This window comes from Tepidiphilus thermophilus, from assembly GCF_001418245.1.
Lineage (GTDB): Bacteria > Pseudomonadota > Gammaproteobacteria > Burkholderiales > Rhodocyclaceae > Tepidiphilus > Tepidiphilus succinatimandens.
On record NZ_LIPU01000003.1, the window covers coordinates 1 to 165,394 of the forward strand.

The window sequence follows — 165,394 nt, forward strand, 5'->3', positions numbered from 1 at the left end:
AGGCGCTAAACGGAATTTACAGAAAGGATGGTACACAACCCGCCGAACGCGACGTGGTGCCGCTCGCCTGGGGTGAGAACGGCTTTCGCGAGATCTCGAATTCCAAGCACCCCATCCACACGCCCAAGGATCTCGTCGGCCTGAAGATTCGCGTGGTCGGCTCGCCGCTCTTTCTCGCCACCTTCAATGCCTTGGGCGCCAACCCGACGCAGATGAGCTGGGCCGATGCCCTGCCGGCGATGGCCACCGGCGCCGTCGATGGCCAAGAGAACCCGCTGGCCGTCTTCAATGCCGCCAAACTGCACACGGTAGGGCAGAAATACCTCACGCTTTGGGGCTACGTCGCCGACCCCTTGATCTTCGCCGTGAACAAGACCGTCTGGAACAGCTGGACGCCGCAAGATCGCCAGCTCGTGCTCGAGGCGGCGCAGCAAGCCGCGCGCGAAGAGATCGCTCGTGCCCGCGCTGTCATCACGGCCGAGGACGACAGCCTGCTCAAAGAGATCGCCGCCAACGGCGTCGAGATCGTGCATCTGACACCGGCCGAGCGCGATGCTTTCCGCCAGGCCACCGCCGGCGTCTACAAGGAATGGGCAGACAAGATCGGCGCCGATCTCGTCAAACAAGCCGAAGAGGACATCGGCAAACGCTGAGACCGTCTCTCCACGGGGCCGCGATGCGGCCCTGGCATCCAACGAGTTCGAGTCGAGCATGCAAACCCCTGAAGAATCCACCGTCGCCGCTGCAGAAGCGCACGCCTATTCCTGGGAACAGATCATCGTCGGCCTGGTGATGGCCGTGATCGTCGCCATCACCTTTGCCAACGTCGTCGTGCGCTACTTCACCGCCCAATCCATCGCCGCCACCGAAGAGCTGTCGATCGCGCTCTTGCCCGTGCTGGCTTTCCTCGGCTCGGTCCCTGCCTATCTGCACGACCGACACATCCGCGTCACCTTCTTCGTCGAACGCTTGCCGCGACGATGGCGCTTCTTCGCGGCACGGCTCGACGCCCTCGTCACTGTCGCCCTCTATCTGTTTATTACCTGGTATGCGGCGCGCCTCACCTACGATCAGTTCCGTTTCGAGGAAACCTCGCCGGCGCTGGGTGTGCCGCAGTGGTGGTACACGATCTGGTTCCCGCTGCTGTCGTTTGTCATCGCCGCGCGCCTTGCTCTGGCGCGATTCCGGGGAACGCGATGATCGGAGCCACGCTCGTCTCCCTCTTCCTGCTCGCACTCCTTGCCGGCATGCCGCTTGCCGTTGGTCTGGGGCTCGCCAGCGTCGCAGTGCTCGCCCTGGCCGGGTTCGACCAACTCGCCGTCCCCACCAACCTCTATGCTGGCATCGCCAAATATCCCCTGCTGGCGATCCCGATGTTCATCCTCGCTGGCATGATCTTCGAGCGCTCCGGCGTCGCGCTGCGCCTCGTGCGTTTCATCAGTGCGCTGGTCGGCGAATGGACCGGCTCGCACGCCGTCGTCGCCGTGCTGGTTTCAATGCTGCTCGGCGGCATTTCCGGCTCGGGGCCGGCCGATGCCGCCGCGGTCGCCTCGGTGATGCTGCCCTCCATGATCGCGCGAGGTTACCCCAAAGGGTTCTCCGCCAGCCTCATCGCCGCCGCCGGCTCCACGGCCATCATCATTCCGCCGTCGGTGGCCTTCATCGTCTATAGCGTGATGGTCCCGGCGGCCACGGTTCCGGCCCTTTTCGCCGCCGGATTGATCCCCGGAATCATCGCCGCGCTGTGCCTGCTCATCCCGGCGCTCCTCATCAGCCGCCGCCACGGCTACGGCCGCGGCGAACGCCGCGAGCGCCCTCCCCTGGGAAAGAGTTTCTTCGAGGCCATCTGGGGGTTGCTCGCACCGGTCATCATCCTCGGCGGCTTGCGCACCGGACTCTTCACCCCCACCGAAGCGGCAGTGGTGGCGGTGGCCTATGGTGCGTTCGTCGGGGTTTTCATCTACCGCAGCCTCGAGCTCAAAGGGCTGTTCCGCATCCTCGTCGATGCCGGAGAGCTCTCCGCCGTCGTGCTGATGATCATCGGTATCGCCTCGGTATTCGCCTGGGCCGGCAATACGCTGGGCATCTTCGACGCAGCCGCTTCCATGCTCGTCGCCTTCCATTCGAGCCCGGTATTGATGCTCGTGTCGATCAACGTGTTGCTGCTCGTCGCCGGGATGTTTCTCGACGCGATTTCGATCTTCCTCATCCTCCTGCCGCTGCTCGTTCCGATCGCCCAGACCATGGGCTGGGATCTCGTCTGGTTCGGCGTGATGATGACGATCAACCTCGCGATCGGGCAATTCACGCCGCCGATGGCGCTGGCGTTGATGATCACCTCGCGCATCGCCGGCATTCGCATGGAAGAGACCTTCCGTTGGGTGCTGTGGTTCGTGCTGGCGATGCTCCTGGGCCTTGCGGCGATGATCGTCTTCCCAGAATTGGCGCTGTGGCTGCCACGCCGAATGGGAATGGGGTGAGAAAAAAGCACCAGGCTCCAAACTGGTGCATCGTTTCACCACAACGGTGCGATAATTATCAGATTTGGTGCGGGGCGAAGGGCGTGCGCTGCGCACCGGCCCGTTGTTCTCACCCTGAAAGGCATCAAGCCATGAAATACTCCACGCTGCAAAGCTTTCTCGACTATGTTGCGCAACGCAACCCCGGTCAGCCCGAGTTCCTGCAGGCGGTGACCGAGGTGATGGAAAGCCTCTGGCCCTTCATCACGCAGCATCCCCGCTACGCGCAGCACGCGCTGCTCGAGCGTCTCGTCGAACCCGAGCGCGTCATCATGTTCCGCGTCTCCTGGGTGGACGATCGCGGCGAAGTGCAGGTCAACCGCGGCTACCGCATCCAGCACAGCTCGGCCATCGGCCCCTACAAGGGCGGGCTGCGTTTCCACCCCTCGGTGAATCTCTCCATCCTCAAGTTTCTCGCCTTCGAGCAGACGTTCAAGAACGCTCTCACGACGCTGCCCATGGGCGGCGGCAAGGGCGGTTCCGACTTCGACCCCAAGGGCAAGAGCCCGGGTGAAGTGATGCGCTTCTGCCAAGCCTTCGTCACCGAGCTCTACCGCCACATCGGCGCCGACACCGACGTGCCCGCTGGGGACATTGGCGTGGGCGGGCGCGAAGTCGGCTTCATGGTCGGCATGATGAAGAAGCTCACCAACGACTCCTCCTGCGTCTTCACCGGCAAGGGGCTCTCCTATGGCGGTTCCCTCATCCGGCCCGAATCCACCGGCTACGGCACGGTGTACTTCGTCGACGAGATGCTGCGCCATGCCGGCCGCAGTCTGGAAGGGATGCGCGTGGCGGTGTCAGGATCGGGCAACGTCGCCCAGTACGCCATCGAGAAACTCATGCAGATGGGGGCCAAGCCTGTCACGTGCTCGGATTCGAGCGGCACGGTGATCGACGAAGAAGGATTCACGCCGGAAAAACTCGCCATCCTCATGGAGGTGAAGAACCACCGCTACGGGCGTGTCTCCGAATACGCCCAGCTCGTCGGCGGCACCTTCATCCCGGGGGCCAAGCCGTGGAACGTGCCGGTGGACGTGGCGCTGCCGTGCGCGACGCAAAACGAGCTCGATGCCGACGACGCGATGACGCTGGTGGAAAACGGCGTAGTGGCGGTGGCCGAGGGCGCGAACATGCCCTGCACCCCGGAAGCGGTCAAGATCTTCGAGCACCGCGGCGTGCTCTACGCTCCGGGCAAGGCGAGCAACGCGGGCGGCGTGGCCACCTCCGGTCTGGAGATGAGCCAAAACGCCATGCGCCTTTCCTGGACCCGCGAAGAGGTCGACGCCCGCCTCAAGAAGATCATGCAAGGCATCCACGAGGCCTGCTTGCAATACGGCCGGCGCGAGGACGGCACGGTAAGCTATAGCGACGGCGCCAACATCGCCGGCTTCGCCAAGGTGGCCGACGCCATGCTCGCCCAAGGTGTGATCTAATCCTCCCGTGCCCGGGCCGCTGCCCGGGCACCTTGAACGGAGGAGATCGCGATGCGCCGCTTCCTGTTTCTGTTCGTTCTGCTGCTCGCGGCACCCTACGCGTTTGCCGACACGATCGCGGTAGCGGTGGCAGCAAACTTCACCGCCCCCATGCGCGAGCTTGCCGAACGCTTCCGGCGCGACACCGGCCATGAACTCCAGCTCTCGTTTGGCGCGACGGGCAATTTCTATGCCCAGATCCGCAACGGCGCGCCGTTCGCCGTCCTCTTGGCCGCGGACCAGGAAACCCCTGCCCGGCTCGAGCAGGAAGGCTACGCGCTGGCGGGCAGCCGCATCACCTACGCCGTCGGCAAACTCGCCCTCTGGAGCCCCGATCCCGCCCTCGTCGACGAGGGTGGCGAAGTGCTGCGGCGCGGCAACTTCAACCGGATCGCGCTCGCCAACCCGCGCCATGCCCCTTACGGCGCCGCGGCGATGGCAGCCATGCAGGCGCTCGGAGTGCATGAGCCGTTGGTGGCGAAATTCGTGCTGGGCGAGAACGTCGGCCAGGCGTTCCAGTTCGTCGCCTCCGGCAACGCCGAACTCGGTTTCGTCGCCCTGGCGCAAGTCTACGAGGCGCCGGGAAGGTTGCGCCCCGGCTCGCTGTGGCTCGTGCCCCAGACGCTCTATCCGCCGATCCGGCAAGATGCGGTGATCCTGCTGCCCGGCGCGAAGGACGGCCGCCCCACCGAGGCCGTCGCCCGTCTGCTCACCTACCTGCAGGAGCCGGCGGCCCGCGCCCTGATCCGCGCCTACGGCTATGAGTGAGGCAGGCGCCGGATGACGCTCACCGCCGAAGACTGGCAGGCGCTCTGGCTGACCCTGGCGCTGGCCGCGATCACGACGGTGCTGCTCCTCGCGCTCGCCACGCCGATCGCATGGTGGCTCGCCCGTACCCGATCCCCCTGGAAAGGGCCGGTCGCGGCACTCATCGCGTTGCCGCTGGTGCTCCCGCCCACGGTGCTGGGGTTCTACCTGCTCATCCTTCTCGGTCCGGTCGGACCCGTGGGCAAGCTCACCCAGGCGCTCGGGCTGGGCATCCTGCCTTTCACTTTCTCCGGTCTCGTCGTCGCTTCGGTGCTGGCCTCCCTGCCGTTCGCGGTGCAACCCCTGCAGCAGGCGTTCACCGCGCTGGGGGAAGCACCGCTCGAAGCAGCAGCCACTCTTCGTGCCGGTCCGTGGGACCGCTTCATCCACGTCGTGCTGCCGCTCGCGCGCTCGGGCTTCCTCACGGCGGGGGTGCTGAGCTTTGCGCACACGATCGGCGAATTCGGCGTGGTACTGATGATGGGGGGGAACATTCCCGGCCGCACGCGAGTGGTCTCGGTGCAGATCTATGATCACGTGCAAGCCTTCGCCTATGAGCAGGCGCACGCCCTCTCCGCCGTGATGCTCGGCCTGAGCTTCGCGGTCCTGCTGGTGCTCTATGGACGCGGCACACCTTCGGCCGGGCGCTGACGCGCGCATCGAGGCGTGCTTTCGCTTCGCCTATCCCGGTTTCACCTTGGAGGTGGAGCTCGACCTTCCGGGGCGCGGCGTCACCGCCCTCTTCGGCCCTTCAGGCTCCGGCAAGACCAGCCTACTGCGCGCCCTCGCCGGGCTCGACCGGCACCGCGAGGGCTACGTGCGCGTCAATGGCGCGCTGTGGCAGGACGACGTTCGCTTCGTCCCGCCCCATCGCCGGGCCATCGGCTACGTGTTCCAGGAATCCAACCTCTTCGCGCACCTCGACGTGGCCGGAAACTTGCGTTTCGGCTGGCGGCGCATCCCGCCGAGCGAGCGGCGCATCGCCTTCGAAGAAGCGGTGGAGCTGCTCGGTCTCGCCCCCCTGCTCACCCGCCTGCCGGCGCGCCTCTCGGGCGGCGAGCGCCAACGCGTGGCCATCGCCCGGGCGCTGCTCACCTCGCCGCGGCTGCTGCTCTTGGACGAGCCGCTCGCCTCTCTCGACCGGGAGCGCAAAGCGGAGATCCTGCCCTACCTCGCGCAAGTAAAGCGAACCCTCGACATTCCCATGCTCTATGTCTCGCACGCCCCCGAAGAGGTCGGCCGGCTCGCCGACCACCTCGTCCTGCTCGAAGGCGGGCGCGTGCGCGCGAGCGGCCCCTTGCAGGAGACGCTGGCGCGGCTCGATCTGCCTTTGGCCTGTGACGAAGACGCCGCCGTAGTGATCGAAGGGGCGGTCGTCGACCATGACGCGACCTATGCCTTGCTGACGGTGGAATTCGAAGGAGGCACGCTGCTCGTACCGCACCGCCAGGAGCCGCCGGGCACGAAAATTCGGCTGCAAGTACGCGCCCGCGACGTCAGCCTGGCGCTCACCGAGCACGCGGACAGTTCCCTCCTCAACCGTCTCCCCGCCGTGGTGCAGGAAGTGCGGGCACTGGACGCCGCCCATGCCCTGGTCCGGTTACAGGTGGGCCCAACCCCCCTGCTTGCCCGCATCACACGGCGCTCGGCCGAAGCGCTCGGCGTGCGCCCCGGTACGCGCCTGTGGGCCCAGATCAAGGCGGTGGCAGTGCTCAGCTGAGCGCTCAATGCCCCTCGACGCAGATCTCGCGCCGCGCCACCGCAATGGCGGTGCGCACCAGCAGCAGCACGATGAGCAGGGTCAGGACCGCCAGCAGTACGACCCCCAGCACGCGGTAGCAGCCCAAGCCCGTCTCCTTGGCCATGATCAGGGTTGCGATGGTGAGCGCCGCGAGCGGAAAGGAATACGCCCACCACGACAGGAAGAACTTCAGCCGCACGAAGTAATTCGCCTGCACCGCAAGCAGCAGCGCGAAAAAGAGTGCCACGCCGTAGAGCACGTGCGCGAAGGCGTCGACCTGTCCACCCAGGTTGTACCAGTAGATGAACCCCACCGCCGGCGGCGCGATAAAGATGAACAGCGTCGGCACAAAGCGCTCGGGCAGGCTGGTATGAAAGATGAGACGGTAGAAGAGGATCGCCGTGAGCACCGGCCAGAAAAAGAGACCGACGCTGTAGAAGAACCACGACACTTCGGTCGGCGCGTGGTGTACCCCGGCGATCGGCACGAGGATGTTCCCCACCACGGGGATGAACCACGCCGGGTTCATGTGCGTGATTTCGTATTTCGTGTGATGCATCCACGACGACATCACATAGAGCGTGAGTGCCAGGTGCAGCACGGTGCCGATGCTCCACAACCAGAAGGAGAGGCGCGGCGCATCGTGCAGCAGCGCGATCGACAGCAGGATCATGCCGATCGAGATCGTCGGGCCGAACGCCTGCTTGACCGGGTGGGTGAACTCCTCGCGCACCGCGCCGGGATATTTCACCGCCTTGGCCGCATACAGCACCGCCACCAAGAAGAACAAGCCCAAGGCGACCCAACGCAGCACGCAGCTGGGGGCGAAACCAACGTCGTAGACCGTTTCGGCCCGCATCCAGGCGATCGAGAATCCCGTGAAGCCCATGATCATGGAGAACCATGCCACGGGGAAGTTCTTGATTCGGGAAACATTCGGTTGGGTTAATGATTAAGACATAGTCATGTATCAACTCCCTCAGAGGTCGGCAAAGCGCCACGCCAGCGCCGCGGCCAGCGCCGCGAACGCCGCCCAGCCAGAGAAGAGCCACCGCCACAACCAGAAACGCGGGATGAAGCCCACCCCGCGCACGAAACCGGCCGCCATCGCCCAGAACCACAGCATGGCCAGACCGTGGTTCGCCTTCCCGGAAGCCTCGGCCAGCCAATCGGGGCGGAAACTGCCCACCAGCATCAAGACGATTCCCAGCCCTAACGCCAGCGGTTGGACCGAGGCCGATCGACCCGGCTCTTCGGCACCCTGCTCTTGCGCCTCAACTGGGGCTTGCATCGCCTTGTCCCCGACCTTGCCGCGCCCTCGCCTCTTCCTGCGCTTCCCACCACAGGCCGACGACGATGGCCAAGAGGATGGCAAAACCCACGCCCAACGCCCAAGCAAAATACCACATATGAATCTCCTTCGGATCCGGGGCGGCGAAGCGGGATGCGTCGCCGCGGGTTGTGTCCGTTCAGTACGCCTGCTTCTCGTTTTCCAGGATGTAGGCCTTGGTCACCTTGCCGGCCATCACCTTGTACGCCCAGCTGGTATAGACGATGATGAGCGGCATGAAGATGAGGGTGGCCCAGAACATCACCGTGAGCGTGAGGTGGCTCGAAACCGAATCCCACACCGTGAGCGAAGAGCGCAGGTCGGTGGAAGAAGGCATGACGAAGGGGAACATCGCCACCCCGGCCGTGCCGATGATGCCGGCGATCATCACGCTCGAAGCCCAGAAGGCAAAGAAGGTACGACCGGCTCGCACCGCCCACATCGCCGCGAGACCACCGAGGAAGGCGAGCGCCGGCACCGCCCACAAGAGCGGCTGATGCCGATAATTCGCCATCCAGGCCCCGGCCTCGCGCACCACTTCCTTGGCGAGCGGATTGGGCAAGCCGGCTGGATCGGCTCCGGCAGCGATCACGTAGCCAGGAATGGCCTGCACCCACAGCCCGGCGGCGGCAAAAGCCGCGAGCGCGATCACGCCGAAGAGAAGTGCTGCGCGCACCGAGCGCTGCTGGATCTCCCCTTCCGTGCGATGCGCCAGATAGACCGCGCCGTGAAAAGTGATCATGGCCGAGCTCACCACCCCGGCGAGCAACGCGAAGGGGTTGAGCAGGCCCCAGAAGGACCCTTCATAGTAGAGCACGAGGTTGGCGTCGAAATGGAACGGAACGCCTTGCAGCAGGTTGCCGAACGCCACGCCGAAGATGAGCGGCGGCACCGCCCCGCCCACGAACAGACCCCAGTCCCAGGTCTTGCGCCACGTGGCATTGTCGATCTTGCTGCGGTAGTCGAAGCCTACCGGACGGAAAAAGAGCGCCCACAGCACGGCGAGCATCGCCCAGTAAAAGCCCGAGAAGGCCGTGGCATAGACCAAGGGCCAGGCGGCAAAGATCGCCCCGCCGCCGGTGATGAACCACACCTGGTTGCCGTCCCAATGCGGGCCGACGGTGTTGATGATGACGCGCCGCTCGGTGTCGTCCTTGCCGACGAAAGGCAGCAGCGTCCCCACCCCCATGTCGTGCCCGTCCATCACGGCAAAGCCGACGAGCAGCACGCCGACGAGCAGCCACCAGATGACCTTCAGCGTTTCATAATCCAGCATGATCCTCTCCCGAGATAGGGGTTTTCAGGCAGACTGCAGCGCACCTTGACGTTCCCAGTAGTAGCGTCCGGTACCCAGCGAGGAAGGGCCCAGCCGACCGAAGCGGAACATCAGGTAGAGCTCGACGATGAGGAGCAGCGTGTAGAAGCCGACGAAACCGGCAAGCGACCCGTAGAGGCTCTGCACCGAAAGGGTGGAGACGGAGAGATGGGTGGGCAGCACTTCGGCGATCGTCCAGGGCTGCCGGCCGTATTCGGCGACGAACCAGCCCATCTCGGAAGCCACCCACGGCAGCGGCAGGAAGTACAGCGCCCAGCGCAGCAGCCAGCGTTTTTCGGCGAACGTGTCCTTGACGCTGTACCACAGCGCCACCGCGAAGAGGGCGATGAAGGAAAAGCCCAGCAGCACCATGAGGCGGAAGGTCCAGAAGAGGGGCTTCACCGGCGGTATCGTCGAGGCGGCGGCCTTGTCCATGATCTCGGGCGTGACCTGCGTGATGTCCGCCACGTATTTGCGCGTCAGCAGCCCGAAACCGAGGTTTTCCTTGTGCGTTTCGAAGAGCGCCAGCGCCTGGGGGTCGGATGCGTCGCGGCGCAACACGTTGAGCGCCTTGACCGCCTCCACCCCGGATTCGACCCGCTCGCGGTTGCGCGCGATGATCTCCTTGATTCCGGGCAGGGGCGTATCGAGCGAGCGGGTGCCGATGATGCCGAGCACCCACGGGATCTCGAGCTCCCAGGTATTGCGCTGATTGGCCTCGTCGATGCCGGCGACGAGCTTGAGGGCGGCCGGGGCCGGCTCGGTCTCCCACATCGCCTCCAGGGCGGCGAGTTTGCTCTGCTGCTTCTCGGCCATGGTGTAGCCGGATTCATCGCCGAGCACGACCACCGAACAGGCCGAGGCGAAGCCGAAGGCGGCCGCCACGCGGAAGCTGCGCTTGGCGAATTCGAGGTCCCGTTTCTTCAGCAGATAATAAGCCGAGATCGAGAGCACGAACATGGCGCCGGTGACGTAGCCGGCCGACACGGTATGCACGAACTTGGCCTGCGCCACCGGGTTGAAGACCACGTCCCAGAAACTCGTCATCTCCATGCGCATGGTCTGGAAGCTGAATTCCGAGCCCACGGGATTCTGCATCCAGCCATTGGCCACCAGGATCCACAGCGCCGACAGGTTGGTCCCCACGGCCATGAGCAGCGTCACCAGAAGGTGCTGGGGCCGTGATAGGCGATTCCAGCCGAAGAAGAAGAGCCCGATGAAGGTCGATTCGAGGAAGAAGGCCATCAGCCCCTCGATGGCGAGCGGCGCGCCGAAGATATCGCCCACGTAGTGCGAGTAATAGGCCCAGTTGGTGCCGAACTGGAATTCGAGCGTGATGCCGGTGGTGACGCCAAGGGCAAAGTTGATGCCGAAGAGCTTGCCCCAGAACTTCACCATGTCCTGGTAGACCTGCTTGCCGGTCATCACGTAGAGCGACTCCATGATCACCAGCATCCAGGTGAGCCCCAGGGTGAGCGGCACGAAGAGAAAGTGGTACATCGCCGTGGCGGCGAACTGCAGGCGCGAGAGATCGACGAGCGTTTCGTTCATGTTATGGCTCCTGCGAAACGGAAAGAACCGGAGAAGACGGCGAAGAAGAAGGCTTGGAAGCGACGGGAGGCGCCCCGGCGGCCTGGGCCTGCATCCGCTCCGCGCCCACCTCCACCCGTGCATCGCGAACGAAGACCCACCACAAGGCGGTGAGCAGGATCAGTTTGAGCAGCAGCACCACGACGATCTCGCGACGCAATCGCCGGGCAGCCGTTTTCGCTTGCATGGAAGAAGCCCTCCTCGCGTACACCCTCGCTCATAGTAATGAAGCCAATCGGGATCGTCAATTGATGATGGTCAAAAAATTTAAGCGATTCAAGGAATTACAAAAAATGAGACCGCGTCTTTTCTATGAGCAAATTATGTGCCAAAAACAGGTGAAAAAAATTTCTCCCGATGATCCAGCACCTTACCCCCTGGCGCTGCGCCATCCTCGGCGCCGACCCCCAAAATCCTGACAAAAATGGCAAAATAACGCAGAAATTTTTGCCAGGAATGTCAGTCATGCCGCTCCCCACCGAACTGCTCCAGCTGCTCGAAGCCTTACCGGAACCTCGCATCGTCGTCGATACCGCCTACCGCATCCTCGCTGCCAACTCGGCCTACCGTCGCGAGTTCGGCGAGAATCCCGAAGTAATCGGCCGGACCTGCTACGAGGTGTCACACCACTTCGACCGCCCCTGCGATCAGCAGGGTGAATCCTGTCCCCGGCAACAGGCATGGAAAAGCGGCCGCCCAAGCCGTGTGATCCATCGCCATCACACGCCACGCGGCGAGGAGTTCGTCGAGGTCGAGCTGCTCCCCCTGCGCGATGCGGCGGACAAAACAACGCTCTTCGTCGAGACGATGCGGTTTCTCGGCGGGAAGCACCTGCCGGCACCCGTGCTGGGCATGGTCGGCCGCTCGCCCTCCTTCCTGCAGATGCTGGAACTCCTCGAACGGGCCGGACCGTCGAATACCCCCGTGCTGCTGCTGGGCGAATCGGGCACGGGCAAGGAACTGGCCGCCCAGGCGCTGCACCGCCTTTCGCCGCGCCGCGACCGGCCCTTCGTGCCGCTGGACTGCTCCGGGCTGCCCGAGACGCTCTTCGAGTCCGAACTGTTCGGCCATGAGAAAGGGGCCTTCACTGGGGCCACCCAGCGCAAGGCCGGGCTGGTCGAGCTTGCCGACGGCGGTACGCTCTTTCTCGATGAGATCGGCGACCTGCCGCTCACGCAGCAGGTGAAGCTGCTGCGTCTGCTGGAGACGGGCACCTACCGGCGCGTGGGCGGGGTGGAGACGCTGCGCTCGGATTTCCGCCTGGTGGCCGCCACCCACCGCGACCTGCAGCGCATGGTGGAAGACGGCACGTTCCGCCGCGACCTCTACTATCGCATCAGCGCCTTTCCCGTGCGCCTGCCGCCCCTGCGCGAACGGCGCGAGGATCTGCCTCTGCTCGTGGCCCACCTGCTCGAGCGGCTCGCCCCGCAGCGCAAGGTGCGCTTGAGCCCCGAGGCCATGGCCCGCCTGATGAAACACGATTTCCCCGGCAACGTGCGCGAGCTGCGCAATCTCCTCGAACGGGCGCTCCTGCTCGCAGACGGCGAACTGATCGAGCCTCGGCATCTCACCGGATTCGCCGACGGGCCATGCACCGAACCAGAACGCGCGAGCGAAGCGGAGATCCTCCCCCTGGACGAAGTCGAGCGGCGCTACCTGCGCCATGCGCTCGAGCAACTCGGCGGCGACAAGAAGGCGCTGGCCGCGCGCCTGGGCATCAGCGAGCGCACGCTCTACCGCAGGCTCAGGGGCCTGCTTTGACTCATGCGGTATGGACTCTTCCTTGGTCTACCGTCGTCTCGCCCACGTTTTGGGCGCATCGAAAACCCTATCTGTCAGGTATCCGCCACAGGCGCGACTCCACGGTGCGCTACAGCGCCTCGGCGCAGAAAGTCGTCGGCGTGACGATACGCGCGCGGCCAATGCTGCCGCGTTGCAACAGCCCGGCGCGGCGGTCGCCGGTTACCAGGTAGTCGGCTTCGCCGGCCAGGGCCATCGCCAGTAGGAAGGTGTCGTTCGGATCGTTTGCCTCGATGTCGTCCGGCAAGGCCAGAAGTACCTCCAGCACGAGGGCGCGCTGCATATTGTTGAGCATCGTGCCGATGCGGTGCGCAGGCAAGATGGTCTTGAGCTTCGGGTAGCGGCTCACACGCCGCAGTTCGTCGAGTTGCGCCCTCGAAGTCACCAGCTCGAAGCGCGCCGCACGCCAGGCGCGATAGATGGCGTCGGGCGGGCCGTGTGGAGAGATCAGCGCACCGAGCAACACGTTGGTGTCCAGGATGACCCGCATCAGTGTTCACGCGCCCACTGCACCGCCTCATCGATGAGATCGTTCAGCTCGGCCTCGCCCATGCCAGAGGCAGCCGTCTTGGCCTGCTCGACGGCGCGCTCCAGGAGATAGGCGCGCACGGCTTCCTCGATGAAGCGCGACAGATCGCCCTTGCGCCCGCCGCCTTGCGCGGCGAGGAACATGCGCACGGACTGATCCAGTTCCGGCGACACGGCGATGTTCCAACGCACGGTATTCATGATGCCCTCCACATCAGTGTTTGAGTATATAGGTGTTTATACACCTCCAAGGCAATCCTCGCAACCGAAAACAAAGGGACACCCGTGACCCGTGTTTTCACCCGTGTTTTCACCCGTGTTTTCACCGATGACCAGAACTGCTGCAAGCGGGGCTAATTCCTTCGTTTCATTTCGTTTCCTCGCCCCGGCGTTGACGCTTCCTTCACCCTTTTTTCTCTATACTAAGCTTCCGATCTTTCATTCGGCTCCATGCGCCATGCCGCTTCCCCGCCACGCCCAGTCCCGTTTTCTCGCGCTCATCCTCCTTGCCTGGCTGCTCGTCTTCTTTCTCACCCGCACGGCGCTGCTTCTGCTGCATCCGGCCGAAGCGGTGAGTACGCCGCTCGATGTGCTGCGCATCTATGGCGTCGGTCTGGCCTACGACCTCGCCTTCCTGGTCTACGCGGCCCTGCCGCTCGCCTTCTACCTCTTCGTGCTGTGTCCGAACCGACTGTGGGCCGCGCGGGCGCACCGCGCCTTCCTCTATGCGCTCACGGCCTCGAGCCTCTTTGCCATGCTCTTCGTGGCCACGGCCGAATACTTCTTCTGGGACGAATTCGGCGCGCGGTTCAACTTCATCGCCGTCGATTACCTCGTCTACACCACGGAAGTGATCGACAACATCCGCGAGTCCTACCCCGTGGGGCCGCTGATCGCGGGGCTTGCCGTGCTCGCGCTCGCGCTGACCTTCGCCCTGCGCCGGGTGATCGCCCGCACGCTGGAGTCCCCGCCCCTGTCGCTCAAGCCGGGCCTTGCCGCCTTCGCCGGGCTGGTCGTGCTCGCCGCCCTCGATGCGGGTTTCGTCGACCAGGATTTCCCCATGGGGCAGGAACAGAACACCTATCGGCGCGAGCTCTCCGGCAACGGGCCGTACCAGTTCTTCGCGGCCTTTCGCAACAACGAGATCGACTATCGCCGCTTCTACGCCACCCTGCCTGAAGCCGAGACGGGGCCGGTCTTGCGCCAAGCGCTCGCCGAGCCCAACGCGATCTTTCTCAGCCAGGATCCCCTCGACCCGCGCCGGCGCATCGTCAACGGCGGTCCAGAGCTGCGGCGCAACATCATTCTCGTGACAGTGGAGAGCCTCAGCGCCAAATTCCTCGGCAGCAACGGCGATCCGCGCGGACTCACTCCCAACCTCGACGCCCTGCGCCGCGAAAGCCTCTATTTCAACAACTTCTATGCCACCGGCACCCGCACCGACCGCGGCCTGGAGGCGGTTACCCTGTCGGTGCCGCCCACGCCGGGCCGCTCCATCGTCAAGCGCATCGGGCGCGAGAGCGGCTATGCCAGCCTCGGCCAGCAGCTCGTGGCCAAGGGTTACGACGCCGTCTTCGTCTATGGCGGGCGCGGCTATTTCGACAACATGAACGCTTTCTTCAGCGGCAACGGCTACCGCATCGTCGACCAGAGCAGCGTGCCCGAGTCCGAGATCCACTTCAAGAACGCCTGGGGCATGGCCGACGAAGACCTCTACGCCCAGGCGATGAAAGTGGCCGACCAGGACCATGCCAGTGGCAAACCTTTTTTCCTGCACATCATGACCACCTCGAACCACCGCCCCTATACCTATCCCGACGGACGCATCGACATCCCCTCGGGCAAGGGGCGCGACGGCGCGGTGAAATACACCGACTACGCCATCGGCAAATTCCTGGATGAAGCGCGCAGCAAACCCTGGTTCAAGGACACGATCTTCGTCTTCCTCGCCGATCACACCGCCGGCAGTGCAGGGCATGAAGATCTGCCGGTGGCGAACTACCACATCCCGCTCTTCATCTACGCGCCGGGCTTCATCACCCCGCGCGAGGTCTCGGCGCTGGCGAGCCAGATCGACCTCGCCCCCACCCTGCTCGGGTTGCTGCACATGGACTACGTCTCCACCTTCTACGGACGCGACGTGCTGCGCGACGAAACCCGGCCGGGGAGTGCCCTCATCGGCAACTACCAGCACCTGGGGCTTTTCGACGGCAAGGATCTGGCGATCCTCAGCCCGCGCAAGAAGATCCGCCTGCGCGAGAATGCCGCGACCGATGCAGAGCACGAACGCCCGGCAATGCCGGAAGACCCCCTCGTGCGCCGCGCCATCGCCTACTACGAAGACGCGAGCCACGCCTTCCGTAACAGGCTGCTCGCCTGGCGAGCGCAAGACCTCACCGCCGCCAAGTAATCCGTATCTCTCCTTTTCCGGCCCCGGCCTCGCCCTGTGCGAGCCCGGGGTCGTGTCTTTTTTCGCCCCCGTGGTTTTCGCAGCGCCTCCGTTGCCGGGGCGGGCATTACCAGATTCGGTAAACCGAAAAAAATCTTGCACGATTGCAGAAGTTGAGGCACAATCGAAGATGTTTAGCACTTTTTGGTGAAAATCATGGCGGAAATGACGGATACCGCGACGCAACCGATCGACAAAGCCCATCTGCGCGGGTGGTTCGAATTGCCGTTTTTCGAGCTGCTGCATCGCGCCCACGACATCCACCGGCGCCATTTTCCCGGCCACCGCATCCAGCGATCGGCTCTCTTGTCCATCAAGACGGGGGGATGTTCCGAAGATTGCGGCTACTGCGCCCAGTCGGCGCGCCACCATGCGCACTCGCGTGAGCCCTTGCTCGATACGCAGACCATCGTGCGTCATGCAGCGCAGGCCAAGGCGGCTGGCGCCACGCGCTTTTGCATGGGCGCCGCCTGGCGGGCGCCCAAGGAGAAAGACCTGGAACGGGTGGCGGAGGCGGTCTCGGCGGTCAAATCGCTAGGTTTGGAGACCTGCGTCACGCTCGGCATGCTCTCGGCGCCCCAGGCCGCCCGCCTCAAGGAAGCGGGGCTCGATTACTACAACCACAACGTAGACACTTCGCCGGAGTATTACGGCAAGGTGATCACGACGCACACCCTGAGCGATCGCCTGCGCACGCTCGAGGCAGTACGCGAAGCCGGCATCAAGGTTTGTTGTGGCGGCATCCTCGGCATGGGCGAGACGCGCGAAGACCGCATCTCCCTGCTGGCGCTCCTGGCCGGCCTCGAACCGCAACCGGAGTCGGTGCCCATCAACCAGCTCATCCCCATTCCGGGCACGCCGCTTGCCGACGCGCCGCCCATCGATCCGTTCGAGCTCGTGCGCACGATCGCGGTCGCCCGGCTCGCCCTGCCGCGGAGCTACGTGCGTCTGTCGGCCGGCCGCGGCCAGATGAGCGACGAGCTCCAGGCACTGTGCTTCTACGCCGGAGCCAATTCCCTCTTCTACGGGGAGAAACTCCTCACCGCCGACAATCCGGACGTCGCGCACGACGACGAGCTTCTTGCACGGCTCGATTTGCAGCCGGAGTGAGATTCATGGAAGCCCCCTCTTTCTTCGCCAAGGAAGCAGGTCAGTGGGAACGCCGCAGCCTCGAGGCCGTCTGGCACCCGTGTACCCAGATGCAACGCCATCTGCCTGCTGGCGATCCGAATGCCCTCCCGCTCTTGCCCGTAGCCCGTGCAGCAGGCCCATGGCTATATGGTTTCGACGGTCGGGCCTACTACGATGCCATCTCTTCGTGGTGGACCACGCTCTTCGGTCACCGGCATCCTCCCATCATCGCCGCGATCAAGGAACAGCTCGATACGCTCGACCACGTGCTGCTTGCCGGTTGCACCCATGCTGCCGCGGTCGAACTGGCGGAACGGCTGCGTGCCCTGACGGGAGGGCAACTCGGGCATGCTTTCTTCGCTTCCGATGGCGCCAGCGCTACCGAAATCGCGTTGAAAATGGCAGCCCATTACGCCAGAAACCGAGGATTCCCCTGCAAGACCGGTTTCGTTTGTTTCGCCGGTGGCTATCATGGAGAGACGATCGGCGCGCTCGGCGTTACCGACGTTCCTCTCTTCCGGCAGGCCTATGAACCCCTGTTGCGCCCGGCGACGATTCTGCCCTGTCCCGACGCCCGTCTCGGCCCCCCGGCACTCGAACGAGCGGTTTGCGCTCTACGGTCGCACCTCCAAGCCCATGCCGAAGAGGTGGCCGCGGTGATCGTCGAGCCCATGGTGCAATGCGCTGGCGGCATGATCATGCATTCGCCGGAATTCTTGCGCTGCGTGCGCCGTCTGTGTGACGAATACGGCGTGCTGCTGATTTTCGACGAAATCGCAGTGGGATGTGGGCGAACAGGACGCCTGTTCGCCCACGAGCACGCCGGCGTGCGCCCTGACCTGCTCTGCCTGTCCAAGGGAATCACCGGTGGTACCTTGCCGCTGGCAGTAGTGCTCACCACCGATGAAGTGTTCGAGGCCTTTCTCGATGAGCGCATCGAACGCGGATTTCTCCATTCCCATTCCTACACGGGAAATCCCCTTGCCTGTCGTGCCGCTTGTGCCACCTTGGCGCTCCTTGAAGAGCCTGGCATACCAGAAAGGCTGGAAGCGCTCGGCGCGGCCTTCGAACGCGCTTTGGCACCCATTGCGGCGCAACATGGGGCTGCTCACCTGCGCCGCTGCGGTACCCTCGTGGCTTTCGACCTACCCAAGGCAGCGGAGGATTTTCCACGTCGCGCCGCCGTAGCTGCGCTCGAGCATGGCCTGTTGCTGCGACCTTTGGGTCGGACGGTCTATGTCATGCCCCCTTACGAGACGCGTCCCGAGGAGGTGGATTTCGCCTGCGAAGCGATCGTGCGCACCTTGGCCGACGTCCTTTGATCCCTGCGTGAGGCCGTTGCATGCATGATTCGTCACCTTCCTTCGTACGAGGATGGCTCGCCGAGCGGCAGGATCGAGGGCTACTGCGTCGCCTGCGACGCGCGTCACCAGTGGCTTCGAGCGCACGCTTCGTCCATGACGGACGACAAGGAATCAGTTTCGCCAGCAACGACTATTTGGGACTGGCGCACCATCCTGCCCTCGTCGAAGCGCTGATCGAAGGGGCGAAGATCTGGGGCGTCGGTGCCGGTTCCTCGGCCTTGGTGGGCGGCTATACCGAGGCGCACGCAGTGCTGGAATCCGAGCTCGCTGCCTTCCTGGGGTTTCCCGCGGCCCGAGTCTTCACCTCCGGCTACGCCGCCAACCTCGCGGTGATTACCGCCTTTGCCCGCGAAGCGCCGACGGCCATTTTTGCCGACAAACTGGTTCATGCCTCGCTCGTCGATGCGCTGCAACTCGCCCGCGCTGGCGGCGCCAAAGTTCGACGTTATCCCCATGGCAACCTCTCCTTCCTCGGCCAATGGCTGGAAAAATCCCGAGAGCCGGTGAAACTCGTCGTCACCGATGGGGTGTTCAGCATGGACGGGGACATCGCTCCGCTGTCAGCGCTCTCGGAGCTGGCGCGCGCCCACGGTGCCTGGCTCATCGTCGACGATGCCCACGGATTCGGTATTCTCGGGCCTGCCGGACAGGGAAGTTTTGCCGATGCCGGTCTGACTCCTCAATCGCATTGGCTCTGGGGCGTCACGTTTGGGAAAGCGTTGGGTGCAATGGGTGCCGCCGTGCTGGGCGCAGAAGAGGCGATGCTCTGGCTCGATCAGGCCGCGCGGACACACATCTATACGACCGCCATGCCGCCCGCGCTGGCACACGCCGTGCATACCGCCCTGCAGCTGGTGCGCGAGGAAACGACGCGTCGTGATCGACTCGCTGCGCTCATTCACCACTGGCGCCAGGGAGTGGCCCGGTTACCGGCGATCGAGGTGATCCATGCGCCGGAACCGCCAGAGAGCAGTAGCTCGGCCCTTCCCCGCTTGCCGTTTTCTCGTACCCCGATCCAACCCTTGATCTTGGGATCACCGGGGCAAACACTCGCCATTGAGCAAGCCTTGGCGCAGGCCGGGTTTTTCGTGCCGGCGATCCGCCCACCCACCGTCCCCGAGGGCAGCGCACGCCTGCGTTTTTCCTTATGCGCCGATCACGGCGAGGCTGAGCTCGATGCCTTGCTCGAAGTGCTGTCGCCGATCTTCCAGCAGTTCCCCACGGCAGACAAATGATAAACGAATGCAAGATGCCCATCCGGCGTGCTTTCACCCGACGGCGGCACAGCTATGCAGCCCACGACTACCCACAGCGACGCATCGCGGCCCACCTCGCCCAACGACTCGTCACCGTCTCGGACATGCCCGAGGGCTGGATCATCGACGCGGGCTGTGGCATCGGGCGCGATCTGCCGCTGCTGGCGCAGCGCTTCGGTCACGAGCGTCTTCTTGCCGTGGATTTCTCCCCCGAGGCCTTGGCCCTGATGCCGGCATCGGAAGTCACTCGCCTGTCGGCCGACCTCGAACTCCTGCCTTTGGCCGATGCCATCTGCGCCGGCTACTGGAGCAACTGCGCCTGGCAATGGACGCGGCCGCAGAGCGTTCTCGCACAGGCTTGGCGCGTCCTCAAAGCGAGGGGATGGCTATGGGCGAGCATCGTCCTTGCGGGCACGTTCCCTGAACTCGATCGAGCAGTGCGAACAGTGGGCGTCACGTCTGCCTTGGCGCGACTACCGGCCGAAACCGAGTGGGAGCACGCCCTTGGAACCCATTCGTGGTACGCATGCCGCTGGGAAATTCGCCATTTCACTTTTTATTATCCCGATGCAGAAACCCTCCTCCATGCGATTCGAGGCGTCGGAGCAAACCCGACGACACATTCCGGTTCCCCTGTTTGGACCCCCGGACGCCGGCGCGCACTACTCGATGCCCTGGAACGAGAGCGCACGGAAGAAGGATTGGGTTTGAGCTACCGCGTGGGTTTCTTGGCGGCCTGCAAAAAAGGAGGCTGAAAAACATGAATCCGGGCATATGGTTCCTCACCGGCACTGATACGGAGATCGGTAAAACCCATGCTGCTTGCCAGCTGCTCGTACGAGCACGCACCTCGGGGTGGCGCGCCGTGGGTGTCAAAGCCGTCGCCGCGGGCGTGGATGAAACGGGGTTCAATGAAGACGTAGTCGCACTCGCAGAAGCCGACAGCGTCGATCTTCCGGCTGCAGTGCGAAATCCCTACTGTTTCAAAGCCCCCATCTCGCCCCACCTGGCAGCGGCCCAAGAAGGCGTAAAAATCGACCTGGAAAAAATCGTCTCGGCCGTTGCCAAGGCACGCAGGTACGCCGATCGGGTACTGGTCGAAGGTGCTGGGGGGTTTCTCGCTCCACTTACGCCAACGCACACCATGGCCGACCTGGCAGTAGCGCTCGGAGCCCCTGTCATCCTCGTCGTAGGAATGCGCCTTGGTTGCCTCAACCATGCACTGCTCACGGTAGAGGCGATCGATCGACGAGAGCTGGTTTTGGCCGGATGGATTGCCAATTGCCTCGATTCTGAAATGGCCAGCCTCGACGGCAATCTCGCCACCCTACGGCAAACGATCTCAGCCCCCTGTCTGGGCGTGATTGCTCACGGCAGCAGACGCGACGACATCGGCTGGGTGCGCTGGCCCGATGAGCGCTGAATCACTCCGACTCCGTTCCTGTCTTTGCTTTTTGCTGGCACAGAAAGCGGCGAATCTCCCCTGCCATGAAGTCCGTCCTGCCCCAAAACGGGGCATGCGCCGCGCCTTCCACCGCGACGAAACGCCCCCGAGCAACGTGGTCCGCAATCCAACGACCGGCAATCGGCGGAATCAAACTGTCCGCGGTGCCATGGAATACCAAAACGGGCACTCCGAGTCCGAGCAGGGTGGCGCGAAGGTCTATCTCCTGTAGCCAATCCAGTCCCGTGGCCAGCGCTTCCGTCGAAGGAAAATCGTCCATCTGACGCATTAGCTGTCGGGAGATGTCTGTGGCCCTGAGATCTCCTCGATTGAAATCGACGATGAATCGGCGTAGAGAGGCAGCAGGCTCCGTACACACTTGTTCCCGAAAAGAAGCCAAACGCTCTGGTGCCAAGCCGTATGGCCATCCTCTGCGACGGACGAACGAAGGGGTGGGAGAGATGGCCACGACCGCAGAAAAGACGTTCGGCGCCAAAGAGGCTGCCGCCAAAGCCAGCATGGCACCTAGGGACCAGCCCACAAGACACGCGCCTTCAGGGGCCTCGTTGCTCAATCTTTGTACCGCCTCGGCGCAGGTATCCGCCTTGGCTGTATGCCCTGGCAAATCGTGCCACTGGGCTCCGAGTACGGAAACGAGGCCAGCCAAAGGCCCCCGACCGAGACCCCAGCCAGGCACACACAGAATCGGTGTCACGACGTCTCCGCGGCCTTGGCTTTCTTCCTCGTCGCGGAGCGCCCTTTCTTCTCCGACGCCTCGCGCGGCTCGAATTCGAAGCCGATCTTGCCGTCGGGTTGGCGCACGAGGTAGGCGGAGAACTTGCGCCGCGTGCGCGCTGACACGAAGCCGGTGAGGAGATCGGTCTTGCCCTCGGAAAGGAGCTTCTTCATCTGCTCCGGCTCGATCGGTTGCTGCAAGATGGTGCGGCCGCTGCGGAAGTCGCAGGTCTTGTCGGGGCCGAGCGACTTGGTGCACACGTAGCTCGTGCCGTGCTCGACCACCGGCGCGCCGCACTTGGGGCAGGGCCCGAGCGATTCGCGTTCGGCCAGATCCGCCGGCACTTCCTCCGGCGGTTCGACGGCGAAGGCGAACGTAGGCTGCTTGGCCTCGTCGAGCACCAGCTCGGCGGCGAAGGGCCGCCCCAGGCGGCTGCGAAACCCCTCCAGCGGGCCGATTCGGCCTTGGGTGAGCAGCGCCTCGGCTTCGGGCACGTCGATCTGCCGGCCGGCGATGATTTTCCACATCGACCAGCCGCACTGATCGCATTGAAAGGTCTTGTAGGTTTCGCGCACGGTGCCGCCGCACTTGGGGCAGGGCGCCTGCAGGGTGGCGAAGTCGCCGGGCACGGTGTCGGATTCGTGGCGCTTGGCGCGTTCGACGATGTCCTGCGCCATACGCGCGATCGAGGCCATGAACTCTTCGCGCGCGAGCCGCCGCTTCTCCATCAGGGCGAGCTTGTGCTCCCACTCGCCGGTGAGTTCGGGCGAGGTGAGCGCGTCGATGCCTAAGCCTTTCAAGAGGGTGATGAGCGAGAAGGCCTTGGCGGTGGGTACGAGCTCGCGCCCCTCGCGCACAAGGTATTTTTCTTCCAGCAGACCCTCGATGATCTGGGCGCGGGTGGCGGGCGTTCCCAGACCCCGCTCGGCCATGGCCGCGCGCAGTTCCTCGTCTTCGACGAGCTTGCCTGCGCCTTCCATGGCGGAAAGGAGCGTGGCCTCGGTGTAGCGCGCCGGCGGCTTGGTGTGCAAGTCCTTGATCTCGACGGCCTCGGTATGAACGGTCTCGCCGGGGGCGACGGGCACGAGTTCCCCTTCGCCCTCGCCAGCGGCCCGTTTGCCGTAGACCTCGAGCCAGCCCGGGGCGACCAGTACCTTGCCTTCGGTCTTGAAGGCGTCTTCGCCCACGCGGGTGATGCGGGTGGTGACACGGTATTCGGCCGGCGGATAGAAGACGGCGAGGAACCGCCGCGTGACCAGGTCGAAGATCTTCTGTTCGGGTTCGGACAGCCCTTTGGGCACCACGCCAGTGGGGACGATGGCGAAGTGGTCCGACACCTTGGCGTTGTCGAAGATGCGCTTGTTGGGTTTGACCCAGCCTTGGGCGAGGATCTTGCCGGCGAAGGGTTGGTATTCCGACGGCAGCTGCGCCAGCACCTCGCGCACGGTGCCGATCATGTCCTCGGGTAGCGCCCGGGCGTCGGTACGGGGATAGGTGAGCGCTTTGTGCCGCTCGTAGAGCGCCTGGGCAATGGCGAGCGTGTTGCGCGCGGAGAAGCCGAAGCGGGCATTCGCCTCGCGCTGCAGGCTGGTGAGGTCGAAGAGCGGCGGCGAAATCTGCGTGCTGGGCTTGGCGGTTTCTTCGACCACGCCCGGCTGGCCCAGGACGCGCGCGCGGATGGCTTCGGCGCGCTCGCGCTCCCACAGGCGGTAGGGGCTGGCGTGCTCGTCGCCCTCGGGCTTCTTGAATTTTTCGTCGAACCAGCGGCCAGTGTAGGTGCCCGCCGCGGCGCGGAAGGTGGCTTCCACTTCCCAGTAGGGGCGGGGCCGGAAGGCGCGGATCTGGCGCTCGCGCTCGACGACCATGGCGAGCGTGGGCGTCTGCACCCGGCCCACCGTGGTGAGATGAAAGCCCCCCGACTTGGAGTTGAAGGCGGTCATGGCGCGCGTGCCGTTGATGCCGATGAGCCAGTCGCTCTCGGCGCGGCTCACGGCAGCCTGGCGCAGCCCTTCCATCTCCTCGGCCGAGCGCAGGTGGGCGAAGGCTTCGCGGATCGCCTGCGGCGTCATCGATTGCAGCCACAGGCGCTGCACGGGCTTGTCGATCTTGCCGTACTGCACGATGTAGTTGAAGATGAGCTCGCCCTCGCGCCCGGCGTCGCAGGCGTTGATGAGCCCGTCGACGTCTTTGCGCTTGGCAAGGCGCAGCAGGAGTTTGAGCCGGTCCTCGCTCTTGGCGATGGGTTGCAGATCGAAGCGCGGCGGAATCACCGGCAGGTTGGCGAAGCTCCACTTGCCGCGCTTGACTTCGTATTCCTCTGGCGCCTTGAGTTCGAGCAGATGACCGACGGCCGAGGAGAGGACGTACTGTTCGGACTCCCAGTAGTCCTTTTCCTTGTGAAAGCCTCCGAGCGCGCGGGCGATGTCCTGCGCGACGGAGGGTTTTTCGGCGATGATGAGTTTCTTGCCCATGGGTTCAGTGCAGCCGCGGCGGTTCGGCGTCTTCGTCGTCTTCGACGCGCAGCAGTTCGTCGACGACGAGGGGATCGAGTTCCCGTTCATGCTGCCACAGCACCATCAGCGCGAGCACCTTGAAATCGTCCGGATCGAGCGGCGTCGCGCCGAATTCCAGGGCGCGGTCGATGAGGGTTTCGCGCAGCGCCTCGTCGATGGCGCCGTGGCGTTGCAGGAAGTAGACCAGGTTCTGCCCGGCGGTTCCCAGGACTTGCCGTTCTTCTTCGGTGAAGATGCGCACGCTGCCGCCGGCGGGCGGGATACGCCACGAAGGGGAAAGGGCCTCGGCGTTTCTGAGCGTGTCGAGCCAGGAGAGCGCCTCGTCGATCTCGTCGCCCTCGAAACCGGCATCGGCGAGCCGCGCGCGCAGCTCGTCCGGATCCTTCGGTGCCTCGTTGGGTCCGGCATAGTTTTCAAAGAGATAGACGAGGACATCGAACATGGAGAGATTCCTTCAGCGGGTGCGTTGGTAGCGGCCGCCCGGCAGGCGCACGACGGCGCCGTCGAGTTCCAGCGGCAACAGCATGGCCGAGAGTGCCTCGCTCGTCAAGCCCGTGCGATGCATCAGGGTGTCGAAATCGACCGGATCGTGCCCCAGGGCGGCAAGGAGCGGGTCGCTTTCGTCGGAAGGCGCGGGCGCGGGTTCTGGCGGAACGAGGGCGCCGGGCGAGGCCAGATCGGGCCATTCTTCGAGGAGGTCGTCGACGCGCTCGACGAGTTTGGCGCCTTCGCGGATGAGGCGGTGGCAGCCGCGCGCGAGCGGATTGTGGATCGAACCGGGAATGGCGAAGACGTCGCGCCCGAGCTCGGCGGCAAGGCGCGCCGTGATGAGCGAGCCGCTGTCGGGCGCTGCTTCTACCACCAGGGTGCCGCGGGCGAGCGCGGCGATGAGGCGGTTGCGCCGCGGGAAATGGTAGGGCTGGGCCGGGGTGCCCAGCGGGAATTCGCTCACGATCGCGCCGTGCTCGGCGATGCGGTGCGCCAGCGCACGGTGCTTGGCCGGATAGACGCGGTCAGCGCCGGTGCCGATGACGGCCACCGTCCTTCCGCCCTCAGCAGCGAGCGCGCCTTCGTGGGCGGCGGCGTCTACGCCAAGCGCGAGGCCGCTCACCACGACGAGGCCGCGCTCGGCGAGCGCCCGGGCAAAGGCGCGGGCGTTCTCCAGCCCGCCGGGCGTGGCGTGGCGCGCGCCGACGATCGCCACCGCGGGCCGGCCGAGCGTGCCGGGATCGCCCACGACGTAGAGCACGAGCGGGGCGTCGGCGAGTGCGAGCAGATTCCTGGGATAGGCGGCGTCGGCGAGGGTGAGGAGGTGATGACGAGCCTCGCCCAGCCAGGCGAGCGCCGTTTCGACCGCCTCGGCAGGAGGAGGCGAGGCGAGCGCCTGGGCGACTTCGGCGCCGAACTCGGCGCGCACGGTGGGGAGCGGCTGGGCGAGCACCGCTTCCGGCGAGCCAAAGCGCGCCAGGAGCTTGCGCTGGACCGAAGGCGGGAGCCGGCGCAACGTGAAGTCGAGCCAGCTCCTCGCTTCTTCCCGGTCTTCAGGGCGTGCGAGCGGCATCCCCGACACGGACCGGTTTCTCGGTCTCCATCACGAGAGCGTAGGACATGCGCTCGAAGACGCGGAAGACGAAGGCCACGCCGTAGCGCTCTTCGGGCAGGAAGACCTTGGTGTCGCGCTCTTCGTCGGTGACGGGGGGACGGATGCGCCACAGGGCGAGCACGTGGCCAGGCTCCAAGCCCTGCTGCTCGCCCTGGTCGAGCAGGACGACGTCGAGCCGACCGGCTTCGAGCGAGCTGCGATACAGGCGAACGATGCGCGCGTCGACCCCTTCGTCCGGCGCGTGGGGCACGAAATTGACCAGCATCTCTTTCTGAGAGGCGATGAGGGCGTCGCCGGCGCGGACCTCTTCGTTCGTCTGCTTCAGGCGCAGCACGGTGCCGAGGCGAGGGTCGTCGTTGGGCTCGACGACGGCGGTACCGAGATCGCGCGCCTCGTAGCCGATGAGCGTCTTGCCATCGCGGGCATAGAGCGGCTCGGTGGGGCGGAAGAGCTGCACGAGCCGGGCATCCTCGGGCACGCCCACGGCAAAGGCCGCATCGCCTGCCCCGGCAATCCAGCGGCCTTCTTCCAGGCCGATGATGCGGCCGGAATTCTCCAGCGTTTTCTGGTCGATCACCAGGGGGCGCACGAGGAAAGGCTCGATGGCCGCGAGCGGGATGGAAGGAATGGCATCTTGAATGGGCTCATGGCGAACCTGGGGCGAGAGCTTCTCGTCGACCGGCCCCACGCGCTTGGCGGCACGCAGCACCCCGGCGGCGCGGTCGAACACCAGGATCTGGCCAGGATAGATGAGGTGCGGGTTGCGGATCTGGGCCCGGTTCATCTGCCACAGGTCGGGCCAGCGCCAAGGGTCGCGCAGGAATTGCTTGGCGATGCCCCAGAGCGTATCCCCCTTGCGCACGGTGTAGGTATCGGGTGCATCGGGCGCGATGGCCTGGGGTTCCACGCCGGCGTGCGCGAGCGAAAGCGCACCGAACCAGACCAGGGCGATCGTGCCTATAATGCGAATCATCCGCTTCATGGCGAGGAACCTCACAGGGATGTCGGAACCGGGAGTGGGCGATCCTGTCTCACTGCCGGGGCAGAAGATATTGGCATTCTACGCGACGCATCGACGATTGGCAACGAGAGACGAAAAATATGGCACTACTTCCCATCCTGCATTATCCCGATCCGAGGCTGAAGAAGCGCGCCGAGCCGGTGACGGAGGTCGACGAGTCGATCCGCCGGCTTGCCGCCGACATGGCCGAGACGATGTACGCCGCTCCGGGAATCGGGCTCGCCGCCACGCAGGTCGACGTGCACAAGCGCGTGATCGTCATCGACGTGACCGAGGACCGCTCCGGGCTGACGGTGCTCATCAACCCCGAGATCCTGGAGAAGGACGGCGAGTGCGTGAGCGAGGAAGGCTGCCTGTCGGTGCCGGGCATCTATGACAAAGTCACGCGCGCCGAGCGCGTCAAAGTGCGGGCACTGAACCTGGAAGGCGAGACGGTCGAGTTCGAGGCCGAAGGGCTGCTCGCCGTGTGCATCCAGCACGAGATCGACCACCTCGACGGCAAGGTGTTCGTCGAGTATCTCTCGCCGCTCAAGCAGTCGCGCATCAAGGCGAAGCTCGTCAAGCGCGCCCGGATGACGGCCTGATGGGCGAGAACGTGCGCCGCGTGGCCTTCGCCGGCACGCCCGAATTCGCGGCGATCGCGCTGCGCGCGCTGCTCGCGGCCGGCTGGGAGGTGCCTTTCGTGCTGACGCAACCCGACCGGCCGGCCGGTCGCGGCATGAAGCTCACCCCGAGCCCGGTGAAACGGGTGGCGCAGGAAGCCGGCATTGCGGTACTGCAGCCGGCGCGGCTCAAGAGCGAGGAGGATCGCCGGGAACTGCTCGCGCTGCCCGCGCCCGACGTACTGGTGGTGGCGGCCTACGGCCTGATCCTTCCGTCCGAGGTGTTGCATTGGCCGCGCTGGGGCTGCCTCAACATCCACGCGTCGCTCCTGCCGCGCTGGCGCGGAGCAGCCCCCATCGTCCGGGCGATCGAGGCGGGCGATGCCGAGACGGGGGTCACGCTCATGCAGATGGACGAAGGGCTGGATACCGGGCCCATGGTGGCGAGCGTGGCAACCCCCATCACCGCCGACGAGACGGCCGGCTCGCTGCACGACCGGCTCGCGGCGCTGGGTGCCGAGCTGCTCGTGCAGGTGCTGCCCGAGCTGCCGCGCCACCTCGCCCAGGCTCGCGCGCAGCCGGCAGAAGGCGTCACCTACGCCGCCAAGATCACGCCGCAGGAGCGTTGGATCGACTGGTCGCAGCCGGCCGAGCGGATTGAGCGGCGGCTGCGCGCCTTCGATCCCCATCCGGGGGCGCAGGCGCTGCTGCGCGGCGTGCCGCTCAAACTCTGGCGCGGCCAAGTGCTCGAAGGAAACGGCACCGAGCCGCCGGGGACGGTGACCGCCGTCGGCACTGAAGGAATCACGGTGCAGACCGGCCAGGGGCGGCTGCTGCTCACCGAACTGCAGCGCCCCGGCGGCAAGCGCCTGCCCGCGGCGGAATTCCTGCGCGGTTTTCCGGTCTCTATCGGCGAGCGGTTCACTGTGGAGGGAGGCTGACGATGTACGGAAACTGGCTGAAGACGACGCTCCTGATGGCGGCGATCATGGCGCTCTTCGGCGCCGTGGGGATGGTGATCGGCGGTAGGACGGGGATGTTGGTGGCGCTGGGGTTCGGCGCGCTCACCAACTTCTGGGCGTATTGGTTCTCCGACAAGATGGTGCTGGCGATGTACCACGCGCAGGAGGTCGACGAGACCACCTCGCCCTACCTCTACGGCATTGTCCGGGACCTTGCCCGGCGCGCGGGGTTGCCCATGCCAAAGGTCTATATCATCCACGAGGCGCAGCCCAACGCCTTCGCCACCGGGCGCAGTCCCGAACACGCGGCCGTGGCGGCGACCACCGGGATCATCGAGCTGCTCAGCGAGCGCGAGTTGCGTGCGGTGATGGCCCACGAGCTCGCGCACGTGAAGCATCGCGACATCCTCATCTCGACCATGACGGCGACGGTAGCCGGCGCCATCTCCATGCTCGCCAACTTCGGCATGCTCTTTGGCGGACGCGACGAGGAGGGGCGGCCGGTCAACCCGGTGCTCGCCATCCTGGTGATGATCCTCGCGCCGATCGCGGCGGTGATCATCCAGCTGGCGATCTCGCGAACGCGCGAATTCGGCGCCGACGCGGGCGGAGCCGAGATCTGCGGCGACCCGGAAGCGCTGGCTTCGGCCCTGGCCAAGATCGAAGCGTACGCCCAGCAGATTCCCATGCCAACGGCCGAGGCACACCCGGAGACGGCGCAGATGATGATCATGAACCCGCTCTCGGGCGGCTGGCTGCAAGGGCTTTTCTCGACGCACCCGCGCACCGAAGAGCGCATCGCCCGGCTGCGGGAGATGGCGGCGCAGATGCGTCGCCGCTAGGGGCGATCGGCTGGTGCCCAAGGCAGCAGCAGCGTCTCCCCCTCCACTTCTAGGCGCCGTGCCCGCAGGCCATAGACCGCGCGCAGCCGCGCCTCGTCGAGCACCTCCAGAGGGGCGCCGGCCGCGAGGCAGCGCCCTTCGTGCAGCAGCAGAACTTCGTCGCAGAAGCGCGCCGCGAGGGTGAGCTCGTGCAGCGCCACCACCACCAGCCGTCCGCCCTCGTGTGCCTCGCGCCGCAGCAGCGCCAGCGTCTCCAGCGCGTGGCGCGGGTCGAGGGCGGCGAGCGGCTCGTCGGCAAGCAGCATCGTCGCCTCCTGAGCGAACGCCCGGGCGAGCGCCACACGCTGCTGCTGCCCGCCCGAGAGTTCGGTAACGGGGCGCTCGGCCAGATCGGCGGCGTCGACTTTCTCGAGCGCCGCGAGGCAGCGTTCGCGCTCGGCGCCGGTACGAATCCGGCCCGCCGGCAAACCCAGGGCGACGCAGTCGAGAACGCGCAGCGGCAGATGAAGGGAAAAGCGCTGCGGGCAATAGGCGATCACCGACGGCCAGCGTGGGCGCGGCACGCGCACGAGCGGCTCGCCCCACCAGCGCACTTCCCCTTGCTGCGGCCTGAGTACGCCGGCAGCCACCCGCAGCCACATCGATTTCCCCGCCCCGTTGGGCCCTACCAGACCGACGAGACGGCCGGATTCGCCCCGCCAGTCGATGCCGCGGAGCACGGCCCGTCCTCCCAGCCGCAGGCCGACGCCGGAGAACTCCAGGGCTAGGCTCATGGCGCACGCACCGCGAGTACCCGCCACAGGAAGAAGGGCGCCCCGACGAGGGCCGTGAGCACGCCGAGCTTGAGCTCCGCGCCGTGGGGATCGATCAGGCGCACCGCCAGATCGGCGGCGAGCAGCAGCACCGCCCCCGCGCCCATTGAAGCCCACAGCGTGCGCGCCGGATCGTGGCGCACGAGGGGCCGCACGAGGTGTGGTGCCACCAGGCCGACGAAACCGATGGAACCGGCGATGGCCGTGGCCGCCCCCACCGCCAGCGCCGCGCCCACGAGCACGGCCAGACGCAGCCGCGGCAGCGACACCCCGAGGCTCGCGGCGGCCTCCTCGTCGAGCACCAGGCGGCGCAGCGCCGTGCCTTGGCGCAGCAGCAGCGCCATCCCCAGCGCGATCGGCGGCAGCACCAGCGCGACGTCCTGCAGGCTGCGATCGGTCACCGAGCCCAGCAGCCAGTGCACGATCTCCATCGTCGCGTGCGGATTGGGCGAGGCATTGAGGATGAGTGAGACGAGCGCCGTGCTCAAGCTGGAGGCAGCCACGCCGGCGAGGATGAGGCCCACGGTGGAAGCGCCGCGCAGGGCGAGCAGAAGCACGAACGCGGTAACGAGCGCCGCCCCGGCGAATCCCGCCAGTGGCAGCGCCAGCGACCAGGCACCGGCCCACCCCCAGTAGAGCGCCATCACCGCCCCGAGCGAAGCCCCGCCGGTGGCGCCGACGAGCGCCGGCTCGGCGAGTGGGTTGCGCAGCAGGCTCTGCAGGGCCGCACCGGCCACGCCCAGCGCCGCCCCTACGGCGAGCGCGAGCAGGGTGCGCGGCAGCCGGATCTCCACCAAGACCAGGCGCAGGAGAGGGTCGCCCGCCCAGACGCCGCGCCACCAGGCAAGCGGCGAGAGCTCGAGATAGCCCAGCGTGAGCGAGGCGAGCACGAGCAAGCCCACCAGCAAGAGCAGCGCCGGGGCGAGTAACACTTCCCTCATCGCAGCCGCTCCAGCGCCTCGAACGACCAAGGGCCGGCGCAGGTGATCGCCCAGCTCGGCAGCCAGTGCGGTTCGCCGGCCTGGCGCCGCAGCGCCGGATGCGCGAGCAGGCGCTCGCCCAGGGTCGGGGTGTCGTTTTGATAGACGGTGCGCCACCAGCGCGTCGGGCGGGCGGCCAATGCCCGCTCGAGCGGCAGATCGCCATGGCCGATGAGTCCGGCACGCTCGGCGGCGTTGATGCCCCCGCTGCGCTCGATGAGCTCACCCACCCATGTGCCGCGCCCGGCGCTGTAGCCGCCCTGGAGATAATAGAGGATGACCGGTGTCTCGCCCTCCACGCCCAAGGGACGCGCGAGCGCATCCAGCCGTGTTTCCAGGGCTGCGGCGCGCTCCGGCTCGTGCACCAACCGGCCGAGGGTACGAATCGCATCCCGCAGCGCATCCAGCGATTCGACGTACGGCAGCGTATAGACGGGAAGCCCCAGTCGTTCGAGGAGCGTTCGCGTGGCCGCGGCCGAGAACGGCCCGAAGACGACCAGATCCGGCCGAAGCGCAAGGATCTCTTCGGCCGAACCGCGGATCGCCGGTTTGTCGGCCCCCAGCGTCGGGTCCGGGGCGAGATCGGCGCGGCGCGACAGCGTCGTGATGGCGATGACGCGCTCGGGAGCGAGCCGCAGCAGCAGCTGGTCGGCGCACAGATTCACCGAGACGACACGCCGCGGCCCTTCCTGCGCCTGGGCCACGCAGGCAAAGAAGGCCACTATCACGAACAACTGGCGATGCCATACACGCGGGGTCTTCATCTCTCCGCGCGATCGACCACCACGCAATGGCGCTGCCGCCCCAGACCTTCCACTTCCAGCGTCACTTCGTCGCCGGGGCGCAGGAAACGCGGCGGTTTCTGACCCAGGCCAACCCCGGCGGGCGTGCCGGTGGCGATGACGTCGCCCGGCAGCAGCGTCATGAACTCGGACAGGTGACTCACGAGGGTGGCCACGTCGAAGATCATCTCGGCGGTGTTGCCGTCCTGCATGCGCTCGCCGTTCACCTCGAGGCGGATGGCGAGCGCCTGCGGGTTGGGCACTTCGTCGGCGGTGACGAGCCAGGGGCCCAGCGGACCGAAGGACTCGTAACTCTTGCCCTTGATCCACAGCCCGCCGCGGTTCATCTGGAAGTCGCGCTCCGAGCCGTCGAGCACGGTGCAATAGCCGGCGATGCAGGCGCGCGCCTCGGTCGGCGAGACGCGCTTGGCCCGCCGACCGATGACCACGCCCAGCTCCGCCTCCCAGTCGAGTTTCTGCGCTCCGGGCGGGCAAAGGAATGGATCGTCCGGGCCGCAGATGCAGCTCGTGGCTTTCATGAAGACGACCGGTTCCCTCGGGATGGGCAGGTTCGCCTCCTGCGCGTGGTCGCGGAAATTGAGCCCAATGGCGTAGAAATTGCCCACGCCGGCCAGCGGCGACCCCAGGCGCACGTCGGGTGAGACCGGCGGCAGCGAGAAGGGGTCGAGCGCGCGCAAGGCGGCGAGCACCGCCGCGTCGGCGAGGAGCGCCCCGTCGATGTCGCGCACATGGGCCGAGAGGTCGCGCAGGCCGCCGAGGGGGTCGATCAGGCCGGGGCGTTCCTGACCAGGGAGGCCGAAACGGATGAATTTCATGGTGTCTTTCCTGAGAACGAGGGGTTTGGCAGCGCGGCGCCCAACAAATCGTATCATGCAGCCGCGGCCGGTGCGCAGCGCGTACAATCACGCCCCGTAGGTTCGATCCCGTTGCCAGAGCCGTGATCCCTCCATGGAGCCGACCATCCCGCTCTTCCGGTTTCCCACGCGCACAGCGGCGCTCTTGGCCGCCTGTGTGTGCGCGGCCTGCGCCATCGTCACGGTGCCGCCGCAGGCGCCACCTCCGCCGGCGGCGTTTCGTCAGGCCGCACCGGAGGCGGACGAGGCCGAGCTCACCCAATGGTGGCGCCATTTCGCCGACCCCGTGCTCGAGGAGATCGTGGCCAAGGTGCGCCGCGACAATCTCGACCTCGAAGCGGCGCTCGCGCGCCTGGCCCAGGCGCGGGCGCAGCGGCGCGCCACCGCCGCCGATCTCGGCCCCACCATCACCGGCAGCGGCAGCGCCGCGCGCAACCGCACGAGCGCCGAAACGGGCATGGGAACGATCGAAAACCAGTTCCAGGTCGGCTTCGACGCGCAATGGGAGCTCGACGTCTTCGGCGGGCGGCGGGCAGCGCTGCGCGCGGCCGAGGCGCAGCAGACGGCAGCCACCTATGATCTGGCCGACGTGCTGGTGAGCACCACGGCCGAAGCGGCGCAATCCTGGTTCGACGCGCGCACGGCGCAGGCGCGCCTCACCTTGCTCGACGCGCAGCTCGTGGTGCTCGAGCGCAGCCTGGCGCTCGCCCAGGCCAAGGCCGCCGCGGGCCTGGTGAGCGAGCTCGACGTGCGTCAGGCCCAGACTCTGCTCGCGCAGACCCGGGCGCAGCGCGCCGCGCTCGCCCAGGGCCGGGAGAGCGCCCTGAATGCGCTCGCGCTGCTCGCCGGAGAAGCCCCGGGTTACTGGCACGAGCGACTCACGCGCGACCAGCCGCCAGGGCCGCCGCCCGCCGCCGCGGGGGCCGAACCGCCGGAGCTCGCCTATCTCGCACCCTGGGTGACGCGCCTGCCGCCCCTGCCCGCGGCCGGCATTCCCGCCGACGTGCTGCGCCGCCGCCCCGACGTGCGCCGCAGCGAGGCGCAGCTCGCCGCCGCCGCCGCGCAGCGCGACGTGGCCGACGCGGCGCGCTACCCGAGCTTCCCCTTGAGCGGCAGCCTGGGCCTTACCGCGCTCACCGCAGGCGATCTGTGGCAGGCGAGTGCACGCACCTGGAGCCTCGCGTTCGCGCCGCTCGCCACCCTCTTCGATGGCGGCAAGCTGTCGGCGCAGCTGGAGGCGAGCGAAGCGCAGCTCATGCAAAGCTTTGCCGACTACCGCAAGAGCGTGCTCAGCGCCCTAAGCGAGGTGGAGAACGCCCTCCTCACGCTCCAGGAAGACGACCGCCGCCTGGACGACCTGCGTCAGGCAGCCGACAGCGCCCGCGCGAGCGTGGAGCTGGCGCTCGCGCAATACCGCTCGGGCCTGACCGACTACACCGTGCTCATCGACACGCAGCGCACCTGGCTCTCGGCCACCGACGCGTTCGTCGCGCAGCAAGGACAGAACGCCGGCGACCGCGTTCGTCTCTACAAGGCGCTCGGCGGCGGCTGGCCGGGCGAGGCGCCGCAGGAGGAAACCGTCCGATGAACGAAACTGCTCCCGACTCCGCCGACGCCGTGCTCGACACCTCGCATCTGCGCGCCGAACTCGCGCGCCTACGCCGGCGGCGGCGCATCATCCTCGCCGGCGGGCTCCTCGTCCTGCTGCTGGCTGCCGGCCTGTGGTTCGTCGGCAAGCGCGGCGGGGAACCGGTGAGCGTGCGCTACCTCACCGACGCGGCCCAGCGCGGGGATCTGTCGATCACCGTCACTGCCACCGGCAACCTCAGCCCGACCAACCAGGTCGACGTCGGCGCCGAGATCTCCGGCACGATCCGCGAGGTCTACGTCGATTTCAACGATCCGGTCAAGGTCGGCCAAGTGCTCGCCCGGCTCGATACGCGCAAGCTCGAGGCGCAGCGCGTGCAGGCCGAAGCGAATCTCGCCCTGGCGCGCGCCAAAATCCCGCAGCTCGAAGCCACCCTGACGGAAGCCCGGGCCAAGCTGCAGCGCCTGCAGCACGCCGGCAAGCTCAGCGCCGGCCAGGCCGTGGCGCAACAGGATCTGGACAGCGCCGCCGCGAACGTCGCCCGCGCCGAAGCGGAGCTGCTGCAAGCCAAAGCCGAAATCAAGGCCAGCGAAGCGCAGCTCACCTCCATCCTCACCGATCTCGACAAATCCGTCATTCGCAGCCCCATCGGCGGCGTGGTGCTCAAACGCAGCATCGACCCTGGGCAGACGATTGCCGCCTCGCTGCAGACGCCCGTGCTCTTCACCCTGGCCGAGGATCTCGCCCAGATGGAGCTTTTGGCCGACGTCGACGAGGCCGACGTGGGCAAGGTAGCCGAAGGGCAGAGCGTGAGCTTTACCGTAGACGCCTATCCCGACCAGCCCTTTAGCGGCCGGGTAAAACTCGTGCGCTACGGTTCGGAACTGGTCAACGGCGTGGTCACCTACAAGACCGAAATCACCGTGGGCAACCCCGAGCTCAAGCTGCGCCCGGGCATGACCGCCACCGCCGAGATCCTCAGCCAGCACCTCGAAGACGTCCTGACGATCGCCAACGCCGCGCTGCGCTACCGCCCGCCCGAAGCGGCGCCCAAACCGGCCGCGGGCAGCGGCGGCCTAGGCGCACTCTTCCGCCCCCCCTTTCCCGCTGCGCCTACGCCACCGCCCGAGAAGAAGACGCGCGAAGAAGCCACGATCTGGGTGCTCGGCGAGGACGGAGCCCCCGCCCCCGTGCGCGTACGGCTGGGCCCTTCGGACGGGCGGCGCACCCAGGTCCTGGAAGTGCGCTCCGGCAAGCTCGAACCGGGCACGCCGGTCATCACCGCCACGGAGCGCCCCAAGCCATGAACGGGCCGCAGCGAGAGGGCGCGCCGTCCACCCGCGCACCGCTCATCCGCTTGCGCGGCGTCGAGCGCGTCTATGGCCAGGGCGACGCGCGCGTCGTCGCGCTGGGCGGCATCGACCTCGACGTCTGGCCGGGCGAGTTCGTCGCCCTCATGGGACCGAGCGGTTCGGGCAAATCGACCACCATGAACATCCTCGGCTGCCTCGACACCCCCACCCGCGGCAGCTACCGGCTCGGCGACGTCGAAGTCACCGAACTCGACAACGACGGACGGGCGCTGCTGCGCCGCCATACCCTGGGTTTCGTCTTCCAGGGCTTCCACCTGCTGCCGCGCGTCACGGCCCAAGAAAACGTCGAACTGCCCCTCGTCTATCAGGGCGTACCGGCCCACGAACGGCGCCTGCGTGCGCGCGAGGCGCTCGCCCAGGTCGGGCTTTCCGGCCGCGAGCACCACGTGCCGAGCGAACTCTCCGGTGGGCAGCAGCAGCGCGTGGCGATTGCCCGGGCCATCGTCGCCCAGCCAAAAGTCTTACTCGCCGACGAGCCCACCGGCAACCTCGACTCCGCCCGCAGCCACGAGATCATGGCGCTCATCACCCGGTTCAACCGCGAACGGCACCTCACCATCGTCATGGTGACGCACGAACCGGACATCGCTGCCTACGCCCAGCGCGTGGTGCACTTCCGCGACGGGCACGTCGAGCGCATCGACGGCGCTGGGGAGGCGGCCTGATGCTGGGCAATGCGCTGCGCGAAGCGATCCGCTCGCTGGGCAGGAACGCCCTGCGCTCCTTTCTCACCGTGCTCGGCATCGTCATCGGCGTGGGCGCGGTGATCGCCATGGTCACGCTCGGACGCGGCGCCACCCAGGCGGTCTCCGACCAGATCTCGTCGCTGGGCAGCAACATCGTCTTCCTGCGGCCTTCGCGCGGCTTCGGCCCGGGGCAGAACGTCGTTCCCTTCAAGGTGGAGGACGCGCTGGCGATCGCCCGCGAAGTGCCCGGCGTGGCCTGGTCGACGCCGGTGTCGCTGCGCACCCTCACCGTGGTGGCCGGCAACCAGAGCTGGAGCACCACCGTGGTCGGGGCGGGCGAGGGATACCTCGAAGCGCGGCGCTGGGAAATCGTCAAGGGCCGCGGCTTTACGCCGAGCGAACTGCGCGCCGGCGTGGCTTCCTGCATCGTCGGGCAGACGGTGGCGCGCGAGCTCTTCGGCAGCGAAGATCCCATCGGCCAGCGCATGCGCGTGGACAAATTCTCCTGCGAGATCATCGGTCTGCTGGATGCAAAAGGCCAGAGCGCCATGGGCACCGATCAGGATGACATCGTAATCATCCCCTTGCGTACCTACCAGCGGCGCATCTCCGGCACCACCGACGTGGACTCCATCCAGCTCTCGCTTGCCGACGGCATCGACAACGAGCGCGTGCTCGCGGACATCCGGCTCGTGCTGCGCGAGCGCCGGCACCTCTCGGCCAACATGGAGGACAACTTCCGCCTCATCGACTCCAAGGAGATCGAGCGCACGCTCACCAGCACCACGCGCATGCTCACGGTGCTGCTCGGGGCGGTGGCCGGCATCAGCCTGCTGGTGGGCGGCATCGGCATCATGAACATCATGCTGGTGTCGGTGACCGAGCGCACGCGCGAAATCGGCATCCGCCTGGCGATCGGCGCGCGCGCCGCCGACGTCATGCTGCAGTTCCTGGTCGAAGCCGTGGTGCTCGCGCTGCTGGGCGGGGCCATCGGCATCACGCTGGCGCTCGTCTTCTCGCTCGTGGCCGCGCAGAAACTGGGATTCCCCTTCTCGCCGGATTACGGCATCGTGCTGATCGCCGCACTCTTCTCGGGCGCCATCGGTATCGTCTTCGGTTTCTTCCCGGCGCGCCGCGCCGCCCGGCTCGATCCGATCGAGGCGTTGCGGCACGAGTAGGGCGACCGCGCTGAAACCGGCGGCGCACGCGGCGCATTTTGTGCGATAATTTGACTTTACCTTCCCGCGCCCGTAGCTCAGGGGATAGAGCGTTGGCCTCCGAAGCCAAAGGTCGCAGGTTCGATTCCTGCCGGGCGCGCCACTTCTCGATTTCCCCCTCCCCTCCTTCCCCCTCTCGCTTTTCCCCGAACGAAAGGCGTCCTCCCCTCGATACCTACAAAAAAGCCGACCGGTTTCCCGATCGGCCACCGCAGCATATCCTGCGCAAGGAGTGATCATTCGAGCAGGCTGCGCAGCATCCAGGCGTTCTTCTCGTGGATCTGCATGCGCTGCGTGAGCAGATCGAGTGTGGGCTGGTCGTTGGCCTTCTCGGCCACGGGCAGCGTCTCGCGTGCCGTACGCACCACCGTCTCCTGCCCCTTGATGAGATAGCGGATCATGTCCTCGGCCTTGAGACCGGGCTTGGGCTCCTCGAGCCGGGTGAGTTCGAGAAACTCGGCGTAGGTTCCGGGTGCCGGGTACCCCAAGGCGCGGATGCGCTCGGCGATGTCGTCCACCGCCGTGGCGAGCTCGGTGTACTGCTGCTCGAACATCAGGTGTAGGGTGTTGAACATCGGCCCCGTCACGTTCCAGTGGAAGTTGTGCGTAGCCAGGTACAGCGTGTAGGAATCGGCCAAGAGCTTGGCGAGCCCCTCGGCGATTTTCTTGCGGTCTTTTTCGTCGATGCCGATGTCGATGGCGGTACTGTCTTGCCCTTTGCTCATGCTTCTCTCCTTGAAGGAACCTGACGCAGATCAATATAGCGCATGCCGGCGAGGCTGACAAATCGTCACCGGCAATCGCTCACTTCACTCTAGGTTATGACGCTGCCTCGACCGGGCTCTGCTCCTCGGGCAGACGCCGCGGCGCAGGGCCCACGGGGCGCACGCCAGGCAGATCGGCGGCGAAGATGGCGCGGCGCAGCACGTCGATCGCGCCGTGGCGCGGATAGGTGACGCGCCACACCAGTACCACCCGGCGGTAAGGTTCGGGCTCGGCAAAAGGTCGCACCGCGAGCAGGGGGTTCATGCGCGAGGCGTCGTCGGCGGCCGACGAGGGCAATACCGTCACGCCCAGGCCGCTCGCCACCATGTAGCGGATGGTTTCGAGAGAACTTCCGGCGAGCGCCTCCTGCAGCGGCGAATTGCTCACGCATTGCGGGCACACTTCCAGCACCTGGTCGCGGAAGCAGTTGCCCGCGCCAAGGAGCAGCACGTTTTCCTCGGCAAGCTTGGCCGCCGGAATGCGATCGAACGTCGTCCAGGGATGCTCGGCCGGCATGAGGACGCGGAAAGGCTCGTCATAGACCGGCTGCGTGACGAGCCCCGGTTCGGAGAAGGGCAGAGCGAGCACGGCGACGTCGATCTCGCCGTGCTTGAGCTGCTCGGCGAGCTTCGCCGTGTAATCCTCGTGAATGATGAGCGGCATTTTGGGGGCGAACTCATGCACGAGTGGAATCAGCCGCGGCAGCAGGTAAGGGCCGATGGTAAAGATGACCCCCAGCCGCAGCGGCCCGATGAGAGGATCCTTGCCCGCCTGGGCGATCTCTTCGACGCGCTGCGCCTCGCGCAGCACCCGCTCGGCCTGCTCCACCACCTGCCGGCCGATCTCGGTGAGTTTGACCTCGTTGGGGTTGCGCTCGAAGAGCAGCACCCCGAGATGCTGCTCGAGTTTCTTGATCGCCACCGAGAGCGTGGGCTGACTCACGTGGCAGCGCTCGGCGGCGCGACCGAAGTGCCGCTCCTGCGCGAGCGCGACGAGATAGCGCAAATCGGTGAGCGTCATGATGAATCCCCCTTGCCGGCAACCGTCTTCGGCCAGTGTATCAAATCTTTTTACCATCGATGCCGGCGTTTTGTTCCCGAACGATCCCGTACAATGAGCTTTTTCCCGCATGGAAGGAGTAGCCATGAATGGAGTGTGTCCGCGGCATCCTACCCCTGCCGGCCTGCGCCGTCGCGGCGTGGCGCTGGCGCTCGCCTTCGCCTTGGGAACGGGCATCGTGCCCGCAGTCGGCGCGGCTGAACCGGCCTTGCGCCCCGTGCTTTTCGGCGGCTCCGAGCAGCGCCTGCCGGATTTTGCCGACCTGGTCGAGCAGGTGACTCCGGCGGTAGTCAATATCACCGTGCTGAGCCGTTCGAGCGAAGAAGCCCTGCCCTTTCCCTTCGACGAAAATGATCCTTTCTTCGAATTCTTCCGCCGCTTCGGCATCCCGTTGCCCCAAATGCCCGGCGGACGGGGCGAGGCGCCGGTGCAGCGCGGCCTCGGCTCCGGCTTCATCGTCTCGGCCGACGGCTACATCCTCACCAACGCCCATGTGGTGGGCGAGGGCGGCGAGGGAACTGACGTCACGGTCCAGCTCGCCGACGGGCGCAAATTCCCGGCCAAGGTAGTCGGCGCCGATCGCCGTACCGACATCGCCGTGGTCAAGATCGACGCCAAGGGTCTGCCGACGGTGAAATTCGGCGATCCCGAGAAGGCCCGCGTCGGCCAGTGGGTGATCGCCGTAGGTTCCCCCTTCGGCTTCGAGCACAGCGTCACCGCCGGCATCATCTCGGCCAAGTCGCGCCGCCTGCCCGACGAAACCTACGTCCCCTTCATCCAGACCGACGCGGCGGTCAATCCGGGCAATTCCGGCGGACCGCTCTTCAACATGGACGGCGAGGTGATCGGCATCAACAGCCAGATCTATTCGCGCTCGGGCGGCTACATGGGCATCGCCTTCGCCATCCCCAGCGACGTGGCGCAGGAGGTGAAGGATCAGCTCATCGCCTACGGCCGGGTGCAGCGCGGCAAGCTCGGCGTGGTCATCCAGGGCATGGACGAGGAACTGGCAAAGAGCTTCGGGCTCGACAAACCCGAAGGAGCCTTGGTCGCCAATGTCGAAGAAGGCAGCCCGGCAGCCAAGGCCGGCATCCAGGCGGGCGACGTCATCGTCGCGGTCGACGGCCAGAAAGTCAAAGATTCCGCCGACCTGCCGCGCCTCATCGGACGGCGCAAACCGGGCGAGGCGGTACGCGTCGAGCTCTTGCGCCAAGGGAAACGCCTGGAGAAGAGCGTGACGCTGGCCGAACTGGACGAGGACACGGCACGGGCGGCAGTCCCTGGCAAGAAATCCCCTGGAGAGCCGAGCGCGGCAGGCATCGCCGTGCGCCCCCTCACCGCCCAAGAGGCGAAAGAGCGCGGTCTGGAAGAAGGTGGCGTGCTCGTGACCCGCGTCGAAGGGCTGGCGGCCCTCGCCGGCTTGCGCCCGGGCGACGTGATCCTGGCGGTGAACCAGCAGCCGGTGCGCACGCCGGAGGAATTCCGTCAGGCGGTGAGCAAGGCCGGCAACCGGTTCGCAGTGCTCGTCGATCGCAACGGCATGCGGCTCTTCATCGCCATCCGGCGGCAGTAAACTCACTCCACGCGGAAGCGGCGCACGCGCTCGACGAGCTGCTGCGCCTGCGTCTGCACCTTCTCCACCGCCGAGGCCATGGCATCGACTTCGGTATCGAGCCGTCCCGTCTCCCGCGCGATCCCTTCGACCGCGGATGCAGCCTGCTCGGCCAGCTCCCGCTCCTCTTCGGTCGTGACGGTGACCGCATCGAGCCGCCTGCCCACGTCGGCCACCGCCTCGCCGGCCTCGGCCAGGCGCTGGGTCACCTCGTCCGAGACGCGGCGCACTTCCTTCAATTTTTCCTGGCCGGACTCGAACGCGGCGTAGAGCTGGTCGCTGCGCTCGACCACGGCGGCGGTGATGGTGTCGATGCGCCCGGCGGCGGCACCGGACTTCTCGGCCAGTTTCCTCACTTCGTCGGCCACCACCGCGAAGCCCCGCCCCGCCTCGCCGGCGCGCGCGGCTTCGATCGCGGCGTTGAGCGCCAAAAGATTCGTCTGGTCGGCGATTTCGCGCACTTCCTGGGTGATGACCCGGATTTCGTGCGAGGATTGGGTGAAGGCTTCCATCGCCTCGACCAGCGAGGAGAGCGCCTCTTCGATGGCCGCGAAGGCATCGACGAGGGCGGCGAGCCGTGCCCGGCTCGTCTCGGTGCGCTCGCGGCTCACCTGCGACTCGGCCTGGATGGCCGCGATCTCCGCGGCCACCCCGACCGCCGCCTCGTGCAGCCGCCCGATCAGTTCCCGTACCTGGGCCACCACGGCGTTCTGCGTTTTCGCCCCGGCGCGCACCGCATCGCCGCTGCGCACCATCTCCGCCGTCGCCTCTTCTAGGGTAGTCACGGTGCGCTTGACCTCGCGCACCAGCTCGGCCACCGTCTCGAGCATGCGGTTGAAGCCAGCGGCGGCCGCCCCGATCTCGTCGTCGCGCCCTACCGGCAGGCGCCGCGTCAGGTCGCCTTCGCCCTGGGCGATCTCCTCGAGGCTGGCGACCAAGTGCGCCAAGGGCCGCGCCACCGAGCGGCGCACCACCCAGGCGATCACGCCCACGGCAAGCAAGGCGAGCAGCACGGCGAAACTTCCCACCCAGGCGGCAAAGCGGCGGGTGGCGGCATCCGACTCGCCGAGTGAGATGCGCATGCTCACCGCCCCCAGCACCGTACCCTCCGGCACCTGGTGGCAGACGATGCAGTTCTTCCCGAGGTAGTCGGTCGCCGCCTTGGCCGGATAAATGGCGCGCAGTGCCCGGGCTCCGTCGCTCTCCTCGATCGCCAGGTAGGTCTGGCCGGAGGCGAGCACCTGCGCTTCCTCCGCGTCGGGCTCCTTTTCCAGTCCGCCCTTGCCGTAGAGCGCCGTCACCGCTTCGCCGCGCAGCACTTCCAGGCCGCTCACTGCCGTAAGCTTGCGGATCTGGTCGAGAAAGACGTCGCGCTGCCCCACGGTGCCAGTGACCATCATCGCCGTGAGCCCGGCCATGGTCATCTCGTTGATCGAGGCGGCGAAGCGCTCCGCCTGGTCGCGCGCCATGGTGCGCGAGGCGGCCATGCTCCAGGCGACCATCACCGCCAGCCCTGCCACCAGCACGATCCCGATCGCGGCGATCAGGCGCCGCGCCACCGAATGTCTCGTTCGCATCGTTCGCCACTCCCCCGACGAAGGCGCCACCGGCGCCTCCAAGCCATTGAATCCATGATGCAGAATAGCGCGCGGTAACGCAAGCGAAACCTTGAACATGCAGGAAAAAATCCTCCAGTTTTCCGTTCGATGGCCGATAATTTCTTGCTACGATGGTGCCACGAGGAGGAGCCTTCGATGAAACCGAAAATCACCCCGACGAACGTCGAAGTCCGTTTCTTGCCCGAGGAGATCATCGTCAGCAAGACCGACCTCAAAGGGCGCATCACTTACGCCAACCGCGTATTCATGCGGGTGGCCGACTATTCCGAGGACGATCTGCTGGGCGTGCAGCACAACATCGTGCGCCACCCCGACATGCCCAGAGGCGCCTTCAGGCATCTGTGGGACACGATCCAGCGCGGCGAGGAGTGGTTCGGTTTCGTCAAAAACATGACCGCCAAGGGGCACTACTACTGGGTGTTCGCCAACGTCACCGTCGATCGCTTCGGCGACGAAGTGCTGGGCTACTACTCGGTACGCCGCCAGGCCCCGCCGCAAGCGATCGAGGCGATCGCGCCGATCTACGCCGAGATGTTGCGCATCGAGCGCGAAGCCGGGCCGGCCAAGGCGTGCGAGGCCTCGCTCGCCTGGCTGACGCAGAAACTCGAGGCGCTCGGCACCACCTATGAAGCGCTGGTGCTCGAGCTCTTCTTCCAGGGGAGAAAAACCCATGTCGCCCGCTAAAAACGCGCCAGCCGCCGATTCCCGGGCGCTGCTCTTGCAGCCCACGAGCGAGGCGAGCCGCACCATCCCCTTCATCTGGCAGCGCGTACGGCTTGTGAGCCTCGCCTACGTCGCCCTGATCCTGGGGCTTGCCGGGCATTCGCTCTGGCACCACGGCCCAACCCTGCTCAATGTCGCTGCACCGCTGCTGGCGATCGCCTTCGCCTGGTACGCCTACCGCTGGATCACGCATCCGTTGAAGGCGCTCGCGCGCATGAGCGATGTGCTTTCCCAGGCCAAGCAGGGCTGTCTGAGCGTGCGCATCACCCGCACCAAGGGGCTGGGCGAGATCGGCAAGATCGCCTGGGAATTGAACGATCTGCTCGACGTGATGGAAGCCTACTTCAAGGACGTCAATACCTGCTTCGACCGTGCCGCCCGCGGCGACTTCCATCGGCACGCCTTCGTCGACGGCATGCCGGGCGAGATACGGCGCTCGATGGAGTCGATCAACCTGGCGCTTACCGCCATGGAACGGGCCACCGAGCTTGCGGCGAAGAACCGCCTCAACAGTGGCCTGCACCAGATCAACGTCGATAATCTCCTGCGCAACCTCTCCGGCAACCAGGCCGACCTTCTGGAGGTAAGCGGGCGCATGGACGAGATAGAGAAACTCGCCCTGCGCAATCAGCAAGGCGCATCGGAAAGCCTGACGACCGCACGCCAGCTTGCGCAAGCCCTTACCACGATCGATCACAACATGGCGTCGATGGCCGAGACCGCCGGTTCGCTCGAAGAGGCGAGCCAGTCGATCGGGCACACCGTGCAGATCATCGCCGAGATCACCGAGCAGACGAATCTGCTTGCCTTGAACGCTGCCATCGAAGCCGCGCGCGCCGGTGAAGTGGGGCGCGGCTTTGCCGTGGTGGCCGACGAGGTACGGAAACTGGCCGAACGCACGCGGGTCGCCACCGACGAGATCGGCGGCGTGGTGGACGCGCTACGGGCGCGGGTCGGAACGATGGTGCAGCAGACCCGTGCGATGAGCGAAGAAGCGAAGACCGTCAGCGACCAGGTCCAAGGATTCGAGCACCGCTTCGAGGCGGTCGCCCAATCGGCCGAAGCGACGATCTCGGCGCTGGAGCAGGCCAAAGACCTGGCCTTTGCCTCGCTGGTGAAGCTCGATCACATCATCTACATGCAGCGCGGCTACGTGGCGGCAGAGCGGGGCGGCGAAGGGGAAGAAGCTCGGGCAGTCGGTTCGGATCACACGCAATGCCGGCTGGGCAAATGGTACTACGAAGGGTATGGCAAGGAACATTTCTCCCGCATGCCCGCATACCGAACCCTGGAAGAGCCGCACCGCCGCGTCCACGCCGGCGTCCATGCCGCCATCGAAAAGGCGCGCAAGGACTGGCTGCACGATGCCAAGATACTGGATGCCATCATCGAGCACATGCGTGATGCCGAACAGGCAAGCCAGGAGGTCATCCGCCTCATCGGCGAGATGGTCAAGCAGAAATATGGTGATCAGGTCCCCGCCCCTGGCGCTGCCATAGCGGCACCCTCGGGCAGCCGAAGAGCGCGGGAGATGCGCCGGGGTTCCGGCAGAGGGTGACGGCGGGGGGAAGCCTCTTCTCCTCGCCATTTCCAGTGACATTGTCTATACTGAAGCGGCATTCTTTTACATAGGAGAAGCCCCATGAAGAAACTGCACCAGATCCTGCTCTTTGCCACCGCGATGGGGCTTGCCGGCGCCGCAGCCGCCCAGGCGCTCAAACCGGAAGAGAAAGTGAAGTACCGTCAGGCCGCCTACACCTTCATGGCCTGGAACATGGAGAAGATCAAGGCCCAGGCCGTCGACGGCAGCGCCCCCTTCGACCAGGCCCAGGTGGCGGCAGCCGCCAACGCCATCGCCGCCGCAGCCAATTCCGGCATGGGCGCGCTCTACAGCCCCGACACGGTGGGTGCCGTCGGTTTCCACAAGAGCCGGCTGAAGAAGGAATTCTTCGAGCAGCCCGACGAAGTGCGGCAGGTAGCGACCAACTTCGCCGAACAGGCGAACAAACTGGCCGAAGTGGCCGCCGCCGGCGACAAGGCGGCAATCGCCAAGCAGTTCGGCGAAGTGGGCAAGGCCTGCAAATCCTGCCACGACAAGTTCCGCATGAAAGAAGACTGAATCCTCACCAGTCCATTCCCGGCACCGGCGCCACCGGCGCGGGCGCCGGGATCCAGACGCCGCTCGCCAGATACACCACGGCAAGCGCCACCGCCACGGTGAGCGCGAGGCGCAGCGCGTAGGTCTTGTTCCCCCATTCCACCCGCGGCACGTCCTGCACACCCGGCGGCAGCCGGCGATAGCCGGTGACCATGGGGCGCACCAGATCGTCCTTTTTCACCACGGCATAGAAGACGATGGCGCCCACGTGCAGCAGCACGATCAGCCATAAGAGCGGCTCGAGCGCGCGGTGCCAGCCGGTGAGGCGGAGCTGCCAGTCGCCGTCGATGAGGGGCGCGAGCGGGCCGCGAAAGGAAATCTCGTCGTAGGTGAAAAGCCCCAGGAGCGCCTGCAGGCCGAAGAGTCCGAGGAGCGCCAGCACCGAAAGCGCTCCCAGAGGATTGTGCCCCACGCCATGCCATTGCCCACGCAGATAGGCAAGGATCTCGCGGGGGCCGCGCACGAAGGTGCAAAAGCGCGCCGTCTGCGGGCCGACGAAGCCCCACTGAAGCCGCCAGACGATGAGCCCCAGTACCGCCAGCCCGAAACCCTGGTGCCAACGCATGGCGTTGCCACCGATCTTGACCGAGACGACCGCCCCGACCACGCAGGCGACCAGCGACCAGTGAAAGAGCCGCAACGCCGGATCCCAGACGGGGATATCGCGGTTTTCATGTGCCATCGTCTTCTCCTCACTTGTACGGAATACGCTCGCTCACTTCAGTAAAGCATCTTTGCGACGGGCGAGCACGCGCTTGAGCGCTTCGCTCGTCGCCCCCGATCCCCGCCGGCGCAGGGATTCCACGGTTCCCTGATGGACCAGGCGCCCGCCCTCCTCGCCCCCGCCGGGGCCGAGATCGACGATCCAGTCGGCTTCGAGCCACACGTCCGGGTCGTGTTCGATGACCACCACCGTGTGACCGTTCTCCACCAGCCGGTGCAGCACGTGCAGCAGCTTTTCGATGTCGGCCAGATGCAGGCCGACGGTGGGCTCGTCGAGCAGATAGAGGGTGGGCGTGTGGGCCGGGCGCGAGAGCTCGGCGACGAGCTTGAGCCGCTGCGCTTCGCCCCCGGAGAGGGTCGGGCTGGGTTGCCCCAGACGCAGGTAGCCCAGTCCCACTTCCTCCATCCAGCGCAGGGGCCGCGCGATCGCCGGGTGGGCGGCGAAGAATTCCGCCGCCTGCGCTACCGTCATCGCCAGCACGTCGGCGATGGAGGCGCCGCGCCAGCGCACCTGCAGGGTCTCGGCGCGGTAGCGGCTGCCGCCGCAGGCTTCGCACGGTTCGCGCACGTCGGGCAGGAAGGCCATTTCCACCGTGATCATGCCTTGCCCCTCGCACACCGGGCAGCGTCCTTCCCCCGTGTTGAAAGAGAACCAGGCCGGGGCCCAGCCGCGGGTACGGGCTTCCTGGGTTTCGGCGAAGAGGCGGCGGATGGGATCGAACACCTTGAGGTAGGTGGCCGGGCAGGAACGGGGGGTCTTGCCGATGGGTGTCTGGTCGACTTCGAGGAGCCGTGTGAGCGCCTCGCCGCCTTCGAGGCGTTCGCAGCCGACGGGTCGGCCTTGGCGCAGGCTCTGGGCAAGCACCTCGCGCACCAGGGTCGATTTGCCCGAACCGGACACGCCGGTGACCACCGTGAGGCGCGCGAGCGGCAGACGCACATCGATGCCCTGCAGGTTGTGGTGCCATGCGCCACGCACCCACAGGCTCGCCGTGTCGTCGACGACGGGCCGCGGCGGTGCGAGCCGGTGCGCGATGGGGGTACGCAGCATCTTGCCGGTGAGCGAGCGCGGCGAGGCGAGAATGACCGGCAGCGGCCCTTGCGCCACCACCTCGCCACCGTGCTCGCCCGCGCCGGGGCCGAGGTCGATCACCTCGTCGGCGCTGCGGATCATCGCCTCGTCGTGTTCGACCACCAGCACGGTGTTGCCGCGGCGCTGCAGCCGGCGCAGCAGGGCGATGAGGCGTTCGTCGTCGCGCGGGTGCAGGCCGATGGTGGGTTCGTCGAGCACGTAGCACACGCCGCGCAGGGTCGAGCCGAGCTGGGCGGCGAGCCGGATGCGCTGCGCTTCGCCCCCCGAGAGCGTGGGCGCGGCGCGCTCCAGCGTGAGATAGCCCAGCCCCGCTTCGCACAGGAAGGCGAGGCGCTGCGCGATCTGCGGCAACACTTCGGCGGCGATGCGCCGGCTGCGTTCGTCCCACTGCGCGGCGGCTTCGTCGAACCACGGCCCCAGGCGCGCGAGCGGCAGGCGCGCGAGCTGCGGCAGCGTCATCCCCTGCAGTCGCACAGCGCGGGCGTCGGCGTTGAGCCGGCTGCCGTCGCACTCTGGGCAGGGCTGGGCGGTGACGAGGCGTCCCTCGACCTCGCGCTCGGCCTCGAGCGCCTGCGGCCGGCCATCGCGCAGCGCCGCGCCTTCGCCCAGCAGTTTCCGGCCGGTGCCGAGGCAGGCCGGACACCAACCCAGGGGCGAATGCTGCGAGAAGAGGCGCGGATCGAGCGGCGGAGCGCCCTTGCCGCAGGAGGGGCAGACGTGAGCACCGGCGAAGAGGTGCCAGCGACCGAGCCCGTCGCGCACTTTCACCCCTTCGCCCACCTCCAGCGCCTGCTGCACGGCCCGCTGCAAGGCAGCATCGGCGGATGCGAGCCGCTCGATCGGCAGATCGATGTCGTGCTCACGGTAGCGGTCGATCTTGGGCCAGGGGTCGGTGGGAACCTCCTCGCCGTCGACGAGCAGCGTCGCCACGCCGCGTCGTGCCGCCCAGGCGGCCAGTTCCTTGTAGATCCCCTTGCGGCGGCGCACGAGCGGGGCGTAGAGGGAAAGCGGCGAAGGCAGCGTCGCCAGGCGCTGCGCCAGGGAGGCGGCAGCGAGCGGTTCGAGCGGCACGCCGCACTCGGGGCAATAGGGGGTGCCGAGGCGGGCGTAGAGGAGCCGCAGGAAGGGGGCGATTTCGGTGAGCGTACCCACCGTGCTCTTGTAGCCGCCGCGGCTGGTGCGCTGTTCGATGGCCACGGTGGGCGACAGGCCGAGGATGCGGCCCACCGCGGGCGGCGGGGGCGGCTGTACGAACTGGCGCGCGTAGGCATCGAGCGCCGTGAGGTAGCGCCGCTGCCCTTCGGCGAAGACGATGTCGAAGGCGAGCGTCGATTTGCCCGAGCCGGACACGCCGGTGACCACGGTGAGCCGCTCGCGCGCGATCGTCACGTCGAGGTGCTTGAGGTTGTGCTCGTGCGCATCGACGATCTCGATGCCGCGCTGCGGCGCGGGGCCGTACAACGGAGTCGGTTCGGCGGCAAGCGGCAGGGCCGGCGCGGCGAAGACGAAGGTGCGCTCGCGCAGCGCCCGGCCGGTGGCGGTATCGGCCGCGGCGAGCATGGAGGGCGGCCCTGCATGGACGATCCGGCCGCCGCCTTCGCCGCCTTCTGGGCCCAGTTCGATCACCCAGTCGGCGGCGGCGATCACGTCGAGGTGGTGCTCGACCACCACCACCGCCTCGCCCTGTTCGGTCAGATCCTCGAGCACGCGCAGCAGGCGCGCGACTTCGTGCTGGTGCAACCCCGTCGTGGGCTCGTCGAGCACGTAGAGGGTCTTGCCCGCGCCGCGGCGTTCGGCAAGCCGCGCGGCAAGCTTGAGGCGCTGGGCTTCGCCGCCGGAGAGCGTGGGCGTGGGCTGGCCCAGGCGCAGGTAGCCCAGCCCGAGCGCGACGAGCGGCTGCAGGTGCGCCGCAGCCGCCTTGCCCTGCGGCAGGCGGGAGAGGAGCGCCAGGGCCTCGTCCACCGTGAGCTCCAGCCAGTCGGCGGCGTTCTTGCCGGCCAGCCGCACGCGCAGCACTTCGGGGCGGAAGCGCCGGCCGTCGCACACCGGGCAGCGCAGATAGACATCGGCGAGAAACTGCATCTCCACGTGCTCGAAGCCCGAGCCGCCGCAGGCGGGGCAGCGCCCTTCACCGGCGTTGAAGCTGAAGCTGCCGGCGGTAAAGCCGTGGGCGGCGGCCTCGGGCTGGGCGGCGAAGAGCCGGCGCAGCGCGTCCCAGGCCCCGGTCACCGTCACCGGCATGGAGCGCGCGCTCTTGGCAAGCGGCGTCTGGTCGATCCAGACGAGATCGGCGAGCATCTGCGCCCCTTCGAGCGCATCGTACGGCCCCGGCGCCTCGGCCTCGAGCCCCAGCGCCCGCGACACGGAGGGCACGAGCACGTTCTCGACCAGGGTGGACTTGCCCGAACCGGACACGCCGGCGATCACCGTCAGTCCCGACAGGGGCAACGCCAGGTCGATCCCTTTGAGGTTGTGTTCGCGCGCGCCGCGCAGGTGCAGCCAAGGCCCGTCGCGCACTTCGCGCGCGGCGCGTTCCGCCTGCACCCGCAGCCGGCCGCTGAGATAGGCGCCAGTGAGAGAGGCTGGATGCGCCGCGATGGCCGCCGGCGGCCCTTCGGCCACCAGCTGCCCGCCTTGCGCCCCCGCCCCCGGTCCGAGGTCGATCACCCAGTCGGCGGCGGCGATCACCTGCGGGTCGTGCTCGATCAGCACCACGGTGTTGCCCAGATCCACCAGCCGGCGGATCGCGCCGATGAGCCGCGCCACGTCGCGCGCGTGCAGCCCGGCGGTGGGCTCTTCCAGCACGAAGAGCGTCTCCACGAGCGAGGTGCCCAGCGCCGTGGTGAGGTGGATGCGCTGCAGCTCCCCGCCTGAGAGGGTGCGCGAGGCGCGATCGAGGGTGAGGTAGCCCAGCCCCACTTCGCACAGATAGCCCAGGCGGGTCGCGATTTCCTCGAGCACCTGCCGCAGGGTCTTGCCCTGGATGCCGGCGGCGCAGCGGTGCACGAAAGCGGCCGCCTCCTCCACCGGCAAGGCGAAGAGCTCGGGCAGGCTGTGACCGGGAAGACGTCCAGGTGGCGGCGTCTCGTCCGGGGCAACCAGACGCCAGGCGAGCGCCTCGGGCTTGAGGCGCGTGCCGTGGCAGTCGGGGCAGACGGTATAGCTGCGGTAGCGCGACAGCAGCACCCGCACGTGCATCTTGTAGGCCTTGGATTCGAGCCATTCGAAGTAACGGCGCACGCCGTACCAGTGCTGCGGCCAGCTCGTCTCCCAGTCGACCCAGTCGGGGTCGCCTTCGAGCACCCAACGTTGCTCCGCCTCGCTCAACTCGCACCAAGGCACGTCCAGGCGCACTCCGGCGGCCGGGGCGAGCATCTCCAGTTCCTGCTGGCATTGGGCCGAGAAGCCCCCTTGCCAGGGTCGGATCGCCCCCCGGCGCAGGGACAGCGAGGGATCCGGGATCACCTTGTCCCAGTCGATGCCGATCACCCGTCCGAAGCCGCGGCAGGTCGGGCAGGCGCCCACCGGGGAATTGAAGGAAAAGAGCCCCGGCGAAGGGTCGGAAAAGGACAAATCGCAGCCGCCGCAGTAGCGCTCGCGCCGGTATTCGCGCGCGGGCAGCCGCTCGCAGGCAGGAGGCTCGCCCGTCTCCGGCGGCTCGCCCAAGCGCGCCCTGAGTTCGTCCCAGTCGGCCACCGCCAGGCGTCCCTGCCCTTGGGCGAAAGCCGCCTCCAGCGCTTCGGCAAGCCGCCGTTCCTCGGCCGTTTCGCGGCGGAAGCGATCCTGCACCACCCACCACCACCAGCGCCCCTCACCGGCGGGCGTGCGGGCGACGATGCGAGAATAACCCTGGGCGGCGAGCCCTGCGCGCACCGTCTCGGCGGGTAGCCGCTCGGGCACCGGCACGGGGTAGAGCACGGCGAGCCGCGCGGCCGGGGCAAAACGCCGCGCCAAGTCGGCGGCCACCGTCTCCGGCGTGTGCGGCACGATCTCCTCGCCGCAACCGGGGCAGAAGAGCCGCGCGGCACGGGCGTAGAGCCATTTGGCGTGATCGGCGATCTCGGTGAGCGTCCCCACCGTCGAGCGCGAGGTGCGCACGTGGGTGCCGCCCTCGATGGCGATCGCCGGCAGCACCCCTTCGATCTCGTCGACTTCGGGTGCATCGAGCCGCTCGAAGAACTGGCGTGCGTAGGGGGAAAAGGTCTCGACGTAGCGGCGTTGCCCCTCGGCGTAGAGCGTCTCGATCACGAGCGAGGATTTCCCCGCCCCCGAGACGCCGGTCACGGCGATGAAGCGCCCCGTGGGTAGCTCGACGTCGAGGTTCTTCAGGTTGTGCTGGCGCGCGCCGCGGATGCGGATACAGGAGGCGGTCGATCTTCCCTCGTCTTCGTGCATGGTTTCCCGTTCATCCCGGCCGGCGAACCCGCCGGCGAACTTTAGGATCATAGCAAGTGCGCCGCTATAATGCGACTCACCCCGTCACTGACTACCAGCCGATGGAAGCCTTTCTCACCGCCACCGGGCTCGTCGCCCTCGCCGAAGTCGGCGACAAGACGCAGCTCCTCTCGCTCGTGCTCGCCGGGCGTTACCGTGCGCCGTGGACGATCTGTGCGGCGATTTTCTTTGCCACGCTCGTCAATCACGCCGGCGCCGCAGCGCTGGGGGCGGCGGTGACGCAGTGGCTCGGACCGGACGTGCTGCGCGCGGTGGTCGCGATCTCTTTCGTCGCGCTGGGGCTGTGGCTGCTGGTACCGGATACGATCGATGAAGACGAGACGAAGACGCGTCCGGCGGTAACGCGCACCCGCATCTTCACGATCGTGTCTTCCGCTTTCTTCCTTGCCGAGATGGGAGACAAGACGCAGATCGCCACGGTGGCGCTCGCCGCGCACTATTCGCCCTACGCGGCGGTGGTGGCGGGAACCACGGTGGGGATGATGCTCGCCAACGCCCCGGTCGTGTGGTTCGGCGAGCGCCTCACCCGCCGCCTGCCGGCCAAGATACTCCACGTCGCCGCGGCGCTCGCCTTCGTCCTGCTGGGGATCGCGGCCTGGTGGTGGTGATCAGCCGAAGCGCCCGGTGATGTAATCCTCGGTCTGTTTCTTGCGCGGGCGCACGAAGAGCTCGTCGGTGCGACCGAACTCGACGAGCTCGCCCAGGTACATGAAGGCGGTATAGTCCGAGATGCGCGCCGCCTGCTGCATGTTGTGGGTGACGATGAGGATGGTCACCTTTTCCTTGATCTCGGCGATGAGCTCCTCGATGCTCGCCGTGGCGATGGGGTCGAGCGCCGAGGTGGGTTCGTCGAAGAGGATGATCTCCGGATCGGCCGCCAGCGCCCGGGCGATGCACAGCCGCTGCTGCTGCCCCCCCGAGAGGTTGAAGGCCAGGTCGTCGAGCCGGTCTTTCACCTCCTCCCACAGCGCCGCTCCGCGCAGCGCCTCCTCGACCTTTTCCTCCAGCACCGAGCGGCGCTTCTCGCCGCGCACCATCAGACCGTAGGCCACGTTCTCGAAGATCGTCTTGGGGAAAGGGTTGGGTTTCTGGAACACCATGGAGATGCGCATGCGGATCTCGATGGGGTCGACCGCGGGCGAGACGAGATTGACGTCGTCGGGATAGAGGCGGATCTCGCCTTCGTAGCGGTTGCCGGGATAGAGGTCGTGCATGCGGTTGAAGCTGCGCAGCAGGGTCGACTTGCCGCAGCCCGAAGGGCCGATGAGGGCCGTGACCATGCGCTCGGCCACCGGCAGATCGACGTTCTTCAGCGCGTGGTTGTCGCCATAGTAGAAATTGAACTTGCGCGTCTCGGCCTTGAGCGGTTCGGAGACGATCGTCGCGTTGTTCTGTTCGCTCATGCGCAGATTCCCAGGAAAAGAATGGAGAGGCTCACCATTTCAGCTTGGCGCGGATACGCGAGCGCAGCCAGATGGCGATGCCGTTCATCGCGAGCGTGGCCACGATGATGACGATGCCGGTGGCCGCCGCATTGACGTGGAAGGCGCTCTGCGGGCGCGACAGCCAGTTGAACATCTGGATGGGCAGCACGGTGAAGGGCGAGAAGAGCCAATCGAAAGGTCCAGCCGGCGGATCGCCGCTGAAAGGGATCGGGGGCAGGAAGGCGATGAAGGTGAGCGCGCCGATGGTGATCACCGGCGCGGTCTCGCCGATGGCGCGCGACAAGCCGATGATCACGCCGGTGTAGATGCCGCCCGAGGCGTAGGGGATGAGGTGATCGCTCACCACCTGCCAGCGCGTCGCCCCCAGCGCGTAGGCCGCCTCGCGGATGGCCACCGGAATGGCGCGCAGCGCCTCGCGGGTGGCCACGATGATGATGGGCAGGATCATGAGCCCGAGCGTGAGCCCCGCCGTCAGGATGCTGTGCCCGAAGCCGAGGATATAGACGAACAAGCCCAGGGCGAGCAGGCCGTAGATGATGGAGGGCACCGCCGCGAGGTTGGTCACGTTGATCTCGATGAGCTCGGTGATCCAGTTCTTCGGCGCGTATTCCTCCAGATAGATGGCCGCAGCCACGCCCAGCGGCACGGCGGTGAAGGCAGTAACGATCATCACCAGCGCCGAGCCCACCCAGGCCGAGAGAATGCCGGCCTCTTCCGGGCGGCGCGACGGGAAATTCAGGAAGAAATCGGGGTTGAGCCGCTGCCAGCCGTCGATCACCAGGTCGACGAAGAGGAGCATGAGGATGAGCACCCCCACGGCCGTGGCCAGCAAGCCGATGGTCCCGATGATCAGATCCCAGCGCTGGTTCCTGGCGATGACGCCGCGCAGCTCCATGCTTTCCTTACTCGCCATGTCAATACACCTCGCGAATGCGCCGGCGCAGCATCTGGCCGATCAGGTTGAACACCAAGGTGATCACCACGAGCACCAGGCCCACGGCGAAGATGCTCTGATAGCCGATGGAGCCGTGCGGCAAGTCGCCCATGGCCACCTGCACGATGTAGGCGGTGATGGTGGCGGCCGGCTCACGCGGGTCGAAGGTGAAGTTTGGCTGCTGACCGGCGGCGATGGCCACGATCATCGTCTCGCCCACGGCGCGCGAGATCCCCAGCACGAAGGCGGCCATCACGCCGGAAAAGGAAGCCGGCAGCACCACCCACATCGCCGTCTGGAAGCGCGTCGCTCCCATGGCGTAAGAGCCTTCGCGCAGCGCCATCGGCACGGCGCGCATGGCGTCCTCGGCGACCGAGGCGACGTAGGGTACGATCATCAGCCCCATCACCAAGCCGGCGCTGAGCATGTTGAATCCGGGCAAGCCGGGAATGATCTTCTGCAGCAAGGGGGTGACGAAGAGTAGCGCGAAGTAGCCATAGACGATGGTCGGCACGCCGGCGAGCAGCTCGAGGAAGGGCTTGAGCACCTCGGCCAGTTTCGGCGGGGCGAACTCGGAGAGGTACATCGCGATGAGAAAGCCGAGCGGGCCGGCCACGACGAAAGCGATGAACGAAGTCACCACCGTGCCGACGAGCAGCGGCAGCATGCCGTAGGAAGCACGCTCGAAGAGCGGCGTCCATTCGGTGCCGGTGAGAAACTCGACGAGGGAGACGTGGGCGAAAAAAGTCGAGGCCTCATAGAGCAGGATGGCGACGATGGCCACCGTCACCGCCACGGCGCAGAAGGCCGCCACGAAGAGGATCGCCTCGATGACGCGTTCCTTGCCGTTGCGCACGTGGCGCATCGTGCGGATGCGGTCGAGGTAAAGGGAGGAAGGACTGCCACCCGTTTCGGTCGCCGTCATTGCGTCGCTCATGGTGTGCCTGACCGTAAGATGAGGCAAATGATGAAAAATGCCATCGACGCCTGATCGCGCCGATGGCCCGGTGGTGAAACTTACAGTTTGCCTTCACGTTCCAGCAATTCTTCGACCTTCACGCCAACGTCGGGCTCGCCGCCGAAGGCCGTGCCTTTCTTCATCGCCTTGAAGTTTCTCAGGGCCATCTCGTAGGCCTTGGCGGGCAGATCGACGTAGCCCACTTCTTTGGACAGTTTCGCCGCATTTTGCAGATAGAACTCGACGAACTCGCGCACTTCCGGTTTTTCCTGCGCCGCTTTCGCGTTCACATAGATGAAGATCGGGCGCGACAGCGGCTGATAGGTACCGTTGTTCACCGTCTCCACGCTAGGCGCCACGGCCGGGGAGTTCTCGTCCTTCTTGATCTTGACGGCCTTGACCTTGTCCTTGTTTTCCGTGTAGTAGGCCAGGCCGAAGTAACCCAACGCCCCCACGTCGCGGCTGACGAACTGTACGATCACGTTGTCGTCTTCGGAGGCCATGTAATCGCCGCGGCTCGACTTCGATTTGCCGACGACGGCTTCGGTGAAGTAGTCGAACGTGCCGGAATCGGCGCCGGGACCGGCAAGCTTGAGGGGACGATCGGGGAAACGCTCGGAAACCTTCTTCCAGTTGTCCACCACGCCCTGGGCGGCCGGCTCCCACATCTTCTTGAGCTCGGCCACCGTCATCTCCTCGGCCCAGTCGTTCTTCGGGTTGATCACCACGGTGAGGGCATCATAGGCCACCGGCAGCTCGATGTATTCGATGCCGGTCTGGCGGCACGCCTCCATCTCCTGCTTGAGGATCGGCCGCGAGGCATCGGAGATGTCCGTCTCGCCGCGGCAGAATTTCTTGAACCCGCCGCCGGTGCCGGAGATCCCCACCGTGACTTTCACGGTCCCTTTCTTCAGCTTTTGATATTCCTCGGCCACGGCCTCGGTGATCGGATAGACCGTGCTCGAACCGTCGATTGCAACGATCTTATGCTGCGCCTGGGCCGTACCGATGAGACCAGCGAGCGCCAGCGCCCCAAGCCAGATGCGTTTGTTCGATTCCATGGATCGACTCCTTGTGCGAAAAAGGGTTTTGCAGGAACGATCGTCCCGACCCCCGCAAGTCTAGAGCGCAATTGTTACAGGTCCGTGAAATTTTAACGCCATCAAAGGCCAGATGCTCATCGAGACCCCTCTTCCGTCGAGGAAATGGCACGCCAGACCCCGACGCCGAACGCCGCCCAGCCGGCAAGCAGCATCGTCCCGCCCAGCGGCGTCACCCACACGAGCGGCAGCCATTGGGTGAGGGCATAGCCGTAGAGACTGCCGCAAAAAGCGAACACCCCGCCCGTCCACAGCCCCGCCGCCAGCCTCAGGGCGCGGCTGTTCCAGCCCACGGCCCCCAGCACCCCCAGAGCCAAGAGCGCCAGCGCATGGACGAACTGGTAGAACACCGCCGTCTGCACGTTCTCGTAGAGCGCGGCGGCAAGATGCGGCCGCAGCACGTGCGCGCCGAACGCTCCCAAGGCCACTCCCAGGAAGCCGAAGCACGCCGCGGCAAGCAAGGGAAAAAGCACAGGCATCCGTTTCATCTACTTTTCTCCTCTGACTGACCGTCGACGCGTGACTGGCGCGCCCAGCCCGCCACCAGCGAGCCGCCCACGATCGCCAGTGCCGCGGCCGCGAGTCGTGCGCTGGGCTCGGCCAAACCCAGAATCATCAGCAAGAGCACGGAGATGAGCGGAGCGGCGTAAGAGAGCACCCCAAGGAGCGCGATGTCCCCGTGCTTGACGCCATGATCCCAGGTGAAGAACGCCACTCCCACCGGACCCAGCCCCAGGGCGAGCAGCGCGAACCAGCCCACCACCCCATCGGGCCATACCGTCGGCTCCCAAGCGAAGTGCACCATCCAGGCAAGCAGCGCCGTTGCCGCGCAGAACCACCCGACCGCCTCGCTCGGCACGCGCGGCAAGAGGCGCGAGAGCACGGAATAGGCCGACCAGATAACGGCACAGGCGAGGGCGAGCAGATAGCCACTCAGGTGCGCGGGCGCGAACCCCGTTTTTCCTCCGAGCAATACCCACACGCCCCCGAGCGCCAGCGCCGCGCCGACGAGGTGGCGCAGCCGCAGGCGCTCGCCCGGCAGCAAGGCAGCAAAGAGCACGATCAACAGCGGCCACAGATAGGCGATGAGGCTCACCTCCACCGCCGGCGCCCGCTGCATGGCGGCGAAATAGCAGGCGTGGTAGCCGAAGAGCCCGCCCACTCCCAGCAGCCAAGCCGCCAGCGGCTGGCGCGCCTGGGCAAGGCCCCAGTGCCCCTGCAGACGCCAGCGCAACAGCATGAGGGCGAACGCCAGGGTGAAGCTGGTGGCGAGCAGCTGGAACGGCGGGATGCGCCCGCCGGTGAGCGCCGTGAGCGGCGCGAGCGTCCCCCACAGGGCGATGGCGCTCGTCCCGATGAGGGTGGCGCGGACGACAGGCTGCATGGTTTCCCCAACCGAACGAAAAGCGCCAAGATTGTAACCGGGCATGCCGTGAAGCACTGCGGCCAGGAGGAACGCCTCAGCGGGAAGATGCGAGGCCTCGATCTTCTTCCCAGCCAGGCACGCCAAGCGGCCAAAAATTCTCGGCGAATACTTCGGCAGGTGGGCGTCGGCTGGCCCAATGTGCTTCTTCCAGCATCGGCCGCGGATAGAACGTTTCCACATGGCCCAGGCACAAAACGGCCAAGGGCTTGGCCCCCTCTGGCATCCGCAGCAAGTCGGCCAAACGCTGCGGGTCGAACAGCGACACCCAGCCCATGCCGAGTCCTTCGGCGCGGGCGGCAAGCCATAGATTCTGGATTGCACAGGCCAGCGAAGCCACGTCCATCTCCGGCAGGGTTCGCCGCCCGAATACATGCCGCTCCCGCCCCGGAGCAAGGGCGACGACGAAGAGCTCGGCAGCTTCGAGGATCCCTTCCACCTTGAGGCGCAGAAATTCCTCACCCCGCTCGCCCAGGGCCCGGGCCGTCGCTTGGCGCTCTTCCTCGACCAGGCAATGGATCGCCTGCCGCAAAGCACGGTCGGTGATGCGAAGAAAACGCCAAGGCTGCATGTAGCCCACGCTGGGGGCCTGATGCGCCGCCCACAATAGACGCTGCAGTACTTCCGGATCGACCGGATCGGGCAGGAAATGGCGCATGTCGCGGCGTTCGGCAATGGCGCGATACACCGCCTCGCACTCCACCTCGGAAAAACGATGGGGAGAAGGGGGCAAAGAAAGGGTCATGTCTCCGTGCACTCCGTTCAGCCGTTCATCGACCCCAACAGCGCCGCCACCGCCGCCGGGTTCGACGGAAAATAGAAATGCATGTAGCTCGCCGTGAGCCGGCCGCGGCGGTAGATCGCCTCGCCCCCCGCGCCGCGGGTCTTGCGCGCGAAGACCAGCGGCGGGAGTTCCGTCTCGAAAGTGGAATAGTGGAAGGTGTGACCGGTGAGGCGCCCCTCGGGCAGTTCCGCTTCCAGCACGCCAAGGCCGGCGAGCCTCGATTGCATGCACGCCTGGCCCGGCAGAAGCCCGAACATCGGCCAGGATCGGCCCGCGGCATCGACGAGGGTCTCGGCGCAGGCGATCATACCGCCGCACTCGGCGAGCAGCGCCTTGCCCGCCTGCACGTGTGCGGCGAGTGCGGCAGCCATCGGGCGGTTGGCAGCGATCGCCGCCGCGTGCAGCTCGGGATAGCCGCCGGGCAGCCATACGGCATCGCACGGCGGCAAGGCGGCGTCCGCGAGCGGGGAAAAGAAGGCCGTGCGCGCCCCGAGCGCGTGTAGGGTCTCGAGGTTGGCCGGATAGAGAAAGCAGAAAGCCGCGTCGCGCGCCACCGCCACCGTCTTGCCGGAAAGAAGCGGCGGCAGGGGCGAGGGCGTATCCGCCGGGAGAAAAGTGACGGGCGGCGGTAGCTCCGCGGCCTCGGTCTGGCCGATGGCCTCGGCCATGCGCTCGAGTCGAGCTTCCAGGTCGGCGATCTCGGCCGCGGGCAGCAATCCCAGATGGCGCTCGGGCAGCGCGATGGCCTCGTCGCGCGGCAGGTGCCCCGCCCAGGCGATGTCCTCGGGCAGCGTGTCGCGGCACAGCCGCGCGTGCATGGCGCTGCCGGTGCGGTTGGCGAGCACGTGGGTGATCGGCGCGCCCTCGCGGTAGTGCTTCAATCCCCAGGCCACGGCGCCGAAACTGCCGGCCATGGCGCTCGCGTCGATGACGAGCAGGATGGGAAGATGCAGGCGGCGCGCGAGTTCGGCGGCGCTGGGTTCGCCGTCGTGCAGCCCCATCACGCCCTCGACGAGGATGAGGTCGGCTTGCCGCGCCGCACGCGCCAGGCGCCAGCGGGCGTCTTCTTCGCCAGCCATGCGAAAGTCGATCGTCTCGCAGGGCGCGCCCGACGCGAGTTCGTGGATCTGCGGATCGAGGAAATCCGGCCCGCACTTGAAGACGCGCACCCGCCGCCCCTGGCGCGTGTGCCAGCGTGCGAGCGCCGCCACCACCGTGGTCTTGCCGTGGCCGGAAGCCGGAGCGGCGACGAGCCAGGCGGGGCAGGTCAATTCCATGATGCCCCCAAGTAACCTTTGCGCACGCTTTGCCTCACCATTCGATCCCCGGCATGGCTTTCACTCCCGCCTGGAAAGCGTGCTTGACGAGCCCCATTTCGGTGACGGTGTCGGCGGCATCGACCAGTGCCGCCGGTGCGGCGCGCCCGGTGACGATGAGGTGTTGGTGCAAGGGACGCGCCCGAAACACCGCCAGCGCTTCTTCCAGGTCGAGCCAGCGGTACTTGAAGGCGTAGGTGAGCTCGTCGAGGATCACGAGCGCCACGCCGGGGTCGGCAAGCGCGGCGCGGGCCGTTTCCCAGGCGGCGCGGGCGGCGGCTGCGTCGCGCGCCGGGTCCTGCGTCTCCCAGGTGAATCCCTCGCCCATCACGTACCAGCGCACCGCCGGATGGCGGCGGAAGAAGGCTTCCTCGCCGGTGTCGGAGCGACTCTTGACGAACTGTACGACGACGGCGTTCATCCCGTGCCCCAGGGCGCGGGCGAGCATACCGAACGCAGCGCTCGATTTTCCCTTGCCGTTGCCGGTGTGGAGCAGAAAGACTCCGCGCTCGAGCGAGGCCCGGGCGATGCGCTCCTCGATCACCGCTTTTTTTCGCTGCATGCGGGCGCGATGGCGCGCTGTGTCTTCTTCAGTCATCGGCATCTTCCTCGGCGAGCAGGGCGGCGAGATAGTCTTCCGGCAGGGCGTAGCGCCGTGCGAGGCTCGCCGGACTCTCGCCGCTTGCGCGGATCTCGCGCAGCCAGCCTTCGAGGCCGCTCGAGAGGGAACGGCCGGCCTGCTCGCCGTCGCGCGCCTGGCGTTCGCCTTCTTCCAGGACGTATTTCTCGCCATAGCCGCGCGGCGTCACCATCAGGCCGTGGCGCACGAAGGTGCGGGAATTGCCCACCAGCACCGTCGAGAGCATGCCGATCTCGGCCTCGGCCATGCGCTCGAGCGTCGTCAGTTCGATGCGCTGTTTCGGCCGGTAGGCGGATTTGACGATGGCCACCGGCGTATCGGGCGCGCGGTGGCGCAGCAGCAGCCGCTGCGCTTCGACGATGTGCCGCGTGCGCCGTCCGCTCTTGGGATTGTAGAGGGCGACGACGAAATCGGCGGCGGCAGCAGCCTCGAGCCGCCGGGCGATCACCGGCCAGGGGGTAAGCAGGTCGGAGAGCGAAATGGCACAGAAATCGTGCGTGAGCGGCGCACCCACCAGGGCGGCGCAGGCGTTGATGGCCGAGGCGCCCGGGACGATCTCCACCGCCACGTCGCCCTCGGGCTGCCAACCGGCGGCGAAGAGCACTTCGAAAGTCGGCCCGGCCATGCCGTAGACCCCGGCATCGCCCGACGAGATGAGCGCCACCGTCTTGCCCTGGCGGGCACGCTCGAGCGCCTCCACCGCCCGGTCGAGCTCCTCGGTCATCGACTTGCGGATCACCTCCTTGCCTTCGAGGAGCGGCGCCACCAGGCGGACGTAGGTGACGTAGCCGATCACGGTGTCGGCCTCGGCGATGGCCTGCCGCGCTCGGGCGCTCATGTGCGCCTCGCTGCCCGGTCCGATGCCCACCAGGAAGATTTTGCCGCGGGCGGCGGCCTCGGTTCGGTTCATGACATCCTCGCGATCGAGACGGTGGCGTTGCGGCCGTCGGGGCCGCGATAGCGGTGTTTCTCCACGATCAAGGCTTCCATGCCGACGCCGGCGGCGAGCAGCGCCGCGGCTTCGGCCACCGAGGGTGTGCCGGTGTGGCGGCGCACGACTTCGGAAGGATGCGGCACCGGCACTGCCGCCAGTTCCTCGGGGGAATAGAAGCGGATCTCGCAGGGCAGCCGCGCGGCGAGGGCGAGCAGCCCCGGTTCGTCGGCCTTGAGGGTGATGCTGGCAAGGAGAACGATCGCCTCGGACGAAAGGCCAGCTTCTGCAAGCGCCTGCGAAAGCGCCGCCTCCAGCGTGGCGAGCGAGGTACCGCGATCGCAGCCGATTCCCACGGCAACTTTCATGATTCCTCCGGCGGACGATAGATCACACGCCGCCCGGCCCACCGAGGGTGATCCTCGGCGCGCCCTTCGCGGGTGATCCACAGCAGGGCAGCATATCGGTTCGGATCGGCCTCCTCCAGCCGATCGAGCCTGACGAGGTTCTCCGGCAGCGGGCCGCTGCGCCCGTTGGCGTGGCCGCGCCACCAGTCGGTACTACCCGCTTCCTGCACCAAGGCCACCGGCTCGTCGTTGACCACGGCGGCGCTGCAGTGCACGATCTCGTCGTGGCTCGCCTCGAAGCGCCAGCCAAGCTCGCGCCCGAGCAGATCGACGCACAGGGTTTCGCGGGAATCCGATGCCGTGGTGAGCACGGCCGTAGCCCCCAGCGCGAGCGCCAGATGCCCGGCGAGCGCATTCGCCCCGCCCAGATGCCCCGAGAGCACGGGAATGACGAAACGCCCCGCCTCGTCGAGCACCACCACTGCCGGATCCTGCTCCTTGTTGCGCAGGTGCGGCGCGATGAGCCGCACCACCGCCCCGAGCGAGACGACGGCCACGATCGCATCGAACGCGGCAAAGAGCGCCGGGATCTGCTCGGCCGTCTTGCCCTCGTAACACTGCGCCCTGCCTGGAGCAACCTGCTGCGCCAGTTCGGCGAATTTGGCCGGCGCGAAGACGCGAGCGCCGGGCAGCGCCGCCGCCACCCTGCCCGCCAGCGCGAGGCCGTGTCTGGTGATCGCCACCACCGCACATTTCATGACGGCACTCCCTGCGGCTTCTTGCGGCAACCGCGCCGCAATTCGCCGCGCGGCAGACCCTGCTGCCGCACGATCATCAGCGAGAGGTAATTCACTTTTTCTCCCGTGAGCATGGCCACGTCCCGAATGAGGCGCTGCTCGGGCGCGCCAACTTTCTCGCAAAAAAACGTCTGCCCGAGCAGACCGCGGCGCGCAAGCAGCGCCAAAATCTCGTCGAGCAGGGGCTTGACCTTGAGCAGCACCACGGTATCGAACGCGTCGAGCAGATGCTCGATCACCCCGACGCCGTAGGCGGCCGGAATCACGGCCATGCGGTCATCCTCCTCGGCGAGCGGCACGCCGGCCACGGCCGCTGCGGCGACGAAAGAGGGCACGCCGGGGAGGGTTTCGATCGTGCACTCCGGCGCGAGCGCTTTCACGGTACGGGCCAGATGCCCGAAAGTGGCGAACGTGGAGGCGTCGCCTTCTACCAGAAAGACGAACTCGGACGTCTCCCGCGCCAGATCGATCACCTGTTGCGCCGCCCGCTGCCAGGCGCGCTCCAGCACGTCCGCCTGGCGCGTCATGGGAAAGACGAGGGGCACGGCGTCTTCGGGCACGGCAAGGCCCGCGCGGCGTGCAATGTCGAGGGCGTAGGAATCGCCGCCGCTTCGCTTCACCGGATAGAGCCAGCGCGCGCCGCTCGTGAGCGCCTCCCAGGCGCGCCGGGTGATGAGGCCCGGATCGCCTGGACCGAGCGAAACACCGGTGAGCTTCATCCCCCCTCCTTGGCCACGGTCACGATCCACACCGGGTTTTGCGCCGCGAGCCGGTGCATGTCGAGGATGGGCTTGCTGCGGCTTGCCTGCAGCTGCACCACCTCCCAGGGAAAACCCGAGGAACGCACCGCCGCCGTGGCGGCGGCAAGATTCTCCAGAGTCACGAAATTCATCACCAGGCGGCCGCCGTCCTTGAGCCGTGCGAGGGAAAGCGCGATCAGCTCGGGCAGCTCTCCGCCCGATCCGCCGATGAATACCGCATCGGGATCGGGCCAGTCCGCCAGAGCTTCCGGCGCGCGGCCTTCGATCAGCCTGTAGTTGGCCACGCGCAGGCGGCGGGCATTCTCGCGGGCGTTGTCCGCCTCGGCCGCGTTCTTCTCGATCGCCCAGACCTCCCCCTCGGGGCACAGACGGGCACACTCCAACCCCACCGAACCGGACCCCGCACCGATGTCCCAGACGCAAGCTTCGGGCCGCAACCGGAGTTTCGCCAGCGACAGCGCCCGCGCTTCCTGCTTGGTGAGCAAGCCCTTCTCGGGGGCCCGCTGGGCGTATTCCTCGTCTTCCAGGCCGAAACGCGGCAGCCTCTCCTCTTCGCGTTCGATGAGCACCACGTTGGGATCGGGAAATTCCCTTTCCGCCGCTTCTGCCAGCGAGAGCGGCCCGAAGAGCGCCTCGTCGGCAAGCAGCAAGCGGCTCGCCACGCGCAACTTGACTTCTTCGCCATAGCCGCAGGCGATGAGTGCCCGCGCGATGCGCGAAGGATCGTTCTCCGCGCTGGTGAAGACCGCCACGCGCCGGGACTGGGCCACGGCGCGCAGAACCGGCGACAGCGGATGCCCGGGGCCCGCCGAGAGCGACCACTCGCCCGCGTCGCGCGCATGGCAACTGGCGATGCGCACCTCCTGCCACGGCAGCTTCCAGCGCGCGAAAGCGAGCTGCAGCGTCGAGACGGCTGGCAACACCGCCACCCGCGCTTCCCCCAGGCGGGCGATCAGCCAAGAGGCAAGGCCGTGGCACAGCGGATCGCCCGTGGCGAGCACCGCCACTTTCCGCCCCCTGCCGAGCGCCTCTTCCACCCAGCGCGGCACTTCGGTCAGGGCGCCGTCGAGTGCGCGCCATTCGCGGCCTTCCGGCAGGTGCGGGCGCATGAGGGCGAGGGTGCGCTCCGCGCCGATCACGAGTTCGGCCTCGTGCAGGCAGCGGCGGGACTCCTCTCCCAGACCTTTCCAGCCGTCGTCGAGGATGCCGATCACGGCACAACGTTCAGGGACATTCATCTTCTTCCACCCGGCAGATCGCCTGCCCTTCGAAATCGCACACCAGCACCGTGAGGCGGTATTCGCCCGGATGATCCGCCTTCAGACGGCGGATGGCGCGCTGGGCCACGGCGCGGTGAAATGGCACCGCCAGACCCAGCTCGGCCAGCCGTTCGGCGCCAAAACGCGCCGTCTCGGCAGCGCGGATCTCTTCCACCACCGCCTCGGGCGCGCCCACCTCGCGCGCGGCCTCGGCGAGCAGATCGCGGTCGACCTCGGCCTTCCATGCGTGCGTCACCGCCAGACCCTGGCACATCTTAGTGAGCTTGCCGATCATCGCCCCCACGTAGATGTGGCGCACGCGCCGCGCGATCGCCGCGCGAAACGCCGCCTTGACGAAGTCGCCCATCTGCACGAAAGCCGCTTCGGGCAGCTGGGGCAACTGGCGCATGGCGAATTTCTCGGTGCGCCCGCCGGTGGTGAAGACCACGGCCTCGCACCCCTGCGCCACCGCCACGTCCACGGCCTGCACCACGCTCGCGCGAAACGCCGCCGTCGAATAGGGACGAACGATGCCGGTGGTGCCGAGAATGGAGATGCCGCCCAGGATCCCCAGGCGGGCATTGAGCGTCTTCTTTGCCATCTCCTCGCCTCCGGGCACCGACACCCTCACCTCCAGCCCGTCGGTGCGCAAGAGCTCGCCCGCCGCCGCCTGCACGTTCTCGGTAATATTGCGCCGCGGCACTGGATTGATCGCCGGCCCACCCACTTCCAGCCCCAGCCCCGGCTTGGTCACCACGCCCACGCCTTCCCCGCCCCGCAGTTCGATCACGCCGGCGCGCCCGGGCAGGCGCCGCACCTCGACCGTCAGGTGCGCGCCGTGGGTGGCGTCGGGATCGTCGCCCGCGTCCTTCACCACCACCGCGCGGCACGCATCGGCATCGAGGAACCGGGCCTCATGCACGGGAAAGCGCACGATCTGCCCGTTGGGCAGGCGGCACTCGATCTCGCTGGGCGGCTCGCCCGTGACGAGCGCCATGGTCGCCGCCTTCGCCGCCGCCGCCGCACACGCCCCGGTGGTAAAGCCGGTGCGGTTGCCGCGCTTCTTCGGCACGCTCTTGCGGATCTTCTCCTCGCTCACTCCTTACCCTCTTCGGCGAGCGCGAGCAAGGCGTGCAGCGCCGCCACGGCGAGGGTGGATCCCCCCTTGCGCCCGCGAATGGCGATCCACGGCACTTCCTGCTGCGCCATGAGCCGCTCCTTGGATTCGGCGGCCGAGACGAACCCCACCGGCATACCCAGTACCAGTGCCGGCCGCACGCCCTCTTCCTCGATGAGTCGAACCACCTCGATCAGCGCGGTCGGGGCATTGCCGACGGCCACGATCGACCCTTCGAGCAAGCCCAGACGGTGCGCCTTGCGCATCGCCTCGATCGCCCGGGTTCCGCCATTCGCCTTCGCCGCCGCGATCACGTCCTCGTCGGAAATGAACTGATGCGCCTTCATGCCGAAGTGCGCCAAGCGCGGCCGCGACAGCCCCACGCAGATCATCTCCACGTCGGCCACCACCGGCGCGCCGCGCCGGATCGCCGCGATGCCCGCCTCGATCGCCCCGGGGTGAAAGAACGTCAGTCCGTTGAACTCGAAATCGGCGCTCGCGTGGATCATGCGCCGCACCACCGGCCACTGCGACGCCGAATAGGAATGCGCATCGCCCACTTCGGCGTCGATGAGGGCGAAAGAATCGTGCTCGATGGCGCGCCCCAAGGCCGTGAGCTGCTCCGTGATCGCTGTCATGCTTCTTTTCCTCATCCGTGATGATGCGCGTGAGCATGCTCGTGGGCCGCGGCGGCGCGGTATTTGCAGCCGTCGCACTCGAGCATCCCCTCTCGTCCTTCCTCCCCCACCCGTGCTTCCAGCAAGGCGACGAGGCGCTCGTCGAAGCCGAAATGGCGCGCCAGCGCGAACGCCACCCGGGGATACTGCCGCCGCAGGCGCTCCACCTGCGCCCCGATGCGCTCGATCAGCACCCCGGTGAAGAGATAGACGGGAACGATCGCGATCTGCATCATGCCGAGCCTCACTTGCCGCGCCACCACCGTCTCCAGCCGCGGCCAAGTGATACCGGTAAACGCCAGATCGACCAGCTCGTGGTCATTGGCCTCGAACACCCAGCGCGCCATTTTTGCGAGCTCGGCGTTCCCTCCCGGATCCGACGAACCGCGTCCGAGCAAAATCACGCCGGTGGTGGCCGGATCGGGCACGTCCAGTTCCCCCAGCGCCTCCTGCAGCCGCTGCTGGATGAGCGAAAAAAGCTCCGCTCCCATGCCCAGATGCCGGCGCGCCACGAAGCGCACCTGCGGGTGGCGCGCCCGCGCCCGCTCGATCGCCTCGGGAAGCTCCATCTTCACGTGCCCGGCCGCGTTGAGGATGAGCGGCAGCACCACCACCTCGCGCGCGCCTTCCGCCGCCCGATCGAGCCCTTCGTCGAGCAGGATTTCGGCATGCTCGATGAAGCACAGCTCGATGTGCCACTGCGGCCGCATCTGCCGCCAGCGCGCCACGAATTCCGCGGTCTCGGCGTTGCCCGACGCCTCGCGCGAGCCGTGCGCCACCACCAGCACCGTCCGTTCGTTCATGTGTCGCTTTCCTTCGTCTTCGCCCGCCGCCAGCGATGGGTAAAAGAGGGATCGTAGAGCTTGCTGCGCGCCAGTTTCGGCCACGACGCCGCCCCCAGGGTGGGGCCGACCACGATCATCGCCTGGCTCACGATCCCCGCCTCGCGGCACGCCCGGCGCAATTCGCCGAGCGTGGTGCGCACGATGCGCTCTTCGCCCGGCCAGCTTGCCTTGTGCACCACCAGCACCGGCGCATCCTCCGGCCAGCCGGCCGCGCGCAGCCCGCGCTCGACTTCGGCAAGGCGCGTGATCGAGAGAAAGAGGCAGATCGTGCTGCGGTGCGCCGCCAGCGCCTCCAGCTCCTCGCCCGGCGGCATGGGTGTGCGCCCGGCCACCCGGGTGAGGATCACCGTCTGCGTCACCTCGGGCAGAGTCATCGACTCGCCCGCGGCCGCCATCGCCGCCATCGCCGACGACACCCCCGGCACCACTTTCCACGGAACGCCCGCCGCCGTGAGCGGCCGGGTGAGCTCGATGAGCGCCCCGTAGAGGGTGGGGTCGCCCGTCTGCAGGCGCACCACCGTCTCGTGCGCCTTCGCCGCGGCCACCAGCCACTCGGTCATCTCCTCGAGCGTCATGTCTTTCGAATCGCGGATGAGGCAACCCGGCGGCGCGTAGCGCGTCGCCGCGGCATCCACCAACGACCCGGCGAAGAGCACGGCACCGGCGCGTTCGAGCAGCCCCTTGCCCTTGACGGTGAGGAGCTCCGGATCGCCGGGGCCAGCCCCGACGAACCACACCGTTCCTGGCATCAGACCCGACCTGCGAAGAGGCGCCGCTGCAGCAACAGGGATTCCCCGCCGCCATGCCAAGCCTTGGCCGCCGCGAGCACCGCCAGGTCGATGAGCGGCTCGACGAGCACCACCGCGAGGTAGGCCGCGCCGAATGAAGCCACCTGGGCGAGATTCTCCGCGCCGATCCCCTGGCCGTAGAGCGCCCAGAACGCCACCCACGACACCACGCCCCCCTGATAGGCAAGCGACAGGCGCAGCACATCGCGATAGCGCAGATCGACGTAAGGAGTATGCGGCGGCACGATGCGCCGCGCCAGGAGCGCCGTGGCAAAGAGCGGCACGAGGAGCGTGGTCACGTTCATGCCGAACTGCGGCAGATCGGCCGGGGCGAAGAAGAGCCCTTGCATGAGCAAGCCTGCCGCCAGACCCAGAGCCGCCGCCGCGGGGCCGAAGAGCAGCAGTAGGGTGGAACCCAGGATGAGGTGGACCTCGGACACGCCCACCGGCTGGTGGGGCAGAACCTCGAAGAAACAGAACACGAGCAAGGACGCCACGAACGCGCGCAGCGCGAGCGCCGGCAAGCCGTCCTTTTTCACCACCTTGGCCGAGAGCAAGAACGCCGCCCCCAGGCTCGCGGCCGCGGTGGCATGACCCAGCAACAGTTTGGCGCCCGTGACGACGCCTGGTTCGATATGCATGACCCGTCTCCTTTGCGAACGTTTCGCCAAGACGAGCCGCACGAGGAGAAAGGGCCTACGGGAGAGGGGAAGAGGAAAAAAAACCGCCCCGGACCGTCAGCCAAACCCACACCCCGGGGCTCGCACCAACTACGCACTCCGGGCCGGTCTTCTGGCTCGCCGTCATCCGGTCCGCGCGCCTTCCCATGCCCTCGAAGGCACAGTGGCCGATGCGCTTCCCGTCAGGCTCACAGCAGCGGGGGCTGCGCCGGAATGGCGGGGCGATGCCCGCTTCACCGGCTTCCCGTTTCACCCGCTCCCAAGACATCGGAGCGGGCACCCGAAGTAAGGGCAAGATACACCGCCGCGGCGCGCGATGTCAACGCCATCCCTTCTTCTCCCCTCTTCCAGTGGATCGTGAAGAAACGCGGGCAAGTCCTTGAACGGATTCATCACGCTGCGCCCTTTTCACAGAATTATCCACAAGCCTACCCCCATCCCTGTCCGCGCTTTCCCTGTTCCCTTCCAAACGGTTCCAGACCGTGCATGAACACAGGGATTCTCCGGTAATCGTTTGTGGATCAATGAGAATCTTTACCCAGCACTGGATTCCATCCCCAATTCCTCCACCGCCGCTCCCAGGTTTTTCCCGAAGTTTTCCCGACGGGGAAACGCTCAAATCCTGCGGAAGCTACAAAGTTATCCACAGATTTGGGATGAACGTTGTTTACATGGTTTTTTGTTTACTACTTCAAATTGTTTACCAACCCATGTCGCCGCAAATGACCATTCATACAGAAAGGTCTTTTTAAAGACCGTAAATTTTTTATGGTTTCTTGCTGTGGCAAACCCGCCACAGTGAACAAGGACGAGGGAAAGCGTGGGAAAGTTTGGGGAAAACTTGCCGTTTTTTCCGCATCGGAGAAAGCATTCGTCTACGCCGCACCGCTTGCAAGCCCATGCGCCCACGGGATCACCATCAAGGAAACTTCAATGTTATCAAAGTGTTTCTTTGGTTTTCCACAGATCCTCCTCGAGCATAGTAAACACTAAAAGTTTTTATAAAAGATCTGTGTACAACTACCCATCGCCGCGGCTTCGCCCCACCGTCCCTTGCCCCTTGCCCTCGCCGTCCCTTGCCCCTAGACTTCGCTGCAGCCTTCGAGAGGACCTCGCCGTGCACTTCGAACACCGCCTTTTCTTCGCTCCGGAAGAATCACTCGATGCCATCGAGGTCTGGCAGGGCCTGGCGACGCGCATCGAGCATCCGCAGGAATTCGTCCTGGGGCTGACCGGCTGCGACATCCTGGAGCGAGGCCCGGCGCACGTGCTGCGCCGGCTGCACTTTGGCCACGACAGCTACCGCGATCGTGTCGAGTGGGAAGAGGGAAAACGTCTGCGCTTCGTCGTTGAACCCCAGGACGGCCGGCCCGGCGGAACGCTGGAGATCTCGCTCGTCATCGAAGGCGAACGCCTCGGGCTGAATTTCCGCTATGACACCACCCTGGACGAGGCTCTGCTCGCGCCCGACGGCCGGCCCGTGGCCGAGTGGCTTTCCCAGGCCTATGCCGCGGCCGATGCCGACACCATGGCGCGCATCGTTGCGATCGCACGGAAGAAACGAGGGAAAGCATGATCGAATTCAAGAACCTGCGTCTCTATCGCTGGGACGGTCCGGAAGGGCGCACCTACTGGAACGAGCTCTTCCTCCGTCGTCCCTTTCTGCCGGTGGGGCCGCAGAACGAAACGAGCGAGGGCTGGGCGCCGCCCTTCGGCGATGACGAGGCGATTGCGGACGTAGGGGGGCACTGGCTGGCGCATTGGGTGCGCGAGGAGCGCCTCCTGCCGGCGAGCGTGGTCAAAGCCGAGGCCGAACAGCGCGCCGAGGCGATCGCCGAGGAGCGGGGCTATCCCCTCTCGCGCAAGGAACTGCGTGACCTGCGCGAGGCCATCCGCGCCGAATGGCTGCCGCGCGCCTTCACCCGGCGTCGGCGCGTGCCGGTGTGGATCGATCCGCGCGAAGGGTGGTTCGCCGTCGATGCCGGCAGCCTCGCCCTTGCCGAACGGGTGATCGACACCCTGCGCGCCAGCGCCGAACGTTTCCCCTTGAAGCCCTGGCGCACCCGGCTCGCGCCCGCCTCGGCGATGGCCGACTGGCTGCTCGCCGGCGAGGCCCCCGGCCCCTTCTCGCTCGAAGACGAAGTGCAGCTCGAAGCGCAGGACGACAGCCGCGCGCTCGTGCGCTACGCGCGGCTTCCCCTGCAGGAAGAAAAAGTCGCCGCCGAAATCCGCGCCCACCTGGCGGCCGGCAAACGCCCGACGCGGCTCGCGCTCGCCTATGCCGACCGGCTGAGTTTCGTGCTCACTGCCGATGGAGCGCTCAAACGCCTTGCGCGCAGCGACGCGGAGGACGAGACGGCGGGCGAAGCGCGCGACGCCCGCGAGCGCTTCGAGGGGCGGTTCTACCTCTTCGCCGAAACGCTGCGCGCCATGCTGCCGGCGCTATCCGTGGCGCTCGGCGGAGAGTCCGCCGAAGACGGCGAGCAGGGAAAGAGCTCGACTTCCCCGATCTCCGGCAAAGCCGGCAGCCAGGCATCGAGCGCATGACATCCCTCTTCGAGGCACAGGCGGTATTCCGGCGCAAAGGGCGAGTGCGCCAGATGCAAGGCAGGAAGGCGCAGATCCGCGTGATAGACCCACACTCCGTCCTCCAGCCTCGCCTGCGGCGGGGGCTCCATGCCGGCGCCCGAGCCGCGGATGCGCCCTTCGACGAAAACGAGCCGGGCCGGCACCCCCTCCTCGATGCGCCAGCGCTCTTCCCACGGCGTCTTCTCGATCGAATGCTGCCAGCTCAAGGTGAAGACGCCCACGGGCAGGAAAACCGTCGTTCCCAGCGCGCTCAGGCACAGACCGCTCATGGGCACTTCATGCCGTCGGCGCTGGCCGCGGGCGATGGCGCCAGAAGTGCCACCCTAACAAAGCCAAACCGGCCGCCAACCCCAGCTCGTCGGTGAGCGGGACGGCGGCCACCAGTAAGGCTGCGGCCACGAAAGCCCACAGCCGTTCGAACCAGGACAGGGGCCCCAGCCAATGACCGATCGCCGTGCAGCCCCACAGCCAGATGGCCAGCAGTGCCTTGAAGACGACGTAGGCCACCTCCAGCCATCCTGGATCGCCCTGCAGCATCAGCGCCGGGGCGTATACCGCCATGAAGGGGATGATGAAGCCGGCTACCGCCACGCGGATCGCCTGCAGGCTGATGGCCAGGCCCGAGGCCCCGGCGATGGGTGCAGCGGCGAAACAGGCCAGCGCCACCGGAGGCGTGAGATCGGCCATGATGCCGAAATAGAAGACGAACATGTGGCTGACGATGAGCGGCACACCCAGATGCAACAGGGCCGGGGCGGCGAGCGAGCTGGTGATGATGTAGTTGGGAATCGTCGGGATACCCATGCCCAGCACCAGGCACACGAGCATGGTGAGCAGCAGCGACAGGAAGAGGCTGTGCTGCCCCACGGCGAGCACCGCGTTGGCAAAGCTCGAGGCCGCCCCGGTGAGCGTCATCACGCCGATGATGACGCCGACCTGGGCGCAGGCGATTCCCACCGGCAGCGCCTGCCGCGCCCCCTCAGCCAGCGCCGCGACCAGATCCGGCAGGATAGGCCGGCTCTTCGGGAGGAACGCGCAGGCGAGCACCAGGACGGCGATGAGCACCAGCACCGGAGCGATCCCCCAGCGGAAGAAGGCGGCGCAGATCAGCCCCAGTACGATCCAGAAAAGGGTGCGAATCGCGCCCCTCAATGCCGCCTCCGACAGGCTCGCGCCCAGGATCAGCACCACGGTGAGCAGCAGGCCGACGAGGCCGGCGAAGAGCGGCGTGTAGCCGGAAAAGAGCAGATAGACCAGCACCGCCAGCGGCAGTACCAGATGCCAGCGCTCGCGCACCGCGCGCCACGGATTGGGCAGGCTCTCCTTGGGCATGCCGGTCAGGCCCAGTCGCCCTGCCTCCAGATGCACCACCCAAAACGCCGTGACAAAGTAGAGGATGGCCGGGATGAGCGCCGCGCGCGCCACTTCCACGTATTCCACCCCGATCGTCTCGGCCATGATGAAGGCCACCGCCCCCATCACCGGCGGCATGATCTGTCCGCCCATGCTGGCCGTGGCCTCCACCCCGCCGGCAAACTCGGCACGGTAGCCGAACTGCTTCATCAGACGGATGGTGAACTGGCCGGTCGTCACCACGTTGGCCACGCCGCTGCCGTTGATCGTCCCCATGAGGGCCGACGCGACCACCGCCACCTTCGCCGGCCCGCCTTGGGTGTGTCCGACGAGTCCCAGAGCGAAATCGGTGAAGAGCTTGAGCATGCCGGCACGCTCGAGAAAGGCGCCGAAGAGGATGAAGAGGAAGATGTAGCTCGAACTGACGTAGATCGGAATGCCGTAGATGCCTTCGGTGCCGAAGGAGAGGTGCTCGATCACCTGCTCCCATGGGTAACCACGGTGATTCAAGGGCTCCGGTAGCCAGCGCCCATAGACCGCATAGAGCACGAGCACGCCGCAGATGAGCGGCAAGGCCCAGCCCATCATGCGCTGCGTGGCGAGGAAGACGAGCACCATGAGCGTGATGCCAATCCACAGATCGAGCGAGGTCGGCTCGCCCGAGCGCAGCATCAGTTCATGCTCGAACACCCACTGATAGGCGGCCACCCCCGCCGCGAGCAGCGCGCAGGCGAGGAACAGCAGCGGAACGAGCCTCTTGCCCTTGGCCAGACCGTCGCGCGCGAGGAAGCCGAAAGTGAGCGTGAGCAGAAAACCCACATGCACGGCGCGCGTGACCAGGGAAGAGAAAGGCGTGAAGGCCGCCGTGTAGAGTTGAAAAAGGGAGAAAGCCACCGCGATGAGAAAAAGCAGGCGTGAAGCAACCCCCCTCTCGTCTTCCGCCGCTTGGCCGACGCCTTCGTGCATGGTGCCCCTCCTTCAACGGATCAGGCCGACTTCACGGTAATAGCGCTCCGCCCCCGGATGCAGCGGGATCGGCAGACCCTTGGTGGCCTCTTCGAGCTTGATTCCCTTGGCTGCGGTATGGGCGGCCACGAGCTCGTCGAGATGCTCGAACATCGACTTCGTCATGCGATAGACCACCTCTTCCGGCACCCCGCTGTGCGTCACCAGAATGTTGCGCACCGCCACCGTCGGGACGTCCTGATCCTGCCCGCTGTAGGTACCGGCCGGGATCACCGCCGGCTGGTAGGCCGGATCGCCGATCTTGGTCACGACCTCCGGCGGCACCGGGACGACGACGATGGGCACATTGGTCGCCAGGTCACGGATCGAAGAAACGCCCAAGCCGGCCGACTGCAAGGTGGCGTCGAGCTGGCGGTTCTTCATCAGTTCGACCGATTCGCCAAAGGGGAGGTATTCCACCTTGCCGAGGTCGGCGTAGGACAGTCCCGCAGCGGCGAGGACGGCGCGCGCATTGAGCTCGGTGCCGGAGCGCGGCGCTCCCACCGACAGGCGCTTGCCGCGCAGATCCTGCAGGGTACGGATGCCGGATTCCTTGCTCGCCACGATCTGGATATAGTTTGGATAGATCGCCGCCAGCGCCCGCAGCTTGTCGAGCTTCTGTTTGAAACCGGCTTCCTCGTTCCCCGTCCATGCTTGGGTGACGGCATCGCCCAGCGAGAAGCCCACTTCGCCGCGGCCGGCCTGCAGCAGGTTGAGATTCTCGGCGCTCGCCTTGGTCGCCTGCACACTCGTCTTGGCGCCGGGAATGGCTTCACTGTAGATCTTGGAAAGGGCCACCCCCAGCGGGTAATAGACGCCGCTCGTGCCGCCGGTGAGCACGGTGATGTACGTCTGCGCTTGGGCCGCGGCGGCGAGGGCACACAGCACGAACGCCGCAACGAGGTGACGGATCGCACCCATGGTCTTCCTCCTCTGGTCGATGATCGGGCCGGTCTGGCGCCGGCTCAGGTTCTCTTTTTAGCAGCACTGCTGGGGGCGGTCAAGAACCCCTGGGTTTGGGGCTAGCTCGAGGGCCGAAATATCGGCTAGCATGGAGTCCATCGACTTTTCGCGGATCGAACCATGTCGCTCGGTATCGTCGACTATTCCACCTTTCTGATCGGCACCATCTTCATCATTTTGCTGCCGGGGCCCAATTCGCTCTACGTGATGACCACGGCCTCGCGCCATGGCGCGCGCGCCGGTGCCCGGGCGGCGCTCGGCGTACTTGTGGGGGATACGGTGCTGATGTTCGCGGCGGTGTTCGGCGCCGCCTCGCTCTTGAAGCTCGTGCCGGCGCTCTTTCTCGGTCTGCGGCTCGCGGGGGCGGTTTATTTGTGCTGGATCGGCCTGCAGCTGATGCGCGCCGCCTGGCGGGCGAGCCAAGCCTTGCGCCGCGGCGAGGCGATCGCCACGCCCGAAGAAGAAGTGCGCACGGGGGCTTTGCACCCCTTCCGTTCGGCCTTGCTCATCAGCCTGATGAACCCCAAGGCCATTCTCTTTTTCTTTTCCTTCTTCATCCAGTTCGTGGACCCTCAGGCGGAGTATCCGCTCCTCGCCTTCCTGGTGCTGGGGGTGTCGGTGCAGCTGTGCAGCATGACCTATCTCGCCACCCTGGTGCTCGCCGGCGCCAAACTCGCCGCGGCCTTCCGCCGACGCCGGCGGCTCGCCATCGGCGGCACCGGCGCGGTGGGGGCGCTCTTCGTCGCCTTCGGGATGAAGCTCGCGACGGCAAGCCTCGAATGAGGCGCCGTCGCCGGTCTCACACGTCGATGTTGCGGGCGTAGAGCGCGTTCGTCTCGATGAAGGCGCGCCGCGGCTCGACCTGCTCGCCCATCAGGGTGGTGAAGATCTCGTCGGCAGTGATGGCGTCCTCGATCTGCACGCGCAGCAGCCGCCGCACCGCCGGGTCCATGGTCGTCTCCCACAGCTGCTCGGGGTTCATCTCGCCCAGTCCTTTGTAGCGCTGCTTGACGAGGTTGCGCTCGACTTCGGCGAGGAGCCACTGCACCGCCTCGGCGAAACTGCCCACCGGCTGGCTTTTTTCGCCGCGGCGCACCTGCGCCCCCGGGCCGACGAGATCGGCCAGCGTCCGGGCGGCCTCGCGGATGAGGCGCCAGTCGTGCGAGGCGAGGAAATCGGGGTCGATGCGCGAGCGCCGGGCGTTGCCGTGGTGCATGCGCGTGAGCTCCAGCACCCACTCCTCGTTCGTCTCGTCGAATACGGCTTCGACCTCCAGGGCGCCGTCGAGCACGGCGCGCAGCCGCTCGGCACTGGCCAAGGCCGCTTCCTGGCTGGAGAGGTCGAGGGCGACGTCGTTGGCGAGAAGCGTGCGCAGCGCCTGCGCGTCGATGCGCGCGGCGTGACGGGAGATGAGCGATTCGGCCAGCAGATACTGGCGCGCCAGACCGGCGAGCGTCTCGTCACGCAGCGGTTCGGCTCCTTCGCGCGGCAGCAGTTCCGCTCCGTCGAGGGCGAGCCTGAGCAGGTGCTGCTGCAGCTCCTGGTCGTCCTTGAGGTAGAGCTCGGTCTTGCCGTGCTTGATCTTGTAGAGCGGCGGCTGGGCGATGTAGATGTGGCCGCGCTCGACGAGCTCGGGCATCTGCCGGTAGAAGAAGGTGAGCAGCAGGGTACGGATGTGGGCGCCATCGACGTCGGCGTCCGTCATGATGATGATGCGGTGGTAGCGCAGCTTCTCCGGCTTGTATTCGTCCTTGCCGATGCCGGTGCCCAGCGCCGTGATGAGGGTGGCGATCTCCTGGCTTTGCAGCAGCTTGTCGAAGCGCGCCTTCTCCACGTTGAGGATCTTGCCCTTGAGCGGCAGGATGGCCTGGAATTTGCGGTCGCGCCCCTGCTTGGCCGAGCCGCCGGCCGAATCCCCTTCGACGAGGAAGAGCTCGCACAGCGCCGGATCCTTTTCCTGGCAGTCGGCGAGCTTGCCGGGAAGCCCCACGCCGTCGAGCAAACCCTTGCGCCGCGTCATTTCACGCGCCTTGCGCGCCGCCTCGCGCGCCCGCGCCGCCTCTACGATCTTGCCGCAGATCGTCTTGGCGTCGTTGGGGTTTTCCAGCAGGAATTCGGCGAGCTTGGCCGAGACGATCTCTTCGACCGCCGGGCGCGCCTCGGAGGAGACGAGCTTCATCTTCGTCTGGCTCGCGAACTTAGGGTCGGGCATCTTCACCGACAGGACACAGGCAAGGCCCTCGCGCATGTCATCGCCCGTGATCTCGACCTTGGCCTTCTTCGCGATCTCCTGCTCTTCGATGTAGCGGTTGATGACGCGCGTGAGCGCGGCGCGCAGCCCCGTGAGGTGCGTGCCGCCGTCGGGCTGCGGGATGTTGTTGGTGTAGCACAGCACCTGTTCCTGGTAGCTGTCGTTCCACTGCATCGCCACCTCGACGGCGATCTCCACTTCGTGCCCCACGTCCTGCGGCACTTTCACCACCCCCTGGGCGTGGAAGATGTGGGGATGGATGGGCTGCTTGTTGCGGTTGAGGTATTCGACGTAGCCGCGCACCCCGCCGGAGAAGGCGAAATCCTCCTCCTTGCCGGTGCGCTGGTCGATGAGCTTGATGCGCACGCCATTGTTGAGGAAGGAGAGCTCGCGCAGGCGTTTGGCGAGGATGTCGTAATGGTATTCGACGGTGCCGAAGATTTCCTCGTCGGCGAGCCAATGCACCTCGGTGCCGCGCTTGGTGGTCGGCCCCAGTTCGCGCATCTTGCGCACCGGGATGCCGTCGATCACTTCCTCGTCGAACACGGCCGGTACGCCGCGGTGGAACTCCATGAAGTACTTCTTGCCGTCGCGCCGCACCGTGAGCCGCAGCCACTTGGAGAGCGCGTTGACGCAGGACACACCCACGCCGTGCAGCCCGCCGGAGACCTTGTAGCTGTTCTGGTTGAACTTGCCGCCGGCGTGCAGCACGCACATGACGATTTCGGCGGCGCTGCGCTTGGGCTCGTGTTTGTCGTCCCACTTGATGCCCACCGGGATGCCGCGGCCGTTGTCGATCACCGACACGGAGTTGTCGGCGTGGATCGTCACCACGATCTCGTCGCAGTAACCGGCCAGCGCCTCGTCGATGGCGTTGTCGACCACCTCGAACACCATGTGGTGCAGACCGGTGCCGTCGGAGGTATCGCCGATGTACATGCCGGGACGCTTGCGCACGGCCTCCAGCCCTTCGAGCTGCTGGATGGCGGATTCGTCGTAGGTTTCGCTGGGAGTTTTCTGCACGTCTCGGCTCATGACGGAAATTCTTTCCTCGTATCGATGAAATGTCTGACAGATTTTTCTTGCTGCGGTTCTACAGGCGCATCGGCATCACGACGTATTCGAAGCCTTCGTCCTCGGGGACGGTGATGAGCGTGGCGGCGTTGCCGTCCTTGAGCGACAGATGCACGACCTCGTTGGTGAGCGCCCCCAGCACGTCGAGCAGATAGCCGACGTTGAAGCCGATTTCCAGCGGTTGGCCGTCGTAGGCGATCTCGATCTCCTCGACCGCCTCTTCCTGCTCGGCGTTGTGGCTCGACAGGCGCACCAGGCCCGGGGAGAAGGAGAGTTTGACCGGGCGGATCTTGTCGCTGGCAAGGATCGCCACGCGCTGCAAGGACTGCTGCAGCTCGGTACGCACGAAGGAGACGCGGATGGGGTGATCCTTGGGAATGACGCGGCGGAAGTCGGGGAAGCGCCCGTCGATGATCTTGCTGAGGAATTCGGTGTCCTTGAAACGAAACACGATCTGTTTGTCGGCGATGCGCACTTCCACCGTCTCGTCGCTGTCGGCGAGCAGCCGCTGCAGTTCGCCCACCGCCTTGCGCGGTACGATGGCTTCGCGTGCGCCAGACAGGGGCTCGGAGAGCGGCTGGGCGCAGTGGGCGAGGCGGTGGCTGTCGGTGGTGACCACGTCGAGCCGGTCGCCCTCGGCGGCAAAGAGCATGCCGACGAGGTAATAGCGGATGTCCTGCTGCGCCATGGCGTAGGAAGTGAGCGCGATCAGCCGCCGCAGCTCGCGCTGGGTGAGCCGCATCGGCGCGTCTTCTCCCTGCGGTGCCACCAGGCGGGGGAATTCTTCGGCCGGCAGCGCCTGCAGCGTGAAGCGGCTGCGGCCGCAGCGCAGCACCAGGCGGCTGTCGCCGTCGCGCTCGAGCCGTATCACCGCGCCTTCGGGCAGGCTGCGCAGGATGTCGAGCAGCTTCTTCGCATTGACGGTGAGCCTTCCCTCTTCACCCGGCAGCTCGCTCGCGTCGATGCGTACGGCGAGCTGCATCTCGCCGTCGGTGGCGGTGAGGCCGAGGCGGCCGGCGTCGCGCTCGAGCAGCACGTTGGCGAGGATGGGCATCGTCTGGCGTTTTTCGACCACGCCGCTCGCGGCCAGCAGCGGTTGCAGCAGCTGGTCGCGGGTCGATTCGAGAAAAAGCATTCGGTCTCTCTCCTGCAATGAAAGTCTTCAGCCGCGCAGCACCTGCAGCAGCACGTGGACGTCGTGGTTGAGCTGGGGGTCGGTCAGCCGCAGCTCGTTGATCGTGCGGTAGGCGTGCAGCACCGTCGTGTGGTCGCGCCCGCCGAAGGCCTCGCCGATGGCCGGCAGCGACAGCGGCGTGAGCTCCTTGGCGAGCCACATCGCCACCTGGCGCGGCCGCGCCACCGCGCGCGTGCGCTTCTTCGAGTGCATGTCGGCGACCTTGGTCTTGTAGTAGTCGGCCACCGTCTTCTGGATGTGCTCGACGCTGAGCTGGCGGTTGTAGGCGTGCAGGATGTCCTTGAGCGCCTCCTTGGCCAGCTCCAGCGTGATCGGCTGGCTGTGGAAGTTGGCGAAGGCCACCACCTTGTTGAGCGCGCCTTCGAGCTCGCGCACGTTCGAGCGCAGGTTCTTGGCGATCAGGAAGGCCACGTCGTCGCCCACCTGCACGCCCAGCAGTTGCGCCTTCTTCTGCACGATGGCCACCCGCATCTCGAGCTCGGGCGGTTCGATCTGCACCGTCAGGCCCCAGTCGAAGCGCGAGATGAGCCGGTCTTCCAGCCCTTGGATGTCTTTGGGGTAGGTGTCGCAGGTGATGACGATCTGCTTGTGCGCCTCGGTGAGGGCGTTGAAGGCGTGGAAGAACTCTTCCTGCGTGCGCGCCTTGTTCTGGAAGAACTGGATGTCGTCGATGAGCAGCACGTCGAGCGAACGGTAGTAGCGCTTGAAGGCGTCGAAGCTCTTCTGCTGGTAGGCGCGCACCACGTCGGCATAGTAATCTTCCGCGTGCACGTAGCGGATCACCACGCGCGGGTCGGTGCGGAAAATGGCATTGCCGATGGCATGGATGAGGTGGGTCTTGCCCAGGCCGACGCCGCCGTAGACGAAAAGGGGGTTGTAGGAGGCGCCCGGATTGTGCGCCACCTGCATGGCCGCGGCGCGGGCCAGATCGTTGGCGCGGCCGGTCACCAGGGTGTCGAAGGTCGCCGCCGGGTTGAGCCGCGTGCGCTCGTAGAGGGCTTCGAGGGTCGAGGAAGGAGCGACGTCCTCGGCAAGCGGCAGAGGGCGGCGTTTCGGGGCGCTGCGACCGGGCCTGGGCTTGGGTTCGGTGGAACTCTCCTCTGCCGGCGACGCAGCAGGGGGGGATTCCTGAGCCGCCGCCGCGGGCGTCTCGGTCGCGTCGGTCGATGAAGGGACTTCGGCGGATGCGGCACGGGAGGGGCGCGGCGGCGTTCCCCCTTTGGTCGCCGCGCCCAGCTGCAGTTCGGCCTGGGCGATGCCGAGCTCGGCGAGATGCTCGGCGATCTTGGGCCAATAGCGCTCGCGCACCCACTGCAGGATGAAGCGGTTGGGGGCGAGCACGCGCAGCCGCACCCCTTCGCCGCCTTCCTCGGGTTCGGCGCTCAAGGCGCGGATCCAGGTGTTGAATTGCTGCGCCGGCAGCGAGGCACGCAGACGCTCGCAGCAGGCGGTCCACGCTTCGTGACTCAAGGAAAGCCCTCTGGATGGATTGACGATGCTCGAGGGGGTATTCTAACCCGTCCACGCCGAAAGGGGAGTTATCCACAGGATGGGCGAAATCGCGGCGCACGCAGCAGCCCAAGCCAAGGTATTGGTAAAATGAGCGGCCTTTATCCCCTGAGGCCCTTCTTCGGCCGACGGCGGGAAACTTACGGGCGTGACATCGATCGATGCATCGATGCGTTTTTTCCACACCTCCCTGTGAAGGAGCCGGTCATGAAAAAGCTCTTCTTGTTGTTCGGCGCGCTCTTATGCTCGCTCGCTTCGGGTGCGGCGATGGCCGAGGACAAGCCCTTGCGCATCGGCATCGAAGCCGCCTATCCCCCCTTCGCCTACAAGACGCCCGAGGGCAAGCTCGCCGGTTTCGACTACGACATCGGCAACGCCCTGTGCGAGGAGATGAAGGTCAAGTGCCAGTGGATCGAGCAGGAGTTCGACGGCCTGATCCCTGCGCTGAAGGTGCGCAAGATCGACGCGGTGATCTCTTCGATGTCGATCACCGACGAGCGCAAGAAATCGGTCGATTTCAGCAAGAAATACTACTACACCCCCGGCCGCCTGGTGATGAAGGCGGGCAGTGAGGTGAAGGATCCCCTGGTCGATCTGAAGGGCAAGAAAGTCGGCGTGCAGCGCGCCACCATTTTCGACCGCTATGCCACCGACGTCTTCGCCCCGGCCGGCATCGAGGTGGTGCGCTACGCATCGCAGGAAGAAGTCTTCCTCGACCTCGTCGCCGGGCGCATCGACGCTTCGCTCGCCGACGCGGTGAGCATCCAGTTCGGCTTTCTCCAAACCGATGCCGGTAAAGGGTTCGCCACGGTGGGGCCGGCCTTCACCGACCGGAAGTATTTCGGCGAGGGTATCGGCGTGGCGGTGCGCAAGGGCGACACGGCGCTGGTGGAGAAATTCAACGCCGCCATCGACGCGATCCGCGCCAACGGCAAGTACCAGCAAATCGCGAAGAAATACTTCGATTTCGACATCTATGGCGAATGAGCCCATGGGAGATGGGCGATGAGCGGCGGCTATTGGCTCACCATCGTCGAAGGCAGCTGGCTGACGCTGCACCTGGCGCTGGGCTCCATGGCGCTGGCCGTGGCGCTGGGGCTCGCGGGGGCGGGAGCGCGGCTCTCGCCGCTGCGCCCGCTTGCCTGGCTCGGTGAAGCCTACGCCACCGTGATCCGCGGCATCCCGGATCTGGTGATGATTCTTTTGGTCTATTTTGGCGGTCAGGATCTCGTCAATCGCGCCGCGGCGCTCGTCGGTCACGAAGACTACATCGACATCGACCCGTTCGCCGCCGGCGTGGCCACCCTGGGATTCATCTTCGGTGCCTATCTGTCGGAGACCTTCCGCGGAGCCTTCCTCTCCATCCCCAAAGGGCAGGTGGAGGCCGGATTCGCCTACGGCATGAGTCGCTGGCAGGTGTTCCGCCGCATCCTGTGGCCGGAGACGGTGCGCCTGTCGATTCCCGGCATCGCCAACAACTGGCTGGTGCTCATCAAGTCCACCGCCCTCGTGTCGGTGCTGGGCCTGCCGGACATGATGTTCCACGCCAAGCAGGCGGGGGACGCCACGCGCCAGCCCTTCACCTATCTGCTGCTCGCCGGGGCGCTCTACCTGGCGATCACTAGCGTGTCGCTGCTCGCACTGCGCGTGATCGAGAAGCGGTTCTCCCTGGGCGTACGGGAAGTGCAGCTGTGATCCTCGATTTTTCCGTCATCTGGGAGAATCTGCCCCAGTTCCTGCACGGCGTGGGCGTCACGCTGCAGCTGCTCTTCGTGTCGCTCGCCGTGGGTTTCGTCTGGGCGGTGCCGCTTGCGCTGATGCGGGTGTCGGGTTCGCCCTGGCTCAACCTGCCCGTCTGGTTCTATACCTACGTGATCCGCGGCACGCCCATGCTCGTGCAGCTCTTCCTGCTCTATTACGGCGTGGCGCAGTTCGAGGCCGTGCGCGCGAGCCTTCTCTGGCCCTGGCTGTCGGACGCCACTTTCTGCGCCTGCCTGGCGTTTGCCATCAACACTTCCGGCTACACCGCGGAGATCATCGCCGGTTGCCTCAAGACCACCCCGCCGGGCGAGATCGAGGCGGCGCGCGCCGCCGGCATGTCCCGCCTGCAGATGTACCGGCGCATCCTCCTGCCTTCGGCGCTGCGCCGGGCGTTGCCGCAGTACAGCAACGAAGTGGTGATGATGCTGCACGCCACCAGCATGGCTTCGCTCGTGACGCTCGCCGACATCACCGGCGTGGCGCGCACGATCAGCGCGCAGTATTTCCTGCCCTTCGAGGCCTACCTCACCGCCGGCGCCTTCTATCTCGTGCTCACGTTCCTGTTGCTGCAGCTCTTCAAGGCCGCCGAGCGCCGCTGGCTCGCCCACCTGCGGCCGCAGCGTCGCTGAGCCATTTTCCTGTCGCCAGACCCGATCCGCAAGGCGAACCATTCATGGTCAAACTCGAAGTCGACGATTTGCACAAGCGCTATGGGGCGCACGAAGTCCTCAAAGGGGTTTCGCTCAAGGCCGACGCCGGCGACGTCATCAGCGTCATCGGCTCGAGCGGTTCGGGCAAGAGCACCCTGCTGCGCTGCATCAACCTGCTCGAGCAGCCCAACGCCGGGCGCATCGTGCTCGACGGCGAAGAATTGCGGCTGGTGCCGGCCAAGGACGGCACCCTGCGCGCGGCCGATCGCAAGCAGCTGCAGCGCATCCGCTCGCGTCTGGCCATGGTCTTCCAGCATTTCAACCTGTGGTCGCACATGACCGCGCTGGAGAACGTGATCGAGGTGCCGGTACACGTGCTGGGCGTGCCAAAAAAGGAGGCGATCGAGCGCGCCGAGCATTACCTCGCCAAGGTCGGCGTGGCGCACCGCAAGAACGCCTATCCCTCGCACATGTCCGGCGGCGAGCAGCAGCGCGTGGCGATCGCCCGGGCGCTGGCAGTGGAGCCAGAGGTGATGCTCTTCGACGAGCCGACCTCGGCGCTCGACCCGGAGCTCGTCGGCGAGGTGCTCAAAGTGATGCGCGACCTCGCGCAGGAGGGCCGCACCATGATCGTGGTCACGCACGAGATGGGCTTTGCGCGCGAGGTGTCCACGCACGTCATGTTCCTGCACCAGGGGCTGGTCGAGGAAGAGGGCAACCCGCGCGAAGTGCTGGCGCACCCGCGCAGCGAGCGGCTGCAGCAGTTCCTTTCGGGGAATTTGAAGTGAGGCGTTTCAGCGCCGCACGACCTCTACGAGGTAGCCCGGCCGCCGTAGGCTCGTGAGCACGAAGCGCTCGAAGCGCGGACAGGCGGTGAGCGTCGCTTCGGCGATCGCGCGGGCGGCGGATAGGAGGCGATCCTCGTCGATCATGTTGAGCACGGGGATGGCGCGTTTTCCCGACGTTCCTTGCAATAGCCCGTTTTCATGCGTGTAGAGCGCGACGAAATCAGGGATTGCCACCGGTTCGCCAAGGGCGCGGCCGGTGAGGGCGGAGACGCGCTCGGGGCGGTGCGCGATCGTCTCGGAGAGGGGTCGTCCCAGCGCCTGGAGCGAGAGGATGAGGAGTACCGTGTCGGTCGCCTCGGGCAGGTTCGGTTCGTGCGGCGCGGGCGCCTTGAGGAGCCGCGAGCGGGCGCCGTCGGCCTTCACCAGCGTGAGATCGAACCTGCCCTCGTGGTGCAGCCGGGCGATGCGCTCGCCGGACACCGCCGCTACCCGCCCCGGCTTGTCCGAGGGCGTGGCGTAGGCGACTTTGCGTGCGCGGCTCGCGCGCACCTTTTCTTCGAGTTCGTCTTCGGGGGCGATGAGGATCTCGGCGCCGAGTTCGGGGCCGAAGTCGGTGATGAAGGTAGTGGTGGTGAGGGCCACGCGTCCCGGGTGGGCGGAGAAAATCTGGTAGAGCGTGGTCTTCTTGCCGCCTGCGCCGACGGCGGCGAGGATGCCGCGCCGGGCGTCCAGCGCCTCGAGGAGTGCGCTCGTGCGTTCTTCCATTGGAGATTCCCCTTCGTCAACCGCCGGTGGCATTCATGTGCCGGAAGAGCACGGGCTTGGCAGTGAGATCGAACTCGTGCCCCTTGGGTTTGATCGCCATCGCGGCCACGATGGCTTCTTTGAGCGGTTCGAGTTCGCCTGGATGGGTGCGCAGGACTCGGCGCAGGTCGACCGAGTGCTCTTGTCCCAGGCATAGCAGGAGCCGCCCTTCGGTGGTGACGCGCACACGGTTGCAGCTGTCGCAGAAATTGTGGCTGTGTGGCGAAATGAATCCGACGAGGGTGCCGGTCTCGGCGATGCGCTCGTAGCGTGCCGGGCCGCCGGTGCGTTCGACGGTGGGCAGCAGCGTGTAACGCTCCGAGATGCGCGCGCGCACTTCGTCGCTGGGCACGCAGCTCGTGCGCCGATCGTGTCCTTCGATCTCGCCGAGCGGCATCTCCTCGATGAAACAGACGGTGAAGTCGCGCTCGGCGGCGAATTCGACCAGATCAAGGATCTCGTCGTCGTTGATGCCGCGCATCGGCACGGCGTTGAGTTTGATCGCTTCGAACCCGGCACGCCGGGCGGCTTCGATCCCTTCGAGCACCTTGTCGAGGCTGCCCACGCGCGAGATGGCGCGGAAGCGCTCGGGGCGCAGGCTGTCGAGACTCACGTTGATGCGGCGCACCCCGGCCTCGCGCAGCGCGGCGGCGTGGCGGGCGAGCTGCGAGCCGTTGGTCGTGAGCGTGAGTTCCTTCAGGCCGGGGAGTTTTCCCAGTTCGGCGAAGAGCGATAGCACGTTTTGCCGCACCAGGGGCTCGCCCCCGGTGATGCGCAGTTTCGTCACGCCCAATTCGACGAAGGCGCGGCCGATCAGCGCCATCTCTTCCAGAGTGAGGATGCGCGCCTTGGGCAGGAACGTCATCTGCTCATTCATGCAGTAGACGCAGCGAAAATCGCAGCGGTCCGTCACCGACAAGCGCACGTAGGTGACGTGTCGACCGAAGCGGTCGATCAGGGGCGGGTTTGCCGGGGCTCGGGTGTCCATCGCGGCGGCTCCTGTATCATCGTGGGGTCACGAACATCGCGTTATGGGAGTTGGAATGGCCGATTTGCCGCACCTCACCGCCACCGGCGCCGCCCACATGGTGGACGTCGGGGAGAAGGAGAAGACGCATCGGGTCGCGATCGCCGAAGGATACCTCGAAATGTCGCCGGCGGCACTCACGGCGCTCGTCGAGGGCAACCTGAAGAAGGGTGACGCCCTGGCGGCGGCGCGCATCGCCGGGATCATGGCGGCGAAACGCACTTGGGAACTGGTGCCGCTGTGCCACCCCGTGGCGCTCACGCACCTGGAGGTGGAGGTGGAGCCGGTACCGGATCGCGTAGCGGTGCGCTGCCGCGCCCGGGCCGAGACGCGCGAGCGCACCGGCGTGGAAATGGAAGCGCTCACGGCAGTGCAGGTGGCGCTCCTCACGGTCTACGACATGTGCAAGGCGATCGACAAGGGAATGCGCATCACCGACGTCGGCTTGGTGCACAAAAGCGGCGGACGCTCGGGGACGTGGCAGCGGCAGGGGTGAGCGAGGCGAAAACCGCCTCGCATAGGAAATGCTCACTGCGTTTCCTCTCGACCGAGGCGGCGGGTGCGCACGATCTGGTAGGGGCGGACGAGGTAGGCGACGGAGCCAAATCCGCTCCAGATGTGTACGAGGCGGGAGAAGGGGAAGAGCAGGAACAGCGTCATGCCGCAGAAAAGGTGAAGCTTGAACACGAATGGGGCTTCGGCGATTGCCGCAGCGGCCCCGGGACGAAAGGTGACGATGCGCTGTGCCCAGTCGGAAAGCGCCAGCATCACACTGCCGTCGGAATGCCCGGCCGAGACGTAGATGCTCGTGAGCCCCAGCGAGAGCGTCAAGAGGATCCAGAAGAGGATGACGAAGTCCATCGTCTTGCTGTTGGCGCGGATGCGCGGCTCGGTCAGGCGCCGATGGATCAGAAGAAGTAACCCGATCATGCACATCGTCCCGGCGATTCCTCCAGAGACCATCGCCAGCAGCTGCTTGTGCGCTGGCTCGAGGAAGGGTTCATAGACCCAATGGGGTGTGAGCAGACCGACGAGGTGGCCGAGAAAGAGAAAGAGGATGCCGAGGTGGAAGAGGTTGCTGCCCCAGCGCAATTGACCGCGTTTGAGCAGCTGCGAGGAGTCGCTCTTCCACGTGTATTGGGCATAATCGAAGCGCACGAGGCTTCCGAACAGGAAGATTGCCGAGGCGATATAAGGATAAGTGCCGAACAGGAATTGGTGTAGAGAGCTCATGGTCTTCTCCTTGAGGAGCGATCAGCAACCGGCGGGGGGACGAGGGGAAGGCGATTGCCAGCTGGAAGGGGCACCGCAGAGTGCCGCACCGGCTCGTGGGCCGAAGGCGGGGGTTTCGGCCCATGCGGCATCGAGCGCTTCGGGAGTGTCGTCGGGCGAGGTCGCTTCCATTTCTTCCTCCGGCGCCTCCAAGCCCGCGGCGGCCAGGAGCGCAGCGAATACATTGGTATAGTAACTTCGGCGACGCGCAAGTGCGGCGTGGATCATGACCAGCACGTGGGCAGTTTCCCCCAAGAGCTTGGCGGCTTCTCGAGGTTTGCACAGCGAGAGGTATTCGAGCAGCACCGGCAGGTAGTCCGGCAGTTCCCGGGCAGAGAGCTCGAGCCCTTTACTGGCATAGATCTGTTTGAGTTCGACCATCGCCTGACCTCGATCCCGGGATTCGCCGTGGATGTGCTCGAAGAGGTGCAGCGACAATGCCCGGCTGCGATCGAAAAGCTCGACATAGTGTTCCTGCAGGGCCATCAGATCGCTGCCTTGCAGTTGGCCGAGGAAGGCAAGGAGCCGCGCCCGCTCGGCAGATGGCACGATCGCTTCGCTCTCTATCGTCTCGGCGAGTTCGGGCAGTGCCTCGAGGAGCGCTTCATCGGGGTAATCGAGCAGGGCGGCGAGTGCGCGATAGGTTTTCATTTGCTGATCTCCTTGAGAGGAATCACCCGTTTTTTCCCGCCGAAGAGGCTCGGTTTGTCGGGACCGCCGCTACAGCCGTCGCCGAAGCTGAATCCGCACGAAGCGCGCAGATCGTAGGCATCCTCGGCGTATTCGCGGTGCGTGGTGGGGATCACGAAACGGTCTTCGTAATTCGCGATGGCAAGGATGCGGTACATCTCCTGTACCTGGGGTTCGGTGAGCGTGACACGCTCCAGCAGCGCGGCATCGGCCTTGCCCTCGACCGTCTTGCCCCGCATGTAGGCACGCATGGCGAGCAGGCGCTCGAGTGCGCGCTGCACGGGGGCGACATCGCCGGCGGTGAGCAGGTTGGCGAGATAGCGCAACGGGATGCGCAGCCGCGACACGTCTGGCAGCAGGCCATCGTCCGGCAGCAGGCCGCTGTTGGCGGCCGACTGGATGGGAGACAGCGGCGGTACGTACCACACCATCGGTAGCGTGCGGTATTCGGGATGCAGGGGGAGTGCTACTTGCCATTGCACGGCCATCTTATAGACGGGCGAAGCTTGGGCGGCGCGGATCCAGTCGTCGGGGATCCCGTCGGCGCGGGACTGTTCGATCACCTTGGGGTCGAAGGGATCGAGGAAGACACCGAGCTGCGCTGGATAGAGATCCTTTTCGGCGGAACTAGCGGCCTCCTTGATCCGGTCGGCGTCGTAGAGCAGCACGCCCAGATAGCGGATGCGGCCGACGCAGGTCTCGGAGCACACCGTCGGCTGGCCTGATTCGATACGCGGATAGCAGAAAATGCATTTCTCCGCCTTGCTCGTCTGCCAGTTGAAATAGATCTTCTTGTACGGACAGCCGGAGATGCACATGCGCCAGCCGCGGCACTTGTTCTGGTCGATGAGGACGATCCCGTCTTCCTCACGCTTGTAGATGGAGCCGGAGGGGCAGGAGGCAACGCAGGTAGGATTGAGGCAGTGTTCGCATAGGCGCGGCAAATACATCATGAAGGTGTTTTCGAACTGCCCGTAGATTTCTTTCTGGACCGCAGCGAAATTCCGGTCGCGAGCGCGGATGCTGAATTCACCGCCGAGCAATTCTTCCCAGTTCGGCCCTCCCTTGATCTTCTCCATGCGCTGGCCGGTAAGTAGCGAGCGCGGTCGGGCCACGGGTGAGGTCTGCGACAGGGGTGCCTGTTGCAAGTGCTCGTAATCGAAGGTGAAAGGTTCGTAGTAGTCGTCGATCTCCGGCAGGTTGGGGTTGGCGAACAGTGATGCGAGCACACGCAGGCGCCCACCGATGCGTGGCGTAAGTGTGCCGTCCTCGGCGAGCTTCCAGCCGCCTTGCCATTTGTCCTGGTTCTCCCATTCCTTGGGATAACCGACGCCGGGCTTGGTCTCGACGTTGTTGAACCAGGCATATTCGACACCGGGCCTCGAGGTCCAGACGTTCTTGCACGTGACGGAACAGGTATGGCAACCGATGCATTTGTCTAGGTTGAGCACCATCCCGATCTGAGCTCTGACTTTCATGGAGATCTCCTTAGGCGGTTTCGTCGGCAAGGGGCCGGTCGAGCCAATCCACCTTGGCCATCTTGCGCACGATGATGAACTCGTCCCGGTTAGAGCCCACGGTGCCGTAGTAGTTGAAGCCGTAGCTTTGCTGGGCGTAGCCACCGATCATGTGGGTGGGCTTGGGGCACACCCGAGTCACCGAGTTGTGGATGCCGCCCCGCAGGCCGGTCACTTCCGAACCCGGGGTGTTCACGATCTTCTCCTGGGCGTGGTACATGAGGACCATGCCCTGCGGCACCCGCTGGGACACCACCGCCCGGGCGGTGAGCGCCCCGTTCAAGTTGTAGGCCTCGATCCAGTCGTTGTCCTCGATGCCGGCCCTGCGGGCGTCGGCCTCCGAGATCCACACGATGGGGCCGCCCCGAGACAGGGTCAGCATCAGCAGGTTGTCGGTGTAGGTAGAGTGGATGCCCCACTTCTGGTGGGGCGTGATGAAGTTGAGCACCACCTCGGGATGGCCATTGCCCCGCTTGCCCAGGAGCTCGCGCACCGTCTTGGTGTCGATGGGCGGCTTGTAAGCGACCAGCGCCTCGCCGAAAGCCCGCATCCACGGATGGTCCTGGTAGAGCTGCTGGCGCCCGGTGAGGGTGCGCCAGGGAATCAGCTCGTGCACGTTGGTATAGCCGGCGTTGTAAGACACGTGCTCGCTCTCCAGGCCGGACCAAGTGGGCGAGGAGATGATCTTGCGCGGCTGGGCCTGGATGTCGCGGAACCGGATCTTGTCCTCCTCCCTGCCGCGAGCCAGATGGGTGTGGTTGCGTCCGGTGATCTTGGACAGGGCCTCCCAGGCCTTCACCGCCACTTCCCCGTTGGTTTCGGGGGCGAGGTACAGGATCACCTCCGCCGCGTCGATGTCGCTCTCGATCCGGGGCAGCCCCTTGGACACCCCCTCCTCGGCCACCGTGGAGTTGAGCTCCGCCAGCCCTTTCACCTCCTGCTCGGTGTTCCAGCCGATGCCCTTGCCGCCGTTGCCTAACCTGGCCATGAGGGGCCCCAGGGCGGTGAATTTCTTGTAGGTATTGGGATAGTCCCGCTCCACCACCGTCATTTGCGGCCCGGTCTTCCCCGGGATCAGGTCCGCCTCGCCCTTCTTCCAATCCTTGACCTCCAAGGGCTGGGCCAGCTCCGCTGGCGTGTCGTGCAGGAGCGGCGTAAGCACCAGGTCCTTTTCCACCTCCAGGTGCCCCACCGCCAGCTCGGAGAACCTGCGGGCGATGCCCTTGTAGATCTCCCAGTCGCTGCGGGCCTGCCACGCCGGGTCCACCGCTGCCGACAGGGGATGGATGAAGGGGTGCATGTCTGAAGTGTTGAGGTCGTTCTTCTCGTACCAGGTGGCGGTGGGCAGCACGATGTCGGAATACAGGCAGGTGGTGGACATGCGGAAGTCCAGGGTCACCAACAGGTCCAGCTTGCCTTCGGGCGCCTGGTCGTGCCACACCACTTCCTGCGGCTTTTCCTCGTCCATCTGGCCCAGATCCTTGCCCTGCACCCCGTGCTGGGTACCCAGCAAATGCTTGAGGAAGTACTCGTGCCCCTTGCCCGAAGAGCCCAGGAGGTTGGAGCGCCAGACGAAGAGGTTCCTCGGGAAGTTCACCGGATTGTCCGGGTCCTCGCAGGAAAGCTTGAGGCTGCCTTCTTTAAGGGCCTTCACCGCGTAATCCTTGGGATCCATCCCCGCTGCCGCAGCAGCCTTGGTGACCTCCAGCGGATTCGCTGCAAGCTGTGGAGCGGAGGGCAGCCAGCCCATGCGCTCGGCCCGCACGTTGAAATCGATGAGGCTGCCGCGGTATTGCTCCGGGCTGGCGAGGGGCGACAGGATCTCGGACACCTTGAGCTTCTCGTAGCGCCACTGGTCGGTGTGGGCGTAGAAGAAGGACGTGGAGTTCATGTGTCGCGGCGGCCGGTTCCAATCGAGGGCGAACGCCAGCGCGGTCCAACCGGTCTGGGGCCGCAGCTTCTCCTGGCCCACGTAGTGGGCCCAGCCGCCCCCCGACTGTCCGACGCAGCCGCAGAACACCAGCATGTTGATGACCGCTCGGTAATTCATGTCCATGTGGTACCAGTGGTTCATGGCCGCGCCGATGATGATCATGGACTTGCCCCGGGTCTTGTTGGCGTTGTCGGCGAACTCCCGGGCCACCTGGATCACCCGGTCGCGAGGGATGCCGGTGATCCGCTCCTGCCATGCCGGCGTGTAGGGCACGTCGTCGTCGTAGGAGGTCGCCACATTTGCGCCGCCGAGGCCCCGGTCCAGGCCGTAGTTGGCCATCATGAGATCGTAGACCGTGGCCACCAGCGCCTCGCCGTCGGCCAGCTCAACCCGCTTCGCCGGGAGATTGCGCAGCAGCACCTCGTCGTTCGGGTTATGAGGGAAGTGCTCGTGGGGACGCCCGCCGAAGTAGGGGAACGCCACCGGCACCACCGCATCATGCCACCCCAGCAGCGTGAGCCGGGCGCTGATATCGTTGCCGGTGCGGGCGTCCTTCTGCTCTAGGTTCCACTTGCCCGACTCGCCCCAGCGGAAGCCGATGCTGCCGAGGGGGACTGCCAGCTCGCCGCTCGATTCGTCGAACGCCACCGTTTTCCATTCCGGGTTGTTCTCCTGCCCCAGCTTGCCGGCGAAGTCGGAAGCCCGCACCAGCCGGTCCGCCACGTAGCTCTCCCCCTTCTTCTTGAGCAGCACCAGGAACGGCAGGTCGGTATAGCGCCGGGCGTAGTCGCGGAAATACTCGCTCTTGCCCGAAAGATGGAACTCTTTGAGGATCACGTGTCCCATGGCCAGCGCCAAGGCGGCATCGGTACCTTGTTTTGCCGGCAGCCATAGGTCACAGAGTTTGGCCACTTCCGAATAATCGGGAGTGATGGCCACGGTCTTCGCTCCCTTGTAACGGACCTCGGTGAAGAAGTGGGCATCGGGAGTGCGTGTTTGTGGCACGTTCGAGCCCCAGGCGATGAGGTAGCTCGAGTTGTACCAATCTGCCGATTCCGGTACGTCGGTCTGCTCTCCCCAGGTCTGAGGACTGGAGGGGGGGAGGTCGCAGTACCAATCGTAGAAACTCAGGCACACCCCGCCGATGAGCGACAAATAACGGCTGCCGGCGGCGTAGGAGACCATGGACATGGCCGGGATCGGCGAAAAACCAGCGACGCGATCGGGGCCGTATTTCTTGATCGTATAGATGTTGGCCGCGGCGATGATCTCGTTCACTTCGTCCCAGGTGGCCCGCACGAATCCGCCGAGACCGCGCACCGACTTGAAGGCCCGCGACTTGACCGGGTCCTCGACGATGCTCGCCCAGGCCTCCACGGGACCAAGCTTCTCCCGCGCCTCGCGCCACAGCCTCATGAGCCGCCCGCGCACCATGGGATACTTCAGCCGGTTGCCGCTATAGAGATACCACGAATAGCTCGCCCCGCGGGGACAGCCGCGCGGTTCGTGGTTGGGCATGTCCGGCCGTGTGCGCGGATAGTCGGTCTGCTGGGTCTCCCAGGTGACGATGCCGCCTTTCACGTAAATTTTCCAACTGCACGAACCGGTGCAATTGACCCCATGGGTCGAGCGCACGATCTTGTCGTGCTGCCAACGCATGCGGTAGGCGTCTTCCCACGCCCGGTCTTCCTCCCGCACCTGGCCATGACCGTCGGCGAAGACAGGGCGCTCTTGGGTGAAATATTTCAGTCGATCGAGAAAATGGCTCATGAGGTTTCTCCGAAAAATGGCAATCAGCAGGGAATCTCGGCATTCTTGCGCGAATAGAACCGCCAGGTCACGGCGATGCAGGTTAGGTAGAAGAGGATGAAGAGCCACAGCGCGGCCTCGGCTCCGCCGGTGAGGTCGATGGAGGTACCATAGGATTTTGGGATAAAGAAGGCACCATAGGCGGCCACCGCTGAAGTGAAGCCGAGCACTGCCGCCGCTTCCTTGCTCGCGTTTCGCATTGCCTGTGCCTTGGCTTGCTCTCCTTGGCCGGCGCTCCAGCGTTCGTGCAGGGTACGGAAGATCACTGGAATCATGCGGAATGTGGAACCGTTGCCAATGCCGGAAGTGAAGAAGAGCAGCATGAACATGGTGAAGAATCCGGCGAAACTGCCTTCGGTCGGTCCCCAGGGCAGGGCGAAAGCATTGGCCGAGCCTTTGGGCAGGAAGACGAGCACACCGAGCCCAGCGATGGTCATGATAATGAAATTCCAGAAGGTGACGCGGGCACCGCCGACCTTATCGGCGATCCAGCCGCCCAGCGGACGGCTCAGGGCGCCCACCAGCGGGCCGAGATAGGCATATTGCAGAGGGTCGACACCGGGGAACTGCGTCTTGATGAGCATGGGGAATCCGGCCGAATAGCCGATGAAGGAGCCAAAGGTGCCCAGATAGAGCCAACACATCAGCCAGTTGTGCTTGCGGCGGAAGATCACAGCTTGTTCGGCGAAGGAAGCTCTGGCCGAGGCGATGTCGTTCATGCCGAACCAGGCCGCGATCACCGTGGCGAGGATGAAGGGCACCCAGATGAAGCCTGCGTTCTGTAGCCAGATGAGTTTCGTCTCATCCCCTTTGACCCAGGTTTGCGGCCCGCCGCCGAGCGCTCCGAACACGGCGGTAGTGATGACGAGCGGCACGACGAACTGAGCCACTGACACGCCGAGATTTCCCAAGCCGGCGTTGAGCCCGAGCGCCGTACCCTGCAGCGACTTGGGGAAGAAGAAGCTGATGTTGGCCATGCTGGAGGCGAAGTTGCCGCCGCCGAAGCCGCACAGCAGCGCAATCACCAAGAAGGTCACGTAGGAGGTGGAAGGATCCTGTACGGCAATGCCCATCCACAGCGCCGGAATCGCCAGCGAGGCGGTCGACAGCGCCGTCCACAGACCCCCGCCGAAGATGGGGACCATGAAGGAGTAAAAGATGCGCAACGTTGCACCGGAAATCCCGGGCACCGAAGCGAGCCAGAAGAGCTGGTTGGTGGTGAAGTGAAAACCGATGTGCGGCAGATTTACGATCACCACGCTCCATACCATCCAGATGGCGAAGGCGAGTAACAGGGCCGGAATGGAGATGCACAGGTTGCGGATCGCAATGCGTCTGCCCTGCCGTTGCCAGAACACCGGGTCTTCCGGGTTCCAGTTGGTCAATACGCGCGAAGTCATGGGAGTCTCCTGAAAGGCTCAGCGGGAGGAAGGGGTTGGTGTGAAGGAAGATTCGCTACGCCGACGAGGGACGATCTCGGTCCAATACATCCAAACGAGCGACACGAGCGTGATGCCCCACAGCAACATGAAGATGCTCGAGCGCAAGCCGGTAAGGTCGACCAGCACCCCGAAGAGGATCGGCAGCAGGAATCCACCCAATCCGCCGATGAGGCCAACAATGCCGGAGATGACGCCGATGTTTTCGGGATATTGGTCGGAGATGTATTTGAAGACCGAGGCCTTGCCGATGCCCCAAGCAAAGCCAAGCACGATGAGCAGCATCGTGAAAACCCACGGATTGAGCCCGATGTGCAGCGTCAGTGGCCCTTTCACCGTCTGCACCGTCATCTCCGTCTGAGGGTAGGACATGAAAAAAAGGCACACCCAGGAGATGAGAAGCACCCACCAGGTGACGGGGTGAGCACCGTAACGGTCGGAGAGCCAGCCGCCGAGCGCACGGATGACGCCGGCCGGAAGCACGAAGGTGGAAGCCAGCAGTGCGGCGGTACGGATGTCGAACCCATATTCATTGATGTAATACTTTGTCAGCCACAGACTGAGGCCGACATAGCCACCAAAGACGATGGAATAATACTGGCACAGTTTCCAGACGGTCGGATCCTTGAGGGCACGCAGCTGGTCGCGGAAGGTGATGCTCGATTGAACCCGGTGAGAAGGATCGGTGTAGGTGAAACACCAGAAGAGGATGGCGGTGACGAGCATCGCAACCGCGTATACCTTGGGCACGGACTGCCAACCGTAGGCGACGACCAGCGAGGGGGCGACGAACTTCGTGAGCGCAGCGCCGGAGTTGCCCGCCCCGAAAATGCCCATCGCCAAACCCTGCCGGCTCTTGTCGAACCAGCGCGCCACGTAAGCGATGCCGACCGAGAAGGAACCGCCGGCCAAGCCCATGAACAACCCCAGTACGAGGTACTGCCACAGCTCGGTCGCTTGGCTGATCAGGTAGATCGGGATTACCGTGACGAGCATGAGCACCATGAAGACGGGGCGGCCACCGTACTTATCTGTGAGCATCCCCAGGGGCAGCCGGATCAGTGAGCCGGTGAGCACGGGGGTGGCGGTGAGCAAGCCAAATTCGGTTTCGTTGAGCCCCAGCGTCTCCTTGATGGGAATCCCGATGATTGAGAACATCACCCAGACGGCAAAGCAGATCGTGAAAGCGAAGGTACTCGCGCTCAGGACCGAGATCTGCTTGTAGGTTTGCGATGCCATGATCTGCCTCCGTGGTGGAAATCGCCGTTCCGAAAGGAAAAGACGATCATGCAAGCGACGAAGGCAGTGTAGGGTGCGGCGCTCGGCTCTTCCATTCCACGGAAGGTGAAAGAGGGCGAGGCAAAAGGAGGATAAGGGATACGCCGAAAGGACTAGGCTCGGTCTTTGGCCGCCAGACCCTGTTCGACGGCGTAGACGGCAGCTTGAACCCGGCTGGACAAATTCAGCTTGCGTAAAATGTGCTGCACGTGGATCTTGACGGTGCTCTCGGCGAGATCAAGGGCTCGGGCGATCTCTTTGTTGCTCGCTCCACGGGCAAGAAAGGCGAGAATCTCGCGTTCGCGCGGACTGAGTTTTTCGTGTTCCGCCTGCGGTGCGGTCGTTCTGGCCGTGGTGTACCGGATGCCTTCGACGAGCTTGCCGGTCATTTGCGGTGACATCACGGCTTCGCCACGCACCGCACGTCGGATGCCGTCGATGAGCTGGTCTATTTCGATGTTTTTGAGCAGATAGCCCTTGGCCCCCGACTTGAGGCAGTCCATCAGGTCGGACGATTCCTCCGAGACTGTCAATATGACGATCGGCAAAGATGGATGCTCCTCGAGCAGCAAAGCGAGGGTGTCGCGCCCACTCAGGCCAGGAAGGTTCAGGTCTAGCAGCACGAGGTCGGGCTGGAGCTGAGCGCAGCGCTTGATGCCTTCGAGTCCGTCGGCTGCTTCGCCGACAACCTCGATGTCAGGCTGACGGGAAAGAAGCGCCTTGACGCCGCTGCGAAAAAGCGCGTGGTCGTCGATGAGCAAGACGCCGATCTTTTTCGTCATGCAGCCTCCTTTTGAAGTAACGGCAGCAACAGCCGTACGCAGGTTCCTTCAGACGGTGTCGAGAGGATGTCCAGCGTGGCACCGATGCGATGCGCTCGCTCGCGCATGATCTTCAGCCCGACGTGGCCCTCACCATCTTCCAGCCTTCGGGGATCGATGCCGCAACCATCGTCGCGAACCTCGATGCGGTACGTTTCGCCGCGCTGGATCTCCACGGTGACTTCATTGGCAGCGGCGTGCTTGCGTACATTGGACAACGCTTCTTGCACGATGTGCAGGACCTGCAGCTGCTGCTCGGCGGTGAGCGGCATGCCCGCGCCGGAAATCCGCAGATTGGTGTGGATCCCTGTCTGACCCTCGAATTTTTCGAGGGCCGAGCGCACCGTTTCCTCGAATTCACTGGCACCAGGGCGAAGGCGGAAATGGACGAGGAGCTCACGCACGTCGTCATAGCTCTCCTGGATGCCTTCGCGGATCTGGGCCAGCTCGGTGAGCGCCTGTTCTCGCTCGCCGCTCTCGATTGATCGGCGCAACATTTGGGCCTGCAAGTTAAGGAAGGCGAGCGATTGGGCAATCGAATCGTGCAGTTCTTGGGCGAGGAGATTGCGTTCCTCGGACACAGCGAGTTCGCGTTCGCGCGAGACGAGCTGGCGGTTTTCGATGGCGATTCCCAGATGCTGCACTAATGTTTCGAGCAGGCGCCGTTCTTGGGGCGAGAGTTCGCTTGCTTCGCGGAAATAGAGATTGAAGAGCCCCAGCCGCTGTTTTTGCACCGCGATGGGTAGTATCCATACGGAACGATAACCAGCGGCCTCACAGGCATAGGGGAGTTCGCCCTGGGCCGGAAAAGTCTGGACGAGCGTTTGCCCCGTCCAGGCGCTGGCGCCGCATAGGCATTCCCCTTGTGCGAGACAGCGTTCCTTGGCAACGAACCCCGGCTGCAGTCCTTCATGTACGAACAGGTGGATTTGCTGCGTCTGAGGGTCGATCATTCGTATCGAAGCAGCGTCGGCCCCCATGGCGGGCAGGACAGCCTGCAGAAAACCGCGGCATAGGGTCTCGATGTTACTGGGTTCCTCGAGAAAGGAAGAGACGCCGTAGAGCAGGGTCAGTTCGCGGGTCCTTTTTTCTAGATGCCTCGTCTTTTCCTCGACGCGCTGCTCCAGCGTGGCATAAAGATCTTGCAAGTGGGCGGCCATGCGGTTGAAACCGCGGGCGAGATCGCCGAATTCATCCTCGCTCTCCACCGGTACTCGGGCGGAAAAATCTTCCTTCTCCATGCGCTGCACCCCTTCTTGCAGGCTGAGCACGGGGCGGACGACGAGCAGAATGATGAGATAGACGAGCGCGACGCTCCCTCCGATCGCCAGGCCCAGGAGCCCCAGTTGCAGGCTACCGAGCAGTGCCGTGTTGCGGGAACTCGCCTGCTCAATATCGGTGACGAGCGCATCGATGCGTCCGACGAATCCGTCGAGCGCACGGCGCAAGCGCGGCAGGTAGTGGAGCCTCTGGTCGGCAGGGATAGTAAGGAGTGATTCGAAGGCGGGACGGATTTCCCCCGACCAGGCGGTTTGGATGTCTGCCAACTGCCGTCGGATGGTGGGTCGTGGCGGTACGAACAGCGGCCGGCTCTGATCGCCGACTTCGAGACGACTCAGAACTTCTTCGAATCGGGCGATCTCTTCCCTGATCTGGTCGCTGAGATTCTCGCCATTGCCTTCGCCGGGTTCGCGCTGGGTTAGTAGAAAGGCAATGCGGTATGAACGCATGCGTTCGCTGCCCAAGTCGTTGATCGCCGCGGCGCTACCTTGGAGCTGCCAGGAAACGTACAAAGTGAATGCGTTGGCCAGCGCGACGAGCAAGGAGAAGGCAATGAAGATGGCCGGGAGGCGGAAACTGAGCCTATGAAAAAACGGCGGCATGGAGAGTGGGCCTGAGGGGGTCGTGTCGGCTCACTATAGCAAAGGGCGAGGAAACGAGACAAGGCGCGCTTCCAGCGCACGCCGTTCTTCCTCGGTATTCACGTTGACGAAGGCTTCGGCTTCGTCGGAAAAATCGGCGATGGCCAAGCGTTGCGCCTTGAGCCAGGCTTCGACCTTGCGCTCGCCCGCGCGCAGGCGGCGTTCGAGCTCGGCGCGCGCCGTGATCGGTACGAGTGCGAAGACAGGCTGCAGCCGCCCCGCGGCTTGGGCGACGGCCACGTCGGCCTCGGCGGTGCAGCGCGCCTGCCACAGCCGAGCGACGAGGTCGGACGGCAGCAAGGGGCAATCGCAGGGGACGACGACCACCCAGTCGGTGCGGGCGGTGGCGAGTCCCGCGGCGATGCCGGCGAGCGGCCCGGCGAACCCGCCTTCGAGGTCCGGAATTACCGGCACGCCGTAGGCGGCGTAACGCTCGTGGTGACGGTTGGCGTTGATGAGAATTGCCCCGGTCTGCGGCCGCAGCCGCTCGAGCACGTACTCGACGAGTGGTCGCCCGTGCAGTTCGACCAGTCCTTTGTCGACGCCACCCAAGCGCGTGCCGCGGCCGCCGGCGAGGATGAGGCCGGTGAGGGGAGGGAGAGCGGGTAAGGGTGGAGTGGGCATAGGGGAGAAAGGTGCAGGATGCTCGCAGTGTAACCGATTCGCCTTCTGTGATTTTTCTTGACATGTCCTCCGCTTGTCTGTTAAATAACGAGATTTTCCCGTTCGAGGTGATCCCATGAAACGCACCTATCAACCCTCCAAGATCCGCCGCAAGCGTACCCATGGTTTCCTCGTGCGTATGCGCACCCGCGGCGGCCGCTCTGTGATCCGGGCGCGTCGGGCCAAGGGCCGTCATCGCCTGGCCGTTTGAGCGGCGAGATCCTGTCCGAGGCGGGGGCGCGCTTTCGTCGCGCCGACCGCCTGCTGCAGCCGTCCGAGTTCTCGCGCGTCTTCACGGCGCGGCGGGTGATCCGCGGGCGGTTTTTTGCCGTTCACTGGAATCCCAACGAGCTGGGTCGCCCGCGCCTGGGGCTGGTGGTGGCGAAGAAACTTGTGCGGCGCGCGCATCAGCGCAATCTCGTCAAGCGCATCGCGCGCGAGACCTTTCGCCTCGAGAAGGGGCGGCTGCCGGCCTGCGACCTGGTGGTGCGGCTGAGCGCGCCGATCGTCGCGGTCACCCGCCGGATGCTGCGCGAGGATCTCCTTTCCTGCTTTGATCGGCTCGTGCGGGAGGCAGGGAAATGCGCCGCCTCCTGATGGCGCTCATTCGCGGTTATCAGCTGGCGATCAGCCCCTGGCTGGGGCGCAACTGCCGTTTCCATCCCACCTGCTCGCAGTATACGCTGGAGGCGATCGAGCGCCACGGGGCCCTGAAGGGCCTGTGGCTGGGGCTGCGACGGGTGTTGCGCTGCCATCCCTTTCATCCCGGCGGGCACGACCCTGTGCCATAATTCGCCGATTCTTTTGCCCGTTTTCCCAGGATGGTTCCATGGAACAACGCCGCCTGATCCCGTTGTTGGTGTTTCTGTTCTCGCTGGTGATGCTGTGGGAGGCCTGGTTGCGTCACAACCAGCCGGTGCCGCAGCCGCAGGCCGAGCGAGCCGTCGCAACGCAGCAAGGGGCCGGTCTGGGCGAGGTGCCACAGTCGCAGCGGGCCGCCGTCGCTCCGGCTTCCGGGGCGCTCGAAGAGGCGCAGGCGCGGCGCATGGTGGTCGAGACCGACCGCTTCACCGCGGAGATCTCGGAGCGTGGCGGCGACATCGTCTTCCTCGCGTTCAAGGACTACGCCGCGCGCGAAGACCGCAGCAAACCCTTCGTGCTCTTCGACGATGGCCGTGCCGGCCACGTCTATCGCGTGCAGTCGGGGCTGATCGGCGCGGGCCTGCCGAACCATCGTTCGCAATGGCAGCTGCCGGCCGAGGCCGTGCGGCTTGCGCCAGGGCAGGACGTGCTGGAGGTTCGGCTCACGGCCCAGGCGGACAATGGAGCGCTCGTGACCAAAGTGCTGCGCTTCAAGCGCGGTGAATATCTGGTCGAGGTGCGCCACGAGGTTGCCAACGCGGGCACGGAACCGATCGAAGCGTCGACCTATTATCAATTCCTGCGCGATGGTTTGCCGGCCGAGGAGCACTCGCTCTTCGGGGTTCGCACGTTCACCGGTCCGGCAGTCTATACCGCCGAGAGCAAGTACAAGAAGATCAATTTCGAGGACGTGCTCAAGGGCAAGGCGGAGTTTCCGCGGCTCGCGCAGGATGGCTGGATCGCCATGGTGCAGCATTACTTCGTCGCGGCCTGGTTGCCGCAGGAGGGGGTGCAGCGCGAGTTCTATGTCCGGCCGGTGGAGGGAGGATTGTTCCAGATGGGGGTGATCCTGCCGCTGGGGGCGGTGGCGCCGGGAGAGGCGAAGGAAGGATCCGTCCGTCTCTATGCAGGGCCGCAGACGCAGAGCGTGCTGGGTTCGCTCGCACCGGGGTTCGACCTGGTGGTCGATTACGGTTGGCTCACGGTGATCGCCGCGCCGCTTTTCTGGGTGCTGTCCTGGCTCCATAAGCTCACGGGGAACTGGGGCTGGGCGATCGTGCTGGTGACCGTGCTGCTCAAGGCGATCTTCTTCCCCTTGTCGGCGGCGAGCTACCGTTCGATGGCCAAGATGCGCGCGCTCACCCCGCGCTTGCAGCGCCTCAAGGAGCTCTACGGCGACGACAAGGCGCGCATGCAGCAGGAGATGATGCGCATCTACCAGGAGGAGAAGGTCAATCCGCTGGGCGGCTGCCTGCCGATCCTGGTGCAGATCCCGGTCTTCATCGCGCTCTACTGGGTGCTGCTCAACAGCGTGGAGATGCGCCAGGCGCCGTGGATCCTGTGGATCCAGGATCTGTCGATGCGTGATCCCTACTTCGTGCTGCCCATCCTCATGGGTGCGTCGATGCTGGTGCAGATGAAGCTCAATCCACAGCCGGTCGATCCGATGCAGGCGAAGCTGATGCTCGCCATGCCCATCGTGTTCACGGTGATGTTCCTGTGGTTCCCCTCCGGTCTGGTGCTCTACTGGCTCACGAACAACGTGCTGTCGATCGCCCAGCAGTGGTGGATCACGCGCCAGATGGAGCCGGCCAAGGCAGGAAAGTGAAGGGTCTGGCGAAAGATCGGTTGCGCCAGCGGATCGTAGCGCTACCTGGTACTGGAGGGTGGGTGGCGTGAGCGGGGTGCAGAAAGGGGAGGCGCCGCGCGAGGTGATCGCGGCGATTGCCACTGCGCCGGGGCGCGGCGGCATCGGCGTGGTGCGGGTCTCGGGACCGTCGCTCGCAGCATTCGTCGAGGCGCTGCTCGGGCGGGTGCCGGCGCCGCGGATGGCCACGTTCGCACGCTTTCACGACGCCCATGGGGCGGTGATCGACGAGGGGCTGGCGCTCTTCTTCCCTGCGCCGCATTCGTTTACCGGCGAAGACGTGCTGGAGCTGCACGGGCACGGCGGGCCTGTGGTGCTGCAGCTTCTGCTCGAGCGCTGCCTCGGGCTGGGCGCGCGGCTCGCCCGTCCCGGCGAGTTTACCGAGCGCGCCTTTCTTTCCGGCAAGATCGACCTGGCACAGGCGGAGGCCGTGGCCGATCTGATCGACGCCTCCACCCGAGCGGCGGCCCGAGGGGCGGCGCGTTCGCTCACGGGGGAATTTTCCCGCGCGGTGCGCGCGCTGCAGGAGCGCCTGATCGAGGCGCGCATGTGGGTCGAGGCGTCGCTCGATTTTCCCGAAGAGGATCTGGAGCTCATCGCCGCCGCGCGTATCCGCGAGAAGGTGGGTGAGACCTTGTCCTCCCTCGATCGGCTGCTGGAAAATGCGCGTCAGGGGGCGTTGCTGCGCCGGGGTCTGCACGTGGTGATCGCCGGGGCGCCCAATGTCGGCAAGTCGAGCCTGCTCAACGCCTTGATGGGGGAAGAGCGGGCGATCGTCACCGACATCGCCGGTACCACCCGCGACGTGTTGCGCGAGGCGATCCAGATCGAAGGCATTCCGCTCTACGTGATCGATACGGCGGGGCTGCGAGCCACCGACGATCCGGTGGAGCGCATCGGCGTGGCGCGTACGCGCGAGGCGATTTCCCAGGCCGATGCGGTGCTGGCGCTGCGCGCGCTCGATCGCCCCGAGGCGGCCCCGCTCAAGGAGGTATTGGCGCTCGCGCCACCCGAGGTGCCGGTGATCGAAGTGGTCAACAAGATCGACTTGACGGGCGAGGCGCCGCGACGCGAGGCGGGGGAGGACGGACGCATTCGCGAACGCGTGTGGCTGTCGGCGCGCACCGGCGAGGGGCTGGAGCTGCTGCGGGCGGCGCTGCTGGAGGTGGCCGGCTGGCACGCCCACGGTGAAGACGTGGTGCTCGCGCGCGAACGCCATCTGGAGGCGCTGCGCGAGGCGCGCCGGGCGCTGGAGGCGGCACTGGAGACGGGCGAGGCGCTGGAGCTTTTGGCCGAAGAGCTGCGCGCCGCACACCGGGCGCTCGGCAGAATCCTTGGAGAATATGACATAGAGGATTTGCTCGGCGAGATCTTCAGCCGCTTCTGCATCGGCAAATGAGAATATCGCCGGAATGTTCCACGTGGAACATTGGCAAGGAGGAGCAATGGGGCTCGAAGATTTGAGCTGGATATGGCTCGTCCTGGGTGGGGCGGCCTTTCTCGCGGGGCTCATCGATGCGGCGGTGGGGGGAGGTGGCCTCATCCAGGTGCCCGCCCTGCTGCTCGCTTTCCCGCAGGCGCCGCTCGCCGATCTCTTCGGGACGAACAAGGTCGCTTCCGTGGTGGGAACGGCGGCAGCGGCGCGGCAATATCTTCGGCGCATCGCTCTGCCGGGCGCGTTGTTGGCGACGGTGGCTGGCGCGGCCGCGATGGGTAGCTGGTTCGGGGCGAGTGCGGTGACGCATTTCCCGCGTGAGTGGGCCCGTCCGCTGGTGCTGGTGCTGTTGAGCCTGGTCGCGGTCTATACCTTTGCCAAGAAGGAGTTCGGCCTGCATGCCCGCACCGCGGCTTGGGGACGGGCCGATCTGGCGCGGGCGCTGGGTATCGGTTTGGTCATCGGCTTCTACGACGGATTCTTCGGCCCCGGCACGGGCAGTTTTTTCATCTTCGCGTTCGTGCGTCTGTTGCGATTGGATTTTCTCCATGCGTCGGCCCTGGCCAAGGTTGGCAACGTGGCGACCAACCTCGCGGCCATCGCCTATTTCTGGGGCCATGCGCACATCGCCTGGGCATTGGGGGGGTGGTTGGCGCTGTGCAACGTGCTGGGTTCGCGCGTGGGCAGTGGCCTGGCGCTGCGTCGTGGTTCCGGTTTCGTGCGCAAGCTCTTTCTCGTCGTGGTGGCGGTGTTGATCGCGCGCTTGAGTTGGGAACAAGTGTCCCCATATTTGTTCTGATTGCGGGTCCCCGCGGTTGGGGCAGCGAACGGTTTTCGTGCAGTTCGTTGTATAATTTTCAGTTTTCCATGGCTGGCCGGGAGAAGTGGAGATGAACGGTCTTCATCTGATTGCGGATCTCTATGATTGCCGCTGCGATGTCGCTCTGCTCACCGACCGGGAACGGTTGGAGACCTTGTGCGTGCAGGAATGCCGTGAGGCAGGACTGACGCCGCTGGGCGCTTATTTCTACCAGTTCCGACACGACAATGGCGAGAATGCCGGCGTCACTGGTACCGTGGTGCTGGCCGAGTCTCACCTGGCCATCCATACCTGGCCCGAAACGGGCAACGTCACTTTGGACGTGTACGTGTGCAATTTCTCCAAGGACAACTCCGAGCTTGCGCGGCGGGTTTTTCGCCGCGTGATCGAGACGCTCAACCCGATGGAGGTAGTGAGCCATTCGGTGGTGCGCGGCAAGATCGCGCCGCGGGAGTGAGGCGATGAGCGAACGGACGACGCGGCTGTGGGAGTCCTTGAGCAGCTGGAGCGGCTATTATTTCGACGTGACCGAGTGCCTGGAACGCGGCCGTAGCCGTTACCAGGAATACGAGGTGTGGCATTCGCCGCTCTTCGGACGCATGTTCCGTCTCGACGGCTGCGCGATGACGAGCGAGGCCGATGAGTTCATCTATCACGAGAATCTCATCCACGTGCCGGGGCTCGCGCATGCAGGGCCGCGCTCGGCGCTCGTCATTGGCGGGGGCGACGGTGGCTCGGCCGAGGAGCTTTTCAAGTACCGCACGATGCAGCAGGTGGTGCTCGTCGAGCTCGACGAGAAGGTGATCGAGCTCGCGCGCAAGTATTTCCCCGCGGTGCATCGCGGTGCCCTCGACGATCCGCGTCTGGAGCTGCGGGTGCAGGACGGGCTGGACTACGTGCGCCGCGTGGCCCCGGCCGAGGGAAGGAAATTCGATCTCGTCGTGCTCGACCTCACCGATCCGGTGGGGCCGGCGGCCGCACTCTACCAGGAAGAGTTCTTCCGCGCGTGCAAAGCGCTGCTCACCGAGGGGGGAGCGCTGTCGCTGCACGTGGGGGCGCCAGACCATCAGCCCGAGCGGGTGCGCGAGCTGCTGCGGCGCCTGCGTGCGGTCTTCGCCTGCGTTCGGCCGCATCTGCACTACATCCCGCTCTACGGGGCGAACTGGATGCTTGCCTGCGCCTCCGACGCGCTCGATCCGGTGTCGCTCGATCCGGCGACGGTGGACGCGCGCATCGCCGAGCGGGGGCTGGGCGAGCTGCGCTACCTCGATGGGGAAACCTATCGGGCGCGCCTGGTGCTGCCGCGCTATCTGCGGGAGATCGTGCAGCCGTGAACGAGCGACCGCGCGCTTCGACCGACAGGAATGTTTCACGTGAAACATCGGGTCGCCGCGACAAACCCTCGCGCGCGCGGGAAGGATCGAGCGCCCGGCACGGAAGAGGCGAGGCGACTCGCGAAGCCGAAGTCGATCCGCGTACCCTGGCCGGCGCGATCGAACTCGCGGCGCAGGTCATCGACCAGGTCGTCGCGGGACACAATGCGCTGGAGCATTATCACGCCTTGCGTGCGGCGCATCCCGTGACCGAGCCTGGGGCCTGGGGGCGGGTGCGGGACCTGGCCTGGAGCGCGCTGCGCGATTACGGCTGGGGGCGCTGGGTGCTGGCGCGGCTCGCGCCGCGCGGCGTGCCCGAGCCGGTGCTCGCGCCTTTGCTGGTGGCGCTGTCGGCGCTGCGCGACGGCCCGCGCGATGCGCATGCGCTCACGCACCAGAGCGTGAGCTGCGTGCGTCTGAGGCAAGAACGCTTGGCGGGATTCGCCAATGCCCTGCTGCGCACTTTCCTGCGTGAGCGTGAGGCGCTGCATCCCGAGGCGCTCGCCGAGGCGGCGCGTGCGAGTGCCTCCGTGCCCGCCTCCATGCCGGAGGTACAGGATGCCGCCGTGGCGCATTTCCGCCATCCGCGCTGGTGGATCGACAAGGTGCGCGCGCAGCATCCGCTCGACTGGGAGCGAATCCTGCATGCGGGCAACACCCATCCGCCGATGGGGTTGCGGCTCAACCGCCGCCGCATCGATGAAGCCGAGGCGCTCGCGCGGTTTGCCGCGGCCGGCATCGCCGTGCGACGCGCCGGTCCGATGGCGCTGCTGCTGGAGCGACCGATGCCCGTGGCCAAAGTCCCCGGCATTGCCGAGGGCTGGGTCTCGCCCCAAGACGTGGGGGCCCAGTTCGCGGCGCGGCTGCTCGCTCCGCTCGACGGCGAGCGCGTGCTCGACGCCTGCGCTGCTCCCGGTGGCAAGAGCGCCCATCTATTGGAATTGGCCGACATCGAACTCACCGCCGTCGACGTCGAGGAGACGAGGCTTGCGCCACTGCGCCGTGCTCTGGCGCGGCTGGGCGTAGCGGCGAAGGTGCTGCGCGGCGATGCGCGCCATCCCGCCCGCTGGTGGGATGGCCGGCCATTCGATGCGATCCTTGCCGACGTGCCCTGCTCGGGCAGCGGCGTGGCGCGGCGCCACCCCGACATCAAATGGCTGCGCCGCACCGAGGACGTCGCCGGCTTCGCCCGGCAGCAGCGCGAGATCCTCGATGGCCTGTGGCCGCTGCTCAAACCGGGCGGACGGCTTTTGTACGCGACCTGCTCGATCTTCGCCGAAGAAAACGAGGAACAGGTGCGGGTGTTCGTGAAGCGCCATCGCGACGCCCGGCTCGTTCCCCTCGATGGCGAGCGCGAGACGCTCGCATTGCTTCCTGACGAGACGCACGATGGGTTCTTCTACGCGCTGCTGCGCAAAACCGCTTGATCCACTGCGCCGGCGGCTGCTGTTTGCCTTGGGCGCACTCCCCTTGGGCGCTTTGGGCTTGCTGACCAATGACGGGACAGCGGTGGCCGATGCCGCATCACGGGCGCGACTGTGGCGCGACGGTGAGGGGAACTGGTTTCTCGACGCCGATCTGGGGTTCGAGCGCTTTCCCGCCGTATGGGAAGATCTGCTGCAGCGCGGCATCGCCATGCCCCTGCGCCTGGAGCTGATGCTCTATCGCGAGCGTTGGTACTGGAGCGATCAGCTGGTCTTCGGCAAATTCTGGCGCATCACCATACGGCACCAGCCGGTGACGCAGGATTGGCTGTTGACGGTGGGAGATGCGACGCACGTTTTCTACGACCGGGAGACCTTGCTGCAATCCTTGCGTTCGATCCGCGGCTGGCCGGTGGCCGCTGACGTGTTCAACCCGTTGTCGGACGTACGGGCCGAATTGCGGCTGAGTGTCGATCTGTCGCAATTGCCGCAGACCCTGCGCGCGAGTGCGCTGGGTAACGACGCCTATGCCTGGGAGGTGGGGCCTTATCGCTGGTATCCCTGGAGGAAGCGATGAACCGCGGCCTGGTGGTGGTGATCCTGGCGGTAGTGGCGATCTCGATCTTCCTGCTCGCCACTGCCAGCAGCAACACCGACGTCTTCGGTTCCGCCTTTCCTTATTTCCTGACGCTCAATGCAGCGGTGGTGGCCGGACTCGGCGTGCTGCTTGGCCGTCAGGCCTGGCATCTCTACCGGCAGTATCGGCGCCGGAAATTCGGCACGCGTCTGCGCGTGCGGCTCACGCTCATGTTCACCGCCATGGCCCTGATCCCGGCGGTGATCCTCTATCTCGTCTCGATCTTCTTCGTGGTGCGTTCGATCGAGACCTGGTTCGACATCCGGGTCGAGCGGGCGCTGGAGAGCGGGGTGGCGCTCGCGCGCAACACGCTCGACAACCTGGTGCTGAAGGCGCGGCACGATGCGGAGACGCTGCGGGGGCAGCTCGCTCAGGCAGGGGCAGTGGACATCGCCACACTCACGCCCCTGCGCGAGAATCTGGGGGTGAGCTCCATCACCGTGCTCAACGCCAAGGGAACGCCACTGGTGACGGTGAGCCCGGACGATCGCTGGTTGAGCTCGGTGTTGCCCACCGCAATCGAATTGCAGGCGGCCCGCAGTACGGGGCTTTTTCACCGGGTCGATACCTCTCCTGAGGGGGTTCCGGTGATCCGGGTGATCGCCGTGCTCGGCGCGACGATGCCGGGCAGTACGACGGATGCGGCCTACCTGCAGCTGGTGCAACGGGTACCGGCGAACATCGTCGAGCAGATCGAGGCGGTGCAGACGGCCTATCGCGACTACCAGCAGATCGTGGTCGGCAAGGAAGGTCTGCAGCGCATTTATGCGCTCACGCTCACCATCACCGTCCTGCTGTCTTTGCTGGCGGCACTCGCGCTGGCGATGTACCTGTCGCGCAAGTTCATCGCACCGCTGATGGTGCTCGCGGAAGGAACGCGGGCGGTGGCGGCCGGCGATTACCGGCCGCTTGCGCCGATCGCGGCCCGCGACGAACTTGGGGTGCTGACGCGCTCGTTCGACGCGATGACGCAGCAGCTCGCCCAGGCGAGGCAGGCGGCGGAAGAATCCCACGCCCAGATCGAGGCGGCACGCGCCTACCTGGAGACGATCCTCGCCAACTTGAGCACCGGCGTGCTGGCGTTCGACACGGAGGGGAAGTTGACGATCGCCAATGCCGCGGCGTCACGTATCCTCGAAATCGATCTGCAAGGGTGCACGGGCCAGCCCCCTTCCTGCTGGACGATGGAGCCGGAATTTGCCACCTTGATCACCGAGCTCATCGGTCGCGAGCCGGCAGGCCCCACCGAGTGGCGCCGTCGCTGCGCCGACGGACATACCCAGGTGCTTCTGCTGCACGTGGCTTCTCTGCCGACGCGCCACGGCAGCGGTCGTCTGGTCGTATTCGACGACGTCACCGACCTGGTGCAGGCGCAGCGCACTGCAGCCTGGGGCGAAGTGGCCCGGCGCCTGGCGCACGAGATCAAGAATCCGCTCACCCCGATCCAGCTCTCGGCCGAGCGCTTGCGCTACAAGCTTGCCGACCGTCTGGGCCCCGAGGAGCGTCAGATGCTCGAACGCGCCACGCAGACGATCATCGATCAGGTGGAGGCGATGAAAAACCTCGTCAACGCCTTCCGCGACTATGCCCGCCTGCCCGCGCCGAAGAAAGATTGGATCGAACTGCAGGCGCTGCTTCGCAGCGTGCTGGTCTTGTACGAATCCTCTCCGGCGCGCCTGGAGCTCGACTTGCCGCAAGAGCCTTTGCCGGCGTTGCGGGCCGACGCTTCCCAAATGCGGCAGGTGTTGCATAATCTCATCCAGAATGCCCAGGATGCGCTGGAGGGGCGGCAGGACGGTATGATCCGCATCGAGGTCCGGCGCAATGCCGACACGCTGATCCTGCGCGTCCTCGACAATGGCCCCGGGTTTCCTCCGGAGCTGCTGCGCCACGCATTCGAGCCCTATTTCACGACCAAACCCAAGGGAACGGGGCTGGGTCTGGCGGTGATCAAGAAGATCCTCGACGACCATGGGGCGCGGGTGCGTTTGGTCAACCGGGCCGAAGGAGGAGCGATGGTAGAGATCGAATTCCCGCTCGGCGACGAGGTGCGAGAAGGAGGCCGCGATGGCTAAAGTGCTCATCGTCGACGACGAAGTCGGCATCCGTGAGCTGCTGCGCGAGATCCTCGAAGACGAGGGCTATGCCGTCGAGACGGCCGAGAACGGCCTGCAGGCGAACGAGCGCCTGGAGGCGGAGCGACCGGATGTGATCCTCCTCGACATCTGGATGCCCGATGTCGACGGCATCACCCTCTTGCGGCAGTGGATGGGACGGCAGCCGCCGGCACCGCCGGTGATCATGATGTCGGGCCACGCCACGATCGACACGGCGGTAGAGGCCACGCGCATCGGCGCGATCGATTTTCTCGAAAAACCGATTTCGATGCAGAAACTGCTGCCGGCCATCAAGGAGGCGGTGGCGCGATCCCGGCAGGCGAAGGCGCCCAGCGAGGTGGCGATCGGCCGTCTGGGAGAGCATCCCCTGCTTGCGCCGGTGTTGGACCGGGCCAAAAACCATCTGCAGCGCCAGGGACTCCTCTACTTTCAGGTGAGCGACTCTTTTCTCGTCCAGGCTCTGGCGCATGCCTTGAGCTTGGGCGATGGGCCGAGGCTCGATCTCGGTGCCGAAACCCAGCCGCTTTCGCTCGACAAGCTGCAGCGGGCGCGCGGCGGGCATTGGTATGTATACGAACTGCAGAACCTGACCCGCTTGCAGCAAAAAAACCTTTGCTTCGCCATCGAACGCCGGGGAGAATATTCCGCCCGTGTGATCGTCTTCAGTGCGGTGAAGACGGAAGTCTTGGAACAGGATGGATGGCCCGAGACGCTCGTGGCTGATTTCGCCCAATGCCGCGTCGAGGTACCGCAGCGGGATGAAGCCTTGCGTGCGCTCGACACCCTCATGCCGCTGGCGCTTGCCGAGGTGGCGCAGCGGCGCGGCGATGCAGTCGTACCCCAGCTTCCGCCGAGCGGCCTGACGCGCATGCCCAAGGGAATGCTGCCGGCCGAGCTCGACCTCTTCGGCCTGGCCGAAGCCTTGCTGGACGCCCAGGAGGACGGCGTCGTGCCCCAGGCAGCGATCGAGCGCATCTTCGGCCTGCCGGATCAGCCCACGCTGGAGCGTCTGCTCACCCTGCCGCTGCGCGAGGCGCGCGAAGCCTTCGAGCGCATGTACTTCGAGCGCCTGCTCGAGCGTGAAGCCTTGCCCATGAGCCGGGTGGCGGAACTTGCCGGTCTGGAACGCACCCATCTCTACCGCAAGATCAAGCAGCTCGGCCTGTCGCTCAAGCGCATCCAGGATGCCGACTGAGCTCCGTATAATGGCGGCTGTCCTGTCGCCTTACGGAGTCGCCCTCTCATGCCCTCTTTGCAAAACGACCGTCTCCTGCGGGCGCTGCTGCGCCAGCCCGTGGATCGCACACCGATCTGGTTGATGCGGCAGGCCGGGCGCTATCTGCCCGAATACCGCGAGACGCGCCGACGGGCTGGTAGTTTCCTTGCCTTGTGCAAGGATCCGGCGCTCGCCACCGAAGTGACCTTACAGCCGATCGCGCGTTTCGGGCTCGATGCGGCGATCCTCTTTTCCGACATCCTGACGGTGCCCGATGCGATGGGTCTGGGGCTGTACTTCGTCGAAGGAGAAGGGCCGAAGTTCGAGCGGCCGCTGCGCAGCGAATGGGAGATCCGCAATCTCTCGGCCCCCGATCCGACGGTGGAGCTTGCCTACGTGCTCGAGGCGGTGCGCCAGATCCGGCGGGCGCTCGACGGTTCGGTGCCGCTCATCGGTTTTTCCGGCAGCCCCTGGACGCTCGCCTGCTACATGGTCGAGGGGGGGGCGAGCGAGGATTACCGCACGGTCAAGACGCTGCTCTACACGCGCCCCGACCTGATGCACCGCATCCTCGAAGTGACGACGCAGGCGGTGATCGATTACCTCAATGCCCAGATCGAGGCGGGGGCGCAGGCGGTGATGCTCTTCGATTCCTGGGGGGGCGTGCTCGCAGAGGAAGCCTTCAAGACGTTTTCCCTGCCGTATCTGGCGCGTATCGTCTCGGGCCTACGCCGCGAGGCGCAAGGCCGGATCGTCCCCTCCATCGTTTTCACCAAGGGGGGTGGCGTGTGGCTGGAAGATTTGGCCAGTATCGGCGCCGATGCCGTGGGGCTGGATTGGACGATGGACATCGGCCGGGCGCGGACCTTGGTCGGTGACCGGGTGGCGCTGCAGGGCAATCTCGATCCGGCGATTCTCTTTGCGCCGCCCGACGTGGTGGTGCGCGAGGCCTGCAAGGTGCTCGAAGCCTTCGGCCACGGTTCGGGGCATGTCTTCAACCTGGGGCACGGCATTTCGCAGCATACGCCGCCGGAGCACGTGGCGGCGCTGGTCCACGCCGTCCAGACCGAGAGCGTGAAATATCACCAGAAGGCATGAGCGAGGGGATGCGCCGGGCCCAGGTGCTACTGCCGTTCCCTGGTGAAGGCCTTTTCGATTACTGGGTTCCCGAAGCGGTCGTGCCGGGGCAGATCGTGCGCGTGCCCTTCGGCCGGGGGGCGAAGCTGGGCATCGTCTGGTCGCTTAAGGCGGATCCGTCCGTCCCGGACGAGCGGATCAAACCGGTGGAGGCGATCTGGGAGGGCCTGCCGCCGCTACCCGAGGCGGACCGGGAGTTGCTCGAATTCACCGCCCGCTATTACCTTGCCCCGCTCGGCGAGGTCGTGGCGGCGATGTTGCCTCCGGCGCTGCGCCGGCGCAAGCGCGAACCCCGGAGCAAGGGAAGGGGCGAGGAGGGGGGCACCGTGCCAGCCGGGCCGCTACCCGAACTCACGGAAGGGCAAAGGGCAGCGCTCGAAGCGGTGCCGCGGGACGGATTTTCGGCAACCTTGCTGCACGGCATCACCGGCAGCGGGAAGACGGAGGTCTATCTACGCCTGGTGGCGGAGTGCCTCGCCCAGGGGCGGCAGGCGCTGCTCCTGGTGCCCGAGATCGCCCTCACGCCGCAGCTCACCGAGCGGGTGCATGCCCGTTTTCCTTCGGCCCGCATCGTGTGCCTGCATTCCGAGGCGCCTGCCGGCGAGCGCTCCGCGGCCTTCGTGGCGGCGATGCGCGGCGAGATCGACGTCGTGCTCGGCACGCGGCTCGCCGTGTTCGCGCCTTTCGTGCGGCTGGGGCTGGTGGTGGTGGACGAGGAGCACGATCCATCCTACAAGCAGTTCGAAGGGGTGCCCTACTCGGCGCGCGACCTGGCGGTCTGGCGGGCTCGCCGTTGGAACGTGCCGATCGTGCTCGGTTCGGCCACGCCCTCGCTCGAGAGCTGGGCGTCCTGCGAGGCGGGCCGCTATCGCCGCGTGGCTTTGTCCGCCCGCGCGAGCGGCCAACCCTTGCCGACGATAGAGCTCATCGACACGGCGCAGACGCCGGCCGAGGAGGGGGTGAGCGCGCCGCTCGCCCAGGCGATCGAAGCCACGCTCGCGCGCGGCGAGCAGGCGCTCGTTTTCCTCAACCGCCGGGGTTACGCGCCGGTGGTACGCTGCGGCCATTGCGGCTGGGTGAGCCGCTGCCCGAACTGTTCGGTCAATCTCGTCTTCCATCGCGACGACGGCCGGATGCACTGCCATCACTGCGGTTATCGCGAGACCCCGCCGCGGTCCTGTCCCGAGTGCGGCGCGCTCGACCTGCAGCCCGTCGGCCGGGGCACGCAGCGGCTGGAGGAGCGGTTGCAGGCGCTGTTTCCCCAGGCGCGGATCGCGCGCATCGACCGCGACGCGGTGAGGACCCTGGCTCAATGGGAAACGCTGCTCGAGGAGGTGCGCGCGGGACGCTACGACCTGCTCGTGGGCACGCAGATGATGGCCAAGGGGCATGATTTTCCGTCGCTCACGCTCGTCGGCGTGATCGGGGCCGATGCCGGGCTCTACGCCGCCGAGGTGCGCGCCACGGAGCGGATGTTCCAGCAGCTGATACAGGTGGCCGGCAGGGCCGGTCGGGCGGGCGCGCCAGGTCGGGTGCTGGTGCAGACGGAGTTTCCCCAGCATCCGCTCTTTCGCGAGCTCGCGGCGCACGACTATGCCGCCTTCGCCGCGAGGACGCTCGCCGAGCGTCGGGCGCTGCGGCTGCCGCCTTTCGCTTTTCAGGCGTTGTTGCGCGCCGACGACGAGGCGCTGGAGCCGGCGCTCGCTTTCCTGGAGGCGGCGCGCACCACGGGGCGTGAGATTGCGGGCCGGGAAGGTTGGCCGGTGAAGGTGTTCGATCCGGTCCCGATGCGCCTCGTGCGCCTCGCGCGCCGCGAACGGGCCCAGCTGCTCGTCGAAGGGGGTCGCCGTCCTGCGCTGCACGCTTTCCTCGAGCGCTGGGTCGAGGCGCTGCGGGGCTTGCCCCATCCGCGTTCGTTGCGCTGGCGTCTGGAGGTGGATCCGCTGGAGACCTGAGGTCGATCAGGGGGGCCAGCGGTAGATTACTTCTGCCAGGCTTTGGCCTCCACCACGACCCGGTTGCGTCCTTTTTCTTTGGCTCGATGCAGGGGCAAACAGGCATCGTTCGGCATGGGTGTTCTCGCGCAGCGTTTTTCGTTGCCGTACAGCTTATCCCAGCATTGCTGCAAAAACACGGGTGACGCCGTAGCCGCCGAACACGAGCCAGAGGAAGAGCGCGGCGGCGAGGTAGAGCGGTCCGGGGCCGACCTGGCGAAACTTGACCACGTTCGTTTCCATGCCGATGGCCGTCATCGCCATCGTCAGGAGAAAATTGTCGACCCCGATCAGATCTTGCACCAGCCAATTGGGTAGAACGCCGAGCGAGTTGATGGCGCTGGCGGCGACGAACCAGACGGCGAACCAGGGAATGACGAGCCGAACGCCGGCGTTTTCCGTCCTGGTTTTGTGGCGCAGCGTGAGCCAACCCAGAGCGAGCAGCACGGGGGCGATCAGCATCACCCGGACCATCTTGACGATCACGGCGACTTCTCCTGCCCCGGCGATCCCGCCGGTGGCCGCGACCACTTGCGCCACCTCGTGGATGGTGCCGCCGCTATAGAGACCGAAGATCTGGGGTGTGAGATGCAGCAGTCCCGTGGCATAGACGGCGGGGTAAAGAAACATGGAGAGGGTGCCGAAGAGGACGACGGTTCCCACCGCCACGGCGCTCTTGGCAGGATTGGATTCCAAGACGGACTCGGTGGCCACGACCGCCGCCGCGCCGCAGATGGCGCTGCCGGCTGCCGTCAGAATGGCGGTATCCCGGTCGAGCTTGAAGAGGCGGGTACCCATCCATACGCCGAGAGCGAGGGTGCTCACCACCATGGTCACCGACACGCCCAGGCCGGCCCAGCCCACGGCGGCAATCTGCTGGAAGGTGACGCGAAAGCCGTAGAGGATGATGGCCGCGCGCAGCAGATGTTTGGAACTGAAGAGGACGCCGGGCACCCAGGATTCGGGCAAGTGGCGTCGTAGGGTGTTGGCATAGACCATGCCCAAGAGGATGCCGACGATGAGCGGACTGAGACCTAGGCGGGATATGGCGGGGAATTGTGCCATCTGCAACGCCGCTAGGGCGAAGAGGGCGACGAAGAGCAAACCGTGCAGGGCCGGTGCCCGTTGAGACAAGCCGTTCATCTCAGTTCCCATCCTGCGTCTGCGAGTGCGTCCTTGGGTGCGTACGGCGTCCATTGCCGTGCGATCACCCGCTTGCCGGTGACCTGGTCGGCCGCCCGCGCCATGAAAAAGGGGCCATTGACGTGGGTGTCGATGATGAGGCGCCACAGTTCCGGTGGCGTTTCCCAGAAAGGAGGGGGGGCGGTGAGAAAGCACGGGTTGACGTACTTCATCCCGCGTCCAGCGTTGTTGATGAGCACATCGAGTCGTCCCAGGCGTTCGGGCGCCGTGGCCACGGTGCGTTCGGCCTCTTCGGGATGGGCAGCGTCGGCCGTGAGGGGAAGAAAACGGTCGGAACCGAAGCGATCGCGGATCTCCGCTTCCAGCGCCTGCAGCTCACCCGATTCACGGGCGGCGGTACCGAGCACGCGTACCCCTGCAGCGGCGAGACCCAGCGGCATCGCTCGCCCCAGTCCGCGGCCGGCGCCCGTGACGATGGCAACCAAGGGGTCCAAAGGCATCGTCTCGTTCATGGATCCAGCTGCCTTGTTAGGTTTTCTGTCAATATACAAATTGCCAAAAAGTATATATCAACCCCCCCTCTTGATGGATGAATCGTTTCGTTTCTTGATGCTGCGCAAACCGGCCGTGAGTTCGGTCATCATCGGTGCAACCAAGCCCGAAGATGCGTTTGTGACGGGACGATGAAGAAAACCTTGCGGTGCGTGGCGACTGATGTTAATGGTGGCTTAAGAATCGCGTGAAACAATGAAACCCCGACCGTAGAATGGGAAAGGGGGTGATCCCCTTGGGATTTCCGTTTGTCTCGCACCGCAAGGAGAAGTCTCATGAAGATCAAACCACTGGCGGCTGCCCTTGCCGCTTTGGGGGTGGGGGTGTGTTTCGGCGTGCAGGCTGCGCCCGACGAACTGCGCGAAAAGGCCAAGGTGATCATCCAGCCGATCGAACCAGCGAAGATCGATCATCCGGCCAAGGTCGATCTCGGCCGTCAGCTCTTCTTCGAACCACGCCTGTCGATGTCCGGCATCATCTCCTGCAACACCTGCCACAACCTGTCGCTGGGCGGAGTGGATAACCTCAAGACTTCCATCGGGCACAAATGGCAACCGGGGCCGGTGAATGCGCCGACCGTGTTCAACGCCTCGCTCAACTTTGTCCAGTTCTGGGATGGGCGTGCCGCCAATTTGCAGGAACAGGCCGCCGGTCCGATCCAGAATCCGATCGAAATGGGGATGCCGCACACGCTCGCCGTGGCCGTGCTGCAGTCCATCCCCGGCTACGTCGACGAGTTCAAGAAAATCTACGGTACGGACCAGATCGCCATCGAGCAGGTCACCGATGCGATCGCCGAGTTCGAGAAAACCTTGGTTACGCCGAATTCGCGTTTCGACAAGTGGCTCAAGGGCGACGACAAGGCGATCACCGCCGAGGAACGCGAAGGCTTCAGGATTTTCTACGACAGCGGCTGTATCGCTTGCCACAACGGCCCCAACCTCGGCGGCAATTCCTTCCAGAAGATAGGCGTGGTCGAACCCTACAAGTCCACTTCGCCTGCCGAAGGTCGCGCGGCGGTGACCAAGAAAGACGAGGATCGCTGGTACTTCAAGGTGCCGACGCTGCGTAACGTGGAACTCACCTACCCCTACTTCCACGACGGTCAGGCGAAGACGCTGGAGGAGGCCGTCACCCTGATGGGACGCTTGCAGCTTGGCCGCACCTTCACCGACGACGAAGTGAAGAAAGTCGTCGCCTTCCTGCACACGCTCACCGGCGAGCGGCCGCAGATGCCTTTGCCGCTGCTGCCGCCCTCCGGTCCGAACACGCCGCGCCCCGATCCGTTCAAGTGAGGAGCGCATCAGCGTAGCGTCGTGAGGTAGTCGATGATGGCCTGTCGGTCCTGCGGGTCCGGCAGGCCGTCTTCATCCGTCCGTTCAGAGCATGGATTTGGGTGGCGGCGGAGAGGCAGGATGGCCCTACACCGGATCGACGTGCGTGGTCAGGTGCAGCACGGGGTGGCGTGCCTTGACGGTGGCGACGACGCGCTTGGCGATTTCGTGCCCCTCGGCCACCGTGAGGTGCCCGTCGATTTCGAGGTGGACGTCGGCCACGATCATGTCGCCGGTCTTGCGGGTGCGCAGGTCGTGGATGCCGCGCACGCCGGGGATGGCGAGGATCTCGGCGGCGATTGCTGCGGCCTGTTCCTCGTTCACCGCACGGTCGGTGAGGTCGTGGAAGGCGTCGCGGGTAAAGCCCCAGCCCATTTTGACGATCATCAGGCCCACGATCAGGGCGGCGATGGGGTCGAGCAGGGTCACGCCCAGAAGGTTGCCACCGATGCCGATGGCAACGACGAGCGAGGAGGCGGCGTCCGAGCGGGCGTGCCAGGCGTTGGCCACCAGCAGGCTGGAGCGCACGCGCTCGGCGACGGCGAGCATGTAGCGGAAGAGGAGTTCCTTGGCGGCGAGCGCGCCGAGCGCCACCGCCAGCGCAAGCCCGTGCACGGTCGGGATGGTTGCGGGATTCTCCAGCTTGTGCACGGCGGTATTGATCATGCCGAGGCCGACGGCAAGGAGCAGCGCGCCCAGGACGAGCGAGGCGGCATTCTCGAAGCGTTGGTGGCCGTAGGGGTGGTTGGCGTCGGGCGCTTTGCGACTGTGGCGCAGGGCGAGCAGGACGACGAAGTCGGCCACGAGGTCGGAGAGGGAATGGATGCCGTCGGCTACCAGACCTTGCGAGCCGGACCAGAGGCCGGCGATCACCTGGGTGAGGGTGAGGCCGAGGTTGACGGCGACGCTCACCCAGGTGGTGCGTTTGGCCGCGCGTTCTCGTTCGGGAGAATCGGACTCTTCGTCGAGCTCGTCGAAGTCGTGGAGTTCGTTCATGAGGTTTCGGTCATGGCAGGGAGGGGGTGGAGGGGGGAATCTTCCGAGCGCGGAAAGACCACCCGCATCGTCGTGCCGCGGCCATCCGGCCCTGCTTCGGCGCCGACGCGGCCACCATGGAAGGCTACGATGCGCTGTACGATGGCGAGTCCCAGTCCGGCGCCGCCGCTGGGGCTGCCGGGGACGCGGTAGAAGGGCTCGAACACGCGGGCCCGTTCTTCGGGGGGGATGCCCGGCCCCTGATCGCTTACGGTGAGCGTCACGGTCGCGGCGTCGACGGTGAGGCGGACGTCGACGCGTCCGCCAGCCGGGGAATGGCGGATGGCGTTGTCGATCAGGTTGCGCACGAGGATACCCAGGGCGAGGGCGATGCCGTGCACGCGGGCGGGTTCCGGTGCATCCAACCCGAGTTCCACGCCGCGCTCGAGCGCGAGCGGCGCTAGTTCGGCCACCGCTTCGCGGGCGATCTCGCGCAGATCGAGTTCGCCGCGCAGGGTACGGGTCACGTCGGGTTCGAGCCGGGTGAGGGTGAGGAGTTGCGAGACGAGGCGGCTCGCCCGGTCGACCCCGGCGATCAGATGATGCAGTGATTCTTCCCGCTGGGAACCCTCGGGGGCGCGCAGGGCGAGCTGGGCCTGGGTTTTGAGGACGGCGAGCGGGGTGCGTAGTTCGTGCGCCGCGTGCGAGGTGAAGCGCCGTTCGCGCGCCATCGCGTCGGCGAGCGCCTCGAGCAGGTGGTTGAGCTCGCCGACGATGCCACGAATCTCCACGGGCACCTCCGCGAGCGCGATCGGCGTGAGCTGGGTCGGCGAGCGGTGGGCGATCTCGCATTCGGTGCGCGCGAGCGGTTGCAGCCCCCGGCGCACGCCGACGAGCACGAGGACGACGAGCAGCGGCACGGCCACGAGCAGCGGTCCGACGAGCTGACCGATGACGTGGTAGACCAGTTCGGTGCGGCCGGAGAAGGGTTCGCCGACGTAGACTTCGAGGGGGCCGTCGGAGTGGATCTTGTGCAAGACGCGCCACATTTGTTTTTGATAGAGCACGTCGGCGAAGCCGTCGCCGGGAATGAAGCGTTCCGCGGCGGGGGCGTCTGCCGTGCGCACGAGCAGATGGCCGCGGTACCAGATCTGGAAGGCCGCCTCGTCGTCGTAGGCGCGGATGAGGCGTTCGCTGAAGACGCCGTTGAGCACTTCTTCCGTCGTCTCGTGCTCGTCGTTGAGTTCGTGCCAGGAGAGGTCGAGCAGCACTTCGGCGATCTTCTCCAGCCGATCGTCGTAGAATGCGTGGATTTCGCGCCGCGCATCCCAGAAGACGATGGCGGTGAGCACACCCCAGGCGAGGGCGAACACGCCCAGCATCAGGACGATCAGGCGTCGCCGCAGCGAGATCATCCGCGCTCCTTGGGCAAGAGGTAGCCGACGCCGCGCACCGTCACGATCCATTCCCGACCGAGCTTGCGGCGCAGGTGATGGATGTGGACCTCGATCGCGTTGCTCTCCACTTCGCTGCCCCAGCCATAAATCCCTTCTTCCAGCCGCTCGCGTGACAGCACCTTACCGGCATGCTCCAGCAAAAGGTGCAGGAGGGCGAATTCCTTGGCGGAGAGCTCGACCGGTGCGCCGTTGAGCGTCACCGTGCGCGCCGCTGGATCGAGCACGAGCGGACCGTGGCGCATGGCGCTGTCGGAACGGCCGTGGGCGCGCCGGTACAGCGCCCGCAGGCGGGCGGCGAGTTCTTCGAGGTCGAAAGGCTTGCCCAGATAGTCGTCGGCGCCGGCGTCGAGCCCGGCGACCCGGTCGGAGACCGCGTCCCAGGCGGTGAGGATCAGCACCGGGGTCTTCACACCCGCCGCACGGGCGCGCTTGAGCACCTCGAGACCCGAGAGGCCGGGCAGGCCGAGGTCTAGCACGGCGAGCTCGAACGGTTCGCTACACAAGGCCGTCAGCGCCGCTTTTCCTTCGCGCACCCAATCGACGGCATAGCCTTCCTGTTCCAAGCCGGTGCGCACGGCCGCACCCAGCATTTCGTCGTCTTCGATCAAAAGGAGTCGCATCGGTCTATCGAGCGCCTTCCTTCTGGGCGAGTTCCGCGGGCGCCGCCAGCAAGACGGCGGACATCGTCCGTTTGCGGATCATCCTCGCTGCCTCGTTTTCACGGAACGCGCCGCGCAAAGCGGCGCACCACTTCGGTCTGCTTGCGCAGCAATCGATCGAGCAAGCCGGGCCAGAGGGCGTTGAGGCGCACGACCCAAGGCTCCATTCCGCCGAGCACCACCTCGCGGGCGTCGCGCCGGATCGCCTCGAAAATCGCCTCGGCCACGACCTCGGGCGGATCGACCGCCATCTTCGTCGCCTGGGCCATTTCGTAGACCTGAGGCGGATTGAGCGCGGTGCGCACGGCACGCGGGGCGACGAGCGTCACGCCCACGCCGCTGCCGGCGAGTTCGCGCCGCAGCCCTTCGGTGAAGCCGCGCAGGGCGAACTTGCTCGCCGCGTAGGCGGTGTAGCCGGGCAGCGCGAGCGCCCCGAGCACCGAGCCGCAGAAGACGAGCCGCCCGCTGCCGCGTGCCGTCATCTCCGGCAGCAGCGCTTTGGCAAGCCACATGGCCGAGGCGCAGTTGGTGCGCAACAACCGTTCGATCGTCTCGTCGTCTTCCTCGGTGAACCAGCGGAAGCTTCCTTCGCCGGCCAGATGCACCAGGAGGTCGATGCCGCCCAGCGCGCCGCGTGCTTCGTCCACGGCAGCGCGGCACCCCGGCGCGCTGCCGAGATCGGCGACGACGAGTGCCGCCGAAGGGATGTCCCCGGCCAGCGCTTCCAGGGCTTCACGGCGCCGCCCTACCAGCGCGAGCCGTGCGCCAGCCGCTGCGAGCCGCTGGGCGAGCGGGGTGCCGATGCCGCCGCTTGCTCCCGTCAGCAGGACGCGTTTTCCTCGTATGTCCATGAGCCTCTCCTCATTGCGGCAGGGCGCGGAACATGTCGCCGTAGAGCCGGTACATCTGGCGGGCACAGCGGATCACCGCGCGCTGGTCGTCTTCGTCCTCGAGCCGGTCCATCAGGCGTTCGAAGTAGGCGATGTGGCTCTGGTCGAGATCCCCGTGACTGGTGAGGTAGGAGAACGCCGCATCCGGCAGGCCGAGCGCCGCCTGGATCGCCTTGGCCGCGCGCGTGGCGAGGTTGACGCTCGTGCCTTCGAGCACCAGCACCATGCCGAAGAAACCCACGGGGTTGCGCCGCAGTACCGTGTCCCAGGCGTAGGCGATCATGCGGTCGGTCTCGGGCGCCGGTTCGCCGCAGCGCACCGCCTCGGCATCGACGCCGCAGGCGCGCAAATCGTCGAGTACCCATTCGTGATGGCCGTATTCCTCGCGGATGTATTCGGCCACGGCGCCGCGCAGCCATTCGAGCCGCTCGGGCAGCCGAGCCCCCACCGCCATCAGCAGAGGCACCGTCTGGCTGACGTGATGATAGGCCTGGGTGAGAAAGGCGCAATAGGTCTGCAGGCTCACTTTTCCTTCCACCGCGGCGGCGAAGAGGGGGATCGCCAGGAATTGCGCGCGTTCGCGCTCCGTTTCCTGCATCAAGGTGTGGTAGAACCCCATCGTGTTTCTCCGTTCAGTTTTCCAGTTTCGACCACAGTCGTTCGAGGGCCTGGGCGTAGGCCGCGAAGATGTGCGCCCGGCGCAGCCGCCCGTTGGGCGTGAGCAGGCCGTTTTCGGGGGTGAAGGGCGCATCGGCCCGCACCCAGGCGGCGATGCGGGCGTAGTCGGGCAGGCGCGCGTTGGCTGCCGCCACCGCCCGTGCGAGCGCCGGTTCGGGCAGCGTCGTGTGGAGCACGGCCAGGTTGTGCGCCCGCCCTTCGCCGAACACCGCTGCCTGCACGATGCCTTCTTCCTGGGTCAATTCCCCTTCGACCCATTCCGGCGAGACGTTGCGCCCGAAAGCGGTGACGTAAATGTCTTTCTTGCGTCCGGTGAGGAAGAGGAATCCGTCCTCGTCGAAGGCACCGACGTCCCCCGTCGGCCAGAATCCGTCGAGAGACGGGGGCGCTTCCTGTCGCAGATAGCCCGCGCACACCGCGCCGCGCACCAGCACTTCACCGTCGGCTGCGAGCCGGACTTCGGTGTGAGGCAGCGGCCGACCGACGCTGCCGGGGCGTTCTGCCCCGGGGCGATTGACTGCCACCACCGAGGCGCATTCCGACAGGCCATAACCTTCATAGACGGGCAGTCCCGCGGCCCGCGCCCGCTGTAGGAGGTGCAGCGGGACCTTGCCGCCACCTACGGCGAGAAAGCGCAACCGCGCCGTGGGCGGTCCGCGCCGTTCGGTTTCCGTTACCAGCGCGCGCAAGAGCTGGGGGGTGAGCACCGCCGTGTCCGGTTCGGCGCGCTGCAGCGCCGACCACAGGAGAGCGGCATCGACCCCGGCCGCGCCGCGCAACCCGAGTTTCGCCACGGGCCAGAGCACCGTGCCCATGCCGGCGAGCAGCGGGGCGTACAGTCCGGCGATGTTCTCCAGCAGGACGGAGAGCGGTAGCACCGCGAGATGCCGTTCGCCTGCCTCCACCCCCGCCGCCCATACGAGCGAGCGGGCCACCGCTTCCATCGCCTCGCGGCGCAGCAGGACCCCTTTGGGCGCGCCGGTGGTGCCGGAGGTGTAGGTTACCTTGGCGATGCCCGCTGGCAGGGGCGGCGCGCTCGGTTCCAGCATCACTTGCCACAGTCGCACGCCGGCCACTTCGCCCAGGGGGCGAGCTTCCCCCTTGTTGGAGAATGCCTGCGGCTGGTCGGTGAGCACCGCCCCGACGCCCGAGTCGTCGAGCACGTGCGCCGTCTGCGCCGCGGAGAAGAAGGGGGGCAGCGGTACGAGCGGGACGGCGGCCGTCCAGGCGGCCAGATCGCACACCGCCCAGGCGGGGCCGTTGTCGAGGGCGAGCGCCACGCCGCGCTCGCGCCAGGGTTCGAGCAGCGCGGCGAGCACCTCCACCGCAACGGCGGCGGTGGTAAAGTCGAGCGTGCGCTCGCGCCCGATCCACGCCGGTGCCTGGGGGCGCGTTGCTGCCCAGCCGCGCAGCGCTTCGCTCAGTGTCGGGTACATGCCCTTTCCCCCTTCCAACGCATCCCGGCACCGCAGCCCAGGGCAAGCCCGCGCAGCCACAGGGCGAGCAGGCCGTCGCCGCTCGCGGCGAGCATTTCCCGCACTGCGCCGGCACCTTGGGCCACTTCGCCGGCGACCACCTGCGGGTCGCCCTCGTAATACGATCCCCAGCCCGCGCCGCCGTCGGGCAGGCGCCCGGGGTGCGCCGGCGCGAGCGGGTGCAGGACGATGCCGAGCCGCGCGAAGGTGTTGCGCAGCTCGCGGCGCGCGGTAAACACCACCCACTGCACGCGGCAGGCGGCGAGAAAAGCCGTGAGCGTCACCACCAGCGCCCGCGCGCCGCCCGGTACGTCGGCCGCGAGGCTGCCGACTTCGACGATGCCGTCGCGCACGCCGCCGGGAAGGAAGGTGTGCACCGGCGCGTCGAGATAGTGCTCGAGGAAGAAGGGCGCCTCGCCCCGGCGCAGCGCGAGCGCCGCCCGCACCTGGCCGGAAGCATCGCGCAGCGCGAGGAAGGGGCCGCGCGGCGGGGCGATGTGCGCGCCGTAGCGGGTCAGGTAGAGAGTTTGTACGAAGCGGGCGATGTCCTCGCCCATCGCGTCGTTTTCGGCCACCCAGGTCGCTTCCGTGAGCCTGGCGGAGGTTTCCTTTTTCGGTCGGGCGGAACAGACCGTCGTCGCCATTGCGTCCTCCTCGTCTCGTAGGGGTGGGAGATACGATACGGCGGTGAACTTAAGGAAAGCTTAAACGCCGCATCTGCGACAACAGGGGCTTTTCGCCCTCGAAGGCTTCTCGTCTCTTCGGATGTCTGGCTCATCGCGTCGGTGCTTCGTGCAGTACGGGCAAAACGAGGGTGAAGCGTGCCCCGCCCAGGCGGCTCTCACCGGGCTCGATACGGGCACCGAGGAGTTCCGCCGCTTCGCGCACCAACGTCAGGCCCAGGCCCGTGCCCGGCGCGGTGGAGTCGCGCGCAAAGGGTGCGAACAGCGTCTCCCGCCGTTCGGGAGGGATGCCGGGGCCGTCATCCTCGATTTCGAGCCGCACGAGGTTCCCTTCGCGGCGCAGCGACACCCGTACGGTGCTGCCCGGCGGCGTGTGGCGCAGTGCATTGTCGACGAGGTTGCGCACGATGAGCGCGAGCGGTTCCGGCGGGAGCAGAAGGGGCAGCGTCTCGGGCAGATCCACTTCCAAGGCGTGGCCGCGCGCCTGGGCCTGCGGCCAGAGCAGGGCCACTTCCTGGCGAACGACCTCGGCGGCGTCGATGGTGCGGCGCGGCCGGCGCGCGTCGTGCCCCAGGCGCGCGAGGGTGAGCAGTTGCTCGATGAGCTGGGCGGCGCGGGTCGTCCCTTCGCGGGCGGCGCGCAGCGCTTCCCGGCGGCGCGTCTCGTTGCCTTCGACGAGGGCGGCATCCAGATGCGCCGCGATGGCAGCGATCGGTGTGCGCAGTTCGTGGGCGACGTCGGCGGTGAAACGCCGCTCGCGCTCGAAGGCCTGCGACAGGCGGGCGAGCAGGTCATTGACCGCCCCTACCACGGGTTCGAGTTCCTGCGGCGCATCGGGCAAGGCCACCGGTTCGAGCGCGTCGGGGCGGCGCTGCCGCAGCGCGTGCGACAGCACTGCGAGCGGACGCAGCCCCCGGCCGATCGCCCACCAGGAAAAGAGCGCGAGCGCGAGCGCACCCAGGGTGAGCGTCTCGACCGAGTGTTCCACCAGATCCTCGGTGAGCTCGTCGTGCGCCTCCAGCGGATGCGCGGCGAACACCCGCGCCCCGTCGGAGCGGGTGGCGGCATAGATGCGCCAGCCCGGTTTGCCGGGGATGCGGTGAAAACCGTCTGCGAGGCGGGACAGGTCGGCATTCGACGGCAGGGCACCGAAGCGCACGATCTCCCCGCCCTCGGGGTCGAGCACCAGCACTCCGGCGTGCTTTCCGGCTTTCCGCTGCCTTTTGCCCGGAGGGCCCGAGGAGGGCGGGGCGTCACCCCTGCCCAAAGGGGCTGCAGAGAGGGCTTCGACGCTTGCCACGAGCCGCGCATCCAGCAGTTCCTCCGCCTCCTTGCCGCTCTCCGCCACGACGTAGGCGAGCGAGACGAGCCAGAAAAGGGCCACCCCGGCGAGCAGCCAGAGCGTGAGGCGCAGGCGCAGCGAGCGGCCGAGCCGGCGCCACGGGATCACGGTGCGGCCCCTTGCGCCGCCGGGCCCAGGCGGTAGCCCAGGCCGCGGATCGTGTCGATGATGGCCGGGTCGATCTTGCGGCGAAGATGATGGATGAGCACCTGCAGCACGTTGCTGTCGGGGGCTTCCTCCGCCTCGTAGAGCGCCTGTTCGAGCTGGATCTTAGTGAAGACGCGTCCCGGGTTGCGCGCGAGACGCTCGAGCAGGCGGTATTCCATCGCCGAGAGCTCCACCGGCGCACCGTCGAACCACACGGCGTGTCCGGCCGTGTCCAGGCGCAGACGCCCCAGGTCGATGAACGAACGCGCCCGCCCCTCGCCGCGGCGCACCAGCGCCCGCAGGCGGGCGGCGATCTCCTCGAGCGGGGCCGGCTTCACCACGTAGTCGTCCGCTCCCTCGTCGAGGCCGGCGATGCGCTCGGAGAGCGCGTCGCGCGCCGTCAGGATCAGCACCGGGAGGACGAGCCCCTCGGCGCGCCAACGCCTGAGCGCGTGCATCCCGTCTTCCTGCGGCAAGCCCAGATCGAGCACCACGGCGTCGAACGGCTCGGACTGCAGCAGGCGGAAGGCCGAAGCCGCCTCCCGTGCCCATGCCACGTTCATCCCCAGGGCCTCCAGCCCCCGTTCGAGGCCCGCGCCTAGGAGCGCATCGTCCTCGACGAGCAATACCCGCATCTTTGCTCCTTCATTGGCGCAGCAACCAGTAGACCACGATCGCCACCCAGACGAACAGCACGACGGCCATGGGGGTGTAGGGCTGCTCGATCGCTTCCTGCGGCGCGGCGCGCTTCACTCCGAGCACCATCGCGCGTACCAGATTCTCGCGATGGGCGAGGCTGCCGACGAACACCCCTGCCAAGTGCACCAGCACCACGGCGAGCATGAAGTTCGCCAGCGCTTCGTGCGCCTTTTCGGCGAACTTGCCGCCGATCTCCTCGTAGGCGAACCATCCGAAGAGCGGAGTGAGGATCCCGAGCGCGAGTAGGGCGAGGATCGCGATGCCACCGGCCGGATTGTGCCCGGTGTAATGGCGCGGCTGCAAGCGTGCCAGCCCGACGAGGTAGTCCCAGGCTTCGCGCCAAGGACGCACGAAAGAAGAAAACCGCGCCGGCCACGGGCCGACGAAGCCCCAGACCACGCGAAAGAGCACCACTGCGGCCACCGTGCCGCCGGCGGCGACGTGCACCAGACGCAGGCGCTCGGACTCCCCCGTGAGCCAGGCGACGAGGAAGCCGAGGGCCATCAGCCAGTGTCCGAGCCGCACGACGGCGTCCCAGATCAACACCTTGTTTTCGTTCGGCTCCATGACGGGGCTCCTTCAGTCCTTGTACGGGCCATAGCCGGGGATGTCGATCTCGCGCTCGCGGTACGAGCCTTCTTCGGCGCGCTTGTGGCAGGCACCGCAGTTGGCCGGGGACTTCACCCGTGGATCGCGCCAGGCCGCGGCGGGAACCTCGTCGTGCTCTTTCTGGAACCAGCGGGTCTGCGTGATGCGCGGCGGATCGCCCGCCCCTTGCGTGCGGCGGGCATCGCCCGCGTGCTGCACGAGAAAGTCGGTGAGCTCCTGCGCCGTCTGTGGCGACAGCGAGGCGTCGTCGCCGTAGTGATGGGCGAGATCACCCATCACCTTGCGCCAATCCTCGGCCGAGAGCAAGGACGGCGGGAAGGGAACGTGGCAGCTGCCGCACTCCTGGCGGTAGAGCGGCGAGAGCGGCGCCCCTTTGCTCTTGTCTTTATAGCGGGTCTCGTGTTTCTCCTGTTCGGCGCGTTCGTGCCGCTCCTCGGCCGAGACCACGATCGGCGCAGCGATGAAGGCGGCGCACAGGGCGGCGGTGAAAAGATGTCCGTAGCGGCGATAAAGTCGTCCGATCGCATTCATGTCAGGTCTCCTTCAGTCATTGGCGCACGAGCCAGGCGAGAAAGTCGGCTTTCTCCGCTGCCGTGCATTCGCGTCCCACCACTTCCTTGCAGTTGCGGCGGAACCACTTCTCGATCTTGGCTTCGTCGGTGAAGCGCTCGGGATTGGCGCTCACGGCCATGGGCGCGATCGTCTTTCCCGTGACCACGTGTTTGCCGCTCTGCCGGGGATCGGCGCCATGGCAGGCATGGCAGCCGGGCATGTCGGCCGACACACCGTGATTCTTGCGATAGAACGCCTCGCCGCGCGCAGGGTCGGGGGTGAAGCCGGGCTGCTCCTGGGCGACGCGCTGCGCGTAGCGCTCGGCCATCGCCGCAGGCGTCTCGGCGGTGGCAGCGAGGGAAAAGCCGGAGAGCAGGGCGGGAAAGAGCCAGCCAAGCAGCTTGCGGAAGATGGGGGATTTCATGATGACCTCGTCGTCGTGATGCAGACGGTGTCATTGAATCATGCCGTCCTTAACCGGGGGTTAAAACGACGCTTCATTCACGATCCCGCTGTGAACGTGTCCGAAATTGACGTCGTATCTGCAGTACTGCGCCAGCCAGGCTGCCCTCCGGCGCGGGGGGATCCTTGCTTCTGGCCGTTGCCAGCGGTGACCGATCAGCCGATGACCGTACGGTCGCGTCCGTCCCGTTTGGCGCGCAGGAGCGCAGAGTCGGCACGATCCAGGGCGGCGGCGAAGCGTTCGCCGGCGATTTGCCGCGTCAGCCCGATGCTGGCGGAGACGGTGACGGGGCCGAGTCGATGCGCGATGGAGATGGCGCCGATCGCCTGGCGTACGCGTTCCGTGATCTGAAAAGCGTCGGCGAGTTCGGTGGCGGGGAAAATGAGGAGGAATTCTTCTCCGCCCCAGCGACCGACGAAATCGCTGTGGCGAATGGCGCCGCGTAGGGCGTCGGCGATGTGCTTGAGCGTCGCGTCACCCATGTCATGGCCCCAACCGTCGTTGATCCGTTTGAAATGATCGACGTCCAGGATCGCCAGGCAGTATGCCGCCGGAGCCGTGGTGCTGGCGGCGTCTTCGTCGTGGAGCCGTTCCATCAGGTAGCGCCGGTTACCGAGTTCGGTGAGCGGGTCTTTGAGCGAGCTCTGCAGGAGGGCGGCATTGAGGGAACGGAGCTGATCCTGGTAGCGATCCGAGATGCGGGCGAGCTTCTCCAGTCGGCGCAAGTGGTGCTCGAAGCGCTGGGACAGTGTGCTCGAACGGAGCCGGCCGAGTTCGTGATAGCCGTCGGAGAGATGGATGAGGCGCAGCAGCCGTTCGTTCTGCTGCCGGTGCAGGGCGAGCAGGCGCGCGAGCGGGGCGCGAAGGGGGTTGGCGTGATGGACGGGGGAGTCGAGCAGCTGGTCGATTTCGGCCAGCAGCCTGGCTTCGTCGCCTTCGTCCGTGTCGGGAGGGATGGTGCTCATCTCAGGTCTCGGCGCTGATGCGAAACGGAAAAGTGCAGTCCTCGCGGAATTCTTCCGCCAGGAGCTCGACCCGTTCGTTGCGGGAATCGAAGAACCAGTCGACGCCGACGTCCCGGCCTTCTCGATGGGCTTCTTCGAGCAGGTCGAAGATGTCCATCATGACTTTCACTGAACTAGTGTTCATATACACGAGGCGCAGTTCGAGGCGCAGGGGGCGGTTTTCCTGTCTCAGGTAGGATTCGACCCAGTCGAGCGTGCTGGTGAAAAAGTCGAAAGAGTTCTCGGGGTAGGAATCGCCGGACATCTGCAGCAGGCCGAGATCCCAGTCGGCGGTGATGGTCGGCGTGGTCTGGGTGCCGGGCAGAGTGAAGGAGGCGTTCATGGGGGGGCTCCGGTGCGAGGCGGTCAGAGGATAGCGCGCAGGCTGAAGAAGGCCTTGCCGCCGCCCAGCGGACGTTGGGTGGCACTCAGAGGGCAGCGGGACTTGCGGGCGATATCGATGAGTCCGAGGCCGGCGCCGCTCGAGGCTCCGGGCGTGATGGGCCGGCGCAGCTGTTCCTTATAGGCGCGCTTGAGCTCGACCGAATCCATGGCGGCGAGGTGGGCGATGCGCTCGAGCAGGGGCGCAGCGTCTTCGGCCTCGATGACATTGCCCGCCTGGATGAGATAGCCGCCCTGTCCGTCACTGGCCACGAGGATCGTGGCAGCACTCTCGCTTTCTCCGTATCCCTTGCGAATGGCATAGTGCCGGATATTTTGCGTCATCTCGACATAGGCTCCGAACACGTCCATGGCGGCGCCGGGATGGGTGTGTTCAGCATCGAGATAGTTTTTCAGGGCGAGCCCGATTTCCTCGATCAGGCTGCGTGAGATCGGGCCGTTGAAGCACAGCAGGATGTGGTGGCTATGCAGCAGTTCGCGCAGGTCGAGAAAATCGATGTCGAGCATGGGAGACGCTCCGTTCAGTCGAGGCGGAAAGACAGCAGGGTGATGTCGTCGCGTTGCGGCAGTCCGCGGCGCCAGTCCTCGAAGGCTTCGTCGAGGGCTGCGGCTTGTCGGGAAAGGGGCAGCCGGGCCACGCACCGCAGGAGATCGCAAAAACGCGTGTCACCGAACCCGAAGCCGAGCTCGCCGCCGGCTTGGTCGAGATAACCGTCGGTGACGAGCGTGTAGGTGATGCCGGAGCGCAGGGGAATTTCTTTTTCGACGTAGTTCGCCGGTTTGCGATCGCACAGGGAACGCCGCTGGGCGGGGAGCCGGTGCACTTCTTCGCCGTCGCTCCAATAGAGATCGATCTTGGCACCGGCATAGCGCAGGCTCCGGGCCGTCCGGTCGATGTGTACCAGGGCGGCATCGGTGCTGGTGGCGATGGCGCGCGGCAGGCGGGCCTGGTCGAGCATGCGGCGCAGGGTGGCGTCGGCCTGCTGCAAGAGAGTGGCTGGACGATCGAGGCCGTGGCGATTCATGGCATCGTCGAAGGCGGCGCGGGCGAGCATGGTCATGAGCGCTCCGGGAACGCCGTGTCCGGCACAATCGACGATACCGAGGAGATAACGCTCGCCTTCGGCGCGAAAGAGGTAGAAGTCTCCGCCGACCACGTCGCGCGGGCGCCATAGCACGAGGTGGTGCTCGCCGAGCAGGGTGGTCAGCTCGCGATCGGGCAGCAGCGCCCGTTGGATGAGGCTGGCGTACTGGATCGAATCGCCGAGTTTCTTCTGGGCGGCGGCCATGGCGGTGTTGGCTTCGAACAGCTCGGCGGTGCGGCAGCGTACTTGTTCTTCGAGCTCGTGCGTATGGTTGGCGAGCTGCCGAGCCATGTGGGAGAAGGCGCGGTTGAGGTCACCGAGTTCGTCCTGGCCGGCCGCCGGAAGATCGACGTCGAAACGACCCGAAGCCAGCGCCATGGCCGAGCGGTGCAGCCCGCGCAGCGGCCGCAACAGGAGGCGGTCCACCGAGAGGACGAAGAGGGCGAGTACGGCGAGCAGCACCAGACCGAAGGCGACGAGGGCGGTGCGCACCCAGGCATCTTCGAAGAGGCGGGCGTCGTCGAGATCCACGGCGGTGACCAGGTACCACTGCAGCGGCTCGAGCCACGTGAGGGCGAGCAATTGCCGCCGTCCATCCAGCGTGGCGGGCGTCACTTCCACTTTGCCGGGGCTGGCGCTGGCTAGGCGCATGGTCGCCCCGAGGTGGGCCGCGTCGTCCGGGCCGGTGAGCTGGCCGAAGAGCGTTTCGTCTGGCCGGGCGTTGCCCGTGGCGCCCGAAGCCCAGGCGATGCGCCGGGAGTCGGGGTGGGCCTGGATGGCGCCGTTGCGGTCGATGATGAGGGGCGTGACGCCGGGTTCGGCGGTGTGCAGGAAAGAAGAGACGAAGGTGGTGAGGTCCACTCCCGTGCCGGCCACTCCCAGCCGTTCCCCGCCGTCTTGGATGACGACGTTGATCCACACCATCACCTGCTTCAGCCAGCGATCGGGGTTGGGATTGATGTTGAGGGGCGAGGGGTTGTCGAGCGTGGCGAAGAACCAGGCATCCTCGGGTTTTTGGGGGTCGAGGTGATAGCGCGGCGCCAGACTGTCGGGGGTGTCGTCGTCGCGGTAATAGTAGGCTCGGCTGGCGCGACTGGCGATGAACCAGGAATGGCCGATGAAATCGCGCCGATAGCTTTCGGCTTCGATGCTGGCCTGGCGGCGCCGCAGATCGTCGTCCTCGTGGCGCAGCCAGTCGCGGAGCGTGAGCGAGCCAGCGAGGTGGCGCGCCAGCGCGACTTCGCGCGACAGGGGGCCGGCGATGCGCTCGCCGTGTAGTTCGGTGAAATTGCGCGCCCAAGCCTCTGCGAAATGTTCGCGCAAGTTCTGGAAGACCTGCAAGCCGATGGCCGCGACGGGAACGAGGGCGACCAGGCACAGCAGGAGCAGCGCCAGGGCGGATTTCGCCCGTATTCCGAACCACCAATCGGCCATCGACAGGCCCCTTCATTCGTTGTCGCGAGTATAGGGGAAAAAAGGAGGTGGCAAGAGAGGATGCAAAAAAATTTGCTGAGGCAGCCTGCTCGTTTTTTAGGAAAAATGGATGATTTTTAATGCATCTCGTGTAGATGTTTTATTTTTGGATAAATCATTTTTCTTAAAGTTAGTCCATGAGGATTTTCGGGATCACTGGTAGACTATGCTTTGAAAATGAACGGAGTGAATCATGGCCAAGATCGTCTGGACTCCTGATCTGGACACGGAGATAGAGCCAATCGACCAGCAGCATCGGCAACTCGTGGAACTCATCAACCAACTCGACGACGCCCAGCAGGGCGGGGATCGCGCAGCGATCGGCAAGGTCATCGAAGGCTTGATCGAATACACCGTGTCGCATTTCGCCTTCGAAGAGGCGCTCATGGAAGATGCGGGGTACCAATTCGTTCGGCCTCACAAGAAGGTGCATGAGATCTTCGTGCGCCGGGCCAAAGAATTACAGGATCGATTCCTTGCCGGGGAGAACGTGGCGGGAGAATTGCAGACCATGCTCGGCCTGTGGTTGCTGAACCATATCCGGCGAGACGACGCCTCCTACGTCAGCGCCGTCAAGGGGGCGATGGTGCGCTTGATCGAAGAGAAAGAAGAAGGCGGGTGGCTGTCCCGTTCGTTGCCACCACTTCCTTGCAGTTGCGGCGGAACCATTTTTCGATTTTCGCTTCGTTGGTGAACCGCTCGGGATTGGCGCTCACGGCCATGGGTGCAATCTTCTTGCCGGTGACCACGTGTTTGCCGCTCTGCCGGGGATCGGCGCCATGGCAGGCATGGCAGCCGGGCATGTCGGCCGACACGCCGTGATTCTTGCGATAGAACGCCTCGCCGCGCGCAGGGTCGGGGGTGAAGCCGGGCTGCTCCTGGGCGGCGCGCTGCGCGTAGCGCTCGGCCATCGCCGCTGGCGTTTCGGCGGTGACAGCGAGGGAAAAGCCGGAGAGCAGGGCGGGAAAGAGCCAGCCAAGCAGCTTGCGGAAGATGGGGGATTTCATGATGACCTCGTCGTCGTGATGCAGACGGTGTCATTGAAGCATGCCGTCCTTAACAGGGGGGTTAAAACGCGCGATTACATGATCGGTTACAGAAATAGATTGAGAATGATTTTTCTTAAAAATCGAACGATTTAAGGAATTGTTAATTTTTTCCTGCATACTTTATGATTGACAATATTGGTGTCGAGCGAGACGAACATGCGACTCAACCTCCCTGTCACACAGAACGAATACCCTGTGCGCGACGACGTGGTGATCGTCTCGCACACTGATCGCAAGGGCCGCATCACGTTCGTCAACGACGACTTCTGCGAATACGCCGGCATGACGCGCGAAGAGCTTCTCGGGCAGCCGCACAACGTCATCCGCCACCCCGACATGCCGCCGGAAGCATTCCGCGACTTGTGGGCGACGATCAAGGCGGGGGATGTCTGGCAAGGGATCGTCAAGAACCGGCGCAAAAACGGCGATCACTACTGGGTCAAGGCCACGGTGGCGCCGCTGCCCGACGGCTCGGGCTACATGAGCATCCGGCTCAAGCCCCCGGCGGAAGAAAAAGCCGCCGCCGAGTCGCTCTATGCCCGCATGCGCGCGGGGGAATCTCTCCGGCTCGAGCGTGGTCGGCTGCGGCCCGGGCCGTTGCGGCGCATGCTCAACCGCCTCGGTCTCGAGAGTCGCTACTGGATCACGCTCTTCGTCGGTGCCGGCTTCTATGGCGTGGCCGTCCTGCTCGCTCTGGAGGGACGGACCACGGCTCTGGCGTGGGTCTCCGCCGCCGGTTTGCTCTCTTTCATCGGATTGGGCACATGGATGCGACGCCGTTTGCGTGTAGGCATCGGTGAACTCAAGACCATGGCGCAGGCGGTGGCTGCCCTCGACTTGCGCCCGGACATCGATGACGATCACCACGACGAGATTCGCACCTTGCTCGATGTCCTGAAAGTGATCCGGGCGAGGTTTTATGAGACGGTGATCACACTGCGTCAATCGCAAAAGCGGCTGCGTACCGAAGTGGACGAGGAACTCCAGCGCGCCGGGCAGACGCGCTCGTCTGCCCAGGAACAGACGGCCGCGGCGCAGACGCTTGCCGCCTCCAGCGAGCAGCTCGCCCACGCGATGGCAGAGATCGCTGCCACGGCGGCCCAATCGGTCGAACGGATCGACGCGCTGATTGCGACCAATCGCCAGGCGACGGCGCGGGTGCGCGACAGTGCCGAACAGACGAGCAAATTGTCTGACGAGTTGACGGCGATCGCCCACGAAGTCGAGGCGTTCAAGGGGTCGATGGATTCGATGCGCAGCGTCATCGACGTGATCGGCGAGATCGCCGCACAGACGAACCTGCTCGCACTCAACGCTTCCATCGAAGCCGCGCGCGCCGGCGAATCCGGTCGGGGCTTCGCCGTGGTCGCCGACGAGGTGCGCAAACTCGCCGAGCGCACCGCCCAGGCCACGACCGAGATCGGCGCCATGATCGGCAAGGTTCAAAGCCAGGTGGATCACGCCGTCGCCCAGACACAGGCAGGGCGGGAAACGGTCGAGACGACGGTGCACAAGGCGCTCGCCTCGGCCGAGGAGATCGCCGGCATCGAACATGCACTCGAAGCGATCGGGACCGAAGCCGCGCAGATTCCCCGAAGCGTCGAAGCCCAAGCACAGGTCACGCAGCAAGCGGTTGCCGAAATCACCCACATCGCCCGGATGGCCGAACAGCTCGAACGATTGGCCCATCAAAGCGAGGATGCGGCGCGGTTGCTGGAGAGGACGGTACAAGAGATCGTCAGGATGTTGCAGCAATTCCGGACATAGATGCGCGCTTTACCGGCATCCGAGGGCTTGCATCACGGAACCTCTTCCCATCCGCCGCCCAGCGCCTGGTAGAGGCTGAGCGCGGCGTTGAGGCGGGTGAGGCGTGCCTGTACCTCGGCGTCGCGCGCGCCGAGCAGACTGCGCTGGGCGGTGAGCACGTCGAGATAGAGCGCCATCCCTTGCTGGTATTGCAAGGTGGCGATGCGCAGCGCCCTTTGCGCCTGATCCACGGCGCGCCGTTGTGCGGCAAGCGCCTCGTCGCCGTTGCGCTGGGCGCTGAGGGCGTTTTCCACGTCGCCGAAGGCGGAGAGCAGCGTCTGCTGGTAGGTCTGGGCGAGTTCGCGCACCCGCGCTTCGCTGTAGGCGAGCTCGCCGCGCAGCCGTCCGCCGTCGAAGAGGGTGACCGAAAGGGTGGCGGCGAGCGTGAAGAGGCGGCTGCCGGGGTCGAGGATCTGGTGCAGGGCGCTGCTCGCGCCCCCGCCCTGGGCGGTGAGATCGAGCCGGGGGTAGAGGGCGGCGGTGGCGGCGCGCGCGTCGGCGGTGGCCGCCTGAAGCGCCGCTTCGGCGCTGCGCACGTCGGGTCGGCGCTCGAGCAGGCCCGACGGCAGGCCGGCGGGCGGGCTGGGCAGGCGCAGTTGCGCGATGGGGGTAACCTGCGGGGCGAAGTCTTCCGGCGGACGCCCGAGCAGCAGTGCCAGAGCGTTCGCTGCTTGGGTGCGCTGGGTCTGCAGCGGGGGGATGGACGCTTCGATCGTGGCGATTTCCAGTTCCTGCTGCGCGACCTGCAGGTCGGTGGCCATGCCGGCCTGGCGCTGCGCCTGCACGACGCCGAGCATGGCGCGGGCGGTGTCGAGCGATTCGCGGGCAACGGCGAGCCGCGCTTCGAGTGCCGACAGGGTGAACCAGGTGTTGGCGGTGAGGGCGGTCACCCCCAGCTCGACGGTGCGTTGGTCGAATTCACTCCCCTGCAGGCGCGCCGCGGCCGCTTCGGCCTGGGCGCGGTTGTAGCCGAAGAGGTCGAGCTCGTAGCTCGCGCTGAGCAGGGCCTGGTGGCGGTTGCTGATGGAAGACGAGTTGCCGTTGCTGCCGCTGCTCTTCTGGCGCGAGGACGCGGCGCTCGCATCCAGCGAAGGGTAGAGCCCGGCGGCGGCCACTTGCAGCAAGGCGCGCGCCTCGGCCACGCGCTCGACGGCGGCGCGCAGATCGTGGTTCTGGGCAAGCGCCGTCTCTTCGAGCGCATCCAGCGTCGGGTCGCCGAAATCGCGCCACCACCGCGGCGCGGGCCAGCGGTCTTCGGCGGTGCCGGACTGCCAGCTGGAAGGAGTCTCGACGGGGGGGCGTTCGTAGGCGGGGCCGACGGCACAGCCGCTGAGTAGGGTCGCCAGGGCCAGGAAGAAAGGGCGCAGGCGCATGCGGCTCACTCCGTGCTCAGGGCCACGACCGGATCGAGCGAGGCGGCGCGCTTGGCCGGCAGGTAGCCGAAGACGAGACCGGTGGCGAGCGCGCTGGTGAAGGCGAGCAGGATGGGCGGCACGGTGATCAGCACCGCGGTACCGAGCCAGGCGGCCACGGCGATGACGATGAGCCCGCCGGCCACGCCGATGAGCCCGCCCACCGTACAGACCACCAGCGCTTCGGTGACGAATTGCAGCAGGATGTGGAAGGCCCTCGCCCCTACAGCCATGCGCACGCCGATCTCCCGCGTGCGCTCGGTGACGCTCACCAGCATGATGTTCATCACGCCGATTCCGCCCACCACGAGCGAGATGAGCGCCACCGCCCCCAGCAGGAGGGTGAGCGTCTGCTGCGTCTCGGCCTGCTGCTCGAGCAGGGCCGTCATGTTGCGCACCTGGAAGTCCAGCGTGCGGTGGCGTTTCAGGAGCAGCTGTTCGATCGCTGCCTGCGTGGCCGCCATCAGGGCCGTGTCGCGCACCTCCACCGTGATGAAGCGCAGCCAGGTCTGGCCGGTGATGCGCGCCTGTCCCGTAGTGAGCGGCACGAAAACCATGTCGTCGCGGTCGTTGCCCATCATGTCGGCGCCCTTGGGCGTGAGCACGCCGATGATGCGCAGCGGCGTGTTGTTGATGAGCACGTAGCGTCCGATGGGGTTGGCGGTGCCGAAGAGCGCCTGGGCGGTGGTCTGACCGAGCACGGCCACCGGCGCATAGCCTTGCACGTGCGTCTGCGTGAAGAACGTCCCTACGGCGACCGGCCAGGCGTTCGCGAGCGTGTATTCGGGGCTGGTCGCGGTCAAGGAGGTGGTGTAGGTGATGTTGCCGGCACGCACCGTCACGGCGCTCGTCGATTGGGGCACGACGTGCTCGACGTTGGGCAGTCGGGCGATCGCCTCGGCGTCGGCCACCACCAGGGTGGTGATGGTGCTGCCGACGTAGCGCACGCCCGGTGCGCCCGGGCGCACCACGAGCAGGTTCGTTCCCATGGCCTGGATCTGGTCGAGCACTTTCTGCCGGGCGCCGTTGCCGAAGGCGAGCATCGCCACGACCGAACCTACGCCGATCATCACGCCCAGCAAGGTGAGCAGGGTGCGAAGGGGGTTTGCCTGCAGCGCCCGCAGCGCCGTGCGCACCGAAGCGGCCACGTCGAGCATCAGCACGGCGTGGCCCTCTCGCGGCGGCTCCGCGAGCGGAAGCGTCGGGACGCGCCCTTCGACGGCTTCGGGCGCAGGGCCGCTGTCCTCCACGATGCGCCCATCCTGGATGCGGATGATGCGCTGGGCCTCGCGGGCCACGTTGGGGTCGTGCGTGATGACGACCACGGTGTGCCCCTCACGGTGCAGTTCATGCAGGAGCGCCATCACTTCCTTGCCGCTGGCGGTATCGAGCGCCCCGGTCGGTTCGTCGGCGAGGATCACCCGCCCGCCGTTCATGAGCGCCCGCGCAATCGAGACGCGCTGCTGCTGCCCGCCCGACAGGCGCGAGGGGGGGTAGTCGAGCCGCTCGCCCAGGCCGAGCCGGGTGAGCAGCGCCTTGGCGCGCTCCCGGCGTGCGGCAGCGGGCAGCCCAGCATAGATCGCCGGGACTTCGACGTTTTCCAGGGCGGTGGCGTTGCTGAGCAGGTTGTAGCGCTGGAAGATGAAGCCGAAGGTGGAGCGGCGCAGCTGGGCGAGCGCGTCAGCGTCGAGTTCGGCCACGTCACGGCCCGCGAGGAGGTAGCGCCCGGCACTGGGACGGTCCATGCAGCCGATTATGTTCATGAGCGTCGTCTTGCCCGAGCCGGAGGCGCCCATGATGGCCACGAACTCGCCGGCCCAGATGGAGAGGGAGATGCCGTGCAGCACTTCGACGGTGATCTCGCCCTGCGTGAAGCGCTTGACGATGTCGTGCAGTTCGATGAGGGGGGCGACGGTAGGGGTTTCAGCGTCCGGCATTGCCGCCTCCGCTGCGGGGGCCGGCCCCACGAGGGGCGAGCGAGGGCGTGCCGATGACGACGTCTTCGCCCTCGCTCAGGCCGTCCAGGATCTGGGCGCTGACCTCGTCCTTGATGCCGATTTTCACGGTACGCGGCTGCATCCTGCCCTGGGCCATCACGAACACGCAGTCGGTGCCGGCCGGCGCGCGCGGCGGGCAGCCAGGCAAGCGGATGCCGCTGCTGCGCTGAACCGAAGAGAGCGCGGCCAGCGGCACGGTGAGCGCGTCGTCGGCCTGGGCCACGATGAAGAAGACCTGGGCCGACATCTGCGGCAGCAGGGCGCGATCGGGATTGGGAACTTCGAGCACGGCGTCGTAGAAGATGGCGCCGTTGATGAGCTCGGGCGTCATCTCCAGGCTCTGCAGGGTGGCGTCGATGCGTCGGTCCTGGCGCCCCAGGGTGGTGAAATAGGCCGGCATGCCGAGCGAGAGGCGCGGCACGTCGGCTTCCGAGACCTGGGCGCGCACGATCATGCGCTCGAGCTTGCCGATGCGCAGCAGCACCGGGGCGTTCTGCCGGTTGTTGAGCACCTGGCCAACGTGGGCGATGTCCAGTTTGCTCCAGTTGTTGCCATAGGCGGCGCTGGTGGGCGTCATGACGATGCCGGAGATCGGGGCGGTGATGCGGGTGTAGTCGAGGTTGGCCTCGTCGACCTTGAGCGTCGCCTTGGCCTTGTCGATCTGCGCCTTCAGGGAGGCGATGGTGGCTTCGGCCACTTTGAGGTCGGAGCGGCTCTGCTCGAGCGCCTGCTCGGTGGCGCCGCCCTGCGGGGCAAGCTGGACGTTGCGCTGCCAGGTCCACTTGGCCAGCGTCAGTTTTGCCTCCCAGCTGGCGAGCTGGGCCGTGAGATCGGCGATGGTGGCCCGGTCGACGGCGACCTGGGCCGCGTACTGCGTTGGGTCGATTTGGGCGATGAGTTGACCTTCCTTGACCTCGTCCCCTAGACCGACCTTGAGCTCGATGAGCTGCCCCGAGACCTGGGCGCCGACGTCGACGTATTCCGACGGGGCGAGCACGCCCAAGGCCGAGACCGTTTCGCGGATGCTGCCGCGGGCGGCCTTGGCGGTGGGGTAGTCTTCGGTTGCGCCTTGGCGATGCCGCCAGGCGAAGTAGCCGCCCGTGGCGAGCAGCAGGATCAATGCCGCAAGAAGGAAGCGGCGCCAGCCCGCCGGGATCATGGGCGTCGCCTCATCGGGCGAAGAGGTGCCGGCGCAAGCGCGGTGCACGGCATCGTCGGACTCCTGCTCGAGGACATCCCGCCATTATCACCGGGGATCGTCGGTACCGTATCTCGCCCGGCGGGCGATTCGTATCGTAAGGTTTCGCGCGCTCAATACCACAGCCCGCTGCCGGGGCGGTAGCGCGGCGCGGATGAAGAGGGAGGAGGAAAGGACGGAGGGGCGCCGGCGTCGTGCCCCGGAGGCGGTATGCGGCGCGCGAGTTCGAGCAGCCGGCGCACGCGATCTTCCGTGGCCGGATGGGTGCGCAGCCACGAGGGTTCGGGAGAGCCCCATCCAGGGAAGAGCCAGGCGCGCCAGCCACGATGGGCGCGTTCGATGGCCATGAGCGCCGAGGCGAGCCCTTCGGGGTCGCCTGTAAGGGCGACCGCTGCCAGGTCGGCGTCGTATTCGCGCACCCGCGACAGGCCCAGCTGCACGAGCATGGCGATCTGCGGCGCGAAGACGAGCAGCGCCACCGCCAGCCAATTCACCACCGCCGCGCCCACGAGCAGCAGCGGCAGGTTGACCAGCAGCAGGATCTGGCCGGTGAGCGAGAGCACGCTCGTCATGCGCGTGAGGGAATCGGCCAGGCTCATGACCCGCACGTCGCCGTGGGCGATGTGCGCCACCTCGTGCGCGAGCACGCCGGTGATCTGGCGCAGATCGAGCCGGGCGAGCAGCCCCGAGGTGAGGGCGATGGCGGCATCATTGCGGCTGCCCACGCTGAAGGCATTGACGATGGGCGTGTCGACGAAGTACAGCCGCGGCACGCGCGGCAGGTTGGCACGCGCGGCGAGCCGCTCGACGAGGGTATGGAGCTCGGGCGCTTCGCCCGGGGCGATGGGTTGAGCGCGGTAGAGGCGCAGCACCAGCTCGGGGCCGGCGAGCGGCTGCAGCACGAGCGACACGGCGCAGAAGACGAGCATGTAGAGGATGCCGTCATTGCCCCACAGCAGCCAGCCGACGGTGGCGAGCAGCGTGGCGAGCACGACCACCAGCACCGCCGTCTGCAGGCGGTTCATCCAAGCGTGGCGTTGCCAGAGGTGAGGATCGATGCGTTGCGTCATGCGGCTCCCGGGTTCATTTGTTGCGCAGTGCCACCAAGGGCACGACTCCTTCCTTCTCGAACCGTTTTCGGTCGGGCTCGGCCTCGGGCAGCGGCGTGCACGGGCGCAGGGTGGCGCGGCTGCGGCGCGTGAGTTCCTGGTAAGTCTGCGTGCCGCTGATTTTCCAGTTTAGCTCCTCTTCGCTCAGCTCGCGTACCACCTTGGCCGGAGCGCCCACGGCGAGGCTGCGCGGCGGGATCGTCATGCCGGCTTTGACGAAGGCGGCCGCGGCGACGATGGCCGATTCCCCCACTTCCGCCTCGTCCATGATCACCGCATTCATGCCCACGAGCGCGTTGCGCCGGATACGGCAGCCGTGCAGGATCGCCCCGTGCCCGATGTGGCCGTCTTCCTCGACCACGGTGTCGATGCCGGGGAAGCCGTGCATGACGCAGCAGTCCTGGATGTTGGCGCCGGCATGCACGATGAGCCGGCCGAAGTCGCCGCGCAGGCTCGCGAGCGGTGCCACATAGACGCCGGGGCCGATGTGCACGTCGCCGATCAGCACGGCGTCGGGATGGACGTAGGCGTCGGGATGGACGACGGGCTTGAGGCCGTCGATTTCATAGCAGGGCATGGCTTTTCTCCGTGCAGCGCCGGATATTCTTCGACCCGGCGCCGCGGCATGAAAAAATCAGGACACGTGCCAGCGACGCTGGATCACGCGGAAGCGGTTGGCGACGAAGGCGGAGTCGGCGTAGCTCGCATTGGCTGCCGGGTTCATGCCGGTGCCGTGGTAGTCGGAGAAGGCAGCCGACTGGTTGACGTAGACCCCGTCGGTGAGATTCAGCGACAAGGCCACGCCGGCGCGGCAGCTCACTTCGACCATCGTCTGCTGGTATTCGGCTTTGGTCGAATACACACCCAGCGTGAGGGCACCATGCTCCCGCACGATGCGCTCGGCGAGCGAGGCCGCCTGGGCCGCGTCGGGCACCGCCACCACGAAGGCGATGGGGCCGAAGCGCTCTTCCATGTAGGCCGCTTCATCCTTGGCTTCACAGGCGACGAGCACCGGCGTGCGCACCTGCGCCCGCGGGAATTCCGGGTGCTCGATGCGCCGCGGGGCCAGCAGAACGCGACCGAAGGCGCCGGAGGCGGCCTCTTCGATGCGTCGCAGGGTCTCCTCCGACTGGATGGCGCCGAGCACGGCCGTGGCCACCTTGACGTCGGTGAGCAGTGCCTCGATCGCCCGGGCGAGATCGCGGCCGACGTCCTCATGGGATTTGTGCCCTTCGTTGGTGTCGATGCCGCCTGCCGGCACCAGGATCGCCTGCGTCGTGGTGCACATCTGCCCCGAGTAGAGCGACAGGGTGAAGGCGAGGTTGCGCAGCATGCCTTGGTAGTCGTCGGTCGATTCGATCACCACCGTGTTGACGCCGGCCAGTTCCGCATACACCTGGGCCTGGCGGCAATGCTCGAGCAGCCAGTTGCCGAAGGCGCAGCCGCCGGTGAAATCGATGGATTTCACCTCCGGGTGGGTGACGAGCCGTTGCGTGTGCTCCCGCTGGGCGAAGACGGCCAGCTGCACCACGTTCGGGTCGAGTCCCTGTTCGGTGAGCAGCTCGCGCAGCACGCGTACGGTGAGCGCGGCTGGCAGAATCGCGTTGCTGTGCGGTTTGACGATGACGGGGTTGCCGGTGGCGAGCGCCGCGAACAGGCCCGGATAGGTGTTCCAGGTGGGGAAAGTGCCACAGCCTATCACCACCGCCGGGCCGCGTCCGACGATCTCATAGCGTTTTTCCATGCGGATCGGCGGATTCTTGCCTTGGGGCTTTTCCCACAGGGCGGTTTCGGGGATACGGCGCATTTCGTCCCAAGCGTAAGTCACTGCTTCCAGCCCGCGATCCTGCGCATGCGGGCCGCCCGCCTGGAAAGCCATCATCCAGCCCTGGCCGGTGGTGTACATCACGGCGTGCGCCAGTTCGAAGCTGCGCCGGTTCAAACGCACGAGGGCTTCGAGCAGCAAGCCCACCCGTCCTTTGGGGCCAAGTTTTTGCCAGTCGTCCTGCGCCTTGCGTGCAGCGGCCACCAGCGACTCGGGCTCGCTCACCGGATAGGAGACGTTCAGCTCCACTCCATAAGGCGAGCGCTCCGGGGCGATCCACTCGCCGGTGCCCGGCTGACCTTCAAGGGAAAACCGCTGGCCGTGGAGGCCGAGCACGGCGGCTTTGCCCTCTTCGAGCGCCGTCTCCCCGTAAATTTTGGGGCTGGGCATTTCGGGGAAAGGGGTCCAGTAGCCACGGCGGGCGATCGCTTCGAGCGCCTGTTCGAGCAGAGCCTGGTGTTTTTCGAAGAGCGGATGGGTCATGGAGCGTCTCCTTCGGTGATTCGGGTTATGTTAAGGTAAAACGATTCGCTATTTTTGAAAAACGTCTTGATCCCTTGACCTGGATCAAGTATATTATTGATCGAACGGTCGGTCAAAAAAATTGATGAGGGGGAGGAGACGACATGGCGGAGACCACGGCGGCCGAAGGGCCGACGATCCTGCTGGAAGTGCGCGAGGCGGTAGCCTGGCTCACGCTCAACCGGCCCGAGCGCCTCAACAGCTTTACCACGCGCATGCACGAGGAGCTGCGCGCCGCGCTCGATCGCGTCGAGGCGGGTCGCGCCGAAGGCACGATCCGGGTGCTGGTGATCACCGGTGCCGGACGAGGCTTTTGCGCCGGGCAGGACCTGTCCGACCGGGCAGTGGCCCCGGGCGCGCAGGCGCCGGATCTGGGCGAGTCGATCGAAAAGAACTACAAGCCGCTCGTGCTGCGCCTGCGCCGGCTCGAGCTGCCGGTGATCGCCGCGGTCAATGGCGTGGCCGCTGGTGCCGGAGCCAACCTGGCGCTGGCCTGCGACCTCGTCTTCGCCGCGCGCTCGGCTTCTTTCATCGAATCCTTCGCCAAGCTGGGGCTCATCCCCGATACCGGCGGCACCTGGGTGCTGCCGCGTCTGGTGGGGCTGGCGCGTGCCATGGGGCTGTCGCTGCTCGGCGAGAAACTCTCCGCCGAAGAGGCCGAGCGCTGGGGGCTCATCTGGAAATGCGTCGAGGACGAGGCGCTGTTGCCCACGGTGCGCGAGGTGGCCGAGCGCCTCGCACAAGGCCCCACGTTCGGCTATGCCATGACGAAGAAAGCCCTGCTCGTCAGCGGCACGAACGATCTGGCCACGCAGCTCGATCTCGAGCGCGACCTGATGTCGGCCTGTGGGCGCAGCGAGGATTATCGGGAAGGGGTGCAGGCGTTCCTCGAGAAACGCCAACCGCGCTTCCGCGGACGCTGAGGGGGAGGAGACGATGCAAGAACGCGAAGGGGGCGCGGCCCTCGCGCCCGGCGAGGCCGTGCTGGTGGTCGGCGCCGGGGCGATGGGGCGCGGGATCGCCCTGGTGGCGGCGAGTGCCGGCCATCTGGTGTTTCTTTCCGACGTGAGCGAGGAGGCCCGCCGGCGCGCGCTCACGGCGATCGCCGAAGAGCTCGATGGCGGGGTGCGCAAGGGGCGGATGAGCGCCGAAGAGGCGAGCGCGATCCGCGATCGTATCCGGGCGGTGGCCGAACCGCAGAGCGTCGCCTCGCAGGTGCGGCTGGTGATCGAGGCGATCGTCGAGGATCTGGAGGTGAAGCGGGTGCTCTTCGCTTCGCTCGAACCCCTGGTACCGCCTCAGGCGATCCTTGCCACCAACACGTCTTCGCTGTCGATCACCGCCATCGCCGCTCCGCTCGCGCGCCCCGAGCGGGTGGTTGGCATGCATTTCTTCAATCCGCCTACGCGCATGAAGCTGGTGGAGGTGGTGAGCGGTCTGGCCACGGCACCGGAAGTGGCGCAAGCCATTAGGGACACCGCCGTGCGCTGGGGCAAGATCGCCGTGATGGCGCGCTCCACGCCGGGGTTCATCGTCAATCGCGTGGCCCGTCCCTTCTATGCCGAGGCCTTGCGCGTGCTCGCCGAGGGAGCGGCCGACTGTGCCACGCTGGATGCGATCGTACGCGAGGCGGGGGGCTTTCCCATGGGGCCCTTCGAGCTGATGGATCTCATCGGACACGATGTCAATTTCGCCGTCACCTCATCCGTGTGGTCGGCCTATTTCTACGACAAGCGCTTCCAGCCCAGCCTCATCCAGCAGGAGCTGGTCTGGGCCGGACGGCTCGGGCGCAAGAGCGGACGGGGGTTCTACGACTACGCCGCAGGAGCGCAGCGTCCCGCCGCGGCCGAAGCCCCGCCATGCCTCGATCGGGCGCCTTCTGCCGTCGCCGCCGTGGGCGAGTTCGGCCCCTTCTCTGCGCTGCTCGAGCGGCTCGCTGCCGCCGGCGTGGTGGTGCACCGACGGCCCGCCGATGCCGGACCCGTGCGGATCGAGGCTGCAGACGTCTGGATCGTGCCCACCGACGGACGCACGGCCACGCGCCTCGCGCACGAGTACGGCCATGCCGACGTCGTCGTGCTCGACTGGGCGCGCGATTGGGCACAGACGCCGCGCGCGGCGCTGGCGCGGGCCGACGGTTGTGCGCAGGATTCCTGGGCATGCGCGCTCGGGCTGCTGCAGCGGGCGGGAATCGCCGTAACCCCGCTCGACGACGTCGCCGGGCTGATTCTCGCGCGCACCGTGGCCATGCTCGCCAACGAGGCGGCCGACGCCGTGCTCGCCGGCATCGGCACGCCGCGCGACATCGATACCGCCATGCGCTACGGCACGAACTATCCGCTTGGGCCGCTCGCCTGGGGAGAGGCAACGGGCGTGGCGCGCATCGTCGGTCTGCTCGATCGGCTCGCCGAGCTCTACGGCGAAGATCGCTACCGGGTCTCGCCGCTCTTGCGGCGGCACCTCTGGAACGGACGGCCGCTCGCCAGCGGCGACGAAGGAGAAAGGAAGTGACGGAAGCTTCATATCGGGATCTCACCGCTGGGCTCGACCCGCAGCAAGTGGCCGAGGCCGTCGGCGCCGGCATGTACGAGCACGATCACTGCGCGCAGAATCTCGGCATCCGGCTGCTGGAGATCGCGCCGGGTTACGCCAAGATGGAGATGGTCGTGCGCCGTGACATGCTCAATGGCTTCGCCATCTGCCACGGCGGCATCGTCACCACGCTGGCCGATACCGCCTTTGCGTATTCCTGCAACAGTTACAACGAGATGACGGTCGCTTCCGGCCTGGCCACCGAGTTTCTCGCGCCGGTGCGCGAAGGCGACGTGCTCACCGCCGAGGGGCGCGAAGTCGCGCTGGCCGGACGTACCGGCGTCTACGACGTCGGCATCACCAACCAGCGCGGCGAGCTGGTGGCCGTGATGCGCGGCAAGTCTTACCGCTTGAAGGGGCGGGCGGTGGTCGAACTCGACTGACGCGGCTGCCCCACACGACGAACGAAGAGGAAGAGGGAAAGGAGGAGATGACCATGCCTGTGAAGAAACCCGCTCCCGGCGATCTGGAGCCGATCGAAACCGCCAGCCTCGACGAGCTGCGTGCGCTCCAGCTCGAACGGCTCAAATGGAGCGTTCGCCACGCTTATGAGAACGTGCCGCACTACCGCAAGCGCTTCGACGAGCACGGGGTGCATCCCGACGATCTGAAATCGCTGGAAGATCTGGCGAAGTTCCCCTTCACGACGAAATACGACCTGCGCGACAACTATCCTTATGGCATGTTTGCCGTGCCGCGCGAGAAGATCGTCCGCATCCACGCTTCCAGCGGCACCACGGGCAAGCCCACGGTGGTGGGCTACACCAAGAAAGACATCGACACCTGGGCCGACGTCGTCGCCCGTTCGATCCGCGCCGCCGGCGGCCGACCCGGTGACATCGTCCACGTGGCCTACGGTTACGGACTCTTCACCGGCGGGCTGGGAGCGCACTACGGTGCCGAGCGTCTCGGCTGTACCGTCATCCCCATGTCTGGCGGTCAGACCGAGAAGCAGATCCAGATGATCATGGATCTCAAACCCGACATCATCATGGTCACGCCCTCGTACATGATGACGGTGTTCGACGAAATGGAGCGCCTGGGCATCGATCCCCGCACCTGCTCGCTCAAAGTGGGCATCTTCGGCGCCGAACCCTGGACCGATGCGATGCGACGGGCGATGGAAGAGCGCGGCGGGTTGGATGCGGTGGACATCTATGGGCTCTCGGAGGTGATGGGGCCGGGGGTGGCCTGCGAATGCGTCGAAACCAAGGACGGGCCGACCATCTGGGAAGACCATTTCTATCCCGAGATCATCGATCCGGTCACCGGCGAGGTGCAGCCAGACGGCGCCGAGGGCGAGCTCGTGTTCACGACGCTCACCAAGGAAGGCCTGCCGATGATCCGCTACCGTACGCGCGATCTCACGCGCCTGCTGCCGCCTACGGCGCGTTCCATGCGCCGCATGGCCAAGATCACCGGCCGCACCGATGACATGCTCATCATCCGCGGCGTCAACGTCTTCCCGACCCAGGTCGAGGAGCTGATCCTGCGCATTCCCAAGCTCGCACCGCACTACGTGCTCGAGGTGGAGAAAGAGGGCTATCTCGACCGGCTCACCGTCAAGGTCGAGATCAATCCCGAGGAAGGCGTCGGTCGCCATCCGGAGCAGAAGCAGGCGCTCGCCAAGGAGCTCGCCCACCTCATCAAGACCTTCATCGGCGTGTCGGCCAACGTCATCGTCGGCGAGCCTTATTCCATCGAGCGCGTGACGGTGGGCAAGGCGCGGCGCGTGATCGACCGGCGTCCGAAAGACTGAGTGCGGCACGGATCGCGGTCGCCGCAGTTATGCTACGGCCTCGATCCATGACGACGCAAGGGAGCGGCGATGGCCCGCAAACGCAGTGAATCCTTCGAACAGCAGCGCAGCGAGATCCTGGAAAAGGCGGCGATGCTTTTTGCCGAAGCGGGCTTTCACGCCGCATCCATGGCCTCGCTCGCCCAGGCTTGCGGCGTATCGAAGGCGCTCCTCTACCATTATTATCAGGACAAGGAGCACATCCTCTTCGACGTGGCCCTGTCCTACGTCGAGCGCCTGGTGGCCATCGTCGAGGAATCGCTCGGAAGTGAACCGCCGGCTTCCCCTGCCCAAGCCGGCGTGGTGCTCGAGCGCCTCATCGCCCGCTTTCTCGAAGAATATCGCCATTCGCAGTATCGGCACATCGTGCTGGTGCAGGACGTCAAGCATCTGCCCGAACCGCTGCGCGAACCGGTGCTGGAGAAGCAGCGCCAGGTGGTACGGGCCTTTGCGGGCGTGCTCGCGGCGCTGGAACCGGAGCTCGCCGCCACGGCGCTGCTCAAACCGGTGACCATGGTGCTCTTCGGCATGATCAACTGGACCTTTACCTGGCTGCGCCCCGATGGCCCCCTCAGTTATGAAGCCATGGCCCCGATCGTGACGACGATGTTCGTAGCCGGCGTGCATGCGCTCGCCAAACGCGAAGACCTGATGCAGCGCTTCGCCATGGCGCCCGAACGATTACGAGGCACGGACGAGGCAGCCGTGCCTACCCTACAAGGAGAACGAGGATGAAGGATCGCGCGGTCTATCTCTGTGACGGCATTCGCACCCCCATCGGGCGCTACGGCGGTGCGCTCGCCCAAGTCCGCCCCGATGATCTCGCCGCCCACGTGATCGCCACGCTCATGGCGCGCCAGCCGAAGGTCGATTGGGAAGCGGTCGACGACGTCTATTTCGGCTGCGCCAACCAGGCCGGCGAGGACAACCGCAACGTCGCCCGTATGGCGGCGCTGCTCGCCGGTCTGCCGCAGACGATTCCCGGCGCGACCATCAACCGGCTGTGCGGCTCGGGCATGGACGCGATCGGCACTGCCGCCCGGGCGATCGCCTGCGGCGAGGCCGAATTGATGATCGCCGGCGGAGTCGAGAGCATGACGCGCGCGCCCTTCGTCCTGGGCAAAGCCGAGAGCGCCTTCTCGCGCAGCGCCAAAATTGAAGATACCACCATCGGTTGGCGCTTCGTCAACCCGAAGATGCAGGCGCGCTACGGCATCGACTCCATGCCCGAGACCGCCGAGAACGTGGCCGAGCAGTTCGGCATCGCGCGCGCCGACCAGGACGCCTTTGCCCTGCGCAGTCAGCGTCGCTACGCCGATGCGGCTGCGCGTGGCTTCTTCGACGGCGAGATCGTGCCGGTAGAGGTTCCGGCGGGCAGGAAAGGCGAGAAAGTGCCAGTGGCGCGCGACGAACATCCCCGCCCCGAGACCTCGCTCGAGACGCTCGCCAAGCTCAAGGGTGTGGTCAAGCCCGAGGGCACCGTCACCGCCGGAAATGCCTCGGGCGTGAACGACGGCGCCGTGGCGGTGCTCGTCGCCGGCGAAGCGGCGGTGGCGCGTTACGGGCTGCGACCGATGGCGCGCATCGTCGCCATGGCCACCGTGGGAGTGGAACCGCGCATCATGGGCATCGGCCCGGCGCCGGCCTCGCGCAAGGTACTCGAGCGTGCGGGGCTGAGTCTTGCACGCATCGATGCGATCGAGCTCAACGAAGCCTTCGCCGCCCAGGCGCTGGCGGTATTGCGCCAGCTGGGCTTGCCCGACGACGCGGAACACGTCAACCCCAACGGCGGCGCGATCGCGCTGGGCCATCCGCTGGGTGCCTCCGGGGCCCGTCTGGTGCTCACCCTTGCGCGTGAGCTCGAGCGGCGCGACGGCCGCTACGGTCTGGCGACGATGTGCATCGGTGTGGGACAAGGCATCGCCATGGTGATCGAACGCATGCGATAAAATTTATACATTGTCAAATCGATTAGATTTGTGATAATTTCTTCTTCGCCTCATCCCGCCACGGCGGGAGAAGCATACGAAATCCTAAAAAAGGGGGAGACGCAGATGAAGAAGAAAAGTCTAGTCATGGGCCTCGTCCTGGCGCTCGGTTGCTCCCTGGCGCAGGCGCAGGTGAAAGTGGGTGTGACGGTGTCGGCCACCGGGCCGGCCGCCTCGCTCGGCGTGCCGGAGAAGAATACGGTGGACCTTCTGCCGCGCGAGATCGCCGGGCAGAAAATCGAGTACCTCGTGCTCGACGACGCATCCGACACCACCACTGCCGTCAGTAATACCCGCAAGTTCATCACCGAACATCAGGTCGATATGGTGATGGGTTCGACGGTCTCGCCCAACGCCCTGGCGATGATCGACGTGGTGGCCGAGGCCAAGGTGCCGATGATCGCCTTTGCCGCCAGCGAGAAGATCGTCTCCCCGGTCGATGACAAGCGCCGCTGGGTGTTCAAGACGGCGCAGAACGACCGCATGATGGCCGAGGCCATCGTCGAGCACATGGCGGCCAACGGTGTGAAGACCGTCGGTTTCATCGGTTTTTCCGATGCCTACGGCGAAGGCTGGTTCGAGAACTTCAAGGCCGCGCTCGACGCGGCGGGCCTCTCGCTCGTGGTCAACGAGCGCTACAACCGCACCGACACCTCGGTGACGGGGCAGGTGCTCAAGATCGTCGGCGCCAAGCCGGACGCGGTGCTCATCGCCGGCTCCGGCACGCCAGCGGCGCTGCCGCAGAAGACGCTCAAGGAGCGCGGCTACGCCGGAAAAATCTACCAGACCCATGGGGTGGCCAACAACGATTTCCTGCGCGTGTGCGGGCGCGACTGCGAAGGAACTTTTCTTCCGGCCGGGCCGGTGCTGGTGGCGGCACAGCTGCCAGACGATCATCCGGTCAAACCGTCGGCGATGGAATACGTTCGCGCCTATGAAGAAAAATTCGGCAAAGGCTCGGTGTCTACCTTCGGAGCGCACGTGTGGGATGCGGGCAAACTGCTCGCGGCGGCGCTGCCCGAGGCGCTCACCAAGGCCAAGCCCGGTACGCCCGAATTCCGCGTCGCGCTGCGTGACGCTCTGGAGCACTTGAAGGAAGTGCATGCGGCCATGGGGGTATTCACCATGAGCCCGACTGATCATCTCGGGCTCGACCGACGGGCGCGGGTCATCGTGCGGATCGAGCAGGGAGCGTGGAAGTACGTCCGCTGAAGGGTTCATTGCAGTGAAACGGAGGAGGGGGAAACATGAAGACGAAAAAACGCATCATCCTAGGTTTGGCGCTGGCCCTTGGCGGGACGCTGGCGCAGGCGCAGGTGAAGGTGGGAGTGACGGTCTCGGCCACGGGGCCGGCCGCCTCGCTTGGCATCCCGGAGAAGAACACCGTGGAGATGCTGCCGAAAGAAATGGCGGGGCAGAAGATCGAGTACATCGTGCTCGACGACGCGTCCGACACCACCACCGCCGTCAATAACACCCGTAAGTTCATCACCGAAGACAAAGTCGATCTGGTGATGGGCTCGTCCATCACCCCGAATGCGCTGGCGATGATCGACGTGGTGGCCGAGGCCAAGGTGCCGATGATCTCGTTTGCTGCCGGGGACAAGGTCATCTCTCCGGTCGACGAGAAACGGCATTGGGTGTTCAAGACGCCGCAGAGCGACCGCATGATGACCGAAGCCATCGTCGAGCACATGGCGGCCAACGGTGTGAAGACCGTCGGGTTCATCGGCTACTCCGACGCCTATGGCGAGAGCTGGTACCAGAGCTTCAGCGAGGCCGCCGCGGCCAAGGGGCTGCAGCTGGTGGTCAACGAGCGCTACAACCGCACCGACACCTCGGTGACGGGGCAGGTGCTCAAGATCGTCGGCGCCAAGCCGGACGCGGTGCTCATCGCCGGCTCCGGCACGCCGGCGGCGCTGCCGCAGAAGACGCTCAAGGAGCGCGGTTATGCCGGAAAGATCTACCAGACCCACGGCGTGGTGAACCCCGACTTCCTGCGCGTGTGCGGGCGCGACTGCGAAGGAACTTTCCTGCCGTCCAGCCCCGTGGTCGTGGCCCCCCAGCTGCCTGACAGTCACCCGGCCAAAGCCGCTGGCGTGGAGTACTTCCAGCTCTACGAGTCCAAGTACGGCAAGGGTTCGGTGACGCAGTTCGGCTCCTACGTCTGGGACGCCGGCAAGCTGCTCGCGGCGGCGCTGCCCGAGGCACTCGCCAAGGCCAAACCCGGCACGCCCGAATTCCGCGCCGCGCTGCGCGACGCGATCGAGCACCTCAAAGAGGTCCCGGCCGCCAACGGGGTCTACACCATGAGCCCGACCGATCACCTTGGGCTCGATCACCGCGCCCGCGTGATGTTGCGCATCGAAAGCGGGCAATGGAAGTACATCCCCTGAGGAACCGGTCGGGCTGAATCGCCGCCCGATCCGAGGATAGAACACCCATCGACCCGCCGCCCTCGAGGCGGCGGGCAGCGAGGATCGTATCCATGGATTCATCGATCGCGTTGATCCTGACGCAGGACGGCATCGTCAACGGGGCAGTCTACGTGCTGCTCGCGCTCGCCCTGGTGCTGGTCTTTACCGTCACGCGCATCATTTTCATTCCGCAAGGGGAGTTCGTCGCGTTTGCGGCGCTCACGCTGGCCATGCTCGAGAACGGGCGCTTTCCCGGAACCGTGTGGCTGGTGCTCGCCGCAGGGCTGGCCGTGTGCGTCATGGAGGCGGGCGCGCTCGTGGCGCGCCACGACTGGCGCTACCGCCTGCAGGTGCTCGGCTGGAACCTTGCCTATCCCTTGGTCCTCTGGGCGCTTGCGGCGACCATCGACTGGCGCGAGGCCGGCCAATGGGGGCGCATCGCCTTCACGCTTGCCTTGATCGTGCCGCTCGGACCCATGATGTTTCGCGTCTTCTTCCAACCGATCGCTTCCGCACCGGTGCTGGTGCTGCTCATCGTGGCGGTGGCGGTGCACGTGGCCCTCGTCGGCCTGGGGTTGTGGATGTTCGGCGCCGAGGGCTACCGTACCCTGCCGTTGTGGGACGAGAATTTCCTCGTCGGACCCTTGCGCATCCCCGGTCAGGCGATCTGGGTGGTGGGGGCTTCGCTTGCCCTCATCGTGCTGCTGGCACAGTTCTTCAGCCGCACGATCTACGGCAAGGCGCTGCGCGCCACTGCCGTCAACCGCAACGGGGCGCGTCTCATGGGCATCTCGCCCAACCTCGCCGGCCGGCTCACGCTCATGCTTTCCGCGGCGATCGGCGCGGTCTCCGGCATCCTCGTCAGTCCCATCACTACCATCTACTACGATACGGGTTTCCTCATCGGGCTCAAGGGGTTCGTTGCCGCCATCATCGGCGGGCTCGCGGCCTATCCGGCCGCCGCGGCCGGAGCGCTCCTGGTGGGGCTGCTCGAATCGTTCAGCTCCTTCTGGGCGAGCGCCTACAAGGAGGTGATCGTCTTCACGCTCATCATTCCCGTGCTCTTCTGGCGCTCGCTGCGCACCCACCACGTCGAGGAGGAGGAAGAATGACGAAAGCGCTTTCCCCCGCCGAACCGCTCGCCGGCCGGCGAGGCATTCCCTCTCGCGGGGTGCTCGCGGCCTTCGTCGCCGTGGTCATCCTCGCGCCGCTCGTGCTGCGTCCTTTCCAGGTGAGCCTGCTCGACTACATCGCCCTCTACGCACTCGTGGCCTTGGGCCTGGTGCTGCTCACCGGCATCGGCGGGCTCACCAGCTTCGGCCAGGCCGCCTTCGTCGGCTTGGGAGCCTACGCTACCGCCGTGGTCACCACGTCGCAGAATCTGCCGGCATGGCTTGCCTGGGCGCAGGGCTCCCCCTGGGGCGGGCTCATCGTCGGACTCGTGCTCACCCTGGTGGCGGCGCTGGTGATCGGTTCCATCACTCTGCGCCTGTCCGGGCACTACTTGCCGCTGGGTACCATCGCCTGGGGCATCAGCCTCTTCTTCCTCTTTGGCAACCTCGAATGGCTCGGCGGGCACACCGGCATGGGCGGTTTGCCGCCGATCTCGCTCTTCGGGTTCGAACTGATCGATCCGGCGCACTTCTATTACCTCGCCTGGGTCGTGCTGCTCGCGGCGATCTGGATGATCAGCAACCTGCTCGACTCGCGCGAAGGGCGGGCGATCCGCGCCTTGCGCGGCGGCCTGGTGATGGCCGAGGCGATGGGGGTAGACACCTCGCGCCAGAAGATGGTGATCTTCGTCGTGGCCGCGGTGCTCGCCTGCGTGGCCGGCTGGATGTATGCGCACCTGCAGCGCTTCGTCAACCCTTCCCCTTTTGGCATCAACATCGGCATCGAGTACCTCTTCATGGCGGTGATCGGCGGATCGGGCTACGTCTGGGGCGCGATCGTGGGGGCGCTCGTCATCACGCTCGCCAAGCAATGGCTGCAGGACTGGCTGCCGCAGCTGCTGGGGCAGAGCGGCAACTTCGAGGTGATCGTCTTCGGCCTGCTGATGGTGCTGGTGCTGCACCGCGCCCGCCAGGGGCTATGGCCCATCGTGCTGCGCTGGGCGCCGGTGGTGCCCTCACCGCGCTCGCTCGATTCGACCCTCGAGCCGCTGCCGCAGCGCCCCAAGCCGCAGCGCGGCACGGTGATCCTGGAAGCGCGCGAGATTACCAAGCGTTTCGGCGGGCTGGTGGCGAACGACAAGATGAGCCTCACCGTCAAGGCCGGCGAAATCCTCGCCCTCATCGGCCCCAACGGGGCGGGCAAGAGCACCCTGTTCAACCAGCTCTCCGGGGTCGATACGCCCACCGAAGGCAAGATCTTCTTCCTCGGCGAGGACGTCACCGGCAAGACCTCGCGCGAGATCGCGCGCATGGGTATGAGCCGGACCTTCCAGCACGTTCGCCTGCTGTCCAATCGCTCGGTGCTCGAGAACGTCGCGCTCGGGGCGCATCTGCGCGGACATGCCGGCGTGTTCGCCGCCATGCTGCATCTGGAGCGCAAGGAGGAAGCACGCCTGCTTGCCGAAGCAGCCCGCCAGATCGAGCGGGTGGGGCTGTGGGAGCATCGCTTCACCGAGGCCGGCGCGCTCGCGCTCGGCCAGCAGCGCATCGTCGAGATCGCCCGCGCGCTGTGTGCCGACCCCTGCCTGTTGTTGCTCGACGAGCCCGCCGCCGGCCTGCGCCACAAAGAGAAGCAGGCGCTCGCCGAGCTGCTCGACCGGCTGCGCGCCGAGGGCATGGGCATTCTGCTCGTGGAGCACGACATGGACTTCGTCATGGGGCTGGCCGATCGGGTCGTCGTCATGGAATTCGGGCAGAAAATCGCCGAAGGGCTGCCGGAAGAAGTGCAGCAGGATCCGGCCGTACTCGAAGCCTATCTGGGAGGGGTGCAATGAACGCCGACACGAGGCCGCTGCTCGAGGTGCGTGGGCTGTGCGTTTCCTACGGCAAGGTCGAGGCGCTGCACCAGGCCGGCATCGAGGTGGGCGCCGGGCAGATCGTCACCGTCATCGGTCCCAACGGGGCGGGCAAGACGACCCTGCTCTCGGCCGTCATGGGGCTGCTGCCCTCGCGCGGCGAGATCGTCTTCGACGGCGAGCCGCAACCACGGCCCGACGTCGAATACCTCGTGACGCGGGGCATGGCCCTGGTGCCGGAGAAGCGCGAGCTTTTCGGAGAGATGAGCGTCGAGGACAACCTCGTGCTCGGCGCCTTCCAGCGCTACCGACGGGGTGAGCGGGACTATCGCGACACGCTCGAAGAAGTCTACGCCCTCTTTCCCCGTCTCAAGGAGCGTCGCGCCCAAGCCGCCGGCACGCTCTCGGGCGGCGAGCGGCAGATGCTCGCCGTGGGGCGTGCGCTGATGGGCAAGCCGCGGCTGCTCATGCTCGACGAACCCTCGCTCGGGCTGGCCCCACTCATCGTGCGCGAGATTTTTCGCATCATCGCTTCCCTGCGCGAGCGCGGCGTCTCCATCCTGCTGGTGGAGCAGAACGCCCGTGCCGCGCTGCAGGTGGCCGACTACGGCTACGTGCTCGAGATGGGCGAGATCACCATGCACGGGCCGGCCCATGAGCTCGCCACCGACCCGCGCGTGATCGAGGCCTATCTCGGCCTGGGCAAACACCAAGAACGACTCGCGCCTTGAGCGCCAAGGAGCCTTTTCCATGACCGCATGGCGACGCATCGAAGACGAACACCAGGCCCACGCCGCGATCATCCACGGGTTGCGCTACCTCATCGAGGCGATCGAAGAGGGGAGGCAGCAGCCCGACTTCGAGCTGCTGCGCGCGATGGTGCACTATGTGGCCGAATACCCCGAACGCTCACATCATCCCAAGGAAGACCGCTTTCTCTTCGCCCGGCTCAAGGAGAAGACGCACGAGGCCGACGCGGTGATCGCGCGTCTGGAGCAGGAACATGCCGCCAATGAAAAGCGCGTGGCCGAACTCCAGGAGGCGCTTCGTGCCTATGCCGCGGGCGAGGCGGGCGGTTTCGAGACGTTCAAGCAAGCCTTCGGACGTTACGCCGACTTCTACCGCCAGCACATGATCACCGAAGAGCGGGAGATCCTCCCCTTGGCGCGGCGGGTGTTCAGCGCCGAAGACTGGGCGGCGATCGACGAGGGCTGGCGTACCCGCCCCGATCCGCTCGCGGGGGCGACTTTCACCGAGGATTGGGAGAAGGCATTCCGGGAACTGGTCATGCGCGCACCGCCGCCCATTGGGCTGGGTTCCACCCCTTCCGGCTGACCGTCGAAGTTCGACCAACGCACGTTTTTTTTGCCTTTATGGGCTCCGTCGCCTAGAATGAAACAGGTTGAATTTTTTCTTGGAGAATCACCATGAACGAGCAAAACGTGCAAACACAGCCGACACCTACGCCTCAAGCGAGTGCAGAAAAGCTCAAGGAAGATCTGCGCCATCTGGCGCAGACGCTCGAAGAACTGGTGGCCGCGACCGCCGGTGAGACGAGCAGCGAGATCCGCGAGCTGCGCGAGCGCGCCCGTACCCGTTTGGAGGAGACCCGGGCGCGGCTCGCCGAGCGCGGCACCGAGTTCTACCAGCAGGCGAGCACCACGCTGCGCGCCACCGCCCAGCAGACCGAAGGCTACGTGCGCGAGCATCCCTGGACCAGCATCGGTCTGGGGGCCGCCGTGGGCATGCTGATCGGGTTGCTGATGGGTCGCCGCTGATGGAGCGTCCCGCCGGCCCGATGGAGCGCGTCTTCGGCGCCTCCAAGCGCCTCCTGGAGCATCTGCTCGAAGGCGGCGAGATGCGCCTGCGGCTGGCGGTGCTCGAACTGGAGGAAGAACGCGCCCGGCTCTTCGATCTTTTGCTCCTTGCCGGCCTGAGCCTGGCGCTGGCTGCCTTGGGGCTGGCCTTCGTCGGCGTATTCGTGGTTGCCGCCTTCTGGGAAACCCATCGCCTCGCCGCCATCGCGGCGGTGGCTGCCGTTTTTCTGCTGGGGGCCGCATTCGCCGCCTGGCGCCTGCGCCGCCTGGCGCGCCGACGCAGCCTGCTGCGTGCCACGCTCGAGCAGCTCGCCACCGACCGGCAGCTGCTCGCCGAGCCGGGCGAGGGGGCCTGATGCGCCGCGACGAACTCGCCGCCCGCAAGGCCGAGCTGGAAGCGCGCATCGCCGCCCACCGGCGGCGCATGATGCAGGATGCGCGCGAGTGGCGCGAGGCGGTGCGCCCCGTCGATAACGCCTGGCACACCCTCGTGCGCTGGAAAGTGCCGCTCGCGCTCGCCGGCGGCGCACTCCTGTGGCGCCTGGGGCGGCGCGGCACGGCGCAGGCGGCGTTGAAATGGTGGGGGCGGGGGTTGGGCGTAGTCGAGGGCGTGCGGCTGGCGCACAAATTGCTTTCCGGCAAGAGCGGCGGTTGGCGCGATCGGGGGACCGCGTGATACACTGCGGCGCGATCCCCTGCCACTTCCAAGGATGACATCATGAATCCTCCCCCCATGTTCGACGAACTCGCGCAGAAACTCAAGCACCTCGCCGAGACGAGTCCGCTCAAGGATTTCGAGAAGAATGCCAAGGCGCTGCTCGCCTCCATGTTCGAGCGCATGGATCTCGTCACCCGCGAAGAATTCGAAGCGCAGCGCGAGCTGGTCGTCAAGCTGCGGCAAGAACTCGCCGAGCTCGAACGGCGCGTTGGGCTGCTGGAAGCCCAGCTCGTCGGCGGCACGGACGAAGACTGAATTCCGCGCTGCGGGCAAGGCGGTGCCGTTGGATGAAAGAGCCGGCCTGAGGGCCGGCTCTTTTACGTCGAACGATGCTTTCCCCTTATTCCCATGCAATGATAGTCAAAATATCTTGACATGCTCGTCGTTTCCCATGACGATATTGCCATGGACATGGGAGGGGCGGGGGCATGGTACCTTGGGGCAAGGCCGATGTGGCCAGAGGCGTGCGACGTCGCCGCCGTTTTCCCTCTCCCTAGCACCAGAGCCGTGATGGGGCGGTGGAGGAGCTTGGGGGTTGAAGATGGGGGAGGGAGGGGGAGTTATTTCAGTGGCCAACGGCACTACTAGCCCATTGCAGGAGCCGGAGTGCCTGTTCTTTTGGGGCAAGAGCGCACCGGAGGAGTCGGGGGCGGTGCATGGCCACTCCCTGCTTTCCCACCTGCTCGACGTGGCTGCCGTGGCGCGGGTGCTGCTCGAACGATTCGTTCCCCCTTCTGCATTGCAGGAATTCGGGGCCGAGGTGCTTGCCGCGCTCGTTGGCTTGCACGATTACGGCAAGGCGATCCCCGGCTTTCAGGCCAAGTGGCCGCAAGGGCGGGCGCGGTTGGAATCGGCAGGGTTTTCCTTTCGGCCGCCGCAGGTGCTGAAACAGGACCGGCACGATCTGGCCACCGCCGCCTTGCTGCCGCGGGAGGCGCACCTTGCCGAGGCGCTCGCCTGCATTCTGGGTGGGCATCACGGCTATCTCGTCCGATTGGGTGAGCGCAAACATGCCGCGCCGAACCGTGAATCCCCCGAATGGCGCGCGGCGCGATGTGCCTTGCTGCGCGACTATCTCGCAGCGCAGGGGCTCGATGCATCCGCCGTGCCGGACGGGGAATTTTTGGAAACCCGGCTCGACGCGGCGCTGTGGCTGGCCGGACTCGTGAGCGTGGCCGACTGGATCGGCTCCAACGACGCCTTCTTTCCTTATGCGGGACGCCCCCCACTCGGTCCGGCCTACTGGCAGGATGCGCAAGAACGTGCCGCTCGTGCCTTGCAGGAACTGGGCTGGCGCGAAACCGTGAGCTTGCTCCGGGATGAACACGCAGGCACGGCCGCCCTTCTTTCCCGCATGACGGGAAAAGCGCTTGCGCCGCGCCCCTTGCAGAGCGCCGTCGAGGAACTGCTGCGCGGGATCGCCGAGCCGCCGCTCGTGCTCATCGAGGCACCGATGGGTGAGGGCAAGACCGAGGCGGCTTTCCTCGCGTTCTTGCGCCTGCAGCGGCGCTTCGGCCTGCGTGGGTTTTACGTCGGGCTGCCGACGCAGGCGACCGGCAACGCCATGTTCGAGCGCGCGGTGCGCTTTTTGCAGGCTTTCGCCGACCAGCACGACGTCCAGCTCGACATCCAGCTCGCGCATGCCGGGGCTGAATTGGTCGAGTCGTATCAGGCGCTGCGTGGCGTCTACGGCGAACCAGGCGAGCACGTTGCCGCGGCGAGCTGGTTCGCCAAGCCCAAACGCGCGCTCCTTTCCCCGTTCGGGGTCGGCACCGTCGATCAGGCGCTCTACGCCGTGCTGCACGTCAAGCACCATTTCGTGCGGCTGTGGGGGCTCGCCCGGCGCGTCGTCATCCTCGACGAAGTGCACGCGTACGATGTCTACACCGGCGGCCTGATCGCGCATCTCTTGCGCTGGCTGAAGCGCATGGGCTGCGCCGTGATCCTGCTCTCGGCCACGCTGCCGCGCGCCAAACGCCAAGAACTCCTCGCCGCCTGGGGCGTCGCCGAAAACGAGGAAAGCGCCTATCCGCGCGTCCTGCTGGCCCAAGGCGGGCGGATTGCATCCCGAACGATCATCGCCCGCGAGCAGGCGCCGATTGCGCTCTGTGCGCTTTCCGAGTTGCTCGAATCCATCGCCGAGACGGCGCGGAATCTGACGGCCGAGGGCGGCTGCATCGCCGTCATCGTCAACACCGTCGACCGCGCACAAACCCTTTACTCGATGCTCGAAGATACGGTCGGAGATGCGGCCGAGGTGCTGCTCTACCACGCGCGCTTTCCCGCCGACGAACGGCAGGCGATCGAGCAAAAGGTGCTTGCGCATTTCGGCAAAGAATGCGAGCGGCCCGAACGCGCGATCCTCATCGCTACACAGGTCGCGGAACAGAGCCTCGACGTCGATTTCGACGCCATGATCACCGACTTGGCGCCCGTCGACCTCGTGCTGCAACGCGCCGGGCGCCTGCATCGGCACCCGCGCCAGCGCCCCGAAGCGCATCGGGAGCCGGTGCTCTACGTGGCCGGTCTGGCCGGCGAGTCACCGCCCGATCTCACCGCGACGCGCTGGAAGTACGTCTATCAGCCCTACATTTTGCTGCGCAGTTGGCGGCAATTGCGCGAGCGCCCAATCGTTCGGCTGCCTGACGACATCGACTCCTTGGTGCAGGCGGTCTATGACGCTGCACCAGCGGATGAGGGCGCGGAGGTGGCGACGGTGCAGGATCAGGATGCGGCCTATGGCCAATACCTCGCCGAGATGCAGGAAATGCGCCAGCGGATGCACAACGTCGCGCTCGACACCGACGCGCCCGATCTTTTCGCGTTCATCGACATCCCGCAAGCGCGCGAAGCCGGCGAAGGGGGGCTCGAAGTCGTCACGCGTCTGGGCGAAGAAAGCCTTGCCGTGGTGCCGCTGTGGGTCAGCGAAGCCGGCTGGCGCGAGCGCCCGGATGCGCCGCCTTTCGATCCGCAGCGTCCGCTCGAGCGCGACCGCGCGCGGGCCGTCTATGCACGTCAGCTGCGTGTCTCACGCAAGGCGCTCATCGAAGTCCTCAAAGCGCAAGCAAGGCCGCCGGCGTTCGCCGAATCCCCGTATCTGCGCGACCTCTACCCATTGATTCTCGATGACGAAAGCAAGACAATGGTAGGAAACCTGCAAGTGCGGCTCGATCCCTGTCTGGGGTTGGTCTATGAGAAGGAGGAGACGTGAACCATTTGGCGCGCTACAACCTAATCGACGAAGCCTGGATTCCCGTACGTGGGCAGGATGGACAAAGCCGCACGGTGGGCTTGGCCGAGTTGTTCCGCCATGCTCATATCATCCGAGACCTCGACGAACCCAGCCCCGCCAACCGCGTGGCGCTCTACCGCCTGCTGCTCGCCATCCTGCACCGCGCCTCAAGTGCGCGTTTCGGATCATGGGCCCGGCAGGAGCGCCGACGCTGGCGACGTGAAGGATTGCCGACCGACGCCGTACTCGATTATCTCGAACACTGGCGCGAGCGTTTCTGGCTCGTGCATCCCGAACACCCTTTCATGCAGGTGGCGGCGCTCGCGCACCATCCGGACACGAAAGACAAGAAAAAATCCGTCTTGCACCTTGCTTTGTTGGGTAACGACGGTTTTCTCTTCGATCACCGCAAGACGGCGACCTTGCCATGGCCAGACGCCTTGCGCGACATGCTGGGGTTATTCAGTTTCACGCCCGGCGGCCTCATCAAAATCCTCAAGACTTCCGACAACGCCGGGCCGCTTGCCAACAGCGCCGCTTTTTTGGCGCTGGGTGCGAACCTGGGCGAGACACTGTTGCTCAACTTGGGCTCGGCAAAATCCAACCAGAACGATCTGCCCGCCTGGGAAAAGGTGCCGCCCGCGATCAAAGACCTCGCCGCGCCCGCCACCTTGGCCACCGGCCCGAACGATCGCTACACCCGTCAGTCGCGGGGTGTCTTGCTCGACGTGGACGATGATGGGCGGGTGAGCGAACTGTGGTTCGCTCCGGGGCTTGCCTTGCAAGACGATCCCCATGCGCCCGATCCGATGGTGGCGCAGCGCATGAGCAAGGACGGCAAAACGATTTTGCGCATCCGCTTCGACGGCGGCCGCGCGCTGTGGCGCGATTTGCCCAGCCTCACGGCGACCGCAAAAGAACAGGCACCCGCCGTGCTGCGCTACGCAGCCGAAATCACCGACGATAGCGAGATGCTGCATGTGCTCGCGGCCGGATTTACCAACAATTCAAATAAACACGCAAAGTTCGAACACGTCCGCATGGAGCTCGTGCGCCTGCCGCACGCCTTGCTCGCGGTCGAGGCGGCTGCGGCACAGTTGCAGGAAGATGTAGCGCGCGCCGAAGCCCTGTACGACAAGCTGCATGATGTTTTGGCTGTGCGCGTCGTGGCGCTCGCCCAGCCCAACCCTGAACACAAGGAAACCCGCAAAAAAGCCCGCGCGCGCGTCGCGCAAAGCCCCTTGCCTGACGTCTATTTCACCCATCTCGAACAGCGCCTGCCGGCCTTGATGGCGGCCTACGCCGCCAACGACTGGGGAGCGGCGCATCGTCTCTGGCAGAACGCCATGACCGAGGCCGCGCACGCCTTCTGGCACGAACTAGGCATCCTGCTCTCCGACACGCCGCGCGCCTGGAAGGCGATGGCGCAGACGGAGCCCGCATTCCATACCATCCTCCGCAACCACCAGGAGAACCGCGATGCCGCATGAGCAAAGCGTCTCGCCAGACAACCCCCCACGAGGGTCGACGCAGCCCCGGGTGCAGGCGTTCGTCGAACACCTCGCGAACATCTGCGAAGACCGGGGCGCGCGCGCCATCTTGCGTCGCTCGGCGGGATTTGCCCCGGGCGAGTATGTGCCTGCCTTTCCCTTCGTCGAGCCCTTCCTGCCCGACGAGGCGCCCGAGAGCGAGCGGCGTGCGTTTTACCTCTGCGCCATGCTCTACGCGCTGCACGGCCAGCACCAGGAAGGTCGTTCGCTCGCCAAGGCCTTCGGGTCGCTGTGGAGGAAGAACGACCAGCGCCCCAGCCTCGAAAAGCGCTTCATCGCGCTCCTCGAAGCCGATGCCGACGGCCTGTCCGAACATTTGCGCCAGATCGTCATGCTGCTGAAGGAGGAGGCGTTCGACCATGCGGCTTTGCTCACCGACTTACGCGAACTCATGAAGCCTTACACCACCGAGCGGCAAAACCGTATCCGTGCCCGCTGGGCCAAGGACTTTTACCGCAGCGAAACCCGCGCGACCGACGCCTCCACCGCAGCCGACACGTCCGAACCCGCCGCAACGCCTCTACCTTGATCCCGACGACTTTCAGGAGAATGCCATGCCCCCTTTCATCGAAACCCACATCATCCAGAACATCGCCCCCAGCAACCTCAACCGCGACGACACAGGCGCGCCCAAGGACGCCATCTTCGGCGGATTTCGGCGCGCGCGCCTGAGTTCGCAGGCGCAGAAGCGGCCGGTACGCCGGTTTTTCCGGGAAAGCCGTTTGATCGCGCCGCAGCATCTGGGCTTGCGTACCAAGAAAGTGATGGCGCGCTTGTCCGAAATGCTGCTCACCCGGGGACGTGAGGCGCCCGACAATGCCATTCGTCAGGCGCTCGCCGCCATCCACATGAAGCTCGACGACAAGGGCGAGGCGCAATACCTGCTGTTCCTCGCCGAAGATGAACTGGCGCGTTTCGCCGACCTTATCGACCGCCATTGGGATGCGCTCAACATCGAGGCGGATGGCAAAAAATCCAAGAAAGACGCCAAATCGACGCTGCCCAAGGAGGTGATCGCCGAGGCGAGCCGGATTCTCGACGGCGGGCGGGCTGCCGACATCGCCCTTTTCGGCCGCATGCTCGCTGATCTGCCGGGCGCCAACCAGGACGCCGCCTGCCAGGTGGCGCATTCGATCTCCACCCACGCGGTCGAGCGCCAGTTCGACTACTTCACCGCGGTGGACGATCTTGCCACGCCCGAGGAAAGCGGTGCGGCGATGATCGACAACGTCGAATTCAACTCCGCCACTCATTACCGCTACGCCGCGCTCGACCCGCTGAAACTCCTCGCCAACCTGCAAGGCGACGAGGAACTCGCACTGGCGAGCGTGCGCGCTTTCATCGAGGCGTTTGCGTGCACGCTGCCTTCCGGCAAGCAAAACAGCTTTGCCGCGCACAATCCGCCCGCTTTCGTCGGCGTGGTGCTGCGCCAAAAGATGCCGATCAACCTCGCTAACGCCTTCGAGCAACCCGTTTTCCCGCAGCGCGACCGGGCGCTCTCCGCGCTCTCGGTCGAGCGGCTCGCGCATCAGGAAAAAACCCTGGCCCAAGCCTATGGCGAAGAAGGACCGTGGGCCGTGCTCGATCTCACCGGTGCCTGGGATGCGGGCGGAACCGCCGTGGTCAAGCTCGCCGACCTGGCCGAATGGGCGGCACGGCAGGCGGCGGAACGCTACGCGGCGCGAGGCTGAAAGCCATGCCGACGCTGCTTTTGCGCCTCGCCGGCCCCCTGCAATCCTGGGGTACGACGAGCCGATACGACGAGCGTGATTCCCAGCTCGAACCGAGCAAATCCGGCGTGCTGGGGCTGCTCTGCGCTGCGCTGGGCCGCGACCGGCATCTGCCGGTGGATGACCTCGCGCGGCTACGCATGGGCGTGCGGGTGGATCGGGAAGGCGTGCGGGTGCGCGATTTTCAGACCGTACAGGGCGTGCTCAAGCGCGATGGCAAGGCGGATGCCGATTCGACCATCATCAGCCCGCGCTATTACCTGTCCGACGCCGTCTTCCTCGTCGGGCTGGAAGGCGACGAGGTGGATTTTCTCCGCTCGCTCCAGGCGGCGCTCCATCGTCCGGTCTGGCCGATCTTTCTCGGCCGCAGGAGTTGCCCGCCCGGATTGCCCGTGGCCCTGCCCGACGGCGTGTGTGACACCTCGCTCGAAGAGACTCTGCGCCGCCATCCTTTGCTCGTGGGCGGCGAGGAGGGCGCACGGCCTTTGCGCGTCGTCCTCGAAAACCCCGATGACGGCGAAGGCGCGCTACGCCTCGACCAACCCATCGCGCCTTTTGCCGAGCGGCGTTTTGGCGCGCGTTTCGTGCGCTCGGAGGTCTGGACATGCCCCTTATCCTGAGCCGGCTGGTGCTCGATCCGCGCGACCATGCCGCGCGCCGTGACGTGGCAAACCCCTATGCGATGCACCAGACGCTCGCGCGCGTCTTTGCCGAGCACCCGGATGCTCCGCCAGCGCGCTTTCTCTGGCGCCTGGAGCCGGGCGGGCCGTTCGATCGGCCCACCGTCCTGATCCAGAGCGATCGAGCCGGGAACTGGGAGCGCTTGCCACCACGCTATGGGCATGCCCAAAGCAAGCCCTACGACCCCGCGCGCCTGCTGCAAACGGGGCGCGAACTGCGTTTTCGGCTGTATGCCAACCCGACCCGGGCGCGGAAAGTCGACGGGACGCCCGCGCGTCGCGGGCAGCGCGTGGGGATCCACGATGACCTCGAGGCGCTGGCATGGCTCGATGGCCAAGGCCGAACACGCGGAGGTTTCACGCTGTGTCGCCTCGAGCGTGCCGCGGTGCGAGCCGGCGAGGCGTTTTGGTCGGACCCCGGCGCGAGCGGCGAAACGGAGGTGCCGACCCTGTTCGACGTCCAGGTACGTCGCTCGCGTTGGCGTTTTCGCAAACCGGGCACCGACGCCGCGGCTTGGCTCACGTTCGACGTCGCCTACTACGACGGACGCATGGAAGTGACCGATCCCGGGCGTCTTCTGCAGATCATCGAACAGGGGCTTGGGCGCGGCAAGGCGTTTGGCCTGGGGCTGCTATCGGTGGCGCCGTGAGGTCATCGTCATGAACGAACCGCTGCCGCCACCGCGCCCGATACCGATCAAGGAGCGCCTCTCGGTGCTCTACGTCGAGAAAGGGCAGCTCGACGTGCTCGACGGCGCTTTCGTCGTCGTGGATGTCAACGGGGTGCGCACCCATATCCCCGTGGGCGGCGTGGCCTGCCTGATGCTGGAGCCCGGCACGCGCGTCTCGCATGCCGCCTGCGCGCTCGCGGCGAGGGTGGGTACCTTGCTCGTTTGGGTGGGTGAGGCCGGTGTTCGCCTCTATTCCGCCGGGCAACCGGGCGGTGCCCGTTCCGACCGGCTGCTGTATCAGGCAAAGCTCGCCCTGGACGATGAGCTGCGCCTCAAAGTCGTGCGCCGCATGTTCGCCATTCGCTTCGGTCAAGAGCCGCCGCAGCGACGCTCCGTCGAGCAACTTCGCGGCATCGAGGGGGCGCGCGTGCGCGAAATGTACAAGCGGCTGGCCGAACGCTACAAAGTGCGCTGGGTGCATCGTGACTACGATCCTGAATCCTGGGAGGCCTCCGACCGACCCAATCGCTGCCTGTCGGCTGCCACCGCAGCGCTCTACGGCGTCACCGAAGCGGCGGTGCTTGCCGCAGGCTATGCACCTGCGATCGGTTTCATCCACACTGGAAAGCCGTTATCCTTCGTCTACGATATCGCGGACCTTTTCAAATTCGATACCGTCGTGCCGGTCGCTTTCGAAGTGGCCGCCTCGGCGAAGGCGAACGCCGAGCGGGAGGTGCGCCTGCGCTGCCGCGACGTATTCCGCCGGACGCGGCTTCTCGAAAAGATCATCCCGACCATCGAGGATGTGCTTGCCGCCGGCGGCATCGCGCCTCCTGAGCCGGCGCCTGACCAAGTGCTGCCGGCCATTGCCGACAAGGAGCCTTTGGGCGATGTTGGTCATCGTGGTTGAGAACGTCCCGCCCCGGCTACGGGGTAGATTGGCCGTCTGGCTGTTGGAAGTGCGTGCTGGCGTCTACGTCGGCAATTACTCGCGCAGGGTACGCGAGGAGATCTGGCGCCACGTCGAAGCCGGCGTCGGCGAGGGCAACGCCGTGATGGTCTGGCGCACGAACAACGAGGCAGGCTTTGAATTCGTGACGATAGGGGCCAACCGGCGCGTGCCCGTCGAACTGGACGGCGTCCAGCTCGTGTCGTTCCTACCGCCAGAGCCGGTGTCGCCAAACGGTGGGTCGGCGGTAGGTTAGCGGGCAGTGTGCAACTTATTTAAAAACATGGGAAAATTTCAAGTGTGTTCCCCGCGTGCGCGGGGATGAACCGGCTTACCAGTCGGTGGCCTTGGACTCGATCAGCGTGTTCCCCGCGTGCGCGGGGATGAACCGCCACAGGCGAGGTACGGCGCGCGGCGTG

At 66.2% G+C, this 165,394-nt stretch carries 157 protein-coding genes, 1 tRNA gene, 2 pseudogenes and 1 riboswitch; of the genes and pseudogenes, 77 read left to right on the forward strand and 83 right to left on the reverse strand.

Annotated elements, in window-relative coordinates; all coding sequences use genetic code 11:
• The 7 genes from dctP to modC all read left to right on the forward strand — a co-directional run.
• A partial coding sequence (dctP, locus tag ASC37_RS03120; protein WP_176697452.1) for a TRAP transporter substrate-binding protein DctP occupies positions 1-653 on the forward strand: 653 nt, incomplete at its 5' end.
• Positions 654-711: 58 nt separating this feature from the next.
• Complete coding sequence (locus tag ASC37_RS03125; RefSeq protein WP_055422987.1) at positions 712-1,200, forward strand: TRAP transporter small permease; 489 nt, start codon at positions 712-714, stop codon at positions 1,198-1,200.
• Entirely contained in the window at positions 1,197-2,480 is a 1,284-nt protein-coding gene (locus ASC37_RS03130) for a TRAP transporter large permease (RefSeq protein WP_055422988.1), read from the forward strand. Before ASC37_RS03125 ends, ASC37_RS03130 begins: the two co-directional genes overlap by 4 nt.
• A gap of 131 nt (positions 2,481-2,611) precedes the next feature.
• Positions 2,612-3,955, forward strand: coding sequence for an NADP-specific glutamate dehydrogenase (gene gdhA, locus ASC37_RS03135; RefSeq protein WP_055422989.1), 1,344 nt, complete (start codon positions 2,612-2,614; stop codon positions 3,953-3,955).
• A 51-nt stretch (positions 3,956-4,006) separates the two neighbouring features.
• Positions 4,007-4,762, forward strand: coding sequence for a molybdate ABC transporter substrate-binding protein (gene modA / locus ASC37_RS03140; protein ID WP_055422990.1), 756 nt, complete (start codon positions 4,007-4,009; stop codon positions 4,760-4,762).
• A gap of 12 nt (positions 4,763-4,774) precedes the next feature.
• Positions 4,775-5,452: a molybdate ABC transporter permease subunit gene (gene modB, locus ASC37_RS03145; RefSeq protein ID WP_055422991.1), complete on the forward strand. Its 678-nt coding sequence runs from the start codon at positions 4,775-4,777 to the stop codon at positions 5,450-5,452.
• Positions 5,421-6,521: a molybdenum ABC transporter ATP-binding protein gene (gene modC / locus ASC37_RS03150; protein WP_055422992.1), complete on the forward strand. Its 1,101-nt coding sequence runs from the start codon at positions 5,421-5,423 to the stop codon at positions 6,519-6,521. Before modB ends, modC begins: the two co-directional genes overlap by 32 nt.
• 4 nt (positions 6,522-6,525) lie before the next feature.
• On the opposite strand, the gene ASC37_RS03155 is transcribed toward modC, so the two are convergent.
• From ASC37_RS03155 to cydP, 6 genes are all read right to left on the reverse strand, one after another.
• Positions 6,526-7,452, reverse strand: a complete 927-nt coding sequence (locus ASC37_RS03155) for an SLAC1 anion channel family protein (RefSeq protein WP_198288983.1) — start codon at positions 7,450-7,452, stop codon at positions 6,526-6,528.
• Between the two features lie 69 nt (positions 7,453-7,521).
• The gene (locus ASC37_RS03160; RefSeq protein ID WP_055422994.1) at positions 7,522-7,833 is read right to left on the reverse strand and encodes a cyd operon YbgE family protein; all 312 of its coding nucleotides are present in this window, start codon (positions 7,831-7,833) and stop codon (positions 7,522-7,524) included.
• The gene (cydX, locus tag ASC37_RS03165; RefSeq protein ID WP_055422995.1) at positions 7,817-7,951 is read right to left on the reverse strand and encodes a cytochrome bd-I oxidase subunit CydX; all 135 of its coding nucleotides are present in this window, start codon (positions 7,949-7,951) and stop codon (positions 7,817-7,819) included. The genes ASC37_RS03160 and cydX overlap by 17 nt, the downstream gene beginning before the upstream one ends.
• 60 nt (positions 7,952-8,011) lie before the next feature.
• On the reverse strand, positions 8,012-9,148 hold the full coding sequence (gene cydB, locus ASC37_RS03170) for a cytochrome d ubiquinol oxidase subunit II (protein ID WP_176697453.1): 1,137 nt from the start codon (positions 9,146-9,148) through the stop codon (positions 8,012-8,014).
• 24 nt (positions 9,149-9,172) lie between these two features.
• Positions 9,173-10,738: a cytochrome ubiquinol oxidase subunit I gene (locus ASC37_RS03175; protein WP_055422997.1), complete on the reverse strand. Its 1,566-nt coding sequence runs from the start codon at positions 10,736-10,738 to the stop codon at positions 9,173-9,175.
• Between the two features lies 1 nt (position 10,739).
• Complete coding sequence (gene cydP / locus ASC37_RS03180; RefSeq protein ID WP_055422998.1) at positions 10,740-10,964, reverse strand: cytochrome oxidase putative small subunit CydP; 225 nt, start codon at positions 10,962-10,964, stop codon at positions 10,740-10,742.
• A gap of 278 nt (positions 10,965-11,242) precedes the next feature.
• Between cydP and ASC37_RS03185 the strand changes: the two genes are divergently transcribed.
• Entirely contained in the window at positions 11,243-12,538 is a 1,296-nt protein-coding gene (locus ASC37_RS03185; RefSeq protein WP_082438352.1) for a sigma-54 interaction domain-containing protein, read from the forward strand.
• Positions 12,539-12,647: 109 nt separating this feature from the next.
• On the opposite strand, the gene ASC37_RS03190 is transcribed toward ASC37_RS03185, so the two are convergent.
• Positions 12,648-13,067, reverse strand: coding sequence for a putative toxin-antitoxin system toxin component, PIN family (locus ASC37_RS03190; protein WP_055422999.1), 420 nt, complete (start codon positions 13,065-13,067; stop codon positions 12,648-12,650).
• Positions 13,067-13,306, reverse strand: a complete 240-nt coding sequence (locus tag ASC37_RS03195) for a ribbon-helix-helix domain-containing protein (RefSeq protein WP_055423000.1) — start codon at positions 13,304-13,306, stop codon at positions 13,067-13,069. The genes ASC37_RS03190 and ASC37_RS03195 overlap by 1 nt, the downstream gene beginning before the upstream one ends.
• Before the next feature lie 256 nt (positions 13,307-13,562).
• Between ASC37_RS03195 and ASC37_RS03200 the strand changes: the two genes are divergently transcribed.
• From ASC37_RS03200 to bioD, 6 genes are all read left to right on the forward strand, one after another.
• Entirely contained in the window at positions 13,563-15,515 is a 1,953-nt protein-coding gene (locus tag ASC37_RS03200) for an LTA synthase family protein (RefSeq protein WP_055423001.1), read from the forward strand.
• Between the two features lie 195 nt (positions 15,516-15,710).
• Positions 15,711-16,664 (forward strand): biotin synthase BioB, encoded by a 954-nt coding sequence (gene bioB, locus ASC37_RS03205; protein ID WP_088178258.1) that lies wholly within the window; start codon positions 15,711-15,713, stop codon positions 16,662-16,664.
• A gap of 5 nt (positions 16,665-16,669) precedes the next feature.
• Positions 16,670-18,007 carry an adenosylmethionine--8-amino-7-oxononanoate transaminase gene (locus ASC37_RS03210; RefSeq protein WP_055423002.1) on the forward strand — a complete coding sequence of 446 codons (1,338 nt, stop codon included), beginning with the start codon at positions 16,670-16,672 and terminating at the stop codon, positions 18,005-18,007.
• A gap of 20 nt (positions 18,008-18,027) precedes the next feature.
• Positions 18,028-19,284 (forward strand): 8-amino-7-oxononanoate synthase, encoded by a 1,257-nt coding sequence (locus tag ASC37_RS03215; RefSeq protein ID WP_072247906.1) that lies wholly within the window; start codon positions 18,028-18,030, stop codon positions 19,282-19,284.
• 14 nt (positions 19,285-19,298) lie between these two features.
• Positions 19,299-20,060 (forward strand): methyltransferase domain-containing protein, encoded by a 762-nt coding sequence (locus ASC37_RS03220; RefSeq protein ID WP_055423004.1) that lies wholly within the window; start codon positions 19,299-19,301, stop codon positions 20,058-20,060.
• A gap of 5 nt (positions 20,061-20,065) precedes the next feature.
• On the forward strand, positions 20,066-20,728 hold the full coding sequence (gene bioD, locus ASC37_RS03225) for a dethiobiotin synthase (protein ID WP_055423005.1): 663 nt from the start codon (positions 20,066-20,068) through the stop codon (positions 20,726-20,728).
• A gap of 1 nt (position 20,729) precedes the next feature.
• Here the strand turns inward: bioD and ASC37_RS11210 are convergent, their stop codons facing one another.
• Genes ASC37_RS11210 through ASC37_RS03250 form a run of 5 tightly spaced genes read right to left on the reverse strand, consistent with a single transcriptional unit; the run spans position 20,730 to position 26,583 of the window.
• Entirely contained in the window at positions 20,730-21,464 is a 735-nt protein-coding gene (locus tag ASC37_RS11210) for an alpha/beta fold hydrolase (RefSeq protein WP_267885673.1), read from the reverse strand.
• A complete protein-coding gene (locus ASC37_RS03235) occupies positions 21,461-23,956 on the reverse strand; it encodes a DNA topoisomerase III (RefSeq protein WP_055423007.1) in 2,496 nt (831 codons plus the stop codon). The genes ASC37_RS11210 and ASC37_RS03235 overlap by 4 nt, the downstream gene beginning before the upstream one ends.
• A 4-nt stretch (positions 23,957-23,960) precedes the next feature.
• Positions 23,961-24,440, reverse strand: a complete 480-nt coding sequence (locus tag ASC37_RS03240; RefSeq protein WP_055423008.1) for a DUF494 family protein — start codon at positions 24,438-24,440, stop codon at positions 23,961-23,963.
• Positions 24,441-24,452: 12 nt separating this feature from the next.
• Positions 24,453-25,559 carry a DNA-processing protein DprA gene (dprA, locus tag ASC37_RS03245; protein ID WP_055423009.1) on the reverse strand — a complete coding sequence of 369 codons (1,107 nt, stop codon included), beginning with the start codon at positions 25,557-25,559 and terminating at the stop codon, positions 24,453-24,455.
• On the reverse strand, positions 25,540-26,583 hold the full coding sequence (locus tag ASC37_RS03250; protein ID WP_198288985.1) for a LysM peptidoglycan-binding domain-containing protein: 1,044 nt from the start codon (positions 26,581-26,583) through the stop codon (positions 25,540-25,542). The genes dprA and ASC37_RS03250 overlap by 20 nt, the downstream gene beginning before the upstream one ends.
• A gap of 119 nt (positions 26,584-26,702) precedes the next feature.
• Here ASC37_RS03250 and def point away from each other — a divergent pair, with 119 nt between their 5' ends.
• Genes def through htpX form a run of 3 tightly spaced genes read left to right on the forward strand, consistent with a single transcriptional unit; the run spans position 26,703 to position 29,028 of the window.
• Positions 26,703-27,206: a peptide deformylase gene (gene def / locus ASC37_RS03255; RefSeq protein ID WP_055423011.1), complete on the forward strand. Its 504-nt coding sequence runs from the start codon at positions 26,703-26,705 to the stop codon at positions 27,204-27,206.
• The gene (gene fmt, locus ASC37_RS03260; protein WP_055423012.1) at positions 27,206-28,165 is read left to right on the forward strand and encodes a methionyl-tRNA formyltransferase; all 960 of its coding nucleotides are present in this window, start codon (positions 27,206-27,208) and stop codon (positions 28,163-28,165) included. The genes def and fmt overlap by 1 nt, the downstream gene beginning before the upstream one ends.
• Positions 28,166-28,167: 2 nt before the next feature.
• Entirely contained in the window at positions 28,168-29,028 is an 861-nt protein-coding gene (gene htpX, locus ASC37_RS03265) for a zinc metalloprotease HtpX (protein WP_055423013.1), read from the forward strand.
• On the opposite strand, the gene ASC37_RS03270 is transcribed toward htpX, so the two are convergent.
• The 4 genes from ASC37_RS03270 to ASC37_RS03285 are packed head-to-tail and all read right to left on the reverse strand — an operon-like array spanning position 29,025 to position 32,438.
• Entirely contained in the window at positions 29,025-29,801 is a 777-nt protein-coding gene (locus tag ASC37_RS03270) for an ABC transporter ATP-binding protein (RefSeq protein ID WP_055423014.1), read from the reverse strand. The two genes, htpX and ASC37_RS03270, sit on opposite strands and share 4 nt — an antisense overlap.
• Positions 29,798-30,781: a FecCD family ABC transporter permease gene (locus tag ASC37_RS03275; RefSeq protein ID WP_055423015.1), complete on the reverse strand. Its 984-nt coding sequence runs from the start codon at positions 30,779-30,781 to the stop codon at positions 29,798-29,800. Before ASC37_RS03275 ends, ASC37_RS03270 begins: the two co-directional genes overlap by 4 nt.
• Positions 30,778-31,584 carry an ABC transporter substrate-binding protein gene (locus ASC37_RS03280; protein WP_055423016.1) on the reverse strand — a complete coding sequence of 269 codons (807 nt, stop codon included), beginning with the start codon at positions 31,582-31,584 and terminating at the stop codon, positions 30,778-30,780. The genes ASC37_RS03275 and ASC37_RS03280 overlap by 4 nt, the downstream gene beginning before the upstream one ends.
• A complete protein-coding gene (locus ASC37_RS03285; RefSeq protein WP_055423017.1) occupies positions 31,581-32,438 on the reverse strand; it encodes a fumarylacetoacetate hydrolase family protein in 858 nt (285 codons plus the stop codon). The genes ASC37_RS03280 and ASC37_RS03285 overlap by 4 nt, the downstream gene beginning before the upstream one ends.
• Before the next feature lie 133 nt (positions 32,439-32,571).
• On the opposite strand from ASC37_RS03285, the gene ASC37_RS03290 reads away from it, so the two are divergent.
• The 5 genes from ASC37_RS03290 to ASC37_RS03310 all read left to right on the forward strand — a co-directional run bounded on the left by ASC37_RS03290 (position 32,572) and on the right by ASC37_RS03310 (position 37,444).
• Complete coding sequence (locus ASC37_RS03290) at positions 32,572-34,065, forward strand: efflux transporter outer membrane subunit (RefSeq protein ID WP_055423018.1); 1,494 nt, start codon at positions 32,572-32,574, stop codon at positions 34,063-34,065.
• The gene (locus ASC37_RS03295) at positions 34,062-35,372 is read left to right on the forward strand and encodes an efflux RND transporter periplasmic adaptor subunit (RefSeq protein WP_082438354.1); all 1,311 of its coding nucleotides are present in this window, start codon (positions 34,062-34,064) and stop codon (positions 35,370-35,372) included. Before ASC37_RS03290 ends, ASC37_RS03295 begins: the two co-directional genes overlap by 4 nt.
• Positions 35,369-36,103 (forward strand): ABC transporter ATP-binding protein, encoded by a 735-nt coding sequence (locus tag ASC37_RS03300; protein ID WP_055423019.1) that lies wholly within the window; start codon positions 35,369-35,371, stop codon positions 36,101-36,103. Before ASC37_RS03295 ends, ASC37_RS03300 begins: the two co-directional genes overlap by 4 nt.
• Positions 36,103-37,302 carry an ABC transporter permease gene (locus ASC37_RS03305; protein ID WP_055423020.1) on the forward strand — a complete coding sequence of 400 codons (1,200 nt, stop codon included), beginning with the start codon at positions 36,103-36,105 and terminating at the stop codon, positions 37,300-37,302. The genes ASC37_RS03300 and ASC37_RS03305 overlap by 1 nt, the downstream gene beginning before the upstream one ends.
• Positions 37,303-37,368: 66 nt before the next feature.
• A tRNA-Arg gene (locus ASC37_RS03310) sits at positions 37,369-37,444 on the forward strand.
• A 133-nt stretch (positions 37,445-37,577) separates the two neighbouring features.
• Here ASC37_RS03310 and ASC37_RS03315 read toward each other — a convergent pair.
• Both ASC37_RS03315 and ASC37_RS03320 read right to left on the reverse strand, forming a co-directional pair.
• Positions 37,578-38,066 (reverse strand): Dps family protein, encoded by a 489-nt coding sequence (locus ASC37_RS03315; protein ID WP_055423021.1) that lies wholly within the window; start codon positions 38,064-38,066, stop codon positions 37,578-37,580.
• 94 nt (positions 38,067-38,160) lie between these two features.
• A complete protein-coding gene (locus ASC37_RS03320; protein WP_055423022.1) occupies positions 38,161-39,126 on the reverse strand; it encodes a hydrogen peroxide-inducible genes activator in 966 nt (321 codons plus the stop codon).
• Between the two features lie 124 nt (positions 39,127-39,250).
• On the opposite strand from ASC37_RS03320, the gene ASC37_RS03325 reads away from it, so the two are divergent.
• Complete coding sequence (locus ASC37_RS03325; protein ID WP_055423023.1) at positions 39,251-40,738, forward strand: DegQ family serine endoprotease; 1,488 nt, start codon at positions 39,251-39,253, stop codon at positions 40,736-40,738.
• Between the two features lie 2 nt (positions 40,739-40,740).
• On the opposite strand, the gene ASC37_RS03330 is transcribed toward ASC37_RS03325, so the two are convergent.
• A complete protein-coding gene (locus ASC37_RS03330; protein WP_072247908.1) occupies positions 40,741-42,354 on the reverse strand; it encodes a methyl-accepting chemotaxis protein in 1,614 nt (537 codons plus the stop codon).
• A gap of 177 nt (positions 42,355-42,531) precedes the next feature.
• Between ASC37_RS03330 and ASC37_RS03335 the strand changes: the two genes are divergently transcribed.
• The 3 genes from ASC37_RS03335 (at position 42,532) to ASC37_RS03345 (ending at position 45,238) form a co-directional block, all read left to right on the forward strand.
• Positions 42,532-43,080, forward strand: coding sequence for a PAS domain-containing protein (locus ASC37_RS03335; RefSeq protein ID WP_055423025.1), 549 nt, complete (start codon positions 42,532-42,534; stop codon positions 43,078-43,080).
• Complete coding sequence (locus tag ASC37_RS03340) at positions 43,067-44,677, forward strand: methyl-accepting chemotaxis protein (RefSeq protein ID WP_072247909.1); 1,611 nt, start codon at positions 43,067-43,069, stop codon at positions 44,675-44,677. The genes ASC37_RS03335 and ASC37_RS03340 overlap by 14 nt, the downstream gene beginning before the upstream one ends.
• 84 nt (positions 44,678-44,761) lie before the next feature.
• A complete protein-coding gene (locus tag ASC37_RS03345; protein ID WP_055423026.1) occupies positions 44,762-45,238 on the forward strand; it encodes a c-type cytochrome in 477 nt (158 codons plus the stop codon).
• A gap of 4 nt (positions 45,239-45,242) precedes the next feature.
• Here ASC37_RS03345 and ASC37_RS03350 read toward each other — a convergent pair whose 3' ends face one another.
• Positions 45,243-45,959, reverse strand: coding sequence for a cytochrome b/b6 domain-containing protein (locus ASC37_RS03350; protein ID WP_055423027.1), 717 nt, complete (start codon positions 45,957-45,959; stop codon positions 45,243-45,245).
• A gap of 33 nt (positions 45,960-45,992) precedes the next feature.
• The gene (gene uvrA, locus ASC37_RS03355) at positions 45,993-51,488 is read right to left on the reverse strand and encodes an excinuclease ABC subunit UvrA (RefSeq protein ID WP_055423028.1); all 5,496 of its coding nucleotides are present in this window, start codon (positions 51,486-51,488) and stop codon (positions 45,993-45,995) included.
• A 101-nt stretch (positions 51,489-51,589) separates the two neighbouring features.
• On the opposite strand from uvrA, the gene ASC37_RS03360 reads away from it, so the two are divergent.
• On the forward strand, positions 51,590-52,156 hold the full coding sequence (locus tag ASC37_RS03360) for a TMEM165/GDT1 family protein (RefSeq protein ID WP_055423029.1): 567 nt from the start codon (positions 51,590-51,592) through the stop codon (positions 52,154-52,156).
• On the opposite strand, the gene pstB is transcribed toward ASC37_RS03360, so the two are convergent.
• The 19 genes from pstB to ASC37_RS03455 all read right to left on the reverse strand — a co-directional run bounded on the left by pstB (position 52,157) and on the right by ASC37_RS03455 (position 68,311).
• Complete coding sequence (gene pstB, locus ASC37_RS03365; RefSeq protein WP_055423030.1) at positions 52,157-52,951, reverse strand: phosphate ABC transporter ATP-binding protein PstB; 795 nt, start codon at positions 52,949-52,951, stop codon at positions 52,157-52,159.
• A 31-nt stretch (positions 52,952-52,982) separates the two neighbouring features.
• A complete protein-coding gene (gene pstA / locus ASC37_RS03370) occupies positions 52,983-53,906 on the reverse strand; it encodes a phosphate ABC transporter permease PstA (protein ID WP_055423031.1) in 924 nt (307 codons plus the stop codon).
• A gap of 1 nt (position 53,907) precedes the next feature.
• A complete protein-coding gene (gene pstC / locus ASC37_RS03375; RefSeq protein WP_055423193.1) occupies positions 53,908-54,792 on the reverse strand; it encodes a phosphate ABC transporter permease subunit PstC in 885 nt (294 codons plus the stop codon).
• 152 nt (positions 54,793-54,944) lie between these two features.
• Complete coding sequence (locus tag ASC37_RS03380) at positions 54,945-55,946, reverse strand: PstS family phosphate ABC transporter substrate-binding protein (protein WP_055423032.1); 1,002 nt, start codon at positions 55,944-55,946, stop codon at positions 54,945-54,947.
• 116 nt (positions 55,947-56,062) lie between these two features.
• Positions 56,063-56,473 (reverse strand): DUF423 domain-containing protein, encoded by a 411-nt coding sequence (locus tag ASC37_RS03385; RefSeq protein ID WP_198288988.1) that lies wholly within the window; start codon positions 56,471-56,473, stop codon positions 56,063-56,065.
• On the reverse strand, positions 56,470-57,369 hold the full coding sequence (gene yddG, locus ASC37_RS03390; protein WP_055423033.1) for an aromatic amino acid exporter YddG: 900 nt from the start codon (positions 57,367-57,369) through the stop codon (positions 56,470-56,472). Before yddG ends, ASC37_RS03385 begins: the two co-directional genes overlap by 4 nt.
• A gap of 76 nt (positions 57,370-57,445) precedes the next feature.
• On the reverse strand, positions 57,446-58,153 hold the full coding sequence (bluB, locus tag ASC37_RS03395; RefSeq protein ID WP_055423034.1) for a 5,6-dimethylbenzimidazole synthase: 708 nt from the start codon (positions 58,151-58,153) through the stop codon (positions 57,446-57,448).
• A gap of 17 nt (positions 58,154-58,170) precedes the next feature.
• Positions 58,171-59,469: a cobyrinate a,c-diamide synthase gene (locus tag ASC37_RS03400; protein ID WP_055423035.1), complete on the reverse strand. Its 1,299-nt coding sequence runs from the start codon at positions 59,467-59,469 to the stop codon at positions 58,171-58,173.
• Between the two features lie 34 nt (positions 59,470-59,503).
• Entirely contained in the window at positions 59,504-60,106 is a 603-nt protein-coding gene (gene cobO / locus ASC37_RS03405) for a cob(I)yrinic acid a,c-diamide adenosyltransferase (protein ID WP_088178259.1), read from the reverse strand.
• The gene (cobJ, locus tag ASC37_RS03410) at positions 60,099-61,058 is read right to left on the reverse strand and encodes a precorrin-3B C(17)-methyltransferase (protein ID WP_072247910.1); all 960 of its coding nucleotides are present in this window, start codon (positions 61,056-61,058) and stop codon (positions 60,099-60,101) included. Before cobJ ends, cobO begins: the two co-directional genes overlap by 8 nt.
• Positions 61,055-61,447 (reverse strand): cobalamin biosynthesis protein, encoded by a 393-nt coding sequence (locus tag ASC37_RS03415; protein ID WP_055423037.1) that lies wholly within the window; start codon positions 61,445-61,447, stop codon positions 61,055-61,057. The genes cobJ and ASC37_RS03415 overlap by 4 nt, the downstream gene beginning before the upstream one ends.
• Positions 61,444-62,184, reverse strand: a complete 741-nt coding sequence (locus tag ASC37_RS03420; protein WP_055423038.1) for a cobalamin biosynthesis central domain-containing protein — start codon at positions 62,182-62,184, stop codon at positions 61,444-61,446. Before ASC37_RS03420 ends, ASC37_RS03415 begins: the two co-directional genes overlap by 4 nt.
• Entirely contained in the window at positions 62,181-62,942 is a 762-nt protein-coding gene (cobI, locus tag ASC37_RS03425) for a precorrin-2 C(20)-methyltransferase (RefSeq protein ID WP_055423039.1), read from the reverse strand. The genes ASC37_RS03420 and cobI overlap by 4 nt, the downstream gene beginning before the upstream one ends.
• Positions 62,939-64,222: a bifunctional cobalt-precorrin-7 (C(5))-methyltransferase/cobalt-precorrin-6B (C(15))-methyltransferase gene (locus tag ASC37_RS03430; RefSeq protein ID WP_055423040.1), complete on the reverse strand. Its 1,284-nt coding sequence runs from the start codon at positions 64,220-64,222 to the stop codon at positions 62,939-62,941. Before ASC37_RS03430 ends, cobI begins: the two co-directional genes overlap by 4 nt.
• On the reverse strand, positions 64,209-65,342 hold the full coding sequence (locus ASC37_RS03435; RefSeq protein ID WP_055423041.1) for a cobalt-precorrin-5B (C(1))-methyltransferase: 1,134 nt from the start codon (positions 65,340-65,342) through the stop codon (positions 64,209-64,211). The genes ASC37_RS03430 and ASC37_RS03435 overlap by 14 nt, the downstream gene beginning before the upstream one ends.
• The gene (locus tag ASC37_RS03440) at positions 65,339-65,998 is read right to left on the reverse strand and encodes a precorrin-8X methylmutase (RefSeq protein ID WP_198288989.1); all 660 of its coding nucleotides are present in this window, start codon (positions 65,996-65,998) and stop codon (positions 65,339-65,341) included. Before ASC37_RS03440 ends, ASC37_RS03435 begins: the two co-directional genes overlap by 4 nt.
• A gap of 11 nt (positions 65,999-66,009) precedes the next feature.
• Positions 66,010-66,840: a sirohydrochlorin chelatase gene (locus ASC37_RS03445; RefSeq protein ID WP_055423043.1), complete on the reverse strand. Its 831-nt coding sequence runs from the start codon at positions 66,838-66,840 to the stop codon at positions 66,010-66,012.
• Positions 66,837-67,631: a precorrin-4 C(11)-methyltransferase gene (gene cobM / locus ASC37_RS03450; protein WP_055423044.1), complete on the reverse strand. Its 795-nt coding sequence runs from the start codon at positions 67,629-67,631 to the stop codon at positions 66,837-66,839. The genes ASC37_RS03445 and cobM overlap by 4 nt, the downstream gene beginning before the upstream one ends.
• Entirely contained in the window at positions 67,631-68,311 is a 681-nt protein-coding gene (locus tag ASC37_RS03455; protein WP_055423045.1) for an energy-coupling factor ABC transporter permease, read from the reverse strand. The genes cobM and ASC37_RS03455 overlap by 1 nt, the downstream gene beginning before the upstream one ends.
• Positions 68,312-68,435: 124 nt before the next feature.
• Positions 68,436-68,649: riboswitch (cobalamin riboswitch) on the reverse strand.
• An 818-nt stretch (positions 68,650-69,467) separates the two neighbouring features.
• Here ASC37_RS03455 and ASC37_RS11485 point away from each other — a divergent pair.
• Positions 69,468-69,926, forward strand: coding sequence for an AtaL-like protein (locus ASC37_RS11485; RefSeq protein WP_055423046.1), 459 nt, complete (start codon positions 69,468-69,470; stop codon positions 69,924-69,926).
• Positions 69,923-70,756: pseudogene (locus ASC37_RS03465) on the forward strand (recombination-associated protein RdgC); the annotation flags it as partial. The gene ASC37_RS11485 and the pseudogene ASC37_RS03465, both read left to right, overlap by 4 nt.
• Here the strand turns inward: ASC37_RS03465 and ASC37_RS11890 are convergent.
• From ASC37_RS11890 to ASC37_RS03475, 3 genes are read right to left on the reverse strand one after another with little or no spacing between them, the layout of a single operon-like run.
• Positions 70,753-71,208, reverse strand: coding sequence for a DUF1850 domain-containing protein (locus ASC37_RS11890; RefSeq protein ID WP_072247911.1), 456 nt, complete (start codon positions 71,206-71,208; stop codon positions 70,753-70,755). The pseudogene ASC37_RS03465 and the gene ASC37_RS11890 sit on opposite strands and share 4 nt — an antisense overlap.
• A gap of 7 nt (positions 71,209-71,215) precedes the next feature.
• Positions 71,216-73,258, reverse strand: coding sequence for a TRAP transporter permease (locus ASC37_RS03470; RefSeq protein WP_055423047.1), 2,043 nt, complete (start codon positions 73,256-73,258; stop codon positions 71,216-71,218).
• Between the two features lie 12 nt (positions 73,259-73,270).
• Complete coding sequence (locus tag ASC37_RS03475; protein ID WP_055423048.1) at positions 73,271-74,218, reverse strand: TAXI family TRAP transporter solute-binding subunit; 948 nt, start codon at positions 74,216-74,218, stop codon at positions 73,271-73,273.
• Positions 74,219-74,380: 162 nt separating this feature from the next.
• Between ASC37_RS03475 and leuE the strand changes: the two genes are divergently transcribed.
• Complete coding sequence (gene leuE / locus ASC37_RS03480) at positions 74,381-75,043, forward strand: leucine efflux protein LeuE (protein WP_055423049.1); 663 nt, start codon at positions 74,381-74,383, stop codon at positions 75,041-75,043.
• A gap of 16 nt (positions 75,044-75,059) precedes the next feature.
• Here leuE and gyrB read toward each other — a convergent pair whose 3' ends face one another.
• Genes gyrB through dnaA form a run of 3 tightly spaced genes read right to left on the reverse strand, consistent with a single transcriptional unit; the run spans position 75,060 to position 80,250 of the window.
• Positions 75,060-77,546, reverse strand: coding sequence for a DNA topoisomerase (ATP-hydrolyzing) subunit B (gene gyrB, locus ASC37_RS03485; RefSeq protein WP_055423050.1), 2,487 nt, complete (start codon positions 77,544-77,546; stop codon positions 75,060-75,062).
• 58 nt (positions 77,547-77,604) lie between these two features.
• Positions 77,605-78,720 carry a DNA polymerase III subunit beta gene (dnaN, locus tag ASC37_RS03490; protein ID WP_055423051.1) on the reverse strand — a complete coding sequence of 372 codons (1,116 nt, stop codon included), beginning with the start codon at positions 78,718-78,720 and terminating at the stop codon, positions 77,605-77,607.
• A gap of 27 nt (positions 78,721-78,747) precedes the next feature.
• Positions 78,748-80,250 (reverse strand): chromosomal replication initiator protein DnaA, encoded by a 1,503-nt coding sequence (gene dnaA / locus ASC37_RS03495; RefSeq protein ID WP_055423052.1) that lies wholly within the window; start codon positions 80,248-80,250, stop codon positions 78,748-78,750.
• A 246-nt stretch (positions 80,251-80,496) separates the two neighbouring features.
• On the opposite strand from dnaA, the gene ASC37_RS03500 reads away from it, so the two are divergent.
• From ASC37_RS03500 to ASC37_RS03515, 4 genes are read left to right on the forward strand one after another with little or no spacing between them, the layout of a single operon-like run.
• Positions 80,497-81,276 carry an ABC transporter substrate-binding protein gene (locus tag ASC37_RS03500; RefSeq protein WP_055423053.1) on the forward strand — a complete coding sequence of 260 codons (780 nt, stop codon included), beginning with the start codon at positions 80,497-80,499 and terminating at the stop codon, positions 81,274-81,276.
• An 18-nt stretch (positions 81,277-81,294) separates the two neighbouring features.
• Positions 81,295-81,984 carry an ABC transporter permease gene (locus tag ASC37_RS03505; RefSeq protein WP_055423054.1) on the forward strand — a complete coding sequence of 230 codons (690 nt, stop codon included), beginning with the start codon at positions 81,295-81,297 and terminating at the stop codon, positions 81,982-81,984.
• Positions 81,981-82,679: an ABC transporter permease gene (locus tag ASC37_RS03510; RefSeq protein WP_055423055.1), complete on the forward strand. Its 699-nt coding sequence runs from the start codon at positions 81,981-81,983 to the stop codon at positions 82,677-82,679. The genes ASC37_RS03505 and ASC37_RS03510 overlap by 4 nt, the downstream gene beginning before the upstream one ends.
• 44 nt (positions 82,680-82,723) lie before the next feature.
• Complete coding sequence (locus ASC37_RS03515) at positions 82,724-83,488, forward strand: ABC transporter ATP-binding protein (protein ID WP_055423056.1); 765 nt, start codon at positions 82,724-82,726, stop codon at positions 83,486-83,488.
• A 6-nt stretch (positions 83,489-83,494) separates the two neighbouring features.
• Here ASC37_RS03515 and yqeC read toward each other — a convergent pair whose 3' ends face one another.
• Together yqeC and moaA are read right to left on the reverse strand one after the other, a co-directional pair.
• Positions 83,495-84,253: a selenium cofactor biosynthesis protein YqeC gene (gene yqeC / locus ASC37_RS03520; protein ID WP_055423057.1), complete on the reverse strand. Its 759-nt coding sequence runs from the start codon at positions 84,251-84,253 to the stop codon at positions 83,495-83,497.
• Between the two features lie 16 nt (positions 84,254-84,269).
• Positions 84,270-85,280: a GTP 3',8-cyclase MoaA gene (gene moaA, locus ASC37_RS03525; RefSeq protein WP_055423058.1), complete on the reverse strand. Its 1,011-nt coding sequence runs from the start codon at positions 85,278-85,280 to the stop codon at positions 84,270-84,272.
• 55 nt (positions 85,281-85,335) lie between these two features.
• On the opposite strand from moaA, the gene moaC reads away from it, so the two are divergent.
• Entirely contained in the window at positions 85,336-85,815 is a 480-nt protein-coding gene (gene moaC / locus ASC37_RS03530; RefSeq protein WP_055423059.1) for a cyclic pyranopterin monophosphate synthase MoaC, read from the forward strand.
• A gap of 32 nt (positions 85,816-85,847) precedes the next feature.
• Here the strand turns inward: moaC and narI are convergent, their stop codons facing one another.
• From narI to mobA, 9 genes are all read right to left on the reverse strand, one after another.
• Positions 85,848-86,552, reverse strand: a complete 705-nt coding sequence (gene narI / locus ASC37_RS03535) for a respiratory nitrate reductase subunit gamma (RefSeq protein WP_055423060.1) — start codon at positions 86,550-86,552, stop codon at positions 85,848-85,850.
• Between the two features lie 21 nt (positions 86,553-86,573).
• Positions 86,574-87,242 carry a nitrate reductase molybdenum cofactor assembly chaperone gene (narJ, locus tag ASC37_RS03540; RefSeq protein ID WP_072247912.1) on the reverse strand — a complete coding sequence of 223 codons (669 nt, stop codon included), beginning with the start codon at positions 87,240-87,242 and terminating at the stop codon, positions 86,574-86,576.
• Positions 87,239-88,759: a nitrate reductase subunit beta gene (gene narH, locus ASC37_RS03545; protein WP_055423061.1), complete on the reverse strand. Its 1,521-nt coding sequence runs from the start codon at positions 88,757-88,759 to the stop codon at positions 87,239-87,241. Before narH ends, narJ begins: the two co-directional genes overlap by 4 nt.
• Before the next feature lie 10 nt (positions 88,760-88,769).
• On the reverse strand, positions 88,770-92,501 hold the full coding sequence (locus ASC37_RS03550) for a nitrate reductase subunit alpha (protein WP_055423062.1): 3,732 nt from the start codon (positions 92,499-92,501) through the stop codon (positions 88,770-88,772).
• Between the two features lie 23 nt (positions 92,502-92,524).
• Entirely contained in the window at positions 92,525-93,940 is a 1,416-nt protein-coding gene (locus ASC37_RS03555) for a NarK family nitrate/nitrite MFS transporter (RefSeq protein ID WP_055423063.1), read from the reverse strand.
• An 18-nt stretch (positions 93,941-93,958) separates the two neighbouring features.
• Positions 93,959-95,218, reverse strand: a complete 1,260-nt coding sequence (locus ASC37_RS03560; RefSeq protein WP_055423064.1) for an MFS transporter — start codon at positions 95,216-95,218, stop codon at positions 93,959-93,961.
• 152 nt (positions 95,219-95,370) lie between these two features.
• A complete protein-coding gene (locus ASC37_RS03565) occupies positions 95,371-96,039 on the reverse strand; it encodes a response regulator (protein WP_055423065.1) in 669 nt (222 codons plus the stop codon).
• Positions 96,036-97,961, reverse strand: a complete 1,926-nt coding sequence (locus ASC37_RS03570; RefSeq protein WP_055423066.1) for a type IV pili methyl-accepting chemotaxis transducer N-terminal domain-containing protein — start codon at positions 97,959-97,961, stop codon at positions 96,036-96,038. Before ASC37_RS03570 ends, ASC37_RS03565 begins: the two co-directional genes overlap by 4 nt.
• A 33-nt stretch (positions 97,962-97,994) precedes the next feature.
• Complete coding sequence (gene mobA, locus ASC37_RS03575; protein ID WP_055423067.1) at positions 97,995-98,624, reverse strand: molybdenum cofactor guanylyltransferase MobA; 630 nt, start codon at positions 98,622-98,624, stop codon at positions 97,995-97,997.
• A gap of 115 nt (positions 98,625-98,739) precedes the next feature.
• Here mobA and rpmH point away from each other — a divergent pair, with 115 nt between their 5' ends.
• The 14 genes from rpmH (at position 98,740) to ASC37_RS03645 (ending at position 113,286) form a co-directional block, all read left to right on the forward strand.
• Positions 98,740-98,874 (forward strand): 50S ribosomal protein L34, encoded by a 135-nt coding sequence (gene rpmH, locus ASC37_RS03580; RefSeq protein WP_028875239.1) that lies wholly within the window; start codon positions 98,740-98,742, stop codon positions 98,872-98,874.
• Entirely contained in the window at positions 98,871-99,260 is a 390-nt protein-coding gene (gene rnpA, locus ASC37_RS03585; RefSeq protein WP_206202258.1) for a ribonuclease P protein component, read from the forward strand. The genes rpmH and rnpA overlap by 4 nt, the downstream gene beginning before the upstream one ends.
• Positions 99,245-99,454 (forward strand): membrane protein insertion efficiency factor YidD, encoded by a 210-nt coding sequence (gene yidD, locus ASC37_RS03590; RefSeq protein ID WP_055423068.1) that lies wholly within the window; start codon positions 99,245-99,247, stop codon positions 99,452-99,454. The genes rnpA and yidD overlap by 16 nt, the downstream gene beginning before the upstream one ends.
• A 38-nt stretch (positions 99,455-99,492) precedes the next feature.
• Positions 99,493-101,133 (forward strand): membrane protein insertase YidC, encoded by a 1,641-nt coding sequence (yidC, locus tag ASC37_RS03595; RefSeq protein ID WP_055423069.1) that lies wholly within the window; start codon positions 99,493-99,495, stop codon positions 101,131-101,133.
• Positions 101,134-101,209: 76 nt separating this feature from the next.
• A complete protein-coding gene (gene mnmE / locus ASC37_RS03600; protein ID WP_055423197.1) occupies positions 101,210-102,571 on the forward strand; it encodes a tRNA uridine-5-carboxymethylaminomethyl(34) synthesis GTPase MnmE in 1,362 nt (453 codons plus the stop codon).
• Between the two features lie 46 nt (positions 102,572-102,617).
• Positions 102,618-103,406, forward strand: coding sequence for a sulfite exporter TauE/SafE family protein (locus tag ASC37_RS03605; protein WP_055423070.1), 789 nt, complete (start codon positions 102,618-102,620; stop codon positions 103,404-103,406).
• A gap of 91 nt (positions 103,407-103,497) precedes the next feature.
• Positions 103,498-103,884, forward strand: coding sequence for an adenosylmethionine decarboxylase (gene speD / locus ASC37_RS03610; RefSeq protein WP_055423071.1), 387 nt, complete (start codon positions 103,498-103,500; stop codon positions 103,882-103,884).
• Between the two features lie 4 nt (positions 103,885-103,888).
• Positions 103,889-104,761, forward strand: coding sequence for a polyamine aminopropyltransferase (gene speE / locus ASC37_RS03615; protein WP_055423072.1), 873 nt, complete (start codon positions 103,889-103,891; stop codon positions 104,759-104,761).
• Positions 104,758-106,227, forward strand: a complete 1,470-nt coding sequence (gene rsmB / locus ASC37_RS03620) for a 16S rRNA (cytosine(967)-C(5))-methyltransferase RsmB (RefSeq protein WP_198288991.1) — start codon at positions 104,758-104,760, stop codon at positions 106,225-106,227. The genes speE and rsmB overlap by 4 nt, the downstream gene beginning before the upstream one ends.
• Complete coding sequence (locus ASC37_RS03625; RefSeq protein WP_055423073.1) at positions 106,190-106,801, forward strand: DUF4390 domain-containing protein; 612 nt, start codon at positions 106,190-106,192, stop codon at positions 106,799-106,801. The genes rsmB and ASC37_RS03625 overlap by 38 nt, the downstream gene beginning before the upstream one ends.
• Entirely contained in the window at positions 106,798-108,936 is a 2,139-nt protein-coding gene (locus ASC37_RS03630) for a sensor histidine kinase (protein ID WP_055423074.1), read from the forward strand. The genes ASC37_RS03625 and ASC37_RS03630 overlap by 4 nt, the downstream gene beginning before the upstream one ends.
• Positions 108,929-110,173: a sigma-54-dependent Fis family transcriptional regulator gene (locus ASC37_RS11810; protein ID WP_055423075.1), complete on the forward strand. Its 1,245-nt coding sequence runs from the start codon at positions 108,929-108,931 to the stop codon at positions 110,171-110,173. The genes ASC37_RS03630 and ASC37_RS11810 overlap by 8 nt, the downstream gene beginning before the upstream one ends.
• A 48-nt stretch (positions 110,174-110,221) precedes the next feature.
• Positions 110,222-111,292: a uroporphyrinogen decarboxylase gene (gene hemE / locus ASC37_RS03640; RefSeq protein ID WP_055423076.1), complete on the forward strand. Its 1,071-nt coding sequence runs from the start codon at positions 110,222-110,224 to the stop codon at positions 111,290-111,292.
• Positions 111,289-113,286 (forward strand): primosomal protein N', encoded by a 1,998-nt coding sequence (locus ASC37_RS03645; RefSeq protein ID WP_198288992.1) that lies wholly within the window; start codon positions 111,289-111,291, stop codon positions 113,284-113,286. The genes hemE and ASC37_RS03645 overlap by 4 nt, the downstream gene beginning before the upstream one ends.
• Before the next feature lie 153 nt (positions 113,287-113,439).
• Here ASC37_RS03645 and ASC37_RS03650 read toward each other — a convergent pair whose 3' ends face one another.
• Positions 113,440-114,468 (reverse strand): YeiH family protein, encoded by a 1,029-nt coding sequence (locus ASC37_RS03650; RefSeq protein WP_028875224.1) that lies wholly within the window; start codon positions 114,466-114,468, stop codon positions 113,440-113,442.
• Positions 114,465-114,980 carry an SDR family NAD(P)-dependent oxidoreductase gene (locus tag ASC37_RS03655; RefSeq protein WP_055423078.1) on the reverse strand — a complete coding sequence of 172 codons (516 nt, stop codon included), beginning with the start codon at positions 114,978-114,980 and terminating at the stop codon, positions 114,465-114,467. The genes ASC37_RS03650 and ASC37_RS03655 overlap by 4 nt, the downstream gene beginning before the upstream one ends.
• Before the next feature lie 315 nt (positions 114,981-115,295).
• On the opposite strand from ASC37_RS03655, the gene ASC37_RS03660 reads away from it, so the two are divergent.
• Positions 115,296-116,315 (forward strand): cytochrome-c peroxidase, encoded by a 1,020-nt coding sequence (locus ASC37_RS03660; protein WP_082438360.1) that lies wholly within the window; start codon positions 115,296-115,298, stop codon positions 116,313-116,315.
• 126 nt (positions 116,316-116,441) lie between these two features.
• Here ASC37_RS03660 and ASC37_RS03665 read toward each other — a convergent pair whose 3' ends face one another.
• The 16 genes from ASC37_RS03665 to siaA all read right to left on the reverse strand — a co-directional run bounded on the left by ASC37_RS03665 (position 116,442) and on the right by siaA (position 130,908).
• Positions 116,442-117,350 carry a cation diffusion facilitator family transporter gene (locus ASC37_RS03665; RefSeq protein WP_051240804.1) on the reverse strand — a complete coding sequence of 303 codons (909 nt, stop codon included), beginning with the start codon at positions 117,348-117,350 and terminating at the stop codon, positions 116,442-116,444.
• Positions 117,347-118,744 (reverse strand): ATP-binding protein, encoded by a 1,398-nt coding sequence (locus ASC37_RS03670; protein WP_055423079.1) that lies wholly within the window; start codon positions 118,742-118,744, stop codon positions 117,347-117,349. Before ASC37_RS03670 ends, ASC37_RS03665 begins: the two co-directional genes overlap by 4 nt.
• Positions 118,741-119,406 (reverse strand): response regulator, encoded by a 666-nt coding sequence (locus ASC37_RS03675; RefSeq protein WP_055423080.1) that lies wholly within the window; start codon positions 119,404-119,406, stop codon positions 118,741-118,743. Before ASC37_RS03675 ends, ASC37_RS03670 begins: the two co-directional genes overlap by 4 nt.
• 98 nt (positions 119,407-119,504) lie before the next feature.
• A complete protein-coding gene (locus ASC37_RS03680) occupies positions 119,505-120,296 on the reverse strand; it encodes an SDR family oxidoreductase (protein WP_055423081.1) in 792 nt (263 codons plus the stop codon).
• Between the two features lie 10 nt (positions 120,297-120,306).
• A complete protein-coding gene (locus tag ASC37_RS03685; RefSeq protein ID WP_055423082.1) occupies positions 120,307-120,954 on the reverse strand; it encodes a TenA family transcriptional regulator in 648 nt (215 codons plus the stop codon).
• 13 nt (positions 120,955-120,967) lie between these two features.
• Complete coding sequence (locus ASC37_RS03690; RefSeq protein ID WP_055423083.1) at positions 120,968-122,449, reverse strand: AMP-binding protein; 1,482 nt, start codon at positions 122,447-122,449, stop codon at positions 120,968-120,970.
• A complete protein-coding gene (locus tag ASC37_RS03695) occupies positions 122,434-123,132 on the reverse strand; it encodes a thermostable hemolysin (RefSeq protein WP_055423084.1) in 699 nt (232 codons plus the stop codon). The genes ASC37_RS03690 and ASC37_RS03695 overlap by 16 nt, the downstream gene beginning before the upstream one ends.
• Before the next feature lie 130 nt (positions 123,133-123,262).
• On the reverse strand, positions 123,263-124,621 hold the full coding sequence (locus ASC37_RS03700) for a sensor histidine kinase (protein WP_055423085.1): 1,359 nt from the start codon (positions 124,619-124,621) through the stop codon (positions 123,263-123,265).
• Positions 124,618-125,295 (reverse strand): response regulator, encoded by a 678-nt coding sequence (locus ASC37_RS03705; RefSeq protein WP_055423086.1) that lies wholly within the window; start codon positions 125,293-125,295, stop codon positions 124,618-124,620. Before ASC37_RS03705 ends, ASC37_RS03700 begins: the two co-directional genes overlap by 4 nt.
• Positions 125,296-125,305: 10 nt before the next feature.
• Complete coding sequence (locus ASC37_RS03710; RefSeq protein ID WP_055423087.1) at positions 125,306-125,926, reverse strand: cytochrome b/b6 domain-containing protein; 621 nt, start codon at positions 125,924-125,926, stop codon at positions 125,306-125,308.
• A gap of 12 nt (positions 125,927-125,938) precedes the next feature.
• Complete coding sequence (locus tag ASC37_RS03715; RefSeq protein ID WP_055423088.1) at positions 125,939-126,499, reverse strand: diheme cytochrome c; 561 nt, start codon at positions 126,497-126,499, stop codon at positions 125,939-125,941.
• A 16-nt stretch (positions 126,500-126,515) separates the two neighbouring features.
• The gene (locus ASC37_RS03720; protein WP_055423089.1) at positions 126,516-126,944 is read right to left on the reverse strand and encodes a DUF1924 domain-containing protein; all 429 of its coding nucleotides are present in this window, start codon (positions 126,942-126,944) and stop codon (positions 126,516-126,518) included.
• Between the two features lie 194 nt (positions 126,945-127,138).
• Positions 127,139-127,948 (reverse strand): biofilm regulation diguanylate cyclase SiaD, encoded by an 810-nt coding sequence (siaD, locus tag ASC37_RS03725; RefSeq protein ID WP_055423090.1) that lies wholly within the window; start codon positions 127,946-127,948, stop codon positions 127,139-127,141.
• Position 127,949: 1 nt separating this feature from the next.
• On the reverse strand, positions 127,950-128,330 hold the full coding sequence (gene siaC, locus ASC37_RS03730; RefSeq protein WP_055423091.1) for a biofilm regulation phosphoprotein SiaC: 381 nt from the start codon (positions 128,328-128,330) through the stop codon (positions 127,950-127,952).
• Between the two features lie 23 nt (positions 128,331-128,353).
• On the reverse strand, positions 128,354-128,896 hold the full coding sequence (gene siaB / locus ASC37_RS03735) for a biofilm regulation protein kinase SiaB (protein WP_055423092.1): 543 nt from the start codon (positions 128,894-128,896) through the stop codon (positions 128,354-128,356).
• 14 nt (positions 128,897-128,910) lie between these two features.
• Positions 128,911-130,908 (reverse strand): biofilm regulation protein phosphatase SiaA, encoded by a 1,998-nt coding sequence (gene siaA, locus ASC37_RS03740; protein WP_055423093.1) that lies wholly within the window; start codon positions 130,906-130,908, stop codon positions 128,911-128,913.
• 232 nt (positions 130,909-131,140) lie between these two features.
• Between siaA and ASC37_RS03745 the strand changes: the two genes are divergently transcribed.
• The gene (locus ASC37_RS03745; RefSeq protein ID WP_055423094.1) at positions 131,141-131,641 is read left to right on the forward strand and encodes a bacteriohemerythrin; all 501 of its coding nucleotides are present in this window, start codon (positions 131,141-131,143) and stop codon (positions 131,639-131,641) included.
• On the opposite strand, the pseudogene ASC37_RS11895 reads toward ASC37_RS03745, so the two are convergent.
• Positions 131,625-131,750 (reverse strand): annotated as a pseudogene (locus tag ASC37_RS11895) (DUF1924 domain-containing protein); the annotation flags it as partial. The gene ASC37_RS03745 and the pseudogene ASC37_RS11895 sit on opposite strands and share 17 nt — an antisense overlap.
• On the opposite strand from ASC37_RS11895, the gene ASC37_RS11610 reads away from it, so the two are divergent.
• A complete protein-coding gene (locus ASC37_RS11610; protein ID WP_055423095.1) occupies positions 131,727-132,089 on the forward strand; it encodes a hypothetical protein in 363 nt (120 codons plus the stop codon). The pseudogene ASC37_RS11895 and the gene ASC37_RS11610 sit on opposite strands and share 24 nt — an antisense overlap.
• Positions 132,090-132,152: 63 nt before the next feature.
• A complete protein-coding gene (locus tag ASC37_RS03755) occupies positions 132,153-133,763 on the forward strand; it encodes a methyl-accepting chemotaxis protein (protein ID WP_082438362.1) in 1,611 nt (536 codons plus the stop codon).
• Between the two features lie 32 nt (positions 133,764-133,795).
• Here the strand turns inward: ASC37_RS03755 and ASC37_RS03760 are convergent, their stop codons facing one another.
• The 6 genes from ASC37_RS03760 to paaN form a co-directional block, all read right to left on the reverse strand.
• Positions 133,796-135,175, reverse strand: a complete 1,380-nt coding sequence (locus ASC37_RS03760; RefSeq protein ID WP_055423097.1) for an efflux transporter outer membrane subunit — start codon at positions 135,173-135,175, stop codon at positions 133,796-133,798.
• A gap of 5 nt (positions 135,176-135,180) precedes the next feature.
• Positions 135,181-137,151, reverse strand: coding sequence for a MacB family efflux pump subunit (locus tag ASC37_RS03765; protein WP_055423098.1), 1,971 nt, complete (start codon positions 137,149-137,151; stop codon positions 135,181-135,183).
• Positions 137,138-138,370, reverse strand: coding sequence for an efflux RND transporter periplasmic adaptor subunit (locus ASC37_RS03770; protein ID WP_055423099.1), 1,233 nt, complete (start codon positions 138,368-138,370; stop codon positions 137,138-137,140). Before ASC37_RS03770 ends, ASC37_RS03765 begins: the two co-directional genes overlap by 14 nt.
• A gap of 152 nt (positions 138,371-138,522) precedes the next feature.
• Positions 138,523-139,479 (reverse strand): zinc metalloprotease HtpX, encoded by a 957-nt coding sequence (locus ASC37_RS03775; protein WP_055423100.1) that lies wholly within the window; start codon positions 139,477-139,479, stop codon positions 138,523-138,525.
• A 13-nt stretch (positions 139,480-139,492) separates the two neighbouring features.
• Positions 139,493-140,095 carry a phenylacetic acid degradation protein PaaY gene (gene paaY / locus ASC37_RS03780; protein ID WP_055423101.1) on the reverse strand — a complete coding sequence of 201 codons (603 nt, stop codon included), beginning with the start codon at positions 140,093-140,095 and terminating at the stop codon, positions 139,493-139,495.
• A gap of 57 nt (positions 140,096-140,152) precedes the next feature.
• Complete coding sequence (gene paaN / locus ASC37_RS03785; protein WP_055423102.1) at positions 140,153-141,826, reverse strand: phenylacetic acid degradation protein PaaN; 1,674 nt, start codon at positions 141,824-141,826, stop codon at positions 140,153-140,155.
• Positions 141,827-141,969: 143 nt separating this feature from the next.
• On the opposite strand from paaN, the gene paaG reads away from it, so the two are divergent.
• The 24 genes from paaG (at position 141,970) to cas2e (ending at position 165,231) form a co-directional block, all read left to right on the forward strand.
• Positions 141,970-142,788: a 2-(1,2-epoxy-1,2-dihydrophenyl)acetyl-CoA isomerase PaaG gene (gene paaG, locus ASC37_RS03790; protein WP_028875201.1), complete on the forward strand. Its 819-nt coding sequence runs from the start codon at positions 141,970-141,972 to the stop codon at positions 142,786-142,788.
• Positions 142,789-142,801: 13 nt separating this feature from the next.
• The gene (locus tag ASC37_RS03795; RefSeq protein ID WP_055423103.1) at positions 142,802-144,376 is read left to right on the forward strand and encodes a 3-hydroxyacyl-CoA dehydrogenase; all 1,575 of its coding nucleotides are present in this window, start codon (positions 142,802-142,804) and stop codon (positions 144,374-144,376) included.
• Entirely contained in the window at positions 144,373-144,840 is a 468-nt protein-coding gene (paaI, locus tag ASC37_RS03800) for a hydroxyphenylacetyl-CoA thioesterase PaaI (RefSeq protein ID WP_055423104.1), read from the forward strand. Before ASC37_RS03795 ends, paaI begins: the two co-directional genes overlap by 4 nt.
• Positions 144,841-144,893: 53 nt before the next feature.
• Positions 144,894-146,216 carry a phenylacetate--CoA ligase PaaK gene (paaK, locus tag ASC37_RS03805; protein WP_055423200.1) on the forward strand — a complete coding sequence of 441 codons (1,323 nt, stop codon included), beginning with the start codon at positions 144,894-144,896 and terminating at the stop codon, positions 146,214-146,216.
• A 69-nt stretch (positions 146,217-146,285) separates the two neighbouring features.
• Entirely contained in the window at positions 146,286-146,990 is a 705-nt protein-coding gene (locus ASC37_RS03810; protein WP_072247914.1) for a TetR/AcrR family transcriptional regulator, read from the forward strand.
• Positions 146,987-148,204 (forward strand): 3-oxoadipyl-CoA thiolase, encoded by a 1,218-nt coding sequence (gene pcaF, locus ASC37_RS03815; RefSeq protein WP_055423105.1) that lies wholly within the window; start codon positions 146,987-146,989, stop codon positions 148,202-148,204. Before ASC37_RS03810 ends, pcaF begins: the two co-directional genes overlap by 4 nt.
• 105 nt (positions 148,205-148,309) lie before the next feature.
• Positions 148,310-149,455, forward strand: a complete 1,146-nt coding sequence (locus ASC37_RS03820; protein WP_055423106.1) for an ABC transporter substrate-binding protein — start codon at positions 148,310-148,312, stop codon at positions 149,453-149,455.
• A 35-nt stretch (positions 149,456-149,490) separates the two neighbouring features.
• Positions 149,491-150,639 (forward strand): ABC transporter substrate-binding protein, encoded by a 1,149-nt coding sequence (locus tag ASC37_RS03825; RefSeq protein WP_055423107.1) that lies wholly within the window; start codon positions 149,491-149,493, stop codon positions 150,637-150,639.
• A gap of 92 nt (positions 150,640-150,731) precedes the next feature.
• Positions 150,732-151,772: a branched-chain amino acid ABC transporter permease gene (locus ASC37_RS03830; RefSeq protein ID WP_055423108.1), complete on the forward strand. Its 1,041-nt coding sequence runs from the start codon at positions 150,732-150,734 to the stop codon at positions 151,770-151,772.
• Positions 151,769-153,607: a branched-chain amino acid ABC transporter ATP-binding protein/permease gene (locus tag ASC37_RS03835; protein WP_055423109.1), complete on the forward strand. Its 1,839-nt coding sequence runs from the start codon at positions 151,769-151,771 to the stop codon at positions 153,605-153,607. Before ASC37_RS03830 ends, ASC37_RS03835 begins: the two co-directional genes overlap by 4 nt.
• On the forward strand, positions 153,604-154,359 hold the full coding sequence (locus ASC37_RS03840; RefSeq protein ID WP_055423110.1) for an ABC transporter ATP-binding protein: 756 nt from the start codon (positions 153,604-153,606) through the stop codon (positions 154,357-154,359). The genes ASC37_RS03835 and ASC37_RS03840 overlap by 4 nt, the downstream gene beginning before the upstream one ends.
• A 19-nt stretch (positions 154,360-154,378) precedes the next feature.
• Positions 154,379-154,963 (forward strand): hemerythrin domain-containing protein, encoded by a 585-nt coding sequence (locus tag ASC37_RS03845; RefSeq protein ID WP_055423111.1) that lies wholly within the window; start codon positions 154,379-154,381, stop codon positions 154,961-154,963.
• Between the two features lie 92 nt (positions 154,964-155,055).
• Complete coding sequence (locus ASC37_RS03850; protein ID WP_055423112.1) at positions 155,056-155,406, forward strand: DUF883 family protein; 351 nt, start codon at positions 155,056-155,058, stop codon at positions 155,404-155,406.
• Positions 155,406-155,801: a phage holin family protein gene (locus tag ASC37_RS03855; protein WP_055423113.1), complete on the forward strand. Its 396-nt coding sequence runs from the start codon at positions 155,406-155,408 to the stop codon at positions 155,799-155,801. The genes ASC37_RS03850 and ASC37_RS03855 overlap by 1 nt, the downstream gene beginning before the upstream one ends.
• Complete coding sequence (locus ASC37_RS03860; protein WP_055423114.1) at positions 155,801-156,121, forward strand: YqjK family protein; 321 nt, start codon at positions 155,801-155,803, stop codon at positions 156,119-156,121. Before ASC37_RS03855 ends, ASC37_RS03860 begins: the two co-directional genes overlap by 1 nt.
• Before the next feature lie 42 nt (positions 156,122-156,163).
• On the forward strand, positions 156,164-156,418 hold the full coding sequence (locus tag ASC37_RS03865) for an accessory factor UbiK family protein (RefSeq protein WP_055423115.1): 255 nt from the start codon (positions 156,164-156,166) through the stop codon (positions 156,416-156,418).
• 313 nt (positions 156,419-156,731) lie between these two features.
• Entirely contained in the window at positions 156,732-159,374 is a 2,643-nt protein-coding gene (gene cas3 / locus ASC37_RS03875) for a CRISPR-associated helicase Cas3' (protein WP_198288993.1), read from the forward strand.
• Entirely contained in the window at positions 159,371-160,885 is a 1,515-nt protein-coding gene (gene casA, locus ASC37_RS03880; RefSeq protein WP_055423118.1) for a type I-E CRISPR-associated protein Cse1/CasA, read from the forward strand. The genes cas3 and casA overlap by 4 nt, the downstream gene beginning before the upstream one ends.
• Entirely contained in the window at positions 160,875-161,474 is a 600-nt protein-coding gene (casB, locus tag ASC37_RS03885) for a type I-E CRISPR-associated protein Cse2/CasB (RefSeq protein ID WP_082438363.1), read from the forward strand. Before casA ends, casB begins: the two co-directional genes overlap by 11 nt.
• Positions 161,475-161,499: 25 nt before the next feature.
• Positions 161,500-162,636, forward strand: a complete 1,137-nt coding sequence (gene cas7e / locus ASC37_RS03890) for a type I-E CRISPR-associated protein Cas7/Cse4/CasC (protein WP_055423120.1) — start codon at positions 161,500-161,502, stop codon at positions 162,634-162,636.
• A 5-nt stretch (positions 162,637-162,641) separates the two neighbouring features.
• The gene (cas5e, locus tag ASC37_RS03895) at positions 162,642-163,295 is read left to right on the forward strand and encodes a type I-E CRISPR-associated protein Cas5/CasD (RefSeq protein ID WP_055423201.1); all 654 of its coding nucleotides are present in this window, start codon (positions 162,642-162,644) and stop codon (positions 163,293-163,295) included.
• Positions 163,280-164,005, forward strand: a complete 726-nt coding sequence (gene cas6e, locus ASC37_RS03900; RefSeq protein WP_055423121.1) for a type I-E CRISPR-associated protein Cas6/Cse3/CasE — start codon at positions 163,280-163,282, stop codon at positions 164,003-164,005. Before cas5e ends, cas6e begins: the two co-directional genes overlap by 16 nt.
• 10 nt (positions 164,006-164,015) lie before the next feature.
• Complete coding sequence (gene cas1e, locus ASC37_RS03905; protein ID WP_055423202.1) at positions 164,016-164,936, forward strand: type I-E CRISPR-associated endonuclease Cas1e; 921 nt, start codon at positions 164,016-164,018, stop codon at positions 164,934-164,936.
• Positions 164,917-165,231: a type I-E CRISPR-associated endoribonuclease Cas2e gene (cas2e, locus tag ASC37_RS03910; RefSeq protein WP_055423122.1), complete on the forward strand. Its 315-nt coding sequence runs from the start codon at positions 164,917-164,919 to the stop codon at positions 165,229-165,231. The genes cas1e and cas2e overlap by 20 nt, the downstream gene beginning before the upstream one ends.
• Positions 165,232-165,394: the final 163 nt, after the last annotated feature.

Bases quoted from the DNA above. Each gene is read 5' to 3' on its own strand.
- ASC37_RS03295 (WP_082438354.1), top strand. From the start codon at position 34,062: ATGAACGAAACTGCTCCCGACTCCGCCGACGCCGTGCTCGACACCTCG.
- ASC37_RS03415 (WP_055423037.1), bottom strand. From the start codon at position 61,447: ATGAAAGTTGCCGTGGGAATCGGCTGCGATCGCGGTACCTCGCTCGCC.
- ASC37_RS03290 (WP_055423018.1), top strand. From the start codon at position 32,572: ATGGAGCCGACCATCCCGCTCTTCCGGTTTCCCACGCGCACAGCGGCG.
- cydP (WP_055422998.1), bottom strand. From the start codon at position 10,964: ATGCAAGCGAAAACGGCTGCCCGGCGATTGCGTCGCGAGATCGTCGTG.
- ASC37_RS03755 (WP_082438362.1), top strand. From the start codon at position 132,153: ATGCGACTCAACCTCCCTGTCACACAGAACGAATACCCTGTGCGCGAC.
- ASC37_RS03130 (WP_055422988.1), top strand. From the start codon at position 1,197: ATGATCGGAGCCACGCTCGTCTCCCTCTTCCTGCTCGCACTCCTTGCC.
- ASC37_RS03560 (WP_055423064.1), bottom strand. From the start codon at position 95,218: ATGGCATCGCAAACCTACAAGCAGATCTCGGTCCTGAGCGCGAGTACC.
- ASC37_RS03820 (WP_055423106.1), top strand. From the start codon at position 148,310: ATGAAGAAGAAAAGTCTAGTCATGGGCCTCGTCCTGGCGCTCGGTTGC.
- ASC37_RS03400 (WP_055423035.1), bottom strand. From the start codon at position 59,469: ATGGAATTGACCTGCCCCGCCTGGCTCGTCGCCGCTCCGGCTTCCGGC.
- ASC37_RS03300 (WP_055423019.1), top strand. From the start codon at position 35,369: ATGAACGGGCCGCAGCGAGAGGGCGCGCCGTCCACCCGCGCACCGCTC.
- ASC37_RS03745 (WP_055423094.1), top strand. From the start codon at position 131,141: ATGGCCAAGATCGTCTGGACTCCTGATCTGGACACGGAGATAGAGCCA.
- ASC37_RS03695 (WP_055423084.1), bottom strand. From the start codon at position 123,132: ATGGCGACGACGGTCTGTTCCGCCCGACCGAAAAAGGAAACCTCCGCC.
- moaC (WP_055423059.1), top strand. From the start codon at position 85,336: ATGGCCGATTTGCCGCACCTCACCGCCACCGGCGCCGCCCACATGGTG.
- cydX (WP_055422995.1), bottom strand. From the start codon at position 7,951: ATGTGGTATTTTGCTTGGGCGTTGGGCGTGGGTTTTGCCATCCTCTTG.
- speD (WP_055423071.1), top strand. From the start codon at position 103,498: ATGAACGGTCTTCATCTGATTGCGGATCTCTATGATTGCCGCTGCGAT.
- siaB (WP_055423092.1), bottom strand. From the start codon at position 128,896: ATGCTCGACATCGATTTTCTCGACCTGCGCGAACTGCTGCATAGCCAC.
- narI (WP_055423060.1), bottom strand. From the start codon at position 86,552: ATGAGCTCTCTACACCAATTCCTGTTCGGCACTTATCCTTATATCGCC.
- ASC37_RS03840 (WP_055423110.1), top strand. From the start codon at position 153,604: ATGAACGCCGACACGAGGCCGCTGCTCGAGGTGCGTGGGCTGTGCGTT.
- ASC37_RS03685 (WP_055423082.1), bottom strand. From the start codon at position 120,954: ATGGGGTTCTACCACACCTTGATGCAGGAAACGGAGCGCGAACGCGCG.
- ASC37_RS03795 (WP_055423103.1), top strand. From the start codon at position 142,802: ATGCAAGAACGCGAAGGGGGCGCGGCCCTCGCGCCCGGCGAGGCCGTG.
- ASC37_RS03280 (WP_055423016.1), bottom strand. From the start codon at position 31,584: ATGAAGACCCCGCGTGTATGGCATCGCCAGTTGTTCGTGATAGTGGCC.
- bioD (WP_055423005.1), top strand. From the start codon at position 20,066: ATGAATCCGGGCATATGGTTCCTCACCGGCACTGATACGGAGATCGGT.
- ASC37_RS03475 (WP_055423048.1), bottom strand. From the start codon at position 74,218: ATGGGTGCGATCCGTCACCTCGTTGCGGCGTTCGTGCTGTGTGCCCTC.
- ASC37_RS03360 (WP_055423029.1), top strand. From the start codon at position 51,590: ATGGAAGCCTTTCTCACCGCCACCGGGCTCGTCGCCCTCGCCGAAGTC.
- ASC37_RS03315 (WP_055423021.1), bottom strand. From the start codon at position 38,066: ATGAGCAAAGGGCAAGACAGTACCGCCATCGACATCGGCATCGACGAA.
- bluB (WP_055423034.1), bottom strand. From the start codon at position 58,153: ATGACCCTTTCTTTGCCCCCTTCTCCCCATCGTTTTTCCGAGGTGGAG.
- ASC37_RS11890 (WP_072247911.1), bottom strand. From the start codon at position 71,208: ATGAGCGGTCTGTGCCTGAGCGCGCTGGGAACGACGGTTTTCCTGCCC.
- ASC37_RS03705 (WP_055423086.1), bottom strand. From the start codon at position 125,295: ATGCGGGTATTGCTCGTCGAGGACGATGCGCTCCTAGGCGCGGGCCTC.
- ASC37_RS03835 (WP_055423109.1), top strand. From the start codon at position 151,769: ATGACGAAAGCGCTTTCCCCCGCCGAACCGCTCGCCGGCCGGCGAGGC.
- ASC37_RS03240 (WP_055423008.1), bottom strand. From the start codon at position 24,440: ATGTTCGATGTCCTCGTCTATCTCTTTGAAAACTATGCCGGACCCAAC.
- leuE (WP_055423049.1), top strand. From the start codon at position 74,381: ATGTCGCTCGGTATCGTCGACTATTCCACCTTTCTGATCGGCACCATC.
- ASC37_RS03660 (WP_082438360.1), top strand. From the start codon at position 115,296: ATGAAGATCAAACCACTGGCGGCTGCCCTTGCCGCTTTGGGGGTGGGG.
- ASC37_RS03570 (WP_055423066.1), bottom strand. From the start codon at position 97,961: ATGCCGCCGTTTTTTCATAGGCTCAGTTTCCGCCTCCCGGCCATCTTC.
- uvrA (WP_055423028.1), bottom strand. From the start codon at position 51,488: ATGCACGAAGACGAGGGAAGATCGACCGCCTCCTGTATCCGCATCCGC.
- cas1e (WP_055423202.1), top strand. From the start codon at position 164,016: ATGAACGAACCGCTGCCGCCACCGCGCCCGATACCGATCAAGGAGCGC.
- ASC37_RS03550 (WP_055423062.1), bottom strand. From the start codon at position 92,501: ATGAGCCATTTTCTCGATCGACTGAAATATTTCACCCAAGAGCGCCCT.
- pstC (WP_055423193.1), bottom strand. From the start codon at position 54,792: ATGCGCCACGTGCGCAACGGCAAGGAACGCGTCATCGAGGCGATCCTC.
- ASC37_RS03865 (WP_055423115.1), top strand. From the start codon at position 156,164: ATGAATCCTCCCCCCATGTTCGACGAACTCGCGCAGAAACTCAAGCAC.
- mobA (WP_055423067.1), bottom strand. From the start codon at position 98,624: ATGCCCACTCCACCCTTACCCGCTCTCCCTCCCCTCACCGGCCTCATC.
- ASC37_RS03340 (WP_072247909.1), top strand. From the start codon at position 43,067: ATGTCGCCCGCTAAAAACGCGCCAGCCGCCGATTCCCGGGCGCTGCTC.
- ASC37_RS03160 (WP_055422994.1), bottom strand. From the start codon at position 7,833: ATGCAAGCCCCAGTTGAGGCGCAAGAGCAGGGTGCCGAAGAGCCGGGT.
- ASC37_RS03675 (WP_055423080.1), bottom strand. From the start codon at position 119,406: ATGCGACTCCTTTTGATCGAAGACGACGAAATGCTGGGTGCGGCCGTG.
- ASC37_RS03825 (WP_055423107.1), top strand. From the start codon at position 149,491: ATGAAGACGAAAAAACGCATCATCCTAGGTTTGGCGCTGGCCCTTGGC.
- paaG (WP_028875201.1), top strand. From the start codon at position 141,970: ATGGCGGAGACCACGGCGGCCGAAGGGCCGACGATCCTGCTGGAAGTG.
- pstB (WP_055423030.1), bottom strand. From the start codon at position 52,951: ATGAGCGAACAGAACAACGCGACGATCGTCTCCGAACCGCTCAAGGCC.
- pcaF (WP_055423105.1), top strand. From the start codon at position 146,987: ATGAAGGATCGCGCGGTCTATCTCTGTGACGGCATTCGCACCCCCATC.
- ASC37_RS03855 (WP_055423113.1), top strand. From the start codon at position 155,406: ATGGAGCGTCCCGCCGGCCCGATGGAGCGCGTCTTCGGCGCCTCCAAG.
- moaA (WP_055423058.1), bottom strand. From the start codon at position 85,280: ATGGACACCCGAGCCCCGGCAAACCCGCCCCTGATCGACCGCTTCGGT.
- cobM (WP_055423044.1), bottom strand. From the start codon at position 67,631: ATGCCAGGAACGGTGTGGTTCGTCGGGGCTGGCCCCGGCGATCCGGAG.
- yqeC (WP_055423057.1), bottom strand. From the start codon at position 84,253: ATGGAAGAACGCACGAGCGCACTCCTCGAGGCGCTGGACGCCCGGCGC.
- ASC37_RS03760 (WP_055423097.1), bottom strand. From the start codon at position 135,175: ATGCGCCTGCGCCCTTTCTTCCTGGCCCTGGCGACCCTACTCAGCGGC.
- narH (WP_055423061.1), bottom strand. From the start codon at position 88,759: ATGAAAGTCAGAGCTCAGATCGGGATGGTGCTCAACCTAGACAAATGC.
- cobI (WP_055423039.1), bottom strand. From the start codon at position 62,942: ATGAAGCTCACCGGTGTTTCGCTCGGTCCAGGCGATCCGGGCCTCATC.
- bioB (WP_088178258.1), top strand. From the start codon at position 15,711: ATGGCGGAAATGACGGATACCGCGACGCAACCGATCGACAAAGCCCAT.
- cas5e (WP_055423201.1), top strand. From the start codon at position 162,642: ATGCCGACGCTGCTTTTGCGCCTCGCCGGCCCCCTGCAATCCTGGGGT.
- ASC37_RS03565 (WP_055423065.1), bottom strand. From the start codon at position 96,039: ATGACGAAAAAGATCGGCGTCTTGCTCATCGACGACCACGCGCTTTTT.
- ASC37_RS03445 (WP_055423043.1), bottom strand. From the start codon at position 66,840: ATGAACGAACGGACGGTGCTGGTGGTGGCGCACGGCTCGCGCGAGGCG.
- paaN (WP_055423102.1), bottom strand. From the start codon at position 141,826: ATGACCCATCCGCTCTTCGAAAAACACCAGGCTCTGCTCGAACAGGCG.
- ASC37_RS03670 (WP_055423079.1), bottom strand. From the start codon at position 118,744: ATGATCTCGCTGCGGCGACGCCTGATCGTCCTGATGCTGGGCGTGTTC.
- ASC37_RS03680 (WP_055423081.1), bottom strand. From the start codon at position 120,296: ATGGACATACGAGGAAAACGCGTCCTGCTGACGGGAGCAAGCGGCGGC.
- ASC37_RS03625 (WP_055423073.1), top strand. From the start codon at position 106,190: ATGGGTTCTTCTACGCGCTGCTGCGCAAAACCGCTTGATCCACTGCGC.
- ASC37_RS03440 (WP_198288989.1), bottom strand. From the start codon at position 65,998: ATGACAGCGATCACGGAGCAGCTCACGGCCTTGGGGCGCGCCATCGAG.
- ASC37_RS03185 (WP_082438352.1), top strand. From the start codon at position 11,243: ATGCCGCTCCCCACCGAACTGCTCCAGCTGCTCGAAGCCTTACCGGAA.
- siaD (WP_055423090.1), bottom strand. From the start codon at position 127,948: ATGAGCACCATCCCTCCCGACACGGACGAAGGCGACGAAGCCAGGCTG.
- ASC37_RS03720 (WP_055423089.1), bottom strand. From the start codon at position 126,944: ATGAAATCCCCCATCTTCCGCAAGCTGCTTGGCTGGCTCTTTCCCGCC.
- dnaN (WP_055423051.1), bottom strand. From the start codon at position 78,720: ATGCTTTTTCTCGAATCGACCCGCGACCAGCTGCTGCAACCGCTGCTG.
- ASC37_RS03500 (WP_055423053.1), top strand. From the start codon at position 80,497: ATGAAAAAGCTCTTCTTGTTGTTCGGCGCGCTCTTATGCTCGCTCGCT.
- def (WP_055423011.1), top strand. From the start codon at position 26,703: ATGGCACTACTTCCCATCCTGCATTATCCCGATCCGAGGCTGAAGAAG.
- cydB (WP_176697453.1), bottom strand. From the start codon at position 9,148: ATGCTGGATTATGAAACGCTGAAGGTCATCTGGTGGCTGCTCGTCGGC.
- gdhA (WP_055422989.1), top strand. From the start codon at position 2,612: ATGAAATACTCCACGCTGCAAAGCTTTCTCGACTATGTTGCGCAACGC.
- gyrB (WP_055423050.1), bottom strand. From the start codon at position 77,546: ATGAGCCGAGACGTGCAGAAAACTCCCAGCGAAACCTACGACGAATCC.
- ASC37_RS03690 (WP_055423083.1), bottom strand. From the start codon at position 122,449: ATGTACCCGACACTGAGCGAAGCGCTGCGCGGCTGGGCAGCAACGCGC.
- ASC37_RS03235 (WP_055423007.1), bottom strand. From the start codon at position 23,956: ATGGGCAAGAAACTCATCATCGCCGAAAAACCCTCCGTCGCGCAGGAC.
- ASC37_RS03420 (WP_055423038.1), bottom strand. From the start codon at position 62,184: ATGAAATGTGCGGTGGTGGCGATCACCAGACACGGCCTCGCGCTGGCG.
- ASC37_RS03190 (WP_055422999.1), bottom strand. From the start codon at position 13,067: ATGCGGGTCATCCTGGACACCAACGTGTTGCTCGGTGCGCTGATCTCT.
- siaC (WP_055423091.1), bottom strand. From the start codon at position 128,330: ATGAACGCCTCCTTCACTCTGCCCGGCACCCAGACCACGCCGACCATC.
- ASC37_RS03710 (WP_055423087.1), bottom strand. From the start codon at position 125,926: ATGGAGCCGAACGAAAACAAGGTGTTGATCTGGGACGCCGTCGTGCGG.
- ASC37_RS03325 (WP_055423023.1), top strand. From the start codon at position 39,251: ATGAATGGAGTGTGTCCGCGGCATCCTACCCCTGCCGGCCTGCGCCGT.
- modC (WP_055422992.1), top strand. From the start codon at position 5,421: ATGGACGCGGCACACCTTCGGCCGGGCGCTGACGCGCGCATCGAGGCG.
- pstA (WP_055423031.1), bottom strand. From the start codon at position 53,906: ATGGCGAGTAAGGAAAGCATGGAGCTGCGCGGCGTCATCGCCAGGAAC.
- yidD (WP_055423068.1), top strand. From the start codon at position 99,245: ATGCGCCGCCTCCTGATGGCGCTCATTCGCGGTTATCAGCTGGCGATC.
- ASC37_RS03630 (WP_055423074.1), top strand. From the start codon at position 106,798: ATGAACCGCGGCCTGGTGGTGGTGATCCTGGCGGTAGTGGCGATCTCG.
- ASC37_RS03275 (WP_055423015.1), bottom strand. From the start codon at position 30,781: ATGAGGGAAGTGTTACTCGCCCCGGCGCTGCTCTTGCTGGTGGGCTTG.
- ASC37_RS03555 (WP_055423063.1), bottom strand. From the start codon at position 93,940: ATGACTTCGCGCGTATTGACCAACTGGAACCCGGAAGACCCGGTGTTC.
- ASC37_RS03330 (WP_072247908.1), bottom strand. From the start codon at position 42,354: ATGCGAACGAGACATTCGGTGGCGCGGCGCCTGATCGCCGCGATCGGG.
- ASC37_RS03655 (WP_055423078.1), bottom strand. From the start codon at position 114,980: ATGAACGAGACGATGCCTTTGGACCCCTTGGTTGCCATCGTCACGGGC.
- htpX (WP_055423013.1), top strand. From the start codon at position 28,168: ATGTACGGAAACTGGCTGAAGACGACGCTCCTGATGGCGGCGATCATG.
- ASC37_RS03845 (WP_055423111.1), top strand. From the start codon at position 154,379: ATGACCGCATGGCGACGCATCGAAGACGAACACCAGGCCCACGCCGCG.
- ASC37_RS03320 (WP_055423022.1), bottom strand. From the start codon at position 39,126: ATGACGCTCACCGATTTGCGCTATCTCGTCGCGCTCGCGCAGGAGCGG.
- ASC37_RS03860 (WP_055423114.1), top strand. From the start codon at position 155,801: ATGCGCCGCGACGAACTCGCCGCCCGCAAGGCCGAGCTGGAAGCGCGC.
- ASC37_RS03605 (WP_055423070.1), top strand. From the start codon at position 102,618: ATGGGGCTCGAAGATTTGAGCTGGATATGGCTCGTCCTGGGTGGGGCG.
- ASC37_RS03850 (WP_055423112.1), top strand. From the start codon at position 155,056: ATGAACGAGCAAAACGTGCAAACACAGCCGACACCTACGCCTCAAGCG.
- ASC37_RS03830 (WP_055423108.1), top strand. From the start codon at position 150,732: ATGGATTCATCGATCGCGTTGATCCTGACGCAGGACGGCATCGTCAAC.
- casB (WP_082438363.1), top strand. From the start codon at position 160,875: ATGCCGCATGAGCAAAGCGTCTCGCCAGACAACCCCCCACGAGGGTCG.
- cobO (WP_088178259.1), bottom strand. From the start codon at position 60,106: ATGACTGAAGAAGACACAGCGCGCCATCGCGCCCGCATGCAGCGAAAA.
- ASC37_RS03200 (WP_055423001.1), top strand. From the start codon at position 13,563: ATGCCGCTTCCCCGCCACGCCCAGTCCCGTTTTCTCGCGCTCATCCTC.
- ASC37_RS03380 (WP_055423032.1), bottom strand. From the start codon at position 55,946: ATGGAATCGAACAAACGCATCTGGCTTGGGGCGCTGGCGCTCGCTGGT.
- ASC37_RS03775 (WP_055423100.1), bottom strand. From the start codon at position 139,479: ATGACGCAACGCATCGATCCTCACCTCTGGCAACGCCACGCTTGGATG.
- ASC37_RS03175 (WP_055422997.1), bottom strand. From the start codon at position 10,738: ATGAACGAAACGCTCGTCGATCTCTCGCGCCTGCAGTTCGCCGCCACG.
- cobJ (WP_072247910.1), bottom strand. From the start codon at position 61,058: ATGAACCGAACCGAGGCCGCCGCCCGCGGCAAAATCTTCCTGGTGGGC.
- ASC37_RS03350 (WP_055423027.1), bottom strand. From the start codon at position 45,959: ATGGCACATGAAAACCGCGATATCCCCGTCTGGGATCCGGCGTTGCGG.
- ASC37_RS03470 (WP_055423047.1), bottom strand. From the start codon at position 73,258: ATGCACGAAGGCGTCGGCCAAGCGGCGGAAGACGAGAGGGGGGTTGCT.
- modB (WP_055422991.1), top strand. From the start codon at position 4,775: ATGACGCTCACCGCCGAAGACTGGCAGGCGCTCTGGCTGACCCTGGCG.
- paaY (WP_055423101.1), bottom strand. From the start codon at position 140,095: ATGCCCTGCTATGAAATCGACGGCCTCAAGCCCGTCGTCCATCCCGAC.
- ASC37_RS03765 (WP_055423098.1), bottom strand. From the start codon at position 137,151: ATGCCGGACGCTGAAACCCCTACCGTCGCCCCCCTCATCGAACTGCAC.
- ASC37_RS03345 (WP_055423026.1), top strand. From the start codon at position 44,762: ATGAAGAAACTGCACCAGATCCTGCTCTTTGCCACCGCGATGGGGCTT.
- ASC37_RS03515 (WP_055423056.1), top strand. From the start codon at position 82,724: ATGGTCAAACTCGAAGTCGACGATTTGCACAAGCGCTATGGGGCGCAC.
- ASC37_RS03335 (WP_055423025.1), top strand. From the start codon at position 42,532: ATGAAACCGAAAATCACCCCGACGAACGTCGAAGTCCGTTTCTTGCCC.
- narJ (WP_072247912.1), bottom strand. From the start codon at position 87,242: ATGAAAACCTATCGCGCACTCGCCGCCCTGCTCGATTACCCCGATGAA.
- fmt (WP_055423012.1), top strand. From the start codon at position 27,206: ATGGGCGAGAACGTGCGCCGCGTGGCCTTCGCCGGCACGCCCGAATTC.
- speE (WP_055423072.1), top strand. From the start codon at position 103,889: ATGAGCGAACGGACGACGCGGCTGTGGGAGTCCTTGAGCAGCTGGAGC.
- cas2e (WP_055423122.1), top strand. From the start codon at position 164,917: ATGTTGGTCATCGTGGTTGAGAACGTCCCGCCCCGGCTACGGGGTAGA.
- ASC37_RS03430 (WP_055423040.1), bottom strand. From the start codon at position 64,222: ATGAATGTCCCTGAACGTTGTGCCGTGATCGGCATCCTCGACGACGGC.
- yidC (WP_055423069.1), top strand. From the start codon at position 99,493: ATGGAACAACGCCGCCTGATCCCGTTGTTGGTGTTTCTGTTCTCGCTG.
- ASC37_RS03195 (WP_055423000.1), bottom strand. From the start codon at position 13,306: ATGAATACCGTGCGTTGGAACATCGCCGTGTCGCCGGAACTGGATCAG.
- ASC37_RS03810 (WP_072247914.1), top strand. From the start codon at position 146,286: ATGGCCCGCAAACGCAGTGAATCCTTCGAACAGCAGCGCAGCGAGATC.
- ASC37_RS11810 (WP_055423075.1), top strand. From the start codon at position 108,929: ATGGCTAAAGTGCTCATCGTCGACGACGAAGTCGGCATCCGTGAGCTG.
- ASC37_RS03215 (WP_072247906.1), top strand. From the start codon at position 18,028: ATGCATGATTCGTCACCTTCCTTCGTACGAGGATGGCTCGCCGAGCGG.
- cas6e (WP_055423121.1), top strand. From the start codon at position 163,280: ATGCCCCTTATCCTGAGCCGGCTGGTGCTCGATCCGCGCGACCATGCC.
- ASC37_RS03715 (WP_055423088.1), bottom strand. From the start codon at position 126,499: ATGAATGCGATCGGACGACTTTATCGCCGCTACGGACATCTTTTCACC.
- ASC37_RS03285 (WP_055423017.1), bottom strand. From the start codon at position 32,438: ATGAAATTCATCCGTTTCGGCCTCCCTGGTCAGGAACGCCCCGGCCTG.
- dprA (WP_055423009.1), bottom strand. From the start codon at position 25,559: ATGCCGCTCGCACGCCCTGAAGACCGGGAAGAAGCGAGGAGCTGGCTC.
- ASC37_RS11610 (WP_055423095.1), top strand. From the start codon at position 131,727: ATGGCAGGCATGGCAGCCGGGCATGTCGGCCGACACGCCGTGATTCTT.
- modA (WP_055422990.1), top strand. From the start codon at position 4,007: ATGCGCCGCTTCCTGTTTCTGTTCGTTCTGCTGCTCGCGGCACCCTAC.
- ASC37_RS03220 (WP_055423004.1), top strand. From the start codon at position 19,299: ATGCCCATCCGGCGTGCTTTCACCCGACGGCGGCACAGCTATGCAGCC.
- ASC37_RS03250 (WP_198288985.1), bottom strand. From the start codon at position 26,583: ATGAAGCGGATGATTCGCATTATAGGCACGATCGCCCTGGTCTGGTTC.
- yddG (WP_055423033.1), bottom strand. From the start codon at position 57,369: ATGCAGCCTGTCGTCCGCGCCACCCTCATCGGGACGAGCGCCATCGCC.
- ASC37_RS03385 (WP_198288988.1), bottom strand. From the start codon at position 56,473: ATGAAACGGATGCCTGTGCTTTTTCCCTTGCTTGCCGCGGCGTGCTTC.
- ASC37_RS03455 (WP_055423045.1), bottom strand. From the start codon at position 68,311: ATGCATATCGAACCAGGCGTCGTCACGGGCGCCAAACTGTTGCTGGGT.
- ASC37_RS03645 (WP_198288992.1), top strand. From the start codon at position 111,289: ATGAGCGAGGGGATGCGCCGGGCCCAGGTGCTACTGCCGTTCCCTGGT.
- ASC37_RS03505 (WP_055423054.1), top strand. From the start codon at position 81,295: ATGAGCGGCGGCTATTGGCTCACCATCGTCGAAGGCAGCTGGCTGACG.
- paaK (WP_055423200.1), top strand. From the start codon at position 144,894: ATGCCTGTGAAGAAACCCGCTCCCGGCGATCTGGAGCCGATCGAAACC.
- hemE (WP_055423076.1), top strand. From the start codon at position 110,222: ATGCCCTCTTTGCAAAACGACCGTCTCCTGCGGGCGCTGCTGCGCCAG.
- rpmH (WP_028875239.1), top strand. From the start codon at position 98,740: ATGAAACGCACCTATCAACCCTCCAAGATCCGCCGCAAGCGTACCCAT.
- ASC37_RS03125 (WP_055422987.1), top strand. From the start codon at position 712: ATGCAAACCCCTGAAGAATCCACCGTCGCCGCTGCAGAAGCGCACGCC.
- cas7e (WP_055423120.1), top strand. From the start codon at position 161,500: ATGCCCCCTTTCATCGAAACCCACATCATCCAGAACATCGCCCCCAGC.
- ASC37_RS03305 (WP_055423020.1), top strand. From the start codon at position 36,103: ATGCTGGGCAATGCGCTGCGCGAAGCGATCCGCTCGCTGGGCAGGAAC.
- ASC37_RS03665 (WP_051240804.1), bottom strand. From the start codon at position 117,350: ATGAACGAACTCCACGACTTCGACGAGCTCGACGAAGAGTCCGATTCT.
- siaA (WP_055423093.1), bottom strand. From the start codon at position 130,908: ATGGCCGATTGGTGGTTCGGAATACGGGCGAAATCCGCCCTGGCGCTG.
- ASC37_RS03270 (WP_055423014.1), bottom strand. From the start codon at position 29,801: ATGAGCCTAGCCCTGGAGTTCTCCGGCGTCGGCCTGCGGCTGGGAGGA.
- ASC37_RS03650 (WP_028875224.1), bottom strand. From the start codon at position 114,468: ATGAACGGCTTGTCTCAACGGGCACCGGCCCTGCACGGTTTGCTCTTC.
- ASC37_RS03210 (WP_055423002.1), top strand. From the start codon at position 16,670: ATGGAAGCCCCCTCTTTCTTCGCCAAGGAAGCAGGTCAGTGGGAACGC.
- ASC37_RS03770 (WP_055423099.1), bottom strand. From the start codon at position 138,370: ATGATCCCGGCGGGCTGGCGCCGCTTCCTTCTTGCGGCATTGATCCTG.